This window comes from Accumulibacter sp. (assembly GCF_036625195.1).
GTDB lineage: Bacteria > Pseudomonadota > Gammaproteobacteria > Burkholderiales > Rhodocyclaceae > Accumulibacter.
Genome location: NZ_JAZKUG010000001.1, coordinates 1,779,051 through 2,008,901, shown reverse-complemented (window position 1 = coordinate 2,008,901; position 229,851 = coordinate 1,779,051). Strand labels below are relative to the sequence as shown.

The following is a 229,851-nucleotide window of genomic DNA, read 5'->3' as shown; positions in this document are numbered from 1 at the left end:
TAGCTCCACGCCGAGATCATCGCCATCTTGCTGTCCATCAGCGCCCGCAGTCCTCGTCAGTCGAAAGCGGCAACCAGATCCGCAACGGCCCGGTCAGCGGGCACCCTTGCCGGTCAGGACCACTCCGACGGTATGAAAAAGGATCACTATATCAAGGAACAGAGTGTGATTCTTGACGTAGTACAGATCGTATTGCAGCTTCTGGACGGAATCCTCGATCGTCGCGCCATACTGGTAGCTGACCTGTGCCCAGCCGGTGAGACCCGGCTTGACGCTGTGGCGCACGGCATAGAACGGGATGTCGCGCGTCAGCTGGTCGACGAAGAAGGGCCGTTCGGGGCGCGGTCCGACCATGCTCATGTCACCGGCCAGCACATTGTAGAGCTGTGGCAACTCGTCGATGCGCAGCTTGCGGATGATGCGGCCGACGCGCGTCACCCGATCGTCGTCGGTGGCTGCCCAGCGCGGCTTGCCGTCACTCTCGGCATCGTTGCGCATGCTGCGGAACTTGATCACATCGAACAGGCGGCCGTCGAGACCGACCCGTGCCTGCCGATAGAACACCGGCAGGCCGTCCTCGAGGACGATCAGGATCGCCGTCACGAGCATCACCGGCAGCGCCAGCAACAGCAAGACCAGCGCAACCAGGATGTCGAAGGCACGCTTGAAGAACGTCCGCCGCCAGGTCTGCCTGAAACCGTCACCGAAGATCATCCAGCCGACGCGCAGGGAATCGAGGCGCAGTTGCCCAAGCGCACGCTCGAAGTAGCTGGCGAGATCGAGCACCTTGACCCCGGACAGCTTGCAGTCGAGGAGTTCGCGCAACGGAAGCGCACCCCCGCGGCGTTCGCGAACGGCAACGATGATTTCGTCAACCTTCAGCGAGTGCGCCGTATCCGAAAGCGACATCGCCTGCGAGAGGACGACCTGTGCCGGAACGACCACCTCGGAATCGTTCGAGCTGGGATAGAAGCCGACGATCTGGATGTCGGGATCCGATTTGGCAAGCACGCGACCGACGTTCTCGGCTTCTTCGCCCGCACCAAAGACCAGCACACGGTGGCGCAGCAACGACCCGGGCAGGCTGTGTGCACCGTGGACACGTCGTACGAGGGTCGCAAACAGCGCCGCCAGTCCGGAGAGAAGCATGAAACCACGGTCCACATCGGAGATCGCCAGCAACGAAAAGACCACGTACGCCAGCGGAATCGCCAGATAGAGCGAAAGCACGGCGCGGGCACGGGTCTCCGCCAGCGTCCGGCTGTGTACGCGCTGGTACATGCCCAGCCAGGAATTCAGGACGATCATCGTCAGGGCGAAGATGATCGCGTAGAAGACGATCCTGTCGAGTTCCAGGTTCGCCCCGCCGCCAAGCCAGACGGCGGCGAGAACCACACAAACAACGGGGAACATCAGGTCGACGGCAACCTGGGCGACAGTCTTCCGGTGAAACCAATGATTGAACACCTTGATCACGATAGACCCCCTGCAAGCATGAACATCGCCCCGCGTGCGTCGTTGAGAAGCGAATCCGCCCGCACCCTGCCGCTGCTTCATCGGCAGGGCGCGGCGAAACGCATGACACGAAGGCTATCAGCGCGGCGGACGGGTGACCGTGACCTAATGCACAGGCTGCTGAGAATCGGGCAGCGAAGACCCGCCACCCTGCTTGGAGACCATCGAGAAACCACCTTGAAGCATCGACATAATCATCTGATAAAATTGCAAGTTATTGATATTGCTCGGTTGCTTGACAAGGTGATTATACACCGGACGGCCAGTCCGGCGCTTTGCCGGAACGTGGCAGCGACGGCACCTGGGCAGGCGAGCCGTCATCGATGAACAGCGCGCAACAGAGCAACAGGTACAGCAGGAAGGCAACGCGCGGCATGTCGAGCACGCTGACGAAGACGCCGGTCGCCATGCCAGCCATCAGCGCAGCCAGGAGATAGGGTGCCAGTTCGTGCCCGCGCTGGCAAAGGCGCCATAGATTGACCATCGCCAGCGCCATCAGGGCAAGCAGCAGCGACAGCCCAATCACCCCCTGGTCGATCAGCATCTCGAGGTAGAGGCTGTCGACATGCCAGGGCAGGAAGTAGTGACGCGCGGCGAAGAACCAGCGCGCCAGGCCCTGCGAAAAATCGCCGTTGCTCAGGATCTGGCTGCCGTTGCCGTCGATCAGGCTGAGCGCATCGATCTCGACGAAGCCAGCCGGACCGAGGAGCCGCAGGGAAAAGAACCCGGGCACCGGCACCTGCCGGGATGCTGGCAGTCCGGCGCTGCCGTGCAGCGACAGTTCGAACGCCCGCCATTGCCCGCCGCCACCCGGAGCGAACACCGCCGACTCGGCGCAGGCAGCGGCGTAGAGCAGGTGCTGGTGGCAGACGCTGGCAACGAGCACCGCCGGTTGTACCGAGCGGGCTGCGAGACGCAGGCGGTAGCTACCGGCAAGCGGCGCCGGAACCCGTTGCAACAATTCCCAGCGACCGCGCTGCGGCGCGAGCCAGTGCACGCCCTGCAGACCCAGATGGCGACCGTCGGCGTCATCGATCAGGTGCAGCCGGCCCGGCATCTCGCGCCCGGCGACCTGCGCCGAGTAGTCGGCCGGAAAGCGACCGCTACCCCTGCCGAAAAGGATGTCGCTGCCGTCCTGCAATAGACCGAGACCTTCCTGCCAGTGCGTCAGCCGCCCGACGAAGTCGCGCTCGCCGCTCGCCAGCCGGCTGCCCATGAACTCTCCGCTGCCGGCAACCAGCAGCACCTCGGCGAGCAGGGTCCCGGCCAGGACGCGGTTGGCCCGCTGCCGCCAGCGCGGCGAGTGCCGCCGACCGCTCCCCGCCGACCCCGCCTGCCGCGCGTGGCTGTAAACGAGGACTGCCACTGCAACCGCCACGCCAAGATAGAGCGCCCGCGAAAAACTGGTCAGACAAGCGTAGCACGCGAACAACGCCAGCAGCGCAGCGGCCAGCCAGCTGCCCGGTGCGACGGCGCGCAACACGGGGCGCACGGCAAAAGGCAGAGTCAACGCCAGGAAGGCATCGAGCGCCGCACCGCCGACGTGCATTTCCCAGAACAACGCCGTCGTGCGATAGGCCGTCGTGAAGTCCAGCAGACCGGGATGAGCCAGGCGCTCCCAGAGCGCCGCCAGTACGACCACCGCCAAACCGGCGACCGTACCCGCGGCAAGGCATCGCGTGCTCGAGCGCGGCTGGCAACGCAACAGGTCGCACAACGACGGCAGCAGCGGCAACACCAGGAGCAGGCTCTTGGCCACGCGCAGGCAGTTCAGCGGCTCTTCATAGCCCTCGAACCAATCCAGCGGCGGACCACCGGCAGCAATCAGGCCACGCCAGACGGCGGCAAGACATGAGGCTGCGAGCAGGGCGAGGGCGCATCCTGCCAGCCACTGCCTGCGCCGGCTGTCGGGGCTGAGCGGCAGTCGCGACGGCGATGCCGTCGGCAGCAGCAGGACACCGCCAGCCAACCGCTCGTCGCCATGTCCGTCGGCGCTCCTCTCGGCAGCCCGCAGCCAGCGGGCTGGCCACAACCGCTGCAGAACGAGGCGGCTCAGCGACCCGGCCGCTGCCCCAAGGCAGAACAGATCGAACTCCTCGACGCCGATCCAGCCAGTCCATGGCGAGAAGCCGGCCAGCGGCAGACCGGCAGGCAACAAGGCCAGCCAGATCACCGGGTTGAGGCAGACGACGACGCACCAGACGAGCAGCGCGATTGCCAGTGAAGCCGGCCACAGCGGATGACTGAGCGCAATCAAGGCCGCCAGTGCGCCGCTGAGGATCGCCAGGACGCCGTGCAGCAGAATCATCGAGCTCCCCAAGGACAGCCACTGACGGCGACGAGGCGGCGGATTGTGTCGTTCGCCGGTGCTTCTGTCAATGCGCCAGCCCCGGCCCGCAGCTTGCCCCGGATCGCTGCGCCGGCGACGCCTGCGCCCTCTGCGACTGCCGCCGTCGCGCGGCATGGCGGCTGCCGCGTCAGCGTGCCGCGGCTTGCCAGCCGGCATGCACTGCGGTCTAATCGGCCCCTGGAACGGGGCGGCTGGCCGCCGCCATCATCGCGGCCAGCGCGCCCGCGGCAGCGGTGCGGCACCGCTGGACCGGGGCAGCGGGCGAGTGGCTGGCGATGCGCCGCAACTGGCGCCAATGGAGGAGATGAATGAGCACCTTGTGGATCGTCCTCGGCATCTGCGTCGTCTTCGTCCTGGCGGCCGCAATCCCGCTGCTGCGCCGCGACGATCCCGACAGAAGCCCGCTGCCACCACGCAAGGAGACCTTGCACGACTGGCGCAACGAAGGCTGATGGCGTCGGCGTCGCCGGGCGATCGTCGGCAGCCGCAGGCAACACGGCGAAGGGCGCAGCGCTGACACCAGGAACGGGAAGCGAATCGACGGTGCCGCCCGTTCTGGCCTCGCGCAGTCGCTCCCGCGCCGACGCCTGGCAGGTCAGCCGGCTGACGCCGAAGCCCAGGCGACTAGCGGTCAGCTGGCGGCAGGGCAGCCAGCAGGTGCTGCCGCAGCAGATCCGGCAACTCCGAGCGATCGGCGTGCTGCACCTCGGCGAGGACGGGAACTGCCGGCCAGCCCCGGTCCACCCACGCCACACCGGCAAAGCTGCGCTGCCCTTCGTAACGTGGAATGACGTGGAAGTGCACGTGATGGTCGACCATCATCAGCATCAGATAGTTGATCGCCTGATAGTCGAAGGCAGAGCGCAGGGCGTGCTCCAGTGAACCGACGATTTCGGCCAGGGCCGCCATCTCTGCCGCCGTCACCTCCGCGAAGCGCGCCGCGTGCCGGTTCAGGGACAGGATGCCGGCACCGAGCGTCACCTGCCCCGGCCGCACCGACCACGACCACGCCTCATTGTGCGCCACCAGCAGTTCATCGACACGGAACTTGCTGCGAAAACCGGCAAGCACCTGCAGTTCGTCCATCAGTCACCTCCTCGGAGAGCGTTTCGCACGCCGCCGGAAATCGGCGGGGGGTTGCAGCGGCAGCGGCCCGGCGACCGGTGTCAGCCGGTGTGCCCCTGCAGCAGCCGTCAGATTGTGCCACACTGGCACTGCGGCTGTTCCCGGCAGCCGCTTCTTCGCACCGGGAAAGGAGAACGGCATGACCAGATACGGCTTCGTCGCCTCGGGCGGCGGCTATCGGAGCTTCTTCAGCGAGGGCGTGCTGGTCTGGATGAGGAAACAGGGTGTGCCGCTGGTACACATCGCCTCGACCAGCTCGGGCAACAACATCGTCGTCGACTACCTGCTCTGGGACTGGGAGAAAGAGGAACTGCCACCAGTACTGACGCGCACCGTCAGGCTGGGCATCGGCGACATCTTCCACATCCTCGGCAACTTCCTCGGCCTGCGGCCGCAGTTGCTGCCGACGGGCACGCATCTGTTCACCGTCGACAAAGCCAGTTGCCGCAAATCGCTGCTGCTCGACGACCCGCAGCGCCGCGACCTGCTGGCCCGCCATCTCGCGACCCTGCGCTGGGACATCCGCGCCACCAATCTGAGCCGGCGGCAGGGCCACGTCTTCCGGATCAACGAGATCCTCGCCAGCGTCGACGATGCCAGCCTCGACCGCTTCATGGACGCCTTCCTCGCCGGCATCACGACGATCCCCTACTTCCGTGCCCGCAGCATCGATGGCGACTACTTCATCGAAGGCGGCTATCTCGACAACAGCCCGCTGCGCACGCTTTTCGAGGATGATGAGGTCGACGAGATCATTGCCATCGACTTCACCGATTACGACTATCACCGCGAACTCGACAAGCTCTACCAGTCGAGCGCCTTCAGCCTGCCGTTCAACAGCATCGACACGCACCTGCTGGTCAGCGACATGCAGCTGACCCTGCCCAACACCCGCGTCTTCGCGCAGGCGAAGCTGATCAACGGCATGCTCGCGGCCATGGGCCGACAGAGTGCCGAGATCGACGGCCGGCGCTACTGCGCCAAGCCACTGCACGTCCTGCGGCCGAAGGACCTCGAGAGCATGACGATCTCGCTGAAGGACAGCAGCGCCCAGAAGCGCTATTTCGAGCTCGGCCAGGAGGCAGCGGCGGACTTGTTCGCCGGCCTGTGAACCGCAGGCGACGGCAGCGCGGGGCCGAAGCTGCGTACACCATCGCGCGGCGTCGCCGGCTGGGCCGCTGCCATGACGTGCCGGCGGCGAGCGATCAACCCGCCGCCAGCTCGGGACTGCGGCAGCCCTGCAGCAGATCCCAGTCCGCCTCGTAGAGCGAAGTCCGCACGTCGAGCAGGGTGAGCAGCGTGTGGAACAGGTGGTCATGGCTGGCCGGCGCGGCAGCCCGCCGCTGCAGGCAGGCGGCATCGATCGCGGCGCTGCGGCGGAAACCGTCCGAGAACCACATCAGCATCGGCACTTCCTTCTGTACGGTGGGGGCAATGGCGTAGGGCACGCCGTGCAGGTAGAGCCCACCCTCGCCGAGCGATTCGCCATGATCGGAAACGTAGATCAGCGCCGAATCGACCTCGCCGGCACGAGCCTGCAGGATGTTGATCAGGCTGGCCAGAACATGATCGGTGTAGAGCAGCGCGTTGTCGTAGGCATTGACGATCTGTTCGGGCGAACACTGGCTCAGGTCGTCGTTCGTGCATTCCGGCTGGAAGCGGGCAAAGGCCGGTGGGTGGCGGCGGAAGTACGATGGTCCGTGATTGCCGAGCTGGTGCAGGACGATCAGGTTGCTCCCCCGTGCGCGCCGCAGGCGCTCGTCGAGGCCATGCAGCAGGCCGCCATCGAGACAGCGCCCGCCATCGCAGAAGCCCGGCGGGTTCATGGTCGCGACGCTTTCGCTCGGCAGGCCGTCACAGACACCCTTGCAGCCGGACTGGTTGTCGCGCCACTGCACGCCGACGCCTGCCCGCGCCAGAACGTGCAGCAGGGACTCGCTGCCATTGATCCGCTCGGCATCGTAGCTGCGCCTGCCGACCGGAGCGAACATGCAGGGCAGCGACGCGTCGGTGTTCGTGCCGCAACTCGCTACCCGGCTGAAGTTGATCACGTCGAGCCGGGCCAGCTCGGGGGTCGTCTGCCGCATGTACCCGTTGAGCCCCCAGTTCGCAGCGCGCGCGGTCTCGCCGACGACGACGACGACGAAGCGCGGTCGGTCGCCCTTTGCCACACCCGGGCCGGCCACCGCGTCGAGGCCGATCGGCGCGCGGGTCCTCGCCACACCACGGGCATCGCTGGCGGCGACACTGGCCAGCGACCAGAGGTAGTTCGCCGGCGTGATCAGGTAGCGCACCTCCTTGTGGTTGCGCAGCAGCGACGACAGTGGTTTGTAGACCACCGCCAGCGAGCCGGCCATCGCCACGGCCGCCAAGAGCAGCGCCAGCAGGCGTGCGCCGCAGGAACGCAGCGGCGGGCGCACCGCGATCCGTACGCGCCAGAGCAGGAGCAGCGGCAGCAGCGCGTAGAGCGCAAGCTCCACTGCCAGCGCCGGTGACAGAAGTTCGCGCGCTTCCAGGAAATCCGTTCGCAGGACGTTGCGCAGCATCGTCGGATCGAGCAGGACGCCGTAGGCCGACATGAAATGCGAGGCGATGACGGTCGCGACGATCATCAGTGCCAGCAGCGGCTTGACCGTCAGACGTGTCGCCAGCAGCGCGAGCAGGGCGAAGTGGATGGCGACCAGCAGGACAGCGGTTGCCAGCAACAGACCCCAGGTGCCGGCCGCCGTCAGCGACCGCTCGCCAACGATCGCGGCAAGAAAGGGCCGGTTCGCCGTCAGCACCCAGAAGATGCTCGCCACGAGCAGCAACTGCTCGATGGTCGCCGGAATCGCGAAAGAACCGTCAGCGGCAAGCGCCTGTGCTCGCCGTGACGGGAGCGGGGGAGTGGGCAAGATGGGCATGGCAGCGATGCTGCGCGCCGCTCCTGAAGAGCCGCTTAAGCGAGCCGCGGTCGGCCGCCCTGCCCCGGCAGGCTCCGGTACAATCGTCAGCCTGGCCACCTCGGCCAGGCTTCGGAGAAAGTCGATGCGACTGCTGCTGATCGAAGACGACGACATCCTCGGCGAGGGACTGCGCGACTTCCTGGCAGTCGACGGCCATCGCGTGGACTGGTGCCGGACGCTGCAACAGGTCGCGGCCCACGAAGGTGAGCCCTACGATGCCCTGCTGGTGGACTGGCAGTTGCCGGACGGTTCGGGACTCGACTGGCTGCGCGGACGGCGCCGCCGCGGCGACGCCACGCCGGCGCTGATGCTGACGGCGCGCGACCTCCTCGATGACCGCGTCCGCGGCCTCGACAGCGGCGCCGACGACTACCTGGTCAAGCCCTTCGCACCAGAGGAACTGGCGGCCCGCCTGCGCGCGGTGAGCCGGCGAATCGCCGGCAGCGCCGACACGCGGCGGCGCTTCGGCGAGGTCGAGGTGGATCTGGTCGCCCACGCGGTCCGGGTGAGCGGACAGCGCGTCGAGCTCACCAGCCGCGAGTGGGCCATTCTCGAAGCGCTGCTTCTGCGCCCCGGCCGCATCGTCAGCAAGGCGGACCTCGAGAGACTGGTACTCGGCTTTGCCGCCGAATGGGCCAGCAACGCCGTCGAGGTCCATGTCGCCGCCCTGCGCCGCAAGCTGGGGCGAGCGATGGTCGAAACCGTGCGCGGCATCGGTTATCGTCTCGCGAGCGGTCAGTGAAAGCCCTGCCGCCACCTTCGATCCGGGCTCGCCTGACCCTCGTACTGCTCGCCTCGTCGATGCTGTGGATCATCGCCGTCGCCGCTGCCGTCTGGCTGACCGTGCACGACGAGGTTGACGAACTGCTCGACGACACGCTGCAGGCGGCAGCCGAGGGTTTGCGCGGTCCGCTGTCACAGCTGCCGGCGATCGGGCCGGCAGGCTCCGCAGAGAGCCCGGCAACGAGCGCCAGCGGGCGCTTTGCCTGGCAGGTGGTCGATCACCTCGCCGAGAGCGGGGCGCAGGTGGTCGCCGCCTCGGCGCTGGCACCCGCCGCACCGCTGCGCCTGGTTGCCTCCGGAGGTTTCAGCGACAGCGACGCGTGGCGCGTCTTCGGCATTCCCCTGACCGATGGCAGGCGCTGGCTCTATGTCGCGCAGACGCACGCCGAGCGCCAGGAGGCGCTGGCAGAAACGGCGCTGAACGCAGCGCTGGCGACGCTGGCGATCACCCTGCTGGCACAGGTCTGGCTGCAGGCGCAGATTCGCCACGAACTGCGACCTCTGCAGCGCCTGGCGGAGCACCTCGCCGATGGCGATCCGGAAGACCCTGGCGCGGCGCTCGGCCCGGCCGAGCGCAGGGAACTGCAACCGGTGCACCGCGCCATCGACGAGCTGACCCGACGAGTGGCTCTCCGGCTGGAGCGCGAGAGAGCCTTCACCGGCCATGCCGCGCACTCGCTGCGCACCCCGCTCGCCGGCATCGACGCACAGCTTGCGGTCGCCCTGCGCGAGTCGCCCGCGAGTCTGCAGCCCCGCCTGCAGCGCGTGCGAACCGCTGCACGCCGCCTGCACCGAGTCGTCAGTGCCCTCCTGGCGCTCTTCCGCAGTTCGGCCGCGCTGCATCCACAGGAGCTTGACGTCGCCGATTTGATCCCGCGCCTCGCGGTCGAGGGTCTGACCTTCGAGCTTGCCGACCGGCGAATGTTGACCGCCGATGCCGACCTGCTCTCCGCCGCGCTGCTCAACCTCTTCGACAATTCACTGCGCCACGGTGCCACCACCATCCATCTGTCGCTACCGGGCAGCAACGTCCTGCGCGTCCACGACAATGGCACGGGCGTCAGCGAAGGGGAAAGGGAGCGCCTGCAGAACGTACTGCGCGGCCAGGTCGATGCGGCTGGCGGTGGTCTCGGACTGCTGCTGGTCGATCTCATTGCGCGTGCCCACGGCGGATCCCTGCAACTGCCCGCGGTCGAGCGCGGCTTCACCGCGGAACTCCACCTCGCCGCCCGGCAACCCGCGGCATGAGCCCCGGCCAGCCTTGGCCCGGCTGCGCAACGGTCCACCGCGGCTACGGCTGATGAGTCTTCCCCTGGCTGTCGCCACCATCGGCCTGAATCCGGCGATCGACCACCACATCGGCATTGCGGGCTTCACCGTTGGAGCGCTCAATCGCGTCAGCCGGGAGGAAATCCACGCCGGCGGCAAGGCGGTGAATGTCGCCGCCTGCCTGGCCGACCTCGGCGTCGGCGTTGCCCTCACCGGGCTGCTCGGCAGCGACAATGCCGAAGTCTTCGAGCGACTGTTTGCCAGCAAGGGAATCTGCGACCGCTGTGTGCGCTTCCCGGGTCGCACGCGCAGCAACATCAAGATCGTCAGCGGCGCGCCGCCGCAGGTGACCGAGATCAACCTTCACGGCTGCTTCCCTGGTGAAGGATACCTGGAGGAAGTCGAACGAGCGGTCGACGTCCTGGTTGCCGACTGCAGCTGTTTCGTGCTCGCCGGCAGCCTGCCGGCCAGCGTCCCCGCCGGCCTCTACCGCGAGCTGATCGCCCGCCTGCAGGCAGCGGGCAAGCGGGTCGCGCTCGACACCAGCGGCGTCGCCCTGCAGCTCGGAGTCAGCGCCCGACCGTGGCTGATCAAGCCGAATCTCGCCGAACTCGAGGAACTGACGGGCGAGCCGCTGCCCGACTCCGCTGCCGCCGCCAGCGCCGCCAGACGACTCGTCGCCGGCGGCATCGAGCAGGTGGTGGTCTCGCTCGGTGAGCGCGGCGCGCTGTTCGTCACCGCCGATCGCTGCCTGCAGGCGATCCCGCCACCGACGATCGTCAGCAGCACCGTCGGTGCCGGGGACGCACTGCTCGCCGGCCAGATCGCCGGCTGTCTGCGCGGCTGGCGGCTGGCGGACAGTGCTCGCCTCGCCATCGCCTGCGCCAGCGCCAAGCTGGGCATGGTCGGCAGCGGTCTGCCGCCGCGGCCGCAGCTCGCGGCGCTGATGGCCGACGTCGTCTTGCGCGAACTCGATCGTGGCTAGCCCGCCAGGCCGCCGGCTCGAGCGCCGACGGCAAGGCTGAGCCCGGCGGCGCCGATGATCAGCATGCCGGCCATCGTCAGCGCATCCGGCAACTGCGCAAAGACCAGCCAGCCGAGCAGGGTGGCCCAGACCAGCTGGCCGTAGAGCAGCGGCGAGAGCAGCGATGCCGGCGTCCGCTGCAGGGCGCGGATCAGCAGGAAATGGCCCACCCCCCCGTACACGCCGAGCGAGACGATGAGCAGCCCTTGCCCGAGGCTCGGCAGCCGTCCATCCCAATGCAAGGACAGCAGCGGCGTCAGCGCCAGCGTGCCGAACAGCGCCGTATGGAAGAGCAGGCGCAGCGGCGGTTCGCTGGCGACGAGCTTGCGCGTCAGCAACTGGTAGGCGGCATAGAAGAGCGCCGCGCCAAGCGCGCAGGCCACCCCGGCAGCACTCAGGCTGCCACCCGGCCGCGCGATCAGCAGCACCCCGCAGAAACCGGCGAGGGTCGCCAGCCAAGTCCGCAAGCCGACCCGTTCATGCAGCAGCGGTCCCGCGAGCAAGGCCACCAGCAGCGGCGCGACGAAGACCATCGCCGTCGTCTCGGCAAGCGGCAGCGTCGTCAGCGCCATCTGCCCGAGCAGCGTCACACCCGCCAGGGTGACGCCACGCAGCGCCATCAGTCCCGGCCGGCGGGTGAACAGGATGCTGCGCCCGAGCCGCGGCGCGACACTCAGCAGCATCAGCAGCAACTGCACCAGATAGCGCGCCCAGACGAGCAGCGGCACGGCGAGGAAGCTGCTCAGGTACTTCGCCGTCGCGTCGAGAGCGGAGAACAGGAACAGCGCCAGCAGGCAGAACAGGACCCCGGTAACCGAGAGCCGCTCGCCAGCGTGGCTATCGGCCACGCGCGACCCAGCGGTTGAACGCGGCGCGCGCGCTGTCGATGATCTCGCCGGCGGTCAGTCCGATCGGCCCACTGCCAGCGGCCACCCGCTCGTCGGCGGCGACGCCGTGCAGGTGCACCGCCGCCAGCATCGCCTCGAGCGCCGGCCATCCCTGTGCCAGCAGGGCGACGATGAAGCCGCTGAGCACGTCGCCGGTGCCAGCGGTCGCCAGCCCGGGGTTGCCGCTGGTATTGACGAACCACTCACCGCCCGGTGCGGCGACGATGCTGCCGCAGCCCTTCAGCACCGTCACCGCGCCGTAGCGCGCGGCGAGTTCGCGCGCAGCGCGCGGCCGATCGTCCTGCACGCTTGCCGTGCTGCAGTCGAGCAGGCGAGCCGCCTCGCTCGGATGCGGACTCAGCAGCGTCGGCGCGGCACGCGCCAGCACCTCCTGCCGCAGGCCCGACTCGCCGGCGAGCAGGTGCAGCGCGTCGGCATCGAGCAGCAGTGGCAGCGGCAGCGAGCAGGCGCGTCGCAGCCATTCCCCTGCATCGTCGCCGCGGCCCATCCCCGGCCCGCAGGCGAGCGCGGTCAGCGGCGCCGCCAGCAGCGATTCCGGCTGCCGCAGCATCAGTTCGGGCTGCAGCGGGTCGATCGCCGGCGCCTGCCCGTCGAGCAGGCCCAGATAGACGCGGCCACTGCCCAGCCGCAGCGCAGCGCGACCGGCGAGAAAGGCGGCACCGACCATGCTCGCCGCACCACCGAGGATGCCGGCGCCGCCGTTGCTGCCCTTGTGCGAATTGCGGGCGCGCGGCCGCAGGTGATCGAGCAGCAGGTCCACGCCGACCGTGCGCGCACTCGCCTTCGCCAGGCGCTCGGCGTCGAGATCCAGCGACGCCACCGAGATCGTGCCGCAATGATCCGGACCGTCACCGGTATGCAGGCCCGGCTTGCCGGCAATGAAGCTGATCGTGTGGCTGGCCCGGATGGTCGCACCGCACAGCCTGCCGGTGTCGGCATCGAGGCCGCTCGGACAGTCGAGTGCGAGCAGCGGGCAGCGGTCGCGCGCGGCAAGTGTGTTGGCTGCCTGAACCAGCTCGCCGTAGCGGCCGGCGACCGGACGCTGCAGGCCGATACCGAAGAGGCCGTCGATGATCATCGCCCAGCGCTCGCCGACCGGGATGCCGTCGAGCAGCGTCCCGCCATCGTCGAGGAAGCGCCTGCACGCCGCCGCCGCGTCCGGCGGCAGGCGGCCAACCTCGCCGGCGAAGACCAGACTGACGGCGAAGCGGCGTTCGCGCAACAGACGGGCGGCGACGAAGGCGTCGCCGCCGTTGTTGCCGGGTCCGGCCAGTACCAGCACCGCTGCCCCCTGCAGGCGGCAGAGCGAGGTCGCCAGCTCGGCGGCCGCGAGCCCGGCGCGCTGCATCAGCGGCTGCTCGGCCGCCAGCATCTCGACGCTGCGCAAGGCCTTGGAATGATAGAGCGGTTGCGAGCGGGTTCCTGTTTTCATGGCCATCCACCCCGAAAAATGAACGTTAGGGCACTCACGGATGAATCGGCAACGCGCGGCCAAGCCAAAGGGCTCCCTGCGATCGAAGCCAACTTGCATGAGTGAAGGAATCCCGAATGGCTTGCGGCCCGGAAAAGCGTGCCGCATTCGTGCAACTTGCAGTGATGCCGCGTCCCGCCGAAACGGCTTGGCCATTGCGGCCAACGTGGCCATGACGGTCGAGAAACCACCCGACGACCACGGTCATGAAGCTTCAAGCGTTGCGAGTCGAAGAACCGTTCGCCAGCGCAGGTACGCCCACCGACCCACACACCAATCGAATCAAACACGATCATACTCCCGCGTAGATTCGAGCAGCTGCGCTTTGCGATCGGCGTAATCGGGAATCAGCGCCTCCAGTCGACGCCAGTAGTCGTCGCCATGATGTGGCGCCACGAGATGGACCAACTCATGGATGATCACGTAGTCGATCAATCGGATTGGAAACTGAAGCAGTCGCCAGTTGAAGTTCAGTCGACCGGACGTGCTGCAGGACCCCCAGCGGTTGCCCAAATCGAGAACCTCGACGGCGCTGGGCGCAAGCCCGTACCGGTCAGACAACAGTGTGACGCGTTCCTTGATCCAAGCCCCGCCGGTTCCCTGAAACCACTCACGGATCAAAGTACGAGCAGCGGCCCGGTCCGTCTGCCTCAACTCGAGCCACCCAACTCGGCACTGCACGGGTTCTGCCTGGTCTGCCACGAAGCGAACGCGGTAGCTTCGGCCCAGGTAGTAGATGGCATCACCACTCGCGTACTCCATTGAAGGTAGTGGGGGGCGAGATGCCTCCTTGATTGCCAGCTTCTGGTGTACCCAGACCAAGCGGCCTTCGACCCATTTTTCCAAGTACTCACGAGGCGTGGCTTCTGGCGCGTAGACCTTGAGCTCGCCTGATCGATCAACGGTTAGACCCAAGGTCCTGCGCCTACTGCTGCGCCTGACCTCAAATAGCAGATCGCCAACCGAGAGCGTTTCCACGCTCATCCCACCAATACCTCATGATTGTGTTTCGCCAGCGCCACCAACTGGAAGGCAAGATCTCGTGCAGCTTGGGCTTGCAGTCCACCCGTGGTCATCAACTGGCGCACCAGATGTTTGGTCAGCATCTCGCGGGCGTAAGCATTCTTCCAGAATCCAACACGTTTGATTTCCTGCCGGATATGGTCGACGAGGTCGACCGTCATGCAGACCAGTTGTTGCTCCCGAGTGGTGTCGAACGCCGCTTTCTTGGATGCCACTTCCAGTACCAGCCGTACAAACGGAACCTGAACATCCGGATCGAGCCCCGGGAAGTCGTTACGGTCGCCCTCCTTCAACTCCTTGATGAACTGTTTGAGTGCCTGTTCCAGCGCGTCCCAGTTGTCCTTGAAGGACTTGAGAATCTCCTTCAGCTTCTCGCTCATCTTCTTGGCGTAGGCTGGGTTCTGGAGTTCAAAACTGACGATGTGATACCGCGCGGCGTGCTGCATCTCGGCCGCTCGGGTCTTCGATGATTTCTGCCCCGCCACCACCTTCTCGAAATCCGTGTCGGTAATCGTGATCGGCGGAATCTTGGGATCAACACCCCTGGCTGCTACGTGCTTGTCGATCAAGGCCCGGACACGCTCTGGCACGCCGAGCAAATTCAGCGTCGAGTCCCGATACAAATTGGCGGCGACCTTGTTGATGAAGCCCAGCAACTTGGCATCGCGGAACATCTCCGGCGTTACCTCCGGACGGTGTTCGAGGATGCTCAGCGTTTCGTAAAAGAGACGCAGCTTGTTGATGAAGTCGGCACGGATTTTCAGGTCGGCGAGCAGGTCGACCGCCGCCTGGACGCCGCTGAGCAAATCCGTTACACCACGATCCGAGAACACCGCCATCACCCGCGCGTGGCGGTCACGCAGCTTCGGCAGCTCGGTATTGATGTCGAGGCCGATGCCTTTGAGATCGTCGGCGTCGTAATCGCCCAAGGCATCATTCAAATGGCGGGCTACCCCGATGTAATCCACCACGTAGCCGCGCGGTTTGAGGCCGCTGGTGCGGTTCACGCGGGCGATAGCCTGCAACAGATCATGCGCAATGATTCTGCGGTCGAGATACATCACCTGCTCGATCGGTGCATCGAAGCCCGTCAGCAGCATATTGGTTACGATCAAGAGGCCCAGTGGGTCGGTTTTCTCCGACTTCGCTGTCGCCAGACGTCGCTTGAAACGCTCGACCAGTTCCTCCTGTTTCTCCTTGTCAGTCCACTTCTTCCACGATTCGGGATCGTTGTGGTTGCCGGACATGACCACGGAAAATTCCAGCGCTCGAATCAGATCAAGCTTCGGATGCACGTCGATCAGGAATCGAGTTTCGGCATCCAACTTGGCCTGGTCGTCCTCGGATAGGGCAAGAATGGCCGGTGAGATGGCCTCCAACTGCGCCACGAGAGCGGCCTTCGCTACCGCGAGTTTCTCGAAATAGATCGCCGCCGCATTGCGGCTGGTGGCGACCACCTGGCCTTTGTATCCCTCAGGCAGCACCACGCTCACGTAGTGCCGAAGCATGTCCGCCGCCTTTTTCTCGATCAGCAGCGGCGCTTCCAGCACGTCGCCCTGTGTCGCGTACTTGGCCTTGATCATGGCGAGTTCAGTATCGGTGTATCCCCGGAACAAGTCCTCGAATACCTGATCGAGACTCGTTGCGTCCTTCACCATGCCGTCGGCAGTGCGGCCCTCGTAGAGGATGGGCACGGTAGCGCCGTCCATCTCTGCATCCTGAAGCAGATATCGGTCGATGTAATCGCCGAAGATTTCCCGCGTCTCCGTTTTTTCCTTGGACAGAATGGGCGTGCCGGTAAAACCGATGATGGCCGCATTCGGTAGAGCCTTGTGCAAGTTCCGATGTAGCGTCCGGGTGTGGGAGCGATGAGCTTCATCGACGAGCACCAGGATGTTCTCGGAGTCGTTCAGCTCGGGGAACCGCTCGAACTGGATTTTCTCCTCGAAGGTGACCTGCTTGAGTTCCTCGATCCGCTCGGGGGCTTTGTTTTCCCCCTGCTCGGCGATGCGGATCTCCTTGCGGGCGATGGTCAATTTGATCTTGTCGGCCTCGCGCCGCGCCTCCTGATCCTGATATTTCTGGATCATGGCGAACACGATATCCGGGGATTCCTCGGCCAGGATCCGCTGTGTCGCGGCAGTCGCCGACTCACGCCGCTGCTTGTCACCCTCGGATGGGCGGACGGTCTCGCCGGTAAGGGAGGCCGTTTCGCGTAATTGCTTCTCCAGGTCGCTGCGATCCGTGACTACAACGATCTTGAACTTCTTGAGATCGTCCAGCGTGCGCATCTTGCGCACCAGGAACACCATCGTCAGGCTCTTGCCAGAACCCTGCGTATGCCAGACGATGCCGCCGCGCTCGTCCCGCTCCGCACCCACGACCCGACTGCGGCCCGTTTTCAGGCGCTCGATGGCCTTGTGCACGGCACGGAACTGCTGATAGCGCGCCACCACCTTGCGCGTCTTGCCTTCTCCCGACTGGAACAGGGTGAAATTGCGGATCACATCCAGCAGATGATCCGGGCGCAGCATGCCAGCGACCAGTATCTGCTGACTCGCCAGGCCCTTGTTGTCGGCGGCGGGTGCCACAGACTGCGCGGCGTCAGTTGAGGTCTCGGGCGCTTGTTGCCGATAGAACAACGGCGTCCCGGCCCGATCTGCCTGCTCCGGCCCGAGCGCACGCAGCTCGGCGGACGCTACCTCCTCGGCCTCGGCTATTTCCTGAGTGCGCGGGATCAGCCCGACTTCCTCGCCTACCTGCGACATCGGCACCGGGCTGGTATCTGCCCATTCCAGATAGGCTTCCGGCGGGGCACCGATGGTCGCCGCACGGGCCTCGAAGAAGTTGCTGGCGATCAGCAGCTGATTGGTATGGAACAGCCGCTCGGCCCCTTCGTCTTCGCTGTACTGTTCGGGATACAACTCCTTGCGCTGATTGGTGTAACGCAGCAGCTGGTTGATCGCCTGGGCGATAGGCGCCTCGATACCTGGGCTCTTGAATTCCGCCACAGCCAGCGGGATGCCATTCACGAACAGCACCGCATCGGGAATGATGTGCCCCCGCCCGCTGGTCAGTTGCACCTTGAACTGGTTGATGACCAGAAAGTCGTTGTTCTCCGGATGGTCGAAGTCAATGTAGCGTAGCGGTTGCTGACGACCAGCGTCCCATCCGGGCAAGCCATCGGTCACCGCACCCTTGAAAAGCAATTCGGTAGCTTGCCGATTCGCCTCCATCAAACGCAGGCCGGCGGTCAATTCCAGTTGGCGAATTGCCCGCTCGATGCGAGCCTCATCCAGCCAGGGCTGCGCTCCATTTGCACCAGGCGGGCCGAGATTGATCTTCCGCAGCGCGTTGGCCAGCCGATCCTTCAGCAGCACCTCACGAAAATTTGCACGCTCGGTGAGTTCGGGAACATCGGTGTCACCGGTCAGCCACTCCCATCCCATCATTTCGAGCTGCTGGCAGAAGGGCTGCTCGACCAGCAGGCCCTCCCATTCGATCTTGTTGTTCTCGCTGCCGTAAGTCATTCGCCCCCCTGCCTGCTACGGACCGCCCCAATTCAGGGCGGGGATCAATGCATCCAGCCCCTCTGCGCCAACTGCATCCAGGCCGCGCGGATATGATCCGGCTTCAAGATGTGCTGCTTGCGCGGGTTCCAGGCGTGAACCACGTTGGTGGCGGCATCCATATCGGCGGCAGGCGCTTCGCCCTGACGACCACCGTAATGCGCAACCCAGTGTACGGTCGCCAGCAGTTCCATGCCGTAGGGAGTTTCAAACCCCTCGATCAGATCGGCAACCTGTTCGAGACGGATCAAGGAATCCCGCTTGTCCGCGAGGAACGCCGAGGCCTGATCGACGGCACCCGGCAACAGTTCGATCTCCGCCTCCGGCCTCTGGCTGTCCCCATAGCCGCGAATGAAATGCCCTGCCATCACCTCCAGCACCTTGTTGAGATTGGGTGCGTAGGGGCCGTAATGCCCGGCCTCGTAATTCAGCCGCAGGGGCTCGCCGGCTTCCTGCAGGAAATAGGCGAGCTTCTGCACCTCCAGCAATGACAGGCTGTAATCGAGCACTTTGTACGCGCTCATCAGACGCAACAGCAAGGCGATGCCATTTTCCATCATACCGGCGCCGCCCATTGCGGGGCTTCGATCAAGACATAACGCGGCCTGCCATTGCCGACCCTCGTCACCATGACCTTGATCCGTGCAGCTTGATGCAGGCGGGCATTCAATTCATCGGCATCCTGAATTACTGGACCAACCTTGCCGCGCACTACTTCATCTTCACCAGCGACCTTGAACTCAAAGGTGCGTCCCTTGGGTAGCACCCCCTGAAACTCTCCGTCGAGGTATTGCTCGTCTTCGCGCAGGTTATCTTGACCAAGCCGCGCCAAGCTATTGCGGACCTGGCCGACATCCGTAAATCGGAAGCCACGATCCCGATACTGCATCGTGCAAATGGCTTCGTAATCAGCCAGGGTTTGGAGAAATGCGCGCACCCTATCCAAGGCACGCGGATCGGTATCGGCAGCCGAGTCGGCTAGTTGATCATCGGTGCCCACTGTGCCCTGCAACAGATTCTGCGTGCGCTCCAACGCTTGCGCTACCGGGCTTGCCTCTTCGAGGGGTAGTTGCCCAACCCGATACTCTTCGAGTTCGAAACCGAAAGACCCCAGTGCGGTGCTTGTAATCAACAATTGATGCTGCTCCCGATTGGGAATCGGCCCCATCGCCGCGAGCGGCGCGGTCAGTGAGGCGGCAACTGCGGCTACTGCTTCCGTGAAATTGCTGACAGCCTTCATTCCGAACTCAGCGAAGATACCATGGCTTCCAATCACTGGCCTGCCATTGAACGTAAGGCGAACACGTGCGGGCTCTCGTTCATCCACAGGCTCTTGGGCCAAACGTTCCTCGATGGCACGGAGGCGGGATTCCGTGCTGATACGCATGATTCGCGCGGAATCGGGCAACTCAGCCAAACGTTCCTGTAGAAACTTCCGCTCGGCCAGCAAATGCATACGATCCTGCTGGTTCATGATTGCTCTCCTGTTCCTTCGAACTGAGCGAGCCAGGCCAGCGCTTCGGCGTCCTCAGTCGGTGCCAGCTCGATCTGTAAAAAACCCTTCCAAGCCTGCGTTCGTCGATGAGACCACATGCTGTACCAGTACGCTGACCAGAACGTCAACTCGCGCGGCGTGACTTGATCAAGTTCTACAAAGTACGCATCGACCTTGAAGCGATCCTTTGCAACGGCCTGATCGAAAAGCCGCGCGTCCTCGTCAGAAACGCTGACATTGGCTGGCGTGTGGAAGAAGGACACCACGTCGATGTCTCGTGGAACACGGCGCTCTATCGTTTCGACGTCCTCAAGAAAACTGCCATCGATCCACTGGAACCCATCGGCGAGACCAAGGCGATGCAGTTCCGCGCGATAACCGAGGAAACCCTTCAGTACCGACTGCCGCTCCGGTGAGGTCGAGAAACGCATCACCACGTCCTTCAGGGATACCGGATAGGGCGAACGATCCGGACTGGTTGGTAGGTCAGGATCAATCGGCGGTAGTAAACCAAGTACGTTCCATGCCGGAATGGCGACTGTGGTCATGCAAGCACCCTTTCGTCTAGTGTTTCCGGAACGCGGACGCGACCGCTAAGAAGGTCGTCAGTCAGACCGATCTTCAGTTGGCATAATTTCGACTGGGTTCTTTCAGCGGCCTCGATGTCCGCGTCTGCTCTATCGAGGATTCTGGCAATTTCATTCTGTTCGTCGATGCTTGGCACCGGGACAAGCATCGCGCCCAAGTTTGATCGGCTAATGCGTAAGCGCGTCGTTCCTGCTGCAAGCAGCGAGCAACGCAACAACATTCCATGCGTATTTAGCCAGCGAACAATAAAACTGTTTACGAGTCGATTTGCATCCGGGCGATAGATTGTCACATCTACAGAAGTAATCGCAGAGCCGAGGTTGTCGGGAACGATGCATGCACGGCCCACAGGGTCTGCCAACCGACAAATCAGAATGTCACCTGGCAATATTGGTTTGCAACGCAGGGCAGCAAAGGACGCTTGAGAGATGAATTTCTTATCATCACTTTTGTCGAGGTACTTGCCGGTACCGATATTTCCAGTTTGGACAAGGCGAACACCTTCGGATCGAATATGCGGCGCCTCAATCCAGTCGCCATCGTTAAATGAGTTCTCAGTCCGAGCTGCGGTCGCGATTAGTTTGTCGATTTTCCATGACCGGGGTAGGCGTCCGATTGGAGTTGTCACAAACTCGTCTGCATGTTGTGCCCCCCTGATGTTTCCATTCTCGTCGATGCCTCTTGTCAGTAGATCGTTCAACAATCCTGACTGCACATGCTTAAGCTTAGTGATAAAGGCGTCGGTGTGCTCTATGGCCTTATCGATCGTGTCGAGAATGCGGGCGATGCGCTCTTGTTCTGCGACTATTGGGCGGCTGAGTCGGATTCGCTCGAAATCTGCCTTTGAAATTTCCAGAAAAGTTGTGCCTGACGCAAGGCGCTCCATTTCGCCGCGTAGCGTCTTAATCTTGTAGTAAGTGAATAACGGATCGCTGGATAGATTTGGAACAATGTTCTTAAACCCTTGGTTTGTCGCGAGTGGGCACGCTGTTATTGCCGCCTCACCCAAAGTCGCACGAGTTGTGACGACAATGGATTTTTCTGGCAACAGGCGGGCGGCACTTCCGGCCAATCCTGCAGCTGTGATTCGTTCTTCCGTCCGACAGAGATACTTGCTTTCAAGTTTGGTTATTTCTCCCGGAGTTACCCAGGGAATATCACCATTCCAGTAGGACGAATTATTCCGACTGGGCGTACCACCCCCGACCACCTCGCCAAGGTTGTCGACGCTGACTTCCTCCCAACCATCTGGCAAAAATTGGGTAGCCATCGCGTTCATTGGTAATCCAACTCCCGGAGTACACGATCCAGATCATGCTCAAGGGATGATCGCTTGTCACGCAAGTCGATCATCGTTACCCGATATTTGTCCCAGACCCATTCGACGTATCCAATCAATAGATTTAACTTGCACGCCAGCACAACTGCTAATGCCTGCTGCACCCGTTCCTCAAGCAGCCTGAGCACCATTGTGGCAGTCTGTTCCTCGCTCATGTCGTTGCAACGCTGGGTCAGAGTGTCGAGAAACTGACTTAACAGTTCCCGATAGCGGGCGCGCGTAGCAGCCAGGTCGGCCTTGATCGTCTCGTAGGGTTCAAGCTCAGTTTGCAGCTCGGCGATCTGGTCGAGCGTCGGCGCGAGCTGAACCTTGAGGCCCGCGTGCTCGGCGGCGAAGGCCGCATTGCCGGTGTGCTTCTTCATGCCGAGTTTCTTTTCCAGTTCCTTGAAGCGCTTCAAGTCCTCACGAATGCTGTCCTTGAATTCCTTGATGCGTCGTTCCAGGTCCTTGGCGTAGTTCCAACCCTCGGCCTCGTCTTCGTCCTCGGGCGGGTTCTGTGCTTCCCACGCCTCCTTCTCGGCCCTCAGGCGGGTGATCTCCTGACGCTCGGCCTCGATCTGGGCCAAGTAATCCTGCATGGTGTGCTGGACCAGCGGGTGGGCAAAGGGATCGAACAGGGGGCCACTCGCTTCGTCGTCTTCCAGCGCGTCGGCGATGGCATCCAGCCAGCCATCGATGACGCCGGAGAAGCCGCGTTCCATCAAGGTCTTGAGGTCGGGCAGACTGTCGTTCCACCAGCCAGCCACCACGCCGGCAAGCTGGAATCGATCCAGCGCACCAATCGGCGACAGTGCAACACCGAAGGTTTCCAGGAACTCGTTACGCACCCCATTGAGGTCACGACGATTGGGCAAATCAGCCAGCCGGTGGCTGTGGCTTGCCCACCAATCGTCGCAGGCCGCGAATACCTGTTCGCGCCGGTCGCGAATGCCAGTGTCGACCTCGATCAACCGGCGGATGGCGGAACGGCTATCCAGTGTATCGGCAAAATCGGCATAGCCAGTTTGGGCGGCAAGGTAATGCGCCGATGGCTCGCGCACGCCGCGCGTACTGGGCACGTCGCCGCCCGTGGGCCCAGCGCGAAGCGCAAACAGGCGCTCAGGGGCCAGGCCGGCCGCCTCGAACAGCGAACGCTTGGCCTCAATCTCGGCGACCGGCACGCCACCTTGCAGGTGTGCCCGGACATCCTGGTGCTCCGGGGGCGGGGCGTTGTCCACGTAACGGCGGATATTGAGGTTGTAATCGTTGTCGGCCAACTCCTGCACGCTTACGGTGCGGGCATAAGCCTGCACGTTCTCGAAGCGCTCGAAGGTGGACACGATCTTCTCTACGTGCTCGGGCTTGAGGTAGTTTTGGGCACGGCCAGCGTGGTATTCGGCATCGGCGTTGATGAACAGCACCTGGCCGCGCCGGGCTGCCGGCTTGCGGTTGGGCTCAGGACGCAGTACCAGAATGCAGGCCGGGATGGTGGCGCCGTAGAACAGGTTCTGTGGCAGTCCGATGACGGCCTCGACCAAGTCCTGCTCGATCCACTTTTGCCGAATCTTCTTTTCCTCGCCTCCACGGAACAGTACCCCGTGGGGCATGACGGTCGCCACCATGCCGGCCGGTCTGCACACCGCCAGCATGTGCTGGGCAAACATCAGGTCGCCCTTCTTGCCGGTAGTCGGGCACCACCCCCAGCGGAAGCGCTCGGGGAATTCCATGTTGGTGCGGGAGTAATTCTGGCTGAAGGGCGGATTGGCAATCACCCGGTCGAAGCGCTCCAGTTCGCCGGCCTCGCGGTGCAGCGGGTGCAGCAGGGTGTCCTCGCGCTCGATGTGGGCGTCGGGAATGCCGTGCAGAATCATGTTGAGTTTGCAGATGGTCCAGGCGGACACATCCAGCACCTGTCCGGCCAGGCGCATATCGGCGCTGTCGCCACCGCACTGCTCCACATATTCCTTGGACAGGATGAGCATGCCGCCCGACCCGCAGGTTGGGTCATACACGCTCATGCCTTGCTGCGGTTTGAGCAGCCGCACCATCAGGCGCACGACGTCACGCGGCGTGTAGAAGTCACCGCCCTTCTTGCCCGCCGATTCGGCGAACATGTTGATCAGGAATTCGTATGCAGCGCCGAGTAGATCGGAGAACTGGAAGTCGCCATTGCGGAAGCGGTAGCGATTGAAGTGACGTGCCAGCGCCCGGCAGTCTTCGTCGTTGATGACGCGCTTGTTGCCGACCTGCTTCATGAAATCGATATGGTCGAGCACGCCTTCCAGCGGGCCATTGTGTTCGCCCAGCTTGGTCAATGCGGTATTGAGCAGCGTGGCGTAGCGCTCGGCGTTGAGATTGTCGACCAGGTATTGCCAGCGCGACTCCCACGGAACGAAGAAGCTGTCGTAGAACATCGGGTCATTGGCGAACGCCTCGCCGTGCTCAGCGATGACCTTCTCCCGCTCGGCCTCGAAAACGTCCGAGGAACGCTTGAGGAACAGCATGCCGAAGATGAAGTCCTTGTACTCCGACGCATCCATCTTGCTGCGCAAAATATCTGCAGCAGCGTAGAGATGCCGTTCAAGCTTGGCGAGTGATAACCGTGCCATTCAGTGGTCCTGTCGTACCGCCGTTTGCGCGGTCGCATGTCTTGTTTTTCTGGCCGTGCCCTGCGTGGGTTTCCCCGGCCAGTCGCCCTTGACCGTCGCGGTGAAGGCAGCGACCCGCATTCAAGCGCCAGTTTCGGAGGTCGATGGCCGGCGGGTGGGCGGGCCCGTAATGATTGTAATCCAGCCGGCGCCCCAGCGGGCATTGCCCCCCTTTGCTTCCGTCGCTTCTTGGCCCTGCTGCTGGCCCCCTCTACCACGTCGGGCGCCGATGCTGCGCCGCAGCAGGAGCGCCGGGTCGGCTATAATCCCGGCTTCCCTCAACGCAGCCTGCCTGCCCCCCGAGCCCAGCCCGCCATGGCCGAACTCCTGTTTCTCCGCGGTGCCACCGCCTTCTCCTCCTTCCGCCTGCAGGGCCTGCAACAGCGACTCGCACGGGTCGTCGCGGGCGTAGAGGTGCTCAGCGCCGACCACTGGCACTTCGTCGCCAGTCACGAACCAGCAACGGCAGACGAGCGCCGGCAGCTCGCCGCATTGCTCAGCGAACGTCCGGCCGACGAGGCGCCGCCGGGCGAGCTCTTCCTGGTCACGCCACGCATCGGCACGATCTCGCCCTGGTCGTCGAAAGCGACCGACATCGCGCACAACAGCGGCCTGCAGTGGGTCGAGCGCATCGAACGCGGCATCGCCTACCGTCTGGCGAGCGCGTCGCACGCGCTGAGTGCCGCCGAACGGGCGCTCATCGCTCCGCTGCTCCATGACCGCATGCTGGAGACCGTGCTCGACGACTTCGCCCAGGCGGGCGAGCTGTTTCACCACTTCGCACCGCAGCCGCTGCGCCGGATCGATCTGCTCGCCGGTGGCCGCGCCGCCCTGGTCGAGGCGAACGGCCTCCTCGGCCTGGCACTGTCGGACGACGAGGTCGATTACCTCGTCGACCTTTTTCGCCGCGCGCAGCGCGATCCGAGCGACGTCGAACTGATGATGTTCGCGCAGGCGAACTCCGAGCACTGCCGGCACAAGATCTTCAACGCCGCGTGGACCGTCGACGGCCAGGCGCGCGACGAAACGCTGTTCGCCATGATCCGCGAAACGCACCGCCGGCACCCGCAGGGCACCGTCGTCGCCTATGCCGACAACTCGTCGGTCATCGCCGGCGCAACGGTGCGCCGCTTCCACGCCGATGGCGATGCTCGTTACGGCTACCACGAGCAGCCGACGCACATTCTCGCCAAGGTCGAGACGCACAATCATCCGACGGCGATCTCGCCCTTTCCCGGCGCTGCGACCGGATCCGGCGGCGAGATTCGCGATGAGGGCGCCACCGGACGCGGCGCGAAGCCGAAGGCCGGGCTCTGCGGCTTCGCGGTATCGCACCTCGCCATCCCCGATCTGCCGCAACCCTGGGAGCTTCCGAGCGCTGCCTACGGCCGCCCGGCACGCATCGCGTCAGCGCTGGCGATCATGCTCGAGGGCCCGATCGGCGCCGCGGCGTTCAACAACGAATTCGGCCGCCCGAACCTCGCCGGCTTCTTCCGCAGTTACGAACAGCTCACCGGCACTGCGGACGTGCCGCTGCTGCGCGGCTACCACAAACCGATCATGATCGCCGGCGGCATCGGCAACATTGCCGCTGCGCAGTCGTTCAAGGCGGGCACGCTGCCACCGGGAACGCTGCTCGTCCAGCTCGGCGGCCCGGGCATGGTGATCGGTCTCGGCGGCGGCGCTGCCAGTTCGATGAGCACCGGCAGCAACACCGAGGATCTCGACTTCGCCTCGGTACAGCGCGGCAACCCGGAAATGCAGCGGCGTGCGCAGGAGGTCATCGATCGTTGCTGGCAACTCGGAGCGCCGGCGGGCGATGGCTCGGCAGTCGGTGACGGCAATCCGATCCTGTCCCTGCACGATGTCGGCGCCGGCGGCATCTCGAACGCGCTGCCGGAACTCGCCCACGGCGCCGGCAGCGGCGCGCACTTTGAGCTGCGCGCCGTACCGATCGAGGAGCCGGGCATGTCGCCGGCCGAGATCTGGTGCAACGAGGCGCAGGAACGCTACGTCCTGGCGCTGCCGCCGGCGCGGCTCGACGAATTCTCGGCGATCTGCGAGCGCGAACGCTGCCCCTTCGCCGTTGTCGGCGCGACCACCGCCGACAGGCGACTGCTGCTCAGCGACAGCCACTTCGCCAACGATCCGGTGGACATGGACATGGACGCGCTGCTCGGCAAGCCGCCGCGCATGGCGCGCAGTGCCAGCCGCCTGCCGCCAATGCCGGTGCCACTGGCGATCGACGAAGTGGAACTCCGGGAAGCGGCCTACCGGGTATTGCGCCTGCCGGCGGTGGCCGACAAGAGCTTCCTGATCACCATCGGCGACCGCAGCGTCGGCGGCCTCAGTGCGCGCGACCAGATGGTCGGACCGTGGCAGGTGGCCTGTGCCGACGTCGCGGTGACGCTGATGTCCTTCGACGGCTACCTCGGCGAAGCCTTCGCGATCGGCGAGCGAACGCCAGTGGCGACGATCGACGCCGCCGCCTCGGGCCGCATGGCGGTCGGCGAGGCGCTGAGCAACATCGCCGCCGCCGACGTCGGCCACCTCGGCGATGTCAAGCTCTCCGCCAACTGGATGGCGGCGGCCGGCTTCCCCGGCGAGGACGCCCGCCTGTTCGACACCGTGCGCGCGGTTTCCGACCTCTGCCAGAGCATCGGCGTCGCCATCCCGGTCGGCAAGGATTCGCTGTCGATGCGCACCTCATGGCGCGACCCGGACGGCGGAGGCGAGAAACAGGTGGTCTCGCCGCTGTCGCTGATCGTCACCGCTTTCGCACCGGTCACCGATGCGCGGCGAACGCTGACGCCGCAGCTCGTGCTGGACGCCGGCGAGACCGACCTGCTGCTGATCGACCTCGGTCGCGGCCGCAATCGCCTCGGCTGCTCGGCGCTGGCGCAGGTGTATTCGGCCACCGGCAGCGACGCGCCCGACGTCGACGATGCCGCCCTGCTGCCGGCCTTCTTCGCCGCCGTCCGCCGGCTCGCCGGCGAGCGCCTGCTGCTCGCCTACCATGACCGTGCCGACGGCGGCCTCTTCGCGACCGTCTGCGAGATGGCTTTCGCCAGCCATTGCGGCGTCTCGCTCGACACCGACGGTCTCTGCTACGACCCACTGAGCAATGATGTCGACGGCAGCGAGAAGCGACCCGATCTGCTGCGCGGCCGTGCCAGCGAGATCCTGCTGCGCGCGCTGTTCTGCGAGGAACTCGGCGCCGTCGTGCAGATTCGCCGTGCCGATCGCAGTCGCGTCATGGACGTCCTGCGCGCCGCCGGGCTCGGTACGTGCAGCCAGTTCATCGGTGCGCCGAACCCCTGGGACCGAATCCGCATCATCCGCAACGCCCGCGCGGTGCTCGACGAGACGCGGATCGACCTGCAACGCGCCTGGTCCGAGACCAGCTACCACATGCAGCGCCTGCGTGACCACCCCGACTGCGCGCAGGAGGAATATGACCGCCTGCTCGACGGCGACGACCCGGGACTCTCGTTCAGCCTGAGCTTCGATCCGGCCGACGACGTCGCGGCACCGTGCATCAACACCGGCGCCCGCCCACGCGTTGCCATCCTGCGCGAACAGGGGGTCAACGGTCACGTCGAGATGGCGGCCGCTTTCGATCGCGCCGGTTTCGCCGCCGTCGACGTGCACATGAGCGACCTCCTCGCCGGCCGCGCGCGCCTCGCCGACTTCAGTGGTGTCGTCGCCTGTGGCGGCTTCTCCTACGGCGACGTGCTCGGCGCCGGCCAGGGCTGGGCGAAGACGATCCTCTTCAACCCGCGCGCGAGCGACAATTTCGCCGCGTTCTTCGCGCGCCCGGCGACCTTCGCCCTCGGCGTCTGCAATGGCTGCCAGATGATGAGCCTGCTGCGCGACATGATTCCCGGCGCCGACGCCTGGCCGCGTTTCGCACGGAATCGCGTCGAGCAGTTCGAGGCGCGCTTCTCGCTCGTCGAACTGCTCCCATCACCATCGATCCTTTTCGCCGGCATGGCGGGAAGCCGGTTGCCGGTGGTCGTTTCACACGGCGAAGGACGCGCCGTCTTCGCCTCGCGCGACGACGAGACGCGGGTACTGGTGGCGCTGCGTCACGTAGACCACCGCGGCCGGCCGAGCGATGTCTATCCGTACAACCCGAACGGATCGCCCGCCGGCGCGACCGGCTTCACGACCGCCGACGGCCGCTTCTCGATCATGATGCCGCACCCCGAGCGCGTCTTCCGCAGCGTCCAGATGTCGTGGCATCCGGCCGACTGGGAGGAACGCGGCTGGCACGACTCGCCGTGGTTGCGAATGTTCCGCAATGCCCGGCGCTGGCTCGGCTAGCAAGCCGGGAGGCGGGCACAGCCGGGCAGGAAAAGAAAAAAGTGGAAAAAGGCGCCTCGACCACCGGCGCCTGGGGCTGCCCGTCTGGCTGGAGCTTACTGGATCTTGGCCTTGTTGCGCAGTTCGACGATCAGCTTCTGCAACTGATCCTGCTGCATCCGCTGCGTCAGTTGTGGCTTGATCTGGTCGAAGGTCGGCGGCGTCAGCGGGCGGCTGTCCTCGACCAAAATGACGTGATAACCGAAATCGGTCTTCACCGGAACCTCGGTGTACTTGCCTTTGGCGAGACCGACGACGGCATCGCCAAAGGGCTTCACGTAGCTCGCCGTGCTGCTCCAGCCAAGATCGCCCCCCTTGTCCCGCGACCCTGGATCCTTCGACTGCTTGGCCAGTTCCTCGAACTTGGCACCCTTCTTCAGGTTGACGATGATCAGCTTGGCATCGTCTTCCCTCTCCACGAGGATGTGGCGCACCTTGTACTCGGTGTTGCCCATCTGGCCCTTCATCCGGTCGTAGGCGGCCTTGAGCTGCTCGTCGCTGATCGGATTCTTCTTGACATAGTCCTGGACAAAGGCGCGAATGAAGATTGCCTGCCGTGCCAGATCGGCCTGCGCCGCGACGTCGGGCTTCTTGTCGAGACCGAGCTTCTTCGCTTCCTGGACGAGCAACTCGCGACGGATCAGTTCTTCGCGGACGGCGTTCTTGAGTTCGGGCGTGTCCGGCGCGCCCTGTGCCTCCTGCTCGGCGACGAAGGCGTTGGCGATGCTCTGCGGAATGGCAACGCCGTTGACCGTCGCCACAGCCCCACCTGCAGGCGCTTTCTGGGCAACCGCCGGCAACGAGACGAGGGCGCCGAGCAGCAACGCGCCGGCCAGTTTTGAAAGCTTGTGCATGTGTGGTCTTCCTTGTTTTCGGATGGTTGGGGTGAAGTGTGGAGCGGCTCAGACGGGCGGTCCAGCCGATGAAGAAGCCTCCTGCGGGCTCAACGCCTGGACGCTCAGGGCGTGGATGCTGCACTGCATCAGCTCACCGAGCGCTTCATGCACCAAGCGGTGACGCCGCAACCGCGGCTGCCCGGCAAAGGCTTCGGCGACGATCAACAGGCGGTAGTGCCCGCCGCCGCTCCTGGCGCCGGCATGGCCCGCATGGCGAGCCGAATCGTCGATCAGCTCGAGTTGTTGCGGGCGCAGGGCAGCGAGTCGCTGGCGGATGAGCCCGGGGACGCCGGCAGCATCGCCGCTGACGAATGCGTCGCCACTCACGCCGGCAGCACCTTGCGGAAGGGCTTGACGGTGACCCCGGCATAGACGCCGGCGGCAACGTATGGGTCGGCGTCGGCCCAGGCGCGCGCCGCATCGAGCGAGCTGAACTCGGCAACGATCAGGCTACCGGAAAAACCGGCCGGGCCCGGATCCGGCGAGTCGATCGCCGGGCAGGGGCCCGCCAGCAACAGGCGGCCCTCAGCCTGCAACGCCTGCAGCCGTTCGACGTGCGCCGGCCGTGCCGCGAGGCGCTCGGCGAGCGAGCCGGGACGGTCCTCGCCCAGGATCATGTAGAACATCGTCACTTCTCCTCGATGTACTTCGACAGCAGCAGCCCCTGTGCGAGCACGAAGACCAGCATCAGCCCCATGCCGCCGAAGAGCTTGAAGTTGACCCAGTCGTCGGTCGAGAAATTGAACGCGACGAAGAGGTTGGCGCACCCCATGAAGGCGAAGAAGGCGATCCAGGACCAGTTGAGCTTCGCCCAGGCAACTTCCGGCAGTTGCATCTGTTCAGCCAGCAGCAAGCGGATCAGGTTCTTCTTCATCAGCAGCGTGCCGCCGAGCAGAGTGGCGGCAAACGCCCAGTAGAGAACCGTCGGCTTCCACTTGATGAAATCCTCGTCGTGCAGCAGGAGGGTCATGCCGCCGAAAACGCTGATGATCACCAGACTCACCCAGAGCATCGTGTCGATCTTGCGGCGCCTGAACCACAGCCAGCCGATCTGCGCGAAAGTCGCGGCGATGGCGACCGCGGTCGCGACGTAGATGTCGAATACCTTGTAGGCGATGAAGAAAAGAATGACGGGAAAGAGGTCGAAAAGGAACTTCATGGCAAGCGAAGACGACGGACCGGCGGATTATGGCCGATTTGGCCGGCCGCTGTCCACGTTCGGCTGACGCCGCCGTGTACTGTTTGTGTAGCGGCGCGCGCTGGCGACCCGGCTACTCGATCGGCACCCTCGTCCAACCGGCAGCGGGATTGAAGCGTTGCATCTTCGCCGCCACCGCCTCGCCGTTGCGACCGAGATTCTTCTGGTAAACGATGCCCTCGTGATTGACGATGAAGCTCATCACCCCGGAAACGCCAGGGTTGACGGGATAGGCGAGGACCGCGAAACCACCGATCATCCGCCCGTCGACGACATAGCTGCGGGCGCCGCCCGGCGCGTCCGGGCCCTGGGCGGCGAGAATCCGGTAACGATAGCCGTGGTAGGCGCGAGGCTGACTGCCCGCCGCGCTCGCGCGATAACCTTCGCGCGTCGCCTCGGCAACCAGCGGCCCGAGCGGGCTCGGCGGCTGATCGGCGGCAACCGGCCAGAACAGGCCGTCGCGAGTCCCCTCGCTGGAGACGAAACGGCGCGCATAGTCGTGCCAACCGTTGCCGTCGAGATCGCCAGCAGCGTACTCGCGCTGGGCATCGACGATCGCCAGCAGGGTCTGGATCGCATCCAGCTCGTTGCGCCCGATCCGTCGGCTGAGGACCTCCTCGCGGCCGGCTTCGGCATCGAAGAACCAGCGCCCACCCTGGCGCACCAGCGGCGCCGGGAAGGGCCAGTCATCATCGCCCACGAGCAGCAGCGCACGGCCATCGCTCAATGGCTCGACGCGATGCTGGCGGTCGTATGCAGCCAGGAATCGCTGCCAGTCGGCACGATCGGCCACCGCATCGCCGCTCGCCAGCCAGCTCCGTGCCGTCGGTCCCACCACCGCCAGCAGCGCCTCCTTGTCCTGCGCGCGAACGGCGTCGGCGAGCGCGCGGGCAGCGTCCTCGGCAGTCGCATGGCTCTGCTGCTGCGTCGCGGCCGGCTTCGCCACCGGCGCCGGTGCCACTGCCAGCGCAGGCGTGACAGCGAGCGCCGCGGCAACGGCGAGTGAATGCATGATCCACTTGAACTTCATCGTCTTCTTCTCCGCTGAAAATGGGGACCGGCGTTGCCTAGCGCCCACGGCCGCCGCCACCGCGGCCGCCACCACCGCCGAAGCCGCCACCGCCGCCACCCCGACCACCGCCGCCGAAGCTGGCGCCGCCGCCCGTACGGCCGCCGCCCATGTCGGCGCGGCTGGCGTGGCCACGCTGGCTCGCCTCACGCGTCGAGGCGCCGTTGCCGACGCCGGAAAAGCCGCCACCCGAACGGTCGCCGAAAGCGGAGCCGGCGTGTCGGTCGCCACCGCCGAAACGATCGCCGGCATCGGCGCGCGCGCCACCGCCGTCGAAACGGTCGCGTCCTGCTGCGGCCCCACCACGATCGCCGCCCTGCATGCGATCGCTGACGGCGGCACGATCGCCGCCGCGGCCACCGTCGCCGCGGCCCTGCTCAGCACGACCGCCATCACCGCGACCGCCGAGGTTCTCCCGCGTGCGATCGTCGGCCGAGCGCACGCGATCGTTCAGCTCGGCGCGGTCCATTCCCTTCAGTTCGGAACGTCCGCTTTCGGCGCGGCCGCGAAACTGCTCGCGCGCCGCGGCAGCCTGCGCGTTGCCACCGCGGTTGTACTGACGGGCGACGTTCTGATCCCGATAGGCGACGCCGCCGCGGTGCGCCACGTTGTGACTCCAGTTGCTGTTGCTGATGTTGGTCCGGTTGAACGAGTTGTAGCGATTGACGTCGATATCCACGTTGCCGCGGCCCCAACCCCAATTGGCGGCACCCCAGATCGCCGCGCCGACGAAGACGCCAGTGGCGAATGCCAGACCTGGCGGATAGACATAGGCGGGGGGATAGACGTAGTAGGGCGGCGTCGGATACCACCAGCTCCCGTACACCACGGTCGGATTGTAGGTCGGCACATAGACCACCTCCGGCTTCGGCGACTCGACGACGTAGATCTTCTGGCTACCCTGCACCTCCGTCCGCACCACCTGCTGCTCGGTCGTCTTCAGGTTGCCGGTGGCGTCGGCCCGCGCCCGCAGACCCTGCACCGTATCCATCACGTCCTGCTGTTGCGCGAGAAAGGCATCGCCCAGTTTCTGCATCCAGTCGAGATTGTCGTTCATCTGCTGCAACACCTGCGGCACGGCGGTCAGCGCCCGCACGGCCGGGTCCCACGACTGCTTCGCCATGGCATCCTCGAGCGCCTTGCCGCTCACCTTGGGATTGGCTTTCGACCAACGCGCCGCCTCGACGACTTCCAGCGGATAGGTCGAGGCCATCAGGATCTGCGCCAGCAGCGCATCGGGATAGAGGGCGATCGGCGCCAGCAGCCGATCGAGGTCCTGCTGCGAGAAGGTCTTCGCCGCCGGCTTGGCTGCCGCCGCGGGCGATGCCGCCGGCGGCTGTTGCGCCAGCGCTGGCGAAAGGGCGAAAACGAGCGCCGTCAGCAGCGCGCCGGGTCGGGAACAGATCGATTTCATCAAGCATCCTCGCGCACGAAAAGGGGCTCACGGGCAAGACCAGCAACAACGCAGGCGCCGCTTCTCACGGCCAGCAGGCGATCAGGTCGGCCTTGATCCCAGCATAGCCCCTGGCTCGACCATCTGCAAGCCCGTTGGCCGCCCATCGAAAACGCATCCGGCGCAGGCTGCGGACGAGCGGCTCGCCGGCTACGGCCCAGCAAACCGCGATCGCCGGCAAACCGTATGCAGCGGTCAACAGATGCTGCACGCTCCATCCGCGCCTGCCCGAGCCGGCACCGTGACGGCGCGGCGGCGCCCCCGTGATTCCTGTACGCCCAACCGACGTCGATCCCTACGACGACACCGACCCGGAGCCACCTTCCTGCCGCTTCCTCTTCCACGCGCCAAGCAGCGCAGCGCCGAGGCCGAGCAGGATCTCGTCGGCGAAGGGGATGAAATCGGGAACGAACAGGTCGATGATGAAGAGTACGGCGGCGACGCCGAACAGGACCGGAAAACGCAGGCCTGCCAGATAGGCGAGCAGCGGACCGATGATCAGTTTGCGCATGACGAAGGGCTCCAGAGATTCCGCTTGCGGGTGCATCAGGCAAACCCCGGCGCCAACCACGCCGCGTGCGGCTGCCGCCATTCTAGCCGGCGCGCGTCCGGCGAAGTGCAGACGGCTCTGCGCGTATCATCGATGCCCGTCGCCAGTGGTGCCCACAGCTCACGCCGCTGCAGTACGATGGCGGCTGCACCGACGCGACGCACGCGCTGCCCAGCGAAGAGACTGCCTGCTCGAGCACGGCCAACCGCTCGGCAAGCGACATCGCGCCGTGCGCCCGGTCGATGCCGTTCAGGGCCGTCGAGCGCAGCGGGGGCGGCGCGGCAGCCAACATTCAGCGGGAGGTCTGAAATGCGGATCATTGACGAATTTCAGGTAGTGCGCCAGCGCGGCGGTGAGCCCGAAGCCTGCATCCAGCTGCTGGCCGGCGACCTGGCGGCGATACCGCCGGCGCACGCGGTCGACGCGCTGGTCGTCTCGGCCTTTCCCGACAGCTACACGCCAGATCCCGGGACATTGTTCAGAAGCCTCTTCGAAAGCGGTCTCGACATGCGTGAGATCGCCCGCCGGAAGGAGGAAGACGAGCGCGTCCGCCTCGGCTGCTGGCTTTCGAGGCCGCTGTCGCCGGAGCTCGCCAGCCGCTTCAACTTTCGCCGCATCATCTGTTTCGAGCCTTCGCATCCGGGATTCGTCGCCCACGCCGGCGTCGAGCGGCCGAACATCGAGGATCGCGTCGGCTTCGTCTTCCGGTGCCTGAACAACTTCATCATCCCCGAGCGCTACGCCGAGCGACGCTTCGCCATCGCCAGCGTCGCCATGCCGCTGCTGGCGACCGGCAACCAGCAGGTCGCGCTCGACGAGTTGCTGCCGCGGCTGCTCGACGCCGCGATCTTCTGGCTCGAGCAGGGGCTGCCGATCAGGCAGTTGAAGATCGTCGCCTTCTCGGCCGCCACGGCATCCGCTGCCGCCACCCTGTTCGCCGCATCGCGGCAGCGCCACGAGCAGCGGATCGCCGGTCGGCGCGCGGGCGGCGAGGAACCGCCGCGGCGGCAACTCGCCGAAAACCTGATCAACCGCTGCGAGCGACACCTGCGCGACGAACTGCTGAGCGCCGCCGACGACGACGAGAAGCCACTCTTGCAGCGTCTCTTCGCGCGCATCGATCGCCGTCCCGCGGCGGCAGCCGCCGCCGGTCGGACGGTTCCGGAAACCGCCGTCAGTGACGACCGGGGCGCCTACGATTTCTTCATCAGCTATGCGCACCGCCAGGAGAAAGAGGTCGCCGAGTTCGTTCGTGCCCTGCAGCAGAGCGCACCGTCGGCACGCATCTTCTACGATCGCGACTCGATCCCGGTCGGCGGGCAGTGGCTCAGCCTGATCTCCGATGCGGTCAACCGGACGCGCCATTTCATCGCCGTCCTGTCGCCCGACTACACCGCTTCGCCGGTCTGCTGGGACGAGTTCCAGTGCGCCAAACTCAAGGAGTACAACACCCGGACATCGCTGATCCGGACGCTGCGCCTGTACTCCGAACGTGACCTGCCGCCAATCATCGGCATCCACAGCTACATCGACTGCGCCGAGGGCAACCTCGACAAGCTGCGCCAGTCGGCGACGCGCGTCGGCAGCCTGGTGCAGGACGACGACGCGGCACCATAGGGGCCAGCCGGCGCCGGCAGCATGGCCGCCGGTCATCAACGCCGCGGCAGCCGCCGCCAGCCGGCCCTCCTAGCAGACGCCATCGGCGACGAGGATCGATCTGTCCAGCTGGATCGCGAACTCGCAGCGCCAGCTGCGCCCATTCGCCATCTCGGTACAGCGCAACGGTCCCTGCGTCTTGCTGCGCGAACCGTCATCGAGACAGGGATCGCGCACGGCGCGCACGCGCAGGCGCCGATAGAGCTCGCGCGCCACCGCGCCTTCGAGCACCAGGCCGAGATGCGTGTCCCTTGCCTCGTCGGCAGGCGGATCGACGCGCGTCCGGCCATGGAACTCGTATTCGCCCTGCAAGGCACCGGCCTGCCCAGCGGCGCCGGTCATGCCTGCCGGCAGGAGGAACAGGGCTAAGGCCGTCGCGCGCAGTCGGGGAGCCAGCTTGTTCATCGTCGAAAAAACCCTTTCCGGAATGTCCTCGGAGTTTGCGCAGCGACCTGCGGCGGCGTCCGCCCGCTCGCGCCCGCGGGCACTGGGGCCCGCTGCCGACGACTTCCGCCTGGCGGATCAGGATCCTTGGTGCAGCTCGCGCAGCCGCCACACATCGCCAGCGGCCTTGGCGAAGACCAGCGTCACGCCGTGGCAGACGATGCGCCGCGAACCGTCGGGCAAGGCTTCAGTGGCAGCGGTTCGCAGGCAGGTCTGCAGCGCGGGCATCGCCAGCGCCGCCCGCAGGTCGTCCACCTGCCCGGCGCCCAGCATATGGCCAGCGAAGTTCACGGGAAACTGCACCAGTCCGGCCAGCCGCGTCCCGTCAGCCGACTCGAGCGCCGTGACGAATCCGGCGATCACCGCGGCGAACTCCGCGTCGGCAACGGTGGCCCGTGCGCCGCCAGGTTCCATGCGCAAGCGGACGATGCGGCGCTCGTCCTCGCTGGCAGGATCGACGAACCAGCTGACCTCGACCGCGGCGCCTTCGGGAAAGGCGAGCGGCGGCTCAGCCGCATTGGAAAAGGTTGCCGGCGAGAAGCTGTCGCCGATGTTCCAGCGGAACCGCACACCACCGACGTCGAAACCTTCGCTGACGGTGGTCCGGTAGCTCAGCGTGCGGCTCGTCCAGTCGCGCTCGCGCGAGACGATGTGCCAGCTCTGGGTGATGTTGCCGCGCGTCACCTGCAGCGTGCCGTCCGCCGCCATCCTCCGCACCCGCGACTGGTCCCAGAAGACGATGCCGTTGGTCAGCAGAAAGATGCCGACGGCGGCAAGAAGCCAGACGAGCGAACCGCCCCGCCTGCCGACGAAGCGCCGATAGGCCCAGACGGCCAGCGGCAGCAGGGCGACCAGGCTGTGCGGGACCAGCCCCATGGGCTGGCCGGGACCATCGAAGACGAGGTTCATGGCGCGAGACGGAAGCTCCCCGGTATCGTCGGCAACGGTGCAGGAAATGGCCGCCTGCCTTTCTTGCCGCGCGGACGCAACGATAACACGCAGCCCCCCGCTCGACGAGCGTCCTCCGTCCGGGCAACCCGCTGCACCGTTGCAGCGCAAGAAGAAATGAGGCTCTGGCGGGGGTCACTCGCGTGGGCGACGGTCGATCACCCGTCGCGCCTTGCCGAGCGAGCGCTCGATGCCGCCGATGTCGGCGATGCGCACTTCGGTCGAGATGCCGATGAACGACTTGATGTGCCGCTGCAGGGAGTGGGCGACGTGCTCCTTGTCGACCGCCGGCAGGTAGCGGTACTCGCGCTTGAGTTCGACATCGACCGCCACCGAATCGAGATGACCATCGCGCCAGACCTCGATCAGGTAGTGCGGCGACAGCTTCGGCTGCTTGAGGATCAGTTCCTCGACCTGCGACGGAAAGACGTTGACGCCGCGGATGATCAGCATGTCGTCGGAGCGGCCGGTGATCTTGTCGATCCGCCGCATCGAGCGCGCCGTCGGCGGCAGCAGACAGGTCAGGTCGCGCGTCCGGTAGCGGATCATCGGCAGTGCCTCCTTCGACAGCGAGGTGAAGACCAGTTCACCATGCCTGCCGTCGGGCAGCACCTCGCCGGTCGCCGGATCGATCACCTCGGGGTAGAAGTGATCCTCCCAGATCACCGGCCCGTCCTTGCTTTCGATGCACTCGCTGGCGACTCCCGGGCCGATCACCTCGGAGAGCCCGTAGAGGTCGATCGCATCGATGGCGAAGGTGTTCTCGATCTCGACGCGCATCTGGTTGGTCCACGGTTCGGCACCGAAGAGGCCGACGCGCAGACCGCTTGACGCCGGGTCGATGCGCTGCCGCTTGAACTCGTCGGCCAGGTTGAGCAGGTACGACGGCGTCACCATGATGATGTCGGGCTTGAAGTCGTTGATCAGCTGCACCTGCTTCTCGGTCTGCCCACCGGACATCGGGATCACCGTGCAGCCGAGGCGCTCGGCACCATAGTGCGCGCCGAGTCCGCCGGTGAACAGGCCGTAGCCGTAGCCGATGTGCACCATGTCGCCCCGCCGGCCGCCGGCAGCGTGGATCGAACGCGCCATCAACGTCGCCCACATGTCGATATCGTTCTGCGTATAACCGACGACGGTCGGTTGCCCAGTCGTCCCCGACGAGGCGTGCACGCGAACGACCCGGTCGCGCGGCACGGCAAACATGCGGAAAGGATAGTTCTGCCGCAGGTCGTCCTTGCTCGTGAAGGGGAAGCGCGCGAGATCGTCGAGCGTCCTCAGGTCGTCGGGGTGAACGCCATGGGCATCGAACTTGCGCCGGTAGTGCTCGATGTGGTCGTAGGCATGACGCAGCGACCAGCGCAGGCGCTCGAGCTGCAGCGCGCTGATCTCATCGCGGCTGGCGGTCTCGATCGGTTCGTAGGCGGTGACACGACTGGCAGCGACCATCTTCCTGATCTCCCGGATTGGCGAAAGCCGAAACCCTAGACGATACGCGGGTCTCTTTCAATAAGCAGGGTCGCAATCCGGAGCATTTTTCTTCGCCAGCGGCGCACGGATCGCCACCCGGGCAGCGTGCGCAGCCGCAGCAACGGTGAAATCGGGTACGCTGCGAGGCCGTCCCGCCCCGCACCGGCCCGATGCTCGTCCACCACACCCGTCGCCTCCTCGCACACGCACTGCCCATGCTGCTCGCGCAGTTGAGTTCGATGGGCATGATGGTCATCGACACCGCCCTGCTCGGCCACCACGCCACCGACGACCTGGCCGCGGTGGCTGTCGGCGGTGGCATCTACATCTCGGTCGTCTTTGCTCTGGTCGGCGTGCTGCAGGCGGTGGCTCCGACGGTCGCCCATCTGCACGGCGCCGGTCGTGACGGCGAGATTGCCGCTGCCCTGCAGCAGTCGTTGTGGCTGGCATTGCTGCTGGCGATCCCCGGCGTCATCGTCCTCCTCAATCCGGCGCCCCTGCTGGCACTGTCGCGCATCGACCCGGTGGTCGAGGAGAGGGCACGGGCCTACCTGGCGCTGCTCGCGCTCGGCATGCCGGCAATTCTCCTCTACCGCACTTTCCACGCCTTCTGCAACGCCCTCGGGCGACCGCGGCCACTGCTGCTGATCAGTCTCGGCGGCACGCTCCTGCATGCGCTCCTGGCATCGCTGCTGGTGACCGGCGCCTGGGGCGGAGAAGCGCTCGGCGTCGTCGGTTGCGGCCTGTCGAATGTCGTCGTCGCCTTCTTCTCCCTCTTCTCTGCCGCCGCCTACCTGCGCTGCGCCAGGGCACTGCGGCCATACCGCCTGTTCGCCGGCTGGCAGCTGCCGCAACCCCGGCCGCTGGCCCGCCTGCTGCGACTCGGGGTGCCGATGGGCTTCTCGCATTTCGTCGAAATCTCGTCGTTCACGCTGATGGCGCTGTTCATCGCCCAACTCGGGGCAACCGTCGTCGCCGGCCACCGCATCGTCGCCAACCTGGCTGCCATCTGCTACATGCTGCCGCTGGCCCTCGGCATCGCGACGCTGGCGCAGGTCGGCCAGGCCGCCGGCGCACGCGACTGGCATCGCGCCGGACGATCGATCACCGCCGCACTGCTGCTCGCCGGCAGCCTGTCGACCCTGCTCGGCAGCATCGTCTGGCTGCTCGCGATGCCGCTGGCGGACGCCTGGACCGATGATCCGGCGGTGCGGGCGGTCGCCCTCGGATTGCTCGGCTACGTCGCCTTCTACCAGATCTTCGACGCCGTGCAGACGATTGCCGCACATGCCCTGCGCGGCTACCGCATCACCTTCGCGCCGATGTGCGTGCATGTCCTCTGTTTCTGGGGCGTCGGCCTGTTTGGCGGCTGGTGGCTCGCCTTCCATTCGCCGCAGCCGATGGGCGCCAGCGGCTTCTGGCTGGCGTCGGTGGTCAGCCTGGTGCTGGCATCGCTGTTGCTCGGCGAGTTGCTGCGGCGGGCGATGCGCGCCGTCCGCGAGTGACCTGGCGACAGCCGGTCGGACAAGCGGCGGAGAATCACCATCGATCATCCGGCACCGCGGCCGGACGCCATCGCACCGCGCGCATCACGTCGTGCTTGTGGCGAGCGGCACTGGACCGGTAGACTGCAGCCCATGATCGGCGAGCAGTGCCAGGGACGATGAACAGGATCGAACAGCTTCGCATCAGTGGCCGGCTACCGAGCCCGAAAGGCGTGGCGCTCGCCGTCCTCGAGATCTGCCGGCGAGAAGATGCAACGCTCGACGAGGTGGCAAAGGTCGTCCAGAGTGACCCCGCCCTGTCGAGCCGTCTGTTGCGCCTGTGCAACTTGGCACGTTCCGGTGGCCGGCCCGTCGCATCGATCCGGGAGGCCGTCCTGCGCCTCGGCATGGGCACCGTGCGGCAGGTGGCGATGGGCTTCTCGCTCGTCGACCAGTATCTCGATGGCCAGGACAGTGCCTTCGACCACGCCACGTTCTGGTCACATTCGCTGCTGATGGCGGTTGCCTGTCACGCCCTGGGTGGCCTGACGCGGATTGCGGCGGCGGACGAACTGTTCGCCTGCGGTCTGCTGGCGCAGATCGGCGCCCTGGTGCTCGCGACGACCCACCCCGCAGAGTACGCTGCGATCCTCGCGGAGGAGCATGACGGAAAAGCGCTGCAACTGCTCGAGCGCGAACGTCTGGGTGCCGACCACAACGAGGTGACCGCTGCCGTCCTGGCCGATTGCGGCATTCCCAACGCCCTTGTCGAACCCGTTTCCTGCCATGAGCGGCCCGAAGCAGCCGGCTTCAGCCAGGGCTCGCGCCCCTATCAACTCGCGCAACTTTTTTTCCAGGCGCGACGAATGGCCGACCTTGGCCACTCGCCGGTCGCCGAGCGCAGCGGGCACATTGCCGAACTCATGTTCCTCGGCGGCAAGATCGGACTCGATGCCCAGGCTCTCGGCGAAGTCTTCGATCAGGTGGTACGCGAATGGCAGGACTGGGCCGAGTTGCTCAAACTGCCGGCCACCGCGCCGCCGTCCTTCGACACCATGGCCAACGCGCCGATTCCCCACGCGCGACAGGAGACAAGCAGCGGCGCTCCTCGCCAGCGTGTACTGCTGGTCGAGGACGAACCGAGCAGCCGCATGCTCACCGAAGCCCTGCTCTCGGACCTCCTCGAGTGCACCGTCTTCACCGCCGAGAATGGCCGAGAGGCCCTCGCGGTCGCCGTCGAGGCGCTGCCGCAAATCGTCATCACCGACTGGCTGATGCCGGTCATGGACGGCCTCGAGTTCTGCCGGGCGCTGCGCGCCACCGACTGGGGTCAGTCGATGTACGTCATCATGCTGACCGGTGAAGTGACCGACGAGAAGCTGATCGAGGCCTTCGAGGCCGGGGTCGACGACTACGTCACGAAGCCGGTGAACCTGCGCGCACTGAGTGCCCGCATGCGCGCCGCGCAGCATTACACCAAGCTGCTCGAGGCTTGGGAGCACGACCGCGCCCAGCTCAAGCAGTTCGCCGCCGAACTGGCTGTGAGCAACCGCCGCCTGGAACATGCGGCGATGACCGACCTGTTGACCGGGCTGCCCAACCGGCGTGCCGGAATGGACGCACTGCAACGCTTCTGGAGCGCCTCGCAGCGGACCGGCCAGCCGGTCGCGACGCTGATGATCGATGTGGATCATTTCAAGTCGATCAACGACCGCCACGGACACGCCATCGGTGATCAGGTCCTGCAGGAGGTGGCGCGCGCGATCCAGGCAGCCGCCCGCAAGGACGACAGCGTCAGCCGCATCGGCGGCGAGGAGTTCCTGCTCGTGTGCCACGATGCCGACCCGCGCGCCGCCCTGCTGGCGGCCGAGCGGCTGCGCCGAATGGTACGTGAGCTGCGGATCACCGTCGCCAACGTCGAGATCCAGACTTCGGTCAGCATCGGCGTCGCCAACCGGGAGAAAAGCATGGACGAGGCCGACGACATGCTGCGCGCCGCCGACAAGGCCCTCTACGCTGCCAAGAACGCCGGCCGCAACCGCGTCTGCCTTTCTGCTGGCGGCAAGACGCGATGCGCCAGCGGCCACGCCGCCTGAACCTGGACCTGGTGCGTGGCCTGCCGGTGACCGGGTGTTCGTGGCGGCGTTTGCGGAACAGGCCGGTCGCTTCTTCCACCTGTCGAGAGACGGCCGGATGCGCCTGACCCCCGCGCGCTGGCGTAGAATCGCCAGTGCCGCGGGCCCGCGGAGCTGACAACCCGGAGTGACCCGGATCATGGCGGCGATCATCGTCAGGGCAAGCAGCCTCTGTCGCCCGATCGTTGCCGAAGGCTTGTATGATTCGCAGCAGGCTGACTTCCTGCGCCGGCAGCATTGTGACAAACTGGATGGCGACCCGGCCAGCCGCCCGCTGCCGACCGTCGAAGTCCAGCGAAGGCGACTGCAGGGAAGCATCTGAACCGACACAGTAGCCCGCCGAAGAACGACAGAGCGAAAGGGAAACACATGTCAGGAGTCATGCTCGCACCGGCCTGGAAATGGAGAGCGGGGTGAAGTACCGACACAGCCCTGCGCAGAGTACCGAGTACCTGCGCCTGGCACTCAAACACATGACCCAGCACGACGCCGGCATGCACCCGACGAATTACACCGTCTGGTACGAGTACGTGTCCGGCACCAATCCGGCCCTGCGCAGCGAGCTGGACTCGCTGCTCAAGGGTGGTGGGCGGCTCAGCGAACAGACGCTTGACGGTCTTCATACCCGACACATCAGCGAACTCGACGCCAAGACGGCGCTGCGCCTCGGTGACAGTGTCGCGCAACTGGTGAGCCATGTCTCGGAGTCGACCGCCGCGGCGGGCGACGAGGCGGCCCGCTTCGGCAATTCTCTGGCCCGCTGGAACGAGGAGTTGATCGCTCCGGCGAGTGGCAGCGACGCGCTCGCCAGCGGCGTCGCAGACATCCTGCGTGGCACACAGCAGATGCAGCAAGCGATCACTACCCTGAAGACACGACTGGCCGAAAGCGTGCGCGAGACCGAACTCCTGCGGCAGGAGGTGGCGCGAGCGCGCGAGGAGGCGCTGATCGACGCCCTCACTGGCCTCACCAACCGCAAGGGCTTCGACCTCGCCCTCGCCGAGTGCCTTGGCGAACTGCAAGGGGAATCGGTCGGACCCTGCCTGCTGATGATCGATCTCGACCACTTCAAGAAGATCAACGACAGCCTGGGGCACGTTTTCGGTGACCGCGTGCTGGCCAACGTTGGGCAGATCCTGCGCGCCAACGTCAAGGGCAAGGACACCGCCGCGCGCTACGGTGGCGAGGAGTTCGCGGTCGTCTTGCCGAACACGCCACGTGGCGGTGCCGTCGGCCTCGCGGAAGCGCTGCGCGCACTGGTCGCCGCCAGCCGTGTCCGCCGCAGCGGCGACCGCGAGTCACTGGTCGGCAACATTTCGGTGTCGATCGGCGTCGCCGATCACTTTGCCGGCGAGTCGGCAAGCGACCTCGTCAACCGAGCCGATCGCGCGCTGTACGCGGCCAAGATGCAGGGACGCAACCGCGTCGTCCTCGCTCCGCGGCCGGTGACGACCAGCGGACAATGAACCCGCCGGGTCGGCACCTGCGGGCAGCGGCCACCGCCGGCCGCGCTCGGCGCGACGACGGCCGGGGTGCAGCCGGAGAGAACGCATGACGAGTCATGAGACGCTGCCGGTCGACAATGCGGTCGTCCCGGTAGCGGGGCTGCTGCAGTTGCTGATGCCGGCCAACGCCGTCGGCTTCGCGATCAAGGGACTCGACGGACTCTATCGACTTGCCAACCCGGTGATCGAAGCATTGCTCTGCCGCCCGGGCGACCGCCTCGCCGGCAAGTCGGAGGCGGACATCGTACCGCCCCCGGCGCACAACCTGCTCGCTGAATGCGACCGGCGCATCCTCGCTGGCGAGGCCGCGGCGTGGACCCGCATCGAACTGGTGCACGGCGGCCAGCGCCGCCGCTACGCGTGGCTGAAGATGGCGATCCTGGCGCCTGACCGGACGCTGCAGGCGATCGCATCGCTGGTCGAGCCGTTGCAGCGGCGCCACGTGTCGCTGGCGGCGAAGGAAACGCTGCAACGCTTGCAGGAGGCGAATCGGGATCTGCAACAGATGGTGGTCGAGCTGGAGCAGGCAGCCAGCACCGATCGCCTCACCGGCATCTGGAACCGGCGCCGGCTGGAGGAAAGCGTGCGCACGGAAATGGAGCGCATGGCACGCTATGGACATTCGCTCTGCCTGCTGTTGATCGACGTCGACCACTTCAAGCGGATCAACGACGAGCACGGCCATGCCACCGGCGACGCCGTCCTGCAACGCCTGACGACGCTGCTGCAGGGAGCTCTGCGCAAGGTCGATTCGCTCAGCCGCTGGGGCGGCGAGGAGTTCGTCGTCCTCTGCCCGAACACCGCCAGGGCAACCGCTGCAGCGGTCGCCGAGCGGCTGCGGCGGGAGGTCGCAGCGGGCGACTTCGCCACCGTCGGCAAGGTCACGGTCAGCGTCGGGGTCGCCGAATGTGCTGCCGGAGAAAGCTGGGAGGAATGGTTTGCGCGTGCCGACGCCGCGCTCTATCGCGCCAAGGACGCCGGCCGCAATCAGATCCGTCTGGCGCCGGAACAGGCGGGCAGCGACGGCTACGTGGTCGCCAACTTCGTGCAACTCGTCTGGCACGCGGCATACGAAAGCGGCAACGAGATCGTCGATCGTGGCCACCGGCGGCTCTTTGCCGACGCCAACCGCCTGCTCGCGGCGATTCTTTCCGATCGGCCGGGAAATGGGCTCGAGCTCATCGTCGACCAGTTGCTCGCCGGCGTCGTCGAGCACTTCCGCGATGAGGAAGCGGTCTTCACCGCTGCCGGGTTTGCCGGTGCCAGCGAGCACTCGCTGCTGCACCAGGGGCTGACCAGCGAGGCGCATGAACTGCTGGCGAGCTACCGCGCCGGTACGCGCGGCGTCGGCGACGTCTTCCAGTTTCTCGCCTATGAGGTGGTGACGAAGCACATGCTCGGCGCCGACCGGATGTTCTTCGACTGCCTGCGGCCAGCAACGGCAGCGGCGGTCAATCCGGCGGTGGCGATCGCGCCGGGCAATGCGCGGTGAGGTCGACGCCAGCGCGCGCGTCCGGGCCGCGCGCCGCCGGCAGGCGACGAACGAGCCTTACTTGCCGACTGCCGCCTTCGCCCTGTCGGCAGCCTCCTTGGTCGCATCGGCGGCTTCCTTGGTCGCATCGGCGGCCTTGACGACCATCTCCTTGCCGGCCTCCTTGGTCGCCGCAACTGCCTCCTTGCCAGCCTCCCTGGTGGCCTCGGCAGCGGCGCCGACCGCCTCACCGGCCTTCTTGGCGGCTTCATCGGCCTTCTGCTTGGCCTCCGCGGCAAGTCTCGCGGCCTCTGCCTTGGCGGCTTCGGCTTTCCGCGCATCTTCGCCACAACCGGCTAGACCGATCGCAAGCAGGGCAGCGACGAGAATCAGGCGAATCTTCATGGGTTTGGCTCCTGGAATGAAAGGTCCCGGCGGGACACCGGCAGGCGAGCGGCGGCGTCACGTCCCGCCTCCGGACAGCGCGCCGGCGGCACGCCGAGCGCGCGCGGATGGCGCGGCAGGACGACATGGGGCGTGTATCAGATCACATTCGCCGGCATCCGTAAACCCTCTGGCCGTTGCTGGCCGTCGGTCGATGAACGGCGCGTGTCGACCGCCGACGACAACCCCGATGCCGGCCGTGGACCGGCAGCAGCTCCGTCCGGCCTTGCCCGAAGCGCCATGAGCGCGAGCCACCGAGTCCTCGATGCCGATCTCGATGCCGCCTTGCGCGCGCTGCTCGGCGCCGACGGCGACGCCGTCGCCGCGCTCGACTCGGTCAGCGAAGTCGGCGGCGGATCGATCTCGCGCACGCTGGTGGTGCGCGGCGGCCAGCGCCGCTGGTTCGTCAAGCTCAACGACGCCAGCCTGGCGGCGATGTTCGCCGCCGAAGCCGACGGCCTGGCGGCGCTGGCAGCCTGCCCCGCGCTGCGCGTACCGGGCGTCTGCGGACACGGAGTCTGTGGCCGAAAGGCCTTCCTGGTCCTCGAGCACCTGCCGCTCGCTCCGCTGCGCGGGCAGGCACCGGGCGCGGCCGCTGGACGGGCGCTGGCGGCGCTGCACCGCATCACCGGCAGCCAGTACGGCTGGCCGCACGACAACTTCATCGGCCGCAGCCCGCAGTACAACGCCGTGCAGCCGACCTGGCCGCTGTTCTTCGCCCGCCAGCGACTGCTGCCACAACTGGCAATGGCAAAACGGCATGGCCAGCCGGCGCGGCTGATCGCCGGTGGCGAGCGCCTGGTCGACGCGCTGCCGGCGCTGTTCGTCGATCATCAGCCGCAAGCGAGTCTGCTGCACGGCGATCTCTGGTCCGGCAACGCCGCGCTCGACGAGAAGGACCGGCTGGCGCTCTTCGATCCGGCCGTGTACTGGGGCGATCGCGAAACCGATCTGGCGATGAGCGAGCTGTTCGGTGGCTTTCCCGACAGCTTCCACGCCGCCTACCGCGACGCCTGGCCGCTGGCCGACGGTTCTGCGCAACGCAGGCTGCTGTACCAGCTCTACCATGTCCTCAACCACCTCAATCTGTTCGGCGGCGGCTACCTGCAACAGGCCGAGCGGATGATCGGCCGGCTGCTGGCCGACATCGGCGGCTGAACCGCCGGTCGATGTACCGGCTTGCGGCGCCCCGCCCCGGAGACGAGCGATGACCATCGCCAACCGCGAACACGAACAACGGGTCGTCCACTTCCGGCAGATCCTGCTCTGGCCGCTGCAATTGATGCCGCTGGCCGCCGGCAGCCCCTTGCAGCAGCACCACCAAGTGCTGGCCGAGGAGAGCAGCCGCCAGCCGTGGCACGAACTGGCCGACGAGTTCTCCGGCGACCCCGGGCAGTTCCAGGAACGCCACTACAGCGAGTTCGTCACCTTCCTGCCCTACGTGCAGCGCTTTCTCTACGGCGAAGGAGGCAACGACGACTGCGGTCGACAGCTCGGCGGATCACCGATCCGGGTCTTTCGCCGCGACGACGTGGCGCAGGTACGGATGAGTTTCAAGGACAGTGATACGCCGCTTTGCTTCGCCATCGTCCACATCGATCTCTACTTCTTCCACGACATCGACGTCGTCATCCTGGTCGTCGAGATCGCCGCCGACGATCTCGACCTGCGGCAGGTGCAGGACACGCTGTACCGTTTCGGACGCGCCTATCCGCCCTACTGGGACGAGGATGGCAGCGGTGGCCACTGCCTGCGGCTCTGTGAATGGCTCGCCGCCGATGGCCGGGTGCTCGCCACCTCGGATTACGAGAAGCGCCGCAAGTACCTGACTTTCGTCAGCCGCTTCCGCGCCCCGTGCATCGCATCGCACTGGGAGTTCCTGCTGCGGCCGCTGGTGCTGCACCACTCGGATGAGGAAGGTCCGGTGCGTTACCGGCAGATCGAGTATCACCGCATGCCACTGCTCGCCTATCTGGCGATGGACGACCCGCGCCGCCTCGATCGCGGCGATTTCGCCCGCCTGGTACTGGTCGGCGGTCCCGGCAAGGGCGGTTCGCTGCCCTACTCCGACCAGCACCTCGAGGATTTCGAGGCGCGCTTCTGCTACGACCGCTACTGGCATCCGCAGGCGGCGCAGGGCGGCACGCGGCTGCTCTCCTGCGGTCATGCCTGCATCATGGTGGGCAGTGCCCGCGACGCGTACTTCAGCGGCGCCGAGAACGGGCTGCTCGGGCAGTTCCGCCACCAGTTCTTTCTCCTCGCCCTGATTCCCCACTTCCACAAGGCGGCCCTGCTGATGCTCTCGGATCGTCTGGTAACGGCCCTCAACCGGCTGCAGATCGGCAACGCCGAGTCGGTGAAGACCTTCAAGCGCGACATCCGCGAGGTGCTCGAGGTGTTCCTGCGCTTCACCCACCGCTACTGGTTCAACGAGATCTCCGATCAGGCGCAGGCGCGCGCGCTGTTCGCCATGACGCGCAGGCACCTCGGCACCGAGCGCCTGTACGCCGAGCTGCGCGAGGAAATCCAGGACATGAGCCAGTACCTCGACAGCGACAGCCTGCGTCGGCAGGCGAACACCGTCGTGCGGCTGACGGTGGTCACCACCGCCGGCCTGATCGCGACGATCAGCACCGGCTTCCTCGGCATGAACCTGATCGACGCGGCGCAGGAACCGCTGCCGGAGCGCCTCTTCTTCTTCGCGCTGGTCTTCGTGCTGTCGGCGCTGCTCACCGGTTTCGCGATCGTCCGCTCGAAGCGGCTGTCGGATTTCCTCGAGGCGCTGTCGGACGAGCGCCTGCCGGCAGGAGACAAGCTGGCGACGCTGCTCGCCGTCTGGCGCGGCAGGCGGCCGCCACGCGGCAGCTGAACGGCGGCGCCAGACCCGGACCCGGCAGCAGCTGCCAGCAGCAGAAGGCCTGACCGTTGCGTGGGGTGTCGCGCGGGGATGCTTTCCTGCCGCCAACGGTGTAGATTGTCGTCCTGATCGCTACGAGAGTTCGCGCGCGTGCGGGTTCATTCGCTGACAGTCGAGCAGGCTCTGGCCAGCCTGAACAGTTCGTCCACCGGACTGCCTGCCGCCGAAGCGGCACGCCGCCTCGGCGAGTTCGGCCCGAACCAGCTCGTAGAGGTCGAGCAGAGGCATCTGCTGCTGCGCTTCGCGCAGGAATTCACCCATTTCTTTGCCATCGTTCTCTGGATCGCTGCCGGCCTTTCGTTCGTTGCCGAGCATTTCGACCCCGGCCAGGGAATGGCCAGGCTGGGGCTGGCGATCGTCGGCGTCATCGTCATCAACGGCGTCTTCTCGTTCTGGCAGGAGTACAAGGCGGAGCGGGCGGTCGCCGCCCTGCGCCGCCTGCTGCCGCACCGGGTGAAGACGCTGCGCGCTGGCGAGATCAACGGCATTCTCGCCAGCGAACTGGTACCCGGCGACATCGTCCTCCTCGAAGAGGGCGACTTCGTCCCCGCCGACTGCCGCCTGATCGAGGTTGCCGGGCTGCGCGTCAACCTGTCGACGGTGACCGGCGAGTCGCTCGCCAAGGCGCGCACGCTCGAACCCTCCGGCGAGGAGTCGCCACTGCAGGCGAAGAACATCGTTCTCGCCGGCACCTCGGTCGTTTCCGGACAGGCGCGCGGCGTGGTGTACGCCACCGGCATGCGCACCGAGTTCGGCCGCATCGCCCACCTGACGCAGACCGCCGGCGAGGCCAGCTCTCCGCTGCAGCGCGAGATCACCCGCCTGTCACGCATCGTCGCCGGCCTGGCCACCGGGATCGGCGTGCTGCTCTTCCTGGTCGGCCAGGCGATCGGACTGCCGACCTGGGAGAACCTGCTTTTCGCCATCGGCATCATCGTCGCCAACGTGCCGGAAGGACTGCTGCCGACCGTCACCCTGTCCCTGGCCATGGCGACACAGCGAATGGCCAGGCGCAACGCGCTGGTGCGCCATCTGCCGGCGGTCGAGACGCTCGGCTCGACCACCGTGATCTGCAGCGACAAGACCGGCACCCTGACGCAGAACCGGATGTCGGTACAGCGCGTGTGGATCGGCGGCGGCATGCTGTCCTGCGGCGAACTGGCGCAGCGCGCGCCGGCGCTGCTCGAGCATCGCGCGCTGTTCGTCAATGCGGCGCTCTGCCACGACCTGAAGGAGATCGATGAGCACGGTCGCCAAGGACTGCGTGGCGATCCGATGGAGATCGCGCTGGCCGCGGTCGGCCGCCAGTTTGCCGGCGACCTGGCCGGCTTCAGGCGTGTCGCCGAGATTGCCTTCGATACCGACCGCAAGCGCATGTCAGTGATCTGTGACACGCCGCAGGGCCGCATGCTCTACTGCAAGGGAGCCCCCGAAACGGTGCTCGCCGGCTGCAGTTGCGTGCACTCCGATGCCGGCGTGGTGCCGCTCGACACTGTCGCCCACAGCCGCCTGCTGGCGGCGCAGGACGAAATGGCGGGCCAGGGCCTGCGTGTGCTCGCCTTTGCCCATCGTGCCGTCGACCAGCAGGGCCCACCTGGCGAAGAGCAGCAGATGGTTCTCGCCGGACTGATCGGCCTCGAGGATCCGCCGCGGCCGGAAGTGCCGCAGGCGATCGCCCGCTGCCGGGAAGCCGGCATCCGGACGATCATGGTCACCGGCGACCACCCGCGCACCGGACTGGCGATCGCCCGCCAGATCGGCCTGATCAGCGGCGAAGCACCGACGGTGGTCAGCGGCGAGCAGCTGCGGCTGATATCGCCGACGCAACTGCAGCTGGCGCTCGATGCGCCCGAGATCCTGTTCGCCCGCGTCGCCGCCGAGCAGAAGATGCGCATCGTCGAAGCGCTGCAGAACAAGGGCGAGATCGTCGCCGTCACCGGCGACGGCGTCAACGACGCACCGGCGCTGAAGGCGGCGGACATCGGCATCGCCATGGGCATCGGCGGCACCGACGTGGCGAAGGAGGCCGCCGACCTGATCCTGCTCGACGACAACTTCGCCAGCATCATCGCGGCGATTGAGGAAGGGCGGGCGGTGTTCGAGAACATCCGCAAGTTCCTGACCTATATCCTCAGCTCGAACATCCCCGAGCTGGTACCCTACCTGGCTTTCGTCCTCTTCCGCATTCCCCTGCCACTGACCGTCATCCAGATCCTGGCCGTCGACCTCGGCACCGACATGCTGCCGGCGCTGGCGCTCGGCGCCGAGAAGCCCGACCCGGCGGTGATGCAACGCCCACCGCGCCAGCGTGGCGAGCGGCTGTTGTCGTGGGGCCTGCTCGCCCGCGCCTACCTCTTTCTCGGTGTCCTCGAGGCGACGGCGGCGATGCTCGCCTTCTTCTTCGTCCTCGATGCCGGCGGCTGGCAGCATGGACAGACGCTCGACCGCATCGACCCGCTGTACCTACAGGCGACCTCCGCCTGCCTGGCGACGATCGTCGTCATGCAGATGGTGAACCTCTACCTCTGCCGCCACCCGCGACGGTCGATCCTCAGCTATGGTCTTGGCGGCAATCGATACCTGCTGCTCGGCATCGCCGCCGAGGTGGCGATGATCCTGTTCATCCTCTACACACCGCCCGGCAACTGGCTCTTCGGCACGGCGGCGATCGGCAGCAGCAGCTGGCTGCTCGCCGCCGGCTGCGCCGTCCTGATGTGCTTGCTCGAGGAGCTGCGCAAGGCTTGGCTGCGCCGCGGCCAGCGGAGCTGAGGCATGTCGCCGTCGCTGCCGCCACTGATCAGCGCCCTGCTCGACCCGGCACGTTATCCACACCCGGTGACGACGGTCGAACTGATCGAAACCCATGCCTCGTGGCTGCTGCTGGCAGGCGCCTTCGCCTACAAGATCAAGAAACCGGTCGTCATGCCCTTCCTCGACTACGGCACGCTCGAGCGGCGCCACGCCTGCTGCGAGGCCGAACTGCGCCTGAACCGCCGCTTTGCGCCGCAACTCTATCTGGCGGTAGTGCCGATCGCCGGCGAGCCCACCGATCCGCGGATCGGCGGCACCGGCGAGGTGACCGAGTACGCCGTCCGCATGCACCGCTTCGCCGAAGGTCGCCGCCTCGACCGGCTGTGCGCCCGCGGTCAGCTCGGTCGGCAGCACATCTCCGACCTGGCTGCGACGCTCGCCGCCTTCCACGCCACGGCCGCCGCCGCCTTGGCCGACTCGCCTTTCGGCGAACCGGCACAGGTCCTCGCACCGGCGCTCGCCAACTTCGACGAACTGCGCGAGCTGCTGCCCGGCGACCAGGCAGCGGCACGCCTCACTCGTCTGCGCGAGTGGACGCAAACCGAGTTCGACCGCCTGCGGGCGCGGTTCGTCGCCCGCAAGGCGGACGGCCGCATACGCGAATGCCACGGTGACCTGCACCTGGGCAATCTGGTCATGATCGACGGTCGGGTGACCCTTTTCGACTGCATCGAGTTCAGCGAGGCATTGCGCTGGATCGACGTCGCCAGCGAGATCGCTTTCACCTACATCGACCTGCTCGACCATCGCCAGCCCGGTCTCGCGTGCTGGCTGCTCAACGAATGGCTGGCCTGCAGCGGCGACTACGAGGCCGTGCCGATGCTGCGCTTCTATGCCGTCTATCGTGCGCTCGTGCGGACCAAGGTCGCCGCCATCCGCAGCCGTCAGGATGGCGCCGATGAAGGCCAGGCAGACGGCTACCTGGCGCTTGCCGAGCGCCTCCTCGCACCGCCGCCGCCGCGCCTGATCATCGCCCATGGCGTCGCCGGCTGCGGCAAGACTCGCGCCGCGCGCGACCTGCTGCTCGCCGATGCGGCATCGGCGACGGTACTTCTGCGCTCCGATGTCGAGCGCAAGCGGCTGTTCGGACTGGCCGCCGCTGCCGACAGCGGATCGCCGGTGGACGGCGGCATTTATTCCGCTGCGGCCAGCGAGCGCACCTACGAGCGCCTGGCCGAGCTGGCACGGGACCTGCTCGCCGTCGGCTGGTCGGTGATCGTCGACGCCGCCTTCCTCGAACGCCGCCGGCGCGCAAGCTTCCGCCAACTCGCCACCGGTGCTGGCGCAGCCTTCTTCATCGTCGCGCCAGCGGCGTCGCCCGGACAGCTGGCGGCACGCATCCGCGGCCGCCTCGCCAAGCGGCGCGACGCCTCGGAAGCCGACCTGAACGTGCTTGCCCGCCAGTTGGCCCGCGTCGAAGCATTGGGCGACGACGAACGGGCACAGCTGCTGCCGGTTCGGCACACGGTCCCGGGCCAGCCGCACCACCGACTGCAGGCGTGACGGGTTCTCTCGCCACGGACCTTGCCGCCCGATTACCCGACGCCAGGAAAATTTCTGTCGAGAAACTTTACACCCGAACCCTGCCCATCACCGGGGCGCATCTGCAGGATCCTGCTTTAATGAGTCAATTGACAAGACCATCGCGGCTAGCACAGTTCTTGCTGTCTGCTGATGCAGGCGGGCGCATGGCGAACGGACTTGGTGGTTCGCCGTCACGGGACGCGCTCGGAGAGGGTGCCCGCGCGTGCGACGGGCTGCGGCTGCGGCCGCGGCGGAGCTTCCCGACAGGTGCTTCCGGCACGCGCAGCGAAGCACCCCCGGCGCTCCCCGGACGACCTGCGCAAGCAGGCGTCAACCGGTCAACAGATCAACAATTTGCAGTAGCCTTCGAGAAGATGGGGAACGTTTCTTCATGTGCCTGTCGGCACCAATGCCGTAGCTCCAGGCGAGCAGACCGCGCAGCGGTCCACAAAGCCTTGAAGTGGCGTACAATCGCCCTTGGCTTCGGCGCTTCTCGTCTTGCATGGATTGGGGTAACACCATGAATATCCTGAACAATTGGAAGATGCTCGATCTCGTCACCCGTGATGGGGAGGAGCTGGTGTGCATTGAGGGACGCGTCTACGGGAGCAACCCACGCTTTCCGTCGTCCTCGCACATCCGGACCTCGCCGATCACCGCCTACACCCTCGATGGCAATTCGATGATCGTGACGACGCGCCGCGGCTCCGAGTACGTGCTGGGCAAACCGGAACCCACTGAAACCTTTGCCCAGCAGCGCCTGCTGCGACGCTTGTCGCGGCTGACGCCAGCCACCGCCCGGAGCTTCGATGGGATCGAGTCGCAGCTCACCGGCTTCGACGACAGCGCCCGGCAGAAGCGTCCGCTCGCCACCGCCAATATGGGCTGAACGGGCGGCAGGCAGCCGTCCGGACTCGCAGCGAAGCACCCACGCCGCCTGCCCGTCGCGGCAGCGGTTTCATATCGGCGGGCCGGCAATGTGACGCCGCTACCACCACCCCGAATCCCCACCACCGCAGGCCGCCAATCCGGCGCGACCCTCCCGATGTCGGTTGCCCCCCGCACGCACCCACGTCCGGGCGCGCATGCGCCCAGCGTGGCCGGAAAGTGACGGCGGGGGCCGTAGCCCCCGCCGATAGCCATTCTGTTTATTGGACGGCTACGTCCTCAGCAGGCCTCAAGCGGCCAGTGCGAAACGCTCATCGTTGGCGTTTGTGGATTTGCTCGGATTACGTCCGTCGCCTTTCGGGTCGCCTGCGCGCCATCTCTCGCCCTGTCGAAACCAGTACACCCCCGCAGTGGTGGAGGTGGCGGGAATCGAACCCGCGTCCAGAACGCATCCGGTTTGCCGGAATTACGACCATGTGCCGAATTATGGATGCCGGCTGTCGAAAACTCAAGCCCTGATCTTCGCAGCGTCTCAGACCTGCATGTTCATCACATCCTGGTACGCCGACACCAGCCTGTTGCGTACCTGCACCATCTCCTGAAACGAGATGCTGGCTTTCTGCAGTTCGATCATCACGTCGTGCAGGTCAGCGCCGCCACTGCCGGCGGCAAAATTTGCCGCCATCGCATCGGCGCGCTGCTGCGTCTGGCTGACCTGCGCCAGCGATGCCTGCAAAACCTGCGCAAAATCCACCGGCGCACCGGCGGCGGCCGTGACGGGCGCCGGCACGGCGCGACCGGAAGCCGCAGCCGAGCTGGCACGCAGCGCGCTCAGTACCTGATCGATGCCCTTGTCCATTCCTTCCTCCAGCGACTGCCTGATCAATGCACAGCCGATACTAGCAAAAATTGCGCCACCGTTGGCGCCACGTTTCGGCCAACGACCGGTCCGGCATCCTCAGGGCTCGAGGAAGCCCTCGTCGCGGTATTGCCTCAGCTTGTGGCGCAGCGTTCTTTCCGGCATCCCGAGACGTTCCCCGGCGAGCTTTCGCGATCCACCGACGGCCGCGAGGGTCGCGAGGATGTGCTGCCGTTCGACGTCGCGCAGCTCTGCCGTGTGCCGGCTGCCGAGCGGCAACGCGCCAGCGCTCGTCGCCGCCGGTGCCGGCAGCAGCGGTGCTGCGGCCGGATCGACCGGGCGCTGCGCGCCAAGGAGCAACGCAGCGACCTCGACGACTTCTGCCGCGGCCAGGATCACCGCCCGCTGCATGACGTTCTCGAGCTCGCGGACGTTGCCCGGCCAGGCGTAGCGCTGCAGGGCATCCTCGGCGGCCGGTGCGAGCCGCAGGCCGGCGCGACCGGCGCGCGCGCCATGCGTCGCCAGGAAGTGCCGCGCGAGCGGCACGATGTCGCCGATACGCTGGCGCAGGGCGGGAATCAGCAACGGAAACACGTTCAGCCGGTAGAACAGGTCCGCACGGAAATGGCCACTGGCGACGGCGTCGGCGATGTCCCGATTGGAGGTGGCGATGATGCGGATGTCGAGGGACACTGGCTTCTTGCCGCCGACCCGCTCCACCTCACGCTCCTGCAGGACGCGCAGCAGCTTGGCCTGCAGCGGCAGCGGCATCTCGGTGATCTCGTCGAGCAGGAGCGTACCATTCTGCGCCTGCTCGAACTTGCCGGCCTGCGAACTGTGGGCGCCGCTGAAGGCGCCCTTCTCGTGCCCGAAGAGCGTCGCTTCGAGCAGGCTGTCGGGAATCGCCGCACAGTTGATGGCGACGAACGGGCCCGCGCAGCGCGCCGAGCACTGGTGGATATGGCGCGCCACGACCTCCTTGCCGACACCACTCTCGCCGCTCAGCAACACCGTCGCATCGGTCTGCGCCACACGCCTGGCGAGCGCGAAAAGGTTTTTCGACACGGCGTCGACGGCGATCATGCCCTGCTCGTCGATCTTCTCCGGCAGACGGTAGCGCAGTACGTGCTCGAGCAGCGCCTGCGGCTCGAAGGGCTTGAGGAGGAAATCGCAGGCGCCGGCCCGCATCGCCTCGACTGCCCGATCGACGTCGGCATAGGCCGTCATCAGGACGACCGGCAACTGCGGCAGGCGACTGCGGATTTCCCTCAGCAGCGTGATGCCATCCATCGGCAGCATGCGCACGTCACTGACGACGAGCGCGACCTCGCTGCCGGCCAGCACCTGCAACGCCTCATCGCCACCGCCGGCGGCGAGGATGGGCTGTCCGGCAAGTTCGAGGGTGTCGCATACCGCCTCGCGCAGCGCGGCATCGTCCTCGACGACGAGGATTGGCAATCCCCGGCCCATCGTTTCCACTCTCCTCAACCCTCCCGCTGCGTCGTCGATTCGAGCGGCAGCAGGAGCACGAACTCCGACCCCTGACCGCGGTCCGAGTCGAGCTCGATGTTGCCGCCGTGGGCGCGCGCGACGCCGAGAGCGATCGCCAGTCCAAGCCCGGTACCCTGGGCACGGGTCGTGAAAAATGGCTCGAACACCCGCGCCTGCACCTCGGGAGCGATTCCCTGCCCGGTGTCGCGCACACCGATTCGCAACTGCCCGTCGCCGGTGCGTGCCGTGAGCGTCACCTCGCCACCGGCCGCGCAGGCCTGCAGTGCGTTCTCGAGCAGGTTGACCAGCGCGCCCGCCAGCGCCTTGCGGTTGCCGACGAGCTGCTCCTGTGCCGCCGGGCAGTGTACCCGATAGGCGACGTCCTTCTCCCGGAACAGCGGTTGCACCGTCTGCGCTGCGTCGGCCAGGACTTCAGCCACCATCATGCGGCCACTGCCGGCCCGTTCGCCACGGGCAAAGAGCAGGACCTCGCGGATCAGGCGCTCGAGCCGCCTGAGCTGGGCCGTCGCCTTCTCGGCGAAACGGATGCGGGCAGTGTCCGTCAGTTCGGGCTGGCACAGGTTGGCACTGTAAAGCAGCGCGGTCGCCAGGGGCGTACGCAGCTGATGCGCCAGTGACGCCGCCATCTCGCCCATCGCGACGAGGCGCTGGTTGCGTGCCAGCTCGGTCTTCAGCCCGTGCGCGGTGGTGACATCGTGCACGATGATGATCCGTCCGCCAGTCGAATCGATCGGGCTCTCGACGATCGCGACCCGGCAGGTGCCTGACTGCCACTCCGTCGGAGTCTCGGTGGCCAGCAACAGGCTGCTCACCAGCACCGGCCACAGCTGATCGACGAGGTCATGCCCGAGGATGCGGCGTGCCGCCGGATTCGCCTGACTGACCCGCGCATCGCCGTCGAGGACGATGACTCCGGCCGGCAGTGCATTGAGCAACAGCCGCAGGCGTTCGGCCAGGGCCTCCTTGGCGTCATGCTGCCGCCGCAACTCGCCGTTGGCGGTCGCCAGCTCGGCGGTCAGCGACTCGACGCGACCCTGCAGACCCTCATAGGCCATCGTCAGCGCCTGCGAAACCTGGTTGAAGGCGTCGAATGCGCGCTGCAGTTCCTGCGCTCTGCCATCCACAACTGACGGTTGCCCGGCATCGATCATCGAATTGAAGGTCCAAATCCAGAAACAGCTACAATAGCAGACTAATTATCAGCCTTTTTTCGCTTTTTGCCTGCCTGCGCGCAGGCCTTTGACCCGAACGCTGGCATGGCGGCAGCCGGAACCGAGACCACCGAAACAGCAGTCGCGAGCGCTCCGCTGGATCGGGCGCGCGCCGCCTTGGCACGCCTGGACAACCGTCAGAAAGTGGTCCTGATGGTCGCCATCGCGGCTCTGGTCGCGCTGCTCGTGGCAGCGGCGACGCTCCTCCGACAGAGCGAGTTCCGCATCCTCTTCTCCAACGTCGGCGAACGCGATGGCGGCGCGATCATCGCGGCGCTCGAACAGATGAACGTGCCCTTCCGCTTCAACGACTCGGGCAGCGCGATCCTGGTCCCCGCCGCGCGCGTCCACGATGTCCGCCTGCGACTCGCGTCACAGGGACTGCCACGCGGTGGAGCCGTCGGCTTCGAGCTGATGGAAAGCCAGAAATTCGGCATCAGCCAGTTTGCCGAGCAACTCAACTACCAGCGCGGACTCGAGGGCGAACTGTCGCGCACCGTACAATCGATCGCCGCGGTCGAGGCAGCGCGCGTCCATCTGGCGATCCCGAAGCCGAGCGTCTTCATGCGCGAGGAGCTCAAGCCTTCGGCCTCGGTGATGCTCAGGCTGTACCCCGGCCGCTCGCTCGACGGCGCGCAGATCGCCGGCATCCAGAACCTGGTTGCGGCCAGCGTCCCGCAATTGGCGGCGTCGAGCGTGACGCTGCTCGACCAGAACGGCACGCTGCTCTCACAGATGAAGAGCAAACTGCTCGAAGCCGGCCTCGATCCGACACAGGTCAAGTATGTCAACGAGATCGAAGCCAGCATCATCAAGCGCATCGAGGACATCCTGACGCCCATCGTCGGCGCCGGCAATGCACGGGTACAGATCGCCGCCGACATCGACTTCTCGCAAAGCGAGCACACCGCCGAGACCCATCGTCCGAACACGACTCCGCCGGAGATCAGCATCCGCAGCCAGCAGACGAACGAGACCGCGAGCACCAGCCCGACGGCGCAGGGAGTCCCCGGCGCGCTCAGCAACCAGCCGCCGGTGCCGGCGACCGCACCGCTGACACAACCGCCGGTGCCACCCGCACCCGGCGCCACTGGCGCCGCCCCGCCGCTGCCGGGACAGATCAATGCCGCCGGCGTCCAGGCACCGATCGCCAGTGTCGGCCAGCCGCTGAACACGAGCAAGAGTTCGACGATCAACTACGAGGTCGACAGGACGATCCGCCACGTCAGACAGTCGGTCGGGACGATCAGGCGGCTGTCGGCAGCGGTGGTCGTCAACCAGCGCAAGGACACCGCCAAGGATGGCAAGTCGGTCAGCAAGCCGCTGCCGGACGCCGAGCTGAAGCAGATCAGTGATCTCGTCAAGGAAGCGATGGGATTCAGCAAGGACAGGGGCGACACGATCTCGGTGGCAAACGCACCGTTTACGGCCATCGAGAAGGACGACGGCGTGCCGCTCTGGCGTGACCCGGAAACCATCTCGCTGACAAAGGAACTCGTCAAGTACGGGGTGATCGCGGCCATCATCGCCTACCTGCTGCTCGGTGTGGTGCGACCGCTGGTGCGGACGATGGTCGGTCCACCGGCCAGCGAGAAGACTCTCGGCAGCCAGATCGATGTCCGCGCAGAAGAGGAAGGCGAAGGGGCAGGCATCGAACATGTGCCGACGGCGAGCGAGTTGCTGGAAAGGAAGCTCGCCGAGGTGCGCGCCATCGCACAGCAGGATCCGCAGGCGGTAGCCAACATCATCAAGGAATGGACGGGCGCCAATGCCAGCTGAGGACGGAATCGAGAAGAGCGCCATCCTGCTGATCGCCCTCGGCGAGGACTACGCCGCCGAGGTGCTCAAGCACCTTGGCCCAAAGGAGGTGCAAAGACTCGGCCAAGCGATGGCAACGCTGAAGTCGGTCCCGCGCACGCGCGTCGATGAGGTGCTCAGCGAGTTCCAGAAGTCCGCCGAGGAATCGGCAGCGGTCAACGTGGACACCGACGCCTACGTGCGCTCGGTACTGACCAAGGCACTCGGCGACGACAAGGCGTCGAACCTCATCTCGCGCATCCTGCAACCGGGCGACACCAACGGCATCGAAGGCCTGAAATGGATGGATGCGCCGACGGTCGCCGACCTGATCCGCAACGAGCATCCGCAGATCATCGCGACGATCCTCGTGCACCTCGCGCATGACCACGCCAGCGACATCCTGAACCAGTTCCCGGAGCGCCTGCGCAACGATGTGGTGCTGCGCGTCGCGACCCTCGAGGGAATCCAGCCGGAGGCCCTGCGCGAGCTCAACGACGTCATGCTGCGCCTGCTCGCGGGCTCCGCCAGCATGAAGAAGGCGGCCAAGGGCGGCGTGCGAACCGTTGCCGAGATGCTCAACTTCATGGGCACCGCCAATGAGACCGCGGTCCTCGACTCGATCCGCGAGTACGACCCGGACCTGGCGCAGCAGATCCTCGACGAAATGTTCGTTTTCGAGAACCTCCTCGACCTCGACGATCGGGCCATCCAGTTGCTGCTGCGCGAGATCCAGTCCGAGTCGCTGATCCTGGCGATGAAGGGTGCAACCGAAGCGCTGCGCGAGAAGATCTTCCGCAACATGTCGCAGCGCGCCTCCGAGATGTTGCGCGAAGACCTGGAGTCGCGCGGTCCGGTCCGAGTGTCCGAGGTCGAGGCCGAACAGAAGGAGATCCTCAAGGTCGTCCGCCGGCTGGCCGATGAGGGACAGATCGTCCTTGGCGGCTCCGGCGGCGGGGAAATGATCTGAGAGCGACGGGGCGATGAGCGACGGAACGCCACGCGACAAGAGCACCGCTTATCGACGCTGGCAGGTCGCAGTCTTCGACCGCCCGGCAACCGGCATCCCGGCGGCCGGCCCGCCGACCGACTCGGCGCCGCCGCCGCAGGCGCCAGCAGCGGCGTCGCCGGAACCGGCGGGGCAAACCGATGCGGCTGCGGAGGCAGCGGTCGCGCGGCCGACTGACGAGGAGATCGAGCGTGTCGTAGCCGAGGCGCACGCGGCTGGCCATGCGGCTGGCTATGCGGCTGGCTATGCGGCCGGCCAGGCCGAAGGACTCGGCGACGCCCGGGCAGAAGCGGCGAAGCTCGCCATCGTGCTGGACAACCTGCGACAGGCAGTCGCCGGCATCGAGCAGGAGATCGCCGACCACCTGCTGGCGCTGGCGATCGAAATCGCCAACCAGGTGATGCGGCAGAGCCTGCGCCTGCAACCGGAACTCATCCTGCCTCTGGTCAGGGAAGCGATGACTGCGCTGCATCCGCATCAAGGCCAGCCGCAGCTCTTCCTGCACCCCGACGATGCCGCTCTGGTGCGCGCCCGACTCGGCGAGCAACTCGCCCACGGCAACTGGCGGATCAGCGACGACAGCACGCTGACTGCTGGTGGCTGTCGCGTCGAACTCGGCGCCAGCGAAGTCGATGCGACCGTCGAGACCCGCTGGCGGCGCGTCATCGAAGCCATCGGCGTCAACCCCGAGTGGCTCAGGGAACAAGCGTGAACCGGCTTGCCGGCGATGGCTGAAGACGCCCGCAATCCACACCTCGAGGCTTGGCGGGCGTTCCTCGCCGGCTGCCGGCAGGCGACGACGCAGGTCAGCTCGCTGCTGCCCAGTGGTCACCTGACACGCATCAACGGCCTCGTCATGGAAGCCGCCGGGCTCAAGCTGCCACTCGGCAGCTCATGTCGGATCATGCCGTCCGGCGGCACCCCGATCGAGGCGGAAGTGGTCGGCTTTCATGGTGAGCGCCTGTTCCTGATGCCCACGGAAGACGTCTATGGGCTTTCGCCGGGCGCCCGCGTGGTGGCACTGGAGGCCTCCAACGGTCCACCACGGATCGGCCAGCCACCACCGGCACGAAGACGTTCGATCGACCGCGCGAAACTGGTTCCGGTCGGCGACTCGCTGCTCGGGCGCGTCCTCGACGGCGCCGGCCGCCCGCTCGACGCGCTCGGACCGCTCAACGCCCCATCGTTGCGCCCGTTGCAAAGCCGTCCGGTGAACCCGATGTCGCGAGCACCGATCGACCAGGCGCTCGACGTCGGCGTTCGCGCCATCAATGCGCTGCTCACTGTCGGTCGTGGCCAGCGCATGGGACTGTTTGCCGGTTCAGGGGTCGGCAAGAGCGTCCTGCTCGGGATGATGGCCCGCTACACGGCTGCCGAGGTGATCGTCGTCGGACTGATCGGCGAGCGCGGTCGCGAGGTCAAGGAGTTCATCGAGCAGATCCTCGGCGAGGAAGGACTGCGCCGCGCCGTCGTCGTTGCCGCGCCGGCCGACGTCAGCCCGTTGATGCGCCTGCAGGGCGCCGCCTACGCCACCTGCATCGCCGAGTATTTCCGCGACCGCGGACGGCACGTGCTGCTGATCATGGACTCGCTCACCCGCTATGCGATGGCGCAACGTGAGATCGCCCTCGCCATCGGCGAGCCGCCGGTGACCCGCGGCTACCCGCCCTCGGTCTTTGCCCGCCTGCCGCAACTGGTCGAACGGGCGGGTAACGGTCGCGACGGCGGCGGTTCGATCACCGGCTTCTACACCGTGCTGGCCGAAGGCGACGATCAGCAGGATCCGATCGCCGATGCCGCCCGCGCCATCCTCGATGGCCACATCGTCCTCTCGCGCACGCTCGCCGACGCCGGACACTATCCGGCGATCGACATCGAGCAGTCGATCTCGCGCGCCATGGTCAACCTCGTCAGCCCCACGCACCTCGAGCAGATCAGGCGCTTCAAGAGCCTCTTCTCGCGCTACCAGCGCTCGCGCGACCTGATCAGTGTTGGTGCGTACGCCGCTGGATCGGACCCGCAGCTCGACCAGGCAATCACCATCTATCCGCGCTTCGAGGTGCTGCTGCAGCAGAGCCTGGGACAGCGTGCCGACCTCGCCAGCAGCATCGCCCAGTTGCAGGATCTCTTTGGCCCCGCGCACGCGGCGCCAGCCGGCCAGCATGCCCTCCCTTGAGGCGTGACGCCCGGGCACCGGAATCACCATGTCCAGAACCTTCCCGCTGCAGACCGTCCTCGACCTGATGCGCAGCCGCAACGATGCGGCGACGCAACGACTGGCATCGCTGATCGCCGCCGAACGGGACGCCCACAAGACGCTGGCGATGTTGCGGCAGTACCGTGACGAGTACACCGCACGCTTCCGCCAGGCGGTGCAGGATGGGCTGGGCCTGCCCGAATGGCGCAATTTCCAGGACTTCCTCGCCCGTCTCGACGAGGCGGTCCGGCAGCAGGAGCAGGCCGCGAACCTGAAGGCGGCGCACACCGCCGCCGGGCAGGCCGAGTGGCAACGTCAACGAAGCCGCCTCAACGCCTTCGACACCCTCTCCGAACGCCACCGCGCCGGTGAGGCACGGCGGGAGCTCCGCCACGAACAGAAACTCCAGGACGAGTTTGCCGCACGCGGCAACGACGACCGGCAGGAGCAGTAGTCGGCTTACATGGCACGCTGCTTGCTACGGATACGGCGGAAGCTCGCGAAAAGGACATCCCATGACCATCAGCATCGTCACGGCGGCACTCATCACCCAGCCTGCGCATACCACCGTCACCGACGACGCCACCGCTCGCACCACGGGAACTGCCGAGGCTGGTCTCGGCAACGATTTCCTCAACATACTCCTCTCCCTGCCGGCGATGACCGCCAGCGCCCCGGCGCCGGCCACCGACAGCGCCGACGATGAGCCGCCTGCAGCCGCAGCCGGGACGCCGGCTTCCACCGTCGAGATGCTCGTGCTGAGCCAACAACTGCCGCAGACGGCGTACCGCCCGCCGCCCGCCGGCGAGGGCGGCAGCGAAAGGGTCGCCGGAGCGGCAACCGTCGCTGGCGAAGCCCTCGCCAACCCACCCCCTGCCCGCAGCGGACCGGCCGTGGCGGACCCCGTGCTGCCGACCGGCGACAGCCGGCAACCAGTGGCAGCGGCAACCGAAGCCGGGCCCAGGGCGGCAACTATTGCCGTGCCAGACCTCGCCACCGTGCCGCGCGAGCAGCCCGCGGTCGAACCGGATGAGCCGCTTGCGCCCGCACCGCCGGCGGGCGCCGGCAGTGCGGCAACGGGTACCCTGGCGATGCCGGCGGCAGCCGCACACACCCTGCACACCCCGCTGCGCGACCCGTCCTGGGCAAGCGAGTTCGGCCAGAAGCTCCTCTGGTTTGCCAGCAACGAGCAACAGACCGCGAGGATCACCGTCCACCCGCCACAACTGGGGGTCGTCGAAATCAGCCTGAACCTCGATCGCGATGGCGCCACGGCGCACTTTGCGTCGCCCAGCGCCGAAGTGCGCAGCGCCATCGAAGCGGCCATGCCGCGCCTGCGCGAGATGTTCGCGAACGCGGGGATCGACATCGGGCAACTCAGTGTCGGCAGCCACGCATCCGGACAGCAGTCGCAGGGACAGGGAGATTCATCGCCCGCCACCCGTCGGCAGCCCGATGCGGCTATACTTGGCTCCGATCCGCCTGCCGGCGTGTTCGTGTCGCCGGTCGCCACTCGCCACGGCCAGGCGATGATCGATGTCTTCGCCTGATGCTGCGGCACGACGGCGGAGGGTCGGCTTACGGACGGCCGAGCTAATCAGGGAGAGAAACGCCGCATGGCCAAGGACGCCAAACCTGGGACTGAAACCGCCGATGCTGCACCAGCGAAGAGCAGCAAGAAACTTCTGATCATCATCCTGCTCGTCGTTGTCGTCCTCGGCCTCGGCGGCTTGAGCGCCTTCCTCCTGTTGCGGGGCAACGCCGCACATGAGGAAGACGGCGACGAAGCGGTGGTCGAGAAGGCCAAGCCGGCGAAGAAGAAGAAGGTGGACCTCAACGCACCACCGGTCTACGTGCCGCTCGACACATTCACCGTCAACCTCGTGCCGGAGAACGGTGACCAGTTCCTGCAATTGATCGTCTCGGTCGAAGTCGACGACCCGCAGGTCGGCGAGCACATCAAGCTCTACACCCCGAAGCTGCGCAACGACATCACGCTTCTGCTGTCGAGCAAGAAGGCGTCACAGCTGATCACCAAGGAAGGCAAGGAGCTCCTGGCGCAGGAAATCAGGGAACAGATGAACAGCGTCCTCGACCCGGCCGGCAAGGGCAAGAAGAGGGACTGGCCGATCAAGGACGTATTGTTCACCTCGTTCATCATCCAGTAGTTGCGCATGAGCGCCGACTTCCTCTCCCAGGATGAGGTTGACGCCCTGCTGAAAGGCGTCACCGGCGAAGCGGACGTCACCGAGGAAGCTGACGACGCGAGCAGTGGTCCTCGCCCCTACAATCTGGGAACACAGGAGCGCATCGTCCGCGGGCGGATGCCGACCCTCGAACTGGTCAACGAGCGCTTTGCCCGTTATCTGCGAATCGGGCTCTTCAACTACCTGCATCGCAGCACCGAGATCTCGGTCGGCTCGATTCGCGTCCAGAAGTACAGCGAGTTCACCCGTAACCTGGTGGTCCCGACCAACCTGAATCTGGTGACTGCCAGGCCACTGCGCGGGACGGCGCTGTTCGTCCTCGACCCGAGCCTGGTCTTCCTGGTGGTGGACAACATGTTCGGCGGTGACGGCCGTTTCCACACCCGCGTCGAAGGTCGCGACTTCACGGCCACCGAACAGCGCATCATCCAGGGTATGCTGCGAGTGATCTTCGCCGAGTATGCACGTTCCTGGAAGCCGGTTTACGATCTCGGCTTCGAATACATCCGTTCCGAGATGAACTCGCAGTTCGCCAACATCGCGACACCTTCCGAGATCGTCGTCGCGACGACCTTCTCGCTGGAATTCGGGGGCTCAAGCGCCGACATGCACATCTGCTTTCCCTACTCGATGCTCGAACCGATCAGGGAACTGCTGTACAGCTCCATGCAGAGTGACCAGCTGACCACCGACCGGCGCTGGGTCACCACCTTGCGCAAGCAGCTGAAGAATGCCGAGGTCGAGCTGACCGCGACACTGGCAACGGCAACCACCAGCCTGCGCCGGATCCTGGACATGAAGGCCGGCGACATCGTGCCATTGGAGATCCCGGAAACGGTCGTCGCACAGGTCGATGGGGTGCCCTTGATGGAGTGCCGCTATGGGCAACAGGGCGGACAGTATGCGCTCAAGGTCGAGCGCTTCCTGACGGCAGAGCGCGCGGAGAATCCCGCGGGGGAAAGCAATGGCTAGCGACATGGACGACACGGGAATGCCCGCGGGCGACGACGCCGGACTGGACGACGACTGGGCAGCGGCGATGGCCGAGCAGGCAATGGCGGAAGCCACACCGGCTGGCAAGGCGCAGGCGGCCAGCATCTTCCCGAAGTTCGACGAGGCGGGAGGCAAGGGATCGTTGATGAACGAGCTCGACATGATCCTGGACATTCCGGTCCAGATCGCCGTCGAGCTCGGGCGCACCAGGATGACGATCCGGAACCTGCTGCTGCTCGCCCATGGCTCGGTCGTCGAACTCGATGCGCTGGCGGGCGAACCGCTGAACGTCTTTGTGAACGGCACGCTGATTGCCCAGGGCGAAGTCGTCGTCGTCAATGACAAGTTCGGCATCCGCCTCACCGACATCGTCACCCCTTCGGAGCGCGCACGCCGACTCGGTCATTGAACCGTGTTGCAGCGACCGCTGCCCGCTGGGCACCGGCAGCGTACGCAGACCGGTCGTGCCGGTGCTTCAGCCACGATCGCCGGCGAGCACGGTCGACGAGCGTCTTTGCCGCGCCGCGGACCGTTCACCCGGAGCGCACTTGCTTTATGATGTCCACCGACATCATCACCGGACCAACCACCTTGTTCCGACGCCCGTCCGTACCCCGCTGCCGTCGCCTCCATGCGACCGCTCCGCTGGCCATGCTGCCCACCGCCGTTCTGGCGCAGACTGCCGGCAGCGAGGTGCCGCCTTTCGGCAGCGCTGCCCTGCTGCAGATGACGCTGGCCCTGGCGCTGGTGGTGGCGCTCCTGTTCCTCGGAGCCTGGCTGCTGCGCCGCATCAACGGTGGCCGCGGATTCGGCAACGGAGGTCCTCTGCGCCTGGTTGGCGGGCTGGTGATCGGCCCGCGTGAGCGGATCGTCCTCGTCGAGGTCGACGATACGTGGATCGTCGTCGGGATTGCCCCGGGGCAGATGCGAACCCTGCACACCCTGCCGAAGGGTGACCTGCGAACCGGGGGCGACGGCGAGAAGCACTTTGCGCAGTGGCTGAAGCGAATCTCCGAGCGCAGGAATGAAGACGGCTGATCTCGCCCGCGGCCTGATCCTTCTCACGCTCCTGGTTGCGCCGCTCGCCACCTGGGCGCAGGCCGGCGGGCTGCCGATGGTCACCAGCACCCCCGGCGCCGACGGCAGCCAGACCTATACGCTGTCGGTGCAGACGCTGCTGACGCTGACCGCGCTCACCTTCATTCCGGCAGCGTTGCTGATGATGACCAGCTTCACGCGCATCATCATCGTCCTCTCGCTGCTCCGGCACGCCCTCGGCACCCAGACCTCGCCGCCAAACCAGGTGCTGATCGGCCTGGCGCTGTTCCTCAGCTTCTTCATCATGTCGCCGGTTCTCGACCGCATCCACAGCGAGGCCTACGTGCCGTTGTCGGAGGACCGGATCAGCTTCAGTACCGCCGTCGAGCGCAGCGCCGTGCCGCTGCGGGAGTTCATGCTGAAACAGACGCGCGAATCCGACATCGCGCTCTTCGTGCGCATGAGCCGCAGCCAGGGCTTCGCTTCCAGCGCCGAGATCCCGATGCGCCTGCTGATTCCGGCCTTCGTCACCAGCGAACTGAAGACCGCATTCCAGATCGGCTTCGTCATCTTCATTCCCTTCCTGATCGTCGACATGGTGGTCGCCAGCGTGCTGATGTCGATGGGCATGATGATGATGTCGCCGGTGATGGTGGCGTTGCCCTTCAAGCTGATGCTCTTCGTGCTGGTCGACGGCTGGCACCTGCTCCTTGGCTCGCTGGTCGCCAGCTTCGCTGCATGACCCCCGAAACGGTGATGGAGATCGGGCGGCAGGCGGTCGAGATGACCTTGCTGCTCGCCGCGCCGCTGCTTCTCGCAGCCCTGCTGATCGGCCTCGTCGTCAGCGTCTTTCAGGCGGCGACGCAGATCAACGAGCAGACCCTCTCCTTCATCCCGAAGCTGGTCGGCGTCTTCCTGGTCCTGCTCGCTGCCGGACCCTGGATGCTGCAGCTGATGGTCGACTACGTGCGACGACTGTTCGAGAGCATTCCCCAACTGATCGGCTGAAGCCCCGATGATCAGCCTCAGCAGCGCCGAGATCAACGCCTGGGTCGTCGCCTTCTTCTTTCCGCTGGCCCGCGTCCTGGCGCTGCTGGCCACGGCACCGCCATTCAACAACCCGGCACTGCCGGTGCGCGTGCGACTGCTCACCGGTCTCGCCGTGACGCTCGGCGTCGCCCCGGTGCTGCCGCCGATGCCGGTCGTCGACCCGGGTTCGGGAGTCGGCCTGCTGCTGCTCGCACAACAGATACTGATCGGCTTTGCGATGGGCTTTGCCATGCGCCTCGTGTTCAGCGCCATCGACATGGCCGGCAGCCTGATCAGCCTGCAGATGGGAATCGGCTTTGCCAGTTCCTATGACCCGCAGACTGCCGGACAGACCGTTGTCGTCTCCGAATTCCTTGGCCTGCTCGCGCTGCTGGTGTTCATGGTGATCAACGGCCATCTGATGGTCATCGCCACCCTGACCCACAGTTTCAGTCTCATGCCGGTCGGCGCCACCCGTCTCTGGCCCGACACCTGGTGGCAATTGGCAGGCGCCGGCGGCGTCATCTTCTCGTACGGACTCCTACTGGCGCTGCCGATCGTCGTCGCGCTGCTGATCACCAACCTGGCGCTGGCCATCCTCGGCCGCGCCGCACCACAGCTCAACCTGATGGCGATCGGCTTTCCGCTGACGATTGCCCTCGGTTTTGCCGCCCTGATGTTCGGCCTGGCGCATCTCGCGCAGCCCATGCTGGAGCTTTTCGAGCAGGGTCTGCAGTCGATGCTCGGCCCCTTCGCCGTGCAGCGGCCGTAGCCGGGGGCGTCACGATGCCGGCACAGCGGCGCAGGCCGCGCCCGTCTTCTGGCGGGGCGCATCGACCAGGCCGGCCAGAACGGACGAGACGGCCACGCCCACCTCCCCGGAGCGGCAACCATTCGGGCAGCGGCCGGAGCGTGGTCGTCAACCGGCAGCGTCACCCTGCCGGCGGACCGGCAGGTTCACCAGAACGATGCCCGTGCTGACGCAGATCACGGCGACAACGAAGCCCGGCGTCAGGCGGTCGCCAAGCAGGAGGACGCCGAAGGCGACGCCGAACAGCGGCGTCAGGAAGGAGAAGACCGAGAGGCGTGCGGTCAGGTAGCGGGTGAGCAACCAGAACCACGTCAGGTAGCTGGCAAAGGCGACGATCACGCCCTGATAGGCCAGCGCCAGCAGCACCGGGCCGCTCAGCTTGCCGATTCCGCTCTCGCCGAGGAGTGGCGAGAGCGGCAGCATGAGCAGCGTCGATACCGCAAGCTGGTAGAAGAGGACCTTGCTCGCGCTGATCGTCGCCAGCGACGTCGCCCGGATCAGGACGGTCGTCGCCGCCCAGCCGATCGCCGCCAGCAACCCCAGGAGGTCGCCGATACAGGCGTCGGGTTGGCTGCCGCTCCTGCCGGCGAAGGCGAGGAAGATGCCAAAAAAGGCCAGCCCGACGCCGAGGAAATGTCGCCAGCGCATCCGTTCGCCGGCGACGAAGAGATGCAGGCCGAGAACCGTGAGACAGGGCGCCGTGTACAGCACGACGATCATGCGCGAGGCCGTCGTGTAGGACAGGCCGACATAGATGAAGACGAACTCGAGCGCGAACAGCAGTCCGGCAAGGAGGCCGCAACGCAGCGTGCCGTCGGCTTCAGCCAGCGGCAGGCGTCGCCAGCGGGCCCAGCCGAGCAGCAGCAAGAGGGCGATCGCCGAGCGCAGCCCGGCCTGCAGAACCGGGCTGATTCCCTCGCTGGCGATCTTGATCGTGACCTGCTGGAAGCCCCAGGTCGCGCAGAGCAGCAGCATCAGCGCGAAAGCGGCAACGCCGGGGGGTGTCCGCCGGTCCATCGTCGCCAGCCGCCCGCGCCCCGCCGCCGGAACCTAGCGGCCTTCCCACACGGGCTGCGCGAAGCGGCGCCTGATTTCGTCCGGTATCGGCCTGATCTGCAGGCGACCGTACTCGTCGACGATCCGCTGGTAGCTGCCATCGGCTTGCATCGCCGCCAGCGCCTTCGCCCATTTCTCCGCCTCGGCGTCGGGCAGGTCCTTCGATGCCGCGAGGTAGATCTCGCTCGGGCGAACGATTTCTCCGAAGTTGAGGGCCGCCAGGTTGCCGCCGACCTCGCGCATCGCATGGATGACCATCAGCCGTGGTGCCAGCCAGGCATCGATCCGTCGCTGCTGCATCAGGCGTGCGTTCATCCATTCCTCCGGCTGCGCCTTGATGCGGCTGAAGCCGCGTTCCCTGAGCAGCGCCTCGGCGCCCGAACGGGCGAGGACGCCGACCGGCCGGTCACGCACCCGGTCGAGACTGGCCACGTCGATCCCCTGGCCACCGACCAGGATCAGGTCGTCGGTGACGATGCGCGCCAGCCAGCGGTAGTGCGCCTCGCGTTCGGGCGTTCGCGTCAGCGCCAGGATGCCGATGTTGGGCTGCGTCTGCGCCAGGCGCTGGGCTTCGCCCCAGGGCATGAACTCGACCAGGCCACTGTGGCCGATGCGCCGCGCCATCTCGCCGACGACCTCGAGCACCACGCCATGATCGACCCCGGGCGTCTCGCTGACGCTGGCCGGTGGGACCTGGAACGTGTAGGGCGGCAGTTCGGCGGCCAGCAGGCGCAGTTCCTTCGTCCGCGCCTGTCCCTGCGCGAAAGCGGGCGCACAGACGGCGAGCGCGGCCAGGAGGAGCGTCAGGATGCGCACGGTTCCCTCCCTCAAAAGGTGCCGAAGAGGCCGTTGAGCACGATCACCAGCAGCATCGACAGGAGCGGAAAGGCGACCGCCACCATGAAGATGTCGAAGTACGACTGCTTGTGGTTCAGCCCGCAAATGGCCAGCAGCGTGATCACGGCGCCGTTGTGCGGCAGCGCATCGAGACCACCCGAGGCCAACGCCGCGACGCGGTGCAGGATCTGCGGACTGAGTCCGGCCGCCTGCGCCAGCTCGAGGTACTGCTGCCCGACCGCCTGCAGGGCGATGCTCATGCCGCCCGACGCCGAACCGGTGATGCCGGCGAGCACGTTGACGATGATCGCCAGCCCGATGACCGGATTGTCGGTCAGCCCCATCAACCAGTCCTTGATGATCGCAAAGGCGGCGAGACTGGCGATGACGCCGCCGTAGGCGACCTCCGAACCGACATTGAGGATCGGCAGCATCGAACCGAGCGCCCCCTCGTTCAGCGACTGGCGGACGCTCTGGAATCGCCGCCAGGTGAGGGCGATCAGCACGACGCAGGCAGTCAGCATGGCGACGATGATCGCCCAGGTACCACCGACCGCAGAGACCGTCGTCTTGCCGTACTTCGGCGTCGCCAGGTACGCGGTGTCGAGGTCGCCAATGACGTACTTGCTGAAGACGAAGTTGATCGCCAGCACGAGGATCACCGGCGTGATGGCGACGGCAAACGACGGCATTTCGCCCAGCGGCATCGCCGCCGCCGAGGCCGGCCCAACGGCCGGCGCCGCGTCACCGAAGCCCTCGCCGGCCGCGCGGGCACGGCGCGCGCGCAGCATCAACCACAGGCTGCCGCAGGCGAACATGAGGACGCCGGCAATCAGGCCGAGGCCCGGAGCGGCGAAGGCGTCGGTATGGAAGTAGGGCATCGGGATGGCGTTCTGGATCGCCGGCGAGCCGGGCAGTGCCGACATCGTGAAGGTGAAGGAGCCGAGCGCGATGGTGGCGGGAATCAGCCGCTTCGGTAGATTGCCCTCGCGGAACATCTGGATGGCGACGGGAAAGACGGCAAAGGCGACGACGAACAGCGACACGCCGCCATAGGTGAGGACGCCGCAAGCCAGGATGATGGCGATGATCGCGCGCTCCTTGCCCGTCCATTCGACGATGCCGTGGGCGATCGTGCGCGCACAGCCGGAATCGTCCATCAGCTTGCCGAACACGGCACCGAGCAGGAAGAGCGGGAAGAACTTGATCAGGTAGTTGCCCAGCGCGGGCATGAACACCTGCGTGTAGGTGGCGAGGATCGGCGCATCGAAGTCGCCCAGCAGCAGGGCGACGAGGGCACAGATCGGTGCAATCAGGATGACGTTCCAGCCGCGATAGGCGAGAACGATCAGCAGCAGAAGTGAGACCAGAATCCCCAGAATGCCGAGCATGGCTGCCCCTCCCATCAACCGTCAAGAAAGCGTCACCCTCAACCCCGCGTCGAGTATGCGACCCGCGCGGGCCCGCCGTCAACCAGCCGGCGACGCCAACCGTCCACGCCGCGTCGCTGCCGATGACGGCCTCCGGCCTGGCGGTCGCCGGTCAAGGATCCGGCTTCGCTGCTCGGTCGGCAGTGCTCGTCGGTGCTTCGTCGGCGCGCAAACGCTGCCCATACGCCACACTGGCGACGCGTGGCGGACTGCCGAGCAGGAAGCGAACGGGCAGCGAGACGCTGGCGAAACCGGTGCTGCTGCCGACGACTTTCTGCACCACGAAGTGAAGATGCGGACCGCCACTGTAGCCGGTCGCGCCGACCCCGCCGATGACGGTGCCGGCCTGCAGCTTGTCGCCGATCGCCACCGGGGCGCTGGCGACGTGGGCCAGGTGGGCGTAACTGGCGATGCTGCCGTCGGCATGCAGGATGCGAACGACGTTGGCCCTGGCGAGCAAGCGGCGATCCCGGCCGCCGGCGCGGTTGGCGAACTCGGCCTCGATGACGAGACCGTCGCGCGCGGCGACGACCGGCGTTCCTGCCGGCATGGCGAAATCGATCGCGTACTCGCTGTCGGCCGTGTCGTGAGTCAGCCGCGGGCCATCGGGACTCTGGCTGACGACGGCGCGGTGACCCGGAGCGAAGGGGAGTCGGTAGGCGAAGTTCGCGTCGGGTTGCGCGCGGTAACTGCCGATGACATGGACCGCCTCGCTGCTGAAACGATACGGGCGCCCGGCGACGGCCGGACGCACCTGCAGCAGGACCGCCTGGCTTTGGGGCGCGAGCACCGCATACACCGGCAGCAGCGCATCGGCGCGGACGTTGTCGACATCCGCCAGCAGCAACCGCACCGATACCGGCGCCGGCCCGCGGTTGAGCCCGACCAGACGGTGGCCGCCAGGCGCGGCCTCGACGGCAACGGTGAACGGGTAACCCACCCGGGTCGCAGCGGCGGGGCCCGCCAGAACACCCGCGAGCAGCAGGCCGCAGAGCAGTCGTGGACCAAGACGTCGGCCCACCATCCCGCCCTCGGCAGGGCAGCGATCGCCGGCGACTGCCGGCGACGGCAAGCACCTGCCAGCGGCAGGCAAGCGGCTCAGTAGCCCCAGTAGCGAACCGGCGGCGGTGGGTAGGGCACGGGTGCCGGCACGACGTAGACCGTGCGGGGCGGTGGCACGTAGACTGGCGGCGGCGCGACGTAGACCGGTGGCGGCGCCTGGTAGGTCGAAGCCGCCACGCCAGCGGCGACGCCGGCTATCGCCAGCACCGCTGCCGGAGCGATCCAGGACGGCCTGTGCGGCCGTTCAGGGCGGTAGGCCGGGTACGCGCGCGGGCCGTGATGGCCGCCCCGGTAATCGCCCGCGTAATGTCCCCGATAGTCACCCCGATGGTGGCGATGATCGGCGAAGGCGGTGGAAGAGAAGCCGAGCGTCAGGCTCAGCGCGAGGGAGATGCCGGTGATGGTCGTTTTCATGTAGCGAATAACGCGGCGTTGCCAACCAGGATGACCGGCGATCGGGGATCATTCGTGAGCTCCTGTAACCGCCTGTAACCCGCCCCGCCCCGGCGCGGGCCGGCTGGCCGACGCCGCGCGGCGACCGCCGCTAGATCTCCAGCGGCGACAGGTCGAGGCGGCCGGCGCGCATCGCCGGGCACCAGAAATAGGCTCCGGACAGTGGCCGGGTGAAGCGGAAGAGGGCATCGACGATGCCGTCCTCGCTGCCGACCATTCGCCGCAACTGCGCCTCGAAGGGATCGAACGAGGTGGCGAAGGCAACGAACACCAGTCCGCCGCGAGGGCCTTCGGCCCACGGCATCGAACGGCGCAGGACGAAGGCCGGCGGCGTGAAGCGCTCCTGCGCCGTGCGCTGGACGTGCGCCGATGCCGGTGCATCGTCGATCTCCTCGTTGTCGCACCGGCGGCGGCCGATGCAGCGGTCGCGCTCGTCGGACGGCATCTGCTCGAAGCGGCCGAGATCGTGCAGCCAGCGCTGCACGGCAACGAAGCTCGACCCCGCCAGCAGCGGCCGCCCGGCGCCGACGATCGCGGCGGCCGTCGCCGCCTCGCCGACCGGGTTCTCGGTGCCATCCTCGTAGCCGGTCAGGTCGCGCCCCCCGTCGTGCACGAAGGCATCGATCGTCTCCGCGAGGCAGAACGCCGGTGCCAGCAGCTGCGCGATGTGGCGCGCCCGCTGCAGGAGTTCGCCGCGGTCGTCGCCGCGCAGCCAGATCCAGACGGCTGCCGGTGTCGCCGGCAGTTCGATCCCCGGCCCGGCGACACTCGGGAACGGCCGCAGCCCGTCGATGTCGATCGCCAGCGCCGAGAGCAACGAGCGACCGAGGCCGACGACCGTCCGTTCGCCGTCGGCGAGCGCGGCCAGCGCCCGCAGGCAGCCGGCGGCATGCGCCACGTCTTCGCCCAGGAAAGTCAGGTAGCACGCGAGAGGCGGCAGGGGGAGCAGGATTCCGGTTTGCGGTGTGTTCATCGCGGCAGCCATGATCGTTCGAAAGGGCGCCCTTGCGGGCGGTGAGCATTGATCGGGTCCGGCATCGGCAAGTTGGCGCGTCCGCTCGTCGCGCGGGATCAGCGGCTGGCAATCTGGTCGAAACCCGTCCGCCCGCCGATCTCGGCGGCGTTTCCCTCGCTGCAGACGACGCTGTCGACGCGCGCCATCGATGGCCCGCGGTGCGCCCACAGCAGCAAGGCTTCGACCGCCTCGACGGGGCCGCTGACGAGCGCTTCGACGCTGCCGTCGCGGCGATTGCGCACCCAGCCCGCAAGGCCGAGGCGGCCGGCTTCGGCACAGAGCGACCAACGGTAGCCGACGCCCTGGACACGGCCGCGGATCGACAACTGACGACAGATCGTTCGACTCATCCCGGATTCCCGGAGCCCTCGCCAGACCTTGACGACGGCCCATACGGACACAATCGTCGTCGAAGGGAGGGAGAAAATCAAGGGCCCACACGCCGAGACCACGGCACCGGCGGCGGCGACCGCCAATGCTGGCATAATCGCCCCCCATGCGGAGAAGAATATCCGGCGGGGCGGCGGCGCGGCACGCCACCGCGATCCGACCATGCTGAAGACCCTGCTGCTGCTGCCGCTGCTCGGGGCCGCCGTGGTTGCCCTGCTGCCCCATCGCAGCGTCGACCTGATGCGGCATCTGGCGAGCGCCGCCGCGGCCGCGACGATGCTCTGCGCCATCCTGCTGCTGGCCAGCTTCGACGCGACGACCGCCGACGTCCAGTTCTTCGAGACCCGGCCGTGGAATCCGCGCGTCGGCTCGCATCTGGCGCTTGGCGTCGACGGCATCTCGCTGCCGATGATCCTGCTGGCCACGCTGCTGTGTTTCGTCGCGATCTTCACCTCGAGCAGCGTGCGCAACGGCGCCAAGCTCTACTTTTCGCTGCTGCTGGTTCTCGAGACGGCCCTGCTGATCGTTTTCACGGCCCGCGACTGGTCGCTGTTCTACGTCTGCTGGGAACTGACGCTGATCCCCCTCTTCTTCCTCATCGACCGCCTCGGTGGCGCCAACCGCCATCGCGCGGCGCTCAATTTCGTCCTCTACACACTGGGCGGATCGGTGTTCATGCTGATCGCCCTGCTGCTGCTCTACGACGTCGCCCCCGGACACAGCTTCGCGATGGCCGACATGGCAGCCGGTGGTACGCACTTGCCGGTGCGCACGCAGGTGCTGGTCTTCCTCGGCCTGCTGCTCGGTTTCGGCGTCAAGATGCCGATCGTGCCGGTACACGGATGGCTGCCGCTGGCGCACGTCGAGGCACCGAGCCCGATTTCCATCCTGCTCTCCGGCATCCTGCTCAAGATGGGCGCCTACGGCCTGATCCGTGCCATCGCGACGCTGCCGGCGGCGGCGCTCGCACTGCAGGACTGGCTGGCGCTGCTGGCACTCCTCAGCCTGGTCTACGGCGCCGTCCTCGCCTGGCGGCAGACCGACCTGAAGGCGATGATCGCCTACTCGTCGATCTCGCACATGGGCGTCGTCCTGCTCGGCATTGCCAGCCTCAACCCGGCCGGCCTCAGCGGCGCCCTCACCCAGATGCTCGCACACGGCCTGACCGCCGGACTGCTCTTCCTGCTCATCGGCCTGCTCTACGAGCGGACGCACAGCCGCGACCTGGCGGCCTATGGCTCGCTGAACCGGATCGCGCCGCGCTTCGCCGCCTTCATCGTCTTCGCCCTGCTGGCTACCGTTGGCCTGCCGGGCAGCGCCGGCTTCGTCGCCGAAGTGCAGGTCCTGGTCGGCGCCTACGGCCGCTGGGGTGGCTGGCTGTTGCCGCTGTCGGCTGCGATGCTGGTCACTGCAGCCTGTGCCCTGCGCGCCATCCGCTGCCTGTCCACCGGACCCGAGCGGGCGATGGGTGCTGCGCCGGCCGGCATCGCCTGGTTTGCCGACCTTGGTCGTGTCGAATGCATGGCTGCCTGGCTGCTGACCACGGGCGTCGTCGGCATCGGCTTGCATCCGCAACCGCTGCTGCAACTGATGGCCTCCTCGCTGGCCCGGCTGGCAGCCGGCCTTGGCGCCTGAGCCAACGATGGGCCAGACCGCTGCCGACACCACAACCACGCCGAGCGCAGCGGTGCAGCGCGTGCTGGCATGCCTGCAGCACATCGGCCACCGTCTGCCGGCGCAGGCTCCACTGCGTGACTTCGTCCATCACAACACCCTGCACGCCTTCCAGCACCTGCCGTTCAGCGACGCGCTGGCCGCCGCGGCACGCCTCACTGGCGCCCACCCCTGGCTGCCCGAGGAACGTTGCCGGGAACTCTTCCGGCAAGGACGGATCGATGCCGGCGACCTGGCGGCGGCACTGCGGCAACTGCCGGCAGCACGTGCCGAGGCGACGCTGTTCGTTGCCGGCGGCCGGGCGTGGCAGCGCGGCGAGGTGCTGCAGGTGGCATTGCGCCACCCGGTAACCGCGATCCCGGCCGCCACCCTGCGCTGGCAGTTCGCCGAGCGGTCGGCCGGTGACAGACTGCAGCCGGACGTCGCAGCGCCGGCGCGGCAACGCCTGCTCGCCGCCAGCGGCGACGAGCAGGCGCTGGTCGCCGAACTCTGGGCAACCGCGTGCGCCCTGATTGGCGACATGCCGGCGACCCCGACCGCGAAGCCGGCGGCGCAACTGTGGCAGGAACTGCACGGCCGGCTCGGTGAAGACTGGACGCTTGGCGAGCTGCTGGCCCACCTCAGCGGCGAGGATGCCAGCGAGATCCTGCAGCCGATGCTGATCCGCCATCTCGCCGCCCATCTCGACGAGGGTCTCGCCGCCTGGAGGAACCCGGCACGGATGCAAGGTTTCTACACTGCCTGGCGAGCCAGCGCCGGCAGTGACTGGGCCTGGGAACTGGAAGAGTTCGCCGGCGCCCGGCAACGGATCCGGCTGTTGCCCGACGACCCGCTGCAGGCGATCGTCGACGAACTGCAGCGTCTCGGCGTCGACAGCGGGCGCTGGTGCGGCTACCTACAAAGGCTGGCGATGCAGCTGCCGGGCTGGGCGGGCATGTGCCACCGGCGGGAGAGTCGCCCACAGGCGGGCGCGCCACCGGTCAGCCTGGGCGAGCTGCTGGCCGTGCGGCTGGTCCTCGATCGCCTTTACGGCGAGCGGCTGCTGCGCCAGGTCTGGGGACTGCCGATGCAGCTCGAGGCGCTCGCCGCCCATCTCGTCGAGCACCCGCAGGAACTTCAGTTGCGGCACGCCCATGGCAACCGCAGCCTGCCGGAAGAGGTCCTGGCCAGCCTCAGGCCGCTGCTGCTGGCACCGGTTGCCGGTAACGCCAGGGGCTGGACGCAGCTGGCCGCCGCCGTGGCCGCGTCCACCGCCGGCGGCGCAAGCGGCGAAGAGAACGCCCGCGCGGCCTGGCCGCTGTTCGTCCTCGCCCAGCACCTCGGTCTCGGCGCCGGCGAGCTGCGCGAACTGGGCCCGGCGGGCGCGCAGGCCCTGCTCGCCTGTGCCACCTCGCTGTGCGACAGCGAACGCGGCCTGGCCTGGCTGCTGGCCTACGAGCATCACTATCGGCAACGGATCCTCGCTGCCCTGGCGGCCAACCGCGGTCGCTCTCCGGCGCGCGTGCCGCAGGCGGCGGCACAGTTCGTCTTCTGCATGGACGACCGTGAGGAGGGAACCCGCCGCCACCTCGAGGAGGTCGATCCGGCCTACGAAACCTTCGGCGCCGCCGGTTTCTTCGGCGTGCCGATGCTCTGGCAGGGGATCGACGACGATCGACCGACGGCCCTCTGCCCGGTCGTCGTCCGGCCGACGAACGCGGTACGCGAGACCGCCCCGGCGACAGCCCAGGCGGCATACCGGCTGCACCTGCGGCGGCGCAGGCTGCGCCTGCGCTGGCAGGAGCGGCTGCACCAGAAGAGCCGCCGCGGCAGCCTGCTGGCGGCGCTGTTGACTGCCGTCGCCGCGCCGGCGGCACTGCTCGCACTGCTCGGCCGCAGCCTCGCGCCCGGCCGCCTCGGCGGGTTGCTCGAGCGTTGCCGCGAGGCCTTCGACCAGCCGCTGCCAGGCACACTGCAACTGACGGCCGACGGCGACGAAGCCAGCCGAACCGCCAGCGCCGAGAACCCGCGACAGGGTTTCAGCGAGGACGAGCAAGCGGCGCGCGTTGCCGGCTTCCTGCGCAGCATCGGCCTCACCGAGGGCTTTGCGCCGCTGCTGGTGATCGTCGGCCATGGTTCGGACAGTCGCAACAACCCGCATCTCAGCGCCTACGACTGTGGCGCCTGCTCCGGCCGGCACGGCGGCCCGAACGCACGCGTCCTCGCCGCCCTCGCCAACCGGCCGCAGGTGCGGCGGCGGCTGGCAGAGCAGGGGATCGTCATCGCCGACGACTGCCGCTTCATCGCCGCCGAGCACAATACCTGCGACGAGAGCTTCCAATGGTACGCAGACGAGCCGCTCACCAACGAGCAGCAGGTCGCCTTCGCCCGCCTGCGCCGCGACTGCGACGAAGCCGCCCGGCTGCATGGCGTCGAGCGCTGCCGCCGCTTCGCCTCGGCGCCCGCCAGCCCGACGCCGCAGCAGGCGCGACGGCACCTCACGGACCGCCGCCACGATCTGGCGCAGGCTCGCCCGGAGCTCGGTCACGCGACGGTCGCGACCGCCTTCATCGGTCGCCGCAGCATGAGCCGTGGCGGGTTTTTCGATCGCCGCGCCTTCCTGATTTCCTATGATCCGCTGCCCGACAGCGACGGCCGCATCCTCGAGGCGACGCTACTCGCCGCCGCGCCGGTCGGCGCCGGCATCAACCTCGAGTACTACTTCTCGACGGTCAACAACGAAGGCTACGGCTGTGGCAGCAAGGTGATGCACAATCTTGCCGGGTTGTTCGGCGTCATGCAGGGCAGCAGTTCGGATCTGCGGACCGGCCTGCCGCTGCAGATGGTCGAGATCCACGAAGCGATGCGCCTGCTGGTGATCGTCGAGCAGACGCGCGAGATCGTCGGCGCCATCTATCAGCGGCAACCACCGCTGCAGGAACTGATCGGCAACGGCTGGGTGCTGCTCGCCGTACTCGACCCGCTGCGTGGTGACATCGACCTCTTCGACCCGGCGCGCGGCTGGCAGCCGTGGACCGCCGACCCCGCCGACCTGCCGCTGCCGGAATGCGAGCGCTCGCGCGACTGGTTCGCCGGCCACCGCGAGCCGCTGCCGCCGGCGCTGCTGCGGCGTCCGCTGGCACGTTCATGAGCCTGGTCGACACCGCCCTGGCGCCCCTCGCCGCGATCAGCGGCGTCGTCTGGCTGGTGCCGCTGCTGCCGCTGCTGGCAGCGCTGCTGATCGCCCTGCGCCTGCTGCTGCGCGGCAGCGACGGCGATGCCGGCGAGCCGCGGACCGCCGCCATCGCCAGCGGCGCCGCGCTGACCGCGCTACTGCTGCTCGTGCTGCTCGATCTCGCCGCCCTCGGCGGCGAGTTGCCGCCGCATCCCGCCTTCGGCGACTGGCTGCGCATTGGCGCGGTGCCCGTCCGCGTATCCTTCGTCCTCGATGCCTACAGCCTGCCGGCAGCGACGCTGGTGGCGCTGATCTGCTGCATCACGATCCGCTTCTCGGCCACCTACCTGCACCGGGAAACGGGCTTCCAGCGCTTTTTCCTCGGCCTCTGCCTGTTCCTCGCCGGCATGCTGCTGATTGTCCTCGCCGGCAATGCGGTCCTCTGCTTCGTCGGCTGGGAGCTCGCCGGTTTCAGCTCGTGGCTGCTCATCGGCTACGCCTGGGAACGTCCGTCGGCGACGCGCAACGCGCTCTTCGCCTTCGTCACCAACCGCATCGGCGATGCCGGCTTCATGCTCGGCATCGGTCTCGCGGTGTGGTCGGTGGGCACCCTCGAGTGGGCCTGGCTGGCCGGTGACGGCAGCATGGGGCGGGTCACCATCCGCCTCCTGGCGGCCGGCTTCGTCGTCGCGGCACTGGTCAAGTCGGCGCAGTTGCCGTTCACCCCCTGGATCGGCCGCGCGCTCGAAGGCCCGACTCCGTCATCGGCGCTCTTCTACGGCTCGCTGCTGGTCCACGCCGGGGTCTACCTGCTCTGCCGCCTGCAGGGCCTGCTGCTGCAGGCACCCGACCTGATGGCGCTGCTGGCGGCGGTCGGTTTGTTGACCGCCGCCTACGGCAGCCTCTGCGGGTTGGTGCAGAGCGACGTCAAGTCGGCGTTGGTCTTCGCAACCGTCGCCCAGGTCGGTCTGATGGTCTTCTGCTGCGGCCTCGGACTGTTCTCCCTGGCGGCCTGCCACGCCGGGCTGCACGCCTGCTGGCGCGCCTACCAGTTCCTGCTCGCACCGGCGTACATGCATCTCGTGCGGCAGCCGGCGCGACCGCCGCCGCGCTGGCTGGCGAACTGGCGCTGGGGCTACACGGCGGCACTGCAGCGCTTCTGGATCGAGCCCTTGGCGAGCAGCCTGCTGACGCGCCCGACCCTCGCCCTGGGCCGGGACGTGCGGGCACTCGACGAGCGCTTCATCGACCCCTTGCTCGGGGCGCCCCGCGAGGACGAGCGGTCGCCGGCGAGCCCTGCCGGCGACGAGCTGATCCGCGGCCACGGCCTCGCCGGCCGCGCACTGTTCGCTTTCGCCAATCGCCTGCAGTCGCTCGAGAACCGCCTGCTGCTCAGTGATGGCGGCACCCTCGGCAGACATCTGCGGCAGCTCGGACATTACGCCGACACCGTCGAGGCACTGCTCGAACAGCCGCGCTACCTGATGCTGATGGTCATGGCAACCTTCGTGGTGATCCTGTGAGCGAGGTCTTGTGGAGCACGCAGGCCGGCTACCCGCTGCTGGCGACGCTGCAATTCCTGCCGCTGGCTGGCGGCCTCCTCCTGCTGCTGCTGCGCGGGCAGGCTCTGGCACTGATCCTCGGTCGCCTCTTCGCGATCGGCGAACTGCTCGTCGCCATCGACCTGCATGCCCGCATCGATGCCTCGCGCAGCGCGCTGCAGTTCGCCGAACGCGTCGACCTGCTCGCCTATCATGCCGCTGCCGACGGCATCAGCGTGCTGTTCATCCTGCTCGCGGCGCTGCTCGGCGTTCTGCTCTCGTTCTACGGCATGGCGCGGCAGCAGATCTCGCCGGTGCACCTGCTCAGCGTGCTGCTGCTCATCGAAAGCGTCCAGATGACGATGCTGACGACGCTGAACCTGCTGTGGTTCGCCGCCGCCTCGGCGGTGCAGCTGGCGTTGGTCGCCTACCTGCTCTGGCGCTGGGCGTCGACCAGCGAGGAGAACCTCGCGCTGTCACGCTTCCTGCAGTATCAGCTCTTCGGCTGCGGCCTGTTCGTCGCCGGGGCGCTCGTCCTCGCCTGGAGCCACGTCGATGTGATCGGTGGCCGCTGGAGTTTCGACCTTCTCGATCTGCTGCGGACGCCGCAGATCGGCAAGTACCAGTCGGTCGCCTTCTATCTCCTGTTCTACGGCCTCGCCATCCGCACACCATTGTTCCCGCTGCACGGCTGGCTGCCCAACTCGGCCGGCCACGGCCTGATCGCCGTCGCCCCGGTGCTGCTGCTCGGCGTCAAGGTCGGCATCTACGGCATGGCGCGCTTCCTGCTGCCGCTGACCGCCGAAGCGGTCCTCACCTGGCAAGCGTACGTCGTCGCCTTCGCCATGGTCGGCGTCTTCTTCGCCGCCATCCTCGCCTTTCGCCAGATCAATCTGCGGCGGCTGATGGCCTTTGCCGTCGTCAGCCACACCAGCCTGATCGTCATTGGCCTGTTCACGCTGCACCCCGCGGGACTGCAGGGCGCACTGCTGCTGGCAATCAACTTCGGCCTGGCGGCGACGCTGATGCTGCTGATGATCGGCTACGTCTACCGCCGCACCGGCACCACCGAGCTGGCACGGCTCGGCGGCCTCTTCGACCGCATCCCCTTCATCACCATCGCCTTCCTGATCGGTGGCCTGGCGATCCTCGGCATGCCGGGAACACCGGGCTTCGACGCCGTGCATCTGGTGCTCGAGGCGTCGATCGAGACCTTCGGCGCCCTGCCGACGATCGCCACCGCGCTCGGCAACGTCACCGCCGCCGGTTTCCTGCTCTGGGCCTTCCAGCGCGCCTTTCTCGCGCCGCGGCCGCGCGACCTGCCGGCGGCACGCATCGCCCGCACCAGCCGCATGGAGTATCTCGTCGGCGGCGCCACACTGCTCGTGCTGCTCGCCGCCGGCTTCTATCCGGAACCGTGGCTGCAGCTGACCGACAGTGCGACGGAGGCACTGGCAGAGCACTTCGTCCACCATGAGTGAGATCGCGCACTGGCCCCTGTTGAGCACGCTGCTGGCGCTGCCGCTGCTCGGCGCGCTCGGCTGCGCGCTGCTGCGGCAGCCGCCACTGGCGCCGTCCATCGCGCTCGGCAGCAGCCTGCTGACGCTGCTCTGTTCGCTGCTGATCGTCGGCGTCTTCGATGGCGCCGACCCGGACTTCCAGTTGCGTGAGTCGCACGACTGGATCGGCGCCCTCGGCATCCGTTATCTGGTCGGCGTGGACGGGCTTTCGGTGCTCTTCCTGCCAGCAACGGCGCTGCTCTTCTGTGGCGCGATCGTCGCCGGCTGGCGCCCGGCGGCCGCCACCTCGCCGCTCTCGCCGGGTCTGCACTTCGCCATGCTGCTGCTCCTCGAGGCGGCGACCCTCGGCGTCTTCTGCGCCCTCGACACCATCCTGTTCTTCTTCTGCTGGGAGGCCACCCTGCCGCCACTCTACTTCCTCGTCAGCCAGTGGGGTCGCGGGACGGGCCGCCAGGGCGCCGCCGTCCGCTATTTCCTCGTCATGCTGGCGGGCGGAGTGCCGCTGCTCTTCGCGTTCCTGGCGCTCGCCTTCGCGCCCGCCGGCGCCGCTGCCCCGGTGTTCGATCTGCCGACACTGCTCGCCACGCCGCTGCCCGAGCAGCGGCAGTACCTCGTCTTCCTGCTTCTGCTGCTCGGCCTCGGCGCCAAGATACCGCTGGTGCCGCTGCACACCTGGCTGCCGCCGCTGGCGATGAACGCGCCGGCGGCGGTCACCGCGCTCCTCGTCGGGCTGAAACTCGGCGCCTACGGCCTGATCCGGCTGGCCATCCCGCTGGCGCCGGTCGCCGCCCGCGACCTGCACTGGCTGCTCGCCGGCTTCGGCACCGTGGCGATCCTCTACGGCGGCGTCGCCGCGCTGGTGCACAGCAATCTGCGCGGCATGCTCGCCTACTCGGGTCTGGCACATGTCGGGCTGGTGCTGCTCGGCCTGGCATCGTTCTCGGTGTACGGGCTGCAGGGCGTCCTGCTACAGCTGTTGAACTTCGCCCTCGCCGGTGGCGGCGCCTTCCTGGTCCTGTCGTTCCTGCAGCGGCGCACCGGATCGACCGACGTCGCACGCCTCGGCGGCGCCCTGCGCAGCATGCCGCGCCTCAGCGCCCTGTTCCTGCTCTTCGGCCTCGCCGGCATCGGCCTGCCGGGGACCAGCGGCTTCCCGGGCGAACTGCTGATCATCGTCGCCGCGCTGCATGACCACACCGGCGCAGGCCTCGCCGCGCTGTTCGGCATGGTGCTCGCCGCGGCGGCCTTCCTGTCGCCTTTCCGGCAGGCGTTCTTCGGGCCGGCGAACGTGCCGGAGGTCGCTGCCGCGGAAGATCTGCTGCCGCGCGAGATGGCGCTGCTGCTCGTGCCGGCGACGCTCGTCCTGGCCATCGGGCTGTACCCGATGCCGATCCTCGAACTGCTGCGACCAGCAGCCGAAAGCTGGGTGGCGGCGCTGGCCGGGCTCTGAGCCACAGTTGCCCGACGCAACAGCCACCCCAACCGATCTCTTTGCGAGAAACCCGATGAAAGAAACCGACGACATCCTGGCCGTACCGTTGTGGATCAACGGCCATGCCTTCCTGACCATGGCGCCCGCCTTCTTCGACGTCCGCGACCCGCGCAGCGGCCTCATCCGGCGGCGGACGCCGCTGTGCGGCGCTGGCCAGGCGGCGACGGCGGTCGACGCCGCCGCCGCGGCGTTGCTAGCGTGGCGGTCGCTGGCCATCGCTGAGCGCGCGCAGTTGCTGGCGAAACTGGCCGATGCGCTGGCCGGATACGGTAGCCATTTTGCCGGCCTGATCGCCGAAGAGAGCGGTCAGCCAGACGCTGCCGCCACAGCCGAGGTGGAGGCGGCGCTGTGCCTGCTGCGCCGCGCCACCAGCGAAGCGACGGTGGCCAGCAGCGACGGCGGCGTCGTCGCCATCGTCTGCGACGACCGGGCGCCGTTGGCGGGCCTGCTGCAGCGCGCCGTGCCAACCCTTCTGGCCGGCTCGACGGTGGTCGCCAAGCCGAGTCCGAAGGCCCCTTCGGTTGCCGTCGCGCTGGCCGAACTGATGGCGCAAAGCGGCTTTCTGGCTGGTGCCTTCAACGTCCTGCACGGCGATCTGGAAGCGATCGAAGGCCTTTGTGCAGCGCCGGCGCTCGGCCGGCTGCTGTTTTCCGGCGAAGCCGCGCTGGGCAGGCGAGTCGCCGAGATCGCCGGCCGCCATGGCCGGCAGCTCGCGGACTGAGGCATGCACCGCATCGTCTACCTCGAACGGGAATCGATCGTCGCCGAAGTCCGCCGGCCCGCTTTCCCGCATCACTGGCGCGAGCATCCGTGCACGCTGCAGACGGAAGTCGGCGAACGGCTGGCCGGGGCAACGATCGCCATCGTCAACAAGCTGCAGCTCGACGCCGGATTGATCGCCGCGCTGCCGGCACTGCGGATGATCGCCGTCGCCGCCACCGGCACCAACAACGTCGACCTCGACGCCTGCCGGGCACACGGCATCGTCGTCAGCAACATCCGCGGCTACGCCGTGCATACGGTTCCCGAGCATGTCTTCGCGCTGCTGCTGGCGCTGTCGCGCAACCTCATCGCCTACCGGCAGTCCGTCGCCGCCGGCAGATGGCAGCAGGCCGAGCAGTTCTGCTTCTTCGATCATCCGATTCGCGACCTCCATGGCATGACGCTGGCGATCATCGGCAGCGGCAGCCTGGGCTGCGGCGTCGCCCGACTGGCCGAGGCTTTCGGCATGCACGTGCTGCGCAGCGAGCGCAAGGACGCAGCGACGCTGCGGCCGGGCTACACGCCGTTCCCGCAGGTCCTGCGCGAGGCCGATGTGATCTCGCTGCACTGCCCGCTGACCAGCGCCACGCGCCACCTGATCGGTGCCGACGAACTGCAGGCGATGAAGCGCTCGGCGCTGCTGATCAACACCGCCCGCGGCGGCCTGGTCGACGAGGCGGCGCTGCTCGCCGCACTGCGCGAGGGCCGCATCGCCGGCGCCGGCTTCGATGTCCTCAGCGTCGAGCCACCGGCTGCCGGCAACCCCCTGCTCACGCCCGAGCTGCTGGCGCTGCCGAACTTCCTGCTGACGCCGCACGTCGCCTGGGCCAGCCAGCCGGCGATGCAGGCACTCGCCGACCAGCTGACCGCCAACCTCGAGGCCTTCGCCCGCGGCGAGCCGCAGAACCGGGTGGCCTGAGGCCGATGATGCCCGGCCGCCGGCGGCACTGGCCGCTCCTCTCGCTGCTGCTGCTCTCGCTGCTGCCGCTCAGCGGCAGGGCGGCGGCGGTCAACGTCGCCGCCGCCGCCGACCTCAAGTTCGCGCTGAGCGAGATTGCCGCCAGCTACGAGCGGGAGCACGGCACTCGCATCATCCTTTCCTTCGGTTCGTCGGGCCATTTCGCGCGCCAGATCCCGCAGGGCGCGCCCTACGAACTCTTCCTCTCGGCCGACGAGGAGTACATCTTCCAGCTCGCCCGGCAGGGCCTGCTGCGTGACCGCGGACGGCTGTACGCGATCGGCCGCCTGGCGCTGCTGCTGCCGCGCGGATCGCCGGTGGCGGCCGATGGCGAGCTGCGCGGTCTCGCCAGTGCGCTCGCCGCCGGCAAGCTGCAGCGGCTGGCGATCGCCAACCCGGAGCACGCGCCCTACGGCCGTGCCGCCCGCGCCGCGCTCGAACGGGCGGGGCTCTGGCAGCCACTGCAGGGGCGGCTGGTGTTTGGCGAGAACGTCGCGCAGGCGGCGCAGTTCGCGCTCAGCGGCTCGGCGCAGGGCGGCCTCGTCGCCTGGTCGCTGGCGCGCTCGCCGGAACTCGCCACGCGCAGCGTCGCAGCGCTGATCCCGGGCGACTGGCATCCGCCCCTGCGGCAGCGAATGGCACTGACGCAGCGTGCCGGCGCCGAGGCGCAGCGCTTCTACGACTACCTGCAGCAACCGTCGGCGCGCACCGTCTTCGAGCGCCATGGTTTCGCGCTGCCAACCGACTGAGCGACGATGGACTGGCAGGCGCTCTCGCTGTCGCTGCAACTCGCCAGCGCCACCGCGCTGCTGTTGCTGCCGCCGAGCGTCTGGCTGGCGCGCCTGCTCGCGTGGTCGGCCTGGCGCGGCCGTGCGGCGCTGGAAGCGGCGATCCTGCTGCCGCTGGTGCTGCCGCCGACGGTCCTCGGCTACTACCTGCTGCTCGGCCTCGGCGGCGCCTCGCCGCTCGGCCAGGCCTACCAGGCGCTGACCGGGCGCATGCTGGTGTTCAGCTTCGACGGCCTGCTCGTCGCCTCGCTGATCGTCAACCTGCCGTTCGCAGTGCAGCCGATGCAGCGCAGCTTCGCGGCGATTCCGCGCGAGCTGCGCGAGGCGGCATGGGTTTCTGGCCTGTCGCGCTGGCAGACCTTGCTGCGCATCGAGCTGCCGCTCGCCTGGCCGGGAATCGCCGCCGCGCTGGCGCTGAGCTTCGCCCACACGCTCGGCGAGTTCGGTGTCGTGCTGATGGTCGGCGGCAGCCTGCCGGGCGAGACGAGGACGATCGCCATCGCCATCTACGACCAGGCGCAGGCGTTCAACGACGCCGCGGCGGCCGGCATGTCGGCGCTGCTGCTGGCGCTGTCCTTCGTCGCCGTGATCCTGGTCAGCCGGCTGGGCCGCTCGCTGCCGCGCCGATGACGCTCAGCGCCCGCCTCGAGCAGACGGCGCCGATCCCGCTCGCCGCCGACATCGACTGCGCCAGCGGCGAGCTGCTGGCGCTCGTCGGCCCCTCCGGCAGCGGCAAGTCGACAATCCTGCGCTGCCTCGCCGGCCTGCACCGGCCGGCAGCCGGCCACGTCCGCTGCGCCGACGCGACCTGGTTCGATGCCGCCCGCGGCATCGACGTCCGGCCGCAGGAACGCCGCGTCGGTTTCGTCTTCCAGCACTATGCCCTCTTCCCGCACCTGAGCGCGCTGGCCAACGTCGTGCAGGCGCTCGGTCACCTGCCGCCGGCGGAACGGGTCGCACGCGGGCGTCACTGGCTGGCGCGCTGCAATCTCGACGGCTTCGACGACCGTCGCCCGGCCGAACTCTCCGGCGGCCAGCAGCAGCGCGTCGCCCTCGCCCGCGCGCTGGCGCGCGAACCGCAGGTGCTGCTGCTCGACGAACCATTCTCGGCGGTCGACCAGGTGACGCGGCGCAAGCTCCTGCGCCAGTTGATCGAGCTGCGGCGCTCGCTCGCCATCCCGATCGTCCTCGTCACGCACGACCTCGAGGAGGCCGCCCTGCTCGCCGACCGCATGACGGTCCTGCATCGTGGCCGCACGCTGCAGACCGCCGCTCCCGAGACGATGCTGGCGCAGCCGGCGAGCGCCCTCGTCGCCCGCCTGACCGACCAGCCGAACCTGTTCGAGGGCAGGGTGCTGCAGCACCTGCCGGCGGCCGACACGACGCTCATCGAGTGGCTCGGACGGCCCTTGGCGGCGTCGCACCAGCCGGCCTTCGCGGTCGGCGAGACGGTCTCCTGGCTGGTCCCGGAAGCGGCGGTGGTGCTCGTCCGCGAGCACCAGAGCGAACGCGAGAACACCGTCAGCGCGGTCGTCAGCGAGCGCCTCGCCTGGCGCGGACACGCCACCGTCAGCGCCCGCGTCGACGGCCGCCGCGAGGCGACGCTGAACTTCGCCATCGGCGCCGCGGTGGCGCAGCGGCGGGGAATCATCCCCGGCGCGTGCGTGCCGCTGCAGTTGCAGAAGTCGGCGATCCGCCTGCTGGCCGCCGATGCGGCGATCGCCGGGCAGGTGGGGACGGCCGGCAAGGGGCAATCCACCTGAGCGCTGCCGTGCGCGGACAGGGCATTCCGTTACCGGCCATCAAGAGACGTAGCGACTGTGAAAAATCGTCAGGCTCGAACGACGGGTAACTGAGCCCTAAGCCGCCATCAATTGCTCGAGTCGTCAGTCTCTTGCTCCGCCGTAGCCGTCGTTCACTTCTTTCTCACAACCAGACTGCTAACGGTAACGAACCGGTCATTCGAGAAACACTAGATTTCGGACGCGCTCCCGCCGGCGGATTCCTTAGCCGCCGCCACCATGCGCGGCGCGTACAGTTGGGTCAGCATCGGCCCCAGAACGGCCGTCACCAGCACCATGATGAGCACCGCGTTGAGCATGCGGGCATCGAGCAGCGGCTGGCCAGCGGCATTGAACGTCTTGTACGCCACCAGTGTCGCCGCCAGTGTCGCCGCGACCTGCGGCAACGTCAGCGACCACACTGTTCGGCGCGCAGCGGTGTCGTAGCCGAAGGCACGACCGCAGGTTTCCGCCGCAATCCATTTGCCGGTAACGAGCGCGCCGATGATTCCCGCCGCCAGCAGAAAATCCTGGCTGATGGTGCGAATTAGCTCAAACGGGTCGATCAGGAAACCGGTTGCGATGAAGAAGATCGGGATGAACAAGGTGTTGCCCATGAATTCCATCTTGCCCTTGGCCGGCTTGTCCTTCACCGCCGCGTTCACCGCCAGGCCGGCAAGGAAGGTGCCGACGATGCCGGGCAGGTTGATCCACTCGGCCAGCAACGCCGTTACCGCGAGAATGCCGAACATCAGGATGAAGTAGGTTTCTTCCTCGCCTTCGACGCGGCGCAACACGTAGGCGCCTGCGCGGCCCAGCCCGAACAGGACGAGCGGAACGAAGACGACGATCTCGACCACCTGGATCGTGATCCCGGATACCGAAAAGCCGCTGGTGTACAAAGGCACGCAGACGGCGAACACGAGTAGCGACAGGGTGTCGGAAACGATTGTCGCGCCGGTGACGACGACCATGGGTTCGAGGCTCCGCGCCCCGACCTTGGCAACGATGGTCGCGCCGAGCATCGTATGCGAGGCGAGCAGCGAACCGACGACGATGGCTGGCAGCAGGTCATAGCCGAGCCACAGGGTGACCAGCGTTCCCAGCAGCAGGGGAACACTGGTCGTGACCACCCCGAAGCCGAGCGAGCGGAAGATTTTTTGCCTGAACAGCGTCAGGTCGAGTTCCAGCCCCGCGAAGAACATCAGCAGCAGCATGCCGACTTCGGAGAAGAATTGCATGACCGGATGCTGCGGGGGAAAGATGTCGAGTACGTGCGGCCCGAACAGTACGCCCGCCAGCAGCAGCCCGACGGCCTCCGGCAGATGGATGCGGCGCGACAAGCGCGGAATGATGACGATCAGCATCATGCAGACCGCAAACCTGGCCAATATGGGCAAGACTTCGAGTGCCTTGTGCAGGTAGTCGAACATGGACATCCTGCTATTCCTGAAACGAACTGTTTGGAGAGGGTTGCTTATTCACATCATATCCGGCACATGCACCAGGAACTCCGGCATGTCCGGGAGCCCGCCTATGAACGTGTCCTTTTTCTTCCCTTTCGCCGAGAAGCGCTGCACGCGCTGCTTGAGCCGTTCGGCCACATGGAAATCGCCATCCCGTCCGATCGCAAAGCCAGATGGCGCATATAACTTGCCGTCGATGATGGTGCGTGCCTTGAGCTTGCCCTGTCGTGCTTTGGCCGGGATGTCGAAGGCAAGGATGCTGCCGGTGCCCGCCGCGCCGATGTAGAGGGTGTCACCGTGAAGAATGAGGTGCACCGGCTTGGTGAGTCTGCGCCCCTTGATGCGCGCGACGAGTCGTCCCGTTTTCACTTCAAAAATCTTGACGGCGTCGCCCGCCTCGTCCGCCTCGTCCGCCACGTAGAGACGCCCGCGATGGACGATGATCCCGCGCACCGAGTGCCGGGGTTTGCCGTGCTCGTCCAGAACGACCTTGAGGCCTTGCGGCGCCGGAACGTTCGAGGGTGCGCTGTTGCCGACTTCCGGGAGGTGACCGTGGCTTGATGCAACGAGGGTGCCAGGCAAGAAGTTTCCGTTTGGAAATTTCCTGCGCAGGTGTTTTGCCACCGGCGCGGGTGTGAAGGTTTCCGGCAAGATGGCGATGACGGTGTTGGTATCCTGGCAAGAAACATAAATGCGGCCATCGTCGCCGAGTTCGACGTCGAACGGGTGGACCCGAGTTCGACAAAAATACGGCTAAGTGATTGTTTGTGCGCAATTCACCGGTTCGGAATTGGCACTACAGACGTCTAGCGGAGGGCTCGGGCAGGGCGACGGTGTCGAACAGCTCCTTCTGTTGGGGGGTGATGGCGGACAGGCCGGAGGCTGACTGGCGTTGATGCAGCGTGACCTGGTGGTACTGGATGTGGCGGGCGATCTCCAGGGCGCGCTCCGGGGAGAGGGGGCTGGCCTTCGCCTTGAGGCGCAGGCGCAGCACCCGATAGAGCAGCAATGCCAGGAAGCAGATCAAGGCGTGCGCCCGGATGCGATCCGGCAGGCGGTGGAAGACCGGCGCGATTTCGATCTCGGACTTCAGAACACGGAATCCTCGTTCGATGTCCGCCAGCGCCTTGTAGCGCGCCACGATCTCGGCCGGGGGAGAATCCGGAACGTTGGAAACGAGGATCAGCTTGCCATCCATGAGCCGCGCGCGCCTCAGCGCCCGTTCGTCGATCTCGTAGGTGAACACCTCGGAGGCGAGATTGACCTTGATGATGTGCGCCAGATGCGCGTCAGCGACCGCCTTGTAGAAACGGGCGATCGTGCCGGCGTCTGACAGCTTCTTGCCCGGGTGTTTCTGGCCGGCCTCCTGGCCATCGAGTTTCTCCGCCCACTGCGCGGCATCCCTCTCCAGCGCCGCAATGCGCTCATCGCGTACGCGACCCTGCTCGCTGGCCCTATCGGGGCGATGGGCAACGATCAGACGAAACCCCTCCCACTTCAGCTCACCAAAGACCTCTGCCGTCGCCGGCCGGCAACTCTTCTCGTGGAACGGGGTGAGCAGGCGGTCAAAATCCCCGTAGCGCCGCGCCGGGACGGCCAGAATGAACTCCAACGGCTGATCGCCGACGCGCAGCGCCCGGATGGCTTCGAGATTGTCGAGACTCAGCAGACCCCGATCGGCGACCAGTACCACGCGTTTGATCGGATAGCGTGCCAACACTTTCTCGATCGTCGGCACCAGCGTCGTCGTCTCGCCGGTATTGCCGGCAAAGACCTCATGATGGATCGGCAAGCCGTCCGCCGTCTGGACCACCCCGAGCATCACCTGGCGTACCGTCCCACCCTCCTTGGCATGGCCAAAGTGCCGCAGGTCCTCGGACTCATCGGTGCATCCTTCGGCACGGATCGTCGTCAGGTCGTAGAAGACGATCGCCAACTCCTGATCGATCAACGGCCGCAGGAGAGCTGCCAGAGCGTCGTCAACCCGGTCGGCACCCTCCGCCAGAGTATCCATCGTGCGCAGCAGGTGCTGGTGGGTGACCGAATCGGCGCTGACCTCGGGAACACGGGTGCCCTCCAGCCAGCGCAGGATCCCCAGCTTGGACTCCGGATCACACAGCCGGTTGAACACCATCACCCGCAGCAGACCTTCGGCGTCGAACTGGTGGCGATTGCGCAGCAGCCGGCGAAAGGCGTCGGCGAAGCCCAACTCTTTCCACAGGGCGGTCAGCAGCCAGGTGTCGCCGACCGACAGCGCCGGTGCAAAGGCGACCTCGCCGGTCCCTTCCTCGAGGGAGGGCTTGCCCGCCGCCCGCAGCAGACCGTTGAGCAACGAGTCGGTCTCGCCGGATCGCACCGCTTCGATGCGCCCCAAGGTGGCGATGACCCGCTGGCGAGGTACCCCGGAGGGGTCTCGGTAGGCCTCGACGAGCTTGACGTACTGGCGCGGGCCGGACGTGGTGATCTTCACGAACATGTCGCTACTGTATCCTCATACAGACATGATCGCAATAGTCTTTTACGCCAGACGTGTCACTACACGAAATTTCCAGCTGCGCGCCAACCCCTTGTTTTTATTGGGGCCGAAGCCCCGTCTATGCGTATGGCACGCGAAAAGTGTCGAACTCGGGTGACCCGGTTGTTGCCGCTGGCGTCCCCGAGCGACCAGCCGTTCTGCAACACCAGGCCTGCACTCCACTTCGCCTGTTGATAGTAGAGAAGCGCAGCCGGTCCAAGGGCCACACGGTTGCTGCCGAGTTCAGGCTGGGAGCGGGTTGGCAACAGGATGGTAGGGCCGAGGCCCCAGACGATCTCGCCCGCCTTCTTGGGCGAGACGAACAGGTTGATCAGCGTGTCGCTGAGGCCGGTGGTCGAGTTCTCGCCGGCTGCGCCGGGTATGTGCGCTACCGGCAGGATCGTGTAGGTGACCAGCCGATAGTCTTCGCTGATCGAAAACGGCCTGGGGCCGTCCTGGAGAGGTCACTCGAGTTGCAGCAGAAAGGGTTTGGCGAGAAGCACGCGCATCCGCGCGGAATCGAGCCAGGGCGCAGCGCAGGAATTTCGGATGAAGGCGATGGCCCCGCGCACGCCGAGTTGGTCGAACAGATCGCGCAGCTGTCGCGTGAAGCGCGCCAGGGTATTGAAGACATGCGCCAGCCGCATCAGGAGGTGGTAGCCGCGCATCGCATTCCAGTCGAGGGCAAAGGCATGCTCGTAGTGGTAGCCCTGGTGTTTCTCGACGAGGAAGCCCGCTTCGATGCCCCAGCGGTGGCGGGCGCCGAGATTGCAACGCACATGGACGTTCTCGCAGCTGAGCGGCCGGCTGGAGAGCCAGGCGTGGCGTGCCGTCTCGGTCACGATGGCGGCCTGTTGGTCGACCCGCTGCCAGCTTTCCTCACAGACGACCACGTGCAGCTTGAGCCGGCAACGACCGTTCGCGCCAAAGGCATACTCGATGTCATTGACCCAGCTGAAGTGCTGTTGGCGTTTGCCCCAGTCCAGCTGCCGGGTTTGCGACTGCCGGGGCTGCAGCGCGCGGAACTCCTCCCAGACCGAGGGCAGATCCTTGTCCCGGAGGACGATCATGAACTGCCAGCCGGCGCGCAGGCAGCGTTGCATCACCGGCCCGTTGGCGTAGAGTCCGTCGAGCACGAGCAGGATCGGCAGGCGCGGGAACAGCCTCTTGAGCCGGTCGCTCAAGCGCGCAAAGCCGCGCAGCTCGCAATCCTGCTTCTGCGCTTCGCTGTCGCCCAGCGCGTGTTCGAGGAACTCGCTGAGCAACGGGATGACCAGACCGCCGTGGAAGACGAGGCTGGCTTCGAGCACGTAGACGAAGTACTGGGTGTGGCGGTTTTCGTCCTTGCCGACGCTGCGCTGCAGGAGTTCCTCCGCCCAGAGGGTGTCGCCGGCGAGCTTCTGCGAGCCATCGATGGCGATCGGATGGCAGTGGTTGATCAGATAACGCCGGAAGCTCTTGCCGCGGATCAGGCGGCGCACCAGGTCGACGTGCGCCTCTTCGAGTTCAGTCAGGTCGATGTCGCGCAGCAGCCGATAGAGGGTGTCGGCGTGCGGCAGGGCCTCGATCTCCGGGAACAGCAATTGCAGGTTGGCGAGGAACTGCGGACGGGTCATTTCGCGGTTGGTCTCGCGCCGGGAGGCGAACTGGAAGACGAACATCAGCAGGCCATAGAGCAGCAGCACGGTCAGCTTGTGCCGGCGCTTCCTGGGGTCTCGCGGGTCGGGAATCCGTTCCAGCTGGTCGAGCAAGCCCGGCAGCTCCTGGCGCAGGAGGCGCGCCTGCTTGCTCACGGCGTCCTCGCGGGCTGCGCGTTCTTCGTCGATGGTCGCGAAGCTCGAGCATCGGTTGGGCAGCGGCGGGGGTGACTGGGGCCGTTGTCCCATCGCGCGCCGCTTCGCGTTCAGCGCCTGCTCCTGCCGTCTCTTGTCGCTGCGTTGCGCCCGAATGCCGGCACGCGTCGGACGACGGCAGGGTTTGCTCATCGCCGGGTGGGCTCGGTCACGGCGCACAGCCGGTCCCGACCGTCGCTGCCGAGCGGCTTGACCCATACTTGCCGAGGCGTGCTGTGATAGGTCCGGCCAGGGCGGGCCAGCCCGCGTCCGCTGGTCTCTCCGAGCAATTGCCAACCGGCAGCCCGGTAGCAGGTGCCGGTATGCTGTCGCGGGTCGACGAAGCTTTCCAGCAGCAGGGGCTCGAAGCCCCAGTGTTCGAGCCAGTCGCTGCGCGCACGACGCGCGAGTTGGCCGAGCACCTGGCTGGCCAGATGCGGCACGCGGACGTGCGGGAAGATCAGGAAGCGACTGTTGTTGAGTACCCGTGGCAGGTTGTGGCGCCGGGTCTGAGCGGTCCAGCCGATCCAGTCGTCGCGCACGGCCACTGCCCGGGCGGCACCGGACAACAGGACACAACCGAGCCGCAGCTCGCCCGCCGTGATGAAGTAACGCAACCGGTAGCCGAAGGCACCCTGGAAACCGAGCGGGTGCCAGCGCGCCATCAGATCATCCCATTGCTTCGCCAAGGCGGTGTCGTGGATCACTTCCAGGCGGACCGGGGCCAGGGCCGACAGCGAAACCTCCACCGGAGTCGGCTCGACCATCGGCTCGGCAACGGCCCGGGGCTGCGCCGGGCAGCGTGGCGTCGAACGGGATACCCGCGCGGCCCGCTGTGCGGGCAGGACGAGCAGGCCGGCCGCCTGCAAGCGCTGCAGGAACTCCAGGCAGGCGCCCGTCTTCGCCGTCCCCGTCAGCGTCACCCAGCCCAGATGCTCGCACAGCGTCGCCGCCAGTTCATGGCGCGCCAACCCGGGCAGCCACGCCACCGTCGCGCAGATGTCGGCAACCTCTCGCGCACTGAACTCCCGGCCGCAGTGCACCCAACTGCTCGGCGTCATCGCATCCATCGCACAACCTTCACCAGAAACGCAGATCCGCTAACCTCAGCCTATTCTGCCAAAGGCCTCGAAAATTGTCTAGCCCTCCTTTGCGAAAGCCTTTTTTTGCGGTGGCCGTCAAGCCTTGCTACGACTGGGCTGCGCGGGTCATGCTTCAGGGCTGCCCTGTGCGAGGAACTGCAGGATTTCGTCAGCCGCGACCTGCTCGAGGAGCTTCTGGAGCACTGCGAGGAAGCCATCGACTGGCTGGAAACGCAGCACGCGCTGATCGACCGCGTCACCCTGCCGAACTACCTGCAGGCGAACATGGAGCCCGGCGGCGACTGAGAGGTTGTGGATAAGTCGTCGCGCGCTGGCCGAGATGCAAACCGCGGGCGATCGGTCGCAAAGCGGAATGATCGACAAGCCCTGAGCAGTCGCCTGGCGATCGCAGTCGCGGCCAACCTGCCGCCAGCCATTGTTCCCGGAGGAAGAACGTGTACGTCTGCGTCTGCATGGCGGTCACCGAGCAACAGATACACGAAGCAGCCCGGCGCGGAGCAAGGACTTTGCAGGATTTGCAACGCGATCTCGGCGTCGCGAGCGAGTGTGGCGCCTGTGCCGCATTCGCTCGCGAGTGCCTGAAGAACGCCCGGGAAACGCGGCCGAGCCCCGCCCCGGCGACGCGGCAGGCTTCCTGAGCGGGTGTGCGATGGGCCATGCTTCGGCCTGACGCCGACGCGAGTGCAGGCTTTCCGCAACGTCGGCAGGGCCATGTCTTGCGACACAGGCTGACCGGTGCTACGCTCGCCGCACTCCCTTCGGCGACAGCGACATGTGGAACCAAACCGAAAAACCCGTTCCCATCGACCCGTCGCAGGTTGTCGTCGGCCTGTACGTCTGGCTCGACGTGTCCTGGAACGAGCATCCGTTTCTGTGCAACCGGTTCAAGGTCGGCAACGCCGGGCAGATCGCAGCGATTCGGGCCTGCCAGGTTGCAGGAAAGCTCTATTACTTCCCGGAAAGAAGCGCCGCCGTCCCCTTGCCGCTGACGGATTCCGCTGTGCCGACCGGGAAGCCGGAAGATCGGGACATTGTCGCCGAAGCACGCGACCCACAGGATGCTGTGGCCTGTGACGGGCGCGCCGACGACCCATCCGGCGAGATGGCGAGCAGCGAAAGGTGTGCCGAAGTCGCACGAGAGAAGCAGTTGAAGGAAGAGCGCCGGCGCAGGCAGCAGGAGGTCGCGGCCCGTGCCGAGCGGGCCTGGGAGGGCGCGGCCCGGGTGACGCGGGAAGCGATGATCCAGATGCCCCACTCACCGAAGCAGGCGGGGGTGAAACTGCGTGGTCTGTCGGAAGACATCGCCAGCAGGATTGCCCAGGGCCAGGAGGTCGCGCTTCGCCTGATTGGCGACAAGGGAGACGAGGGACCCCAGTTCCATGCGCTCAACGTCATGACCCTGTCCGTGCTGCTCGGCAGGGCCGCCGGGCTCGACGAGGGCCAGCTCGCCGAATTGGCACTGGGCACGCTGGCCCACGACATCGGCAAGGCGCAAATCCCCGTGCACGTCCTCAAGACCAGGAACCGTAGCCGGTACGAGGAGGACCTCTATCGGCGACATGGCGCCTATGGCGTCGAACTCGCCGCAGTGTCCGGGGCATTCGCCCCGTCTGCCCTGGCAGTCATCGCCGACCATCATGAATACCTGGACGGCAACGGCTGGCCGACGGGGAAGCGCAATCCCGGCCTGGCCGCCCGCATCGGAGCGCTGGTCAATCGCTATGACCGACTGTGCGCGCCGGAGTCGCCTGATCGCGACGCTTTGATGCCCACGGCGGCCTTGGCGCACCTGTTCCGTGTCGAGTCGGCCCGGTTCGATCCGCGCCTGCTCAGCATGCTCATCAAATTGCTCGGGGTGTACCCGCCGGGTACGATCGTCCGGCTGAGCGACGAGTCGCACGGCCTGGTCGTCGCTCCGGGGAAGGACAGCCTGCGCCCGACCGTCCTCGTCTACAACCCGGAATTCGCCAAGCAGGACGCGCCAACGCTCGACCTAGCCGAGGTTGACGAGCTCAAGGTCGAGGAGGCGCTGCAGCCGGCAAGCGTCCCGGCGAGCATACTGCACTGGTTGAAACCACGCGAGCGTCTCTCGTATTTCTTTTCCAGCGAAACGAAGTGACGAGCCGGGCTGGCGTGACCGGCACGTCGCCGACAGGCTGCTAGCCGCAGCTGCCCACCGCACCGCAAGCGGTGCAGAAATCGCAGCCGTCCTTGCGGATCATCGTCATGTTCCCGCATTCCCCACACAGCTTGCCGGCGGTGGCCGGGGCCGCGCTGCCGCCGGCCGGGGTCTGCAGGATGCCCATCTGCTGCAGCGGCAGGCCGTGCTCGTCGAGGATGCCGAGCATCGCATAGCGGTGGATGATCAGCTGCGCGAGGTAGGCCACGGTGGACGGGTAGTTCGTCTGCCGGCGGGTGCCGGGAATGAAGGCCATGAAGTCGCCGAGCGGCTCGGGATAGTCGAGCAGCTTGCGCAGCTTCATGCCGATCCACGCCGGGTCGATGACGCGCATGTCGAAGGACAGGAGTTTCGTCAGCCCGTCGAGGGCGCGCGGATAGTTGCCCGAGAGCCAGACCGAGTACGGCCGGGTGACGCCGTCGGGCAGCGTGATCTCCTTCAGGCCGAGGACGAAGTCCTCGCCAGTCGCCGGGTTGAAGACGTCGACGGTCCAGGACAGCGTACCGTCAGTGCCGGTCTTTGGTTCCTTGCGGCTGAACATCGCGTCGAGCACCGGCGTCGGCCCTTCGTGGCGGAACGAGCCGAGCCGGTCGACGCGGAACTGGATCAACTGCGCCATCGCGGCGACGACCGACGGCATGCGCTTCCTTTCGCCATGCGGCGGAAACGGCATCTCGAAGCCTTCGTCACCGGCGGTCCTGGCCAGCGACTCGAGCTTCAGCGCCAGCCAGCCATGGTCGTTCGCGCGCATGTCCATCGACAGGGTCTTGGCGACCGCGCCGAGACCACGCGGCTGCTCGGGCCCATTGACCCAGGCTTCGAAGGGCCAATGGCGGCCGTCCTGCTCGATCTGGCCGACGAAGAGCGCGAACTTGCCGTGCGTGTGCTCGATCATGTAGGTCCACGCCATGTTGCCCTCGAGCATGTTCGGGCGATTTGGCCAGCGCAGGCTGGCGAGCACCGGTGCCGGCAGCGTCTTGATCGTCAGCCGGCGGTTGGCATCGCCGATCTCGAAGTCCTGCGGCTGCTTGCGGTCTTCGGCCTGCTTCTGCGACTCGACCGAGAGCACCGAGCCAAGGACGGCGTTCGGGCGATAGGTGGCAAGCCCCTTCAAGCCCGACTTCCAGGCGGTGAGGTAGAGGTCCTGGAATTCTTCGTAGGGATAGTCGGCCGGTACGTTGACCGTCTTCGAGATCGAGGTGTCGATGTACGGCGCCACCGCAGCGACCATGTCCTTGTGCGCCCTGGCCGAGATTTCGAGCGCGGTGACGAAGTAGTCGGGCAATTTCTCGACGTCGCCGCCGAGGTGCCTGTAGAGCCGCCAGGCGTAGTCCTCGACGGCGTACTCCTTGAGAGTGCCATCCGCCATCCGCTTCTTGCGGCTGTAGGTCCAGGAGAACGGCGGCTCGATGCCGTTCGAGGCATTGTCGGCGAAAGCCAGCGAGATGGTCCCGGTCGGCGCGATCGACAACAGGTGCGAGTTGCGCAGGCCGTGCTTGCGGATCTCGCTCTTGATGTCGGCGGGCAGGCGGGATGCGAAGTTGCCGCCGGAAAGGTAGAGTTCGGCGTTGAACAGCGGGAAGGCGCCGCGCTCCTTCGCCAGTTCGACCGACGCCAGGTAGGCGGTGTCGCGCATGAACTCCGAAATGCGGGCGCCCATGGCCATCGCTTCCGGACGGTCGTAGCGCAGGCGCAGCATGCACAGCGTGTCGCCGAGACCGGTGAAGCCGAGGCCGACGCGACGCTTGTTGGCCGCCTCCTCGCGCTGCCGCTCGAGCGGCCATGCGGTGACGTCGAGGACATTGTCGAGCATGCGCGTGGACACCTTGACGACCTCGGCGAAGGACTCGAAGTCGAACTCGGCGTCGATCGTGAACGGCGACCTGACGAACAGCGTCAGGTTGATCGAGCCCAGGCAGCAGCAGCCGTAAGGCGGCAGCGGCTGCTCGGCGCAGGGATTGGTGGCCTCGATGAGCTCGCAGTAGTAGAGGTTGTTGTCCTTGTTCATGCGGTCGAGGAAGAGGATTCCGGGCTCGGCATGATCGTAGGTGGATTTCATCACCTGGTCCCAGAGGTCGCGCGCGCGCACGCGCCGATAGACCCAGACGCCGTCGTCGCGCTGGAAGGCACCGGCGCGCTTCATGTCCGGACTCGGTTCGGCGCGATGCGCCAGCTCGACCTCGCTGTCGGTCTCGACGGCCTGCATGAAGGCGTCGGTGACGGCGATCGAGACGTTGAAGTTGCTCAGGTCACCGTGATCCTTGGCGTGGATGAAGACCTCGATGTCCGGGTGGTCGCAGCGCAGCACGCCCATCTGCGCACCGCGACGCGCGCCGGCCGATTCGACGGTCTCGCACGAGCGGTCGAAGACGCGCATGTACGACACCGGCCCCGAGGCGCGCGACTGCGTTCCCTTGACCAGGGCGCCGATCGGCCGGATCGACGAGAAATCGTAGCCGACGCCACCGCCGCGGCGCATGGTCTCCGCAGCTTCGGCGAGGGCGCTGTAGATGCCCGGCTTGCCATCGACGATCTCGACCACCGAGTCACCGATCGGCTGCACGAAGCAGTTGATCAGCGTCGCCGCGAGCGTCGTGCCGGCGGCCGAGTTGATCCGCCCGGCGGGGACGAAACCGTTCTCCTGCGCCCACAGGAAGCGCCCCTCCCAATGCGCGCGCTGCTTCTCCTCCTCGTTGGCGGCGAGCGCGAAGGCCACCCGCCGGCGCACGTCCTGTACCGTCGCCTCGCTGCCCTTGGCGTACTTCTCGACCAGCACCTCGCCCGAAATCTCCTGCTCGGCAAGCGGCGCGATCGCCGGTGCCTCGGCGATCGCCGACAGGGGTAACTGATAACTGAGCTGGCTCATGGTCTTGGTCCCTTGGTTGTCTGGTTGCTGGTGGATGCGGCAGCCGATGCTGCCTGTGCTGACCCCGGCGACCGGCCGTCGTCGCGTGCAGGAGCGCACCGGAGCCGCCGCAGGTTCTCCCGCTCGCGCTTCGGCGCAGCGGGGCGTCACGGACGTAAAGCTACTACATCTAGTACCGATGGGCAAGAAAATTACTAGATATAGTTATCCACAGCTGCATGGGAAACGCCATGGAAAAGCTGTGCAAGCATCTCCCCGGGCCGTGGACGGCAGCAATTCCCCCTGGACTCGCGGCAAGCCGGCAGCGCCGCCCGCCGCCGTTGACCGCCAGCTGGCGACAGGCACGGCCGACGGCGGGCGTGTTCAGGCAGGCTTCTGGCGCTCGCGGTTGGCGTGCGCGATCAGTGAGGCAATGACGCAGGAGGCGATGCGCGTCTCCGCGGTATCGGCCCGACTGGTGAGGACGATCGGCACGCGTGCGCCGAGGACGATGCCGGAACTGAGCGCGTTGGCCAGGTACTCGAGCTGTTTGGCGATCATGTTGCCGGACTCGAGGTCGGGCACGACGAGGATGTCGGCGCGACCAGCGACCGCCGAGGTGATTCCCTTCGTCTTCGCGGCGACCAGCGAAACGGCATTGTCGAAGGCCAGCGGCCCGTCCAGCAGCCCACCCCTGATCTGCCCGCGGTCGGCCATCTTGCACAGCGCGGCGGCATCGAGCGTGGACTGGATTTTCGGGCTGACGGTCTCCACTGCCGAGAGGATCGCCACCTTGGGTTCGGGCGTACCGATGATGTGCGCCAGCTCGATCGCGTTCTGGATGATGTCGACCTTTTCCGGCAGTGTCGGCGCGATGTTGATCGCCGCATCGGTGATCATGATCGGCCGCGGATAGGTCGGCACGTCCATCAGGAAGACGTGGCTGATGCGGCGCTCGGTACGCAAGCCGGCGCTGCGCGAGATCACCTCGGCCATCAGTTCGTCGGTGTGCAGGCTGCCCTTCATCAGCGCCTCGGCATCGCCGCTGCGGATCAGCGTCACCGCCATCGCCGCCGCTTCGTGACTGTGTTTGACGTTGACGATGCGGTGCTGCGCCAGATCGAAGCCGTTCTCCTCCGCCACCGCGCGAATCTTCGCCTCCGGCCCGATCAGGATCGGCTCGATCAGCCGCGCCTCGGCAGCCAGCAGGGCGCCCTTGAGCGACTCGCGGTCACAGGGATGCACCACCGCCATGTCGATCGCCGCCAGACCCTCGGCACGCTGCACCAGCGCCTGCAGGCGGGCGTACTTGTCGGAGATGGTGATCTCCGGCATCGCCACGCGCTTCGTCCGGATCTTCTCGGCCGGTGCCAGAACCTCGGCGCTGCCCGAGACGACGAGCAGCTTGTCCTGGTTGAAACAGGTGCAGTCGAGGAGGATGTGGTGGTTGTGCGCGAACTTCTGCCGCACCGTCACCGTCACCGTCACCGTGTCGCCGATCGTCACCGGGCGGGCGAAACGCAGCGTCGATTCGATGAGGATCGTTCCCGGTCCGGGGAACTGCGTCCCGATCGTCGTCGACAGCAGCGAGGCGCTCCACATGCCATGTGCGATGAAGTCGCGAAACAGCCCGCTGTGCCGGAACTCGGCCGTAGCCAGAGCCGGGTTCATGTCACCCGACATCAGCGCGAACAGCTTGACATCGTCGGGGCGCAGGGTGCGGATCAGCGAGGAGGTGTCACCGACGTTGATCTCGTCGTAGGTCCGGCTTTCGAGGTACTCCAGAGGTGTTTCGAAATGCATGATCGTCCTCCGCATGATGTGCGCAATGATCTCCGGCGGCAGCGCCGGACGATGCCGAACGATCGCCACCGCCGCCCGTTCGCGATTCGCCGGCAGGCGATATTATGCTGCAATGCAGCACGGAATGGTATGCCCATCGTGCGCGGCGCCGGGCCCACTGCTGAAAGCGACTTCCGGCCCACCGACGGCGCCCAGGCAGCCGGCAAGCTGCTATCGTGTCGCCGTCGCCCACCCATCCCTTGCCGGAGAACACCCGACCATGGTGCAAGCGCTTGCCGAAGACGGCGTCAGCCAGACGATACGTGGCGCCTGCCCGCATGACTGCCCCGACACGGAGGGGTGTCGCCAACGGTCATGACTGTTGAGACACCCCGGATCATGAAAGTCATGAACGTTTCCCACGCTGCACCAACAGCCGCTCGGCGGGGACCCGGACCTCAATGACGGCGTGCGCATCAACATCCGCCCCTTCGTCGAGGCCGGCGTGCTGCGCATCCCGCGCAACAGGATCGGCATCAGATGCGAGGTCGACCGCGGCAAGGACGTCGCCTCCGCGCCCTGGTTCAAGCTCGCGGACTTACAATGAGCCCGAAGGCACACGCATCAACAACCAACACACGACGCTGGCCGAGAAGAAGGCGGCCAGGGAGAAAGCAAGGGTGATGCCATGAAACCCTCTGAAGCCCTGCAACTGCATCGCGCGGCGATCCGGCAGATCGTCGCACGCCATGCAGCGACCAACCCGCGCGTATTCGGCTCCGTCCTGCACGGTGAAGATGACGAGGGCAGCGACCTCGATCTGCTGGTCGACCCGGTGGCGGGGCGGACCACCCTCGTCAGCCTGGTCCGGATCAAGCGCGAAATCGAAACTCTGCTCGGCGTGCGAACGGATGTGCTGACCCCGATGGCCCTGCATGAGCGCTGTCGCAGTGTCGTGTTGAGCGAAGCGGTGCCGCTATGAACCGCCATGCGCGTCGTGTTCCCGAACGCATTCAGGACGTGCTGGAAGCCATCGGCAACATCGCGGCGGACACGCATGGCATGACGGAGGGCGAGTTTCTCGCTGACGGCAAGGCCCAGCGTGCGGTGATCGAAAGCCTGATCGTCATGGGCGAGGCGGCCAACCGCATCATGCGGATGGACCCCGGCCTGGAGCAGACGGCACCCGCGTTGTGGCAGCATTTCCGCGACGCCTACGATATGCGCATCATCCTCACCCACGAATATTTTCGCGTCGATGCTGCGCTGGTCTGGGCCACGGTGCAACACGATTTGCCCGCCTTCAAGAGCGAACTGCTCCGATCATGAAAGCACAGACGGTTTTGGCGGCACTGGTCGCTCGCCTCAAGGAGCAGGCCAAACGGTGCAACCCGGCGCTTGAGGCCGCCCCCGTCGCGATTCTCTGGACTGACGAAAAGCGCGAATGGGAAGGCGTGCTGCGCAGGATCATGGAGGCATTGCCGGAACTGCATGCCGTCGGCGCTTACAACCCCGGCCAGCCCAGCGGCCCCGGCGTCTGGCTGCGCATGGTGGCCGATGGCCAGGCGGGCGCGGTCGAGCCCGACAAAGCGGCGATTCTCTACCTGCCTGGCGTAGGCAACGGCCAGTTGCGCACCGATCTGCGCGGCCTCAAGGATGACCCGCAACTCGCACCGCTCGCCGAACTGCATTACCGGGGCCGTTTCTGGCGGCAGGAGAACGGCAAGGACTGGACGCTGCGCGCCTTTCTCGAATCCAGGCGCGGAGGCCTGGGGCTCAAGGTTTCGGCCAGCCAGGAAACCGGGCAGGCGCTCAAGGCGGCGATGGACAAGCTGTTGATGCAGCATCTGCCCGTCCTCGATGCCGTGATCATCGACTAGCGCCATCTCAACGACCTGATCAACCCGGCACCCGACGAGACCGTACTGCGCTGGCTGACCACGCCGGAAGCGATCCGGGCCGAACAAGGCACCTCGTGGGAGAGTTCCGTCGCCAACGCGAAAGGGCGTTTCGGCGTCAATCCGGCGAAGGGGCCGCTGGAGGTCGCGAAGCGCATTCTCGCCAGCATGCCCGGCGAGGCGGCGCACCGGCTGTGGGAGCAGTATGTCGCCCACTGGCACAGCTATCCCGATGCCTACGAAGTGTTCCGGGGCATCGCACCGCCCGACCTGTTGCAGGGGGCCGAACGCTACCCGCGTGAAAACGACGCCGATGAGAAGCGCCTGGCCGAGGAACTGCTGCAGGCCGCCAGCCTCGATCCACGAGCGGCAGTCAGCGCCGTGTTGGCGGCTGAGGACCGGCACGCTGACCGGAAGCAATGCGCAGGAAGCAGCGCGGCACTACGGCGATCTTGGCTGGGAAGTCGATGCCGCTGCCCGTTCGGCCATGGCGATCGCGCAGCCACATGAACTGGAAAGGCCGATCTACGCCGTGCTGCTCGCCCTCTATCGCCGCTGGCTGGAAAGGCAGGCCGCTGGCTTCCAGGCGCTGGTGAAGAGAGACGGTTATCCCGGCTGGAGCCTGCCGGAGGTGGCCGATGGCACGGTGCTGCTGTTCGTCGATGGCTTGCGCCTCGACCTGGCGCGCGAACTGGAAGCGGCGCTGGACAAGGGCAATGGCTTGACGGTGGTGCTGCAACCCGGGTTCACCAGCGTTCCCTCGGTGACCCGCAGCGGCAAGGTCTGGGTCTCTCCGGCCCGCAAGCTCGCCGATGGCGGCAATGGCGGCGACTTCGCACCCAGGCTGCCGAAGGGAGCCTACACGGCGGACAAACTGCGAGGCAATGGAGCGGGAGGGTGTCGCCGTCGTCGATACCGAGAACCGGAGCCTCGCCTATGGCAAGGGCTGGGCGGAGTTTCCCGGCGACATCGATGGCGACGGTCACGCCAAGGGCCGGAAGCTGGCGTGCCATTCCGGCCCACCTCGACGACCTGGCCAATGCCATCCGGCGCCTGCTCAATGCTGGCTGGAAGCAGGTCTGGGTGGTGACCGACCACGGCTGGTTGCTGCTGCCGGTCGGCCTGCCCAAGGCCGAGCTCCCCGCCAGGCTGACCGAGACCAAGTGGGGCCGCTGCGCGGTGCTCAAGGATGCGGTGGCCGACGCCGACTGGCTGGAAGTGGATGATTTGATCGGCGAGCAGATTGCCGTGGTACTGCGCCGCGACGGCCAGAAGGTAGCCAAGGAACGCATGAATCTTGGCGCAGCCTGGGAAGGGAACGCCAATGCAGCTTGACACCCTGGACCGCAAGGTCGCCGAAGCCTTCGCTGGTTACGTCGTCCGCAAGGACTTGCGTGCGCCAGTTTTCGCGCCAGTTTCCGTTGTCCACCTACGTGGTCGCGTTCATGCTCGGCCGCTACTGCGCCACCATCGACGAGAGCGAGATTCAGGAGGGGCTCGCGATCGTCCAGCGCCAGCTTTCCGAGCGCACGGTACGCGCCGGCAGCGAGGAGCTGATCAAGTCCGTCGCCCGTGAACAGGGGCAGGTGCGCATCATCGACATCATCACGGCACGGCTCGATGCCAGGACCGATTCGTATGTCGCCGAGTTGCCCTCGCTCAAGCTGCGCGACGTGCGCATCTCCGCGGAACTGGTCACCGAGCACCAGCGGATGCTGACCGGCGGCTTCCATGCCGAGGTCACGCTGGGCTACGACGCCACCATCGCCCAGGAGACGAGTGGTCGGCCTTTGGGTGTCGCCGGCCTGCGTGCGATCCAGCTTTCGCAGCGCGACGTACTCGACAAGACGTCGGCTGCGCGGGCCAGGCTGACGACCGCCAAGTGGAAGGACTTCCTGTTGCGCTCGATCGGCCTGGAACCGGCGCAACTGACCGAACGCCACAAGGATTCGATCCTGCTGCGCAGGATTCCGTTCGTCGAGCGCAATGACAACCCGGTCGAGATCGGCCCGCGCGGCACCGGCAAATCGCGTTTGTTGCAGCAGGCCTCGCCCTACGCCCACCTGGTCTCCGGCGGCAAGGCCACCGTGGCGCGCATGTTCGTCAATAACGCCAACGGCCAGCGTGGCCTGGTCTGCCAGTACGACGTCGTGTGCTTCGACGAGGTGTCCGGCATCTCCTTCGACCAGAAGGACGGAGTGAACATCATGAAGGGCTACATGGAGTCGGGCGAGTTTTCGCGCGGCAAGGAGAGCATCCGTGCCGACGGCTCGATCGCCATGCTCGGCAACTTCGATGTCGATGTCGAGCACCAGCAGCGCATCGGCCACCTGTTCCAGCGGCTGCCGCCCGAAATGCGCGACGACACGGCTTTCATGGACCGCATCCATTGCTACCTGCCGGGCTGGGACGTGCCCAGGCTCAAGCCGGACCTCTTTACCGACCACTTCGGCCTGGTCAGCGAGGAAAGCCTCGAATGGGCCGTGCGCTTGGCGCTGGAGGTTCGCCGTCGCGTCAAGGAACAACAGCAGCGCATCGGCGCCGCCGAGTTCCGCAATACGCATTTCAGCTACACCTTGGGTGCCGAAGGCGTCGAGAAATTCGTCTCCTCACCGGAATTGCAGAGCCAGGGGGGCATCGGCGACGAACCGCTCGAAGCCGGCCAGATCTGGGACGCTCTCGCCCGACGGTCAGGACGAACATCCCGGCCTGTTCCGCCTCGAAGTCACCGAAGGTCCGGGCGGCGGTGTGCGCGTGCTCAACAAGCCCGTGCCACAAGCCTTCCAGGAATCGATCCGATGCGCCGAGCAGAACCTGTACGCGCGGGCCAGGCAACTGGTTGGCGACCGCGATCCGCGCGCGCATGGGTTCTCTGCCCAGTTGCGCGGCTTCGATGCCGCGAAGAGCGGCGCCAAGACCGGCGTCGCGTCACTGATCGCGCTCTGCAGTGCCCTGCTGCGCAAGTCGGTTCGTGGCGGCTTGGTTGTCGTCGGCAAGCTCACCCTCGGCGGCACCATCGAGCCGATCCACAACGCCGTCAGCCTGGCCGAGATCGCCGTCGAGAAAGGTGCCCAATCCCTATTGCTGCCAGTCTCCTGCCGTCGCCAGTTGTTCGATCTGTCCGATGAGATGGCGACCCGGCTGGGCATCGAGTTCTACCAGGACGCGAAGGATGCGCTGATGAAGGCGCTGCTGGTTTGACGGGTGCCCAGGCAGCCGGCAACCTGCTATCGTGTCGCCGTCGCCCACCCATCCCTTGCCGGAGGACACCCGACCATGGCGCAAGCGCTTGCCGAAGACGGCGTCAGCCACACGATACGTGGCGCCTGCCCGCATGACTGCCCCGACACCTGCGCACTCGAGGTCACGGTCAGCCAGGGCCGCGTGCTGAAGGTCGCCGGTGCGGCCGATCACCCGCCGACCGCCGGCGTGCTGTGTACCAAGGTGGCACACTACCCCGAGCGCATCCATCACCCGCAACGCCTGCTGCACCCGCTGCGGCGCGTCGGCGCGAAGGGGCCGGGAGCGTGTTTCGAACGCATCAGCTGGGACGAGGCACTGGCCACCATCGCCGACCGTTTCCGCGGCATCATCGCCAGCCATGGCGCCGAGTCGATCGTCCCCTACAGCTATGCCGGCAACTCGGGTCTGCTCGGCTACGGTTCGCTGGACCGCCGTTTCTTCCACCGTCTCGGCGCCGCGCAGCTCGACCGGACGATCTGCGCCAGCGCCGGTGCCATGGGCTACCGTGCGACGGTCGGTGCGAGCATCGGCTTCGACCCCGAGAACGTCGTCGACGCGCGGCTGATCCTCATCTGGGGCAGCAACAGCGTCGTCTCCAACCTGCATTTCTGGCGCCTGGCGCAGGAAGCCCGGCGGCGCGGTGCGCGCCTGGTCGCCATCGACCCGTGCCGGACGATGACCGCCGACCGCTGCGACCAGCACATCGCCCTGCTGCCGGGAACCGACGGCGCGCTGGCGCTCGGCCTGATGTACGTGCTGATCCGCGACGACCTCCTCGACCAGGACTACATCGCCCGCCACACGCTGGGCTTCGCGGAACTCGCAGAGCGTGTGCAGGCCTTTCCGCCGGCACGCGTGGCGGCGATCTGCGGCATCGAGGCGAGCACCATCGAGCAACTGGCACACGCCTACGGCCGCACAAGACCAGCGGCGATCCGTACCAACTACGGCATCAACCGCACCGCCGGTGGCGGCATGGCGCTGCGCACGATCGCCTGCCTGCCGGCGCTCACCGGCGCCTGGCGCGACCCCGCAGGCGGTGTCCTGCTGTCCACCTCGGGCAACTATCCGGTCAATACGGCCGCGCTCGAACGGCCCGACCTGATGCCGCATCCGCCGCCACGCATCATCAACATGAGCACCATCGGCCACGACCTGCTGCACGCGCGGCCACCGATCCAGGCGATCTTCGTCTACAACAGCAACCCGCTGGCGGTTGCCCCACAGTCGCGCGAGGTGGTGCGCGGCTTCGCCCGCGACGACCTGTTCACCGTCGTACACGATCTCTTCCAGACCGACACCGCCGACTATGCCGACATCCTGCTGCCGGCGAGCAGCCACATGGAACAGCTGGACATCCACAAGTCCTACGGCCATCTGTACATCCAGCTCAACCAGCCAGCGATCGCGCCGCTCGGCGAGGCGCTGCCGAACACCGAGCTGTTTCGTCGCCTGGCATCGCGGATGGGTTTCAGCGAGCCGTGTTTCGCCGACAGCGACGAGGATCTGTGCCGCCAGGCTTTCGACTGGAGCGATCCGCGCCTTGCCGGCCTGTCGTGGGAGCAGCTCGTGCGCGACGGGCACGCCCGCCTGCGGCTGCCGCAGCCCTACGCGCCGTTCGCCGACGGCGGCTTTCCGACACCGTCGGGAAAGTGCGAGTTCTACAGCCAGATGCTCGCCGACCAGGGACTCGACCCGCTTCCCGACTTCATCGAACCGCGCGAATGGCGGTGCAGCCCGCTGGCGCAGGACTTCCCGCTGGCCCTGCTGACGCCACCGGCGCGCAACTTCCTGAACACCAGCTTCGCCAACTCGGCACGCTTCCTGGCGCAGGAAAAATCGCCGAGCATCCTGATCAACCCGGCCGACGCCGCCGCGCGGGCGATTGCCGACGGCAGCGAGCTGCGCGTCTTCAACCGGCGCGGTGAGTTCGCCGCCCGGGCGGTGGTCAGCGACCGGGCGCGGCCGGGCGTCGTCGTCGCGACCTCGATCTGGTGGCGCAAGCTATCCCCCGACGGGCGGAACTGCAACGAGGTGACCAGCCAAGCGCTGACCGACATGGGCGGCGGCGCGACCTTCTACGACTGCCTGGTGGAGGTGACACCTGCCTGCCAGGACAGCGCTTCCTGATACAGTGCCTTCCTGCTGGCGCCGGTGATCGCGTGCGCCAGCCGCGTCGCCTGGCTGGGCGGCAGCCCGTCGTCGAGCAGCAGTCGCAGCACCCGCCCGCCCTCACCGCTGGCCGCGACCGCCGGCGCGCCCGAAACGACCAGCACGAACTCGCCGCGCTGGCGGTTGGCGTCGGCCAGCAGCCACGCCGCTGCCTCACCCAGGGGACAGGAATGGATGCTCTCGAACAGCTTGGTCAGTTCGCGCGCCAGCACGAGCGTACGCTGCGCGCCGAAGGCCGCGAGCAACGCAGCGACCGTTTCGATGATGCGATGCGGCGCCTCGTAGAAGACCAGTGCGTACGGCAGCTCGGCGAGTTCGCGCAGCGCCTGCGCGCGTTGCCCGGACTTGGCCGGGAGAAAGCCGTAGAAGAGAAACTGCGTCTCGCTCAACCCGGCCGCCGACAGCGCGACGACCGCGGCACAGGGGCCGGGCAGAGGGATGATGCGATGACCGGCGGCGCGCACGCGCGCCACCAGCCTCGCGCCCGGGTCGGAGATGCCCGGCGTGCCGGCATCGACGACCACCGCCACCGACTCGCCGGCGGCGAGCAGCGCGACGACGCGCTGCGCCGCCGCCTCCTCGTTGTGCCGATGCGCCGCCAGCAGGCGGGCGTTGCAGCCATGGTGACGCAGCAGCGGCGCCGTGTGCCGCGTGTCCTCGGCGGCCACCCAGGGCACCTGGCGCAGGACCTCGATCGCGCGCTGCGTCATGTCACCGAGATGGCCCAGTGGCGTCGGCACCAAATATAATGCAGCGGATTCGTTCGTCATCGGAGTCGGCAGGCAGTGAGCGGCAAAGATAACACGCCCGGACCCGGCAGGAACGCCGCCAAGGACGGCGAGGCCGCCGAGGAACTGGCGGCGCGCTTCCTCGCAGCGCGCGGACTGAGCATCCTGCAGCGCAACTTCCGTTGCCGCGGCGGCGAGGTCGACCTGATCTGCCGCGATGGCCGGGCGCTCGTGTTCGTCGAGGTGCGGCTGCGCCGCAACGCCGGCTACGGCGGCGCCGGCGCCAGCATCACCAGCGCCAAGCAGCGGCGAATCGTCCTCGCCGCCGAGCATTACCTGGCGCTGCGCGGTGGCAGCGACTGCGACTGCCGCTTCGACTGCATCCTGCTCGACGGACTGTCCACGGCCGCCATCGAGTGGATCCCGGATGCCTTTGCGGCGCCTTGAGCGGGCCCTCGCGCTCGCCATCGCCCTCGCCCTGCCCGCCACGCCGCTGCCGGGCGGCGAAGCGATCCGCGTCCTGGTGCAGAGTTCACCGCTGGCCGGCAGCCAGTACTATGCCGCCAGCGCGCTCTGGTCGCAGATCAGGACCGGTGACCGGCTGACGCTGGTGCGCGAAGCCGACAACCGGCACGACCGCAATGCGGTGCGCGTCGACTGGAACGGTCAGCAGCTCGGCTATGTTCCGCGCGCCGAGAACCGCGCCGTCGCGCGCGCCCTCGACGCCGGCGAACGACTCGAGGCACGGGTGTCGAGAATGCGGCAGGACCCCGATCCCTGGCGCCGGCTCGAGTTCGAGGTCTTCCTGCTGCTCTGATGTTAGAATCGGCCTCTTTACGCGCTGCGAAACACCGCCGATGGACCTGACCGACCGTATTCGCCAGCAGTTCAGCGACAGCGTCCAGATCAAGCTCGACGCCCGCGAATCACTCGCGGCACCGGTCGGCCGGGCGATCGAGACGATGGTCGACTGCCTGCTGAACAACGGCAAGATCCTTGCCTGTGGCAACGGTGGCTCGGCTGCCGACGCGCAGCACCTGGCAGCCGAACTGGTCGGGCGCTTCGAGGTCGAGCGCCATGAACTGGCGGCGATCGCCCTGACGACCGATACCTCGATCCTCTCGGCGATCGCCAACGACTACGGCTTCCAGGCCATCTTCGCCAAGCAGGTGCGCGCGCTCGGACAACCCGGTGACGTCCTCGTCGCCATCTCGACCTCGGGCAACTCGGCCAACGTCATCGCGGCGATCGACGTCGCGCACGAGCACGAGTTGCGCGTCATCGCGCTGACCGGCAAGGGCGGTGGCGTGATCGGCGAGATGCTGCACGAGGACGACGTACACATCTGCGTTCCGGCCGAGCGCACGGCACGCATCCAGGAAACGCACCTGCTGGTCATCCACTGTCTCTGCGACGGCATCGATTGCCTGCTGATGGGAGTTGACGAATGAAACGACTGCTCGCCATGGGCGCGCTGCTTGCCGCTGCGCTGCTGCCCCTCTTGCTGCAGGGCTGTCTGCCGGTGGTCGCCGCCGGCGCCAGCGGAGGCGCTCTGGCGGCCTTCGATCGCCGCTCGCTCGGCACGCAGACCGACGACGAATCGATCGAATGGAAGGCGACTGCACGCATCGGCGAAAAGCCCTGGGAAAACGCCCACATCAACGTCACCAGCTTCAACCGCAGGGCTCTTATCAGCGGCGAAGTGCCTTCCGAACAGGTGCGCATCGAAGTCGAGAACATCGTCAATGCCGTGCCACAGGTCCAGGGGCTGTACAACGAGCTGACCGTCGGCCCCGTCACGTCCTTCTCGGCACGCAGCAACGACTCCTACATCACCACCCGCGTGAAGAGCCGTTTCGTCGATGCCGGCAAGTTCAACGCGATCCATGTCAAGGTCGTCACCGAGGCGCGTGTGGTCTACCTGATGGGCCTGGTCACGCAGCGTGAAGCCGACGCCGCCGTCCAGGTGGCGCGTACGACGAGCGACGTGAAGAAGGTGGTGACGCTGTTCGAGATCATCTCCGACAGCAAGGCGAAGGAGCTCGATGTCTCACTGCCGAAATCGAACCCGCCGGCAGCCCCAGCGAGCGGCGGCGGCTGAGATCTCGAGTGGCAGTCGTCGCCGGCAGGCGGCGTTGAAGCGCAGAGCGAGAGCTGGCGCTTGCCGGCACGCGGGCAGCACCGCTGCAGCAGGCGAGGCGGCGGCCTGGCGATGCGGCGGGTGCCTGCGCCAGGCTCGCGTCGATCGACGAGCCGGTGCCGGCAGCGGGCAACGAGAGGAGCAGTGGAGGAAGCGCGATGAGCAAGGAAATCGTCGTTTGCCTGGACGGAAGCTGGAACGATCCGGTCGGGCGAACCAACGCCTACCGGCTGTTCCAGATGCTACCGGGAACCGAGCGACAGGTCGACGAGAGCGGACCCATCCGCTCGCATCTCGTCAGGACCGGCGAACAGCTCGCTGCCTTCCATCTCGCCAGCGTCGGCAGCGGCGGCCGCGCGCAGGGCCTGCTGCTCGGGACGCAGGGAATCGGCCTGCACGACAGCATGATCGACGCCTACCTGCTGATCTCGCAGGTCTATGAGCGGGGCGACAAGATCTGGCTCTTCGGCGCCTCACGCGGCGCTTGGGCGGCCCGCAGCCTCGGCGAGTTCATCGCCTACACCGGTCTGCTCGCTGCCGGCGAGGCCGACGACGACGATGCCGCCGATGAAGCCGAACGGGTCTGGCTGATCTACAGGGACGATCGTGGCAAGAAGCGCGGCGCGCGCTTCTGGAAGCACCACGACGAAACGCCGATCCGCATGATCGGCGTCTGGGACACCGTCGGGGAACTCGGCGTGCCGCTGTTCAACGGCCTGCGCCTGATCGACCGCGACGAACTCCGCTTCCTCAAGTTCCGCAACCGTGAGCTGAGTCCACGCGTCGAATACGGTCGCCAGGCGCTGGCCATCGACGAGCAGCGGGCGGACTTCGTCCCGACCGTCTGGGCCGAACGCGAGGGGATCAGGCAGCTCTGGTTTGCCGGCGCGCATGCCGATGTCGGCGGTGGCTACGACAGCCACGGCCTCGCCGACATCGCGCTCGAATGGATGGTGCAGGAGGTCAACGAACTCGCTGCCGGCCTGCGACTCGTGCCCGGGCAACTGCTGCCGGCACTGGCGCCCGACTGCCTGGAGGACCGGCACGACGAGACCCGCAGCCCGGTCTGGCGCACGCGCCCGACCAGGGAGCGCAAGATTCCGGACGACGCCGAAATCCATCCCAGCGTGCTGCAGCGCCTGCAGGGGCGCGCGGACTATCGACCGCAGGCCCTCGAGGACATCCCGGCCTGCGCCTCTTTCTACCGTGGCGAAGAACCGCCGCCGGAAGAGCAACTGCAGACCGAGCGTGAGGCGTTGCCGTTCCGCAAGCTGCCGATCGATGGCTCGGCACGCTTCCCAGTCTATGCGCACAAGTGGTGGAACGCTTCCGGCGTCGAGGTGGCTGTCGGCGAGCGCTACCGCGTCGAGGCCAGCGGCTCGTGGCTGGACAAGGACGTCTCGGCCGACGCCGACGGCTATGAGTCGAAAGCGTGGTTCCTGCAGCTCGCCGAGGGCAGCCGCCGCATGGAGAGGCGCCCCTGGTTCTCGCTGGTTGCCGCGATCCATCCGCGGCCCGACCTCGAGGCGAGCAATGCCGACACCGAGAACATGCTGACCGGGCTGATCGAGAGTGCCGTCGGTGGCGTCGCCCGCGTCGACGACGAAAGCAGCCTGGTCGCCACGCCGAACGGCTGCGAGATCGAGATCAGCGAGCCCGGCTTCCTCTACTTCTTCGCCAACGACTCGGCCTTTGCCTATGGCAACAACAGCGGCTTCCTCAGCGTCGAGCTCAGCCGGCTTCCCGGTGTCGACGAGGACGATGAGAGAGCGCCGGCAGCGCCTCCGCACCTGCCCGGCAGCCTCGACATCAAGCTCTACTTCGCTCCCGGTACCTCGTCGCTCGCACCGCACATCGCGCTGCGCGAGGCGGGACTCGATTTCGATCTCGTGCGCGTCGATCTCCGCCGGCACCAACTGGCCGATGGCAGCGATTTCATGGCGATCAACGCCAAGGGCTACGTGCCGGTGCTCGAACTCGACGATGGCGAGCGTCTGACGGAGACCGCCGCGATCCTGCAATACATCGCCGACCGCGTTCCCGAGTCCGGCCTCGCGCCGCGCGCACACACGCTCGCGCGCTACCGACTGCAGGAATGGCTGGCGTTCATCGGTTGCGAACTGCACCGCAGTTTCGTGCCGCTGTTCCGGCCGGATACCCCCGAGGACTACCGGCGCAGCCTGCGGGAGGCTATCGCCACCCGGCTGGGCTACGTCGCCGCCCGCCTCGAGGACAGGAACCACCTGCTGGGCGACCACTTCACGGTCGCCGACGCCTACCTGTATGCCGTCCTCACTTGGGGCAGCGCAGCAACCATCGACATCGGCCGCTGGCCGGCACTGGCGGCCTTCCAGGAACGCGTCGGCCGCCGGCCGGGCGTCCTCGCGGCGCTGGCGGCGGAAACCTGAGCAGCGGCGAGCGACCGGCGGAAAGACGCGCGGCGTGGACCTTCGGTGCCGCAAGGAAGCGCATGATCACGGGCGGCAGGCCGGCGGTACCGATCATCAGCGGCACGCTATGCACGAACAGGTTCAGCGTGCTGCCGGCGGTAGTCGTCGTGTACTGGCCGAAACCGAGCTCGGTGACCCCCTGGTCGAGCGCATCATTCAAGGAAGGCATGAGCCCGCTGCGGCGGGCAGGAGAAACGCGCCAGGTCAGGCGGCGGCACCGCGCTCGATGACCACGCCAACCCGCGCAACGCCGCGCATCATGCCGAGCTTGGCAATCGAGACGCGCACCCAGGTGGCGCCGAAGTCCTCGAGCAGCAACGTCGCGACGTACTCGGCAAGCCGCTCGAGCAGGTTGAAATGGCGGGCGGCAAGCTCGTTGCGCAGGCGTTCGACGACCTCAGCATAGTCGATGGTGTCGCCGATATCGTCGCTGGCACCGGCACTGGCCGTCGAGGTGCCGATCTGCAGCGAGATCTCGACCGTCTGTGGCATGGCTTGCTCGCGCGGGTAGATGCCGATCAGCGTCGTCGCGCGCAGTTCGTTGATGAAGATGATGTCCATGCGGCCCAGGCTCGGGTGGGTGCGCCGGTGGCGTGGTGTATGATGGCACCGCGCTGCCGGAAAGGTGGCGACAGAGCGCGCATTCTATCGCCTTCCGGCCACTGGCCATAAGGCGGCAACCCCGGACCACCCAGCCGATGCCTTCGACACTGCTCACCCTGCTCGCCGTCCTCGCCGCCTATCTGCTCGGGTCGGTTCCTTTCGCGCTCGTCGCCAGCCGCGTCTTCGGCCTCGCCGACCCGCGCAGCTACGGCTCGAAGAACCCCGGCGCGACGAATGTCCTGCGCAGCGGGCACAAGGGTGCGGCGCTGTTCACCCTCGTCGGCGACGCGACGAAGGGCTGGCTGGCGGTCTTTCTCGCCACCCACTACGCACCGCTGTACGGTCTGCCACCGCTGACGGTCGGCCTCGTGGCGCTGGCCGTCTTCTTCGGCCACCTCTACCCGGTCTTCCTCGGCTTCAAGGGCGGCAAGGGTGTCGCCACCGCCGCCGGCGTCCTGCTGGCGATCGATCCCTGGCTCGGGCTGGCCACACTCGCCACCTGGCTGCTGGTCGCCTTCACCCTGCGCTATTCATCACTCGCGGCACTCGTCGCAGCGGCCGCAGCGCCACTCTACGCCATCGTGTCATGGGGCAACGACGGCAGGGTGCTGGTGATCGGCATCATCGCCATGGCATTGATCGGCAAGCACTGGCAGAACCTGCAGCGACTGCTCGCCGGCAGCGAGCCGCGCATCGGCGGCAAACGCCAGTAGTTCTTGCGCTACCGGCCACGACCGGCAACCGTACCTGGCCCGGCGCGCGAACGCCGCCGGTCCGTGCGCAACGCTCTTGCCGCGACGGGCTAGCCGGCGCTGGTCAGCGGCCAGCGCGGCCGCACCGAGAAAGCACCGGCGGCCTTGCCGGCAAGCCCCGCCTGCAGGCGCAACGCGCCGGCCAGTGCGATCATTGCGCCGTTGTCGGTACAGAATTCGAGTTCCGGGTAGAAGACGTCGATGCGCGACCTCAGCGCGCGCGCATCGAGCTGGCGGCGCAGTTCGCGATTGGCCCCGACGCCGCCGGCAACGACCAGTTGCCGCAGGCCGCTGGTCCGTACGGCGCGCAGCGCCTTGCTCACCAGCACCTCGACGATCGCTTCCTGAAAACCGCAGGCGATGTCCGCCCGCTGCTCGTCGTCGAGCATCCCCAACTCGCGCACGCGGGTCAAGACGGCCGTCTTCAGGCCACTGAAGCTGAAATCGAGGTCAGCAGAGCGCAGCATCGGCCGCGGCAGCTTCACCCGCCCCGGTCGGCCCCTTTCGGCGAGCGCAGCGAGCGCCGGGCCGCCAGGATAACCGAGTCCGAGCAGCTTGGCGGTCTTGTCGAAGGCCTCACCGGCCGCGTCATCGAGCGTCTCGCCCAGCAACGCGTACTCGCCGACGCCGGTGACGCGCATCAGCTGGCTGTGCCCGCCGGAAACGAGCAGCGCGACGAAGGGAAAGCGCGGTGGACGCGCCGACAGCAGCGGCGACAGCAAGTGACCCTCGAGGTGGTGCACCGGCACGGTCGGCAGCCCCAGAGCCATCGCCAACGCCTCGGCGAAAGCGGCGCCGACGAGCAGGGCGCCGGCGAGACCCGGCCCCTGCGTATAGGCGATGGCATCGATCTGCGCCAACGAGCGGCCACTGGCGGCAAGAACCTGTCGCAGCAGCGGCACGAGACGGCCGATGTGATCGCGTGACGCGAGTTCCGGCACCACGCCACCGTACTCGGCGTGCATGTCGACCTGCGAGTGAAGCGCGTGCGCCAGCAAGCTGCCGTCGCCGCCGTCGCCATCGTACAGCGCGACGCCCGTTTCGTCGCAGGAGGATTCGATTCCGAGAACCAGCATCGGCGGCATTCTAACACCCTGCCACCATCGTTTCCCCGCTGCCGACGGCAGGGCCTGGTGGGAAAAGCACTGGCGGCATGACGACTGGTCCGCCTCCCCGCCCGTGAGCCAGAACGGCCGTTCAGCCGCCGCGGAAAGCGCGCACGCCGAGAACGACGCCGGCAAGCAGCAGCCCGATCCCCGCCAGCGCCGAGCTACCGGGCAGCGAGCCGCGCCAGATGAAGGCGTAGGCGAAGGCGGCGAGCGTCTCGAAGACGATCAACTGGCCGCTGAGCGCGGTCGGCAGCAGCTGGCTGGCGCGATTCCAGAGCACGGTGCCGAGCCAGGAGGCACAGAAGCCGAGCATCAGCATCAGTCCCACATAGCGCATCGGCTGCGGGCCCAGCGGATAGTCGAAGCTGCGGTCCGACCAGACGCCGGCAGCAGCCATGCCGATCGCTGCCAGTGGCAACGTCGCCAGCCCCTGCGCCAGTGCCCAGGTTCCGGAAGCGATCTGCGGTCGCTGGCGCAGCCAGCGGGAGTTGCGCACCGGGTACCAGGTCCAGGCGGCAACCGCCGCCAAGGCCAGCAGGGCGCCACCCACGTAGTCGTCGATACTGCGCTGCGCGCCGAGCAGCGCCATCTCGTGGCGGTTCACCAGGCCGATGCCGATCGCGATCACCGTCAGCGACGGCAGCAGGCGGCGCCACGGCAAGGCCTCGCTGCCGAAGTTGGCGACGATCGCGATGACGATGGGCAGGGTGCCGATGAGCATCGTCGGCATTGGCGCATCGGCGAGCTGGATCGCCGCCGCCAGGAAGAGGTAGTAGAGGATGTTGCCGACCAGAGCCAGCTCGAAAGCCATCCGCCAGTCCTCGCTCTGCAGCCGCGACAGACGCGCGCGGTCGCCGCAGGCGAGCAGCACGGCGATCAGCCCGAAAGCGAGGTAACGCCCGAAGGACAGCATCGCCGGCGGGTACCCGGGCAGCAGCAGCGGCACGACGAAGACCAGTCCCCAGAGCATGCCGGCAGCAAGCGCGCAGGCAACGCCGGTGAGCAGTGGCGCGCTAGCCGGCAATGCTGCGGATATCCCTTGCCGCAACGGCAGCGCCAGTCCGCCGGGCGGCGTCCGGGCTCATCGGCGGAAGAGCGACAGTTGCGGCAACTGCGGCCACTCGATGGCATCGAGCATGTTTTTCACCAGCAGCCCGAGTTCGGTGTCACCGGTGATCGACAGCTCGCGCTTGAAGAACAGGGTGTCCGGGTCTTCCTGCCGTGTCAGCAGTTGCAGGAAGGCCGAGAGATTGGCCTGGAAGCAGAGATCGGGTGCCTGCGGCACGGTCAGCAAGGGCCGGAAAAATCCGTCGCGACAGGCGAACGATGCGACGCCGCCGGCGTCGAGCACCTCGACGACGAAGCTGCGGCCGGCGAGTCGTTCCAGACTGTCGGCGGGCAGCAGGCCAATCTTGGCTGCCGCGTTCAGCGCCGTCGCCAGGGCCAGCGAGTGCGGCCACTGCGGCAGGTGTGCACCGATCGTCGCGAAAACGCCCGGCAGCTTGAAGTCTGGAATCGTGATGCCCTGAATCATGGTTGAATTCCCTCCCGATTGACGCGCGTGGCGGCCTGGTGACACGCGATGCCGGCATCGCCGAACCAGTAGCCGTCGACCAGACCATCGCTCGCCCAGCCTGACGTATCCGGAGCAACCGCTTCGCCACGCCGGGCAGCGTCGAAGGCGGCGATGACCGCCGCCATCGCCTGCGGTTGCGGGCTGATGCGGATCACTTCGATGCCCATCGCCAGCAGCTCCGGAACCTGCGGCAGCAGACTGCAGGTCTGCGCCGACATCGTCTGGATGCCGTTGATGCTCAGGAACGGCTGCCCCTCGCGGGTGCGCAGAGTCATCCCCTGCGGGTGGTCGAGACAGCGGAACTGGCAGTCGTCCTTGCCGAGGTTGTAATGACGGGCGGTGAAACAGCGGGCGGAGAACGCCAGTGGCAGTTTGCCGAAGACGAAGACCTCACTCGCGACACCGGCTGGACGCGTGCCATGCAGCGTCTCGATCAGCCGCCGGTCGGCCTCGAGCGGTGGCAGCCAGCGCCGCATGCCGCGGCGGGCGAAGGACGCCAGCGTGGCCTCGTTGTAGATGTTGAGATGGGTCCCGGCGACGAATGGCCGACCGGCGGCGATGCCGACCGCGCCGAGATCGTTGGCCTCGAGCAGGCAGCCGGGGATCTCGCTCGCCTCATCCGCCAGGCGTCGCAGCGCCTTCAGGTCACTCTCCGATTCGAGCAGCGCCTGCGCGGCGATGACCACCTCCTTGCCGGCCGCAGCCAGATCGCGTGCCAGCCCAAGCCAGTCGGCGCTGCGCATCTGCTGCCGGCGCGAGCAGACGACCTCGCCGAGACAGATGATGTCGAGCGCCGGCTGCTGCGCCATCTCCGCATAGAACTCGTAGACCTCGTGCTTCGGCCAGAAGTAGAGCAGAGGTCCGAGCGAGAGCTTCATCGCTTGCCTCCACCTAGCGCCACGGGCGGCTGTAGGCGCCGAGCGTCACCTGGCTGCCTTCGGCCAGCCGGGCGAGTTCGGCCTGCCAAGCCGGCCGGACGCTGAAACGCTGTTCGCCACGAGCCAGTTCGTCGAGCGCCGCGCGCAGGGTACGCGTGACCTGCGCGACGTAGGTCGGGCTGCGCTGGCGGCCTTCGACCTTGATCGCAGCGACACCGATACGGGCAATCTCGGGGAGAATCTCGAGCACGTTGAGGCTCGTCGGTTCCTCGAGCGCGTAATAGGTTTCCCCCTGCACCTCGAAGCGTCCCTTGCACAGCGTCGGGTAGCCGGCCGGCTCGGCAGCGGCGAAGCAGTCGATCAGGATTCCGTTCAAGCGCGTCGCCATACCGTCCGGCGATTTCTGCCACTGCACGAACTTCGCCGGCGAGCAGGCGCCGACGGTGTTCGGCGACTCGCCGGTGGCGTACGATGAGAGCCAGCAACGCCCTTCGTTCATCACGCACAGGCTGCCGAAGCCGAAGACCTCGATCTCGACCGGCGTGTTGCGCACCACCGTCTCGACCTGTGCCAGCGTCAGGACGCGCGGCAGGACGGCGCGCCGCACGCCGAACTCGCGATGCGCGAAGTTGATCGCCTCGTAGTTCGTCGCCGAGCCCTGCACCGAGAGGTGGAGGCGCAAGTCGGGATGGCGGCGACTGCTGTCGTCGAGCAGGCCGACATCGGCAAGAATGACGGCGTCGACGCCGAGATCCGCCGCCCCGTCGACGGCTCGCTGCCAGTCGGCGAAGCGCCCCGGCTGGGCGAAGGTGTTGATCGCCATCAGGACCTGGCAGTGCCGGGTCTGCGCGTAGCGAATCCCTTCGACCATCGCCCGGTGGTCGAAATTGAGGCCGGCGAAGTTGCGGGCGTTGGTCTCGTTGCGATAACCGAGATAGACGGCGTCGGCACCGTGATCGACGGCGGCCTTGAGTGCCGGCAGGCTGCCCGCCGGGCAGATGAGCTGGGGTATCTTGCGAGCGGCCATGAACGAAAGCCTCGTTGCACGAAGCGCGCCAGTATAGTGGGCGCGAGCGGCCACGGCTTGATGCGCGTCAATTTCGAGCCGATTGGCTGAGGCCCAGGCGCAAGCGGCGCAGATAGGCGAGGCCCATGACCGCCCGGCTGCCGTACCAGGAGACCATCTCGCCATCGATCAGTTGCCAGCAGTGGCCGGCCATCTCGGTCAGGAGTCGTTGCCGGTCACGCTCGCGGAAGGGGTAGGGTTCGCTGGCCAGGAAGACGATCTCGGCATCGCGGACCGCTTCCGCCAGTTCGATTTGCGGGTAGCGCTGTGCACTGACTGCCGGCAGCGTGTCCCAGCCGGCTGCCGCCAGCATGCGCGAGATGTAGGTATCGCGGGCGACGCTGAACCACGGGTCGCGCCAGATCAGGTACAGCACCTGCTGCCGCGGCAGCAGGGCGGCGACCTCGGCAAGCGCGGTCCACTCGCGCTCGAAGGCGGCGCACAACGCTGCCGCCTCCTGCTCGCGATCGAAGATGCCGCCGAGCAGGCGGTAGAGATCGAGGTTGTCGCGCGCTTCCAGCGGATGGGTGACGACCAGGTGCGGCACGAAGTCCTCCAGGGCAGCGACCTCGTCGCGCCGGTTTTCGTCGATGTTGACCAGCACATGGGTCGGCTGCAACGCGCGCAGTCGCTCGCGGTCGAAGCCCTTGGTACCGCCGAGCTTCGGAATGCCACGAAGGGCCGCTCGCGGGTGGACGCAGAAGCCGGTGCGACCGGTCAGTTGCGGACCAAGGCCAAGGGCAATCAGGAGTTCGGTCAGACTCGGCACCAGCGAGACGATCCGCGGCGACCCCGGGTAGCGACCGTGGAGCTTGCCGAGCGCGTCAGACCACTGCATCATGCACCCTCTGGAGGAGAAACACATGCTGGCTCGCAGACTCGCCGTGGTAACCGGAGCGGCACGCGGCATTGGACTGGCAGTGGTGCGTCACCTCGCGGCTGCCGACTGCAAGGTCCTGATGGTCGGGCGCAATGCCGAGGCGATCGAGGCCGCGGCTGCCCGCCTGCAGGGCGACGGCCTCGACGTGCTGCCCCACTGCGCCGACGTCACCGACGCCAGCGCCATCGCCGCTCTCGCCGCTCGCCTGCGGCGAGAGTTCGGCCGCGTGGACATCCTGGTCAACAACGCCGGCATCTTCCCCGAAGCACGCGACTTTGCCCGGCCGCCGCAGGCGGCGAGCGTCTTCGTCGTCGAGCCGGAAACCGTCGCGACGACGATCGACTGCAATGCGCTGGCGGCGCTGCGCCTGCTGCAGGCCTGCGTGCCGCTGATGCGCGAAAACGGCTACGGCCGCATCGTCAACGTCTCGTCGGGGATGGGGCAACTGAGCGAGATGGGCGGTTTCTGGCCCGGCTACCGGATGTCGAAGGCGGCGCTCAATGCGCTGACCCGACTGGCGGCCAACGAACTGGCAGGCACGGCGATCAAGATCAACTCGGTTTGCCCCGGCTGGTGTCGCACCGGGATGGGCGGCGAGAACGCCACGCGCAGTGCCGAAGACGGCGCCAGCGGCATCGTCTGGGCCGCGCTGCTGCCGGCAGACGGCCCCAGCGGAGGCTTCTTCCGTGACGGCAAGGCAATCGACTGGTAAGGTGGCGGGACCAACGAGGCGGACCACCGCGACCTAGCTCGGCGGCGGCTGCCGCGGCTTGCGTGGCGCAGCCGCGAAGACGCGGTCGTAGACGGTGTTTGGCAGGAGCCGCAACAGTTTGCCGACGATGGCCATCTGCCACGGCACGACGGCGTAGCTGCGGCCCCGTTCGATGACGCGAGCAAAACGCGTCGCCGCCTCGTCGGCGGCAAGGAGAAAGGGCATCGGGAAACGATTCACCTCGGTCATCGGCGTCCTGACGTAGCCCGGACAGATGGTGACCACGCGGACTCCCGAAGCGCGCAGTTCGAGACGCAGGCTCTCGAGATAGCTGATCGCTGCCGCCTTCGACGCGCAATAGGCGGCGGCGCCCGCCAGGCCGCGGATGCCTGCCAGCGAGGCGATGCCGACCAGGCGGCCGCGCCCGGCCTGTCGCATGGCGGCAATGAACGGCGAGAAGGTCGCCGCCATGCCGAAATGGTTGACCTCCATCACGCGCCGGATCGCCTCGAGGTCCGCGGCGTCCTCGGTCAGCGTGCCAACCGAGACACCGGCGTTGGCGATCACGACATCGGGAACCCCGAAAGAATCGATGAAGTCTGCTGCCGCGGCGCGCAGGGCTTCGGCTTCGGTGACGTCGAGCGGGTACGCCCTGACGCGCTCCGGCCAGCGCGTCGACAACTCGTGCAGCAACTGGGGTCGGCGGGCGACGAGCCCAAGCCGCGCCCCGCGCGCGCCGTAGTGCTCGGCCAGCGCCCGGCCGATGCCGGACGAAGCCCCGGTAATGAAGACTCGCTGCACGGCAGGCGGCTCAGTGGCTGTGGATCACCAACTCCCGCTCACCCGAAGCCGGTGCGCGGAGGCCTCACTTCTTGCCGCGCTCGCGCCGGACCTTGCCGATCACCTGATCGGTCAGCGCCAGCAAGTCATTGAAGTTCTTGAGGTCCTTGCCGGTGACCAGGTACTTGCCATCGACGGCGAGCGCCGGGACGCCCTGTATTCCGTACGCCTTGGCCATCTGATCGGCCTGCTTGACCCGGCTGAGGACACCGAAGGAGTTGTAGGCCTCGGCGAACTTCTTGCCGTCGATGCCGCGCGCCGTGGCCCATGCGATGACGCTCTGGTCGTCGAAGAGCTTGCCGCCCTGACGGTGAAGCGTTTCGAAGACGGCGCTGTCCAGCCGCGCGAGATCGCCCGTCGCCTCGAGCGCGTAGAACAGTCGCGCCAGGGGCGCCCATTGCGGACGGCCGAAAGTGATCGGCACCCGCTTCAGGACGACGTCGGCCGGCAGCGCCGACGACCACTTGCTGAGGGTGGGGTGCAACTCACTGCAATGCGGACAGGCGTACGAAAAGAACTCGATGACCTCGATCTTCGCCGGATTGTCGGTCGTCTGTTGGGGAACGATCGCAACGAAGTCGCGCCCGGCGACGAGTTCGGCCCGTACCGGCAGTGCCACCGCCAGCAAGGCGATGACGAGGGTCAGCAACCAACCAGCAGAACGTGCGTGCATCGATCTCTCTCCTTCAAGCCTGCAAATGAACTTGCCGCGCGGCCGCCCTGCCGCGTTGCACCGTCGTTTCCCCCATCCTCGCCGACCTGGCATCTCCTTCCCTGCCCTCTCCCGCATGCCGGACGGCCCCCGGTCGATGCGAGGACATCAGCCGGGTCGCTCAGTCGCGGCGCACGACGTTGGCGTCGATTCCCTGTTTGGCCAGATCGGCGCGCATGTGATTCACGTCGTCCATCTTGTGGTAAGGACCGAGCCGCACACGGTACCAGACCTTGTCCTGCAGCATCACCTGCTGGATCCGCGCCTCTGCTCCCATCAACGCCAACCGCGCCTTCTGGTTGTCTGCGTCGCTGGCGCTCTGGAACGAGCCCGCCTGCAGATAGATGGGCTCGCGGAGGGTGTTCTCGCTTTTTGCCTCGGCTGGCTTGGCGGCAGCGGTCTTGCTCTCTGCGGTCTTCCCTTCCGTCTGCTTTCCTTCCGCCGTCCTGGTCTCGCCCGTCTTCGTCTCGGTCGGCCGGTTCTCGGTCGGCCTGGTGTCGATCGGCTTCGTTTCGGTGGGCTTGCCGATGGTCGGCCGAGCTTCGGCCGGCCGGTGTTCGTCGGGTTTCGGCTCGGGAACCGCTTCCGCATTGCCCGGCAGGATCTTGTAGAAGTCGAAACGTGGCTTCTCTGGAACCGGGTCGCCCGGCTTGCCCGGCAATGCGACCGGCGGCGCCGAAGCGACCGGCGGCACTTCGGCGGCCTGCTGCCCGGCTGGCTTGCTGCCGACCGGCGGCGGCAGCTTGGGCTGCTGACCGGTCGTCGTAAAGGGCAGCGGCGTCTTGTTGACGTACCAGACGACCGCGGCGACCGCGATGACGCCAAGAACGAGGCCGATGAACAGGCCGAACAGCGTGCCACCGCCCGATTTCCTGCCAGGCGGCGCCTTGCGGGGTTTCATGTCACGACTCATGGCAATCCTCTGTGCTCTGACTACATCGATTCCGGACAGCTGACACCGAGTATCGACATGCCGTTGCGGATCACCTGCCGCACGGCTGCGGCCAGCGCCACGCGCGCCTCCCGTACCGCCGGCGCATCGACCAGGATGCGTTCGGCATTGTAGTAGCTGTGGAATTCGGCTGCCAGATCCTTCAGGTAGAAGGCGACGAGATGCGGTGCGAGTTCCGCCGCAGCCTGCTCGACGACCTCGGGAAACTCGCCCAGCCGGGCCGCCAGCGCCAGTTCGCGGGAACCCTCGAGCGCCGCGAGATCGACCGCGGCGAGAGTCTCGGCGTCGCCAGCCCAGAGATCCAGCAGCGAACAGACGCGTGCGTGCGCGTACTGGATGTAGTAGACCGGGTTGTCGTTCGACTGGCTCTTGGCGAGATCGAGGTCGAAATCGAGGTGCTGATCGGATTTGCGCAGAACGTAGAAGAAACGGCAGGCGTCGACGCCGACGTCTTCGCGCAGGGTCCGCAAGGTGACGAAGTCCCCCGCACGGGTGGACATCTGCGCCTTCCAGCCGGAGCGATAGAGCACCGCGAACTGTACCAGTGCGACCTCGAGAAGCGATTCGTCGATGCCCAGCGCGGTGAGCGCTCCGCGGACGCGCGGAATGTAGCCGTGATGGTCGGCGCCCCAGACGTTGATCAGCCGCGCGAATCCCCTTTCGCACTTGTTCAGGTGGTAGGCGATGTCGGATGCGAAGTAGGTGTAGTGGCCGTTGTCGCGCTGCACGACGCGGTCCTTTTCGTCACCGAAGGTCGTTGAGCGGAACCAGCGGGCGCCGTCCTGTAGATAGACATGACCGGCTTTCGCCAGTCGCTCGACGCAGCGCGCGACGAGACCGGTGGCAAACAGCGACTGTTCGGAAAACCAGACGTCGAAGTGCACTCCGGTTTCCTCGAGATCGTTGCGGCAATCGGCAAGTTGCTCGGCAAGCACGAAGTCATGCACGTACCGCCATTCCTCGCCGAGCAGCAGGCGAGCGTTGGCGATCAGTGCGTCGAGCTGGTTTTCCCGCTGCCGGACAGCCTCGGCGTCGGTGCGCGTCGCGTCCGGCAAGCCGGGAGTGCCGGCGGCGAGCTGGGTGAGGGAGCGCTCATAGCGGCCGCCGTGGGCCAGCCGCATCTGCCGCGCCATGTCGCGCACGTATTCACCCTGGTAGGCGTTCGGCGGGAAGACCACGTGCTCGGCCGACTGCCCGCCGCCGAGTTCAAGGTAGCGCAACCAGGTCGACAGCGCCAGGATGTCCATCTGCCGACCCGCGTCATTGACGTAGTATTCGCTGGTCACGCTCCACCCAGCGAAAGTGAGCAGCCTGGCAAGACTGTCGCCATAGGCTGCGCCCCGGCCATGGCCGACATGCAAGGGGCCGGTGGGATTGGCGGAAACGAACTCGACGAGGACCGTCCTGCCGCCGCCGCTCGTCGCGCGGCCGAAGTTCTCGCCCTGCTGCAGGATGCCGCGCAGCACCTGGCGACGTGCGGCCGGTGCCAGATGGAAATTGATGAAGCCGGCACCAGCGACTTCGGTCCGGTCGAGCAACGACGAGTACGGCAATTCCGAAACCAGGAGTTCCGCCAGCTGGCGCGGATTGCGTTTCAGCGAACGCGCCAGTTGCAGCGCCAGATTGCAGGAAAAATCGCCGTGCGAAGCCTGCTTCGGGCGCTCGATGTGGATCTCGCTGCTGCCCTCGCCGGGTGCCACACTCAGCAGCGCGACGCGCATCAGCTCGGCAAGCTGTAACTTCAGGTCGGAACTCATCGCGGTTTCTTGGTTCGGGAATCGGGTCAAGCGGCTGATTATACGACGCCGGCCCCGCCAGCGGGCCACCGCGGCGCTGTCGCCACTGCTGGCGAACCAACAGCCGCGACCGTTTCTGTGTAAACTCCCTCTTTGCCGACCGATCCGCTCCCGCCCGCCGTGCGACTCCTCCGCCTCGCCAAAATCCTCAGCATTGCGAGCCGCTACGGTCTCGACGAGATGATCCTCGAACACGAGCCGAGCGGACGCTTGGCCGCCCTCTCGCGGACGCTGCACTTCTGGCGCCACTTCGATACGCCCTCGGCCGTTCGCCTGCGCCTGGCACTCGAGTCGCTCGGCCCGATCTTCGTCAAGTTCGGGCAGGTGCTGTCGACTCGGCGCGACCTGCTGCGCCCCGACATCGCTGACGAACTGGCGAAATTGCAGGACAGGGTGCCGCCGTTCTCTTCCGAACTGGCCCTGGCCGAGATCGAGAAGGCCTATGGCAGGCCGGCCAGCGAGGTCTTCGCCGAATTCGACGCGACACCGGTGGCCAGTGCGTCGATCGCGCAGGTCCATTTCGCCCGCCTGCGACCGGAGGACGGCGGCCACGAGGTCGCCGTCAAGGTGCTGCGACCGGCCATGCACGAGGTCATCGCCAATGACCTGGCACTGCTCGAGACACTCGCCGCCGTACTCGAGAAGGCATGGCCGGACGGCAAGCGGCTGAAGCCCCGGGAAGTGGTCGCCGAGTTTGCCAAGTACCTCTACGACGAACTCGACCTGATGCGCGAGGCCGCCAACTGCTCGCAGTTGCGGCGCAACTTCAGCGGCTCGCGCTTGCTGCAGGTGCCCGAGGTCCATTGGGACCAGTGCACGACGACGGTGATGGTCATGGAGCGGATGCGCGGCATCCCGATCAGCCAGACCGAGGCGCTGGTCGCCGCCGGCATCGATCTCGCCGCACTGTCGCGCGCCGGGGTCGAGATCTTCTTCACGCAGGTCTTCCGCGACGGCTTCTTTCATGCCGACATGCATCCGGGCAACATCTTCATCGCCACCGACGCGGCCCATCACGGCAGCTACATCGCGCTCGACTTCGGCATCGTCGGCACCCTCACCGACACCGACAAAAACTACCTGGCGCAAAACTTTCTCGCCTTCTTCCAGCGCGACTACAAGCGCGTCGCGACGGCGCACATCGAGGCCGGCTGGGCACCGCCCGAGACGCGGGCCGACGAGTTCGAGGCCGCCATCCGAGCCGTCTGCGAGCCGATCTTCGACCGGCCGCTGCACGAGATATCTTTCGGCCGCGTCCTCTTGCGCCTGTTCCAGACCTCGCGCCGCTTCAACGTCGAGATCCAGCCGCAGTTGGTGATGTTGCAGAAGACCCTGCTCAACATCGAGGGTCTCGGACGCCAGCTCGATCCCGACCTCGACCTGTGGAAAACTGCCAAACCCTTCCTCGAACGCTGGATGAGCGAACAGCTCGGGCGGCGTGCCTTCCAGCGCGGCGTGCAGCAGGAAGCACCGTACTGGGCACGCACCCTGCCGCAACTGCCGCGTCTCGTCTATCAGGCCCTGGCTGCACGCCGTGAGCCCGACCTGACACCGTTGCTCGGCGAACTGGCGCGGGCGCAACGGCAACAGCGGCGCCTGCTGGCACTGATCGCCGTCCTCCTGACGGCGTTGCTGGTCGGCCAGCATCTATGAGTCAAACGCCTAACGTGACAACCCAGGGAGAATCTTCATGCAGCGCGTCTCGATCAGTGGCAGCGGCCTGTTCACCGCACCATGCATCATCAGCAACGAGGAACTGGTGGCCTCGTACAACGCCCATGCCAGGCAGTTCAACGCAGCCAACGCGCAGCGAATCGCGACCGGCGAGGTCGCCGCGCGCGAGGAGTCGAGCGTCGACTTCATCGAAAAGGCCTCCGGCATCACGCGTCGTTACGTGATCGACAAAGAGGGAGTGCTCGACCCACAGCGCATGCGCCCACGCTTCGTTCCGCGGCGCAACGACGAACTTTCGCTGCAGGCGGAGATCGCCGTCGACGCCGGCCGGCAGGCGCTGGCTGCTGCCGGCCGCGATGCCGCCGAGATCGATGCCGTGATCTGCGCCGCTTCCAACATGCAGCGCCCCTACCCGGCGATGGCGGTCGAGATCCAGAACGCGCTCGGCATCGGCCAGGGCTACGCTTTCGACATGAACGTCGCCTGCTCGTCGGCGACCTTCGCCCTCGACATCGCGTTCAACGCCGTACGCTGCGGCAGCGCACGCAGCGTGCTGGTCGTCGATCCGGAGATCTGCTCGGCGCATCTCGCCTGGCAGGACCGCGACTGTCACTTCATCTTCGGCGATGTGTGTACGGCGATCGTCGTCGAGCGCCTGCCGCCCGAGCCGGCGGCGAACGCGTGGGAAATCCTCGGCAGCAGGCTGGCGACGAGCTTTTCCAACAACATCCGCAACAACGCCGGTTTCATGTCTCGCTGCGAGGACCGCGATCCGGGCGACCGTGATCAGCTCTTCGTCCAGGAGGGCCGCAAGGTATTCAAGGAAGTCTGCCCGCTGGCTGCCGAGCACATCACCCGCCATCTTGCGACCCTCGACCTGAAACCGTCGCAGGTGCGCCGCTTCTGGCTGCACCAGGCGAATCTGGCGATGAACCAGCTGATCGGCCGCCGCCTGCTGGGCCGCGAGGCGACGGCCGACGAAGCACCGGTGATCCTTGACGAGTTCGCCAACACCGCATCCGCTGGCTCGATCATCAGCTTTCACCGCCACAGCGCCGATCTCGCCGGCGGCGATCTCGGCGTCATCTGCTCCTTCGGCGCCGGCTACTCGATCGGCAGCCTGGTCATCCGCAAGTGCTGACGGTGCAGGGAATTCGTCGCAGGCGACTCCCTTGATCTGGATCAAGAAAACCATCCTCGACGCGAATATATTGGCGCCGACGTGACTCGTGCCAGCCCTCCTCGCAACGACGCGGGACAGCGACGTCACCTTTCCGCCATCCTCACCAAATTGGGAGCCCACAGCATGAAAACACACGTCGTGGTCGCCTGTCTGGCGATGCTCGGCAGCACCGGCAGCTGGAGTGCAGCCAACGAGCCGATCCAGCCGATCCCACCGATCAAGGTCAGCAACCCCGCCCTCGTCGAGCTCGGCAAGAAGCTCTACTTCGACCCTCGTCTCTCCAAGTCGGGATTCATTTCCTGCAACTCGTGCCACAACCTCTCGATGGGTGGCTCGGACAATCTGAAGACGTCGATCGGCCACAACTGGCAAAAGGGCCCGATCAACTCGCCGACGGTGCTCAACTCGAGCCTCAACGTGGCGCAATTCTGGGATGGCCGTGCCAAGGATCTGAAGGCACAGGCTGCTGGTCCGATCGCGAATCCTGGCGAAATGGCCTTCACGCACGAACTGGCAGTCAGCCTGCTGCAGTCGATCCCGGGTTACACGGCCGAGTTCAAGAAGGTCTTCGGTTCGGACAAGGTCGACGTGGACCGCATCACCGAAGCCATCGCGGCATTCGAGGAGACACTGGCCACACCCAACTCGCGTTTCGACAAGTGGCTCAAGGGCAACAAGAAGGCCCTGAGCAAGACCGAGTTTGAAGGCTATCAACTGTTCAAGGACAGCGGATGCGTCGCCTGCCACAACGGTGTTGCGGTGGGGGGCAACTCCTTCCAGAAAATGGGCGTGGTCGAACCCTACAAGGCTTCCAGCCCGGCCGAAGGGCGCGTCGCCGTCACCGGCAAGGATGCCGATCGCTTCAACTTCAAGGTCCCGACCCTGCGCAACGTCGAGCTGACCTATCCCTACTTCCATGACGGCGCAGCCGACACCCTTTCGGAAGCGGTTGATACGATGGGTCGCGTACAGCTTGGCAAGAAGTTCAGCCCCGAGGAAAACGCCAAGATCGTTGCCTTCCTGAAGACGCTGACCGGCGATCAGCCGAGCTTCAAGTTGCCGCAGTTGCCGCCGTCCGCCGACAACACGCCGCGGCCGACGCCCTTCGAGAAGTAGGACCGATCCTCTCGCGCGCAACGCCCCGGCACACGCCAGGGCGCTGCGCCCTCTGCCGTGCGCGCTGAACCAGGGAGGTCATCCCGTGCGCACGGCGGCGAACCGGATTCGTTCACAAGCTCTCAGCCGACCCGCACCCGCGCGTAGCGGCGTTTGCCGACCTGCAGGACGAAGGTGCCGGCGACGGGGAAGACGAGGTGCTTGTCGTCCACGCGGTTGCCGTCCATCCGCACACCACCCTGCTCGATCATCCGCATCGCCTCCGAGGTGCTGGCGGTGAGGCCTGCCTGCTTGAGAACCTGGACGATGGTCAGCGGCTCGACGCCGGGCCGCAGGCTCACTTCCGCGATGTCGTCCGGGATGGCGCCGTGCCGAAAACGAGCTTCGAAGTCGGCCAGCGCACGGGCGGCCGCGGTCGCGCCGTGGAAACGCTCGACGATCTCGCCAGCGAGCAGGACCTTGGCATCGCGCGGGTTGCGCCCGCCGGCGACTTCCTGCCGCAGCGTGTCGATCGCTTCGCTGCTGCGGAACGACAGCAGGTCGAAGTAGCGCCACATCAGCTCGTCCGAAATCGACATCAGCTTGCCGAACATCTCTGCGGGCGGCTCGTTGATGCCGACGTAGTTGCCAAGTGACTTCGACATCTTGTTGACGCCGTCGAGTCCTTCCAGCAGGGGCATGGTCAGGATGCACTGCGGCGCCTGCCCGTAGTGTTTCTGCAGTTCGCGCCCGACGAGCAGGTTGAACTTCTGGTCGGTGCCACCGAGTTCGACATCGGCGTTCATCGCCACCGAGTCATAGCCCTGGCAAAGCGGGTAGAGCAGTTCGTGAATCGCGATCGGCTGACCGTTTCTGTAACGCTTGGCAAAGTCGTCGCGCTCGAGCATGCGGGCGACGGTGTGCAGCGCTGCCAGACGGATCATCCCCGCTGCGCCGAAAGCTTCGAACCAGGCCGAGTTGAAACAGACCTCTGTCCGGCATGGGTCGAGGATCTTGAATACCTGTTCCTCGTAGGTCTTCGCATTGTCCAGTATCTGCTCGCGCGACAGCGGTGGCCGGGTGACGTTCTTGCCGGTCGGGTCGCCGATCATGCCGGTGAAGTCGCCGATCAGGAACATGACGTGGTGGCCGAGGTCCTGGAAGTGTCGCAGCTTGTTGATCAGTACGGTATGTCCGAGGTGCAGGTCGGGTGCCGTCGGGTCGAAGCCGGCCTTGATGCGCAATGGGCGTCCGCTCTGCAGCTTGTCCTGCAGTTCCGCTTCGATCAGGATCTCCTCGGAGCCGCGCCTGATCTGCCGGAGTTGATCGTGCACTGTGCGCATGCCGTCGCCGTCCTCGTGTTCGTGTGTCTGCATGGGGCCTGCCTGGAAGGGATCGAGTCAGCGGGTCCACTGCCCCGCCAGGACAAGGAAGCCGCCCGGAGGGGCGGCTTCCGCGCGCAGCGGGCGACTCTGCTGCGGCGATCAGCCGCGGGCCGGATTGCCGGTGAGCTTCGCGTACTTGACCCAGAGCTGCTCTTCGCTTTCCTGGTGCGCGGGGTCCTTCGGGATGCAGTCGACCGGGCAGACCTCGACGCATTGCGGCGTGTCGTAATGACCGACACACTCGGTGCACTTGTTCGGGTCGATCTCGTAGATCTCGGCACCCTGGTAGATCGCTTCGTTCGGGCACTCCGGCTCGCACACGTCGCAGTTGATGCATTCGTCGGTAATGATCAGGGCCATGCTTGCTGTTCCTTCAGGTCGTTGAAATTTCTCGGACACGCTTGGCCAGCCGTTCGCGCACTGCCGGCTGAACAAACTTACTGACATCGCCGCCGAGAATGGCGATCTCGCGCACCATGGTCGCCGAGATGAACAGGTACTGCTCGCTCGGCGTCAGGAATACGGTTTCGACTTCCGGGTACAGGTTGCGGTTCATTCCCGCCAGCTGGAACTCGTAGTCGAAGTCGGACACCGCCCGCAGGCCGCGGATGATCACTTTCGCGCCCCTGGCGTGCAGGAAGTCCATCAGCAGCCCGTCGAAGCCGCAAGCCTCGACGTTCGGGTAGGGCGCGAGCACGTCCAGCGCCATGTCAACCCGCTCGGCGAGCGAGAAGAACGGCCTCTTCGGCTGGTTCGCCGCGATGGCGACGATCACCCGGTCGAACAGGCAGGACGCGCGTCGAACGAGATCCTCGTGCCCGCGCGTCATCGGGTCGAAGGTCCCCGCATAGATTGCCAGACGATTATTCAGCGCCATCTCTTTCACCCCGCTGCATCAGGTGATGGAAGACCCGGCCTGCGTGGCCATGGCGCACCGTTCGCCAGTCGCCACATCCGGGCAGGAACCTCTCGGCCTCGACATAGACTGCGGCATCGTCGCCGAGCACGCCAGAGAGCATCGGTGCCAGCCGTTCGATCCACCCCTGGTGGAAGGGTGGATCGAGGAACAGGACATCAAAGCGGCCGGCAGCGCCGGCGAGAAAGCGCTGCGCATCCGCGCGCACGATTTGCACCCGCTCGCCGACGCCGAGGAGCCGTGCGTTGCTCTCCAGGGCCTGCAAGGCTTGCGGCGAATGCTCGACCATCACGACCCGGCTGGCGCCACGCGAAGCGGCCTCGAATCCGAGAGCACCGCTGCCGGCGAAGAGATCGAGGCAGATCGCCCCGGAGAGATCCTGGCCGAGCCAGTTGAACAGGGTCTCGCGGACGCGATCCGGCGTCGGACGCAAGTCCGGCGCCTCCGGAAAACGCAGGATGCGCCGTCGCCACTCGCCGCCGATGATGCGTACCGAGTTCAGTGGGCTAGTCTCCGGCAACGACGACGCTGACCAGATGTGTGACCGGCAGCCGGCGGGCAAAGGCAGCCTGGATCTCGGCTGTCGTCACGCGCTCGATGTTCTCCGGATAGCGATCGAGATAATCGAGCGGCAGGTCGTAGAAGGCGATCATCGCCACATTCTCCAGAATCTTGCGATTGCTGTCGAGGCGCAGGGGAAAGCTGCCGACGAGATTCTGCTTCGCCGCCAGCAGCTCGGCTTCGCTCGGTCCCTGTGCAAGGAATTCGTCAAGGACGGCACGCGTCACTTGCAGCGCCTCGGCGACCTGTCCCTTGTGCGTCTGCAGACCGATCTGAAACGGCCCGAGCTGTTGCAGTGGCAGGAAGTAGCTGTGCACGCTGTAGGCGAGCCCCCGCTTGTCCCGCACTTCCTTGACCAGGCGCGAAACGAAACCGCCGCCACCGAGTGAGTAGTTGCCGACGGCCAGTGGAAAGAAATCCGGGTCGCCGCGCTTGAGTGCCGGCATCCCGATCAGCAGGTGTGCCTGCGCCGCCGGATGGGCGATCCGCTCCTCGCCAGCGGCCGGCAACTGCGGCTGCGGCAGCTCGCCGACGGCTGCGGCGACTGGCAGACCGCCACTCAACCGCTCGGCCAGCGTCTCGGCCTCGGCCCGCGAAAGGTCGCCGACGATGGCGATGGTAGCGGAGCGAGCAGCGTAGTGGGCCGCGTGGAAGGCAAGGACATCGTCACGCCGCAGCGCCGTCAGCGACTCCGGCGTCGCCTGTCGTCCATAGGGATGTGCCGGGTACATCGTCGCCCACAGGGCCTTGCTGGCGATTGCATCCGGACGCGTCAGCGCCTCCTTGAGGGCAGCGAGCGAACGCGCCTTCTCGCGCTCGAAGGCGGCGGCGGGAAAGGTCGGGCCCGCGATGATGGCGCGCAACAGCTCGAACGCGGACGTGCGCTTGTCGACCATCGAGAGCGTGCGCAGGGTCAGCGATGCGCGGTCGAGATCGACGCCACCGGACAGCCGCGCACCGATGTCGGCCAGCCGGTTGGCGATCTGCGTCTCGTCCAGGCCGTCAGCACCGAGGTCGATCAGCGAGCGCGTCAGGCCCGCCACGCCTTCCTTGCCTGCGGCGTCGCGCGCCGCACCGGCCGCGACGTCGATCTGCAGGTCGATGATCGGCAGGCTGTGGTCCTCGACGAAGAGGACGCGTGTTCCCGCGCTGGTCTGCCAGCGTTCGATCCTTGGCCCGGAGTGTGCCAGTTGCGCACAGAGAAACAGGCAAACGGTGAGCAGCAACTGGCGTGGTGTCATGGACGGGCGCTCACTCAGTGGCGGGGGACGAACGGTGACCGCGGACGCGGTGTTGCCGGCACGGGCTGCGGATCGAGTTCGGCGACCGTCAGTGCCTCGTCGCCGAAGTACTTCCTGGCGACCGCCTGCACCTGTTCCCGGCTGACTTCCTGCAACTTGTCGATCAACCGCCGATTCATGGTGTGCGGTATGCCGGCGGATTCCAGCTGCCCGATCTCCATCGCCTGCGCGAAGATCGAATCGAGCTTGTAGATCTGGCTGGCAATGAGCTGTGCCTTGGCGCGTGCGAGTTCCTCGGCGCTCACGCCCTCTTCCCGCACCCGCGCCAGTTCGGCGCGCAGACCGGCTTCGAGCTCGCCGCGGCTGCGGCCAGCGCTCGGTGCGCCGTGCAGATGGAAGATGCCGGGACCGCGTGCGGTCGAGTCGTAGCTGGCACCGGCGCTCACCGCGAGTCGCTGCTCGCGCACCAGATGGCGGTTCAGCCGGGCGGCGTCGTGGCCGGCGAGCACCGCCGCCAGCATCTCGAGCGCATAGGGATCGACGTCCTGTTCGACATGGCGTATCACCGGCACCTTGTACGCCATCATCACCACCGGCAGGTCGGCCGGCGCCTGCAGCGTCAGACGACGGATGCCGGCCTGCTGCGGTTCGTCCTGCGGTTTCCTGACCGGCAGCGTGCGCGCCGGCAGGGCGCCATAGTACTGCTCGGCGAAACGGAAGACCTCCTGATGATCGACGTCGCCAACGACGACCACATAGGCGTTGTTTGGCGCGTACCAGTCATCGTACCAGGCACGGGCGTCACTCACCGTCATGCTCTGCAGGTCGGTCATCCAGCCGATGATCGGCACGCGATAGGGGTGAACCTGGAAGGCAACGGCATTGAGCTTCTCGTACAGCAAGGCCTGCGGCTGATCCTCGGTACGCAGCCGGCGCTCCTCCATGACGACCTTGATCTCCTGCGCGAACTCCTTCTCTTCGAGGCTCAGGTGACGCATGCGGTCGGCCTCGAGCTGCATCATTTCAGGCAGCTTCCGTTTCGGCACCTGCTGGAAGTAGGCGGTGTAGTCGCGACTGGTGAACGCGTTGTCGCGGCCACCGGCCGCGGCGACGCGGCGGTTGAACTCGCCGGGACCGGCAGTCGGCGTTCCCTTGAACATCATGTGTTCGAGGACGTGCGCGACGCCGGTCCTGCCGCTGGTTTCGTCCATGCTGCCGGCGCGATACCAGACCATGTGCGCCACTGTCGGCGCGCGGTGATCCTCCTTGACGATCACCCGCAGGCCATTCGCCAGTTGCCGCTCGTGCGGGTTTGCCGAAGCGGCAATGCTCGTCGTCAGGGCGATCAGCAGGGCAATCGGCAGTGCGTGGCGCATGGGCATGGTTCGCTTCTGATAGAATTTCCGCGAGTCGGTGAATCGGCCGGCATCTTACCACCGCCTGCGATTCTGGGCGCCTCTGAGACATCCGCACGCCATGTTTGGTTTCGGCAAGAAATCCCCTGATCAGGTCCCCGTCGCGACGAACGCTGCCACCGGCCCAAGCACCGCCACCGCCAGCCCGGCACCATGGCGACTGCGGCTGAAGGCGGGACTGGCGCGTACGCGAGCCCAGTTCGGCGGCAAGCTGAAACATCTCTTCGCGCGCGGCAAGGTCGACGACGAACTGCTCGAGGAACTCGAGACGCTGCTGCTGGGCAGCGATGTCGGCCTGGATGCGACGCAGCATCTGCTCTACCATCTGCGGCAACGCGCCCGACGCGACCGCCTCGACAGCCCGGAAGCCATCCAGAGAGCGCTGTCGGAAATCCTCTGCGAGCTCCTGCAGCCGCTCGAGGAGGCGCTCGATCCGCGTCGCCATCGGCCATTCATCATCATGCTGGCGGGCGTCAACGGTGCCGGCAAGACGACGTCGATCGGCAAGCTGGCCAGGCACTTCCAGGCGCAGGGACTGTCGGTGCTGCTGGCTGCCGGTGATACCTTCCGCGCCGCCGCTCGCGAGCAGTTGCAGACATGGGGCGAGCGCAACAACGTGACGGTCATCGCGCAGCAGTCCGGCGACCCGGCGGCGGTCATTTTCGACGCCATCGCCGCCGCCAAGGCGCGCGGCATCGACGTCGTCCTCGCCGACACCGCCGGCCGCCTGCCCACGCAACTGCACCTGATGGACGAGATTGCCAAGGTGCGCCGCGTGATCCAGAAGGCCGAGCCGACCGGACCACACGAGACCCTGCTGGTGCTCGACGCCACCTTCGGCCAGAACGCCGTACAGCAGGTGATGGCGTTCGACAAGGCGATCCAGGTCAGCGGACTGGTCCTGACCAAACTCGACGGTTCGGCCAAGGGCGGCGTCGTCGCGGCGATCGCTCGCCAGTGTCCGAAACCAGTTCGCTTCATTGGCGTCGGTGAGGGGATCGACGATCTGCGGCCTTTCGTGGCCCGCGATTTCGTAGACGCACTGTTCGAGTGATCACCGCCAGCGATGTGACGAAGCGCTACCCGGAGGGCCGCGAGGCGCTGCGGCATGTCAGCTTCGAGATCACTGCCGGCGAGATGGTCTACCTGACGGGCCACTCGGGGGCAGGCAAATCAACCCTGTTCAAGCTGCTGGCGGCGATCGAACGACCGACCTCCGGCAGCATCGTGATCAATGGTCAGAACCTCGCGGCGTTGAGTCGCAGTGCCGTTCCCTATCTGCGACGCAAGCTCGGACTGCTTTTCCAGGACCGCAAGCTGCTTTTCGATCGCACGGTCCTCGAGAACGTCCTGCTGCCGCTGGCGATCGTCGGCCACCCGCCGCGTGACGCACTGCGGCGAGCGCAGGCGGCTTTGGCCAAGGTGGGCCTGCCGAATCGCGAGCGAACCTTGCCGATCGCCCTCTCGGGCGGCGAGCAACAGCGCCTGGCAATTGCCCGGGCGGTGGTCAATCGGCCAGCGATCATCCTCGCCGACGAACCAACCGCCAACCTCGACGCCGCCTCGGCGCGCGAGATCCTGGAGATTTTCCACGCTTTCCAGCAGGTTGGTGTGACGGTGTTGCTCGCCACCCACGATCCCACGACCCTGCCGGTTCTGCGACCGCGTGTCCTGCGTCTCGACCAGGGCGAGATGAGCGAGCTGCCGGCGGCATCCGCGACTGCCGTTGCCGGGGCAGCCACGTGAGCGTCTGGCTGGCGCAGCACTGGGCGGCGATGCGCGATGCCTGCCGTCGACTCGCGACGGCGCCGCTCAACTCCCTGTTGTCGCTGTTGGTCATCGGCATTGCCCTCACCCTGCCGACTGCCGGTTGGCTGCTGATCGACAACCTGCACGCGCTGACCGGTGACGCGCCCGGTGTGCAGCAGATCAGCGTCTTCCTCAGCCCCGAAGCGGGCAAGCGGGAGATTGCCGAGATCGAAAGCCGCTTGCAGGCAGGCAAGATCGGCAGGTGGCGCTTCGTGGCGCGCGAGGAGGCACTGAAAAGGCTGCAGGCTGCCGAGGGAATGGCGGACATCGTCGCCAGCCTGCCGCGCAACCCGCTGCCGGATGCCTTCGTCGTCACGCCCAGTGCGTCGCAGCCGGCCGAACTCGAGCGGCTGGCGAAGACCTTCTCGGGCTGGCCAAAGGTGGCGCACGTGCAGCTCGACTCGGCTTGGGTGAAGCGCTTCGATGCCCTGCTTCGCCTCGGTCGCCTGATCGTCATGCTGCTCGGCGTCCTGTTTGCCGCCGCGTTGGTCACCATCACCTTCAACACCATCCGCCTGCAGATCCTCGCCCAGGCGGCAGAGATCGAGGTGGCAAGGCTGATCGGCGCCACCGACGCTTACATCCAGCGGCCATTGCACTACTTCGGCATGCTGCAGGGTGCCCTCGGCGGCCTGTGCGCGTCCCTGCTGGTGGCAGTCGGCTTCCACCTGCTGACGCCTCTGGTCGCCGAGCTCACCCAGCTCTACGGCACCAACTTCACCTTGCGGGGGCTGGGCGCGGGACACGTTGCCTTCCTCGCGGCGATCGGTGCCGCGCTTGGCTGGCTGGGCGCCTGGATTTCGGCGCTGATGCACTTGCGGCGCTTCGCCTGAGGGCTGAGGCAGTTGCCATGCCCCGTCGTTCGCTCGCTCGCGCCTTGCATCTCGGCCTGCTCGCGACGGCTTCTGCACAAGCTCTCAGCCGAGTAGAACGCCCGACCAGACGACAAGCACGTTGAGCAGCGCGATCAGGACCGCCGCGCTGCCGATATCCTTGGCCCGCCCGGCAAGTGGGTGACGGTCGAGCGAGACGCGGTCGACGACGGCTTCGATGGCCGAGTTGATGAGCTCGACGATCAGCACCAGGAGCACGCTGCCGATCAACAGGGCACGCTCCATTCCCCCCTCTGCCAGGACGAAGGCGAGCGGGATCAGCAGCACGGCCAGCAAGACCTCCTGGCGAAACGCATCTTCAGCCTCGTAGGCGGCCTTCAGTCCGGCACGCGAATAGCCGAGCGCCTTCCACAGGCGCCGCAGTCCCGTCTGGCCCTTGAATGGGCTTTGTTCATCCATGCTCCCCCCCTTGCAGTGGCCGACTGCACGCGAGTATAACGAGTCGGCGGACGCTACCGCGCTGGCAGCGCGGACGATCGCCGCTGCCACGCTGTCATTGACCACGCCCCATCGCTACAATGGCGAGCCGATCATCCACAGCCGACAGGAGCCGCAACGCACACCATGACCCAGGACGAAATGAAGCAGGCGGTGGCGCGCGCCGCCATCCCGCACGTTGTCGAAGGACAGGTCGTTGGCGTCGGTACGGGGTCGACGGCCAACTTCTTCATCGATGAATTGGCGTCGCTCAGGCAACGGATCCGCGGCGCCGTCGCCAGCTCGGAAGCGACCAGAAAGCGCCTCGAAGCCCACGGGATCAAGGTTCTCGATCTGAACGAGGTATCCCGGCTGCCGGTTTACGTCGACGGCGCCGACGAGATCAACCGGTCGCTGCAGATGATCAAGGGGGGTGGCGGCGCCCTGACCCGCGAGAAGATCGTCGCCGCGGTCGCCGAGAAGGTCGTCTGCATCGCCGACCAGTCGAAGCTGGTCGCGGTCCTCGGCCGCTTCCCGCTGCCGGTCGAGGTCATCCCGATGGCCTTGGGTCACGTCCAGCGGGAGCTGGCACGACTCGGTGGCGAGCCGGTCGTGCGCGAGCGCTGCATCACCGACAACGGCAACCTGATCATTGACCTGCATGGGCTCGAGATCGCCGATGCCGCCGCCCTCGAAAGCCGCATCAACCAGATCGTCGGCGTCGTCACCAATGGCCTCTTCGCCCGCCGCCCGGCGGACCTCTGCCTGCTGGCCTCCGCCAGCGGCGTGCAGACGCTGATCGCCGACTGAAGCGGCCCGGCTACAGAGCCGCAGCCAGCCCGAAGCCTTGCCGTACACCTCCCGCTCAGCGCGTCGGCGGCACGTAGCCTTGCACGCGGTCGGCCCCACCACCGAAGAAATGACGGTCCATCTGCTCGGCCAGGTACTTGCGGTGCGCGGCATCGGCCAGGTTGAGGCGATTCTCGTTGATGATCATCGTCTGCATGCGGATCCACTGCTGCCATGCCTCCTTCGACACGGAGTCGAAGATCCGCTTCCCGAGTTCGCCGGGGTACGGTGGAAAATCAAGACCCTCGGCCTCGCGGCCGAGCTTGACACACTGGACCATTCTTGCCATCTGTTCAGCTCCTTGCTTGTTCTCGTGGACCCTGCTCTGCGAGCGCTGGCGGCCGTTGATCGAGCCTCGGCGGCAGCGCCGCTCACAGCTCCTTCATCAGCACGCTCGAACGACGCTGCAGGTTGTACACCAGCCTTTTCTCGGCCGGCAAATCATCGACCTGGCGGACCGCGAAGCCGCGCTCCTTGAACCAGTGGGCGGTCACCGTCGTCAGCACGAACAGCCGCGCGACACCGCTGGCGCGCGCCCGTGCCTCGATCCGTTTCATCAGCAGTGCGCCGTAGCCCCAACGGCGATAATGTGGGTGGACTGCCAGGCAGGCCAGTTCCGCCTGCCCCTCACCATAGGGATAGAGCGCCGCGCAGCCGACGATGACGCCGTCGTGCTCGACGATCGAGAAGCGGGTGATCTCGCGTTCGAGCATTTCGCGTGAACGCCGGACGAGCGTTCCATCCTCTTCCAGCGGCTCGATCAATGCGACCAGGCCACCGATGTCGTCGGCACGCGCGTCGCGCAGTTGCTCGAGCGACTCGCGTGTGATGACCGTGCCGACCCCGTCATGGGTGAACAGCTCGCGCAGGAGGGTGCCGTCCTCGTCGTAACCAATCAGATGGACGCGACCGACACCGGCACGACTGCTGCGCACGGCGCACGGCAGGTAACGTCGCAGGTCGGCGGACAGCCAGTCACCGAGACTGATCAGTCGCTCGGCCGCATCGACAGTCAACTCGTCGAGCAGGGCACCGTCGATGTCGGTCGCACCGGGGCTGTCGGTGAGGAAGATCAGCTTGTCTGCCAGCAGCGAGGTGGCCACCGCCTCCGCCACCTCCTCCATCGCCAGGTTGAAGATCTCGCCGGTCGGGCTCGACCCGGTGCAGGAGAGGAGGACGATGTTGCCCAGACCGAGCTGGGCTCGGATGCCCTCCGCGTCGATCTTGCGGACCTGACCGGAATACTGCAGGTCGACACCGTCCACGACGCCGACCGGCCGTGCCGTGATGAAGTTGCCGCCCACGACGCGAATCGTGCTGTTCGCCATCGGCGTATCGGCGAGGCCCTGCGAAAGCAGCGCCTCGATCTCGACGTAGATGCGTCCAACCGCATCGATGACGCAGCCGATCGCCTGCGCGTCGGTGACGCGGTAGTTGCCGTGATAGACCGAAGCAAGACCACGCTGCCGCAGCAGGCTTTCGATCTGTGGTCGCGCCCCGTGCACCAGCACCAGGCGGACGCCGAGCGCGGCCAGCAGGTTCACGTCGTAAGCCAGGGTCCGCGCCAGCTGCCCGGCGATCGCCTTGCCACCGAAGGCGATCAGGAAGGTCTTGCCGCGAAACAGGTTGACGTAGGGCGCGACCGACCTGAACCAGGTCACGAAGGCGGCGGAACTCGGCTGCTCACCCATCTCACGCCGCGGGGCTGGCCCTTCCTTCCGCTTCGTCGGATTTGTCTTCCCTGGCTGCCTTCGCCGCCTTCGCCGATTTCGCCGCCAGCGCCTTCTCGGCGCGCAACTCCTTCGCCCGCTGCGCCTTGGACTGCCGGCCGCTGTCCGCTGTCGCCTCCGGCGACTCCCTGCCTGACACCTGCTGTGGGCTTTCCACCTTCGCGGCCGTGGCAATGACCATCCGCGGCTGCTTGGCGGGGTCGACCTTCAGCTCCTTCTCGAGGCGCTCGCAGATCGTCCGCAGGACCTTGACTCGGGCAAAATACTTGTCGTTGGATTCGACGAGCGTCCACGGCGCCGTACCGGAACTGGTGCGCTCGATCATGTCGCAGATCGCCTCGTGGTAGGCTCCGGCCTTCTCCCGGTTGCGCCAGTCCTCCTCGGTGATCTTGAAGCGCTTGTGCTCGACTTGGGCGCGCTCCTCGAAGCGCTTCAACTGCTCCTCGTCACTGATCTGCAGCCAGAACTTGATGACGATGCCGCCCGCGTGCCAGAGGTCGTGCTCGAAATCATTGATCTCCGAGTACGCGCGCAGCCAGTCAGCCGTGCTGCAGAAGCCTTCGACGCGTTCGACGAGGACCCGGCCGTACCAGGTGCGGTCAAAGATGACCACCCGGCCGAGGCGCGGCATGTGGCGCCAGAAGCGCCACAGGTAGGGTTGCGCGCGCTCCTCTTCGGTCGGCGCGGCGATCGGGACGATCTGGTACTGGCGCGCGTCCATGGCCGACATCACCCGCCGGATCGCACCGCCCTTGCCGGCGGCGTCGGCCCCCTCGAAAGCGATGATCAGTGCTCTCTTCTTGAAGTCGGGATGGCGCATCAGCTCCGCCAGGCGTGCCTGCCAGGTGGCCAGTTCGGTCTCGTACTCCTTCTTCGTCAGGCTCTGCGTCATGTCGAGCGAACTCAAGACGTCCAGACGGTCGATGCGGTGCGAGATCGGAGGCGCCACCGGCGAATTCTGGTCCCGCTTGTCCGCCAGGCGCTTCTGCAGGGCGTCCAGGATCGTCTTGCCAACCGTCAGTGAACGGTAGCGGTCATCGGTTCCCTCGACGATGATCCACGGCGCCCACGGCGTGTTCGTCGTGCGCAGCAGGTGCCCGGCGACCTCCTGCAGCTTGTCGTAGGTCTTCAGGCGGTCCCAGCTGGCCTTCGTCACCCGCCAGCGGGTCAGCGGGTTGGCTTCGATCGACTTCAGTCGCTCACGCTGCGCATCCTTTGAGAGGTGAATCCAGAACTTGAGGACGAGCGCCCCCTCGTTCACCAGCATCGCCTCGAAGCGATTGAGCTGGTCCATCCGCTGGTCGAAGTCGGCGCGCGAGATGTCGTTGCCGATCCGCTCGGCAATCGGGTGCGAATACCAGGAACCGGAAAAGATGCCGATGCGCCCTTTCGGCGGCAACGCCCGCCAGTAGCGCCACATCGACGGACGCGCCCGTTCCTCGGCGGTCGGCGCGTAGAAGGCGTGCGTCGACAGGAAGCGCGGATCCATCCACTCGTAGAGGACGTTGATCGTTTCACCCTTGCCCGACCCATCCACACCGCTGATCAGGATGACCACCGGAAAGCTGGCGTCGGCCCGCAACTGTTCCTGGACTTCGAGCAGTCCGGCGCGCAACTTCGGCTCCTCGACCTTGAAGGTTTCCTTGTCGATCTTGTGTCCCAGCTCTGCCGATTCAAACATCAGTCCTCTCCTCCTTGAAATCACCCCATAAGGCCTGTAGGGCTGCCAGGGCTGCGAAGCCAGCCGTCTCGGTACGCAGGATGCGCGGCCCGAGACGTACTGGCAGAAAACCGGACAACGTCGCCAACCGCAGCTCTTCCGCGGCCAGTCCTCCTTCGGCGCCGATCAGCAGCTCGACCGGCTGGCCGACCGACATGGCCGGCACAGCCGCCAAAGACCGTGCCGCATCCGTGGCCAGCATCAGCCGCAACGCAGCGGCCAATGGCGGTCGCGCCAGCCAGCTGTCCAGCGACTCGATGGGTGCCAGCTCCGGCAGCCGATTGCGACCACACTGCTCGCAGGCGGAGACGATCACCGCCTGCCAATGCTGCAGGCGACGCCAGGCCCGCTCGCCAGCGGGACGCGCGACGCTGCGGCGTGACAGTACCGGCACGATCCGCGCGACGCCGAGCTCAACCGCCTTCTGTATGGTCAGATCCATCTTGTCGCCAGCCTGCACTGCCTGGACGAGGGTGACCGACAACAGTGACTCGCGCTCCACCGCTGACCAGTCGCTCAGCTCGACCGTCACGCGGCGACGGTCGTTGGCGACGACTCGCGCGCGATACTCGCCGCCGCCGCCATCGAAGAGAGTCAGCTCATCGTTGCAGCGCAGCCGCAGCACGGCGCTGGCGTGGTGCGCCGCTGGCTCCGGCAGATCGAAGCGGGCGCCGGCGACCAATGGCAGCGGGCAATGAAAGCGCGGATGGTTCACCGTGCTATTATAAGTTCTCCCGCGTTCGATGTTGGCAGTTTGGAGGCTCCTGGCGCATGGCGCTCAATACCCCGGTGTGTGACTTTGGCTGGCAGGCCGTGGATTTCGAGCTGGCCGATACCAGCGGCGCGCAGCACAACCTGTCCACCCTGCGCGGCGCCAACGGTCTGCTGCTGATGTTCATCTGCAACCACTGTCCGTACGTCAAGGCGATCATCGACCGCATCTGCCGCGACGCACGCGAGCTGCAGAGCTTCGGCATCGGGGTGGCGGCGATCATGAGCAACGATCCGGTCGAGTATCCGGAAGATTCGTTCGACAACATGGTGCGCGTGGCGAGAGCGCTCGATTTCCCCTTTCCCTATCTGCACGACCCGACGCAAGACGTGGCTCGCAGCTATGGCGCCATCTGCACACCCGACTTCTTCGGTTTCAACCGCGATCTCGCGTTGCAGTACCGCGGACGGCTCGATGCCAGCGGACGCATGCCGGCGCCCCCGGATGCACGGCGCGAACTGGTGGAGGCAATGCGCCTGGTGGCGGTGACCGGCGAGGGCCCTGCGCAGCAGACGCCGAGTATCGGTTGCTCGATCAAGTGGCGTCACTGAGCGGGCATGCGGGAGGAAGGCAGTGCGGTCGCGCCGCTGGCTGACGGCGAACTCAAGCGGATGCTCGACGCGAGCATCGCGCTGGTACGTGAAGTGGCGCAGCGGGAGATCATTCCGCGTTTCCTGCGCGTCAGCCACGGCCAGCGCAAGGACGACGGTTCACTGTGTTCCGAAGCGGATGTCGCGGCGCAGCGTTTCCTGGTCGAGCGCCTGAGCGGAATCCGCCCGTGCCCGACCATCGGAGAGGAAATGTCACCGGCGGCGCAGCGCGCCATCTGGGAGGCCAGCGGCGACGACCCGCGCGGCCTCTGGTGCATCGATCCGATCGACGGCACCACCAATTTCATCAACGGACTGCCCTGCTTCGCCGTCTCGCTGGCTTGGCTGAGTGCCCGGCGTGTTCGCCTGGCGGTCACCTACAATCCGATCACCGACGAGATGTTCTACGCCCGTCAGGGCAATGGTGCCTACCTCAACGGCCGCCGCCTGCCGCTGCGCCAGGTGACGTCCGACATCGCCCGCGCCGTCGGGGGCGTCGACTTCAAGAGGATCCCCAAGCCGCTGGCCGATCGCATAGCCGTTGGCCCGCCGTTCTACTCGCAGCGCAATTTCGGCAGCTCGACGCTCGACTGGTGCAATCTGGCTGCCGGGCGGCTGGATCTGTATTTGCATGGCGGCCAGATGCTCTGGGATTATGCCGCCGGCAGCCTGATCCTGAGCGAGGCCGGAGGCCGGATGTGTTCACTGGTGCATGACGACTATGACGCCGAGGACGTCTGGCGGCGGCCGGTCATCGCCGCCCTGCACCCGGTCGTCTTCGCCGCCTGGCGCGACTGGGTGCGCCAGGACACGCCGCTCCTCGGCAGTGCCTGCGCTGACGACAGGCCCTGACACTGCCTGTCCGGTCGCTGCCGGCTACTCGGGCGCCAGTTCGCCGGCCAGCCGCCAGGCGGCGGACAGTTCGCCGGGAATCACCCCGCTGTCCAGCGCAACGGCGACCGCGGCGCGCTCACGCTGACAACCCAGACCAGCCTGCTGCAGCCAGCTCTCGCTGTAGTAGGTGTGGCGGTAGCGATCTCCCGAGTCACAGAGCAGCGTCACGACCGAGCCCGTTGCACCGCGTTCCCGCATCCGTGCCATGCACGCCAGGGTGGCAATCAGGTTGCTGCCGGTCGAGGCCCCGACACTGCGCCGGAGACGGGTCGTGAGCTCGTGCATTGCCGCGACCGACCAAGCGTCGGGGACTGCGACCATGGCATCGATGACGTGCGGCAGGAACGACGCCTCGACGCATGGACGGCCGATCCCCTCGATGCGCGAGCCCGCGTGGAGGCGGAGATCCGGCTGGCGGGTGCGGTAGTGATCGAAGAACACCGAGTTTTCCGGGTCGGCCGCGCAGACACGGGTGCTGCGCGCGCAGTAACGAACGTAACGACCGAGGGTGGCGACTGTGCCGCCGGTACCCGCACCGGAGACGATCCACTCCGGCACGGGGTGGCGCTCAAGGCGCATCTGCTGAAAGATGGACTCGGCGATGTTGTTGTTCGCACGCCAGTCGGTGGCGCGCTCGGCGTAGGTGAATTGATCGAGGTAATGGCCGCCGAGTTCGTCGGCCAGCCGCCTGGATTCGCTGCCAATGGTCGTCGGATCGTCGACCAGATGGCAGCGCCCGCCCTGGAACTCAATGGCGGCGATCTTGTCGGTGGAGGTCGACGCCGGCATCACGGCGACAAAAGGCAGCGAGAGGAGGCGGGCAAAATAGGCTTCAGAGATCGCCGTCGAACCGCTGGAGGCTTCGACGACGCTCGTTCCCTCGCGCAGCCAGCCGTTGCACAGCGCATAGAGGAACAGCGAGCGCGCGAGGCGATGTTTCAGGCTGCCTGTCGGATGGCTCGATTCGTCCTTGAGATACAGGTCGATCCCCGGCCAGCCGGGAAGTGAAAGGGGTATCAGGTGGCTGTCGCTGGAGCGCTGGAAATCGGCCTCGATGCGGCGCACGGCGGCGACCACCCAGGCCCTGTCCTGCTCTGCCGCAGGGTGTGCAGTGGTTCTCATGCGCGGAGCTTAACAGCCATCGCGAACACGGGCAAAACCGCGTGCCTGCCCGAGTGGCGCGCGCCGGGCGCGATTCTGGGTTAAACTATAGTAAATTGCTCAACTATCAATCACCGGAATGCGAACAGATGTCCATCACGACTGAAGCCGTACACGCGGCACTGAGGCAAGTCATCGACCCCAACACGCGCAAGGATTACCTGGCGACGCGTTCGGCACGAAACATCCGAATCGACGGTAACGACGTGTCGCTCGACATCGAACTCGGTTATCCGGCGAGGAGCCAGATCGACGAGATCCGGCGATCGATCATCGCTGGATTGCGGACGATCCCGGGCGTCGCCAACGTCAGTGTCCATGTCGCGCCGGGAATCGTCGCGCATACGGTGCAGGGTGGCCTGAAACCACTGCCGGGGGTGAAGAACATCATTGCCATCGCCTCGGGCAAGGGTGGCGTCGGCAAGAGCACGACGGCGGTCAACCTGGCGCTGGCGCTGGCACAGGAGGGTGCCACCGTGGGCCTGCTCGACGCCGACATCTACGGCCCGTCACAGCCGCAGATGCTCGGCCTGGCCGGCAGGAGACCAGAGTCGAGCGATGGCGTGTCGATGGATCCGCTTCTTGCCCACGGGCTGCAGGCAATGTCGATCGGTTTCATGATCGACATCGATTCGCCGATGGTCTGGCGCGGTCCGATGGTGACGCAGGCCCTCGAACAGCTGCTCAAGCAGACCAACTGGCAGGATGTCGATTACCTGCTGGTCGATATGCCGCCGGGAACGGGTGACACGCAGCTCACCCTGTCGCAGAAGGTTCCGGTGACCGGCGCGGTCATCGTCACGACGCCGCAGGACATCGCCCTGATCGATGCGCGCAAGGGGCTGAAGATGTTCGAGAAGGTCGGTATCCCGATTCTTGGCCTGGTCGAGAACATGAGCATCCACATCTGCGCGCATTGCGGGCACGAGGAACACATCTTCGGCCACGGTGGCGGCGAGCAGATGTGCCGCGACTACGACACCGAGTTTCTCGGCGCGCTGCCGCTCGAACTGTCGATCCGCGAACTCACCGACGCCGGCACCCCGACCGTCGTCGGTGCGCCGGATTCGCGGGCGGCCGAGATCTACCGCACGATCGCCCGCCGCCTGGCGGTGAAGGTCGCCGAGCGGGCGCGTGACATGAGCGCACGCTTTCCGAACATCGTCGTCCAGAACACCTGAGGCGACGATGAGGCCCTGACGGGCTCTCGCCCGTCTCGCCCGCCAGGGCGGTTTCATCCGCTGCCCGGACGCCGTAGAATGAGCATTAATTCTCTCTCGGCGCTGTGCGGGTAACGACCAATGTCAATCAAATCGGATAGGTGGATCCGCCGCATGGCGGAACAGCACGGCATGATCGACCCCTTCGAACCGACGCAGGTCCGTTCGGTCGACGGGCGCCGCATCGTCTCCTACGGCACCTCGAGCTACGGTTATGACATCCGCTGTTCGGACGAATTCAAGCTGTTCACCAATCTCAATTCGACCATCGTCGATCCGAAGAACTTCGACCCGAACTCCTTCGTCGAGGTCAAGAACGATTTCTGCATCATCCCGCCGAACTCATTTGCCCTTGCCCGTACCGTCGAGTACTTCCGCATTCCGCGCAGCGTGCTCACCGTCTGCTTGGGCAAGAGCACCTACGCGCGCTGTGGCATCATCGTCAACGTGACGCCCTTCGAACCCGAATGGGAGGGGCACGTCACCCTCGAGTTCTCGAACACGACACCGCTGCCGGCGAAAATCTACGCCAACGAGGGCATCGCCCAGGTGTTGTTCTTCGAGTCCGACGAGGAATGCGAAACATCCTACAAGGATCGCGGCGGCAAGTACCAGGGGCAGGTGGGGGTCACCCTGCCCAAGATCTGAAAGGCCCGCGAGCGCCCGGCGGCATCGCGCCGAACTGCCTTCCTCCCGCTGTACGCTGACACTGGCATTGCCGACATCCCACCCCGACCAGAGACTGGATTCCGCACATGCATTTCAATTTCCCGGTAATCGTCATCGACAAGGACTACCGCTCGGAAAACACCGGCGGGCTCGGCGTCCGCGCGCTCGCCAAGGCGATCGAGAAGAAGGGCTTCGAGGTCTTCGGCGTCACCAGCTACGGTGACCTGACGTCCTTTGCGCAGCAGCAGAGCCGTGCTTCAGCCTTCATCCTGTCGATCGACGACGAGGAGTTCAAGCACGGTCGGTCGGACCAGACGATCGCCAACCTGCGCGCCTTCGTCAAGGAGATTCGCTGCCGCAACGAGGACATCCCGATCTTCCTCTACGGCGAGACGCGCACCTCGCGCCACATCCCAAACGACGTCCTGCGCGAACTGCATGGTTTCATCCACATGTTCGAGGACACCGCGGAGTTCATCAGCCGCTACGTCGTCCGCGAAGCCCGAGCCTATCTCGAGAGCCTGGCGCCGCCCTTCTTCCGTGCGCTGACGCACTACGCCGAGGATGGCTCCTACTCTTGGCACTGTCCCGGCCATTCCGGTGGTGTCGCCTTCCTGAAGAGCCCCGTCGGGCGGATGTTCCACCAGTTCTTCGGCGAGAACATGCTGCGCGCCGACGTCTGCAACGCGGTCGAGGAACTCGGCCAGTTGCTCGACCACACCGGCCCGGTGGCAGCTTCCGAGAGAAACGCTGCGCGCATCTTCAACGCCGACCACCTGTTCTTCGTCACCAACGGGACCTCGACCTCGAACAAGATCGTCTGGCATTCGACCGTCGCCCCGGGCGACATCGTCATCGTCGACCGCAACTGCCACAAGTCGGTCCTTCATTCGATCATCATGACCGGCGCGATCCCGGTCTTCCTGATGCCGACCCGCAACCATTACGGGATCATCGGGCCGATACCCAAGGAGGAGTTTCTCTGGCCGAACATCCGCGCCAAGATCGAAGCGCACCCCTTTGCGCGTGACGTCGGCAGCAAGCCGCGCGTGCTGACGATCACGCAGAGCACCTACGATGGCATCCTGTACAACGTCGAGGAGATCAAGCAGATGCTCGATGGCGTCATCGACACCCTGCATTTCGACGAAGCGTGGTTGCCGCATGCGGCCTTCCATGACTTCTACGGCGACTACCATGCGATCGGCGCCGATCGGCCGCGCTGCCAGGATTCGATGATCTTCTCCACGCAGTCGACGCACAAGCTGCTCGCCGGCCTGTCGCAGGCATCCCAAATCCTGGTGCAGGAGTCGGCAGGGCGCAAGCTCGACCGCGATGTCTTCAACGAAGCCTACCTGATGCACACCTCGACCTCGCCGCAGTACGCGATCATCGCCTCTTGCGACGTCGCGGCGGCGATGATGGAGGCGCCCGAGGGAGCCGCGCTCGTCGAGGAGTCGATCGCCGAGGCGCTCAACTTCCGCAGCACGATGCGCAAGGTGGACAGCGAGTGGGGCGCCGACTGGTGGTTCAAGGTCTGGGGACCGGAGGACCTGAGCGGCGAGGGCCTCGAGGAACGGACCGCCTGGATCCTCAGGCCGGGTGAGCGCTGGCACGGTTTCGGCCAGCTCGCCGAGGGCTTCAACATGCTCGATCCGATCAAGGCAACGATCATCACCCCGGGGCTCGACGTGGATGGGGCGTTCGCCGAGTGGGGCATCCCGGCGGCGATCGTCACCAAGTACCTCGCCGAACACGGGATCATCGTCGAGAAGTGCGGTCTCTACTCATTCTTCATCATGTTCACCATCGGCATCACCAAGGGTCGCTGGAACACGATGGTGACCGAACTGCAGCAGTTCAAGGATGGCTACGACCAGAACCTGCCGCTGTGGAAGGTGATGCCGGAGTTCTTGGCCAAGAACCCGCGCTACGACCGGTGCGGGCTGAAGGATCTCTGCCGGCAGATCCACGGCGTCTATGCGGCGAACAACGTCGCGCACCTGACCACCCGCATGTACCTCTCGGACATGGAACCGGCGATGAAACCGACCGACGCCTTCGCCAAAATGGCGCACCGGGAAATCGACCGGGTACCGATCGACGAACTCGAGGGGCGCATCACCAGCACCCTGCTGACGCCCTACCCGCCGGGAATCCCGCTGCTCATCCCGGGCGAACGTTTCAATGCGACGATCGTTCGTTACCTGCAGTTCGCGCGCGATTTCAACGAACGCTTCCCGGGCTTCGAAACCGACGTCCATGGCTTGGTCAAGGCGCTGGTCGATGGCAGGCCGGTCTACTCGGTGGATTGCGTGCGCTGAATCCTTGGCTCAGCCAGCGGCCAGCGCAGGGCAGTCGTGACCTCTCTGCCGGCCGCCGCATCAACGGTCGGCGGGCGTCGCCGGCAGTGGCGTCTGGGCAATCGTGCCGCTGGCCGCCTGCGTGTCCTCCGCATCACTGGGCAGCGGCGTTTCTTCCTGACCTTCCGGTAGTGCCGGGTCGCCCGCTGAAGTATCCTCGACCAGGCGCAGCACACCGTCCTCGCCCACAGCGGTATCCTCGAAACGGAGCAGCGTGATGCGGTGGTTGTCCATCTCGAGGACGGTCAGACGGGCACCCTCGAGCTGTACGGTATCGCCGACTGCCGGGACGCTGCCCAGCCGCTTGTAGAACAGGCCGGCGAGCGTCACGTAGTCGTCGTCCTTCGGGAAGGGGAAGTCGAGCAGGCCCTCGAGGTCGGAAACGCGCATCGAGGCGTCGATCTCGTACTGGCTGCCAACCAGCTTCTTCACCCGTCTCGCCTGGCGGGTGAACTCGTCCTCGTACTCACCGACGATTTCCTCGAGGATGTCCTCGAGGGTGATGATTCCCTCAGTACCGCCATACTCGTCGATCACCACAGCCATCTGCTGCCGGGTGCGCTTGAAGTCCTTGAGCAGATCGCTGAGCAGCTTGCTGTTCGGCACGATGTACGGCGCCTGTGCGAACTCTCCCACTGGCCGCTGGCTGACGTCGTCGAGCTTGTCGCCGCTGCTCTCGGCCATGACGCTCAGCAGTTCCTTGATCGCCACGACGCCGGTGATGCGGTCCAGGCTCTTGTCGTAGACCGGGAAACGCGCGTGCGGCACGTCGCGGAACAGCCGCAGTGCCTCGGCGAGCGTCTCTTCGCGGGCGAGGGCGCGGATCTGCGTCCGCGGGATCATCGCCTCGCGCACGGTGTGCTCATCGAGCTTGAAGACGCCGCGGATCATCTCGGTTTCCTCGCGGGCGAGCGTGCCGTCCTTCTCGCTCGCCGAGAGGATCATGCGGATCTCCTCGACCGACATCGTGAAGTGGCTCTCGCCGTGCCCTTCGAGGTTGCGCTGGCCGAACACCCAGAGCAACGCATTCGACGACATCTTCATGACGTAGATCAGCGGCCGGAAGGTGAGGTACATCACGTTGATCACCCAGCCAACGGCCATGCTGAGCTGTTCCGCCTTGTGGAAGGCGAGCACCTTCGGCGCCAGCTCGCCGGCGACGACGTGCAGAAACGAAATGACGATGAAGGCGAAGACGTAGGAGACAGTGTGTGCCGCCTTGGTCAGCGCATCGCCGTCGCCGAAAAGCGCAAAGGTGGCGACGAACCAGGGGTCGGTCAGGATGCTGATGGTTTCCATGCCGACTGCGCCAAGACCCAGAGAGACCAGGGTAATGCCGACCTGAGTCACCGAGTAGAAGCGCTCCGGCTCGTTGTGCAGCATTTCGACGCGGGCGGCGCGCTTGTCGCCGTCCTCGGCCAGCTGCCGGATGCGGCTGCGTCGTGCCGACGAGATGGCGATCTCCGAGCCAACGAAGAAGGCGTTGCCGGCGACGAACACCAGGATCAACACGAGATTCATGTAAAGCGTCATCTGTTCCATGCGGCACCCCTCCTCGGTCTCCGTTGCCACGGCCAGAACGCCCTCGCGGGCACCGGCAGCAGGCTGGCGGGCGCCTGCCCACCATTCATGATTGTTTGTCTTGCGGTGGATTTTTCCAGCATCCACTACGCACAGGCCGAATCATACTTCATTGATGCCCGGATCCTACCCGTTTGGGCCGCGTCGCTGCCGCCTTGGCCGTGACTCACCTCTACCCGACCGGGCGGATAATCCGCGTTGCGCTAGAATGCGGGCTTTGTCGTGCAGGAAGAATGCCGTGGATGGCATCACCATCGCCCTCTCGAAGGGTCGCATCTTTGACGAGACGCTGCCGCTCCTGGCCGCTGCCGGAATCGAACCGCTCGAAAACCCGGAAACCTCGCGCCGCCTGATTCTTCCGACCAACCGGGAGCATGTCCGCGTGCTGATCGTTCGTGCGACCGACACTCCGACCTACGTCCAGTACGGTGCCGCGGACCTCGGCGTGGCGGGGAAGGACGTCCTGCTCGAACACGGCAGCGACGGTCTGTATCAGCCGATCGACCTCGGCATCGCCCGCTGCCGGATGATGGTCGCGGTACCGGCCGGTTTCGACTACCAGAATGCGGTACGCCAGGGCGCGCGCCTGAAGGTGGCGAGCAAGTACCTGAACATCGCGCGTGAGCATTTTGCTGCCAAGGGGGTGCACGTCGACCTGATCAAGCTCTACGGCTCGATGGAACTCGCGCCACTGGCCGGCCTTGCGGACGCCATCGTCGACCTGGTGTCCACCGGCAGCACGTTGAAAGCGAACAACCTGGTCGCCTGCGAGCACATCATGGACATTTCTTCACGGCTGATCGTCAACCAGGCGGCGTTGAAGCTCAAGCGCGAGCCGCTGGCGCCGATTCTCGCGGCGATCGCCCGGGTGGTGCAGCAATGATCGCCATCAAGCGGCTGGCCAGCAGCGACAGCGATTTTGCCGTCCGCCTCGACGCCCTGCTCGCCTTCGAGGCGGCGCAGGACCAATCGGTCGACGAATGCGTCGCCGCCATCCTGGCCGACGTCAAGGCACGCGGTGATGCGGCCGTCATCGAGTATACGCGTCGCTTCGATGGCCTGGGCGTCGCCTCGATGGACGAACTGGAGCTGTCGCAAGACGAACTGCAGCGGGCGCTCGCCGGCTTGCCGGGCGAGCAGCGTGCCGCGCTGACCAAGGCGGCCGAGCGCCTGCGCCGTTACCATGAGCGGCAGCCGTTGCAGGGCTGGCAATACGACGATCCCGACGAAGGAATGCGCGGCAGCATGCTCGGGCAGAAGGTGACGCCGCTCGACCGGGTCGGTCTGTACGTTCCCGGTGGCAAGGCATCCTACCCATCTTCAGTCCTGATGAACGCGATCCCGGCCCATGTCGCCGGGGTCGGCGAACTGATCATGGTCGTGCCGACGCCGGCGGGCGAGCACAACCCGCTCGTCCTCGCGGCAGCCGCCCTCGCCGGCGTCACTCGCGTGTTCACCATCGGCGGCGCGCAGGCGGTGGCGGCTCTCGCCTACGGTACCAAGACCGTGCCACAGGTCGACAAGATCGTCGGCCCGGGCAATGCCTATGTCGCGGCGGCGAAGCGCCGGGTGTTCGGCGTCGTCGGCATCGACATGGTCGCCGGGCCATCCGAAATCCTCGTCATCTGCGATGGCCACACCGACCCGGACTGGGTCGCGATGGACCTCTTTTCGCAGGCCGAGCACGACGAGCTCGCGCAGTCCATCCTCATCTGCCCCGACGCTGCGTTCATCGATCGCGTTGCGGCGGCGATCGACCGCCTGTTGCCGACGATGCCGCGCCGGGAAGTGATCCGCGCGGCACTGGAAAATCGTGGTGCGCTGATTCTCGTGCGCGATCTCGAAGAGGCCTGCGAAATCGCCAATCGCGTCGCGCCGGAACATCTGGAGCTGTCGCTGGCCGATGCCGACGAGTGGGTGGGGCGGATCCGCCATGCCGGGGCGATCTTCATCGGTCGCCATGCGTCCGAGTCGCTGGGCGATTACTGCGCCGGCCCGAACCATGTCCTGCCTACTTCCGGCAGTGCCCGCTTCTCGTCGCCGCTCGGCGTCTACGATTTCCAGAAACGCAGCAGCCTTATCCGGATTTCGCCGGTTGGTGCAAGAACGCTCGGGCGCATCGCCGCGACGCTGGCTTATGGCGAAGGACTGCCGGCGCACGCGCGCTCGGCCGAGTATCGTCTCGCGGAGGACTGACCGGGAGCGGGCAGTGCACGGGACGCGCTAGCCGCATCCGTCTTTGGGCGCACAGCTCATCCGCCAGCGCAGCCTTTGCTCGCCAAACCTGTGCCGGTGCTCACGACGCGGCACTGACGTGGGCGAGCTGCTGCACGTGTTCGATCAGCAGGGCCTCCGGGTAAGGCTTGCCGAGAACCACGTTGACGCCGGCAGCTGCCGCTTCGTCCTGCAGCTGCTCGCTGTCCGAGGTGACGATGATGATCGGCAAGGCGGCGGTCCGCGGATCGGCCCGTACCTGACGTGCCAGTTGCAGCCCGGTCAAGCCGGGCATGTCGACGTCGGTGACCAGAACATCGGGCAGCGAGGCTTCGATCTGCCGTGCGGCGTCCGCGCCGTCCTCGGCCATGACCACCTGGAAGCGGTGCGCGGCCAGCAGTCTGCCGGTCTTGATGCGTACCACCTTCGAATCGTCGGCGACCATGACGACCGTCTGTTCGGCCGTCCTGGACGTCGGCACCACAGCGGCCAGTTCACGCCGCCGTGCCTCCTCGGCTGCCTGACGCGCCGTCTCACGCTCGATGGCCGCCTCGACCGCCAGTCGTTCCTCCTCTTCCTGCCGAAGCGCCTCCTCTACTGCCCGGCGGTCCGCTTCACGGCGTGCCGCTTCCTCAGCTGCGAGGCGTTCGGCTGCGCGGCGGGCGGCTTCCTCGGCGGCGAGGCGCTCGGCCTCGCGGCGGGCGGCTTCCTCGGCGGCAAGGCGTTCGGCCTCGCGGCGGGCGGCTTCCTCGGCGGCAAGGCGTTCGGCCTCGCGGTGGGCGGCTTCCTCGGCGGCGAGGCGTTCGGCCTCGCGGCGGGCGGCTTCCTCGGCGGCGAGGCGTTCCGCTTCACGGCGTGCCGCTTCCTCGGCGGCGAGGCGTTCCGCTTCACGGCGTGCCGCTTCCTCGGCGGCGAGACGTTCGGCCTCGCGGCGGGCGGCTTCCTCGGCGGCAAGGCGTTCGGCCTCGCGGCGGGCGGCTTCCTCGGCGGCAAGGCGTTCGGCCTCGCGGTGGGCGGCTTCCTCGGCGGCGAGGCGTTCGGCCTCGCGGCGGGCGGCTTCCTCGGCGGCGAGGCGTTCGGCCTCGCGGAGCGCCGCTTCCTCGGCGGCGAGGCGTTCGGCCTCGCGGCGGGCGGCTTCCTCGGCGGCGAGACGTTCGGCCTCGCGGCGGGCGGCTTCCTCGGCGGCGAGGCGCTCGGTTTCACGGAGCGCCGCTTCCTCGGCAGCCAGCCGTTCCGCTTCACGGCGTGCCGCTTCCTCGGCGGCGAGGCGTTCGGCTTCGCGGCGTGCAGCCTCCTCGGCAGACAGGCGTTCGCCTTCATGGCGAGCGGCTTCCTCCACCGTGAGTCCTTCGGCACCTTCCCCTGTCGCCGATGGTCTCCTGCCGGAGCGTGCGGCAACCACCAGCCGCCAGATGACGAAAGCAACGACCAAGCCGCCCAGGACCAGCAACCAACCCCCGTTCATTGACATCGCATACCCCTCCGCATCGACCATCGGCGTCAGAATCCGGAGCCCTTCGGCAGTCGCCCTCGCCGGCGCTGACAGATCGGCCCGCCTGCAGTATCCGCATGATAAAACGAATGACCGCCGTCTTGCGCGGTGGGCGTGAAGAAGGTCGTCCATTTCCGCCGGCGACCCCCTGCCCCTCGCCTGCTGACAGCCCTGAAGCATCACCCGCGCAGCCCAGTCGTAGCAAGGCTTGGCGGCCACGGCAAAAAAAGGCTTTCGCAAAGGAGGGCTAGACAATTTTCGAGGCCTTTGGCAGAATAGGCTGAGGTTAGCGGATCTGCGTTTCTGGTGAAGGTTGTGCGATGGATGCGATGACGCCGAGCAGTTGGGTGCACTGCGGCCGGGAGTTCAGTGCGCGAGAGGTTGCCGACATCTGCGCGACGGTGGCGTGGCTGCCCGGATTGGCGCGCCATGAACTGGCGGCGACGCTGTGCGAGCATCTGGGCTGGGTGACGCTGACGGGGACGGCGAAGACCGGCGCCTGCCTGGAGTTCCTGCAGCGCTTGCAGGCGGCCGGCCTGCTCGTCCTGCCCGCACAGCGGGCCGCGCGGGCATCCCGTTCGACGCCACGCTGCCCGGCGCAGCCCCGGGCCGTTGCCGAGCCGATGGTCGAGCCGACTCCGGTGGAGGTTTCGCTGTCGGCCCTGGCCCCGGTCCGCCTGGAAGTGATCCGCGACACCGCCTTGGCGAAGCAATGGGATGATCTGATGGCGCGCTGGCACCCGCTCGGTTTCCAGGGTGCCTTCGGCTACCGGTTGCGTTACTTCATCACGGCGGGCGAGCTGCGGCTCGGTTGTGTCCTGTTGTCCGGTGCCGCCCGGGCGGTGGCCGTGCGCGACGACTGGATCGGCTGGACCGCTCAGACCCGGCGCCACAACCTGCCACGGGTACTCAACAACAGTCGCTTCCTGATCTTCCCGCACGTTCGCGTACCGCATCTGGCCAGCCAGGTGCTCGGCCAACTCGCGCGTCGTGCGCGCAGCGACTGGCTCGAACATTGGGGCTTCGAGCCCCTGCTGCTGGAAAGCTTCGTCGACCCGCGACAGCATACCGGCACCTGCTACCGGGCTGCCGGTTGGCAATTGCTCGGAGAGACCAGCGGACGCGGGCTGGCCCGCCCTGGGCGGACCTATCACAGCACGCCTCGGCAAGTATGGGTCAAGCCGCTCGGCAGCGACGGTCGGGACCGGCTGTGCGCCGTGACCGAGCCCACCCGGCGATGAGCAAACCCTGCCGTCGTCCGACGCGTGCCGGCATTCGGGCGCAACGCAGCGACAAGAGACGGCAGGAGCAGGCGCTGAACGCGAAGCGGCGCGCGATGGGACAACGGCCCCAGTCACCCCCGCCGCTGCCCAACCGATGCTCGGCCTTCACGACCATCGACGAAGAACGGGCAGCCCGCGAGGACGCCGTGAGCAAGCAGGCACGCCTCCTGCGCCAGGAGCTGCCGGCCTTGCTCCGCCAGTTGGCACGGATTCCCGACCCGCGGGCCCCCAGGAAGCGCCGGCACAAGCTGACCGCGCTGCTGCTCTATGGGCTGCTGATGTTCGTCTTCCAGTTCGCCTCCCGGCGCGAGACCAACCGCGAAATGACCCGTCCGCAGTTCCTCGCCAACCTGCAATTGCTGTTCCCGCAGATCGAGGCCCTGCCGCACGCCGACACCCTCTATCGGCTGCTGCGCGACATCGACCTGACGCAACTCGAACAGGCGCACGTCGACCTGGTGCGCCGCCTGATCCGCGGCAAGAGCTTCCGGCGTTATCTGATCAACCACTGCCATCCGATCGCCATCGATGGCTCGCAGAAGCTCGCCGGCGACACCCTCTGGGCGGAGGAACTCCTGCAGCGCAGCGTCGGCAAGGACGAAAACCGCCACACCCAGTACTTCGTCTACGTGCTCGAAGCCAGCCTCGTCTTCCACGGCGGTCTGGTCATCCCGTTGCTCAGCGAGTTCCTCGAACACGCGCTGGGCGACAGCGAAGCGCAGAAGCAGGATTGCGAGCTGCGCGGCTTTGCGCGCTTGAGCGACCGGCTCAAGAGGCTGTTCCCGCGCCTGCCGATCCTGCTCGTGCTCGACGGACTCTACGCCAACGGGCCGGTGATGCAACGCTGCCTGCGCGCCGGCTGGCAGTTCATGATCGTCCTCCGGGACAAGGATCTGCCCTCGGTCTGGGAGGAGTTCCGCGCGCTGCAGCCCCGGCAGTCGCAAACCCGGCAGCTGGACTGGGGCAAACGCCAACAGCACTTCAGCTGGGTCAATGACATCGAGTATGCCTTTGGCGCGAACGGTCGTTGCCGGCTCAAGCTGCACGTGGTCGTCTGTGAGGAAAGCTGGCAGCGGGTCGACCAACAGGCCGCCATCGTGACCGAGACGGCACGCCACGCCTGGCTCTCCAGCCGGCCGCTCAGCTGCGAGAACGTCCATGTGCGTTGCAATCTCGGCGCCCGCCACCGCTGGGGCATCGAAGCGGGCTTCCTCGTCGAGAAACACCAGGGCTACCACTACGAGCATGCCTTTGCCCTCGACTGGAATGCGATGCGCGGCTACCACCTCCTGATGCGGCTGGCGCATGTCTTCAATACCCTGGCGCGCTTCACGCGACAGCTGCGCGATCTGTTCGACCAACTCGGCGTGCGCGGGGCCATCGCCTTCATCCGAAATTCCTGCGCTGCGCCCTGGCTCGATTCCGCGCGGATGCGCGTGCTTCTCGCCAGACCCTTTCTCCTGCAACTCGAGTGAGCTGTCGCGGACGGCCCCAGGAACAACCCCGCGTGCTGCGCTCGGTGCAGGAAGAGGCTCGCCCAGAGATCACAACGGAGTTCCTGCCACCGATCGACACCCTCTTCACGGACCCCACACCACCCGCGCATCCAGCCCTCACTTGCCGCCAGCCTCCAGCAATCTGACCGCTTCAGCGCCGAAAACGGGGGCTTCCGGCAAGCGGGGCCGATTCAGCAGGGTCATGCTTCAGGGCTGGCCTGCTGACGGCAGCATGGCGGTCGCCTCGGGAAACTGAGAGAATCGCGTCCTCGAAGATGATTGACCAGGCTTCCGGCGCGGTGCGTACATCGTCCCGTCCCGGGAAAGCCGCTGCCGGCACCTGCTCGTGGCGCCGGTGTTGCCGATTCGAAGTCAAGGAGGTACTGATGGCACCACAAGGCTGTTCGGCGGACGTGTCGCCGATCGAGGAGGTTATCGTCGAAATGCGCGGCGGGCGCATGGTTGTCCTGGTCGACGAGGAAGATCGCGAGAACGAAGGTGATCTGATCCTGGCCGCGGAACACGTCACGCCCGAGGCAATCAACTTCATGGCCCGCTTTGGCCGCGGACTGATCTGCCTGACTCTCACCGAGGCACGCTGCCGTCAGCTCGGGCTGACCCAGATGACGCGCGAAAACAAGAGCCCCTACAGCACGGCCTTCACGGTCTCGATCGAAGCGGCGACCGGCGTGACCACCGGCATCTCGGCGCAGGACCGCGCGCTGACCATCCAGGCGGCGGTGGCGAGACATGCGCGCCCGGAAGACATCGTCCAACCCGGGCACGTTTTCCCCATCATGGCCAAGACCGGCGGGGTCCTGGTGCGGGCCGGCCATACCGAAGCGGGCTGCGATCTGGCCCAGCTGGCCGGCCTCGAGCCGGCGGCAGTGATCTGCGAGATCCTCAAGGAGGACGGCAGCATGGCGAGATTCACTGACCTGGTCGGCTTTGCCCGTGAGCACAGCCTGAAGATCGGCACCATCGCCGACCTGATCCACTACCGCAGCCGGCACGAGACGCTGGTCGAGCGGGCGCTGTCAAAGACCGTGCAATCGGCGTATGGCGAGTTCACCCTGCACGCCTATACCGACTGCACTTCGGACGAAGTGCACCTGGTGCTGACCAAGGGTGAGATTCATCCGGACAGGGAGACCCTGGTGCGGGTGCACGAGCCGCTGTCGGTGGTCGATTTCCTCGACCCAGGGGGGGGCCGGCACAGCTTTCCGCTGAGCGTCGCGCAGGCAGCGCTGGCGCGCGTCGACGCGGGTGTCATCGTCCTCCTGCATCGTCCCGAGAGCGGCCAGGATCTGCTGTCGATCCTGCGCGAACCAGCTTCCGCCCGTAAACCCGCGACACGCTGGGATCCGCGAATCTACGGCATAGGCGCACAAATCCTGCGCGACCTGGGAGTGGGCAGGATGAAACTGCTCTCACGACCGCGCCGTATGCCCAGCATGACGGGTTTTGGCCTCGAAATCACGGGACACGTGGCCACGCAGCACGATCTCGAGGGGCTCTGATGGCAAACCCGAAACGTTCGCCCAGCATTCGTCCCCTCACCAGCGGCAGCGACATTCGCGAGTACGAGCCCGCGCTCGACGGTGCCGGCCTCACGGTCGCCGTGGTGATGAGCCGCTTCAATCAGGACATTGGTGAAGGGCTGCTCAGTGCCTGCACCAGCGAACTGACGCGTCTCGGTGTTGCCGAGGACGCCATCACGGTCGCCACCGTTCCCGGCGCGCTGGAAATCCCTCTCGCCCTGCAGACGTTGGCACGAACCGCTCGTTACGACGCCCTGATCGCGCTGGGCGCGGTGATCCGCGGGGAGACCTACCACTTCGAGATCGTCGCCAACGACTCCTGTAGAGCACTGATGGAGCTTCAGCTGGCCAGCGAGGTACCGGTCGCAAACGGTGTTCTGACCTGCGAGGATGACGATCAGGCGCTGGCACGAATGCACCAGAAGGGCACCGACTGCGCCCGGGCCGCCGTCGAGATGGCGAATCTGCTGCGCTTGGTCCGCGAGGATGCACGATGAGCGCAGCGTCATCGCCCGGGATGGGTCGCAAGACCAGACCGCCGACCCCAAGGCGGCGCGCGCGCGAGTTCGTTCTGCAGGGACTCTATCAGTGGCAGGTCAGCGGCAGCGACGAAGCGGCGATCGAAGCCAACCTGCGTGACAGCGAAGGCTTCGACAAGGCCGACGGCGAGTTCTTCGCCGGTCTGCTGCGCGGTGTCCTCAGGCAGCGCGAGGCGCTGCAGGAACAGCTGCAGGCCTGTCTCGACCGCCCCTTCGGCGAGCTGTCGCCGGTCGAGGGCTGCGTGCTTCTTGCCGGTGCCTTCGAGCTGAAGAACCATCCGCAGACACCATACCGGGTCGTGATCAACGAATCGATCGAGCTGGCGAAGAGCTTCGGCGGCACCGACGGTCACAAGTACGTCAACGGCGTACTCGACAAGCTGGCCATCCGTTTGCGCCCGGCCGAGGTTGCCGCCGGCCGGGCAGCGGCGAGCGGGCGCCGATGAGTCGCCGCTCCGGCGGTGCGGAATAGGCGCGACCAGCGATCAGGATGGCGAACGAGTTCGAACTCATCCGGCGCCATTTCACCCGGCCGACGCCCGCGGCATTGCTCGGACCCGGTGACGATTGCGCATTGCTCGTGCCGGCCGCGGGCACCATTCTGGCCGTGACCACTGACATGCTGGTCGAAGGCACTCATTTCCTGCCGAACACCGACCCCTGCGCGCTCGGCTGGAAGACACTGGCAGTCAGCCTGTCGGATTTGGCGGCCATGGGCGCGCGTCCACGCTGGGTTCTCCTCGCCGGCAGTCTCCCTGCGGCTGACGAGCCATGGATCGCGCAGTTCGCTGCGGGACTGTTCGCCTGCGCCGGCCGCCATGCCGTCGACGTGGTCGGCGGCGACATGACACGAGGTCCACGCAACCTGTGTCTGACGGCCATTGGCGAACTGCCGTCGGCCACCGCGCTGCGGCGTGACCGCGCCTTGCCGGGCGACGACATCTGGCTCTCGGGCCCGACGGGGCTGGCGGCGCTCGGCCTCGCTCACCTGCAGGGACGGGTCCACCTCGGCGAGAGCCTTCGCGGCACCTGCCTTGCCGCGTTGCAGCGGCCACTACCGCGTGTCGAACTCGGCATTCGCCTGCGCGACCTGGCACACGCTGCGATCGACGTCTCGGACGGCCTCCTCGCCGACTTGGGCCATGTCGTCGAGCAATCGCGAGCGGGTGCCGAGATCTCTCTCGATCTCCTGCCACCGTTGCCGACCCGCGTCGAGCCACTCCTGGCCCGCCGTTGCCAACTGGCGGGTGGTGACGACTACGAACTGCTGTTCACGGCCGCGGTGAGCAGGCGCGACGACCTCGTTGCGCTGGCTGGCGAACTGCATTTGCCACTGTGCCGCTGCGGTCGCATTCTGCCCGCGCCGGTGGGCGAGATCAGGGTAGTGGACGCAAGCGGACGGACAGTGCACTGCGACGACCGGGGATTCGATCACTTTGCCTAGCCCGCCTTCGATCCGCTTCCTGTTCGCACATCCTGCGCATCTGGTGGCCTGCGGCTTCGGCAGCGGCCTGTCGCCGCGCGCGCCGGGAACCGTCGGCACATTGTTCGCCTGGCTTTCCTACCCGCTCCTCGGCCAGTCGATGAACGAACCGCAGATGCTGTTCTTCCTCGCCTTCGCTTTCCTCGCTGGCGCGCTGGCCGTGCACCGGACGGGCGTCGATCTGGGCGCCGTCGACCACGGCAGTATCGTCTGGGACGAGATCGTCCCCTTCTGGCTGGTGCTGCTGTTCTGTCCGGGACACTGGCTGTGGCAGACGGCCGCCTTCTGCCTCTTCCGCTTCTTCGACATCGTCAAACCACAACCGGCGCGTTATTTTGACGAGCGTGTCAAAAACGGCTTCGGTGTGATGTGTGACGACCTGGTGGCCGCGGGCTACACGCTGCTGGTCTTGGCGATCCTGCACTTCCTGCTGCCATGAACGAGCCCGACCAAGTGGCGCTGGAAAGGCTGGCGGACGAGGTCGGAGGCCTGCTGTTGCAGGCTGGCGAGCGCCTGACGACAGCTGAATCGTGCACCGGCGGCTGGCTCAGCCAGTGCATCACCGCGGTCGCTGGCAGCTCGCGCTGGTTCGACCGCGGTTTCATCAGTTACTCGAATGAGGCGAAAACCGACTTGCTCGGCGTCAGCGCCGGCACGCTCGCCAACCACGGCGCGGTCAGCGAGGCAACCGCCGCCGCCATGGCACTCGGTGCCCTGGCGCGCAGCCCGGCTGACTGGGCAGTCGCGATCACCGGCATCGCGGGACCCACCGGCGGAACGGCGGCGAAGCCAGTCGGCACCGTCTGCTTCGCCTGGGCTCGGGCCGTCGACGGACAGGTATCTACCGTTACCCGTCATTTTCCGGGTGATCGCCGGGCAGTGCGTGCGCAGTCGGTCGAACACGCCCTGCGCGGACTCCTGCCGCGGGTTGGGCACCGCTGTGCCTGAGAGATCGTGCAACGACGGTCGCAGGATGCCTGGATGCGCCGCATGCCAGAGGACGATTAAGCGCACGATTTCACGCGCGACTGGATCGGCTGACTCGCAAGCGGACGGATCGACAGGGCAACGGATCTGGTCGCCGCTGCCGCACGTTGCCCTGCGCCGCGGCGACGCTCCGCCAAATCGTCGTTCCGGGAGCGACAGATTCTCGGCACAGCCCTCGGCCATGTAATAAAATGAAGCGCTTAAACGCGCTCGACCTGTCCCCGATGCTCCCCGGAATCGCCCCTTTTCGTGCTGTCGTGATGGCGGCCATCCTTCCGCCGCTGGTCGTCTGGTCGACAGGGACCGCGCAGGGCGCCACTCTGGGAAAGATGACCGTGCTCTCGACGCTCGGCTCGCGCTTCGAGGCGGTGGTCGAGATGGCAAGCGGTGCCAGCGATGAAAAAAGGATGCAGGCCGAGTGCTTCCGCTTGGCGCCGACGGGCGAGGGGGATCTGCCGACCCTGCGCAATGCCCGCCTGACGGTCGAGGAGAGCGCTGGCCGCCGGCACCTGCGCATCTCCTCCGAGCAGACGATCAATGAGCCGCTGTTGCAGGTCAACGTGCGGGTTGGTTGTGGTGCAGAAACTGGCCGCAACTACGTCCTGCTGATCGACCCTGCGAATCGCCGCGCGCAGCCGGCGACCCTCGCGCGGCCACAAACCCGCGAACGGCAGTTGCCCGCGTCCGCTCTGGCCCCGGTGCCGCTGGCGACACCTGCCGCCGCCGAGGGCTCGCCCGGCCGCCCGTCAGCAGCGGTCGCAACCGTCGCAACCGCGGTTGCGGGGGCCTCAGCGCCGCCGCGCGAGCCTTCTCGCCGTACGACTGCCTCCGGCAGGGCCGGCGACCGCCTCCTGCTTTCGGGCGAGGACGAGGTCGTGAAGGCCCTTCCGGGCGACGAGCATCCCTTGCGGCTGAGCACCCGCCTGTCGACCGAACTGCTCGGGAAGAGCAACGAAAGCCAGCGGGCCATGTTGCGCATCGAGTACCAGCTGCTGTCTGCCCTGCATACGCAGGCAGCACAGCAGTTGGCGATCGCGCAACAGATACGGCAGCTCGAAAGTACCCTGGAGGCTCTGCACAGGAAGAATGCGACGCAGCCGCTGCCGTTGCCAGCCGCCGTCGCAGCGGCACCGACGGGCGCGGCCAACAGTGACAGGCCGTCGCGAGCGACGCGTGAGGCGTCGCCGGTCAGATTTCCCGGCCCGCCCGCTGCGGCCGCGCGCGAAACCGACTGGTGGTTCGAAGGAAGCCTGCTTCTGGGGTTGATCGCCGCTCTCGCCTGGTTCCTGCGCCGGCGGTCGCTGGCGCCACCATTGACCGCCGCGTCGACAAACGCCGAGCAAACGCCGGACACATCGGCAGAGCAGTCGCGCTGGGAACTGCAGATCGCCGATGATGGCAGCGAGAGACAGCGGGGTGGCGCAACGGCCATTGCTGCCGAAAGCCCGCGGGCCGACGACGAAGGCCACGTGCCGACGGCTTCGTCGTCGCTGCGCGGGAGCGACGACGAAGCGACGGCCGCCCTCGAACTCGCCGAGATCATGCTCTCCTTCGGTCGCACCAAGGGCGCTCAGCACGCCCTCGAGGAATTCATCGCCCAGCAGCCGATGGCGGCCGTGACGCCGTGGCTGAAACTGCTCGAGGTCTATCGCCAAGGCAACGAGCAAGCAGCCTTCGAGTCGCTGGCCCTGAAGCTGACGAGCCTTTTCAACGTCGCCGCACCAGCCTGGCAGGCAGCCGAACAACTCAACGCGCCGATCGTGACAGCCCGTGAGTTGGCACGGATGCCGATCGAGCAGATCCTGACACGCCTGCCGACCATAGACAGGATGACGCACATCAGGCGCGAACTGCTTCGTCTCTGGGACACGCCCGGCTGCCCGGCCTATCTCGACAAGCTCTTGCGCGACAACCGGAAGGGCGAACGCAGAGGCTTTGAACTCGCCGCCGTACGCGAGCTGCTCGTTCTGACGGATATTCAGCAGGAGCGTCCGCGGCCGGCGCGCTGACAAGCCGGACGCCTGCGCCGCCGCCGACGGCAACGCACCCAACCCGCTTCCATACTGTATTTGAATACAGTATAGTGAAGATGTCGGCGGCGGTCTCTGCAGCGTCGTCGAACGTGGGATAATTCCGATCAAGCAAGAACAAGGACGGGCGACAATGGACGACAACAGGTCGAAGGCTCTGGCTGTAGCGCTGGCGCAGATCGAGAAGCAGTTTGGCAAGGGTTCGATCATGCGCATGGGGGAAGGGAGCGTGGTCAACGACATCCCAGTCGTCTCGACCGGCTCCTTGGGATTGGACATCGCCCTCGGGATCGGCGGCCTGCCGCGTGGCCGCGTGGTCGAGATCTATGGTCCGGAATCATCGGGCAAGACGACCCTGACGCTGCAGGTGATCGCGGAGATGCAGAAGATCGGCGGCACGGCTGCCTTCATCGATGCCGAACACGCACTGGATCCCGGCTATGCGCAGAAGCTCGGCGTCAAGCTCGACGAATTGCTGATATCCCAGCCCGATACAGGCGAACAGGCACTCGAGATTGCCGACATGCTGGTACGCTCGGCGAGCGTGGACGTCGTGGTGATCGATTCGGTCGCTGCCTTGGTCCCCAAGGCTGAGATCGAGGGCGACATGGGCGACTCGCTGCCCGGCCTGCAAGCACGGCTGATGAGCCAGGCGCTGCGCAAGTTGACGGCCAACATCAACCGCACCAACACGCTGGTGATCTTCATCAACCAGATCCGCATGAAGATCGGGGTCATGTTCGGCAGCCCGGAGACGACCACGGGGGGCAACGCACTGAAGTTCTACGCTTCGGTCCGCCTCGACATCCGGCGCATCGGCAGCATCAAGAAAGGAGACGAGGTAATCGGCAACGAGACCCGGGTCAAGGTGGTCAAGAACAAGGTCGCCCCACCGTTCCGCGAAGCCATCTTCGATATCCTCTATGGCGAGGGGACCTCGCGTGAAGGCGAGATCATCGAGCTCGGAGTACTGCACAAGCTGGTCGACAAGTCCGGCTCCTGGTATTCGTACAACGGCGAGAAGATCGGCCAGGGCAAGGACAACGCACGCGAATACCTGAAGGGAAAGCCGGATGTGGCGCTGGAGATCGAGAACCGGATCCGCGCTGCGGTGAAGGTTCCGTTGCCGGGAACCGGTGTCGCGATCGCCTGAGGGCCGATTGGTGCCGGACGCGCTGCGCGACCGGGCCCTGCGCCTCCTGGCGCGTCGCGAACACACTCGCCACGAGCTGCTGGTCAAGCTGGCTGCCCAGGCAGAGGATCCACAGGAGCTGTCGGCAGTGCTCGACGATCTGAGCGGCAGTGACCTGCTGTCCGACCACCGTTACGCCAGCAGCCGCGTCAGGGTGCGCGCCGAACGTTTCGGCGATGCCCGCCTGGCGCATGAACTGCGGGCCAAGGGCGTTGCCGATGAGCTGGTCAGTGCGGCCCTGGCCGTTGCGGAAGACGAGCTGTCACGAGCCCGGCGCGTCTGGCTGCGGCGCTTCGGGCAGCAGCCGGCGGCCGCTGGAGACACCGGGCGTGCACGGCAGATGCGCTTCCTGGCCAGCCGGGGATTCTCTGCCGAGACCATTCGGCGCGTCCTGCGTGCCGCTCCTGACGACGAGTGAACACTTCCAAAATGCAGAGCACCCTGTTCGCAAGCATGCTGAACAAGCGCTACAAGGCGCGCACGGTCGTCCATGACGTTTCGTTCGAGGTCGCCAGCGGCGAGGTCGTCGGTCTTCTCGGCCCGAATGGCGCGGGGAAGACAACCTGCTTCTACATGGTGGTTGGTCTCGTTGCCTGCGATGGCGGCGCGGTCCGTCTCGATGACGTCGAACTGACGCACCTGCCGATCCACAAGCGAGCCAGACTCGGCGTGTCATACCTGCCACAGGAAGCGTCCGTCTTCCGCAAGCTGACGGTCAGCGAGAACATCCGGGCCGTCCTCGAACTGCAGCAGTGGTCGCCCGTGCAGGTCGAGGAGCGTAGCGAAATCCTGCTCGAAGAGCTGCACATCAGTCATCTGCGCGCGAACCCGGCCATGTCGCTCTCGGGCGGTGAGCGAAGACGGGTCGAAATCGCCCGCGCCCTGGCCACCGAGCCACGCTTCATCCTCCTCGACGAACCATTCGCCGGCGTGGACCCGATAGCCGTCCTCGACATTCAGCGCATCATCCGCTTCCTGAAGGAGCGGGGGATCGGCGTTCTGATCACCGACCACAACGTGCGCGAGACGCTGGGGATCTGCGACCACGCCTACATCATCAACGAGGGGCGTGTCCTCGCCGCCGGTCGTCCGGACGAAATCATTTATAATGAAAACGTCCGCAAGGTGTATCTGGGCGAGCACTTCCGCCTGTAATCGCGACAGCCCTTCGGCGATGATCCGAGAACCAGACGGGCAGTCTGCCATGGCGACACGGTGGCCCACCCGGTCCCGCACATGAAACCATCCCTCACGCTCAAGCTTACGCAGCATCTTGCGCTGACCCCACAGCTGCAACAGTCGATACGACTGCTGCAGCTATCGACGGTCGAGCTGGAACACGAGCTGGAGAAGTTCCTGCAGGAAAACCCGCTGCTTGAGCGGGCGGAGGATTACCCGCAGCCGGCAGCGTTACCGACTGAGCACGCCGACACCGAGTTCCAGGACGGAGAGGCGGGCGCAGAACCGTCGCCAGCCTCGACCAGCAGCGATGAGGACGACTGGGCGGACGACCACTTCGGCAGCGCCGGCTCGGCGGGTTCCTTTGATGGCGACGAGGATGATGACACGGATTACCAGGACGTGCAGGCCGCTGCCGTCTCCCTGCGCGACCATCTCCTCTGGCAACTTGCTCTGACATCCATCTCCGCCAGGGACCGCATTCTGGTCAGCTATCTGATCGACATCCTCGACGACGATGGCTACCTGTCGCAGTCACTCGAGGAAGTCGCGCTGGCCCTGCCTGAGGATCTCGACGTCGGGCTCGACGAGCTGCAGATCGCGCTGCGGTACCTGCAGAACCTCGACCCGACCGGTGTCGGCGCACGCAGCGCCCAGGAGTGCCTGACTCTGCAACTGGCCGCAGCGCCGCCGACAATGATCAGTAGCCTGGCGCAGGAGATCGTCCTGCAACACCTCGAGCTGCTGGCCAGCCACGACTTCGTACGGCTGAAGAAACAGACGGGCGCCGATGACGAGGCGCTGCGTGCGGCCCACCTGCTGATCTGCAGCCTCAACCCGCGCCCTGGCGCTGCCTATGCCAGCACGGAAACCCGCTACATCGTTCCCGACGTGGTCGTGCGCAAGCTCAGGGGCCAGTGGTCGGCAAGCGTCAATGCCGAAGCCTTTCCGCGGCTGCGGATCAACAGCCTGTACGCCCAGATCCTTTCCCGTCAGCGGGGTTCAGGCCTGTCCGTCCAGCTGCAGGAAGCACGCTGGCTGATCAGGAACGTCCAGCAAAGGTTTGACACGATCCTGCGAGTGGCGCAGGCTATCGTCGACAGGCAACGCCAGTTCCTCGAACACGGCGAAGTCGCCATGCGGCCGCTGGTCCTGCGCGAGATCGCCGAAACGGTGGGACTGCATGAGTCGACGATTTCGCGCGTGACCACGCAAAAGTACATGGCAACGCCACGCGGAATTTTCGAGTTGAAGTACTTCTTTGGCAGTCACGTCGGCACCGAAACCGGCGGAGCCTGCTCGGCAACGGCAATCCGTGCCCTCATCAAGCAGATGATTGCCACGGAGGAACCGACGAAGCCTCTCTCGGATGGCCAGATATCCGAGGTTCTTGGCCAGCAGGGGATTGTTGTCGCACGGCGAACAATCGCAAAATACCGTGAGTCGCTCAATATCCCTCCGGTCAGTTTACGCAAGTCAATCTAGAAGAAGGAGCCACACCATGAACCTGCAAGTCAGTGGACACCACCTCGAGGTCACCCCGGCGCTGCACGAATACGTCACCGGCAAGCTCGAACGAATCACCCGCCACTTCGACAACGTGATCGACGTCAGCGTGATTCTGTCGGTGGACAAGCTGAAGCAGAAGGCAGAGGTGACTGTTCACCTGGCAGGGAAGGATGTCTATGTCGAATCGGTCGACGAAGACCTCTACGCCGCGGTCGATGGCCTGGTGGACAAGCTCGAGCGTCAAGTGCAGAAGTACAAGCAGAAACTGCAGGACCACCATCGCGGCAACAAGATCACCGATCACATTGCTGCCGAGTAACCTTCAACGCCCGGCCAGCCGGACGATCGCCAGGCGGACCGTCCGGCTGCATCCTTTCGCGTTGGCCCCCGTTCTTCTTTCAGGTCTTGTCGCATGAGCCATATCACCCAGCTACTTCCCCTCGAGAACATCATTCTCGATCTCGACGTCAGCAGCAAAAAGCGCGTTTTCGAACACGTCGGGCTGCTGTTCGAGAACTATCTCGGCATTGCCCGCAGCACCGTATTCGACAGCCTCTTCGCACGCGAGAAGCTCGGATCGACCGGGCTTGGTCAGGGTGTTGCCATCCCGCACGGGCGAATCAAGGGTCTGAAGGATGCCACGGGTGCCTTCCTTCGGTTGGCTGCTCCGGTCCCCTTCGACTCTCCCGATGGCAAGCCGGTGGCGCTGCTGTTCATCCTGCTGGTTCCCGAGGTGGCCACCGAGCAGCACTTGCAGATACTGTCCGAGCTGGCACAACATTTCTCGGATCGCAGCTGTCGAGAGGCGCTGAGCAAGGCTCCCGATGCCCAGACCATCCGACAGATCTTCGCTGCCGGGCCATGACCGCCCAGCGTCAGTTCAGTGTGATCCAGCTCTATGAGGATCATCGCGAGAAACTGAGACTGACCTGGGTAGTGGCCGTCGGTGTGGACCGACAGATCGAACTCAGGGATCAAGGCTATTTCGGCGCCGAGGTCGTGGGCCACCTGAACCTGATCCACCCGGAACGTCTGCAGGTCATCGGACGCGCCGAGAACGCATGGGGCAATCGCGTCAGTGCCGAGCGTCTGCGCAATCAGGTGCGGGAACTGATGGCTGCACGGCCACCGGCGCTGATCGTCGCCGACGATGTCGAGGTGCTGCCAGCGATCCATGATGCCTGCCAGTCGACTTCGACGCCCCTGTTCGTCAGTCCGAAGCCCTGTTCGGCGGTGATCGACCTGCTGCGCATCTATCTTTCGCGCCGGTTGGCGGGGTCGACTTCGGTGCATGGCGTGCTGATGGACGTGTTCGGCATGGGTGTACTGATCACCGGTGACTCAGGCGTCGGCAAGAGCGAGCTTGCGCTCGAACTGATCACACGCGGCCATGGTCTGGTCGCCGACGACGTCGTCGAACTCGCATGCATCGCCCCGACGACGATTGAAGGGCGATGCCCGAGCATGTTGCGTGACTATCTCGAAGTGCGCGGGCTCGGACTGCTCAACATTCGCACCATTTTCGGCGAGACCGCGTCACGGCGCAGAATGAAACTCAAGCTGATCGTGCACCTGCAGAGGCCGACCAGCCGTTCGGACGGGCCTCGCCTGCCGCTCGACGCGCAGACGCAGGACATCCTGGGTGTCGCCATACGCAAGGTGGTGATTCCGGTCGCCGCCGGACGGAACATCGCCGTCCTGCTCGAGGCTGCGGTGCGCAACAGCATTCTGCAACTGCGCGGCATCGACAGCATGAGTGACTTCATCAACCGGCAGCAGCAGGCGCTGCTTGACGGCGAACTCTAGCGATGGCCTAATCGGAACTCCCCATCAATCCGAGGAGAAATGCCGTGAAAGCCGTCTTCGCCCTTGTTGCACTCGCCATAGCCGCCGGCAGCGCGGTCGCTGTCGACGAGAAGAAGGAAGCCTCGCCCGCGCAGAAGGCGCAGCAGGAGAAAATGAAAGCGTGCAATGCCGAGGCTGGTGAGAAGGGCCTCAAGGGTGACGAGCGGAAGAGCTTCATGAGCACCTGTCTGGGTGCCAAGCCGGCGCCGGCAACGCAACAGGACAAGATGAAGCACTGCAACGCCGGAGCCGGCAGCAAGCAACTCAAGGGCGACGAACGCAAGAAGTTCATGAGCGAGTGCCTGAAGGGAAGCCCGAGCTAGTTCCTGCTGACAGGCGAGTGTCGCCGTTGCCTCTGCCGGCCACGCCATCGATTGTCGAGTGTACGACAGCCTGTCGTGCCTCAGCGGCGCGGTCGCGCGTGGCGGGTGCCCGCCGCGCCGCTCAGGCGACGGCGATCATCGTCGCGCTGGCGAGACTGACCACAGTGGCCGGCAGGCAGGCGACATGTCCGCGCTGATGGCCTCGCAGCAAGCGACGCAAGCGACGCTCGGCGTCTGCATGACGATCGCAGGAATGGTTGAGAAAGGCGTTGCATGCCGCCCAGCGTCCGCTCGCAGCGCGCAGCACGACGACGGCGCGGCCGCCGTCGATGGTGGTCAGCAGACAATCCGGCTCGGCTGACAGCCAGGACGCGACGAGCAGATCCATGGCTTCGTCTCGCGGCACGGTCAACGCCAGCAGGGCGTCGAGCGCCGAGTCGAACTCGGCGCGAACGATTGCCGGAAGGTAGGCGGGAACGGGCAGCCTGGCTGCGAGCGTCATCAGCATATTGTCCATCATTCTGGCCAGTCGCGGCGTTTCGCCATGGCGCAACGTCGTCCAGGCCCTCGCGCTTTCCGGATCAAATCCATGTCCGTCAGTGACTTCGACGTCCTCATCGTAGGTGGTGGCCTGGCAGGCCTTTCGCTGGCCTGTGCGCTGCGCGACAGCCGCCTGCGGCTGGCCCTGGTCGAGCAACATCCGCCACGACCAGCCCTCGGTTGGGACGCACGCGTCTACGCGATTTCGCCAGCAAACAACCGCTTCCTGCAGCAGATCGGCATCTGGAAACACCTGCCCGGCGACCGCCTGACCGCGATTTCCGCGATGAAGATTCATGGCGACCGAGGTGCGCAACTGGACTTCTCGGCTTACGAAACCGGCATCGACGAGTTGGGGTGGATCGTGGAGTCCTCGTTGATGGCCTGCGAGCTCTGGGAAAACGCCAAGCGGCAGGGCAACCTGAGCCTGTTGTGTCCGGCGGAGCCGACTGCCATCGCGATCGATGACCGCGCCGCCGCCCTCACCATTGGCGACGATCACCGCATCACCGCCCGGCTGCTCGTCGCCGCCGACGGACGCGACTCGTGGGTGCGCGAGAAGCTCGGTTTGCGGGCCATTGATACGCCTTACGGCGAGCTGGGTCTGGTTGCCAATTTCGACTGCCAGACCCCGCACCGCGGCGTGGCGCGGCAGTGGTTCCGGCACGACGGGGTCCTTGCCTGGCTGCCGCTGGCTGGCGATCGCATCTCGATCGTCTGGTCTGCCCCGGAAGAACACGCGCGCCAGTTGCTCCAGCTGCCAGCCGAGGCACTGGCCGCCCGGGTTGCCGCCGCCGGAGACTGCGCGCTCGGCGAGTTGCGGCTGCTGACAGCGGCGGCAGCTTTTCCCTTGCGTCTGCTGCAGGTTCCGCAGATCGTCGCGGCACGCGTCGCTCTCGTTGGCGACGCCGCTCACGGCATTCATCCGTTGTCCGGCCACGGCATCAACCTCGGCTTTCAGGACGCACGAGCCCTGGCCAGCGTGCTCGCCACCGTGCCGGAATGGCAAGACGTCGGCCACCTGCGCTTCCTGCGTCGCTATCAGCGGCAGCGGCGGGAGGAAACCTTGCTGATGCAGACAACGACGCATGTCCTGCACCACCTTTTCCGCAGCGGACGGCCGGGGCTCGGAACCTTGCGCAACACGGGAATGAACCTGACCAACGCCTTGCCGGTCGTAAAGAACCTGCTCGTACGCTACGCCATCGGTGCCTTTTGAACGATTGACCATCACCTGGAGACAGACCATTGATCACCATGAGACTCGTGCCACTCCTGCTCGCCACGACCATCAGCCTGTCCGCAGTGGCCGACGAGGCCGCTGTCCGGAAGTCGCTCGAAAGCAAGCTCGGCCGTCCCCTGACCAGCCTCACCAGGACTCCTTATCTCGGCCTCTACGAAGCCTATGCCGACGGACAGATCTTCTATACCGACGACAAGGTGTCGGTGATCTTCGCCGGCGCACTGATCGACGGCAAGAGCATGAAGAATGTGACCGAGGAGCGCCTGCAGAAGCTCAGCGCGATCAAGTTCTCGGAATTGCCACTGGCGCTTGCCGTGAAGCAGGTTCGCGGCGACGGCAAGCGCGTCTTTGCCACCTTCGAAGACCCCAATTGCGGCTATTGCAAGAAGCTGGCCAAGGATCTGGCGAAACTCGACAACGTCACCATCTATACCTTCCTCTACCCGATCCTTTCGCCGGACTCACTCGACAAGTCAAACCGCATCTGGTGTGCAGCGGACAGGGCGAAAACGTGGAACGACTGGATGGTCGACGGCAAGGCGCCTGGCGGCAAGGGTGACTGTGATACGACGGCGGTCAAGAAAACCATTGAACTGGGCCGCAAACTCGCAATCAATGGGACGCCGACGATCTTCTTTGCCGACGGAGAGCGCATCCCGGGCGCGGTACCGCTGGCCAGGATCGAGGAGAAACTCGCGCAGGCGCCCAGTCGCTGACACGCTCGGCGCAAGAGTCGCCGTGAGCCGCCCAACGTGCATTGGGGGAGCAAACGCCGCCACCGGGCAGGGGCACCGGCGAGGCTGGGCGCCGCGCTGTCTGCCGGGTGTGGCATGGGGCCGCCGAGCCGTCGCGCCGCACGGGCGATCGGTGGCGACAAGCGAGACACAAAGCTGCGTCCGCTCCGATTCCGAAGCTCAGACGGCCAAGAGCATCCCGTCGCTTTCCCGTACCACCCCGGAACGTACGAGATCCCTGACCAGCCAGTGCGCCAGGCGTTCATTGCTGTGCTGCAGGTAGCGCGCGTTCACGCTCTGGCAGAAGCTCAGGCGAGCAAGGAAGGTGGGTAGTTCGGCACGCGCCAGTTGCCGCCTTTCCAGCAGGGCGAATGCGAGCATGACCTTGAGCGCGTGCCGCGCCAGGAGTTCGACGTCGGCTTCGAAGGCCGCCAGCCGCTGGTAGGCGCGCTCGAACGCTTCGCCAACCTCGACGAAAGGCGCGCCATGGCCCGGTATGACGACATCGATCGACAGGCGGGCGAGTGTGTCAAGGGTCTCGCGAGCAGCCCGCAGCCCGCCGGCGCCTTCCGGATGCCGCAGCAGTTCCGAGAAGACGACGCCGAAGCCGTTGCGCCACAGTGCATCACCGGAGATAAGCAGGCGTTGCTCCAGGTTGTGGAAGGCGAGCGCATCCATGTCGTGACCAGGAACGGCGACCGCCCGCCAGCACAGGCCGCCAAGCTCGACCTCATCACCGGCGGCGATCGTCGCATCGTGGCGAAACCTCGCTGCCGACTGGCCGAGTGGCGACAGGAGAAGGGCTTGCTCGTCCCATTCGGCGATCGTCGCATCGATTCCCGCAGGGACGATCACCCGGCAACCAAAGGCATCAACCAGCGCCGCGTTGCCGCCGATGTGATCGGAGTGCGAGTGCGTGTTGAGCAGGCGTCCGAGGCGGCGGCCGGCGAGGGCGTCGTTGACCAGGGCAACGGTCTGCGCCGCGTGCGCGACGTAGCCGCTGTCGATCAGGGTCGCTTCCTCACCCTCGTGGAAGAGAATGCTGTTTGACGACAGCCAGCCGCGTTCGATGACCAGCAGGCTGCCGGGAAGCATCAGCGCTTGGCCAGGCCGTCGCTGTCGGGCGATTCTTTCGGGACCCGTCCACTGCGCCGCTCCTCGACCACGACGATGCCCTGGCTGAGCGGCGACACCGGCAGCGGCGGCCGGCCGCAACCCAGACAGTAGCCGGAATCGGGATCCGGCATGCAGATGCCGACGCATAGATAGTCATCTGCCGCCTCGCCCATGATCAGCGCTCGCAATCGCCACGGAACTCGCCGCCGGCGGCACAACCCTGCGGGTCGTGCTCGGCACGTCGCCGCTCGACGGCGACGAGGATGCGCAAGCGCTCCGCCGTCGAAGCACGACTCCACACGCTGATCTCCTCGATCGTGCGCAAGCAACCGAGACAGAAGCCGCTGCCAGCGTCGATGCGGCAGACACTGATGCACGGCGAGGCAACGCTCTGCATCAGCGGCCACCTCGCGGCGCCAGGACGGTGCTCAAGCATTCCCCCCGCGTCGCGCGAGAAGCGCCCGCGCCACCTTCGATGCCGGCTGGCGAGCAAGGTGTTGCGAGATGTACTCACTGGCGAGCAAGAGAGCGGCCATGTCGATTCCCGAGTCTATTCCCAGTCCCTGCAGCAGGAAAAGCACGTCTTCCGTCGCCACATTCCCGCTGGCACCGGTTGCGTACGGACAGCCGCCCAAGCCGCTGATCGAGGTGTCGAACACTGCCATGCCGACTTCTAGCGAGGCGTAGACGTTCGCAATGGCCATCCCGAAGGTATCGTGGTAGTGGCCCGCCAGCCTGTCCAGCGGGATCACCGCAGCGCAGGCCTCGATCATCGGCTGTATCGTCGCCGGCGTGCCCGTGCCAATCGTATCGCCAAGCGAGATCTCGTGGCAACCCATCTCGAACAGCCGCAGCGCCACATCCGCCACCTGCTGCGGCGCAATGCGGCCTTCGTACGGACAGGCGATGGCGCAGGAAACGTAGCCGCGGACCGGAATTTCGAGCGCGCTGGCGGAATCGACGACGGCAGCGAAACGCTTCAGGCTCTCGCTGACGCTGCAATTGATGTTCTTCTGCGAGAAGGATTCGGAGGCTGCCGCAAAGATGGCGACGTCCCGTGCGCCTGCTTCGACCGCCGCATCGAAGCCCCTGAGATTCGGGGTCAGGACCGGAAGCGAGGCGCCCCGCCGTCCCCGCGAGCGCCCCAGCACGGTCCGCAGGACCTCGCCGCTGTCAGCCATCTGCGGCACCCACTGCGGCGAGACGAAGGAGCCGGCTTCGATGACCGACAGGCCGGCATCCAGGAGGTGCTCGATCAGCCCGACCTTGACGGCGGCGGAGAGGATCTGCCCCTCGTTCTGCAGGCCATCGCGCGGGCCGACCTCGACCACTTTCACACGTCCGGGGAGCGCCATCTCAGACCTCCGCGCCGAAGTCCACGAGTGTCGCGCCGTCGGCGACCTGATCGCCCGCCGCGTAACAGAAAGCGCGCACGCTGCCATTCATCGGTGCCGTGATCGTGTGCTCCATCTTCATCGCTTCGAGGATCAACAGCGGCGCGCCTTTCTCGACCTGCTGCCCCGGCGCTGCCAGCAAGGCGACGATCCTGCCCGGCATCGGCGCCGTCAGACCGCCGCCCTGGGCACCGCCGGCCTCGACGAGATGCAGCGGATCGTCACGCAGGATGACGTAGTTCGTGCCGTCGAGAAAGACGTGACGTTTCAGCTCCTGCTTCTCGGTGACGGCGATGACGCTGGCGATCAGTCGGCGGTCATCGAGTTCGACCGCCAGTTGACCGGCAAACTGCCCACTGTCGATGAAGCGGCCGCGGGCGAGGACCGACTCGCCGCCCAGTGTCAGCCGCCAGCCATCGCCTTCGTAAGCGACCAGAACCTCGTAACGGGCCTCGGCGAAGCGGTAGCTCAGTGTGCGTCGCGGGCGCAGATTGAGTCGCCAGCCATCGTGCAGGCTCCAGGGTGACCATGGGTCGCCGGAGCGGCCGGCCCTGGCCAGCGCGGCGGCGTGCTCGCGCAGCAGACCGGCTACGGCAGCGACGAAAAAGACACTGCTGGGCGGCTCGCTGCGTGCAGGAAAGAGAAAACTGCGGCTGCGTTCGATGAGGCCGGTATCGAGATCGGCATTGGCGAACGCCGGACAGGCGATCAGGCGCGAGAGGAAATCGACGTTGGTGCTGACGCCCACGATGCGGTAATCGGCGAGGGCCTGCCGCATGCGTGCCAGTGCCGCGTGCCGGTCGACGTCCCAGACGATCAGCTTGGCGATCATCGGGTCGTAGAACGGACTGATCTCGTCACCCTGCTCGATTCCCGTGTCCACGCGCACGTTGAGGCTCTCGGCCGGGCGTGCGAGGTGCAACAGGCGACCCGTCGACGGCAGGAACTCCTGCTCGGGATTCTCCGCGTAGATCCGCGCCTCGAGCGCATGGCCACGAATGTCGAGCTGATCCTGGCGCATCGGCAGGCGCTCTCCGCTGGCGATGCGCAACTGCCACTCGACGAGGTCCTGGCCGGTGATCATCTCGCTCACCGGGTGCTCGACCTGCAGGCGGGTGTTCATCTCCATGAAGTAGAAGCTGCCTTCCTGGGGAAATGCATCGCTGGCGATGAACTCGACCGTGCCGGCGCCGACATAACCCACCGCCAGCGCCGCATCGACTGCCGCCCGTCCCATTGCTGCCCGCCGCTCGGCAGTCATGCCAGGCGCAGGCGCCTCCTCGACGACCTTCTGGTGCCGCCGCTGCACCGAACAGTCGCGCTCGAAGAGATGAACGCAGTTGCCGTGCGAGTCGGCGAAGACCTGGATCTCGATGTGTCGCGAATGGCGCAGATACTTCTCGATCAGCACCTGTCCATTGCCGAAGGCCGCGTTCGCCTCACGCTGGCACGAGGCGAGGGCACCGGCAAAATCCGCGCCACGTTCGACCAGCCGCATTCCCTTGCCGCCACCGCCGGCGGTGGCCTTGATCAGCACCGGATAACCGATCGCATCCGCCTGTTGCCGCAGGAAGTCCGCATCCTGCTCGTCGCCGTGGTAGCCCGGAGTCAGGGGTACGCCGGCAGCGGCGAGCAGATTCTTCGCCGCCGACTTCGAACCCATGGCGCGGATGGCTGCCGCCGGTGGACCGATGAAGACGATGCCGGTAGCGGCGCAGGCATCGGCGAAGGTGTCGTTCTCCGACAGGAAGCCATAGCCCGGGTGGATCGCCTGCGCTGCGCTGCGTGCGGCGGCCTCGAGAATCCGCTCGCCGACGAGGTAGGACTCGCGCGCTGCCGCCGGCCCGATGCCCACCGCCTCGTCGGCCAGGCGGACATGGCGGGCGTTGGCGTCGGCCTCGGAATAGACGGCAACCGTGCGCACCCCCATGCGACGGGCCGTGCGGATCACCCGACAGGCGATCTCCCCGCGGTTGGCAATCAGAATCTTGCTGAACATACGGCCCCCTCAGTCGGCAAGCCAGTTGGGTGGCCGCTTCTCGAGGAAGGCGGCGAGGCCTTCCCGCCCCTCGTCACTGGCGCGCACCCGCGTGATCCGCTGTGTCGTCTCGGCGATGGTCTCGGCATCGATCGGCTGCCCGGCGACGACGCGGATCAGCGCCTTGCATTCAGCCTGTGCATTCGGCCCGTTGGCCAGCAGGGCCTCGACGATCTCGGCGATCGCTTCATCGAGTTCCTCGTCGCCCGGAACGAGTTCGTGCAGCAGGCCGATGCGGTAGGCTTCGGCAGCGGAAAAACGCTCGGCGGTGAGCATGTAGCGCCGGCTGTAGCGCTCGCCGATCGCCGCCAGCACGTAGGGGCTGATCACCGCCGGGACGATGCCCAGCTTGACCTCGCTGAGGGCGAAGATCGCGTCGTAGGTACCGACCGCCAGATCGCAGGCGGCGATCAGGCCAACGCCACCACCATACGCCGCTCCCTGGACGCGGGCGATCGTCGGCTTCGGCAGCTCGTTCAGCGTCATCAGGAGCTCTGCGAGCCGGCTGGCATCGAGCAGGTTTTCCTCGGGCGTGTAGCCAGCGGCCCGCTTCATCCAGTTGAGATCGGCGCCGGCACAGAAACTCCTGCCGGTCGACGAGAGGACGACGACACGCACCCGTGAATCGGCGGCAAGTTGTCGCAGACCGGCAGTGATCTCGGTGATCAGTTCCTCGTCGAACGCGTTGTGACGCTGCGCCCGATTCAGCGTCAGGATGCCGACGCCACCGTCGACCTCCGTGATGATCGATCGATAATCGCTCATGGCTGGCCCTACATGCGGAAGATACCGAACCGGGTCGGCTCGGGGTTGCCGTTCAACGCCGCCGACAGGCCGAGGCCGAGGACCCGCCGGGTATCGGCGGGGTCGATCACACCGTCGTCCCAGAGGCGGGCACTGGCGTAGTAGGGGTGGCCCTGCCGCTCGTACTGCTCGCGGATCGGCGCCTTGAACGCCTCCTCGTCTTCGCTGCTCCAGGTCCGTCCGGCGGCCTCCAGACCGTCGCGCCGTACGGTCGCCAGAACGTTCGCGGCCTGTTCGCCGCCCATCACCGAAATGCGGGCGTTCGGCCACATCCACAACAGCCGCGGCGAGTAGGCACGCCCACACATGCCGTAGTTGCCGGCACCGAAGGAGCCACCGATGACCACCGTGAACTTCGGCACATTGGCGCAGGCGACGGCGGTGACCATTTTCGCCCCGTCGCGCGCGATGCCCCCGTTCTCGTACTTGCGGCCGACCATGAAGCCGGTGATGTTCTGCAGGAACAACAGCGGCACGCCACGTTGTGCGCACAGCTCGACGAAGTGCGCCGCCTTCAGCGATGACTCGGAGAACAGGATGCCGTTGCTGGCGACGATACCCACGGGATAGCCCCACAGGCGAGCCGAGCCGCAGACGATGGTCGTCCCGTAGCGCGCCTTGAACTCGTCGAAATCGGAGCCATCGACGATGCGGGCAATGATCTCGCGCACGTCGAACGGCTTCCGCGAATCAGTCGGGATCACTCCGTACAGCTCGTCGGCCGGATGAAGCGGCGGGCAGGGTTCGCCGAGGCTGACTGCCGGCTGCTTGCGCCAGTTGAGATGGCCGACCACGCGACGGGCAATGGCCAGTGCGTGCGCGTCGTTTTCCGCATAATGATCGGCGACGCCGGAGACGCGCGTATGGACGTCGGCGCCACCGAGATCCTCGGCGCTGACCACCTCACCGGTTGCCGCCTTGACCAGCGGCGGCCCGCCGAGGAAGATCGTCCCCTGCTCCTTGACGATGATCGACTCGTCGCACATCGCCGGCACGTAGGCGCCGCCCGCCGTGCACGAGCCCAGGACGGCGGCGATCTGCGGGATGCCGGCCGCCGAGAGGCGAGCCTGGTTGTAGAAGATGCGGCCGAAATGCTCCCGGTCAGGAAAGACTTCATCCTGCATCGGCAGGAAGGCGCCACCCGAATCGACCAGGTAGATGCACGGCAGGCGGTTCTCGCTGGCGATCTCCTGCGCCCGCAGGTGCTTCTTGACCGTCAGCGGGTAGTAGGTACCCCCCTTCACCGTCGCGTCGTTGGCGACGATCATGCATTCGACGCCATTGACGCGACCGATGCCGGTGATCAGCGACGCCGCCGGCACCTCGAAGGGATGCGCATCGCCGTACATGCCATAGGCAGCGAGTTGCGACAGTTCGAGGAAGGGGGAACCGGGATCGATCAATGCATCGACCCGCTCGCGCGGCAGCAGCTTGCCCCGCGCCAGGTGCTTCTGCCGCGCGGCCTCGGGACCGCCGAGAGCGACGCGCTCCACGGTCGCCCGCAGATCGGCGACGATCGCTGCCATCGCCGCCTGGCTTGCCTGAAACTCGGCACTGCGGACATCGAGCCGGCTGTTGAGAACGGGCATCAGAAGCCTCCACTGGCCAGCCAGCGCTCGATCTGCGGCAGGCGATCGGCGCCAAAGAACGGTTCGCCATCAACGACGATGTAGGGCGAGCCAAAGACGCCGCGGGCGATCGCCGCCTCGCACTCGGCCTTCAGGCGATCCTTCAGTGCCTGGCCCGCGAGCGCGGCGGCCAGTGCGCTGCGATCGACCTTCTGGTCGGCGGCGATGTCGAGCACGACGTCGATCTCCGAGACGTCGCGCCCCGCGGTGTACAGGCTGCGGAAGACGGCGTGCGCAAACATGCGTGCCACGGCGCAATCCTGATCGTGCAGCCAGTAGTAGGCGCGCGCGGCGTGCTGCGTGCTCAGCGGGAAGTGCTTCGGGTGCTCGTAGGGGACGTCGAGGAAGCGCGCCGAGCGCGCGAAGTCATGCAGCGAGTACGCCCCCTTCAGCGGAATGCTGGTCAGCGGTGCGCCACCGGTCTGGCGGAAGACGACACCGAGCAGGATCGGCCGCCATTTCACCTTGCGGCCATGGCGGGCGGCCAGATCGTCGATCTTCTCCGAAGCCAGGTAGCCGTAAGGAGAGGAGAAGTCGAAGTAGAAATCGATGAACTGTGACATGGTCGATCCTCAAGAGGTTTCACGCTGCGGGTTGGCCTCCCCGCTGCCCCGGCAACTGCGCGGCATTGCTCCCCGGCAGCGCGGCGAGCCTCGGCCAGAGCACCATCTGCGTGCAGCGGAAGAGCGCCAACCGTCTGCCGTCGCCACTGCTCACGACGGCGTCCCAAACCTGCGTCGTGCGTCCACCATGAGCCGCGGTCGCCTCGCACAGCAGCACGCCATCGGTCAGGGTACCAAGGAAGTTGGTCTTCAGCTCGACCGTCGTGAAGCCTTCTGCGCCCGGCGGCAGATGGGCGATCGTGGCATAGCCGGCGCTGGTGTCAGCCAGCGCGACGATCGTTGCCGCATGCAGGAAGCCGTTCGGTGCCAGCATCTCGGGGCGAATCGGCAGGCGCGCAGTCAACCGGCCGGGTTCGACGCTGACGACCTCGATGCCGAACCAGCCGGGCAGGTGCCCGACTGCCAGCGCGTTCAACTCGGCGACTTCGACGCCAAGACGTAGTTGGCAGCGGCTCATCTCATTCGCCGGCGACGGCGCGGCCGATCACCAGGCGCTGGATGTCGTTGGCCCCCTCGTAGATCTGGCAGACGCGCACGTCGCGATAGATCCGCTCGACCGGAAAATCGCTGACATAGCCATAGCCGCCGAGGATCTGGATCGCGTCCGAGCAGACCCGCTCGGCCATCTCCGAGGCGAACATCTTGGCCATCGACGCTTCCTTGAGGCATGGCCTGCCGGCGTCCTTGAAGGTCGCAGCGCGCCAGACGAGCAGCCGGGCGGCATCGATCTGCGTCGCCATGTCGGCCAGGCGGAAGCTGACCGCCTGGTGCTCGATGATCGGCTTGCCGAAGGTTTCGCGCTCGCGCGCATACTGCACCGCCGCTTCGAAGGCCGCGCGCGCCATGCCGACCGACTGGGCGGCGATGCCGATGCGTCCGGCCTCGAGGTTCGACAGCGCGATGCGGTAGCCGTCGCCTTCCCGGCCGAGCAGGCACGAGGCCGGGATGCGGCAGTTCTCGAAGAGGATCTGCGCCGTGTCGGAGGCGCGCTGGCCCATCTTCTCCTCGATGCGGGCGACGATGTATCCCGGCGTCTCGGTCGGCACCAGGAAGCACGAGATGCCCTTCTTGCCTGCCGACCGGTCGGTGACCGCAAAGACGATCGCCACCTGGGCGTACTTGCCGGTGGTGATGAACTGCTTGACACCGTTGAGGACGAAATCGTCGCCGTCACGGTCGGCGCGGGTGGTGATGGCGGCGGCGTCGGAGCCGGTATGCGGCTCGGTGAGACAGAAGCAGCCGAGCATCTCGCCACGCGCCAGCGGCTTCAGCCAGTTCTCCTTTTGCTCGTCGCTGCCGTACTTCATCGTGATGCCACAGGCCAGCGAATTCTGCACACTGACGATCGTCGACGTCGCGCCGTCGCCGGCCGCGATCTCCTCGAGGACGAGAACCAGCGACATGTAATCCATGCCGGCGCCGCCCCATTCCTCCGGGACGACCATGCCGAGCGCGCCGAGTTCGCCGAGCTCCCGCAGCGCCTCGGCAGGAAAGGTGTGATGGCGGTCCCACTCGGCAGCGAAGGGCGCCAGCCGCTCCTGGGCAAAGTCGCGCAGCGAGTCGCGGATCATTTCCTGTTCCTGGGTCAAGATCATGCAGTCTTCTCCTTGCTGTGGGCGCCGGCCGCAAGCTGCGCGGCGGCGTGATTGGTCATCAGGACGCCGGCGATCACCAATGAACCGCCCGCGAGAACGGCGATCCCGAGCCGCTCGTGCAGCAGCAGCGCACCGAGCAGGACGGCGCTGACCGGGACCAGATTGATGAACGCGGCCGAGCGCGTGGCACCGATCTCCTGCACGGCCGCGGCATACCAGGTGAAGGCCAGCGCAACACCGAAAATGCCGAGAAAGGCGATCGAGGTCCAGCTGCGCCAGGTCGTGTCTGCAAGGCTGAACAGGGTACCCTGCAGGAGGGCGGCTGTGGTCAGCATCGTGCAGCCGGTGAGGCTGGCGCCGAAGGTCATCGCCATGGGGGACAGCGAGCGGGTGGCGCGGCGGCCAATGAAGGTGTAGACCGCCCACAGCAGGCTGCAGCCAATGATCAGCCATTCGCCGCTGCCGATCTGCCCGCTGACGAGAAGCCGCACATCGCCGTTGCTGACCACCAGCAGGCAGCCGAACATCGCGACGATGATTCCCGCGGCCCGGCGCGGCGACATCGGCGCGCCGAAGAACAGCCAGTCGCCGGTGGCGACCAACACCGGGGTCAATGCCACGACCAGTGCGCCCCTGCCAGCCTCGATCAGCTGCAGGCCGTAAAGGAAGCAGACGTTGTAGAGGAAGATGCCGCTGGCACCGAGCGCCGTCAGCGTCAGCCAGTCGCTGCGTGACCAGCGCGGCCAGCCTTCACGCTGCACGACCAAGGCGCCGAGCAGCAGCGCGGCGAGCAGGAATCGCCAGCTCGCCACCGCGAGCGGTGCCGCCTCGCTGACGGCGACCCGGCCGGCAATCCAGGTGGCACCCCAGAGCACGGCGGTGGCGACGAGCCGGAGATAGGTCGCCGATGGCGCCGCCGCGCGCTGCGCCGGACTGCTCACGACGCGCTCACTTGGGCAGTGCCTCGAGCGCCAGACGATAGTGGGCCAGCACGTCCTCGGGACGATGCACGGTCACCCCGAGATCGCGCAGCAAACCGTCGTGCAGGCCATAGATCCAGCCGTGCACGGTCAACGGCTGGCCGCGTTGCCAGGCATCCTGCACGACGAAGGTCTGGCAGACGTTGGCGACCTGTTCCAGTACATTGAGCTCGCACAGTCGGTCATGCCGCCGTTCCGGCGGCAGTTCGTCCACCAGCGCCAAGTGCTTGTCGTGCACGTCGCGTACATGTCGCAGCCAGATGTCGACCAGGCCGGCACGATCGCGCTGCAGTGCCGCCTTGACGCCGCCGCAGCCGTAGTGGCCGACGACCATGATGTGCCGCACCTTGAGCACATCGACCGCGAACTGCACGACCGACAGGCAGTTGAGGTCGGTATGCACGACGACATTGGCGACGTTGCGATGCACGAACAGCTCGCCCGGCAGCAGACCACAGATCTCGTTCGCCGGTACGCGCGAATCCGAGCAGCCGATCCAGAGGTACTGCGGCGTCTGCAGGCGCGACAGCTTGAGAAAGTACTCCGGGTCGATCTGCTGCATGCGGTCTGCCCAGGCACGATTGAAGTCGAAGAGGTGGAACAGGTTCTCGGTCGCCACCTCTTCGGCCGACCAGTTCTCCAGGTCAAGAGCGAGAAACATCGTTCCTTCGAGCGGCGTCTGGTAATAGGCGGGCGTCTCCTTGAAACCGAGCTCACGGTACAGCTTCACGGCGACACGCATCGCGGGCAGCGTATCGAGCAGCAGCTTGCGGTAACCGATCTCCTTCGCTGCCTTGATCGCAGCCAGCGTCAGCTCACGGCCAACCCCGTAGCTGCGCTGACTCGGTTCGACGTACAGCCGCTTCAGCTCGCAGAGTCCTGCCGAGAGCGGGCGAATCGCCACGCAGCCAGCCGGTTGCCCGTCGCGTTCAGCGTAGAACAGCCGCCCTGCCGGTGGCGCGTAAGCTCCTGGCAGCGAAGCCATCTCCTGATCGAAATCCTGGAACGAAAGGTCGACGCCCAGCCAGGCAGCGTAATTGCGGATGAACTGACGGACGTGCTCGAGTTGCACGCTGTCAGCGGCGCTCAGGATGCTCAGCTCGGTACTCATCTCTTTCGAGGTTCCTTCGGATCATGGGGCAGGACGCGTGCGGCACGGGCGGCGCCGATGGACGGCCGCTGGCCCACATACCTGCCCGTCAGGCAGGATGATGCCCTACAGCGTCTCGGCGAACAACTCCCGACCGATCAACATGCGGCGGATTTCGGACGTGCCGGCACCGATCTCGTAGAGCTTGGCATCACGCCACAGGCGGCCTGCCGGATAGTCGTTGATGTAGCCGTTGCCGCCCAGCACCTGGATCGCCTCACCGGCCATCCAGGTCGCCTTCTCGGCCGCGTAGAGGATGGCGCCGGCAGCATCCTTGCGCGTCGTCTCGCCACGGTCGCACGCTTGGCCCACCGCATACACATAGGCGCGGCAGACGTTGAAGGTGGTGTACATGTCGGCGATCTTGCCCTGCATCAGCTGGAACTCGCCGATCGGCTGACCAAACTGCCGGCGATCGTGAACATAGGGCAGGACGAGGTCGATCGCCGCCGCCATGATTCCCAGCGGCCCACCTGCGAGCACGGCGCGTTCGTAATCGAGACCGCTCATCAGCACACGCACGCCGCCGTTCGGCTGGCCGAGAACGTTGTCCTCCGGCACTTCGCAGTCGTCGAAGAACAGCGGGTAGGTGTTCGAGCCGCGCATGCCGAGCTTGTCCAGCTTGGCACCGCAGGAGAAACCCCGCATCCCCTTTTCAACCAGGAAAGCAGTGATGCCGCGCGCACCGGCATCGACGTCGGTCTTGGCATACACCACCAGCGTGTCGGCATCGCCGCCGTTGGTGATCCACATCTTGCCACCATTGAGGACGAAGCCGTCGCCGCGGCGATCGGCGCGCAGTTGCATGCCGACGACGTCCGATCCGGCATTCGCCTCGGACATCGCGAGTGCGCCGACGTGCTCGCCCGAGATCAGCTTCGGCAGGAAGCGTGCCTTCTGCGCCGGCGTTCCGTTGCGGCAGATCTGGTTCACGCAGAGGTTCGAATGGGCGCCGTAGGAGAGCGCGACACTGGCCGATGCGCGCGAAATCTCCTCCATGGCGATGATGTGTGCCAGATACCCGAGGCCGCTGCCACCGTACTCCTCGTCGGCGGTGATGCCAAGCAGGCCCATCTCGCCCAACTGGCGCCAGAGATCGGCAGGGAAGAGGTTGTCGCGGTCGATGGCCTCGGCGCGCGGTGCGATCTCGCCAGCGGCAAAACTGCGCACGCTGCTGCGCAGCAGGTCGATCGTTTCACCGTGGGCAAAACTGAGGCTCGGATACTCCATTTCTCTGGCTCCTTGGTCGGGCTGCGTGCACATGCCGCAACCGCAGCGCACAAGCTTCATCGCCGTTCCCGCGGCAATGGGCGGCGGCATGGATGATGAAAGAACTCGTTGCGGCCGTCATCCAGTCTTCGTGCATCAGCTTGCCGAGCGCTGGCCGGGCTGTTCCTTTCGGCCGTGGACGGCGATGATCGTCTGCTGCATCAGCGCGCACGCGGTCTTCCGGCCATGATTGACCGCCAGGACCTCGGCTCGCGTGACGATCAGTGTCCGCCCATAGCGGACCACGGATCCCTCGGCGATCAGCAATTCCCCTTCGGCAGGTGCCAGCAGGTTGAGCTTGTATTCGACGGTCAACACCTCGGTGTCGGCTCCGGTCAGCGTGCTGGCTGCGTAGCCGGCCGCCGAATCGGCGATCATCCCGACGACTCCGCCGTGGATGTAGCCATGTTGCTGCGTGATGTCCACTCGGCGCGGCAGATGGATCTCGGTGTAGCCGGGCTCGATCACCGGCATGCACGCGCCGATCAGGACCATCGCCTGCTGGCGCGCGAAACTGGCCCGCACACGCTCGGCGAAGCACGGATCCAGCGGCTTGTGCAGGCGCGTCATTCAGCCTGCCAGCGAGTTCCTGGCAATGGTCGGCGCAAACTCGGCGATGTCGCGTGTGGCGGGCTGTTCCAATGGCGGATAGCTCCCGATGGGATCGATTGTACAATGCAGCGCGAACGAGCCCGCGCAGCCTCTGGCATCACGCCCAGAATCGGGCAGTTTATAGATTTCAGCGCTTTTTACAATCCGCCTGGCAATGCCGCCCGACTACCCTATTACCGCCCCGCCTGCCGCCTGCGAGATCTTCCCCGTCGCCACGGGGGTTCACTGGTTGCGCATGCCGCTGCCCTTTGCACTGGACCACATCAATCTCTGGCTGCTCGAGGATGGTGCGGGCTGGACCATCATCGACACCGGTTTCGCCCTCGACAGGGTCAAGGAGTGCTGGCTGTCGATCCTCGAAGGCCTGGCCGAGGGGAGCCGCGGCGGCCGGATCACGCGCATCATCATCACCCACTTCCATCCCGATCATCTCGGACTTGCCGCCTGGCTGCAGGAACGAACCGCGGCACCGGTGTGGATGACCGTCGGTGAGTACCTGACGGCGCACGCAGTCTGGCACGAAGTGGGCGGACACGGCAACGCAGCGATGCTGCGCCAGTTTCGCAGGCACGGGCTCGACGAGGAGCGCTGTGTTGCGCTCGAGCGCCGCAGCGGTGGCTACAACCGCGGCGTTCCGACACTGCCACAGCAATATCACCGTCTCTTCGATGGCGACGAACTGTGCATCGGTGGACAGCGATGGCAAGTTCGGGTCGGCTACGGCCACTCGCCCGAACACGCCGCGCTCTACAGCCCGGACCTCGGCATCCTGATCTCCGGAGACATGCTGCTGCCGACAATCTCGACCAACATCAGCGTCTTTGCCGTCACTCCCGAGGCCGATTCGCTGGCTGACTACCTGCAGTCGATCGACCGCTACCGCGATCTACCGCCTTGCACGCTCGTACTGCCTTCGCACGGACTGCCTTTCCACGGCATCGTGGACCGGGTCAATGCCCTGCACGCCCATCACGAGGACCGTCTGCGCCTGCTCGAAGAGAATTGCCGGACTCCACGCAGCGCTGCCGATCTCCTGCCGACGCTGTTCGAGCGCGAGCTTGACGCGCATCAGATGATGTTTGCCATGGGGGAAGCGATCGCCCACCTCAACCGACTCGAGCACGCCGGACGAGTGACGCGCCGCGAGGAACGTGATGGTCGTATCCTCTTCGTCGCCAGCGACAGGCTGCCGGCCACGAGAGGGAGCCTCGGAGCAGCGACCAGCTGGTGAATCGGCAACCCACTGCGCGACGGCCGATCGCTGTCGGCCAGCGAGTCCCCACGCAGCGCGGCGCCACCCCGGGGCTTCCCGGCCGGCAGTCCCTCGCTTGGCGTAGAATGACGCACCATGGGCTCGACGCTCCTTCCCGACTACGCCGGCGGCGGCCTGGTCAATCTGATGCAAAGCATCGCTACCGCCTGTGGCAGCAACGAGCGGCGTTATCCGCCGCTGGCGGCGTTGGGCGCCGATGCCCTTGCCGGCGCCCGCAATATCCTCCTGCTGCTGGTCGATGGGCTCGGACTGCGCATGCTGACCCGTCATCCGGGCAGCACGCAGCTGCGGCACCACCTCGTCGGCAGCATGACCTCGGTTTTTCCGTCGACCACCGCCAGCGCCATCACGACCGTCATGAGCGGTCTCGCTCCGGCCCAGCATGGCCTCAGCGGCTGGCACATGCACCTCGACGAGATCGACCAGACTCTGGCCATCCTGCCGTTGACCCCACGCCAGGAAGCGCCGCGCCTGCCGCCGGAGCAGCTGCCGGCGCAGCTCTTTTCGCATGCTTCGCTGTTCGAGGCGCTGCGACGCGAGTGCTGGGTCGTTGCGCCGCACAGCATCGCCGGCAGCCCGTTCAATGCCTGGCACTCGCGCGGGGCACGGGTAGCTGCCTATGCCACCTTGCCGGAGATGTACTCCTGTCTTGCCCAGCTCCTGCTCGAGAGCGGCTCGCCACGCTACATCTACGCCTACTACCCCGAACTGGACAGTCTGTCGCATCACTACGGCAGTGACAGCCGGCAGGCGCAACGTGCACTGGCCGATCTCGATGCCGGTTTCGGCGGACTCCTGCGCGTCCTGCGCGGCAGCAACAACTGGCTGCTGGTCACCGCCGATCACGGCTTCATCGATTCGCCCGCACGGCGGGTCATCAGCCTCGACGATCACCCAAGGCTCGCCGCTCTCCTGCAGCGGCCCCTGTGCGGCGAGCGCCGGGTTGCCTACTGCTACGTCGCCGAAAGCGACCGGCCGGCGTTTGAGGCCTACGTGCGCCGCCACCTGTCGCGTGCCGTTCACCTGTATGCCAGCGAGCATCTGGTTGCCGCCGGCTGGTTCGGACCTCCGCCGTGGCATCCACGCCTGCTGTCGCGAATCGGCGACTATACCTTGCTGATGAAGGACAACTGGACGATCAAGGACTGGCTGCCGGGCGAACGGCACTTCGCCATGCTCGGCGTGCACGGGGGCATCAGCGCCAGCGAGATGCGCATCCCGCTGATTGCGGCACATATCTGAGCGCCAGGCAGACTTGCTGCCAGCCATCCCGGCAACGACAAGGGAGACCGACGATGAACAACGACAAGACGGCAACGACCGATCGTCTGATCGCCGATGCCGTGCGCAGCCGCGTGGCGCGTGAGGCTGGCTATCGCGAGCGGGCGCTGAAGATCTATCCCTGGGTTTGCGGCCGCTGTGGTCGCGAGTTCACCCACCGAAACCTGCGCGAGCTGACGGTCCACCATCGCAACCACAATCACGACGACAACCCCAGCGATGGCAGCAACTGGGAGCTGCTGTGTCTCTATTGTCACGACAACGAGCACTCGCGGCAGCTCGACGCAGATGCAGCCCGACAGGCTGGCGTCAGCGCCACGGCCGGGGGAACGAAGGCACCGGCAACCGGGCAGCCGTTCGCCAACCTCAGGGAACTGCTGAATAAGGGCTGAAGGGCCTCGGCGGCTTGCCCGGGTCGCACTTCGCAATCTCCGGTAACCACTTCGCGGCAGATCGTCTTGAGGCAGAATCCCGAAGCTGGCCGGCAAAACCGGCCCCCCCGCCCCGGTGTCGCGCGACGCACTGACGGCACCAGACACCCACGCACGATGCCAAGGATCATGCACCGATGAGCAACCAATTGAGCTTCAGGATTCTGGAAGACATCGCTCGCGACCTCTCGGGTGAGGTCGTCTCTTTCCCGACCTTTCTCGACATCACCTTCCAGGTTCGCACAGCCCTGAAGAACCCCCAGCTGACAGTGGACGACCTGGGTCGGCTGGTCGCTGCGGAACCGCTGATGAGCACCAAGGTCATCCGCCTCGCCAACTCGGCGGCGATCAATCGCAGCGGGCGTCCGATCGTCGACGTCAGGAGCGCCATCGCGCGCGTCGGCATGGAAGCCGTGCGCACGGTTTCGTTTGCCGTGGCCATGGAACAGCTTCTGAATTCCAAGAAGATGGCGGCATTCCAGTCCCTGTCGGGCCGGCTGTGGGAGCACACGATGCACGTCGCAGCGCTGTCGCGCGTGCTGGCCCGCCGCTTCACCCGCATCAATGTCGACGAAGCGTTGTTTGCCGGCCTGGTGCACGACATCGGCGTCTTCTATCTGCTTTCGCGAGCCGTGAGTTTCCCGGAATTGGTAGCCAGTCCACGCGAGTTGCACCAGTTGCTGGCGGACTGGCATGACCACATCGGGCATGCCCTGCTCGCGGCAATGGGCATGCCCGAGGAGTTGGTGCTGGTGGTCCAGGAGCACGAACAGGAGCGGCCGGTGAGCAGCCTCTCGACCCTGGCCGACGTCGTTTTCGTCGCCAACCGGCTGGCGAACGCCGAACACGGCTGGCGCGACGCTGCCTTCTGCGAGTTGCCCGATGCCAGCATCGCGAGTACGTTCTTCGACCCTGCAGCACTGGCGACCCTGCTCTCCGAATCGACCGAAGACGTCGCCTCGCTCAAGGCTGCCCTCGGCGGGTGAAGCCACGGCCAAAGCTGCCGCAAAGCGCGACCGGCAGGCCGACGCGGCGAGCGGCAAGTCACTCCTGCGCAGTGCGCTGCCAGCGGGTCAGAGGCGCCTGATCTTCTCCAGCAGGCCGCTGGTCGACGTCTGGTGGATGAAGGGCACGGAAAGGACGCGGCCACCCCAGCCGGTGACCTCGCTGTTGCCGACGATCCGCTCGACCGGCCAGTCACCGCCCTTGACGAGGATGTCCGGCCGACATTCGAGTATCCGTTGCAGCGGCGTATCCTCGTCGAACCAGGTCACCAGGCTCACCGCCTGCAGCGCGGCGATGATCGCCAGGCGGTCAGCGAGGCTGTTCACCGGTCGCCCCTCGCCCTTGCCGAGTCGCCTGACCGACGCATCGGCGTTGAGCGCGACGACCAGCGCCGCGCCCAGGGACCGCGCTTCGGCGAGCAGGGTGACGTGGCCCCGGTGGAGGACATCGAAACAGCCGTTGGTGAATACCAGCGGCCGCGGCAGGCTGGCGACACCCTCCGCGAGCTGCTGCGGCGTGACGATCTTGCGCTCGAAATCCGGCTGCCTTTTCGCGCTGGCGCTGGTTGCCTCGGACATGCTTTGCTCCTGAAAGGCGGGTATCGTACAGGCTTTGGACACAGCAGCGAAGTTTCGCCGGACGCAGCGCAGGACCGGGAAGCCGCGGAGAGGTCCGGGCACGGCAGACCCGACGTCGTGCACAGTGTCTTGCCGGTGATCCGGCTTCGTTATCGTTACCAGCCCATCGACATGCGCCGCCCTTATCCGCTACACATCCACATCTCGACGTTGTTTCTGGCGTTGATCGTCGGCGTCTGCGCCGTTCTGGCAGGGATTGGCTACCGCTTGAGCAGTTCGCTCCTGCAAAGCTCGGCGGCTGGCCTGACATCGCGCATCAGCCAGGAGACCCTGCTCGAGATGCGGCTGCTCATCGACCCGGCCCAGATGGCGACCCGCCTGTTGAGCCAGCAGAGCGTGAGCAGCGCCGGATCGCTCGCACAGCGGCTGCAGAGCCTGCAGTTCCTGCGCATCGCCCTCGACAGTTCGCCGGCGCTGTCCTCGCTCTACGTCGGTTACGACAATGGTGATTTCTTCCTGCTCGGACGCATCGGCCACGGCAGTGCCGGTGAGCGAGCGCGCGCGCCGAGCGCCGCACGCTATGTCGTGCAAAGCATCGAGCGGACGACGCCGGTGGCGCGTGGCGTGTTCATGTACTTCGACGACGAGCTGCGACTGCTGCGACGGGACGACCGTCCCGATTACGCCGCCACCTACGACCCGCGCCAGCGGCCCTGGTTCACGCAGGCGAGGCATGAGGCCAGACTCGTCGAGACTCCCCCTTACCTCTTCTTCTCGAGCCAGCGGGTCGGCACCACTCTGGCGCACATCGCCGATGGCGGGCGTGCCGTCGTTGCGGCGGACATCCTGCTGCACACCCTGGGCGAGGCTCTGGCGCGACAGAAGGTGACGCCCGCGACCGCCATCGCGATGGTCAACGGTGAGGGTCGCGTGCTTGCCTACGAGGAAGCACGGCGCATGGTACTCACGCCCGCCGCCGATGGTGAGCACGCTTCCCTGGCGCGGCTCGACGAGCTCGGGGTGCCGGCACTGGTCCCGGTGCTCGATACGGTGCGCAACATGCAGGGCCGGCAGACGGCCATGCTCGCCGTCAGCACAGCCGGGCAGGAATGGCGAGCGTCGGTCGACCGGCTGCTGCTCGAGAGCCCGGTGGAACTGTACATCGTGACCGCCATCCCCGAGGAGGAACTGCTGGCCGGCGCGCTTCGCCTGGTGCGGCACTCGGCGTTGGCGACGCTGCTCGTCCTCCTGCTGACGGTGCCGTTGACCTGGGCTCTGGCGCAGGCGGTGTCGCGCTCGTTGGGTAGCTTGGCGGGTGAAGCGGAGGCGATACGGCACTTCGAGTTCGTACGGCCGATCGTCCTGGATTCCTCGATCAAGGAAGTGAGCGAGCTGGCACAGACGATGGACGGCATGAAGCGAACGATCCGTCGTTTCGTCGACATCAGCCAGGCGGTCGCCGCCGAGCAGGACTTCGATCGACTCCTGCCGCACCTCCTGGCGGATACCATGAAAACTGCCGGAGCCGGTGCCGGCATCCTCTATCTTGCCGGAGATGACAAGTTGCAGCCGGCAGCCGCACTGCAGCACGCCGGGCAGGTGGGCGCCGCCGGGCTGGCAACCGTCGGCATCGGCTGCAGTGGCCCCTTGCTCGGCACCGCGTTGGCCGCACGGGCGGCGCGCAGCGACAGGCTGCGGGCAGAGGATCACGTTGCCCTTGGCCTCACCGGAACGGAGTGGCTGCAGTTCCGATACGGCATTGCCGTACCACTGCTCAACCGAAACGCCGAACTGGTTGGTGCAATCATGCTGTTCGTTGACGGCGAAACGGATGCCGATCGCCTGAGCTTCGTCAAGGCCCTTTCGGCATCGGCCGCGGTATCGCTCGAGAGCAAGGCGCTGATCAAGGCGCAGAAGGATCTCTTCGCTGCCTTCATCCAACTCATCGCCGCCGCGATCGACGCCAAGAGTCCCTACACGGGGGGGCATTGCGCGCGGGTTCCGGAACTGACCCAAATGCTCGCCGATGCAGCGTGTGCTGCGAACAGCGGACCCTATCGGGACTTCGATCTCAGCCAGGATGACCGGGAGGCATTGCACGTTGCCGCGTGGCTGCATGATTGCGGCAAGGTGACCACTCCGGAGTACGTGGTCGACAAGGCAACCAAACTGGAGAGCATTCACGACCGCATCCATGAAGTGCGGATGCGCTTCGAGGTCCTCAAGCGCGACGCGGAGATCGACTGCCTGCGGGCCGTTGCCGGCGGCGAGGACGCTGCGGTCGCGGAGAGCCGGCTGCGCGCCGCGTGGCAGCAACTGGACGACGACTTCGCCTTCGTCGCCCGCTGCAACGAGGGCGGCGAGTCCATGGCAGAGCACGATGTCGAGCGGCTGCGGACGATCGCCGCCAGAAGCTGGCTGCGCACGCTCGATGACCGGATCGGTATCGCCCGTGAAGAACGGCTGCGCAAGGAGTCGGGCGAGGCCGCTGCACTGCCGGTTGCCGAACCGCTGCTGGCGGACAAGCCGGAGCACCTCGTGCCGCGACGACAGCAGGACCGGTTCCCCGAGAACAACCGCTGGGGGTTCCGGATGAGGGTCCCCGAACTCCTCTACAACCGCGGCGAAATCTACAACCTGTCGGTTGGCCGCGGAACACTGACGGACGAGGAGCGCTACAAGATCAATGAGCACATCATCCAGACACTGATGATGCTCTCGCAACTGCCGTTTCCGAAGCACCTGCGTCAAGTGCCGGAGATTGCCGGCGGCCATCACGAGAAGATGGACGGCAGCGGTTACCCACGGCAACTGCGACGCGACGAGATGAGCCCACTGGCGCGGATGATGGCCATTGCCGACATCTTCGAGGCATTGACGGCGATCGACCGGCCGTACAAGACGGGCAAGACACTCTCGGCGGCGCTGGCCATCATGGTTCGCATGCAGCAGGAACAGCATATCGACGGCGAACTGTTCGCCCTTTTCCTGCGCGCCGGCGTCCATCTCGAGTACGCCCGCGAGCACATGCAGCCGGAGCAGATCGACAGCGTGGACGTCGACGCGCTGCTGGCACGCCTGGAGCCACCGCCAGCCACGTTCTGACCGGGGATGTCGGCGATACTGCCCTGCAGACACCCGCCGACGGCGCGTCAGTAGCGACCGGCAGGGGCATGCGGCGCCGCCGGCAGACCCGACCGCGCCGCAGCAGGTCAACCGCGCCCTGGCCGACTTGCCGCCAGAAACCACCAGGCACCAGGCTCTGATCCGGCAGGTGCCAGTCGGCCACACGTCATCGACCGTCAGGCGGGTCATCGACCGAGGGGCGAGCGCTCGGGTCGCGGCCTGCATCCCGACGACTGTCAGGATTCTTTACATCTAGCCAGTGGCCAACGACGCGCACCGCGATCCCGTTGAGCCAACGCACTGAAGAATAAGCTAAATTGATTTAATGGCATAGAGCTTGCTTATTCCATCTCGCGGCAACGTGCGCCGCAGCGGCGCGCGACGGTCGGCGACGGAGCACCCAGTGTTGCGGTATGCCATTGCCGGACGCCAGCCCTCCGCTACTGCGCCAAGCGCCAGACATGGATCAAATGCCCACCGCTGAACGGTTTTCAGCTGCGGATGGAGGTTCGTGGCGGCAGCAACTGGGTCCGACGCCGTCCCGCCACGGGCCTCAAGCGCCCTCGCCGAGAGCAGGAATGAAGTTGAACGCAACGCGAAATTCATTAGTGATACTGATAATGGAATGCCTTTCTGATCTCGTAATGGAATCCTCGACCGGTCCAGTGAAAACCAAGATTTGTGTCAAGTGCAAGCAAGAGAAGCCCGTGCTTGACTTCCACAAGAATGCGCGTAGTTCGGACGGTTTGCATTCCTATTGCAAGGAGTGCAACAAGGCGCAGGCCTTGGCGCACATTCGTGCCGAAAAAGCCAGGAAAGCCCTCCTGCGCGCCGCCAAGAAAGCCGCCGAGAACAGCCAGTGATCGCCGCGGCAGCGACCGGTCCGACGGCGACGGTACGCCGGCGGCGCGTCGTCGTCCCGCTCTGGCTCTTTCAGGTTTCCCAGTACCGCGGGTCGCCGAAAGTCCTCTTGGCATGGTCGATGAACAGACGGACCCGCAACGGGAGGTGCCGCCACTGGGGAAAAACGGCATGGATGCCGACGGCTGGCGCGGCATAGTCGTCCAGAACGGAAACCAGATCCCCCCGCCGCAGGTCGTCTCCCACCTCCCACAACGAGCGCCACGCCAACCCCTTGCCGGCCAGTGCCCATTCGTGCAGCACAGCGCCATCATTGCACTCGAAGTTCCCCGCGACCTTGTGGTTCACGACCTCACCAGCAGGCGTCTCGCGCAGGGCCCAGCCCCGCTGTTGCCCGAGAGAAAGGCAGTTGTGTCGCGCCAGATCGGCGGGAGTCGCCGGAATTCCGTGGCTTGCCAGGTACGACGGGCTACCGACGACCAGACGCCTCATCTCGCCAAGCTTGCTCACCGCCAGACGCGAATCGGCCAGCTCGCCGATGCGCACGGCACAGTCGACGCCCTCGTTCACGAGGTCGACGAGCCGATCGGTGAGATCAAGGCGAACGCTGACCTCCGGGTTCGACCGCATGAACGCCGCCACCTGCGGAGCCACGTGGCGCCGCCCGAAGCCGGCGGGTGCCGACACCCGCAAGTGGCCACTGGCCTGAACGCCACCGAGTGAAACCGCCGCCTCGGCATTCGCCAAGTCGTTGAGGATCCGTTGGCAGTCTTCGAGAAAAGCCTGCCCTTCGAAGGTCAGCGACAGCTTGCGCGTCGTGCGCAGCAGCAGCTTGACGCCAAGGCGGGCCTCGAGGGCATCGAGGCGCCGCCCGATCACCGCCGGCGTGACCGCCTCGAGTCGGGCGGCAGCTGACAAACTGCCACGTGTCGCCGCGTTGACGAAGGCCTCGATCTGCTTGAGATGGTCCATCGTGCAATTCATTACCCAGAGTAAAAGATACTTTGATTCCAGTCGATCTTATCTTTGTCCTGCGCATCGAATAGAATTCTTGCACTGCATCATAACTCATCGACAGGAGCCACCCAATGAGCCTCGATCTGCCCGCCGGAATGCAAGTAAACGCCCCGATCAGACCCGGATACGAAAACATTCTCACGCGCGATGCGCTGGCGCTGGTCGCCAAGCTGCATCGGACCTTCGAAGGCCGCCGGCAAGAGTTGCTGCAAGCGCGGCGGGATCGCCAGGCGCGGATCGACGCGGGCGAAATGCCGGACTTTCTGCCGGAAACGCGGCACATCCGCGAGGGCGAGTGGAAGATCGCGCCACTGCCGGCAGCACTCGCGTGTCGTCGAACCGAGATTACCGGCCCGGTCGAAGCGAAAATGATCATCAACGCCTACAATTCCGGCGCCGATTCGTACATGACCGACTTCGAGGATTCCAACAGTCCGAACTGGGACAATCAGGTACAGGGCCAGCTCAACCTGTTCCGGGCGATCCGTCGGCAACTCTCATTCACCAACGAGGCCGGCAAGGAGTACGCACTCAACGAGAAGGTCGCCACCCTGCAGATCCGCCCGCGCGGCTGGCATCTCGACGAGAAGCACGTCACCGTCGATGGGCAGCGGGTTTCCGGCGGCATCTTCGACTTTGGCCTGGTTTTCTTCCACAATGCCCGCGAGCAGGTCGCGCGTGGCGCCGGCCCGTTCTACTACCTGCCGAAGATGGAATCGCACCTCGAGGCCCGTCTGTGGAACGACATCTTCATCATGGCCCAGGAGCATATCGGTCTGCCCAGGGGTACGATCAAGGCAACCGTCCTCGTCGAGACGATTCTTGCAACCTTCGAAATGGAGGAGATCCTCTACGAACTGCGCGAGCACTCGGCGGGCCTCAATGCCGGCCGCTGGGACTACATCTTTTCGTGCATCAAGAAGTTCAAGAAGAACCCCGACTTCTGCCTCGCCAACCGCGGCGCCATCACGATGGAAGTGCCGTTCATGCGCAGCTACGCACTGCAACTGGTCAAGATCTGCCACAAGCGCGGAGCACCGGCGATGGGCGGAATGAGCGCACTGATTCCGATCAAGAATGATCCGGTAGCGAATGAGAAAGCGCTCGCCGGCATCCGGCACGACAAGGCGCGCGACGCCAACGACGGCTTCGACGGCGGCTGGGTGGCGCACCCCGGCTTGGTCGCGATCGCCGCCGAAGAGTTCCAGAAGGTTCTCGGTGACCGCCCGAACCAATGGGAGAAGCAGCGCGACGAGAACTTCACGGCTGCCGACTTCCTCAACTTCCAGCCGTCGCAGCCAATCACCGAGGCGGGCGTGCGCAACAACATCAACGTCGGTATCCACTACCTGGGCAGTTGGCTGGCGGGCAACGGCTGCGTGCCGATCCACAACCTGATGGAAGACGCCGCCACCGCCGAGATCTCCCGTTCGCAGGTGTGGCAATGGGTGGTTTCGCCGAAGGGAGTCCTCGACGACGGACGCAAGGTGACCGCCGACATGGTGCGCGGCATGATCGCCGAGGAGCTGGCCAGGGTGAAGGCTACCGTCAGCGCCCAGGGAGAGGAAACGGCGACCTACGACCAGGCGGCAGTGATTTTCGACAGGATGTCTCTGACGCCGGACTACCCGGAGTTCCTCACTTTGCCGCTGTACGAAGCAATGGACTGAGCCCTGCCCGGCGGGAGCGGAAGAGCGCTCGGCTAGCGCTCCCGCCCCACCCGACGACGGCCCTCAGGGAAAGCAAAGGCGGGATCGCAAACGCCGCCCTTGTCGCCGCCGGGACCGCCGCTTCCCGGCGCCTGCTTGACCGCCTCGGCAAGCTTCAGGAGCGGGCGCCGAGGGCGCGAGCGCGCAGGGCGCTCAGCTCAAGGGCGGCTGCATCGGGGGCTTCGCGCGTCGGCCAACCCTGGAGATGGTTGGCAGCCAGTTGGGCCAGCGCGTGGATCCAGTCGTCCCGCTCGTTCAGGCAGGGGATGTAGTGGTACTCTCTGCCGCCGGCATGCAGGAACTCGCTCCTGCCCTCGATGGCCACTTCCTCGAGCGTCTCGAGGCAGTCCGCCGTGAACCCGGGACAGATCACATCGACCCTGTGTACGCCCTCGTTGGCCAGCGCACGCAGGCTCGCCACGGTGTAGGGCTGCAGCCATTCGCTGCGACCAAAGCGGGACTGAAAGCAGGCCAGATGCGCCTCCTTGCCGAGACCAAGCGCTTCGGCGAGGAGGCGTGCGGTCTTCTGGCACTCACAATGGTAGGGATCGCCGCGGTCGAGGGTGTAGCGGGGCAGCCCATGAAAGCTCATCAACAGACGATAGGAGGCAGCCGGCCGACCGTGGCTTGCCCAGTGCTCGCGGACGCTGGCAGCCAGCGCGGCGATGTAGCCCGGGTGGTCGGCGAAACTCCGGATGCTGCGTATTTCCGGCTGGTTGCGCACACCGCGCAGCCAGGCAGCAACGGCGTCGAACGCGCTCGCAGTCGTGCTGGCAGCGTACTGCGGATAGAGCGGCAACAAGAGGATGCGTGTGCAGCCCTCGGCTTTGAGCCGTGACAGTGTCGCCGGAATCGACGGCTGGCCATAGCGCATGGCGTACTCGACCGCGACGCGGTGTCCGGCCTGGCCGAGAAAGCCGCGCAGCAGTGTCGCCTGGCGTGCCAGATGAACCTGCAGCGGCGACCCGTCCGCCGTCCACACGGCAGCGTACTTCTTCGCAGAGCGTCCTGGGCGGGTATTGAGGACGATGCCATTGAGAATCAGCCACCACAACGGCCGCGGGATCTCGACGACCCGTGGGTCGGCCAGGAACTCGCCGAGGTAGCGCCGTACGGCGACCTTCGTCGGTGCTTCCGGAGTCCCGAGGTTGATCAGCAGGATGGCGGTCAGCGGCGGCGAGCCGTGACGATACGCCGGTTCAGCGAGATAGCGCGACATCAGGAGTTGGCCTGGTAGCTGAGCGCCGACGAGAGCAGCTTGGCGGTGATGTCCACGATCGGGATCACCCGCTCGTAGGCCATTCGCGTCGGGCCGATGACGCCCACCGAGCCGACCACCTCGCCATCGACCTCATAGGGTGCCGTGACGACGCTGCATTCGTCGAGCGGAGCCAGACCGGACTCCCCGCCGATGAAGATCTGCACGCCGTCGGCTCGCTGCGTCAGGTCGAGCAGTTGCATCAGCGCAGTCTGCTGTTCGAAGAGGTCAAACAGCTCGCGCAGTCGCTGCATGTTCGACGAGAACTCCTCGACTCCAAGCAGGTTGCGTTCACCGGAAATCACATAGCGCTCGCCCGGGCCTCGGATCACCTCGTCACCGGCCGTCAGCGCAGCGGCCATCAGCGCCTGCAGGTCGCCGCGCAGTTCCCTCAGTTCGTCTCGGACACGCGCATGCATGTGCTCGAAATCGTGTCCGACGAAATGCTGATTCAGGTAGTTGGTGGCGGTGACCAGTTCCGAAGGGGTGTACCCACGGTTGGTAAACAGCAAGCGATTCTGCACGTCGCCGTCGGCCGTCACCAGGATCAGCAGCACGCGCCGCTCGGACAGGCTGACGAACTCCATCTGACGAACCCGCAGCGTTGGCCGGCGCGGTGCCATGACAATGCCGGCGAAACGGGTCAATCCGGAGAGCAGGTGTGACGCATTGCTGATCAGTTGCCGCGGCTGCGTCGGCAGCAACTGGCCCTCGATGGCCTGCAGCTTGTCCGGTTCCAGCGGCTTGACGGTCAGCAGGCTGTCGACGAAGAAGCGATAGCCGCGCGCCGTCGGAACACGGCCAGCGGACGTATGCGGACTGGCGATCAGGCCGATGTCCTCGAGGTCGGCCATCACGTTGCGCACCGTCGCAGCCGACAGCTCAAGGCCGGAACAGCGCGACAGCGCGCGCGAGCCGACCGGCTGACCTTCGGCAATGTAACGTTCGATCAGGGTCTTGAGGAGTGTTCGTGCGCGATCGTCGAGCATGTCCGGGATTCTACAAAAAATGCCGCAACCGCGCTGTGCCGCGGTTGCCAGTCGAATTGTGGTTTAATTCGGACCCATGACCAATGCCTTTCAGCAAGCTTCGGCCGACTGCGCTCCGCCACCGCGAACGATCGCGTTGGTGGGAAAGTACCACAGTCCGGAGATTGCCGAATCGATCCGCTTGCTGGCACGCTACCTGCACGAGCGTGGCATTACCGTCCTGATCGAAGAGGAAACGGCCGGCAACGTCGTCTCGCACCTGGCGCTCGGAAGCTGGGCGAGCGGCAACTTTCCCTGGCTCGGCGCCCACTCCGACCTGGCGATCGTCGTTGGCGGCGATGGCACCATGCTCAATGCGGCACGACAACTCGCGCGCTATCGCGTGCCGCTGGTCGGCGTGAACCAGGGCCGCCTGGGGTTCATGACCGATATTGCCCGCACCGAGATGCTGGCGTGCATGGACGACCTGCTGGATGGCAGTTTCACCCCCGAGACGCGCATGCTGCTCGATGCCGAGGTCAGCCGCGAAGGCCGCAGCATCGTCTGCAACCTGGCGCTGAACGACGTCGTCGTCGACAAGGGAGCCATCGGCCGGATGATCGAGTTCGAGTTGTTCATCAACGGCGAGTTCATCTATCACCTGCGCTCGGATGGCCTGATCGTCGCCACTTCGACCGGGTCCACGGCCTATGCCCTGTCGGCCAATGGCCCAATCCTGCACCCTGGGGTTTCGGCCATTGCACTGGTGCCTCTTTGCCCGCACGCACTGACGAACCGGCCGATCCTGGTCGGTGACCGCGCCGAGATCGAAATCCGTATCGTCCACGCGACCGACTCGCGCGCCCACTTCGACGGCCAGGTGACCGCCGACCTGAAGAACGCTGACACCGTCCGCATACGACGCTCCGAGTACTCGATCACCTTGCTGCACCCACCGGCCTACAGCTATTTCGCGATGCTCCGCCAGAAGCTGCACTGGAGCGAACGGCCGAAGGAACACTAGCGCGGCCGCCGGACGGGAATGCCATGCTCTGTCGCCTGACGATCCGTGATTTCGTCCTCGTCGACCGCCTGGAACTCGATTTGCAGGCGGGCTTCGGAACACTCACCGGCGAAACCGGTGCCGGCAAGTCGATTCTCGTCGACGCACTCGCCTTTGCCCTCGGCGAGCGCGCCGACGGCGGATTGATCCGCAGCGGCTGCGAGCGCGCTGAAGTCACCGCCGAGTTCGACCTCGCCGGCGCGCCCGATGCCGCGGCCTGGCTGCTGGCGCATGATCTCGACACGCAGGCAGGCCTGCTGCTGCGACGGGTGGTCGACCGCAGCGGTCGTTCGCGCGCCTACCTGAATGGCTCGCCGGCGACGGTACAGCAGTTGCGCGAGGTGGCTGAGTCGCTGGTAGACATCCATGGCCAGCACGCCCATCAATCGCTCCTGCGCAGCGACGCGCAACGTGCCTTGCTCGACGGGCATGGGCGGCTCGAATCGCTGCAGGTGGAGGTGTCCGCCGCCTGGCGCAGCTGGCAGAAGGCACGGGCTGCCTTGGCGGCAGCCAGCGATGGAGCCGAGGCGCTGGCACGCGAAACCGAACAGCTCGAGTGGCAGGTGCGTGAGCTGCAGACACTCGCCTTTTGCCGCGACGAATGGGCGCTTCTGAACCAAGAACACAAGCGCCTGGCACATGCGGCCAGCCTCGTCGACGGCGTCCAGTTTGCCTTGCAGGAGCTGGCTGCGGGCGATGCCGCCTGCGACGCGCGCCTGGCGGCGGTGAGCCATCGACTCGGCGACCTCTCAGACTATGACCAGGCGATCGCGGAAGTGGCCGCTCTCGTGGAATCGGCACAAGCCGAACTGGGGGAAGCGGTTTCGGCTCTTCGTCGCTATGGTGACCGGATCGATCTGGACCCACGGCGCTTGAGCGAGGTCGAGCGGCGGCTCGATGCCGTTCTCTCTTGCGCGCGGAAGTTCCGCTGCGCGCCCGAGGACTTGCCCGATCTGCTGCAGCGCTGGCTGGAAAGGCTGAGGGTGCTCGGGCAGACTGCCGACATCGGCGCGCTCGCCGCACGCACGGCCGCCAGCAAGGCCGCCTACGAAGCGCTTGCCGGACGGCTTTCCGCCGGTCGGCAAGCGGCAGCAAGACAACTCGGCAGTGAAGTGAGCCAGGTGATGCAGCAGCTCGCGCTCGGTGGCGGACGCTTCGAGGTGGCTCTGCTGGCGGTCGATGGAGGCGGTGCGAATGGCATGGAACAGGTCGAGTTTCGCATCGCCGGCTTGGCTGGCAGCGAAGCGCGCGCACTGGCCAGGGTCGCTTCCGGCGGTGAGATTTCGCGTATCAGTCTCGCAATCCAGGTCGTCACCAGCCAGGCCGCCGCAGTACCGACCCTCATCTTCGACGAAGTCGACGTCGGCATCGGCGGCAGCGTTGCCGAGGTGGTCGGGCGCCTGCTGCGCGAGCTGGGCAATCAGCGACAGGTTCTGTGTGTGACCCATCTGCCACAGGTGGCAGCGCGTGCCCACTGGCAATGGCAGGTCAGCAAGGAGCTGGCAGGGGAACAGTTGCGCAGCCGGGTCGTCTACCTCGATGATGAGGCGAGGGTCGAGGAGATCGCCCGCATGCTTGGCGGAATCGACATTACGGCGGTCACTCGCCAGCATGCACGCGAGATGCTGGCCACGAGCGCGCCAGAAGGCTAGCCCTCGGCGCAACCACGACGCAGAGGCGTCTTTCGCGGACTGACGCCGCCCCGCGGTAGCGCCCAACGCATGCCCATCCGGGCAGGGGTGCGCGAGACACTCGGCAGCCTCGTGCACGTTGTGTTGCGGGGTTGCTGTCGGTGCGTCAGGCAACCAAGCTCTTCAGCCGGCAGTGTGGGGAGAGTGGGGACTGCGCCCGCGTGCGATGTTCGCGCCTAGGGAGCAAGCTGGCCGTCTGCAGAGGACTTCGCGGCCGCTTTCTTGAGCTTGTTCTTCGCTGCCTTCCTGAGCGCCTTGAACTGGTCCGGATCCTCGGCCTTGAGGTACTCCGCCACCTCGAAGTCCTCGCGCTTGATGCGCTGGATGTCGATCTGCTCGACATGCACCAGGCGGAGGAGTTCCCGTACCGGCTTCGGCATATTGCGACCGCTCTCGTAGCGCGAACCACCGCTCTGCGTGACGCCGATCTTCGACCAGAACTGTTGCTGATTCATGCCGAGTCTGCGACGAATCTCGCGCGGATCGACCCGTTCAACGACCTTGACGGTGCTCATGACAGTCCTTTCTTGCTATTGGTTGACGCCTCGCAGCAGGCTCCCCTCGTCGCTGCCGTCACGACATACCATATGGATGGAATGTCACACGCCACACTATAAGGATTTCATCCGCAATTGCAAGCGGGATCGAAGGCATCGATGCAGCAGATCCGGGACCTGCCTCTTGCCGGTCTCGGCGCCGAGCTTTTTGCTGTCAAGCGCGGCGTTGTCTTAGAATGGCGGGCTTTTGGCACTGCTCAACGGGATCTTCCATGGCATTGATCGTACAGAAGTTCGGTGGCACGTCGGTCGGTTCGACGGAGCGCATCAGGAATGTCGCGCGGCGTGTCGCACGCTGGCGCGCGCAGGGGCACGACATCGTTCTGGTTCCGTCGGCGATGGCTGGGGAGACCAATCGCCTCTTGGCTCTGGCGAAAGAGATTTCTCCCTCGCCAGACCCGCGCGAACTCGACGTCATCGCTTCCACCGGCGAACAAGTGACGATCGCCCTGTTGGCCATGGCGATGCACGGGGAAGGAGTCAAGGCGAAGAGTTTTACCGGTCCGCAGGTCGGCGTCCTGACCGACAGCACCTTTACCAAGGCGCGCATCCTGAAGATCGATCAAGGCCGGATCCGCAAGGCCCTCGCCGACGGACACGTGGTGGTGGTCGCCGGTTTTCAGGGTGCCGACGAGGAAGGTAATATCACGACGCTCGGTCGCGGCGGATCGGACACCTCGGCGGTGGCTCTCGCAGCGGCGATGAAAGCCGACGAGTGCCAGATTTATACCGACGTGGACGGTGTGTATACGACCGACCCGCGCGTTGTCCCGGAAGCCCGGAAGTTGGACACGATCACCTTCGAGGAAATGCTCGAAATGGCCAGTCTCGGATCGAAGGTGCTGCAAATCCGCTCGGTGGAGTTTGCCGGCAAGTACAAAGTCAAATTGCGTGTCCTTTCGAGCTTCGAAGATGAGGGCGCAGGAACACTGATCACTGTTGAGGAAAAAGGCCAAATGGAACAACCGATCATCTCCGGCATCGCTTTCAACCGCGACGAAGCCAAACTGACCGTACTGGGCGTCCCGGATCGCCCGGGGATTGCCTACCAGATCCTTGGGCCGATCGCCGACGCCAACATCGACGTCGACATGATCATCCAGAACATCGGCCGCGACGGCACCACCGATTTCTCGTTCACCGTCAATCGCAACGACTTCAGCAGGTCGCTCCAAATCCTCGACGGCGTCAAGGAGAAAATCGGGGCACGCGACGTCAGCGGCGACGCGACGACCTGCAAGGTTTCAGCAGTCGGAGTCGGCATGCGCTCGCATCCTGGCGTCGCCAGCAGGATGTTCGCTGCGCTGGCGAAGGAAAACATCAACCTGCAGATGATTTCGACTTCCGAAATCAAGATCTCGGTGGTGATCGAGGAAAAGTACCTGGAACTTGCCGTGCGCGTACTGCACAAGGCCTTCGGTCTCGAGAAGCCCCCGAAGTCGAAGTTGGGTTTGACCGGCCGAGGTGAAACCGATATCATCTCGCCGTCCTAGGAGACGTGGCCGAGAGGTCGAAGGCACTCCCCTGCTAAGGGAGCATGCGGGCATAAACCTGCATCAAGGGTTCGAATCCCTTCGTCTCCGCCAGGGCAATCAATTAAGCCCATGTTTTAGTGGGCTTTTTTTATTCCTATTCACGGTCAACTATCAAACCGACTATCAATCAATCGTCCGGTTGGAAGGCTGCCGGCGTCCCGCCATCGCTGACTTTTTGGACATTAGCTATGAAGTATCGGCGGGCGACCGGGCACCCGCTGGAGCACCCGGAAGTGGTCATCAACCTTTGGGCCTACACGGGAGAAGACGGCACCATCCTGCGCTTGGCCGGAAAGGCCTACGTCATGCAGGGATCGGACGCCGAAAAGCTGGCGCTGCTGCGCCAACTCGCGGCGACCGATTTTCTTTCCGCGCCGTGGCACAAGGTGCCGAGCAATTTCACCATGCAGCACATGGTCTTCGGCGAAATGCAAGACGTAGCACAGGCGTCGATGATCAGAGACCCGTATTGCCACCGGAACCTGTTCGGTCCGCTGATTGAATCACTGGCACAGTCGATTCCCGAGCAAGTGCGCAGCGTGGAGGGCGAGTATCAGCCGTTTCGGCTTGACGTCCCTCAAGAACCGCTCTGTGTCTCGACACTGGTCATGCAAATTGAGGATGGAAGCTTGGTTCCCATGGTGTCTGGCTGGGCGTGAACGAAAAGCTTGTTGCCTCCCTCCAAGGCAACGGCAACGACCTTCTGTTTTTGCGAAACAGATTCAGCGCCACTCATCCGCCTCATCGCACACACCGCGCTGTCGCCTCTTCATTGACTCCAGCCATTTGGTTAGACCTGCCAGGGATGCCTCGGCATGCGCGTCGTGGGCCGCGGTCAGACGCCGGAAGGTTTGCCGGTGCATCCCCTTGGGCTTCCCGCCTGCGGGGTTCGCAATCCCCGCAGGCCACCCCAGTCTCCTCCGGATCTTCTCCGCCTGCCGCCACGCACGATCGTCCTCGGCTTCCCGCTGGCTTGCATAGGCCAGACGGTAGCAGTGCCGACAGGCGGGGATAGTACCGCCGTAGAGAATCGCCACGCGCCGCCCGCATCCTCTCGCCGGGCAGCGAAACCAAGCCCGCCGGCCGCCAAGGTTGTAGGGCGTCCAGTCCAGATGGACAGCGTACGCCATTGCTTGCCACTCGCCGCCGTTGTTCCGGCTTTGGTAGCTGAGCATCACGCAGTCGGTTTCACAGCCAATCTGGATCGACGCCACATCTTCACCGTTGCGTGCCCATTGCCAACCGGAGGCCCGCCCCGGTGTCAGCAGGCCGTCGCGTTGCAGCCGCCGAATATCCAGCGTCCGCATGTCGCTTGTGGTGTCCTTTCCGCCTTGCCCGCGTCCGCTACCGAAGCCACCCACGATTTCTTTCCCTGAGATTCGCCGAAATCATTCGGCAAGTCTGCGGTATGGCTTTCGCTACACCTGCTGAAACCCTTGCCACGCCTAGCCTTGCGCCTCTTTTCACGGTGCTGCTGTTTCAGCTGGCCGCCGGCACCGGGAGCTACCTCCACGACACCAACCCGTCCTATAGGGTGTCGCTGTCCGATGGCGCCAAGGCGCTCGATGTCGCGACGACGATGGGGGTGGTGTTCCGCCAGGACGGCATGCTGCCGATCAGCGCCAAGGCGGCGCCCTGGACGGTTGAGGGGTGGCAGCTTACCGTCAAGCTTCCGAAAGGGGCGGACGCGCAGTACGTCGACCAAGTCTACCAACTGCTTTCAACGAGGACGCGGAAAAGCGGTTCTCACACGCGCAGTCCCGGGGTATAGTCAAAAAAGCCCTGGGTCGGTTGTCGGCATGGACCGGCGAAGCCCGCTTGCGAGGTTTCACGTTCGACGGAGACGCCGTCGAGAACAACTGGAAGGAGAATCCAAATGGCGAGAATTATCGATCGCGGGTGGGCGAAGCCCGACGACCCGATCTACAAGAGTGGGCCGATGGTGTCCTTTCGCCAGCCATCGCCCGCATCAACGAGCGCTACGCCCGAGACTACGGCTGGGGCGTCGCAAGGCTCAGCACTGGGCGAGGAGCTTCCGGACCCGATGCAGCCGGCGATCGACACGATCGAAGAGATGCTCAAGCGGGACTTCGGCGACCGGTACAACCCGAAAGACAACTCGAAAGACAACCCGAAAGCGTAAGCGCCGAGAGGGTTCATTACTCCCGGGCGCAGCGCTCGCGCCTGGATTCCTCGTACTTCGGCACCGGGGATGGACCGGCTGAAGGCCGGGAGTGTCCTTGGCATCGACTTCCGCAGCACCCTCTTCGGACCGAGCGCTTGGCAGGGGGTTGTGGCGGCTTGGGCGCAAACCATCCTGCCCAAGAACAGCATCGTGGCGGACAACGAGGGCGGGGTCAAAGTTGACCCGGAGTCCCGGGCCCGATTGAGCGCAGCAGCACCCCCACCGGGGTGCGGATGCTCAACTTCACCAGCTTCAACGAGGACGCGGAAAAGCGGTTCTCGCACGCGCAGTTCCGCGGTATAGTCAGGAAAGCCCTGGGTCGGTTGCCGGCTTGGGCGCATGATTGGTATTTGGACAGTTTCACGTTCGACGGTGACGCCGTCGAGAACAACTGGAAGGAGAATCCGAATGGCGAGGGTTATCGATCGCGGGTGGGCGAAGCCCGACGACCCGATCTACAAGAGTGGGCCGATGGTGTCCTTTCGCCAGCCATCGCCCGCATTAACGAGCGCTACGCCCGAGACTACGGCTGGGGCGTCGCAAAGCTCAGCACCGGGCGAGGAGCTTCCGGACCCGATGCAGCCGGCGATCGACGCAATCGAGGAGATGGGGCGGAAGGACTTCGGCGACAGGTACAACCCGAAAGCGTAAGCGCCGAGGGGGTCCATTACTCCCGGGCGCAGCGCTCGCGCCTGGATTCCTCGTACTTCGGCACCGGGGATGGACCGGCTGAAGGCCGGGAGTGTCCTTGGCATCGACTTCCGCAGCACCCTCTTCGGACCGAGCGCTTGGCAGGGGGTTGTGGCGGCTTGGGCGCAAACCATCCTGCCCAAGATCAGCATCGTGGCGGACAACGAGGGCGGGGTCAAAGTTGACCCGGAGTCCCGGGCCCGATTGAGCGCAGCAGCACCCCCACCGGGGGTGCGGATGCTCAACTTCACCAGCTTCAACGAGGACGCGGAAAAGCGGTTCTCGCCCGCGCAGTTCCGGGGTATAGTCAGAAAAGCCCTGGGTCGGTTGCCGGCCTGGGCGCACGGTTGTTATTTGGACAGTTTCACGTTCGACGGTGACGCCGTCGAAAACAACTGGAAGGAGAATCCGAAAGGTGAAAGTTATCGATCTCGGGTGGGCGAAGCCCGACGACCCGATCTACAAGAGTGGGCCGATGGTGTCCTTTCGCCAGCCATCGCCCGCATCAACGAGCGCTACGCCCGAGACTACGGCTGGGGCGTCGCAAGGCTCAGCACTGGGCGAGGAGCTTCCGGACCCGATGCAGCCGGCGATCGACGCCTGGGAAGAGATGGCCAAGAGGGACTTCGGCGACCGGTACAACCCGAAAGCGTAAGCGCCGAGAGGGTTCATTACTCCCGGGCGCAGCGCTCGCGCCTGGATTCCTCCTACTTCAGCACCGGGATTCGTGGTGCCAAAGTCGAGCGGGTACGGGGGCCCTCCGACCCGCGCATCAAGCAGCGCATCTACTTCTACGTCAATTCCGGGCGGGGCATCAAGCCCGAGGAGGGCGTCGGCAGTCACGCGCACCGAGCCCGGCTCGACAACCTCTACGATTACACCAACGACCCGCTCGATCTGCGGGCAACGAATACCTTCTCCGACTTTGAATCCGCGGTTCTCGACCGGGGCTTCGATGGCTATCTGAACCACGACTACGGAATCGCCGTCCTCCTCGGCGAGCGCAGCGTCCCGGTCGAATACATCGGCCAGGTCGATCGCCCGGACGTTCCCCTAGCGCAGCAAGCGACGCTGTCAAGCTACGGCCAGCAGCGGCACGCCGTTCTCACCTCGAAGGCTCTGCCGGCAGGCGAGCTGACCGGGGCCGAGTGGAAGCGACTCATCCCCGTGCTGCTCCCGCAGATCGGTGTGGGTCACTTGGACGATGCGCGCAAGTACTACCGCGACGAGATCGTCAAGCGCCCGGCGAAGTTCAGCCCCGAGCGCAAGCGGTATGAGTGGCTGTCGCAGTCGTTCAACGACCGCGGGCCGGTCTACCAAGGGCGTGGTTTCACGCTCGAAGCCATCCGTCGCCACTCCGTTGGCGGGGGTGATTTCGAGATCGAGAACGGTCTGCCTTGGGGGCATGCCGCGTTCGTCGAGGATCCGGCCTACCGCTTTGCCATCCTGGACGACAAGCGGCGCTCGCGGGGCTTCCTGGACGCAGAGGTCAACGGTCTCGACGAGATCAGCGCTATCCACGACTTGGCGATCGGGCTGCCCGGTACTGGCTTGGGCACCCGGTTGGTTGAAACCATTCTCGCATCCACCTACGACGGGGTGCGGGTTATCGACGTTCTTCCCCAGAGCGAGAAGTTCTGGGACCGGCTTGGAGCGGGCAGTTATGACATCAACCGAAACACGAAAATCGACTTCGAAGGATCGCCAGCAGCGGCACGCGCTCGCGCTGAAAGAGGCCGCGGAGTACGCGAAGAAAACGGCACCGGTAGTGCCGCCGCCGGCGCGGCCTGGACGATCACTGTCGATGACCTGAGCCTCCGCCGTAGCGCCGCCCGTGCGGCGGCGGAGATTCGCAAATATGCGGACGAGTACGGGGACACCTTCTTCCGCACGCCGCGGACCAGCGCGAAGGACCTCGCGGATATCAACCAAGCCATTCAGCCGTCTGTGCCTCTGCGCGAGATACGCATCGATGCCGGGGCAAAGCCCGGGGATGGTTTTCATTACCCGCGAGCCGACAAGGCCTGGAAGCTTTCTTTCCCGAACAGAGAAACCTCGTACATCTTCCAGAAGAACAGCGCGGTCTGGGTGAACGTCGGCGGTTTGACCCCAGGGAGCAACGGGTCGAAAGTCTACCAAGTGGCCGGTGCGTACGCGCACAACAACGGCCTGAAGTTCATCGGTGATCCGGAGGGTATCACCGAAGCTGGTAGACGTAGACGGCTGGAGAACATGATCTCGCTGGCCCTGAAGTCCGGCACGACGAGGTTCATGGAGCCGCACTCAAGTATGCTCCGGTGGAACGGGCTGCGTTGGTTCCCCAACCAAGAAAACCTCCCCTTCCTGCTGCAGGCTTCGTACGATCTGGTCTCGAAACTGGTTCCCGAAATCGCAGATGTCCACTTCAACTTTGACACCGGAAGATTTGAACGCCCCGACGGAACTGTCGTTGGGCGAAGTGATTTCGCGCGTCTGGCGGGTGAACCCAGAGGCCGCCTTGGGGCTGACTCCTCGGGAGCGCCAGGCAGTGGAACTCTTCGTCAAGCAGCACTATACCGGTCCCTGGTATCTGAAGGTCATGTTGGAAGGGGGCTGGGAGCGGTGCCTGGGCTTGGCTTGGGGAGGGCCGAAGCTCTACGGGCTAGTCTGACCAACGTTAAGCAGTCTCCAGGCGAACCCTAGCCGACGACATTGCCGAGCAGGAAAAGTGGCTTACCGAGCGAGCCCGTGCGGCCGGTTTCTCCAGCATTGACCATCTGATTGCCAACGACTATCCGGCGTTTGAGCAGCTCGCGCAACAGTGGCGGATCGAACACCCGGCAGATGTGCTGTACAGCCTGAAGCGGGTACCACCGGAACATCTGGATCGGGTTGATCCAGCTTCGTTTGGTTGGCACGAGGAGCCGCATGGTTACGTCTACCACGTGACCTCCGTGCCGAACGCCGAGAAGGCCTTGAAGTCCGGGCTGCAACCGGACCGCAAAGCGATGTTTGGTGGGGCCTACCGGGCGCACGCGAAAGGCCGGGTTTTCTTCACGGAGCGGGACGGGGTGCCGTTCTGGGTGTCGCGGGTTGAGGATCAGCTCTTCGATCAGTTCGACGACCCGCCCGGCGTGGCTGTCCTGCGAGTGGCCAAGGCAAACGTCACCTTGACGCCAGACGCTCATGGCAGCGAAGACGCCAGGCATGACGCGTACTACGTCCAGTTCAGCCCGCAACGCCTGTCCGTCGAGTTCGAAGGCAAGCTGAAGGCGCACTTCAAGTCTGGCCGACCGCAACCGGTGCGGCTTGCGGACAACACCCCGGCGTCGCTCCAGGTGTTTGGTTGGAACGACCTGCCGGTGGTGGTGGCCCCGAACGTCATCGACAAGATGCACTACGACCACGGCCTGACCGTTCCACAGATGGCCCGGCTGCCGTTTCTACTCAAGCGACCGGCGATGATCTTCGCTGACGCCGCGAACCAAAGCCTGGTGTTCGTCGGCGAGCACTTGGCGCCAGAGAGGACCGCTCTGGTGGCGATGAAACCGGAAGCGCGCACCATGCAAGGCACCGACAAGGCAGTGGCGAACATGGTCGTGACCGGCTACACCTCGCAGAACGGCTGGGCGGAAGTCACCAAGCGGGTGTCGCGAGGGGAGTTGGTCTACCGGGATACCGGGGCCTCGGTTCCGGCGATCGTGCAAGGCGCGCTGGCGAACGCGCAGAAGAGGTACGCCCAATTCGGGCGGAGTCTGCCAAGGGAACTTCTACAGGGCAGCGCTCTCCGCACTTACGGTGACAGTCCAGAGAAGGCTCAATCCGGCACACGTAGTCCGGCGGTGGGCACGGCCCATTCTGTCCTTGGGCGTTCGTACACGATACTGTCGCAGAGCGACTTGGTCAAGCTTGAGACTGCTATCTGGCCGGAGGGGGCTAAGTTTTCGGCGGCCCGCCCGGGGGAGGAGAGGCCGCTCCAGCTGCGCAGCGACATACCCAACGACTCCTGGCTGCAAGGCAAGGTCAACTACGCCAAGTCCAAAGGGAAAGACGCGTTCGGCGTGCCACACATGGGCGTCGTCACCGGAACCTTCAACAAGAACGTGCTGGCCCCCGTAGCGACTCTCGCCAAGATCAAGGGAATGCGCGGTGAACAAAGCAACGTGCGAGATCGCGATCTCCAATCGCTGATCAGCGTCATGTGGGAGACAGGCAGACTGCCCCTGGATGAACGCGGCCGAGAGTATGCGCCCTTCGTTGTGGTGGCCTACGACGGTAGCGCATGGGTCAACGAAGGCAATCACCGCATCATGGCCGCGGCAAAGCTCGGGTGGAAAGAACTGCCAGTCGAGGTTCGGTACTTCGACGGCGGGGAGCTGGCAGAAGGGCCGATGAACCCGAGCCACTTCGCTGCGCAGATGGATGACGATGTACGGTTCAGCCCGAACCGCGCCACTCTCGGCGCGCTCACCCCAGCACAGGAAGCCGCGGCGAACCGCGTTCTTGGCGCCCCGAAGACGTTCCGCGAACGCCTGGCTGAGTTCCGGAAGGATTGGGCGAAGAACCTCAAGCAGGGTATCTTCGACCAGTTCGCGCCGATCGCCGATCTGGACCCCAAAGCCTATGTCCTCGCACGACTGTCAAAGGGCGGTGACTCGACGCTCGAAGCGCTGATGCTCTACGGCAAGCTATCCGTCGGCGCCGACGGTGCGACGAACGTTCGCTACACCCGTGCGGGTGGGATGCAGGGGTTCGCCAGCAAGATGGCGGCGCTGAAGGGCGAGCACGACCGCTTCCTGCTCTGGGTGGCGGAGCAACGGGCGGACCGGCTGAAGAGCATCGGCCTGGAGAACCTCTGGTCGGCCAACGACATCGCCGAGCTGAAGACGCTCGACACTGGGCAGATGCAGGACGGGACTCCTCGGCAGGGTATCTACGCACAGGCGCTGCAAGACCTCAACGAGTTCAACGACAACGTGCTCGAAGTCGCCGTGGCGAGTGGGCTGATCGACGACTCGACCCGGCAGATGTACGCCGGCACGCCCTACGTGCCGTTCTACCGGCTGCAGGAAGACGAGACGGTATCCGGGTTCAACATCAAGCCTGGCCTGGTGAACCAGTACGCGTGGAAGAAGCTCAAGGGCGGAACGGCCAAGCTGAACGAGGACCTCATGGCCAACCTGCTGCACAACTGGTCGCACCTCATCAGCCGCTACACAGCTGTTTCAGCCTCAAAAGCATGGCCAGCGTGCGCTCGAACTTGCGGTCAAGGTGCGTTTCGTAGCGGTTCAGCTTCTCAAAGCGATGCTCTTGCAGCCCTTGGCCCAAAGTTTGTGCCTTGATCGCCATGGTATGTCGGGCTTGCTGTACCATGCCGACGCACAGAGGCTCCAGCGATTCGAGAATGAACTCCATCAGTCCATCGGCGGTGGCCGGGTACTCCTCGTCACCAACCTGGATGTCCCACCACTCGCGCGAGCTTGGAAGCAGCGCGCGCCGAGCCTTCTCGTAAGCATTCGGGCCGCCCTTGGCCAGAATCGCTGATGCTTTGCGGGTCGCGACCAGGTCAACGTCTGCCTCCTGCTGCCGTTCGGCAATTCGCTCTTTTGTGGCGTTCAGCAGGTACGGCAAGTCGACATGGTCACCCGACAGGTCCGATTGGAAAGGTGCAGCCGCAGGTATCACTGTTTTCGGGCTGCTCAAGGTGCTTTTCAGACCTTCGTTGATCCTTGCGCCTTCGGCCTGCAGTACCCGCCGCTTGCGCCAGATTATCGTGGCAAGCTCCTCGATCAGATGCCGCTCAGTGATACCAGCCGGCCGGTGTTCGTCGATCAGCGCCGCCAAAAGGTCGTCAAACTCCGCCTGGTCTTCGTGGGCCAGTACCACCAGCTTCGTAAGCGTTCAGCGCACCCACCCCTGGGCGCGCGGGATCACACTGGCTTTTTGAGCGGCAGCAACTCGTCGATGCGGCTGTTCGGCCAGGAGGGGAGTTTGTCCAGGGTGTCGGTCAGCCAGGCCATCGGCTCGATGCCGTTCAGGCGGGCGGTTTCGAGCAGCGATTGAATCGCCGCGGCGCGTTGGCCTGCCGCCTCGGAACCGGCGAACAGCCAATTCTTCTTCCCGATGGCGATCGGGCGAATGGCATTCTCGACCGGGTTGTTGTCGATCGGGTAGAAACCGTTCGTGGCGTACCGGGCCAATGCCGGCCAGCGCCGCAGACTGTAGTCGATCGCCTTGGCCAGGGCACCGCCGTCGGCCACCGATCGGCGAGTGTTCTGGAGCCACAGGTGCAGGGCTTCGAGCAGCGGCTGACTGGTTTCCTTTCGTCGTCGGGCGCGTTCCTCGACCGCCTTCCCTTTCGCCGCGTCCTCGATGGCATACAGCTCGCCGATGCGGCGCAGGGCCTCCGCGGCAAGGGGACTGCGATTCGCCTGATGGAGGTCGAAGAACTTCCGCCGGGCATGGGCCAGACAGGCGAGTTCGATCACCTCGCCACGAAACAGCGCCTGGTAGCCGGCGAACTCATCGACCATCAGCGCACCTTGCCAGTCCGCGAGGAACTCCGCCACATACTTCCCACCCCGGCCGGGCTGGTAGTCGAAGACGACGATCGGCGGATCGCTGGCCAAGGCATTGCTGCGATAAGCCCAGAGATAGGCCCGCTTGGTCTTGCCATTGCCCGGATCGAGTTGCTGCACCGGGGTTTCATCGGCATGCAGCACCGTCCCCTGGCGCAGCAGTTCGGCGAGACGCAGCCAGAGCGGTTCCAGGGCGACGCCGATGCGGCCGACCCAGTCGGCCAGCGTCGAACGCGACAGGGTCACCCCCGAGCGGGCGGCCTGCCGTTCAAGACGGTAGAGGGGCAGATGATCGGCGTACTTGCTGACCATCACCCAGGCCAGCAAGGCCGGTGTCGCCAGACCGCCGTCGATGACCGAAGCCACAGCCGGTGCGGCGGTGAGGGTTTCGCAGGGCCGGCAGGCGTACTTGGGATAGATGTGGCGCTCGACGAAGAACTCGGCAGGGACGATGCTGAGCTTCTCGGTCACGTCCTCGCCGATCCGCACCAGGGCCTGACCACATTGCCCACAGGTGCAGGTTTCCGGCTCGTGCAGGTGCTCGACACGCGGCAGTTCCTCGGGCAGGGGCTGACGGCCGGCGCGGTCGCGTTTCGGTTTCTCGGCGGGCAGCTGATGCGGCCCCATTTCGGCCGCCTGGCGCCGTTCGGCCAGGCGGGCTTCGCAGGCGGCCAGGTCGGCAGCGAGCGTTTCGTCGAAGAGGTCCCGTTCGCCGGCGGCCAGGGACTCGCTCTTGACGCCGAACTTCATCCGCCGCAAATAGGCCAGTTCGAGGGTCAGCTTCTCGATCTTGGCATCGCGCCAGCGAATCTCCGTGGCGTTGGTCTTGACCTGTTCGAGCAGTCCACCGAGCCGATTCTCGGCCCAGAAAACCAGTTCTGGCGAGGGTGAGAAGGAGGCAAGTTCGCTCGCTAAATCCATGGTGAATTATACCATCAAGATGCTCAGAAGGACGTCTAAGACACGGATTTTGCGTGCTTTGTGCAAAATACAGTGCGCCCTTATACGTGCCAGCTGGCGGGTGCGGGCGCGTCCCGGCGTTGCCAGTCTACGCCGGCGATCAGCCAACGCCACTGCGCCGTGGTGAGGGCGAAGACCGGGTCGCTGGCGCTCGGCCAGGTGAAGGAGCCACGGTGCAACCGCCGTTGCGACAGCCAGACGCCGGTGCCGTCCCAGACCAGCAGTTTAAGCCGGCTGCGGCGCCGGTTGGTAAAGGCGTAGGCGGTGCCGTCACAGGGGCTGCGCCCAAGACTGGCCTGGATGCGGGCTGACAGGCCATCAATGCCCAGGCGCATGTCTACCGCTTCGACGGCCAGCCAGATGCGCTCGGGCACCGCCCCGAGCGGCGCGTTCATGCGCGCTCTCCCCACAGGGCCGTCAACCACCCAGCCGGTGGCAACGCGGCAAAGTCGAGTCGCCAGCCCTGGGGGCTGTGGAGCGACAGGCTCGGCGTTGAGGCCACGGCATTGGCAACCCTCACTGCAGGAACCAGGGTCAGTGGGCCTCTCGCTCCGCTCGATCCTCGACCCTTCGCCAAGCGCAGGTGCCAGTAACTGAGCGAATGGCTGCTCAGCCCGTGCCGCTCACAGTACGCCTTCTGGCTGCCGCCGCTCGCCCGCCAGGCGTCCACATGCCCCCGCCACCGCGCTTCTCGTTCCCCTGCCTTGTCCATCTCTTCCTCCTGAAAAAAAACCTGGAGGTTGCTCCACTTCTCGCGGGTTTTACAGGTGGTCGGGATGGACGCTTACCCAGCTTCGAGAGAATCCCGTGCTTCATGGCGTTGAAACGCACCGCCTCGTAACTGGCCGGTGGCGTTTCGTTTTCGGTCACCACGCAGGTCAGACCTATCGAGTCGTGTTCAAGCGTTGGCATGTTCGTCTCCTGTGTGTTTTTCAATCAACTCAAGCAGCGCACAGGCGTCGTAGTACGCCTGCGGAATGTTCATCTCGAGGGTGGCGACGTTCCGGATGCCGATGGCGACGATGTCCGGGTCGGTGTGGGCGGCGTCAATTATCTTGGCCGGTGGACGACAACTATCTTGGCCGGTGAAACGAGATCGTTTTAACTCATTTGTCCTTAGGTTGCAGCGGTGCCGGGTAGAGTCGGTTTTGCTTTTGACGTTGTCTTTGTTTGGTCCCTTGCGCGGGGTGACGCCTTCGTGGAGCGTAGCGGAAATGCTGCCCGAGGGTGAGAGTGCGAGCAGCACACCTTCCTCGGTGGCCCGTTCGATGATCTCGGCGGGGCTCATATTTCTACCTCGACTAATGTTTCCGCTGTTGGCGTGACAGTTTTTGCAACTGCCCTGGCGAAAGGCGGTGAAGGCGTCAAAGGGGGTGGATTCACCGCAACGACCCGCCACGCCGTTCTCCCATCAGCTTCCGATTTCTGGAACTCAAGGCCGCCGACGATCCGGTTCGCATTCTTCTTCAGCAGCCAGCCAAGCTTCGAGCGGTTGATCCCGTGTCCTTCTTCAACGGGAAACTCCCGCATCGCATCGAGAAGGTCGGAGTGCCCCCACTCAGCCATCTCAACAGCCTTGCGCACCGTGGTCGGTGTCGACCCGAATGCACGGTGCCACTCGGTCAACAACCCTGCGAGTGAATCCGCGTCGGGGTCATGCCGGACCTGCTCCAGCAGCGACGTAGCCGGGTCAGGCTGCCCCAGCCACATCAACGGATACCGGCAATAGTCCGACCACGCGCCACCGAATGTGACAATACTGTCGGCCGCCGCGCGGGGCATTCCAGCCTTGCGCCATGCCTGGATGATAGTCAGTACCGCCGCCACATAGGCCTCACGGCGGCTTCGCACCTTGTCGACCGGAAAGCCCTTGTAGGGTATCGTCGCCGGGTTCGGACAGCGCGGGTCGACATGGATTGTCAGCACACGCCGCAGCAGATCGCGTATCGGGCCGACGTTATTTCCAGAGCCCAGAAACAGGGTGCGCGTGCTCACCGTCGCCGTCTTGCTCACGCCCAGAATCCGGTCGGTGATCTGCTCCGCTGTCAGCACCCGCTTGATGGTGCCATGCGGTATCCAGTCAGTATCCATGTCGTCAAACTCGATGACCGCCGGGCTGGTCAGCAACAAGGACAGAATCACCTTGGTGGCTTCCTCTGAGGTCGTCGGATAGCTCACCTTCGCATTGCCGGCCGGTCCGGCGAAGGCGCCAATCAGCTCACACAGATAGGTCTTGCCGCTGGCGAATACCGGCGCACGAGCGTGGAACCCCGGCGCATGAGACAGCGACGGGCGTACCACGGCGGTGAAGATCGCCGAAAGTGCAGCTGCCTTGTCGGTGGCAGCGACAAAATGAAACTCGGTGAGCAGGTCTTCCAGCAAGACCAGTGCCGCCCGCGCTGCGTCCGGTGTCGGGTCGGGTATGACGAATTGCCGTGAATCGAACACGCCGAAACGCTGCGCGGTCTTGTCGTAACCGGCCTGCGTGATCAGTTCGCCATCCGACTCGCGGAAGTACGGTTGTCGCGCCACGCCTGCCAGTGGTGGCAGATAGCGAAACTGCTGCGCGTCATAGAGAACGGCCACATGCCGCGCCGGCGGATCGCAGCGTACCCAGTCTTTCGCCCGTCCGTCGAATTTCTCCCAGGTCGCCGCGACTGACAGTTCCCGCGTCAGTGCCGGTGCGCTGGTTGGCACAATCGACGGATCACCGCTGGCCGGATCGGTCGAGACTGACACAATCAAACCGCCGGCCTGATAGTGCCGCCCGCCGTCTGCCAACTCTTTTTCAGCCGCATCGACGACGCGGTGTAGATCGCCAGCGACCACGCGAATCAGCGGTTTATGCCGTGCCTCGGCATTGCCAACACCCAGGAATTCGAGCAACTGCCGGATGTGGAACTTCTCGCGATGCGAGTGCTGGCAGCAGAACCCACCTAACGGGTGAAGCTCGTCTGGCTCGAAATAGGCAGCACCGGTATCCAGTCCGTCGCTATGCTCCTGAGCCCACGGACAAGTGATGTCGTGTTTGCCTGAACCCAGTGGCGTCTTGTACAACCCTCTCGCCTTCAGCGCGGCGACAACGGGGTTCTCCGCCCCCTTGGGTGTCAGTACATCGTCGGCTTCATTGCCGATGCTGTGCGAGATATTGGCTGCCTGGGCAACTCGTGCGGAGGCTCTGGTAGTCTGCTTCGGTCGTCCGGCGGGAGCAAGTTCCAGTTGCAGACGATCCACAATATCTTGTGGCTTGTAGCGGGCGTCTGGGCGCCATTCGAGCAGGCGACATTGAAAGGGCGCTCTGCGTTGGTCGACATATTTGGGTTTGCCATTGATCGCCACCGGCAGCCGCGCCCACCGACTCAATGGTCCAGTCGCGCCCGCATCGCACAGCCCCGAGTCGATCATCGCGTTGAGCAGTCGCACGGCAGCCGCACCATCGGTCATCGGTTCGTTGAGGATGATCCCACCCTGATGGTTACCGGGGCTGGTCTCGATCAGCCAGGACAAGTCAAAACCGGCCAGCCGCTCCAGCGGCACCTTGGTGCCCAAGTCATCGAGCATCAAGAAGTGGCAAGCGGCAAACTGCGCCTTGCGCGCCTTGAAAGAGCCGTCGTCGCCGGGATAGAAGCTCGCACAAGCGATGTAGTTGTTGTTTGCGGCAGAAAGGCTGCTGGCCACCTGATCGGCACGACTGGCTGGCCATCCGCCCAGACCGGGGTCGCCGCTCTTCGAGCACGCCGCCGCGAAGGCGCCTTCGGGCAGGAGAGGAAACACCGCCGCCACAAACTCAGCATTGTCTATCCGCAAGACACCGCCTTCGCCGCCTTTACCGGCTTCCATCGGTTCGCCCATGGAATCTGTCAGCACATTGGGAGCCATGGCCGCTTCTCCTCAAGAGGCCGCTTTGCTGGTGGCTGCGAGCTTTGCGACCGGTTCACGGCTTTCGGCATTCGACTTGCCGGCGATGCGCCCTGCCTGCCAATGCGCGATAGACGCAGAATCCCACGCGACGGCTCGCGCGCCCAATGGAATCGACGCGGGGAACTCGCCTCGGCGGATTGCCTCGTAAATCCAGCTACGAGACATGCCGGTGACGGCCTTGACTTGCTTGAGACGGAGAAAGGATCTGAGTTGCTCAGCCATGTTCTATTTCCTTACGAACAAGGCCGGGTGCTCCGCGTTGCTAGGTGGCCTTGTCCGCGCAATTGAGGATTGCAGCGGATCACCTGGCAAGCATTCTGCGCGGGCAAAAAAACAGGCGGAAGCCGAAGGCCGCCGCCTTAAGTGTTGAAAAACAATCGTTTAGATGGGCAATAAAGGCAGTCAGGCAGCCATCATGACAATCACCACTCCTTGCGTATCCGCCGCGCAACGGTCCCCAAGGTCATGCTCTCCTCCTTGGCAAGCGCGGCTGCCACCCTGTCCCGCGTAACGTAACTTTTGCTATGCTTCTTCAGCATACCCTGAGCAATCGCATTTGCTTTCCGTTGCAGCTCGGGGTCATGGTTCAGGTGGCCTGCAGGCTTGGCATCAGGCACAGGTGGCTTGTCGAGTCGATCGAGTCCAAAATCCTCCGCTTCGATCTTCTTCACGTACGAGAGCGCGAACAAACCACTCTCCAAAGGATCAAGGGATTCCTGCCCGAGCCAGGTCGGCCGCGTTCGCCCCCAACCGGGGTGCAGGTCGAGCAAGCGTGACTCCCGGATCTTCGCCAGCACGAAGGCCCTGGGGTCGATGTCCGGATGCTGGCCCCATCGTTCAATCAATGCCTTGCCGGTGATGTAGCGCTCATCGGGCTCAAACGCTTCAATGTCGCCGCGCCGAAATCAGCATGCCATCAACGGGGATACGTAGTCGTCGCCCTCCGTGTCGCTGAATCCAAACTTCGGTGGTGGATCCAGCTCGTTCGCATTGGTATACGCGACCAGACCGCCCGGCGTCTCGCCCCAGGACAGCCACGCGGCGACTTCCTCCGGCGTGGCGCCCAATCGCTCGCGCAGTCGCTTCATGGCCCGCGGGTACGCGATGTACTCGAAATCCTCATCTTTGCTCACGTGCTCGTCTGGAAGATCGCCTCGCCTCACTTTTCCACCCCGTTCACTGCCGACCATGCGCTTCTCCGCCAGATCGATCGTCGTAATCTCTTCCCTCAGTTCGGCCAGTCGCGCCTCTTTCGTAGCCAGGTCCCCTGCCGTGCCAGCGCCGACGCGCTCCCACTCTCGTATCTTGGCTTCGACTTCCCACCTCCGGGCAACCAAGTCCAACCCGGCTTGGCGCTCCGCCTCCGTGGCTGGGTCGTTCTGGTAGTCCCACTGCTTCGCCGCGTCTTCCCTCTGCTCCACCGATAGACGATCCCATGGCAGAGGCCACAAGTCTTCTCGTACGCGGTCTGACAAGCTCGGGGGCAGATCACTCAGCCCCTTGTCGAACCATCCGCTGAGCGCCGCCGTCAGGCTGTCGAAGCTCGGCGGGACCTCCTCCTTTTTGACCGCTGCACCTGCAGCACGTCGGACGGCACGAACGAGGTCGTTGGGAAATGGTATCTCCGCCTGGGTTTGCGCCACGTACTGGGACAGCCATCCAAGAAAATCGCTGGCATCGACTAGACGGCTGCCATCGCGATCCAGGACCTTCGGTCGAACAATCGCGAGCCGCTCATCACTGAACGCGCCGACCAGCGTTCTCTCGTTCACGCGGACCCGCTGGTTCGGGGGTCGAAGGACCGGCACGAGATTGTGATCGTCATTCTTGACCGGGATGTAGCCTGCACCAAGCTTGATCGCGTCCTCAAGCCGCCACCAGATGTGCCCGTCCTCGCCGGCATGGAGGAAGCAGGAATAGTCAGTTTTCATTGATCCGATCTCACCTCATTTGGATTCTGCAGGCTGTTACGGTACAGTCGCACGCGAGATGGGATGGTACCAATTGTGGGGGAAGGGAATGCAGACGGCACCGGAAGTTGGCCAGCTCGCAATCGTTCGCAAGCGGCCTTTTGTGGTCACCGAGATCATCCCGTCTCTACCCGGTTTGGGCGGAAATGCGAGCCGGCCAAGCCATCTCGTCAGGCTTTCCTCTGTCGAGGACGATGGCCTTGGCGAGGAGCTTCAAGTCATCTGGGAGATGGAACCCGGCACCGCGGTTCACGAAAAATCCACCCTGCCTGGCCCGGATAGCTTCGACGTGCCGAAACGCCTTCAGGCGTTCCTTGATGCCGTGCGCTGGGGCGCTGTCTCCCAAGCCGACGACAAGGCCCTCCAGTCCCCCTTTCGCAGCGGCATCGAGATCGACGAATACCAGCTCGACCCGGTGGTTCGCGCTTTGGCGATGCCGCGGGTCAACCTGCTGATCGCCGACGACGTCGGCCGAGGCGACTCGATCGAGATCAGCTTGATCCTGGCCGCACTCGTGCGTAAGCGCCGCATCAGGCGCGTTCTGGTCCTCACGCAGCCCTCGCTGCGCACCCATTGGCGGGAGGCAACGGAAAGCAAGTTTTCCCCTCGCCTTGGTAATTGTCAGCAAGGCGGCTATCCACAAGCTGCGGAAGGGCATGGGCCTGGAGGCCAACCCTTGGCGCGCGTTGCCCCGAATCATCACGTTCTGCCACTGACTGCTCCGACCCGACGTCCTGGAGCAGTTCATCGCCAACTGCGGCACAACGCATGCCCACTGGTGGGCGCAGTTGCTCTGGAACCTGCTGATCGTCGACGATGCGCACAGGCTCATGCCATAGCTCCAGCCCTTGTTGTTTTGGATTATGCCGGATGTTACGGTACATTGGCGGAGTGGCGAGTCTGTGGTTCAGTCAGGCGAGGAAGCACATCGGGACTGGACAGTTTCCGTGATCGCAGCCAATGGGCTGAATGCGACGGTACAGATACGGAAGTGGACGTGGACCATTGCCAATATCGGTGCCCGGGAAATTCGACGGCAAACCGGGCGGTGGCTACCGGCCCCACCCGAGAAGGAACCCGAGGCTTGATGATGTAGCAAGACACGAGCAGCCGGCCTGGGGCAACAAGAACAAGCAAAGCGACTGAACCCGACCATGTCCAACCCCTTCTTCGACCACCCGATTCTTAACTCCCCCTACGAACGGCCGGCGCGGCACTGGGAACTCAGCGAAGACGGGCAGCCCACGGAGAGGGTTGTCGAAACCCGCCGCCGGGCGCAGTTCATCACCCCGATCCCGAAGCCCAGGAAACGAACGAGTCCTCCCAAGCAGCAGACCTTCGTCTTCGATGACGGCAAGGGACTGTCAACCCAGGAGCAGCAGTACGACCCCACCTCGATCATCAACGAAGTGCGCGGGCATGTGGATTCCTGGCGTTCCCTGCCCAACGCCAATCAGTGGCAGGTGACACCGGAGACCGCCCGCCTGGTGCAGCACTGGCGTCATCATCGGTTCAGCGGTATCCAACCGTTCTTCTGCCAAGTAGAAGCCGTCGAGACCGCGATCTGGCTCACCGAGGTTGCGCCGCAATCCAGGCACGGCAAGCGCGTTCTCGACCACGTCGCTGCGGCGAACCGGGACGCCAATCCCGGGCTGCTGCGCCTCGCCCTGAAACTCGCCACTGGCGCCGGCAAGACGACGGTGATGGCCATGCTCATCGCCTGGCAGACGATCAACGCGGTGCGCCGGCCGGGCAGCAAGAGCTTCACCCGCGGCTTCCTGATCTGCGCGCCCGGCCTGACGATCAAGGATCGCCTGCGCGTCCTGCAGCCAAACGACCCCGACAGCTATTACAGGGACCGCGAACTGCTGCCGGGCGACCTGCTCGACGACATGAGCCGCGCCAAGATCGTCATCACCAACTATCACGCCTTCAAGCTGCGCGAGCGGATCGAGATTTCCAAGGGTGGACGGCAACTCCTGCGGGGGCGCACGGGCGATGAACTCCGCACGCTCGAAAGCGAAGGCCAGATGCTGCAGCGGGTGATGCCCGACCTGATGGGCATGAAGAACATCCTCGTCATCAACGACGAGGCGCACCACTGCTACCGTGAAAAACCGCAAGACGCCGATGACGAGGACCTGAAGGGCGACGACCGCAAGGAGGCCGAGAAAAACAACGAAGCGGCCCGTCTCTGGATTTCCGGCCTGGAAGCCGTCAACCGCAAGCTCGGGACGACCTGCGTCATCGACCTGTCGGCGACGCCCTTCTTCCTGCGCGGCTCGGGTTACGCCGAGGGCACGCTGTTCCCGTGGACGTTGAGCGACTTTTCGCTGATGGACGCCATCGAATGCGGCATCGTCAAGCTCCCGCGCGTGCCGGTGGCCGAGAACATTCCCGGCAACGAAATGCCGATGTTCCGCAACCTCTGGGAGAACATCAGCAAGGACATGCCCAGGAAGGGCCGTGGTCAGAGCGAAGACCTCGATCCGCTCAAACTCCCAACCCGCTTGCAGACGGCTCTGCAGGCACTCTATGGCCACTACGAGAAGACCTTCAGGCTGTGGGCGGAAAAGGGCATCAAGGTACCGCCCTGTTTCATCGTCGTTTGCCAGAACACCGCCATCTCCAAGCTGGTTTACGATTTCGTCTCCGGCTTCCAGCGCAGGAATGATGACGGCACGACGACGCTGGAGAATGGGCGTCTAGCGCTATTTCGCAATTTCGACGAAACCACCGGCAACCCGCTGCCCCGCCCGAACACGCTGCTGATCGACAGCGAGCAGCTCGAAGCCGGCGATGCCCTCGACGACAACTTCCGCAGCATGGCGGCGGACGAGATCGAACGTTTTCGCCGCGAGATCGTCGAGCGCTCCGGCGATGCCCGTTCCGGAGACCACATCGGCGATCAGGAGTTGCTGCGCGAAGTCATGAACACCGTCGGCAAGCCCGAGCAGCTTGGCGGCGCCATCCGCTGCGTCGTCTCGGTGTCGATGCTCACCGAAGGTTGGGACGCCAATACCGTCACCCATGTGCTCGGCATCCGCGCCTTCGGCACCCAGTTGCTCTGCGAGCAGGTCATCGGCCGCGCGCTGCGCCGCCAGTCCTACGAGTTGAACGAGGAAGGACTGTTCAACGTCGAGTACGCCGACGTCTTCGGCATCCCCTTCGACTTCACCGCCAAGCCGGTGATTGCGCCGCCGCAGCCGCCACGCGAGACGGTACAGGTCAAGGCCGTTCGCCCCGAGCGCGACGCGCTCGAAATCCGCTTTCCCCGGGTTGAAGGCTATCGCGTCGAGCTGCCCGAGGAACGGCTGGCCGCCGACTTCAACGACGAATCGATCCTGGAACTCAGCCCCGACCTGGTTGGCCCGTCGATTACCCGCAACTCCGGAATCATCGGCGAAGGCGTGGACATGAGCCTGCAGCACCTCGGCGACATGCGCCCCTCGACGCTCGTTTTCCAGGTGACCCAGCGGCTGCTGTACACCAAGTGGCGCGACCCCGGCGAGGAGCCCAGGCTCTACCTCTTCGGCCAGCTCAAGCGCATCACCCGGCAATGGCTCGACACCTGCCTGGTCTGCAGGGGCGACACCTACCCGGCGCTGCTGATGTACCAGGAACTCGCCGACATGGCCTGCAACCGGATCACGGCGGCGATCACCCGGCAGTTCCTCGGCGAGCGTCCGATCAAGGCGCTGCTCGACCCCTACAATCCCACCGGATCGACCAGTCACGTCCGCTTCAACACCTCGAAGACCGACCGCTGGCAGACGAGTTCGCAATCCTGCCACATCAACTGGGTGATCCTCGACAGCGACTGGGAAGGCGAATTCTGCCGCGTTGCCGAGTCGCACCCCAGCGTCCGCGCCTATGTGAAGAACCACAACCTCGGCCTGGAAGTCCCCTATCGCTACGGCTCCGAGACGCGCAAGTACCGGCCCGACTTCATCGTGCTGGTCGATGATGGCCACGGCCCCGATGACCTCTTGCACCTGGTGGTCGAGATCAAGGGCTACCGGCGCGACGACGCGAAGGAGAAGAAATCGACCATGGATACCTACTGGGTGCCCGGCGTGAACCATCTCGGCAGCTATGGCCGCTGGGCGTTCGCCGAGTTCTGCGAGGTGTACCAGATCGAGTCCGATTTCAGGGTCAGGGTCGAGGGCGAGTTCGCCAGAATGATCGATGGGGCGGTGCAGGCATGAGCCCACCGGGACAACGCGTCTTTGACCGCGCCGGCAGACATGTATGGATAGTCCCACTTTTCTATACACGTCATCCGCGACATGCAAAGAAATGACTGATATCCCATCGCTCACCGCCCTCCGCCCCGAGCGCCTTGACCGGCCGGATATCCTCAAGCAGCTCAACGCCGCGAGTCGGAGTCTCGCCGAACTGAAGGGTGTGGCGGGTTCGATGCCCAACCAGGGCATCCTGATCAGCACCCTCGGCCTCCAGGAGGCCAAGGACAGCTCCGAGATCGAGAATATCATCACCACTCAGGACGAACTGTTTCGTGAGCTGGCCTTCCCCGACGCAGCCGCCAGTGCGGCGACCAAGGAAGTCGCGCGTTACCGCAAGTCCCTTCGTGTCGGCTACGAGGCCGTGAACCTGGTGAAGCAGGGGCTGCTCGACGTTCCCGTGCTCTACCTCAGCCGCCACATCGTACGTACGAAAGGCGATTACTACCGGCTACTGCAGGATGTACGCGACAGCGGCAACTGGGAAGACTGGGTGCGCTACCTGCTGCTTGCCGTCGAGCACACCGCCGCCGACGCCATCGCCACCATCCGGGCCATCAAGGCCCAACTGATGGACTACAAGCACCGTATTCGCGCCGACTACCGCTTCTACAGCCAGGACCTGATCAACAATCTCTTCTCCTACCCCTGCACCCGGATCGAGTTCATCGAACGCGACCTCAAGGTCTGGCGCCTCACGGCCACCAAGTACCTCGACAGACTGGTCGACGGCGGCTTCCTGGTCAAGCGCAAGATCGGGCGCAGCAACTACTACGTCAACCTGCCGCTCTACGGCATTCTCACCGGCGAAAACCAGCCGGACGAAAGGGCATGAGCAGTATGGCCAAGCGAACATCTGTCGGCACCCCGGGCAAGTTGGTCGAAACCCTCACCCACGACGAGGCCCGGCGCAGGAACATCCCGACCGCCGAATACCAGGCAGTGCTGCCGACCGAGCAGCAGCAGCCGAAGCAGATCCGCTACCCGCGCCCCGACGCAGCCGAACTGGGTGAGGAGAAGTCGGCCAGAAATCGCGACCTCGACCCGCAGCTGGTCTGGCGCGGCAAGGACGAGCAGGACTGGAGCGACCTCGTCGTCTCCGCGCCACCGCTCTACATCCAGGAAAAGGTGCACCCGAAGGTGCTGATCGACGACCTGCTGCGCAGCACCAAGGAGCGCCAGCACGAGGCTGGGCAGATCACGCCCGATCTCTTCGCCGATTTCAACGGCATCCCCAAGGGCGCCAACAAGACCGATTTCTACCAGCACGACCAGAACTGGAGCAACCGCATGATCCTCGGCGATTCGCTGCAGGTCATGGCCAGCCTCTCCGAGCGCGAGGGCCTGCGCGGCAAGGTGCAGTGCATCTACCTCGATCCGCCTTACGGAATCAAGTTCAACAGCAATTTCCAGTGGTCCACCACCAGCCATGACGTCAAGGATGGCAATGCGAGTCACATCACGCGCGAGCCGGAGCAGGTCAAGGCGTTTCGGGATACGTGGCGCGACGGGATTCACAGCTACCTGACCTACCTGCGCGACCGGCTGACCGTGGCACGGGATTTGCTGACCGAATCGGGGTCGATCTTCGTGCAGATTGGCGAAGAGAATGTCCACCGCGTCCGGGCAGTCCTGGATGAAATCTTCGGTGAGGACAATTGCGTCTCGGTTATTTCTTTCAAGAAAACCGGCAGCCTCACCGACAAAACCCCAGCCACAGTTTGTGACTACCTGGTGTGGTTCGCGAAGGTAAAACCAAACTGCAAATTCCGCCCAATCCTATCCTCTCGGGATCCATCCGAGGGGTCGGCCTCCTTTCGGTACTTCTGGGACGCTGATGGTTCAGTAGTCACTGAGAGTCAGGCGAAGAAGCTTGGCCTGGATACTGAAGATCGTCTTCTTGCTCAAAGCGTGTCCCTTACGTCGCAACACGAGAGCAAGACTAGGTCGGACGCGTTTGCGTTTCACGGGAAGGCCTTCAAACCACCCTCGAATCGGCAGTGGAGCGTCGGCTATGAAGGCCTCAAGCGTTTGAACACCGCGAGCAGGATATTCCGCGTGGGCGAGAACCTTCGGTATGCGTACCTCATGCAAGATAACCCTGTATTGCCGCTGTCGAACATGTGGAACGATGGAGGGGCCGGCAGTTTCACGGAAGAGCAGACATATGTCGTTCAGACGGCGACGAAGGTGATACAGCGCTGCATTCTGATGGCCAGCGACCCCGGCGACCTCGTTCTCGACCCCACCTGCGGTTCCGGCACCACCGCCACCGTCGCCGAGCAATGGGGCCGTCGCTGGATCACGATCGACACCTCGCGCGTCGCACTCGCGCTGGCCCGCGCCCGCATCATGGGCGCGCGCTATCCGTTCTACCTCCTCGCCGACTCCCGCGAGGGCCAGATCAAGGAAGCTGAAGTCAGCCGCAGCGCGCCGAGCACGCAACCGGTGCAGGGCAACATCCGCCACGGCTTCGTCTATGAGCGCGTGCCGCACATCACGCTCAAGTCGATCGCCAACAACGCCGAGATCGATGTCATCTGGGAGCAGTGGCAGGCGAAGCTGGAGCCCTTGCGTGAATCGCTGAATGCCGCGCTCAAGAGAACCTGGCAGGAGTGGGAGATCCCGCGCGAAGCCGACCAGTCCTGGCCCGACCCCGCGAAGAAGCTGCACGCCGACTGGTGGCAGGCGCGCATCGCCCGGCAGAAGGAAATCGACGCCTCGATCGCCGCCAAGGCGGATTTCGAGACCCTCTACGACAGGCCCTACGAGAACAAAAAGTGCGTGCGCGTCGCCGGTCCCTTCACCGTCGAGAGCCTCTCGCCGCACCGGATGATCGGCGTCGACGAGGACGACGAACTGATCGACGGTTTCCAGCAAGACCGCGCCGAATACACCGCCCGCCAGTCCTTCGCGCAGTTGATTCTGGAAAACCTCAAGACCGCCGGCGTGCAGCAGGCGCACCGGGAAGACCGGATCAGCTTCACCGCGCTGACGCCATGGCCGGGTGAAGGGGCGATCTGCGCCGAAGGACGCTATCTCGAAGGCCAGGAAGGTGAAGTGCGCGAGAAACGTGCCGGAATCTTCATCGGCCCCGAGTTCGGCACCGTGCAGCGCAGCGACCTGGTCGAAGCCGCCCGCGAGTGCGGCGAAGCCGGCTTCGACGCGCTGATCGCCTGCGCCTTCAACTACGAGGCGCACGCCACCGAGTTCAGCAAGCTGGGGCGCATCCCGGTGCTCAAGGCGCGCATGAACGCCGACCTGCACATGGCTGCGGACCTCAAGAACACCGGCAAGGGCAATCTCTTCGTCATCTTCGGCGAGCCGGACATCAGCCTGCTGCCGCAGGACGACGGCAAGCTGTGCATCAAGGTGAACGGCGTCGATGTCTTCAAACCGCAGACTGGCGAAGTCATCAGCGACAGCACCGACGGCATCGCCTGCTGGTTCATCGATACCGACTACAACCAGGAAAGCTTCTTCGTCCGCCACGCCTACTTCCTTGGCGCCAACGACCCCTAAAGCGCATTGAAAACGACGCTCAAGGCGGAAATCGACCCCGAAGCCTGGGCCAGCCTGAACAGCGACACCTCGCGTCCGTTCGAGAAGCCGAAGTCGGGGCGGATCGCGGTGAAGGTGATCAACCACCTGGGCGATGAAGTGATGAAGGTTTTCAGAGCCTAGCGTCACAGCAGGTGCTCGGCGGCTTGTTGTGAGTAGCGATTAGCCGCAGTCAATCAACAGCTTGCAGCCGTTTTTCAGTTAAGGTAAAAACTTTTATATTAGCCGGGCTAATCCGATTGACATGACTGACATGGCTCCTTGGTCGTTTTACGGCCGCCGCTCCGAACTGCAACAGATGCAGCGCATTCTGGAGCGGCGGCGGTGGTTTTTCCTGCAGATTTCAGGGCGGCGGCGAATCGGCAAGAC

The 229,851-nt window shown here is 65.9% G+C and carries 207 protein-coding genes, 1 tRNA gene, 1 other RNA gene and 5 pseudogenes (2 of these 214 running past the window's edge); 114 read left to right on the top strand and 100 right to left on the bottom strand.

Annotated elements, in window-relative coordinates; genetic code table 11:
• The 3 genes from prsK to V5B60_RS08680 form a co-directional block, all read right to left on the bottom strand.
• Positions 1–38, bottom strand: the 5' portion of a protein-coding gene (gene prsK / locus V5B60_RS08690; RefSeq protein WP_332346653.1) for an XrtA/PEP-CTERM system histidine kinase PrsK. The gene continues 2,077 nt to the left of window position 1, outside the view; 38 of the gene's 2,115 nt are visible here — the first part of the coding sequence; the start codon lies at positions 36–38; the stop codon falls past the left edge of the window.
• Positions 39–93: 55 nt separating this feature from the next.
• Complete coding sequence (locus V5B60_RS08685) at positions 94–1,476, bottom strand: TIGR03013 family XrtA/PEP-CTERM system glycosyltransferase (RefSeq protein WP_332346652.1); 1,383 nt, start codon at positions 1,474–1,476, stop codon at positions 94–96.
• Positions 1,477–1,762: 286 nt separating this feature from the next.
• A complete protein-coding gene (locus V5B60_RS08680) occupies positions 1,763–3,823 on the bottom strand; it encodes a hypothetical protein (RefSeq protein ID WP_332346651.1) in 2,061 nt (686 codons plus the stop codon).
• A gap of 350 nt (positions 3,824–4,173) precedes the next feature.
• Between V5B60_RS08680 and V5B60_RS08675 the strand changes: the two genes are divergently transcribed.
• Positions 4,174–4,317 (top strand): hypothetical protein, encoded by a 144-nt coding sequence (locus V5B60_RS08675; protein ID WP_332346650.1) that lies wholly within the window; start codon positions 4,174–4,176, stop codon positions 4,315–4,317.
• 172 nt (positions 4,318–4,489) lie between these two features.
• Here the strand turns inward: V5B60_RS08675 and V5B60_RS08670 are convergent, their stop codons facing one another.
• Positions 4,490–4,951, bottom strand: coding sequence for an HIT family protein (locus V5B60_RS08670; protein WP_332346649.1), 462 nt, complete (start codon positions 4,949–4,951; stop codon positions 4,490–4,492).
• Between the two features lie 178 nt (positions 4,952–5,129).
• On the opposite strand from V5B60_RS08670, the gene V5B60_RS08665 reads away from it, so the two are divergent.
• Positions 5,130–6,101 (top strand): patatin-like phospholipase family protein, encoded by a 972-nt coding sequence (locus tag V5B60_RS08665; RefSeq protein ID WP_332346648.1) that lies wholly within the window; start codon positions 5,130–5,132, stop codon positions 6,099–6,101.
• A 94-nt stretch (positions 6,102–6,195) separates the two neighbouring features.
• Here the strand turns inward: V5B60_RS08665 and V5B60_RS08660 are convergent, their stop codons facing one another.
• Positions 6,196–7,893: a phosphoethanolamine transferase gene (locus tag V5B60_RS08660; RefSeq protein WP_332346647.1), complete on the bottom strand. Its 1,698-nt coding sequence runs from the start codon at positions 7,891–7,893 to the stop codon at positions 6,196–6,198.
• Between the two features lie 124 nt (positions 7,894–8,017).
• On the opposite strand from V5B60_RS08660, the gene V5B60_RS08655 reads away from it, so the two are divergent.
• The 3 genes from V5B60_RS08655 to pfkB are packed head-to-tail and all read left to right on the top strand — an operon-like array spanning position 8,018 to position 10,972.
• The gene (locus V5B60_RS08655) at positions 8,018–8,677 is read left to right on the top strand and encodes a response regulator transcription factor (RefSeq protein WP_295349451.1); all 660 of its coding nucleotides are present in this window, start codon (positions 8,018–8,020) and stop codon (positions 8,675–8,677) included.
• Complete coding sequence (locus tag V5B60_RS08650; RefSeq protein WP_332346646.1) at positions 8,674–9,966, top strand: sensor histidine kinase; 1,293 nt, start codon at positions 8,674–8,676, stop codon at positions 9,964–9,966. Before V5B60_RS08655 ends, V5B60_RS08650 begins: the two co-directional genes overlap by 4 nt.
• Before the next feature lie 52 nt (positions 9,967–10,018).
• Positions 10,019–10,972 carry a 1-phosphofructokinase gene (gene pfkB, locus V5B60_RS08645; protein ID WP_332346645.1) on the top strand — a complete coding sequence of 318 codons (954 nt, stop codon included), beginning with the start codon at positions 10,019–10,021 and terminating at the stop codon, positions 10,970–10,972.
• Here the strand turns inward: pfkB and V5B60_RS08640 are convergent.
• From V5B60_RS08640 to V5B60_RS08600, 9 genes are all read right to left on the bottom strand, one after another.
• Positions 10,969–11,859 (bottom strand): DMT family transporter, encoded by an 891-nt coding sequence (locus V5B60_RS08640; protein WP_332346644.1) that lies wholly within the window; start codon positions 11,857–11,859, stop codon positions 10,969–10,971. The two genes, pfkB and V5B60_RS08640, sit on opposite strands and share 4 nt — an antisense overlap.
• Positions 11,849–13,351 carry an NAD(P)H-hydrate dehydratase gene (locus V5B60_RS08635; RefSeq protein WP_332346643.1) on the bottom strand — a complete coding sequence of 501 codons (1,503 nt, stop codon included), beginning with the start codon at positions 13,349–13,351 and terminating at the stop codon, positions 11,849–11,851. The genes V5B60_RS08640 and V5B60_RS08635 overlap by 11 nt, the downstream gene beginning before the upstream one ends.
• A gap of 321 nt (positions 13,352–13,672) precedes the next feature.
• The gene (locus tag V5B60_RS08630; protein ID WP_332346642.1) at positions 13,673–14,374 is read right to left on the bottom strand and encodes a M48 family metallopeptidase; all 702 of its coding nucleotides are present in this window, start codon (positions 14,372–14,374) and stop codon (positions 13,673–13,675) included.
• On the bottom strand, positions 14,371–17,943 hold the full coding sequence (locus V5B60_RS08625; RefSeq protein WP_332346641.1) for a type I restriction endonuclease subunit R: 3,573 nt from the start codon (positions 17,941–17,943) through the stop codon (positions 14,371–14,373). Before V5B60_RS08625 ends, V5B60_RS08630 begins: the two co-directional genes overlap by 4 nt.
• A 44-nt stretch (positions 17,944–17,987) precedes the next feature.
• Complete coding sequence (locus V5B60_RS08620) at positions 17,988–18,557, bottom strand: hypothetical protein (protein ID WP_332346640.1); 570 nt, start codon at positions 18,555–18,557, stop codon at positions 17,988–17,990.
• On the bottom strand, positions 18,539–19,456 hold the full coding sequence (locus V5B60_RS08615; protein WP_332346639.1) for a hypothetical protein: 918 nt from the start codon (positions 19,454–19,456) through the stop codon (positions 18,539–18,541). The genes V5B60_RS08620 and V5B60_RS08615 overlap by 19 nt, the downstream gene beginning before the upstream one ends.
• Positions 19,453–20,025 carry a DUF6932 family protein gene (locus tag V5B60_RS08610; RefSeq protein WP_332346638.1) on the bottom strand — a complete coding sequence of 191 codons (573 nt, stop codon included), beginning with the start codon at positions 20,023–20,025 and terminating at the stop codon, positions 19,453–19,455. The genes V5B60_RS08615 and V5B60_RS08610 overlap by 4 nt, the downstream gene beginning before the upstream one ends.
• The gene (locus V5B60_RS08605; RefSeq protein WP_332346637.1) at positions 20,022–21,344 is read right to left on the bottom strand and encodes a restriction endonuclease subunit S; all 1,323 of its coding nucleotides are present in this window, start codon (positions 21,342–21,344) and stop codon (positions 20,022–20,024) included. Before V5B60_RS08605 ends, V5B60_RS08610 begins: the two co-directional genes overlap by 4 nt.
• Positions 21,341–23,992, bottom strand: coding sequence for an N-6 DNA methylase (locus V5B60_RS08600; RefSeq protein ID WP_332346636.1), 2,652 nt, complete (start codon positions 23,990–23,992; stop codon positions 21,341–21,343). Before V5B60_RS08600 ends, V5B60_RS08605 begins: the two co-directional genes overlap by 4 nt.
• 354 nt (positions 23,993–24,346) lie before the next feature.
• Here V5B60_RS08600 and purL point away from each other — a divergent pair, with 354 nt between their 5' ends.
• Entirely contained in the window at positions 24,347–28,357 is a 4,011-nt protein-coding gene (gene purL / locus V5B60_RS08595) for a phosphoribosylformylglycinamidine synthase (protein ID WP_332346635.1), read from the top strand.
• Between the two features lie 95 nt (positions 28,358–28,452).
• On the opposite strand, the gene V5B60_RS08590 is transcribed toward purL, so the two are convergent.
• The 7 genes from V5B60_RS08590 to V5B60_RS08560 all read right to left on the bottom strand — a co-directional run bounded on the left by V5B60_RS08590 (position 28,453) and on the right by V5B60_RS08560 (position 33,523).
• The gene (locus V5B60_RS08590) at positions 28,453–29,250 is read right to left on the bottom strand and encodes a peptidylprolyl isomerase (protein WP_332346634.1); all 798 of its coding nucleotides are present in this window, start codon (positions 29,248–29,250) and stop codon (positions 28,453–28,455) included.
• Between the two features lie 48 nt (positions 29,251–29,298).
• Complete coding sequence (locus V5B60_RS08585; RefSeq protein ID WP_332350483.1) at positions 29,299–29,568, bottom strand: BolA family protein; 270 nt, start codon at positions 29,566–29,568, stop codon at positions 29,299–29,301.
• 47 nt (positions 29,569–29,615) lie between these two features.
• Positions 29,616–29,918 carry a YciI family protein gene (locus tag V5B60_RS08580; RefSeq protein WP_332346633.1) on the bottom strand — a complete coding sequence of 101 codons (303 nt, stop codon included), beginning with the start codon at positions 29,916–29,918 and terminating at the stop codon, positions 29,616–29,618.
• 2 nt (positions 29,919–29,920) lie between these two features.
• The gene (locus V5B60_RS08575) at positions 29,921–30,451 is read right to left on the bottom strand and encodes a septation protein A (RefSeq protein ID WP_332346632.1); all 531 of its coding nucleotides are present in this window, start codon (positions 30,449–30,451) and stop codon (positions 29,921–29,923) included.
• Positions 30,452–30,563: 112 nt separating this feature from the next.
• Positions 30,564–31,520, bottom strand: a complete 957-nt coding sequence (locus V5B60_RS08570; RefSeq protein WP_332346631.1) for a DUF2950 domain-containing protein — start codon at positions 31,518–31,520, stop codon at positions 30,564–30,566.
• A gap of 37 nt (positions 31,521–31,557) precedes the next feature.
• Positions 31,558–32,973 (bottom strand): DUF3300 domain-containing protein, encoded by a 1,416-nt coding sequence (locus V5B60_RS08565; protein WP_332346630.1) that lies wholly within the window; start codon positions 32,971–32,973, stop codon positions 31,558–31,560.
• A 334-nt stretch (positions 32,974–33,307) separates the two neighbouring features.
• A complete protein-coding gene (locus tag V5B60_RS08560; protein ID WP_332346629.1) occupies positions 33,308–33,523 on the bottom strand; it encodes a DUF6116 family protein in 216 nt (71 codons plus the stop codon).
• 348 nt (positions 33,524–33,871) lie between these two features.
• On the opposite strand from V5B60_RS08560, the gene V5B60_RS08555 reads away from it, so the two are divergent.
• Entirely contained in the window at positions 33,872–35,179 is a 1,308-nt protein-coding gene (locus V5B60_RS08555) for a toll/interleukin-1 receptor domain-containing protein (protein ID WP_332346628.1), read from the top strand.
• Positions 35,180–35,248: 69 nt separating this feature from the next.
• Here V5B60_RS08555 and V5B60_RS08550 read toward each other — a convergent pair whose 3' ends face one another.
• The 3 genes from V5B60_RS08550 to paaK all read right to left on the bottom strand — a co-directional run bounded on the left by V5B60_RS08550 (position 35,249) and on the right by paaK (position 38,059).
• Positions 35,249–35,623, bottom strand: a complete 375-nt coding sequence (locus V5B60_RS08550; RefSeq protein ID WP_034936262.1) for a hypothetical protein — start codon at positions 35,621–35,623, stop codon at positions 35,249–35,251.
• Between the two features lie 117 nt (positions 35,624–35,740).
• Positions 35,741–36,571: a hypothetical protein gene (locus V5B60_RS08545; protein ID WP_332346627.1), complete on the bottom strand. Its 831-nt coding sequence runs from the start codon at positions 36,569–36,571 to the stop codon at positions 35,741–35,743.
• Positions 36,572–36,745: 174 nt separating this feature from the next.
• Entirely contained in the window at positions 36,746–38,059 is a 1,314-nt protein-coding gene (gene paaK, locus V5B60_RS08540; RefSeq protein ID WP_332346626.1) for a phenylacetate--CoA ligase PaaK, read from the bottom strand.
• Between the two features lie 191 nt (positions 38,060–38,250).
• Between paaK and V5B60_RS08535 the strand changes: the two genes are divergently transcribed.
• From V5B60_RS08535 to V5B60_RS08515, 5 genes are all read left to right on the top strand, one after another.
• Positions 38,251–39,585, top strand: coding sequence for an MATE family efflux transporter (locus tag V5B60_RS08535; RefSeq protein ID WP_332346625.1), 1,335 nt, complete (start codon positions 38,251–38,253; stop codon positions 39,583–39,585).
• A gap of 158 nt (positions 39,586–39,743) precedes the next feature.
• Entirely contained in the window at positions 39,744–41,660 is a 1,917-nt protein-coding gene (locus tag V5B60_RS08530; protein WP_332346624.1) for a GGDEF domain-containing response regulator, read from the top strand.
• Positions 41,661–41,838: 178 nt separating this feature from the next.
• Entirely contained in the window at positions 41,839–42,021 is a 183-nt protein-coding gene (locus tag V5B60_RS08525) for a hypothetical protein (protein WP_332346623.1), read from the top strand.
• 91 nt (positions 42,022–42,112) lie between these two features.
• A complete protein-coding gene (locus V5B60_RS08520; protein ID WP_332346622.1) occupies positions 42,113–43,165 on the top strand; it encodes a GGDEF domain-containing protein in 1,053 nt (350 codons plus the stop codon).
• An 85-nt stretch (positions 43,166–43,250) separates the two neighbouring features.
• Positions 43,251–44,696, top strand: coding sequence for a diguanylate cyclase (locus V5B60_RS08515; protein ID WP_332346621.1), 1,446 nt, complete (start codon positions 43,251–43,253; stop codon positions 44,694–44,696).
• A 57-nt stretch (positions 44,697–44,753) separates the two neighbouring features.
• Here the strand turns inward: V5B60_RS08515 and V5B60_RS08510 are convergent, their stop codons facing one another.
• The gene (locus V5B60_RS08510) at positions 44,754–45,080 is read right to left on the bottom strand and encodes a hypothetical protein (RefSeq protein WP_332346620.1); all 327 of its coding nucleotides are present in this window, start codon (positions 45,078–45,080) and stop codon (positions 44,754–44,756) included.
• Between the two features lie 279 nt (positions 45,081–45,359).
• On the opposite strand from V5B60_RS08510, the gene V5B60_RS08505 reads away from it, so the two are divergent.
• The 5 genes from V5B60_RS08505 (at position 45,360) to V5B60_RS08485 (ending at position 53,260) form a co-directional block, all read left to right on the top strand.
• Positions 45,360–46,277 carry a fructosamine kinase family protein gene (locus V5B60_RS08505; protein WP_332346619.1) on the top strand — a complete coding sequence of 306 codons (918 nt, stop codon included), beginning with the start codon at positions 45,360–45,362 and terminating at the stop codon, positions 46,275–46,277.
• Positions 46,278–46,326: 49 nt separating this feature from the next.
• Positions 46,327–47,988 carry a CorA family divalent cation transporter gene (locus V5B60_RS08500; RefSeq protein ID WP_332346618.1) on the top strand — a complete coding sequence of 554 codons (1,662 nt, stop codon included), beginning with the start codon at positions 46,327–46,329 and terminating at the stop codon, positions 47,986–47,988.
• Between the two features lie 138 nt (positions 47,989–48,126).
• A complete protein-coding gene (locus V5B60_RS08495) occupies positions 48,127–50,805 on the top strand; it encodes a cation-translocating P-type ATPase (protein WP_332346617.1) in 2,679 nt (892 codons plus the stop codon).
• Positions 50,806–50,808: 3 nt separating this feature from the next.
• The gene (locus V5B60_RS08490; protein WP_332346616.1) at positions 50,809–52,350 is read left to right on the top strand and encodes a bifunctional aminoglycoside phosphotransferase/ATP-binding protein; all 1,542 of its coding nucleotides are present in this window, start codon (positions 50,809–50,811) and stop codon (positions 52,348–52,350) included.
• A 541-nt stretch (positions 52,351–52,891) separates the two neighbouring features.
• Positions 52,892–53,260 carry a hypothetical protein gene (locus V5B60_RS08485; protein WP_332346615.1) on the top strand — a complete coding sequence of 123 codons (369 nt, stop codon included), beginning with the start codon at positions 52,892–52,894 and terminating at the stop codon, positions 53,258–53,260.
• A gap of 219 nt (positions 53,261–53,479) precedes the next feature.
• Here V5B60_RS08485 and ssrA read toward each other — a convergent pair.
• The 4 genes from ssrA to V5B60_RS08465 all read right to left on the bottom strand — a co-directional run bounded on the left by ssrA (position 53,480) and on the right by V5B60_RS08465 (position 56,781).
• Positions 53,480–53,785: a transfer-messenger RNA gene (gene ssrA, locus V5B60_RS08480) on the bottom strand.
• Positions 53,786–53,791: 6 nt separating this feature from the next.
• Positions 53,792–54,118 carry a flagellar hook-basal body complex protein FliE gene (gene fliE, locus V5B60_RS08475; RefSeq protein WP_332346614.1) on the bottom strand — a complete coding sequence of 109 codons (327 nt, stop codon included), beginning with the start codon at positions 54,116–54,118 and terminating at the stop codon, positions 53,792–53,794.
• Positions 54,119–54,217: 99 nt separating this feature from the next.
• Complete coding sequence (locus tag V5B60_RS08470) at positions 54,218–55,588, bottom strand: sigma-54-dependent transcriptional regulator (RefSeq protein WP_332346613.1); 1,371 nt, start codon at positions 55,586–55,588, stop codon at positions 54,218–54,220.
• Between the two features lie 14 nt (positions 55,589–55,602).
• Positions 55,603–56,781, bottom strand: coding sequence for a sensor histidine kinase (locus tag V5B60_RS08465; RefSeq protein WP_332346612.1), 1,179 nt, complete (start codon positions 56,779–56,781; stop codon positions 55,603–55,605).
• A gap of 105 nt (positions 56,782–56,886) precedes the next feature.
• Here V5B60_RS08465 and fliF point away from each other — a divergent pair, with 105 nt between their 5' ends.
• The 13 genes from fliF to fliR all read left to right on the top strand — a co-directional run bounded on the left by fliF (position 56,887) and on the right by fliR (position 67,883).
• A complete protein-coding gene (gene fliF, locus V5B60_RS08460) occupies positions 56,887–58,620 on the top strand; it encodes a flagellar basal-body MS-ring/collar protein FliF (protein WP_332346611.1) in 1,734 nt (577 codons plus the stop codon).
• Entirely contained in the window at positions 58,610–59,608 is a 999-nt protein-coding gene (fliG, locus tag V5B60_RS08455) for a flagellar motor switch protein FliG (RefSeq protein ID WP_332346610.1), read from the top strand. The genes fliF and fliG overlap by 11 nt, the downstream gene beginning before the upstream one ends.
• Before the next feature lie 13 nt (positions 59,609–59,621).
• Positions 59,622–60,359 (top strand): flagellar assembly protein FliH, encoded by a 738-nt coding sequence (gene fliH, locus V5B60_RS08450; protein ID WP_332346609.1) that lies wholly within the window; start codon positions 59,622–59,624, stop codon positions 60,357–60,359.
• 15 nt (positions 60,360–60,374) lie between these two features.
• The gene (gene fliI / locus V5B60_RS08445) at positions 60,375–61,823 is read left to right on the top strand and encodes a flagellar protein export ATPase FliI (RefSeq protein WP_332346608.1); all 1,449 of its coding nucleotides are present in this window, start codon (positions 60,375–60,377) and stop codon (positions 61,821–61,823) included.
• Positions 61,824–61,851: 28 nt separating this feature from the next.
• Positions 61,852–62,298: a flagellar export protein FliJ gene (gene fliJ, locus V5B60_RS08440; protein ID WP_332346607.1), complete on the top strand. Its 447-nt coding sequence runs from the start codon at positions 61,852–61,854 to the stop codon at positions 62,296–62,298.
• 61 nt (positions 62,299–62,359) lie between these two features.
• On the top strand, positions 62,360–63,394 hold the full coding sequence (locus V5B60_RS08435) for a flagellar hook-length control protein FliK (RefSeq protein WP_332346606.1): 1,035 nt from the start codon (positions 62,360–62,362) through the stop codon (positions 63,392–63,394).
• Between the two features lie 66 nt (positions 63,395–63,460).
• Entirely contained in the window at positions 63,461–64,012 is a 552-nt protein-coding gene (locus tag V5B60_RS08430; RefSeq protein ID WP_332346605.1) for a flagellar basal body-associated FliL family protein, read from the top strand.
• Between the two features lie 6 nt (positions 64,013–64,018).
• Positions 64,019–65,023: a flagellar motor switch protein FliM gene (gene fliM, locus V5B60_RS08425; RefSeq protein ID WP_332346604.1), complete on the top strand. Its 1,005-nt coding sequence runs from the start codon at positions 64,019–64,021 to the stop codon at positions 65,021–65,023.
• A complete protein-coding gene (fliN, locus tag V5B60_RS08420) occupies positions 65,016–65,453 on the top strand; it encodes a flagellar motor switch protein FliN (protein WP_332346603.1) in 438 nt (145 codons plus the stop codon). Before fliM ends, fliN begins: the two co-directional genes overlap by 8 nt.
• Before the next feature lie 242 nt (positions 65,454–65,695).
• The gene (fliO, locus tag V5B60_RS08415; protein ID WP_332346602.1) at positions 65,696–66,082 is read left to right on the top strand and encodes a flagellar biosynthetic protein FliO; all 387 of its coding nucleotides are present in this window, start codon (positions 65,696–65,698) and stop codon (positions 66,080–66,082) included.
• Entirely contained in the window at positions 66,069–66,824 is a 756-nt protein-coding gene (gene fliP, locus V5B60_RS08410) for a flagellar type III secretion system pore protein FliP (protein ID WP_332346601.1), read from the top strand. Before fliO ends, fliP begins: the two co-directional genes overlap by 14 nt.
• The gene (gene fliQ / locus V5B60_RS08405) at positions 66,821–67,090 is read left to right on the top strand and encodes a flagellar biosynthesis protein FliQ (protein ID WP_332346600.1); all 270 of its coding nucleotides are present in this window, start codon (positions 66,821–66,823) and stop codon (positions 67,088–67,090) included. The genes fliP and fliQ overlap by 4 nt, the downstream gene beginning before the upstream one ends.
• Positions 67,091–67,097: 7 nt before the next feature.
• Positions 67,098–67,883 (top strand): flagellar biosynthetic protein FliR, encoded by a 786-nt coding sequence (gene fliR / locus V5B60_RS08400; protein WP_332346599.1) that lies wholly within the window; start codon positions 67,098–67,100, stop codon positions 67,881–67,883.
• A 147-nt stretch (positions 67,884–68,030) separates the two neighbouring features.
• Here fliR and V5B60_RS08395 read toward each other — a convergent pair whose 3' ends face one another.
• From V5B60_RS08395 to V5B60_RS08365, 7 genes are all read right to left on the bottom strand, one after another.
• Positions 68,031–68,939 carry a DMT family transporter gene (locus V5B60_RS08395; RefSeq protein WP_332346598.1) on the bottom strand — a complete coding sequence of 303 codons (909 nt, stop codon included), beginning with the start codon at positions 68,937–68,939 and terminating at the stop codon, positions 68,031–68,033.
• A gap of 33 nt (positions 68,940–68,972) precedes the next feature.
• Complete coding sequence (locus tag V5B60_RS08390) at positions 68,973–69,794, bottom strand: substrate-binding periplasmic protein (RefSeq protein WP_332346597.1); 822 nt, start codon at positions 69,792–69,794, stop codon at positions 68,973–68,975.
• A gap of 11 nt (positions 69,795–69,805) precedes the next feature.
• Positions 69,806–71,206: a GntP family permease gene (locus tag V5B60_RS08385; RefSeq protein WP_332346596.1), complete on the bottom strand. Its 1,401-nt coding sequence runs from the start codon at positions 71,204–71,206 to the stop codon at positions 69,806–69,808.
• A gap of 151 nt (positions 71,207–71,357) precedes the next feature.
• Positions 71,358–72,269 carry a M23 family metallopeptidase gene (locus tag V5B60_RS08380; protein WP_332346595.1) on the bottom strand — a complete coding sequence of 304 codons (912 nt, stop codon included), beginning with the start codon at positions 72,267–72,269 and terminating at the stop codon, positions 71,358–71,360.
• A gap of 74 nt (positions 72,270–72,343) precedes the next feature.
• The gene (locus tag V5B60_RS08375; protein WP_332346594.1) at positions 72,344–72,721 is read right to left on the bottom strand and encodes a hypothetical protein; all 378 of its coding nucleotides are present in this window, start codon (positions 72,719–72,721) and stop codon (positions 72,344–72,346) included.
• A 130-nt stretch (positions 72,722–72,851) separates the two neighbouring features.
• A complete protein-coding gene (locus V5B60_RS08370) occupies positions 72,852–73,733 on the bottom strand; it encodes a Dyp-type peroxidase (RefSeq protein ID WP_332346593.1) in 882 nt (293 codons plus the stop codon).
• A gap of 98 nt (positions 73,734–73,831) precedes the next feature.
• Positions 73,832–74,125, bottom strand: coding sequence for an acylphosphatase (locus V5B60_RS08365; protein WP_332346592.1), 294 nt, complete (start codon positions 74,123–74,125; stop codon positions 73,832–73,834).
• Positions 74,126–74,327: 202 nt separating this feature from the next.
• Between V5B60_RS08365 and V5B60_RS08360 the strand changes: the two genes are divergently transcribed.
• The 10 genes from V5B60_RS08360 to V5B60_RS08315 are packed head-to-tail and all read left to right on the top strand — an operon-like array spanning position 74,328 to position 87,817.
• A complete protein-coding gene (locus V5B60_RS08360) occupies positions 74,328–75,800 on the top strand; it encodes a complex I subunit 4 family protein (protein WP_332346591.1) in 1,473 nt (490 codons plus the stop codon).
• A 7-nt stretch (positions 75,801–75,807) separates the two neighbouring features.
• A complete protein-coding gene (locus V5B60_RS08355) occupies positions 75,808–78,969 on the top strand; it encodes a DUF2309 domain-containing protein (protein WP_332346590.1) in 3,162 nt (1,053 codons plus the stop codon).
• Positions 78,966–80,516 carry a proton-conducting transporter transmembrane domain-containing protein gene (locus V5B60_RS08350; RefSeq protein WP_332346589.1) on the top strand — a complete coding sequence of 517 codons (1,551 nt, stop codon included), beginning with the start codon at positions 78,966–78,968 and terminating at the stop codon, positions 80,514–80,516. Before V5B60_RS08355 ends, V5B60_RS08350 begins: the two co-directional genes overlap by 4 nt.
• Positions 80,513–82,015: a complex I subunit 4 family protein gene (locus V5B60_RS08345; protein ID WP_332346588.1), complete on the top strand. Its 1,503-nt coding sequence runs from the start codon at positions 80,513–80,515 to the stop codon at positions 82,013–82,015. Before V5B60_RS08350 ends, V5B60_RS08345 begins: the two co-directional genes overlap by 4 nt.
• Positions 82,008–83,504 (top strand): complex I subunit 4 family protein, encoded by a 1,497-nt coding sequence (locus V5B60_RS08340; RefSeq protein WP_332346587.1) that lies wholly within the window; start codon positions 82,008–82,010, stop codon positions 83,502–83,504. The genes V5B60_RS08345 and V5B60_RS08340 overlap by 8 nt, the downstream gene beginning before the upstream one ends.
• A 55-nt stretch (positions 83,505–83,559) precedes the next feature.
• On the top strand, positions 83,560–84,267 hold the full coding sequence (locus tag V5B60_RS08335; RefSeq protein ID WP_332346586.1) for an aldehyde dehydrogenase family protein: 708 nt from the start codon (positions 83,560–83,562) through the stop codon (positions 84,265–84,267).
• A 3-nt stretch (positions 84,268–84,270) separates the two neighbouring features.
• Positions 84,271–85,227 (top strand): D-2-hydroxyacid dehydrogenase, encoded by a 957-nt coding sequence (locus V5B60_RS08330; RefSeq protein WP_332346585.1) that lies wholly within the window; start codon positions 84,271–84,273, stop codon positions 85,225–85,227.
• 5 nt (positions 85,228–85,232) lie between these two features.
• Positions 85,233–86,015, top strand: coding sequence for a molybdate ABC transporter substrate-binding protein (modA, locus tag V5B60_RS08325; RefSeq protein WP_332346584.1), 783 nt, complete (start codon positions 85,233–85,235; stop codon positions 86,013–86,015).
• Positions 86,016–86,021: 6 nt separating this feature from the next.
• Positions 86,022–86,684 (top strand): molybdate ABC transporter permease subunit, encoded by a 663-nt coding sequence (gene modB / locus V5B60_RS08320; RefSeq protein WP_332346583.1) that lies wholly within the window; start codon positions 86,022–86,024, stop codon positions 86,682–86,684.
• Positions 86,681–87,817, top strand: coding sequence for an ABC transporter ATP-binding protein (locus V5B60_RS08315; protein ID WP_332346582.1), 1,137 nt, complete (start codon positions 86,681–86,683; stop codon positions 87,815–87,817). The genes modB and V5B60_RS08315 overlap by 4 nt, the downstream gene beginning before the upstream one ends.
• A gap of 209 nt (positions 87,818–88,026) precedes the next feature.
• Here V5B60_RS08315 and V5B60_RS08310 read toward each other — a convergent pair whose 3' ends face one another.
• The 5 genes from V5B60_RS08310 to V5B60_RS08290 form a co-directional block, all read right to left on the bottom strand.
• Entirely contained in the window at positions 88,027–89,268 is a 1,242-nt protein-coding gene (locus V5B60_RS08310; protein ID WP_332346581.1) for a cation:proton antiporter, read from the bottom strand.
• A 48-nt stretch (positions 89,269–89,316) separates the two neighbouring features.
• Complete coding sequence (locus tag V5B60_RS08305; RefSeq protein WP_332346580.1) at positions 89,317–89,952, bottom strand: hypothetical protein; 636 nt, start codon at positions 89,950–89,952, stop codon at positions 89,317–89,319.
• A gap of 145 nt (positions 89,953–90,097) precedes the next feature.
• Positions 90,098–91,777 carry an IS1634 family transposase gene (locus V5B60_RS08300; RefSeq protein WP_332346579.1) on the bottom strand — a complete coding sequence of 560 codons (1,680 nt, stop codon included), beginning with the start codon at positions 91,775–91,777 and terminating at the stop codon, positions 90,098–90,100.
• Between the two features lie 503 nt (positions 91,778–92,280).
• Positions 92,281–93,801 (bottom strand): transposase family protein, encoded by a 1,521-nt coding sequence (locus V5B60_RS08295; protein ID WP_332346578.1) that lies wholly within the window; start codon positions 93,799–93,801, stop codon positions 92,281–92,283.
• A complete protein-coding gene (locus tag V5B60_RS08290; protein ID WP_332345729.1) occupies positions 93,798–94,718 on the bottom strand; it encodes a DUF4338 domain-containing protein in 921 nt (306 codons plus the stop codon). The genes V5B60_RS08295 and V5B60_RS08290 overlap by 4 nt, the downstream gene beginning before the upstream one ends.
• Before the next feature lie 153 nt (positions 94,719–94,871).
• Here V5B60_RS08290 and V5B60_RS08285 point away from each other — a divergent pair.
• The 3 genes and pseudogenes from V5B60_RS08285 to V5B60_RS08275 form a co-directional block, all read left to right on the top strand.
• Positions 94,872–95,036, top strand: a pseudogene (locus tag V5B60_RS08285) (bacterioferritin); the annotation flags it as partial.
• A gap of 149 nt (positions 95,037–95,185) precedes the next feature.
• Complete coding sequence (locus V5B60_RS08280) at positions 95,186–95,389, top strand: (2Fe-2S)-binding protein (RefSeq protein WP_332346577.1); 204 nt, start codon at positions 95,186–95,188, stop codon at positions 95,387–95,389.
• Positions 95,390–95,523: 134 nt separating this feature from the next.
• Complete coding sequence (locus tag V5B60_RS08275; RefSeq protein ID WP_332346576.1) at positions 95,524–96,870, top strand: HD-GYP domain-containing protein; 1,347 nt, start codon at positions 95,524–95,526, stop codon at positions 96,868–96,870.
• Positions 96,871–96,910: 40 nt separating this feature from the next.
• Here the strand turns inward: V5B60_RS08275 and V5B60_RS08270 are convergent, their stop codons facing one another.
• Together V5B60_RS08270 and V5B60_RS08265 are read right to left on the bottom strand one after the other, a co-directional pair.
• Positions 96,911–99,796 carry an adenosylcobalamin-dependent ribonucleoside-diphosphate reductase gene (locus tag V5B60_RS08270; protein WP_332346575.1) on the bottom strand — a complete coding sequence of 962 codons (2,886 nt, stop codon included), beginning with the start codon at positions 99,794–99,796 and terminating at the stop codon, positions 96,911–96,913.
• A 363-nt stretch (positions 99,797–100,159) separates the two neighbouring features.
• Entirely contained in the window at positions 100,160–101,578 is a 1,419-nt protein-coding gene (locus V5B60_RS08265) for a bifunctional enoyl-CoA hydratase/phosphate acetyltransferase (RefSeq protein WP_332346574.1), read from the bottom strand.
• Between the two features lie 403 nt (positions 101,579–101,981).
• Between V5B60_RS08265 and V5B60_RS22180 the strand changes: the two are divergent.
• The 8 genes and pseudogenes from V5B60_RS22180 to V5B60_RS08225 form a co-directional block, all read left to right on the top strand.
• Positions 101,982–102,249 (top strand): annotated as a pseudogene (locus V5B60_RS22180) (hypothetical protein); the annotation flags it as partial.
• On the top strand, positions 102,246–102,539 hold the full coding sequence (locus tag V5B60_RS08255) for a nucleotidyltransferase family protein (protein WP_332346572.1): 294 nt from the start codon (positions 102,246–102,248) through the stop codon (positions 102,537–102,539). The pseudogene V5B60_RS22180 and the gene V5B60_RS08255, both read left to right, overlap by 4 nt.
• A complete protein-coding gene (locus V5B60_RS08250) occupies positions 102,536–102,886 on the top strand; it encodes a HepT-like ribonuclease domain-containing protein (RefSeq protein ID WP_332346571.1) in 351 nt (116 codons plus the stop codon). The genes V5B60_RS08255 and V5B60_RS08250 overlap by 4 nt, the downstream gene beginning before the upstream one ends.
• On the top strand, positions 102,883–103,437 hold the full coding sequence (locus tag V5B60_RS08245; RefSeq protein ID WP_332346570.1) for a hypothetical protein: 555 nt from the start codon (positions 102,883–102,885) through the stop codon (positions 103,435–103,437). The genes V5B60_RS08250 and V5B60_RS08245 overlap by 4 nt, the downstream gene beginning before the upstream one ends.
• 186 nt (positions 103,438–103,623) lie before the next feature.
• On the top strand, positions 103,624–103,965 hold the full coding sequence (locus V5B60_RS08240; protein WP_332346569.1) for a hypothetical protein: 342 nt from the start codon (positions 103,624–103,626) through the stop codon (positions 103,963–103,965).
• A 462-nt stretch (positions 103,966–104,427) separates the two neighbouring features.
• Positions 104,428–104,790 (top strand): hypothetical protein, encoded by a 363-nt coding sequence (locus V5B60_RS08235; RefSeq protein WP_332346568.1) that lies wholly within the window; start codon positions 104,428–104,430, stop codon positions 104,788–104,790.
• Positions 104,780–106,656 (top strand): annotated as a pseudogene (gene brxL, locus V5B60_RS08230) (BREX system Lon protease-like protein BrxL). Before V5B60_RS08235 ends, brxL begins: the two are co-directional and overlap by 11 nt.
• Positions 106,657–106,731: 75 nt before the next feature.
• Entirely contained in the window at positions 106,732–108,828 is a 2,097-nt protein-coding gene (locus V5B60_RS08225; protein ID WP_332346567.1) for a molybdopterin-containing oxidoreductase family protein, read from the top strand.
• On the opposite strand, the gene rsmI is transcribed toward V5B60_RS08225, so the two are convergent.
• A complete protein-coding gene (gene rsmI, locus V5B60_RS08220) occupies positions 108,777–109,640 on the bottom strand; it encodes a 16S rRNA (cytidine(1402)-2'-O)-methyltransferase (RefSeq protein ID WP_332346566.1) in 864 nt (287 codons plus the stop codon). The two genes, V5B60_RS08225 and rsmI, sit on opposite strands and share 52 nt — an antisense overlap.
• A 15-nt stretch (positions 109,641–109,655) precedes the next feature.
• Here rsmI and V5B60_RS08215 point away from each other — a divergent pair, with 15 nt between their 5' ends.
• The 5 genes from V5B60_RS08215 to gstA all read left to right on the top strand — a co-directional run bounded on the left by V5B60_RS08215 (position 109,656) and on the right by gstA (position 114,146).
• Positions 109,656–110,045, top strand: coding sequence for a YraN family protein (locus tag V5B60_RS08215; RefSeq protein WP_332346565.1), 390 nt, complete (start codon positions 109,656–109,658; stop codon positions 110,043–110,045).
• Positions 110,026–110,415 carry an HIRAN domain-containing protein gene (locus V5B60_RS08210; protein ID WP_332346564.1) on the top strand — a complete coding sequence of 130 codons (390 nt, stop codon included), beginning with the start codon at positions 110,026–110,028 and terminating at the stop codon, positions 110,413–110,415. The genes V5B60_RS08215 and V5B60_RS08210 overlap by 20 nt, the downstream gene beginning before the upstream one ends.
• A gap of 40 nt (positions 110,416–110,455) precedes the next feature.
• Positions 110,456–111,049, top strand: a complete 594-nt coding sequence (locus tag V5B60_RS08205; protein ID WP_332346563.1) for a phosphoheptose isomerase — start codon at positions 110,456–110,458, stop codon at positions 111,047–111,049.
• Positions 111,046–111,699, top strand: coding sequence for a BON domain-containing protein (locus tag V5B60_RS08200; RefSeq protein ID WP_332346562.1), 654 nt, complete (start codon positions 111,046–111,048; stop codon positions 111,697–111,699). The genes V5B60_RS08205 and V5B60_RS08200 overlap by 4 nt, the downstream gene beginning before the upstream one ends.
• A gap of 197 nt (positions 111,700–111,896) precedes the next feature.
• Positions 111,897–114,146, top strand: a complete 2,250-nt coding sequence (gene gstA / locus V5B60_RS22175) for a glutathione transferase GstA (protein ID WP_434735313.1) — start codon at positions 111,897–111,899, stop codon at positions 114,144–114,146.
• 13 nt (positions 114,147–114,159) lie between these two features.
• Here gstA and V5B60_RS08185 read toward each other — a convergent pair.
• Positions 114,160–114,348 (bottom strand): annotated as a pseudogene (locus V5B60_RS08185) (cation acetate symporter); the annotation flags it as partial.
• 44 nt (positions 114,349–114,392) lie between these two features.
• Entirely contained in the window at positions 114,393–114,749 is a 357-nt protein-coding gene (locus V5B60_RS08180) for a dihydroneopterin aldolase (protein WP_332346561.1), read from the bottom strand.
• Between the two features lie 137 nt (positions 114,750–114,886).
• On the opposite strand from V5B60_RS08180, the gene plsY reads away from it, so the two are divergent.
• A complete protein-coding gene (plsY, locus tag V5B60_RS08175; protein WP_332346560.1) occupies positions 114,887–115,504 on the top strand; it encodes a glycerol-3-phosphate 1-O-acyltransferase PlsY in 618 nt (205 codons plus the stop codon).
• 89 nt (positions 115,505–115,593) lie between these two features.
• Here the strand turns inward: plsY and tsaD are convergent, their stop codons facing one another.
• The 6 genes from tsaD to V5B60_RS08145 all read right to left on the bottom strand — a co-directional run bounded on the left by tsaD (position 115,594) and on the right by V5B60_RS08145 (position 121,013).
• Entirely contained in the window at positions 115,594–116,619 is a 1,026-nt protein-coding gene (gene tsaD / locus V5B60_RS08170; RefSeq protein WP_332346559.1) for a tRNA (adenosine(37)-N6)-threonylcarbamoyltransferase complex transferase subunit TsaD, read from the bottom strand.
• A 121-nt stretch (positions 116,620–116,740) separates the two neighbouring features.
• Positions 116,741–117,676, bottom strand: a complete 936-nt coding sequence (locus V5B60_RS08165; protein ID WP_332346558.1) for a DMT family transporter — start codon at positions 117,674–117,676, stop codon at positions 116,741–116,743.
• Positions 117,677–117,733: 57 nt separating this feature from the next.
• The gene (ubiT, locus tag V5B60_RS08160) at positions 117,734–118,186 is read right to left on the bottom strand and encodes a ubiquinone anaerobic biosynthesis accessory factor UbiT (protein ID WP_332346557.1); all 453 of its coding nucleotides are present in this window, start codon (positions 118,184–118,186) and stop codon (positions 117,734–117,736) included.
• The gene (locus tag V5B60_RS08155) at positions 118,183–119,106 is read right to left on the bottom strand and encodes a U32 family peptidase (RefSeq protein ID WP_332346556.1); all 924 of its coding nucleotides are present in this window, start codon (positions 119,104–119,106) and stop codon (positions 118,183–118,185) included. Before V5B60_RS08155 ends, ubiT begins: the two co-directional genes overlap by 4 nt.
• Before the next feature lie 13 nt (positions 119,107–119,119).
• Positions 119,120–120,133, bottom strand: coding sequence for a ubiquinone anaerobic biosynthesis protein UbiU (ubiU, locus tag V5B60_RS08150; protein WP_332346555.1), 1,014 nt, complete (start codon positions 120,131–120,133; stop codon positions 119,120–119,122).
• Between the two features lie 67 nt (positions 120,134–120,200).
• Entirely contained in the window at positions 120,201–121,013 is an 813-nt protein-coding gene (locus tag V5B60_RS08145; RefSeq protein WP_332346554.1) for a helical backbone metal receptor, read from the bottom strand.
• A 22-nt stretch (positions 121,014–121,035) separates the two neighbouring features.
• Between V5B60_RS08145 and V5B60_RS08140 the strand changes: the two genes are divergently transcribed.
• Entirely contained in the window at positions 121,036–121,764 is a 729-nt protein-coding gene (locus V5B60_RS08140) for an SDR family NAD(P)-dependent oxidoreductase (RefSeq protein WP_332346553.1), read from the top strand.
• A gap of 33 nt (positions 121,765–121,797) precedes the next feature.
• Here the strand turns inward: V5B60_RS08140 and V5B60_RS08135 are convergent, their stop codons facing one another.
• From V5B60_RS08135 to argS, 4 genes are all read right to left on the bottom strand, one after another.
• Positions 121,798–122,565, bottom strand: coding sequence for an SDR family oxidoreductase (locus tag V5B60_RS08135; protein WP_332346552.1), 768 nt, complete (start codon positions 122,563–122,565; stop codon positions 121,798–121,800).
• A gap of 64 nt (positions 122,566–122,629) precedes the next feature.
• A complete protein-coding gene (locus tag V5B60_RS08130) occupies positions 122,630–123,277 on the bottom strand; it encodes a thiol:disulfide interchange protein DsbA/DsbL (protein ID WP_332346551.1) in 648 nt (215 codons plus the stop codon).
• A 160-nt stretch (positions 123,278–123,437) separates the two neighbouring features.
• Positions 123,438–124,217 (bottom strand): SPOR domain-containing protein, encoded by a 780-nt coding sequence (locus V5B60_RS08125; RefSeq protein WP_332346550.1) that lies wholly within the window; start codon positions 124,215–124,217, stop codon positions 123,438–123,440.
• A gap of 32 nt (positions 124,218–124,249) precedes the next feature.
• Complete coding sequence (argS, locus tag V5B60_RS08120) at positions 124,250–126,025, bottom strand: arginine--tRNA ligase (protein WP_332346549.1); 1,776 nt, start codon at positions 126,023–126,025, stop codon at positions 124,250–124,252.
• Positions 126,026–126,184: 159 nt separating this feature from the next.
• On the opposite strand from argS, the gene ubiB reads away from it, so the two are divergent.
• The 3 genes from ubiB (at position 126,185) to V5B60_RS08105 (ending at position 130,037) form a co-directional block, all read left to right on the top strand.
• Complete coding sequence (gene ubiB, locus V5B60_RS08115; RefSeq protein WP_332346548.1) at positions 126,185–127,717, top strand: ubiquinone biosynthesis regulatory protein kinase UbiB; 1,533 nt, start codon at positions 126,185–126,187, stop codon at positions 127,715–127,717.
• A gap of 37 nt (positions 127,718–127,754) precedes the next feature.
• On the top strand, positions 127,755–128,879 hold the full coding sequence (locus V5B60_RS08110; RefSeq protein ID WP_332346547.1) for a beta-ketoacyl-ACP synthase III: 1,125 nt from the start codon (positions 127,755–127,757) through the stop codon (positions 128,877–128,879).
• A 198-nt stretch (positions 128,880–129,077) separates the two neighbouring features.
• Positions 129,078–130,037 carry a cytochrome-c peroxidase gene (locus tag V5B60_RS08105; protein WP_434735367.1) on the top strand — a complete coding sequence of 320 codons (960 nt, stop codon included), beginning with the start codon at positions 129,078–129,080 and terminating at the stop codon, positions 130,035–130,037.
• A 122-nt stretch (positions 130,038–130,159) separates the two neighbouring features.
• On the opposite strand, the gene tyrS is transcribed toward V5B60_RS08105, so the two are convergent.
• The 6 genes from tyrS to V5B60_RS08075 form a co-directional block, all read right to left on the bottom strand.
• Positions 130,160–131,359: a tyrosine--tRNA ligase gene (tyrS, locus tag V5B60_RS08100; protein WP_332350479.1), complete on the bottom strand. Its 1,200-nt coding sequence runs from the start codon at positions 131,357–131,359 to the stop codon at positions 130,160–130,162.
• A gap of 141 nt (positions 131,360–131,500) precedes the next feature.
• On the bottom strand, positions 131,501–131,761 hold the full coding sequence (locus tag V5B60_RS08095) for a YfhL family 4Fe-4S dicluster ferredoxin (protein ID WP_034935105.1): 261 nt from the start codon (positions 131,759–131,761) through the stop codon (positions 131,501–131,503).
• Between the two features lie 13 nt (positions 131,762–131,774).
• A complete protein-coding gene (coaD, locus tag V5B60_RS08090; protein WP_434735366.1) occupies positions 131,775–132,278 on the bottom strand; it encodes a pantetheine-phosphate adenylyltransferase in 504 nt (167 codons plus the stop codon).
• On the bottom strand, positions 132,265–132,819 hold the full coding sequence (gene rsmD / locus V5B60_RS08085; protein WP_332350475.1) for a 16S rRNA (guanine(966)-N(2))-methyltransferase RsmD: 555 nt from the start codon (positions 132,817–132,819) through the stop codon (positions 132,265–132,267). The genes coaD and rsmD overlap by 14 nt, the downstream gene beginning before the upstream one ends.
• A 4-nt stretch (positions 132,820–132,823) precedes the next feature.
• Positions 132,824–134,119 carry a M16 family metallopeptidase gene (locus V5B60_RS08080; RefSeq protein WP_332346545.1) on the bottom strand — a complete coding sequence of 432 codons (1,296 nt, stop codon included), beginning with the start codon at positions 134,117–134,119 and terminating at the stop codon, positions 132,824–132,826.
• Positions 134,120–134,133: 14 nt separating this feature from the next.
• A complete protein-coding gene (locus V5B60_RS08075) occupies positions 134,134–135,501 on the bottom strand; it encodes a M16 family metallopeptidase (RefSeq protein ID WP_434735312.1) in 1,368 nt (455 codons plus the stop codon).
• 94 nt (positions 135,502–135,595) lie between these two features.
• Here V5B60_RS08075 and ftsY point away from each other — a divergent pair, with 94 nt between their 5' ends.
• The 3 genes from ftsY to ftsX are packed head-to-tail and all read left to right on the top strand — an operon-like array spanning position 135,596 to position 138,176.
• Entirely contained in the window at positions 135,596–136,588 is a 993-nt protein-coding gene (gene ftsY / locus V5B60_RS08070; RefSeq protein ID WP_332346544.1) for a signal recognition particle-docking protein FtsY, read from the top strand.
• A complete protein-coding gene (locus V5B60_RS08065) occupies positions 136,585–137,280 on the top strand; it encodes a cell division ATP-binding protein FtsE (RefSeq protein ID WP_332346543.1) in 696 nt (231 codons plus the stop codon). The genes ftsY and V5B60_RS08065 overlap by 4 nt, the downstream gene beginning before the upstream one ends.
• Positions 137,277–138,176: a permease-like cell division protein FtsX gene (ftsX, locus tag V5B60_RS08060; protein WP_332346542.1), complete on the top strand. Its 900-nt coding sequence runs from the start codon at positions 137,277–137,279 to the stop codon at positions 138,174–138,176. The genes V5B60_RS08065 and ftsX overlap by 4 nt, the downstream gene beginning before the upstream one ends.
• Positions 138,177–138,260: 84 nt before the next feature.
• On the opposite strand, the gene V5B60_RS08055 is transcribed toward ftsX, so the two are convergent.
• Positions 138,261–138,635, bottom strand: a complete 375-nt coding sequence (locus tag V5B60_RS08055) for a diacylglycerol kinase (RefSeq protein ID WP_332346541.1) — start codon at positions 138,633–138,635, stop codon at positions 138,261–138,263.
• Positions 138,636–138,800: 165 nt separating this feature from the next.
• Between V5B60_RS08055 and rpiA the strand changes: the two genes are divergently transcribed.
• Positions 138,801–139,463 (top strand): ribose-5-phosphate isomerase RpiA, encoded by a 663-nt coding sequence (rpiA, locus tag V5B60_RS08050; protein WP_332346540.1) that lies wholly within the window; start codon positions 138,801–138,803, stop codon positions 139,461–139,463.
• Positions 139,464–139,518: 55 nt separating this feature from the next.
• Here the strand turns inward: rpiA and V5B60_RS08045 are convergent, their stop codons facing one another.
• The 4 genes from V5B60_RS08045 to V5B60_RS08030 all read right to left on the bottom strand — a co-directional run bounded on the left by V5B60_RS08045 (position 139,519) and on the right by V5B60_RS08030 (position 143,667).
• Complete coding sequence (locus V5B60_RS08045) at positions 139,519–139,791, bottom strand: oxidative damage protection protein (RefSeq protein ID WP_034935091.1); 273 nt, start codon at positions 139,789–139,791, stop codon at positions 139,519–139,521.
• An 82-nt stretch (positions 139,792–139,873) separates the two neighbouring features.
• Positions 139,874–141,193 (bottom strand): amino-acid N-acetyltransferase, encoded by a 1,320-nt coding sequence (gene argA, locus V5B60_RS08040; RefSeq protein ID WP_332346539.1) that lies wholly within the window; start codon positions 141,191–141,193, stop codon positions 139,874–139,876.
• Position 141,194: 1 nt separating this feature from the next.
• A complete protein-coding gene (gene pap, locus V5B60_RS08035) occupies positions 141,195–142,913 on the bottom strand; it encodes a polyphosphate:AMP phosphotransferase (protein ID WP_332346538.1) in 1,719 nt (572 codons plus the stop codon).
• Positions 142,906–143,667 (bottom strand): 16S rRNA (uracil(1498)-N(3))-methyltransferase, encoded by a 762-nt coding sequence (locus tag V5B60_RS08030; RefSeq protein ID WP_332346537.1) that lies wholly within the window; start codon positions 143,665–143,667, stop codon positions 142,906–142,908. Before V5B60_RS08030 ends, pap begins: the two co-directional genes overlap by 8 nt.
• 56 nt (positions 143,668–143,723) lie before the next feature.
• Between V5B60_RS08030 and V5B60_RS08025 the strand changes: the two genes are divergently transcribed.
• Positions 143,724–144,275 (top strand): thioredoxin family protein, encoded by a 552-nt coding sequence (locus tag V5B60_RS08025; protein WP_332346536.1) that lies wholly within the window; start codon positions 143,724–143,726, stop codon positions 144,273–144,275.
• Between the two features lie 6 nt (positions 144,276–144,281).
• The gene (locus V5B60_RS08020; protein WP_332346535.1) at positions 144,282–145,166 is read left to right on the top strand and encodes an inositol monophosphatase family protein; all 885 of its coding nucleotides are present in this window, start codon (positions 144,282–144,284) and stop codon (positions 145,164–145,166) included.
• 24 nt (positions 145,167–145,190) lie between these two features.
• On the opposite strand, the gene V5B60_RS08015 is transcribed toward V5B60_RS08020, so the two are convergent.
• Positions 145,191–146,330, bottom strand: a complete 1,140-nt coding sequence (locus tag V5B60_RS08015) for a PLP-dependent cysteine synthase family protein (protein WP_332346534.1) — start codon at positions 146,328–146,330, stop codon at positions 145,191–145,193.
• Between the two features lie 128 nt (positions 146,331–146,458).
• Here V5B60_RS08015 and apbC point away from each other — a divergent pair, with 128 nt between their 5' ends.
• The 3 genes from apbC (at position 146,459) to V5B60_RS08000 (ending at position 150,582) form a co-directional block, all read left to right on the top strand.
• The gene (apbC, locus tag V5B60_RS08010; protein ID WP_332346533.1) at positions 146,459–147,550 is read left to right on the top strand and encodes an iron-sulfur cluster carrier protein ApbC; all 1,092 of its coding nucleotides are present in this window, start codon (positions 146,459–146,461) and stop codon (positions 147,548–147,550) included.
• A gap of 120 nt (positions 147,551–147,670) precedes the next feature.
• Positions 147,671–148,237 carry a dCTP deaminase gene (gene dcd / locus V5B60_RS08005; RefSeq protein WP_332346532.1) on the top strand — a complete coding sequence of 189 codons (567 nt, stop codon included), beginning with the start codon at positions 147,671–147,673 and terminating at the stop codon, positions 148,235–148,237.
• Between the two features lie 107 nt (positions 148,238–148,344).
• A complete protein-coding gene (locus V5B60_RS08000) occupies positions 148,345–150,582 on the top strand; it encodes an arginine/lysine/ornithine decarboxylase (RefSeq protein ID WP_332346531.1) in 2,238 nt (745 codons plus the stop codon).
• 60 nt (positions 150,583–150,642) lie between these two features.
• On the opposite strand, the gene V5B60_RS07995 is transcribed toward V5B60_RS08000, so the two are convergent.
• Positions 150,643–152,163, bottom strand: coding sequence for a hemolysin family protein (locus V5B60_RS07995; protein ID WP_332346530.1), 1,521 nt, complete (start codon positions 152,161–152,163; stop codon positions 150,643–150,645).
• A 277-nt stretch (positions 152,164–152,440) separates the two neighbouring features.
• Here V5B60_RS07995 and hisG point away from each other — a divergent pair, with 277 nt between their 5' ends.
• Positions 152,441–153,085, top strand: coding sequence for an ATP phosphoribosyltransferase (gene hisG, locus V5B60_RS07990; RefSeq protein ID WP_332346529.1), 645 nt, complete (start codon positions 152,441–152,443; stop codon positions 153,083–153,085).
• Positions 153,082–154,398: a histidinol dehydrogenase gene (gene hisD, locus V5B60_RS07985; protein ID WP_332346528.1), complete on the top strand. Its 1,317-nt coding sequence runs from the start codon at positions 153,082–153,084 to the stop codon at positions 154,396–154,398. The genes hisG and hisD overlap by 4 nt, the downstream gene beginning before the upstream one ends.
• A gap of 100 nt (positions 154,399–154,498) precedes the next feature.
• Here hisD and V5B60_RS07980 read toward each other — a convergent pair whose 3' ends face one another.
• Positions 154,499–154,840, bottom strand: coding sequence for a response regulator (locus V5B60_RS07980; RefSeq protein WP_332346527.1), 342 nt, complete (start codon positions 154,838–154,840; stop codon positions 154,499–154,501).
• On the opposite strand from V5B60_RS07980, the gene V5B60_RS07975 reads away from it, so the two are divergent.
• The 18 genes from V5B60_RS07975 (at position 154,802) to V5B60_RS07890 (ending at position 171,315) form a co-directional block, all read left to right on the top strand.
• Positions 154,802–155,884, top strand: a complete 1,083-nt coding sequence (locus V5B60_RS07975; protein WP_332346526.1) for a hypothetical protein — start codon at positions 154,802–154,804, stop codon at positions 155,882–155,884. The two genes, V5B60_RS07980 and V5B60_RS07975, sit on opposite strands and share 39 nt — an antisense overlap.
• A gap of 344 nt (positions 155,885–156,228) precedes the next feature.
• Positions 156,229–157,149, top strand: coding sequence for a DUF4338 domain-containing protein (locus tag V5B60_RS07970; RefSeq protein WP_332346525.1), 921 nt, complete (start codon positions 156,229–156,231; stop codon positions 157,147–157,149).
• Positions 157,146–158,666 carry a transposase family protein gene (locus tag V5B60_RS07965; RefSeq protein ID WP_332346524.1) on the top strand — a complete coding sequence of 507 codons (1,521 nt, stop codon included), beginning with the start codon at positions 157,146–157,148 and terminating at the stop codon, positions 158,664–158,666. The genes V5B60_RS07970 and V5B60_RS07965 overlap by 4 nt, the downstream gene beginning before the upstream one ends.
• A 407-nt stretch (positions 158,667–159,073) precedes the next feature.
• A complete protein-coding gene (ribBA, locus tag V5B60_RS07960; RefSeq protein ID WP_332346523.1) occupies positions 159,074–160,207 on the top strand; it encodes a bifunctional 3,4-dihydroxy-2-butanone-4-phosphate synthase/GTP cyclohydrolase II in 1,134 nt (377 codons plus the stop codon).
• The gene (ribH, locus tag V5B60_RS07955; protein WP_332346522.1) at positions 160,207–160,725 is read left to right on the top strand and encodes a 6,7-dimethyl-8-ribityllumazine synthase; all 519 of its coding nucleotides are present in this window, start codon (positions 160,207–160,209) and stop codon (positions 160,723–160,725) included. The genes ribBA and ribH overlap by 1 nt, the downstream gene beginning before the upstream one ends.
• Positions 160,722–161,213 (top strand): transcription antitermination factor NusB, encoded by a 492-nt coding sequence (gene nusB / locus V5B60_RS07950; protein WP_332346521.1) that lies wholly within the window; start codon positions 160,722–160,724, stop codon positions 161,211–161,213. Before ribH ends, nusB begins: the two co-directional genes overlap by 4 nt.
• Before the next feature lie 44 nt (positions 161,214–161,257).
• Positions 161,258–162,211 carry a thiamine-phosphate kinase gene (gene thiL / locus V5B60_RS07945; protein ID WP_332346520.1) on the top strand — a complete coding sequence of 318 codons (954 nt, stop codon included), beginning with the start codon at positions 161,258–161,260 and terminating at the stop codon, positions 162,209–162,211.
• A complete protein-coding gene (locus V5B60_RS07940) occupies positions 162,204–162,689 on the top strand; it encodes a phosphatidylglycerophosphatase A family protein (protein WP_332346519.1) in 486 nt (161 codons plus the stop codon). The genes thiL and V5B60_RS07940 overlap by 8 nt, the downstream gene beginning before the upstream one ends.
• The gene (locus V5B60_RS07935) at positions 162,686–163,198 is read left to right on the top strand and encodes a CinA family protein (protein WP_332346518.1); all 513 of its coding nucleotides are present in this window, start codon (positions 162,686–162,688) and stop codon (positions 163,196–163,198) included. Before V5B60_RS07940 ends, V5B60_RS07935 begins: the two co-directional genes overlap by 4 nt.
• A gap of 230 nt (positions 163,199–163,428) precedes the next feature.
• Complete coding sequence (locus V5B60_RS07930) at positions 163,429–165,246, top strand: type IV pilus assembly protein FimV (RefSeq protein ID WP_332346517.1); 1,818 nt, start codon at positions 163,429–163,431, stop codon at positions 165,244–165,246.
• Between the two features lie 154 nt (positions 165,247–165,400).
• Complete coding sequence (recA, locus tag V5B60_RS07925; RefSeq protein ID WP_332346516.1) at positions 165,401–166,420, top strand: recombinase RecA; 1,020 nt, start codon at positions 165,401–165,403, stop codon at positions 166,418–166,420.
• Positions 166,421–166,430: 10 nt separating this feature from the next.
• The gene (recX, locus tag V5B60_RS07920) at positions 166,431–166,877 is read left to right on the top strand and encodes a recombination regulator RecX (RefSeq protein WP_332346515.1); all 447 of its coding nucleotides are present in this window, start codon (positions 166,431–166,433) and stop codon (positions 166,875–166,877) included.
• Positions 166,878–166,888: 11 nt separating this feature from the next.
• On the top strand, positions 166,889–167,614 hold the full coding sequence (lptB, locus tag V5B60_RS07915; RefSeq protein ID WP_332350471.1) for an LPS export ABC transporter ATP-binding protein: 726 nt from the start codon (positions 166,889–166,891) through the stop codon (positions 167,612–167,614).
• An 81-nt stretch (positions 167,615–167,695) separates the two neighbouring features.
• A complete protein-coding gene (locus V5B60_RS07910) occupies positions 167,696–169,123 on the top strand; it encodes an RNA polymerase factor sigma-54 (protein WP_332346514.1) in 1,428 nt (475 codons plus the stop codon).
• A gap of 16 nt (positions 169,124–169,139) precedes the next feature.
• The gene (gene hpf / locus V5B60_RS07905; protein WP_332346513.1) at positions 169,140–169,466 is read left to right on the top strand and encodes a ribosome hibernation-promoting factor, HPF/YfiA family; all 327 of its coding nucleotides are present in this window, start codon (positions 169,140–169,142) and stop codon (positions 169,464–169,466) included.
• A gap of 93 nt (positions 169,467–169,559) precedes the next feature.
• Positions 169,560–170,012 carry a PTS IIA-like nitrogen regulatory protein PtsN gene (gene ptsN, locus V5B60_RS07900; RefSeq protein WP_332346512.1) on the top strand — a complete coding sequence of 151 codons (453 nt, stop codon included), beginning with the start codon at positions 169,560–169,562 and terminating at the stop codon, positions 170,010–170,012.
• Positions 170,009–170,953 carry an HPr(Ser) kinase/phosphatase gene (hprK, locus tag V5B60_RS07895; protein ID WP_332346511.1) on the top strand — a complete coding sequence of 315 codons (945 nt, stop codon included), beginning with the start codon at positions 170,009–170,011 and terminating at the stop codon, positions 170,951–170,953. Before ptsN ends, hprK begins: the two co-directional genes overlap by 4 nt.
• A gap of 77 nt (positions 170,954–171,030) precedes the next feature.
• Positions 171,031–171,315 carry a PsiF family protein gene (locus V5B60_RS07890; RefSeq protein WP_332350469.1) on the top strand — a complete coding sequence of 95 codons (285 nt, stop codon included), beginning with the start codon at positions 171,031–171,033 and terminating at the stop codon, positions 171,313–171,315.
• A 121-nt stretch (positions 171,316–171,436) separates the two neighbouring features.
• Here V5B60_RS07890 and V5B60_RS07885 read toward each other — a convergent pair whose 3' ends face one another.
• A complete protein-coding gene (locus V5B60_RS07885; RefSeq protein WP_332346510.1) occupies positions 171,437–171,835 on the bottom strand; it encodes a hypothetical protein in 399 nt (132 codons plus the stop codon).
• 69 nt (positions 171,836–171,904) lie between these two features.
• Between V5B60_RS07885 and V5B60_RS07880 the strand changes: the two genes are divergently transcribed.
• A complete protein-coding gene (locus V5B60_RS07880) occupies positions 171,905–173,074 on the top strand; it encodes a UbiH/UbiF family hydroxylase (RefSeq protein ID WP_332346509.1) in 1,170 nt (389 codons plus the stop codon).
• 38 nt (positions 173,075–173,112) lie between these two features.
• Positions 173,113–173,814 carry a DsbC family protein gene (locus V5B60_RS07875; protein WP_332350467.1) on the top strand — a complete coding sequence of 234 codons (702 nt, stop codon included), beginning with the start codon at positions 173,113–173,115 and terminating at the stop codon, positions 173,812–173,814.
• A gap of 198 nt (positions 173,815–174,012) precedes the next feature.
• Here the strand turns inward: V5B60_RS07875 and V5B60_RS07870 are convergent, their stop codons facing one another.
• From V5B60_RS07870 to V5B60_RS07805, 14 genes are all read right to left on the bottom strand, one after another.
• Positions 174,013–174,927 (bottom strand): MBL fold metallo-hydrolase, encoded by a 915-nt coding sequence (locus V5B60_RS07870; RefSeq protein WP_332346508.1) that lies wholly within the window; start codon positions 174,925–174,927, stop codon positions 174,013–174,015.
• Complete coding sequence (locus V5B60_RS07865) at positions 174,927–175,121, bottom strand: hypothetical protein (protein WP_332346507.1); 195 nt, start codon at positions 175,119–175,121, stop codon at positions 174,927–174,929. The genes V5B60_RS07870 and V5B60_RS07865 overlap by 1 nt, the downstream gene beginning before the upstream one ends.
• Before the next feature lie 2 nt (positions 175,122–175,123).
• Entirely contained in the window at positions 175,124–175,345 is a 222-nt protein-coding gene (locus V5B60_RS07860; protein WP_332346506.1) for a DUF1289 domain-containing protein, read from the bottom strand.
• 31 nt (positions 175,346–175,376) lie between these two features.
• Complete coding sequence (locus V5B60_RS07855; protein ID WP_332346505.1) at positions 175,377–176,303, bottom strand: hydroxymethylglutaryl-CoA lyase; 927 nt, start codon at positions 176,301–176,303, stop codon at positions 175,377–175,379.
• 1 nt (position 176,304) lies between these two features.
• Positions 176,305–178,341, bottom strand: coding sequence for an acetyl/propionyl/methylcrotonyl-CoA carboxylase subunit alpha (locus tag V5B60_RS07850; protein ID WP_332346504.1), 2,037 nt, complete (start codon positions 178,339–178,341; stop codon positions 176,305–176,307).
• Between the two features lie 9 nt (positions 178,342–178,350).
• Complete coding sequence (locus V5B60_RS07845; RefSeq protein ID WP_332346503.1) at positions 178,351–179,145, bottom strand: enoyl-CoA hydratase/isomerase family protein; 795 nt, start codon at positions 179,143–179,145, stop codon at positions 178,351–178,353.
• An 8-nt stretch (positions 179,146–179,153) separates the two neighbouring features.
• Positions 179,154–180,773 (bottom strand): carboxyl transferase domain-containing protein, encoded by a 1,620-nt coding sequence (locus tag V5B60_RS07840; protein ID WP_332346502.1) that lies wholly within the window; start codon positions 180,771–180,773, stop codon positions 179,154–179,156.
• A complete protein-coding gene (locus V5B60_RS07835) occupies positions 180,773–181,375 on the bottom strand; it encodes a 2-hydroxychromene-2-carboxylate isomerase (RefSeq protein WP_332346501.1) in 603 nt (200 codons plus the stop codon). Before V5B60_RS07835 ends, V5B60_RS07840 begins: the two co-directional genes overlap by 1 nt.
• A 19-nt stretch (positions 181,376–181,394) precedes the next feature.
• Positions 181,395–181,892 (bottom strand): PaaI family thioesterase, encoded by a 498-nt coding sequence (locus V5B60_RS07830; protein ID WP_332346500.1) that lies wholly within the window; start codon positions 181,890–181,892, stop codon positions 181,395–181,397.
• Position 181,893: 1 nt separating this feature from the next.
• On the bottom strand, positions 181,894–183,030 hold the full coding sequence (locus tag V5B60_RS07825) for an acyl-CoA dehydrogenase (RefSeq protein WP_332346499.1): 1,137 nt from the start codon (positions 183,028–183,030) through the stop codon (positions 181,894–181,896).
• Complete coding sequence (locus V5B60_RS07820; protein ID WP_332346498.1) at positions 183,027–183,971, bottom strand: DMT family transporter; 945 nt, start codon at positions 183,969–183,971, stop codon at positions 183,027–183,029. Before V5B60_RS07820 ends, V5B60_RS07825 begins: the two co-directional genes overlap by 4 nt.
• Before the next feature lie 7 nt (positions 183,972–183,978).
• On the bottom strand, positions 183,979–185,121 hold the full coding sequence (gene can, locus V5B60_RS07815; RefSeq protein ID WP_332346497.1) for a carbonate dehydratase: 1,143 nt from the start codon (positions 185,119–185,121) through the stop codon (positions 183,979–183,981).
• 105 nt (positions 185,122–185,226) lie between these two features.
• Positions 185,227–186,390: an isovaleryl-CoA dehydrogenase gene (locus tag V5B60_RS07810; protein ID WP_332346496.1), complete on the bottom strand. Its 1,164-nt coding sequence runs from the start codon at positions 186,388–186,390 to the stop codon at positions 185,227–185,229.
• A gap of 135 nt (positions 186,391–186,525) precedes the next feature.
• Positions 186,526–186,999, bottom strand: a complete 474-nt coding sequence (locus V5B60_RS07805; RefSeq protein WP_332346495.1) for a PaaI family thioesterase — start codon at positions 186,997–186,999, stop codon at positions 186,526–186,528.
• Between the two features lie 196 nt (positions 187,000–187,195).
• On the opposite strand from V5B60_RS07805, the gene V5B60_RS07800 reads away from it, so the two are divergent.
• The 4 genes from V5B60_RS07800 (at position 187,196) to V5B60_RS07785 (ending at position 191,012) form a co-directional block, all read left to right on the top strand.
• Complete coding sequence (locus tag V5B60_RS07800) at positions 187,196–188,272, top strand: MBL fold metallo-hydrolase (protein WP_332346494.1); 1,077 nt, start codon at positions 187,196–187,198, stop codon at positions 188,270–188,272.
• Between the two features lie 117 nt (positions 188,273–188,389).
• Positions 188,390–189,556 (top strand): alkaline phosphatase family protein, encoded by a 1,167-nt coding sequence (locus V5B60_RS07795; protein ID WP_332346493.1) that lies wholly within the window; start codon positions 188,390–188,392, stop codon positions 189,554–189,556.
• Positions 189,557–189,609: 53 nt separating this feature from the next.
• Positions 189,610–189,987, top strand: a complete 378-nt coding sequence (locus V5B60_RS07790; protein ID WP_332346492.1) for a YajD family HNH nuclease — start codon at positions 189,610–189,612, stop codon at positions 189,985–189,987.
• 176 nt (positions 189,988–190,163) lie between these two features.
• Positions 190,164–191,012: an HDOD domain-containing protein gene (locus V5B60_RS07785; RefSeq protein WP_332346491.1), complete on the top strand. Its 849-nt coding sequence runs from the start codon at positions 190,164–190,166 to the stop codon at positions 191,010–191,012.
• 87 nt (positions 191,013–191,099) lie between these two features.
• Here V5B60_RS07785 and V5B60_RS07780 read toward each other — a convergent pair whose 3' ends face one another.
• Positions 191,100–191,609 (bottom strand): adenylyltransferase/cytidyltransferase family protein, encoded by a 510-nt coding sequence (locus tag V5B60_RS07780; protein ID WP_332346490.1) that lies wholly within the window; start codon positions 191,607–191,609, stop codon positions 191,100–191,102.
• Positions 191,610–191,726: 117 nt separating this feature from the next.
• Here V5B60_RS07780 and V5B60_RS07775 point away from each other — a divergent pair, with 117 nt between their 5' ends.
• Together V5B60_RS07775 and V5B60_RS07770 are read left to right on the top strand one after the other, a co-directional pair.
• Positions 191,727–194,714 carry an HD domain-containing phosphohydrolase gene (locus V5B60_RS07775; protein ID WP_332346489.1) on the top strand — a complete coding sequence of 996 codons (2,988 nt, stop codon included), beginning with the start codon at positions 191,727–191,729 and terminating at the stop codon, positions 194,712–194,714.
• Positions 194,715–195,400: 686 nt separating this feature from the next.
• Positions 195,401–195,598: a hypothetical protein gene (locus V5B60_RS07770; protein ID WP_332346488.1), complete on the top strand. Its 198-nt coding sequence runs from the start codon at positions 195,401–195,403 to the stop codon at positions 195,596–195,598.
• Positions 195,599–195,668: 70 nt separating this feature from the next.
• Here V5B60_RS07770 and V5B60_RS07765 read toward each other — a convergent pair whose 3' ends face one another.
• A complete protein-coding gene (locus V5B60_RS07765; RefSeq protein ID WP_332346487.1) occupies positions 195,669–196,568 on the bottom strand; it encodes a LysR family transcriptional regulator in 900 nt (299 codons plus the stop codon).
• A gap of 116 nt (positions 196,569–196,684) precedes the next feature.
• Between V5B60_RS07765 and aceB the strand changes: the two genes are divergently transcribed.
• Positions 196,685–198,283, top strand: a complete 1,599-nt coding sequence (gene aceB, locus V5B60_RS07760; protein ID WP_332346486.1) for a malate synthase A — start codon at positions 196,685–196,687, stop codon at positions 198,281–198,283.
• 154 nt (positions 198,284–198,437) lie between these two features.
• Here the strand turns inward: aceB and hemH are convergent, their stop codons facing one another.
• Positions 198,438–199,541: a ferrochelatase gene (gene hemH, locus V5B60_RS07755; protein WP_332346485.1), complete on the bottom strand. Its 1,104-nt coding sequence runs from the start codon at positions 199,539–199,541 to the stop codon at positions 198,438–198,440.
• Positions 199,541–200,569: a heat-inducible transcriptional repressor HrcA gene (gene hrcA, locus V5B60_RS07750; protein WP_332346484.1), complete on the bottom strand. Its 1,029-nt coding sequence runs from the start codon at positions 200,567–200,569 to the stop codon at positions 199,541–199,543. Before hrcA ends, hemH begins: the two co-directional genes overlap by 1 nt.
• Before the next feature lie 76 nt (positions 200,570–200,645).
• On the opposite strand from hrcA, the gene V5B60_RS07745 reads away from it, so the two are divergent.
• Together V5B60_RS07745 and recN are read left to right on the top strand one after the other, a co-directional pair.
• Positions 200,646–201,572 carry an NAD kinase gene (locus V5B60_RS07745; RefSeq protein ID WP_332346483.1) on the top strand — a complete coding sequence of 309 codons (927 nt, stop codon included), beginning with the start codon at positions 200,646–200,648 and terminating at the stop codon, positions 201,570–201,572.
• 23 nt (positions 201,573–201,595) lie between these two features.
• A complete protein-coding gene (gene recN / locus V5B60_RS07740) occupies positions 201,596–203,263 on the top strand; it encodes a DNA repair protein RecN (RefSeq protein WP_332346482.1) in 1,668 nt (555 codons plus the stop codon).
• A gap of 215 nt (positions 203,264–203,478) precedes the next feature.
• On the opposite strand, the gene V5B60_RS07735 is transcribed toward recN, so the two are convergent.
• Positions 203,479–203,817, bottom strand: a complete 339-nt coding sequence (locus tag V5B60_RS07735; protein ID WP_332346481.1) for a helix-turn-helix domain-containing protein — start codon at positions 203,815–203,817, stop codon at positions 203,479–203,481.
• Between the two features lie 254 nt (positions 203,818–204,071).
• Between V5B60_RS07735 and V5B60_RS07730 the strand changes: the two genes are divergently transcribed.
• The 3 genes from V5B60_RS07730 (at position 204,072) to V5B60_RS07720 (ending at position 206,053) form a co-directional block, all read left to right on the top strand.
• Positions 204,072–205,352 carry an aspartate kinase gene (locus V5B60_RS07730; protein WP_332346480.1) on the top strand — a complete coding sequence of 427 codons (1,281 nt, stop codon included), beginning with the start codon at positions 204,072–204,074 and terminating at the stop codon, positions 205,350–205,352.
• Positions 205,352–205,445, top strand: a tRNA-Ser gene (locus V5B60_RS07725). Before V5B60_RS07730 ends, V5B60_RS07725 begins: the two co-directional genes overlap by 1 nt.
• Before the next feature lie 137 nt (positions 205,446–205,582).
• Positions 205,583–206,053 carry a hypothetical protein gene (locus V5B60_RS07720; RefSeq protein WP_332346479.1) on the top strand — a complete coding sequence of 157 codons (471 nt, stop codon included), beginning with the start codon at positions 205,583–205,585 and terminating at the stop codon, positions 206,051–206,053.
• 63 nt (positions 206,054–206,116) lie between these two features.
• On the opposite strand, the gene V5B60_RS07715 is transcribed toward V5B60_RS07720, so the two are convergent.
• A complete protein-coding gene (locus V5B60_RS07715) occupies positions 206,117–206,701 on the bottom strand; it encodes a hypothetical protein (protein ID WP_332346478.1) in 585 nt (194 codons plus the stop codon).
• Between the two features lie 101 nt (positions 206,702–206,802).
• On the opposite strand from V5B60_RS07715, the gene V5B60_RS07710 reads away from it, so the two are divergent.
• The 4 genes from V5B60_RS07710 (at position 206,803) to V5B60_RS07695 (ending at position 210,951) form a co-directional block, all read left to right on the top strand.
• Positions 206,803–207,165 (top strand): hypothetical protein, encoded by a 363-nt coding sequence (locus V5B60_RS07710; protein WP_332346477.1) that lies wholly within the window; start codon positions 206,803–206,805, stop codon positions 207,163–207,165.
• Between the two features lie 105 nt (positions 207,166–207,270).
• The gene (locus tag V5B60_RS07705; protein ID WP_332346476.1) at positions 207,271–207,537 is read left to right on the top strand and encodes a hypothetical protein; all 267 of its coding nucleotides are present in this window, start codon (positions 207,271–207,273) and stop codon (positions 207,535–207,537) included.
• A gap of 450 nt (positions 207,538–207,987) precedes the next feature.
• A complete protein-coding gene (locus V5B60_RS07700; protein WP_332346475.1) occupies positions 207,988–208,230 on the top strand; it encodes a hypothetical protein in 243 nt (80 codons plus the stop codon).
• 69 nt (positions 208,231–208,299) lie between these two features.
• Positions 208,300–210,951, top strand: a complete 2,652-nt coding sequence (locus V5B60_RS07695) for a hypothetical protein (RefSeq protein WP_332346474.1) — start codon at positions 208,300–208,302, stop codon at positions 210,949–210,951.
• On the opposite strand, the gene V5B60_RS07690 is transcribed toward V5B60_RS07695, so the two are convergent.
• A complete protein-coding gene (locus V5B60_RS07690; RefSeq protein ID WP_332346473.1) occupies positions 210,948–211,193 on the bottom strand; it encodes a hypothetical protein in 246 nt (81 codons plus the stop codon). The two genes, V5B60_RS07695 and V5B60_RS07690, sit on opposite strands and share 4 nt — an antisense overlap.
• A 9-nt stretch (positions 211,194–211,202) precedes the next feature.
• Here V5B60_RS07690 and V5B60_RS07685 point away from each other — a divergent pair, with 9 nt between their 5' ends.
• Positions 211,203–213,590 carry a hypothetical protein gene (locus V5B60_RS07685; protein ID WP_332346472.1) on the top strand — a complete coding sequence of 796 codons (2,388 nt, stop codon included), beginning with the start codon at positions 211,203–211,205 and terminating at the stop codon, positions 213,588–213,590.
• Positions 213,591–214,178: 588 nt separating this feature from the next.
• Here the strand turns inward: V5B60_RS07685 and tnpC are convergent.
• From tnpC to V5B60_RS07650, 8 genes are all read right to left on the bottom strand, one after another.
• On the bottom strand, positions 214,179–215,747 hold the full coding sequence (gene tnpC, locus V5B60_RS07680) for an IS66 family transposase (protein ID WP_332346285.1): 1,569 nt from the start codon (positions 215,745–215,747) through the stop codon (positions 214,179–214,181).
• 80 nt (positions 215,748–215,827) lie between these two features.
• Entirely contained in the window at positions 215,828–216,181 is a 354-nt protein-coding gene (tnpB, locus tag V5B60_RS07675; protein WP_332346284.1) for an IS66 family insertion sequence element accessory protein TnpB, read from the bottom strand.
• Positions 216,178–216,498 (bottom strand): IS66 family insertion sequence element accessory protein TnpA, encoded by a 321-nt coding sequence (tnpA, locus tag V5B60_RS22170; RefSeq protein WP_434735308.1) that lies wholly within the window; start codon positions 216,496–216,498, stop codon positions 216,178–216,180. The genes tnpB and tnpA overlap by 4 nt, the downstream gene beginning before the upstream one ends.
• Before the next feature lie 186 nt (positions 216,499–216,684).
• Positions 216,685–217,074, bottom strand: coding sequence for a hypothetical protein (locus V5B60_RS07670; RefSeq protein WP_332346471.1), 390 nt, complete (start codon positions 217,072–217,074; stop codon positions 216,685–216,687).
• Positions 217,071–219,665, bottom strand: coding sequence for a DNA-primase RepB domain-containing protein (locus V5B60_RS07665; protein ID WP_332346470.1), 2,595 nt, complete (start codon positions 219,663–219,665; stop codon positions 217,071–217,073). Before V5B60_RS07665 ends, V5B60_RS07670 begins: the two co-directional genes overlap by 4 nt.
• Before the next feature lie 12 nt (positions 219,666–219,677).
• Entirely contained in the window at positions 219,678–219,929 is a 252-nt protein-coding gene (locus V5B60_RS07660; protein ID WP_332346469.1) for a helix-turn-helix transcriptional regulator, read from the bottom strand.
• 200 nt (positions 219,930–220,129) lie between these two features.
• Positions 220,130–220,552: a hypothetical protein gene (locus V5B60_RS07655; RefSeq protein WP_332346468.1), complete on the bottom strand. Its 423-nt coding sequence runs from the start codon at positions 220,550–220,552 to the stop codon at positions 220,130–220,132.
• Positions 220,553–220,612: 60 nt separating this feature from the next.
• Positions 220,613–221,638: a hypothetical protein gene (locus tag V5B60_RS07650; protein ID WP_332346467.1), complete on the bottom strand. Its 1,026-nt coding sequence runs from the start codon at positions 221,636–221,638 to the stop codon at positions 220,613–220,615.
• A gap of 88 nt (positions 221,639–221,726) precedes the next feature.
• On the opposite strand from V5B60_RS07650, the gene V5B60_RS07645 reads away from it, so the two are divergent.
• The 5 genes and pseudogenes from V5B60_RS07645 to V5B60_RS07625 all read left to right on the top strand — a co-directional run.
• Positions 221,727–222,773, top strand: a complete 1,047-nt coding sequence (locus V5B60_RS07645; protein WP_332346466.1) for a hypothetical protein — start codon at positions 221,727–221,729, stop codon at positions 222,771–222,773.
• Positions 222,774–222,831: 58 nt separating this feature from the next.
• Positions 222,832–225,885 carry a BPTD_3080 family restriction endonuclease gene (locus V5B60_RS07640; protein ID WP_332346465.1) on the top strand — a complete coding sequence of 1,018 codons (3,054 nt, stop codon included), beginning with the start codon at positions 222,832–222,834 and terminating at the stop codon, positions 225,883–225,885.
• A gap of 91 nt (positions 225,886–225,976) precedes the next feature.
• Positions 225,977–226,756, top strand: a complete 780-nt coding sequence (locus V5B60_RS07635) for a Fic family protein (RefSeq protein WP_332346464.1) — start codon at positions 225,977–225,979, stop codon at positions 226,754–226,756.
• Positions 226,757–226,761: 5 nt separating this feature from the next.
• Positions 226,762–229,605 (top strand): annotated as a pseudogene (locus V5B60_RS07630) (site-specific DNA-methyltransferase).
• A 175-nt stretch (positions 229,606–229,780) separates the two neighbouring features.
• Positions 229,781–229,851, top strand: partial view of an ATP-binding protein gene (locus tag V5B60_RS07625; RefSeq protein ID WP_332346463.1) — the 5' end (the start) only. 1,339 nt of this gene lie beyond the right edge of the window; the window shows 71 of its 1,410 coding nt (coding positions 1–71); it begins with the start codon at positions 229,781–229,783; its stop codon lies beyond the right edge, outside the window.

Coding starts and splice junctions, on each gene's coding strand:
- V5B60_RS08025 (WP_332346536.1), top strand. CDS start 143,724: ATGGCGCTCAATACCCCGGTGTGTGACTTTGGCTGGCAGGCCGTGGAT.
- V5B60_RS08245 (WP_332346570.1), top strand. CDS start 102,883: ATGAAAGCACAGACGGTTTTGGCGGCACTGGTCGCTCGCCTCAAGGAG.
- V5B60_RS08365 (WP_332346592.1), bottom strand. CDS start 74,125: ATGAGTCGAACGATCTGTCGTCAGTTGTCGATCCGCGGCCGTGTCCAG.
- fliE (WP_332346614.1), bottom strand. CDS start 54,118: ATGGACAAGGGCATCGATCAGGTACTGAGCGCGCTGCGTGCCAGCTCG.
- paaK (WP_332346626.1), bottom strand. CDS start 38,059: ATGGTCGCTGCCAGTCGTGTCACCGCCTACGAACCGATCGAGACCGCC.
- recA (WP_332346516.1), top strand. CDS start 165,401: ATGGACGACAACAGGTCGAAGGCTCTGGCTGTAGCGCTGGCGCAGATC.
- V5B60_RS07930 (WP_332346517.1), top strand. CDS start 163,429: ATGAAGCGCTTAAACGCGCTCGACCTGTCCCCGATGCTCCCCGGAATC.
- V5B60_RS07735 (WP_332346481.1), bottom strand. CDS start 203,817: ATGAGCACCGTCAAGGTCGTTGAACGGGTCGATCCGCGCGAGATTCGT.
- tnpA (WP_434735308.1), bottom strand. CDS start 216,498: ATGGACAAGGCAGGGGAACGAGAAGCGCGGTGGCGGGGGCATGTGGAC.
- V5B60_RS08125 (WP_332346550.1), bottom strand. CDS start 124,217: ATGAAACCCCGCAAGGCGCCGCCTGGCAGGAAATCGGGCGGTGGCACG.
- ubiU (WP_332346555.1), bottom strand. CDS start 120,133: ATGGCCGCTCGCAAGATACCCCAGCTCATCTGCCCGGCGGGCAGCCTG.
- V5B60_RS08630 (WP_332346642.1), bottom strand. CDS start 14,374: ATGAGCGTGGAAACGCTCTCGGTTGGCGATCTGCTATTTGAGGTCAGG.
- plsY (WP_332346560.1), top strand. CDS start 114,887: ATGCCTTCGACACTGCTCACCCTGCTCGCCGTCCTCGCCGCCTATCTG.
- V5B60_RS08205 (WP_332346563.1), top strand. CDS start 110,456: ATGGACCTGACCGACCGTATTCGCCAGCAGTTCAGCGACAGCGTCCAG.
- V5B60_RS08575 (WP_332346632.1), bottom strand. CDS start 30,451: ATGAAGTTCCTTTTCGACCTCTTTCCCGTCATTCTTTTCTTCATCGCC.
- V5B60_RS08560 (WP_332346629.1), bottom strand. CDS start 33,523: ATGCGCAAACTGATCATCGGTCCGCTGCTCGCCTATCTGGCAGGCCTG.
- V5B60_RS07830 (WP_332346500.1), bottom strand. CDS start 181,892: ATGAGCCGCTGCCAACTACGTCTTGGCGTCGAAGTCGCCGAGTTGAAC.
- V5B60_RS08380 (WP_332346595.1), bottom strand. CDS start 72,269: ATGGTGGGCCGACGTCTTGGTCCACGACTGCTCTGCGGCCTGCTGCTC.
- V5B60_RS08605 (WP_332346637.1), bottom strand. CDS start 21,344: ATGAACGCGATGGCTACCCAATTTTTGCCAGATGGTTGGGAGGAAGTC.
- V5B60_RS08275 (WP_332346576.1), top strand. CDS start 95,524: ATGTGGAACCAAACCGAAAAACCCGTTCCCATCGACCCGTCGCAGGTT.
- V5B60_RS08140 (WP_332346553.1), top strand. CDS start 121,036: ATGCTGGCTCGCAGACTCGCCGTGGTAACCGGAGCGGCACGCGGCATT.
- V5B60_RS08535 (WP_332346625.1), top strand. CDS start 38,251: ATGCTCGTCCACCACACCCGTCGCCTCCTCGCACACGCACTGCCCATG.
- V5B60_RS08665 (WP_332346648.1), top strand. CDS start 5,130: ATGACCAGATACGGCTTCGTCGCCTCGGGCGGCGGCTATCGGAGCTTC.
- V5B60_RS08290 (WP_332345729.1), bottom strand. CDS start 94,718: ATGGATGCGATGACGCCGAGCAGTTGGGTGCACTGCGGCCGGGAGTTC.
- ribH (WP_332346522.1), top strand. CDS start 160,207: ATGGCAAACCCGAAACGTTCGCCCAGCATTCGTCCCCTCACCAGCGGC.
- aceB (WP_332346486.1), top strand. CDS start 196,685: ATGAGCCTCGATCTGCCCGCCGGAATGCAAGTAAACGCCCCGATCAGA.
- coaD (WP_434735366.1), bottom strand. CDS start 132,278: ATGGCGCTGAATAATCGTCTGGCAATCTATGCGGGGACCTTCGACCCG.
- V5B60_RS08335 (WP_332346586.1), top strand. CDS start 83,560: ATGAAAGAAACCGACGACATCCTGGCCGTACCGTTGTGGATCAACGGC.
- V5B60_RS07885 (WP_332346510.1), bottom strand. CDS start 171,835: ATGATGGACAATATGCTGATGACGCTCGCAGCCAGGCTGCCCGTTCCC.
- argA (WP_332346539.1), bottom strand. CDS start 141,193: ATGGGTGAGCAGCCGAGTTCCGCCGCCTTCGTGACCTGGTTCAGGTCG.
- V5B60_RS08095 (WP_034935105.1), bottom strand. CDS start 131,761: ATGGCCCTGATCATTACCGACGAATGCATCAACTGCGACGTGTGCGAG.
- V5B60_RS07790 (WP_332346492.1), top strand. CDS start 189,610: ATGAACAACGACAAGACGGCAACGACCGATCGTCTGATCGCCGATGCC.
- V5B60_RS08020 (WP_332346535.1), top strand. CDS start 144,282: ATGCGGGAGGAAGGCAGTGCGGTCGCGCCGCTGGCTGACGGCGAACTC.
- V5B60_RS07880 (WP_332346509.1), top strand. CDS start 171,905: ATGTCCGTCAGTGACTTCGACGTCCTCATCGTAGGTGGTGGCCTGGCA.
- V5B60_RS07695 (WP_332346474.1), top strand. CDS start 208,300: ATGGACCGGCTGAAGGCCGGGAGTGTCCTTGGCATCGACTTCCGCAGC.
- hemH (WP_332346485.1), bottom strand. CDS start 199,541: ATGTCGCGCTATCTCGCTGAACCGGCGTATCGTCACGGCTCGCCGCCG.
- V5B60_RS07850 (WP_332346504.1), bottom strand. CDS start 178,341: ATGTTCAGCAAGATTCTGATTGCCAACCGCGGGGAGATCGCCTGTCGG.
- fliI (WP_332346608.1), top strand. CDS start 60,375: ATGGCTGAAGACGCCCGCAATCCACACCTCGAGGCTTGGCGGGCGTTC.
- fliP (WP_332346601.1), top strand. CDS start 66,069: ATGAAGACGGCTGATCTCGCCCGCGGCCTGATCCTTCTCACGCTCCTG.
- V5B60_RS07875 (WP_332350467.1), top strand. CDS start 173,113: ATGAGACTCGTGCCACTCCTGCTCGCCACGACCATCAGCCTGTCCGCA.
- V5B60_RS08375 (WP_332346594.1), bottom strand. CDS start 72,721: ATGAAAACGACCATCACCGGCATCTCCCTCGCGCTGAGCCTGACGCTC.
- V5B60_RS07935 (WP_332346518.1), top strand. CDS start 162,686: ATGAACGAGCCCGACCAAGTGGCGCTGGAAAGGCTGGCGGACGAGGTC.
- V5B60_RS08130 (WP_332346551.1), bottom strand. CDS start 123,277: ATGCACGCACGTTCTGCTGGTTGGTTGCTGACCCTCGTCATCGCCTTG.
- V5B60_RS07840 (WP_332346502.1), bottom strand. CDS start 180,773: ATGCCCGTTCTCAACAGCCGGCTCGATGTCCGCAGTGCCGAGTTTCAG.
- V5B60_RS08615 (WP_332346639.1), bottom strand. CDS start 19,456: ATGAACCAGCAGGATCGTATGCATTTGCTGGCCGAGCGGAAGTTTCTA.
- V5B60_RS08550 (WP_034936262.1), bottom strand. CDS start 35,623: ATGAACAAGCTGGCTCCCCGACTGCGCGCGACGGCCTTAGCCCTGTTC.
- tsaD (WP_332346559.1), bottom strand. CDS start 116,619: ATGCTGGTTCTCGGAATCGAATCCTCCTGCGACGAAACGGGCGTCGCG.
- V5B60_RS08590 (WP_332346634.1), bottom strand. CDS start 29,250: ATGCACAAGCTTTCAAAACTGGCCGGCGCGTTGCTGCTCGGCGCCCTC.
- V5B60_RS07780 (WP_332346490.1), bottom strand. CDS start 191,609: ATGTCCGAGGCAACCAGCGCCAGCGCGAAAAGGCAGCCGGATTTCGAG.
- V5B60_RS07640 (WP_332346465.1), top strand. CDS start 222,832: ATGTCCAACCCCTTCTTCGACCACCCGATTCTTAACTCCCCCTACGAA.
- V5B60_RS07715 (WP_332346478.1), bottom strand. CDS start 206,701: ATGCGGACGCTGGATATTCGGCGGCTGCAACGCGACGGCCTGCTGACA.
- modB (WP_332346583.1), top strand. CDS start 86,022: ATGGACTGGCAGGCGCTCTCGCTGTCGCTGCAACTCGCCAGCGCCACC.
- fliQ (WP_332346600.1), top strand. CDS start 66,821: ATGACCCCCGAAACGGTGATGGAGATCGGGCGGCAGGCGGTCGAGATG.
- V5B60_RS08565 (WP_332346630.1), bottom strand. CDS start 32,973: ATGAAATCGATCTGTTCCCGACCCGGCGCGCTGCTGACGGCGCTCGTT.
- V5B60_RS08610 (WP_332346638.1), bottom strand. CDS start 20,025: ATGACCACAGTCGCCATTCCGGCATGGAACGTACTTGGTTTACTACCG.
- hrcA (WP_332346484.1), bottom strand. CDS start 200,569: ATGCTCGACGATCGCGCACGAACACTCCTCAAGACCCTGATCGAACGT.
- V5B60_RS08295 (WP_332346578.1), bottom strand. CDS start 93,801: ATGAGCAAACCCTGCCGTCGTCCGACGCGTGCCGGCATTCGGGCGCAA.
- V5B60_RS08525 (WP_332346623.1), top strand. CDS start 41,839: ATGGCGGCGATCATCGTCAGGGCAAGCAGCCTCTGTCGCCCGATCGTT.
- V5B60_RS08300 (WP_332346579.1), bottom strand. CDS start 91,777: ATGTTCGTGAAGATCACCACGTCCGGCCCGCGCCAGTACGTCAAGCTC.
- V5B60_RS08015 (WP_332346534.1), bottom strand. CDS start 146,330: ATGAGAACCACTGCACACCCTGCGGCAGAGCAGGACAGGGCCTGGGTG.
- V5B60_RS07635 (WP_332346464.1), top strand. CDS start 225,977: ATGACTGATATCCCATCGCTCACCGCCCTCCGCCCCGAGCGCCTTGAC.
- V5B60_RS08465 (WP_332346612.1), bottom strand. CDS start 56,781: ATGATCGATGCCGGGCAACCGTCAGTTGTGGATGGCAGAGCGCAGGAA.
- nusB (WP_332346521.1), top strand. CDS start 160,722: ATGAGCGCAGCGTCATCGCCCGGGATGGGTCGCAAGACCAGACCGCCG.
- V5B60_RS08500 (WP_332346618.1), top strand. CDS start 46,327: ATGACCATCGCCAACCGCGAACACGAACAACGGGTCGTCCACTTCCGG.
- V5B60_RS07800 (WP_332346494.1), top strand. CDS start 187,196: ATGCCGCCCGACTACCCTATTACCGCCCCGCCTGCCGCCTGCGAGATC.
- V5B60_RS08620 (WP_332346640.1), bottom strand. CDS start 18,557: ATGGGCGGCGCCGGTATGATGGAAAATGGCATCGCCTTGCTGTTGCGT.
- V5B60_RS08670 (WP_332346649.1), bottom strand. CDS start 4,951: ATGGACGAACTGCAGGTGCTTGCCGGTTTTCGCAGCAAGTTCCGTGTC.
- V5B60_RS08240 (WP_332346569.1), top strand. CDS start 103,624: ATGCCCGGCGAGGCGGCGCACCGGCTGTGGGAGCAGTATGTCGCCCAC.
- tnpB (WP_332346284.1), bottom strand. CDS start 216,181: ATGAACGCGCCGCTCGGGGCGGTGCCCGAGCGCATCTGGCTGGCCGTC.
- V5B60_RS08200 (WP_332346562.1), top strand. CDS start 111,046: ATGAAACGACTGCTCGCCATGGGCGCGCTGCTTGCCGCTGCGCTGCTG.
- purL (WP_332346635.1), top strand. CDS start 24,347: ATGGCCGAACTCCTGTTTCTCCGCGGTGCCACCGCCTTCTCCTCCTTC.
- V5B60_RS08000 (WP_332346531.1), top strand. CDS start 148,345: ATGCATTTCAATTTCCCGGTAATCGTCATCGACAAGGACTACCGCTCG.
- rsmI (WP_332346566.1), bottom strand. CDS start 109,640: ATGACGAACGAATCCGCTGCATTATATTTGGTGCCGACGCCACTGGGC.
- fliG (WP_332346610.1), top strand. CDS start 58,610: ATGCCAGCTGAGGACGGAATCGAGAAGAGCGCCATCCTGCTGATCGCC.
- V5B60_RS08435 (WP_332346606.1), top strand. CDS start 62,360: ATGACCATCAGCATCGTCACGGCGGCACTCATCACCCAGCCTGCGCAT.
- V5B60_RS08580 (WP_332346633.1), bottom strand. CDS start 29,918: ATGTTCTACATGATCCTGGGCGAGGACCGTCCCGGCTCGCTCGCCGAG.
- lptB (WP_332350471.1), top strand. CDS start 166,889: ATGCAGAGCACCCTGTTCGCAAGCATGCTGAACAAGCGCTACAAGGCG.
- V5B60_RS08385 (WP_332346596.1), bottom strand. CDS start 71,206: ATGCTCGGCATTCTGGGGATTCTGGTCTCACTTCTGCTGCTGATCGTT.
- V5B60_RS08655 (WP_295349451.1), top strand. CDS start 8,018: ATGCGACTGCTGCTGATCGAAGACGACGACATCCTCGGCGAGGGACTG.
- V5B60_RS08490 (WP_332346616.1), top strand. CDS start 50,809: ATGTCGCCGTCGCTGCCGCCACTGATCAGCGCCCTGCTCGACCCGGCA.
- fliM (WP_332346604.1), top strand. CDS start 64,019: ATGAGCGCCGACTTCCTCTCCCAGGATGAGGTTGACGCCCTGCTGAAA.
- fliH (WP_332346609.1), top strand. CDS start 59,622: ATGAGCGACGGAACGCCACGCGACAAGAGCACCGCTTATCGACGCTGG.
- V5B60_RS07860 (WP_332346506.1), bottom strand. CDS start 175,345: ATGCAGAGCGTTGCCTCGCCGTGCATCAGTGTCTGCCGCATCGACGCT.
- V5B60_RS08570 (WP_332346631.1), bottom strand. CDS start 31,520: ATGAAGTTCAAGTGGATCATGCATTCACTCGCCGTTGCCGCGGCGCTC.
- V5B60_RS08660 (WP_332346647.1), bottom strand. CDS start 7,893: ATGCCCATCTTGCCCACTCCCCCGCTCCCGTCACGGCGAGCACAGGCG.
- V5B60_RS07810 (WP_332346496.1), bottom strand. CDS start 186,390: ATGGAGTATCCGAGCCTCAGTTTTGCCCACGGTGAAACGATCGACCTG.
- V5B60_RS07965 (WP_332346524.1), top strand. CDS start 157,146: ATGAGCAAACCCTGCCGTCGTCCGACGCGTGCCGGCATTCGGGCGCAA.
- hisD (WP_332346528.1), top strand. CDS start 153,082: ATGATCGCCATCAAGCGGCTGGCCAGCAGCGACAGCGATTTTGCCGTC.
- V5B60_RS07835 (WP_332346501.1), bottom strand. CDS start 181,375: ATGTCACAGTTCATCGATTTCTACTTCGACTTCTCCTCTCCTTACGGC.
- V5B60_RS08265 (WP_332346574.1), bottom strand. CDS start 101,578: ATGCATTTCGAAACACCTCTGGAGTACCTCGAAAGCCGGACCTACGAC.
- V5B60_RS07645 (WP_332346466.1), top strand. CDS start 221,727: ATGCAGACGGCACCGGAAGTTGGCCAGCTCGCAATCGTTCGCAAGCGG.
- V5B60_RS08270 (WP_332346575.1), bottom strand. CDS start 99,796: ATGAGCCAGCTCAGTTATCAGTTACCCCTGTCGGCGATCGCCGAGGCA.
- V5B60_RS07705 (WP_332346476.1), top strand. CDS start 207,271: ATGGCGAGAATTATCGATCGCGGGTGGGCGAAGCCCGACGACCCGATC.
- V5B60_RS07660 (WP_332346469.1), bottom strand. CDS start 219,929: ATGGCTGAGCAACTCAGATCCTTTCTCCGTCTCAAGCAAGTCAAGGCC.
- thiL (WP_332346520.1), top strand. CDS start 161,258: ATGGCGAACGAGTTCGAACTCATCCGGCGCCATTTCACCCGGCCGACG.
- V5B60_RS07995 (WP_332346530.1), bottom strand. CDS start 152,163: ATGGAACAGATGACGCTTTACATGAATCTCGTGTTGATCCTGGTGTTC.
- V5B60_RS08395 (WP_332346598.1), bottom strand. CDS start 68,939: ATGGACCGGCGGACACCCCCCGGCGTTGCCGCTTTCGCGCTGATGCTG.
- fliJ (WP_332346607.1), top strand. CDS start 61,852: ATGTCCAGAACCTTCCCGCTGCAGACCGTCCTCGACCTGATGCGCAGC.
- V5B60_RS08485 (WP_332346615.1), top strand. CDS start 52,892: ATGAATATCCTGAACAATTGGAAGATGCTCGATCTCGTCACCCGTGAT.
- V5B60_RS08330 (WP_332346585.1), top strand. CDS start 84,271: ATGCACCGCATCGTCTACCTCGAACGGGAATCGATCGTCGCCGAAGTC.
- ubiT (WP_332346557.1), bottom strand. CDS start 118,186: ATGATTCAGGGCATCACGATTCCAGACTTCAAGCTGCCGGGCGTTTTC.
- ftsY (WP_332346544.1), top strand. CDS start 135,596: ATGTTTGGTTTCGGCAAGAAATCCCCTGATCAGGTCCCCGTCGCGACG.
- V5B60_RS08675 (WP_332346650.1), top strand. CDS start 4,174: ATGAGCACCTTGTGGATCGTCCTCGGCATCTGCGTCGTCTTCGTCCTG.
- V5B60_RS08180 (WP_332346561.1), bottom strand. CDS start 114,749: ATGGACATCATCTTCATCAACGAACTGCGCGCGACGACGCTGATCGGC.
- V5B60_RS08545 (WP_332346627.1), bottom strand. CDS start 36,571: ATGAACCTCGTCTTCGATGGTCCCGGCCAGCCCATGGGGCTGGTCCCG.
- fliN (WP_332346603.1), top strand. CDS start 65,016: ATGGCTAGCGACATGGACGACACGGGAATGCCCGCGGGCGACGACGCC.
- argS (WP_332346549.1), bottom strand. CDS start 126,025: ATGAGTTCCGACCTGAAGTTACAGCTTGCCGAGCTGATGCGCGTCGCG.
- V5B60_RS08055 (WP_332346541.1), bottom strand. CDS start 138,635: ATGGATGAACAAAGCCCATTCAAGGGCCAGACGGGACTGCGGCGCCTG.
- tnpC (WP_332346285.1), bottom strand. CDS start 215,747: ATGGATTTAGCGAGCGAACTTGCCTCCTTCTCACCCTCGCCAGAACTG.
- V5B60_RS08600 (WP_332346636.1), bottom strand. CDS start 23,992: ATGGCACGGTTATCACTCGCCAAGCTTGAACGGCATCTCTACGCTGCT.
- V5B60_RS07865 (WP_332346507.1), bottom strand. CDS start 175,121: ATGGGCGAGGCGGCAGATGACTATCTATGCGTCGGCATCTGCATGCCG.
- V5B60_RS07825 (WP_332346499.1), bottom strand. CDS start 183,030: ATGATCTTGACCCAGGAACAGGAAATGATCCGCGACTCGCTGCGCGAC.
- V5B60_RS08080 (WP_332346545.1), bottom strand. CDS start 134,119: ATGACACCACGCCAGTTGCTGCTCACCGTTTGCCTGTTTCTCTGTGCG.
- V5B60_RS07845 (WP_332346503.1), bottom strand. CDS start 179,145: ATGAGCGATTATCGATCGATCATCACGGAGGTCGACGGTGGCGTCGGC.
- V5B60_RS08360 (WP_332346591.1), top strand. CDS start 74,328: ATGCTGAAGACCCTGCTGCTGCTGCCGCTGCTCGGGGCCGCCGTGGTT.
- V5B60_RS08310 (WP_332346581.1), bottom strand. CDS start 89,268: ATGTTCGACTACCTGCACAAGGCACTCGAAGTCTTGCCCATATTGGCC.
- pap (WP_332346538.1), bottom strand. CDS start 142,913: ATGTTTGAATCGGCAGAGCTGGGACACAAGATCGACAAGGAAACCTTC.
- tyrS (WP_332350479.1), bottom strand. CDS start 131,359: ATGCGCACAGTGCACGATCAACTCCGGCAGATCAGGCGCGGCTCCGAG.
- ptsN (WP_332346512.1), top strand. CDS start 169,560: ATGAGCCATATCACCCAGCTACTTCCCCTCGAGAACATCATTCTCGAT.
- V5B60_RS08145 (WP_332346554.1), bottom strand. CDS start 121,013: ATGATGCAGTGGTCTGACGCGCTCGGCAAGCTCCACGGTCGCTACCCG.
- V5B60_RS08625 (WP_332346641.1), bottom strand. CDS start 17,943: ATGACTTACGGCAGCGAGAACAACAAGATCGAATGGGAGGGCCTGCTG.
- pfkB (WP_332346645.1), top strand. CDS start 10,019: ATGAGTCTTCCCCTGGCTGTCGCCACCATCGGCCTGAATCCGGCGATC.
- V5B60_RS08255 (WP_332346572.1), top strand. CDS start 102,246: ATGAAACCCTCTGAAGCCCTGCAACTGCATCGCGCGGCGATCCGGCAG.
- V5B60_RS08340 (WP_332346587.1), top strand. CDS start 82,008: ATGAGTGAGATCGCGCACTGGCCCCTGTTGAGCACGCTGCTGGCGCTG.
- V5B60_RS07745 (WP_332346483.1), top strand. CDS start 200,646: ATGACCAATGCCTTTCAGCAAGCTTCGGCCGACTGCGCTCCGCCACCG.
- V5B60_RS07785 (WP_332346491.1), top strand. CDS start 190,164: ATGAGCAACCAATTGAGCTTCAGGATTCTGGAAGACATCGCTCGCGAC.
- V5B60_RS07650 (WP_332346467.1), bottom strand. CDS start 221,638: ATGAAAACTGACTATTCCTGCTTCCTCCATGCCGGCGAGGACGGGCAC.
- fliR (WP_332346599.1), top strand. CDS start 67,098: ATGATCAGCCTCAGCAGCGCCGAGATCAACGCCTGGGTCGTCGCCTTC.
- V5B60_RS08155 (WP_332346556.1), bottom strand. CDS start 119,106: ATGAAGCTCTCGCTCGGACCTCTGCTCTACTTCTGGCCGAAGCACGAG.
- V5B60_RS07870 (WP_332346508.1), bottom strand. CDS start 174,927: ATGCTTCCCGGCAGCCTGCTGGTCATCGAACGCGGCTGGCTGTCGTCA.
- V5B60_RS07670 (WP_332346471.1), bottom strand. CDS start 217,074: ATGAGCCCCGCCGAGATCATCGAACGGGCCACCGAGGAAGGTGTGCTG.
- V5B60_RS08250 (WP_332346571.1), top strand. CDS start 102,536: ATGAACCGCCATGCGCGTCGTGTTCCCGAACGCATTCAGGACGTGCTG.
- apbC (WP_332346533.1), top strand. CDS start 146,459: ATGTCCATCACGACTGAAGCCGTACACGCGGCACTGAGGCAAGTCATC.
- V5B60_RS07710 (WP_332346477.1), top strand. CDS start 206,803: ATGGCTTTCGCTACACCTGCTGAAACCCTTGCCACGCCTAGCCTTGCG.
- ribBA (WP_332346523.1), top strand. CDS start 159,074: ATGGCACCACAAGGCTGTTCGGCGGACGTGTCGCCGATCGAGGAGGTT.
- V5B60_RS08510 (WP_332346620.1), bottom strand. CDS start 45,080: ATGAAGATTCGCCTGATTCTCGTCGCTGCCCTGCTTGCGATCGGTCTA.
- V5B60_RS08075 (WP_434735312.1), bottom strand. CDS start 135,501: ATGCCCATGCGCCACGCACTGCCGATTGCCCTGCTGATCGCCCTGACG.
- V5B60_RS07910 (WP_332346514.1), top strand. CDS start 167,696: ATGAAACCATCCCTCACGCTCAAGCTTACGCAGCATCTTGCGCTGACC.
- hpf (WP_332346513.1), top strand. CDS start 169,140: ATGAACCTGCAAGTCAGTGGACACCACCTCGAGGTCACCCCGGCGCTG.
- modA (WP_332346584.1), top strand. CDS start 85,233: ATGATGCCCGGCCGCCGGCGGCACTGGCCGCTCCTCTCGCTGCTGCTG.
- fliF (WP_332346611.1), top strand. CDS start 56,887: ATGGCGGCAGCCGGAACCGAGACCACCGAAACAGCAGTCGCGAGCGCT.
- V5B60_RS07720 (WP_332346479.1), top strand. CDS start 205,583: ATGAAGTATCGGCGGGCGACCGGGCACCCGCTGGAGCACCCGGAAGTG.
- V5B60_RS07665 (WP_332346470.1), bottom strand. CDS start 219,665: ATGGCTCCCAATGTGCTGACAGATTCCATGGGCGAACCGATGGAAGCC.
- V5B60_RS08555 (WP_332346628.1), top strand. CDS start 33,872: ATGCGGATCATTGACGAATTTCAGGTAGTGCGCCAGCGCGGCGGTGAG.
- V5B60_RS08680 (WP_332346651.1), bottom strand. CDS start 3,823: ATGATTCTGCTGCACGGCGTCCTGGCGATCCTCAGCGGCGCACTGGCG.
- V5B60_RS08225 (WP_332346567.1), top strand. CDS start 106,732: ATGGCGCAAGCGCTTGCCGAAGACGGCGTCAGCCACACGATACGTGGC.
- V5B60_RS08635 (WP_332346643.1), bottom strand. CDS start 13,351: ATGAAAACAGGAACCCGCTCGCAACCGCTCTATCATTCCAAGGCCTTG.
- V5B60_RS07970 (WP_332346525.1), top strand. CDS start 156,229: ATGGATGCGATGACGCCGAGCAGTTGGGTGCACTGCGGCCGGGAGTTC.
- V5B60_RS08530 (WP_332346624.1), top strand. CDS start 39,744: ATGAACAGGATCGAACAGCTTCGCATCAGTGGCCGGCTACCGAGCCCG.
- V5B60_RS07700 (WP_332346475.1), top strand. CDS start 207,988: ATGGCGAGGGTTATCGATCGCGGGTGGGCGAAGCCCGACGACCCGATC.
- V5B60_RS08105 (WP_434735367.1), top strand. CDS start 129,078: ATGCTCGGCAGCACCGGCAGCTGGAGTGCAGCCAACGAGCCGATCCAG.
- V5B60_RS08355 (WP_332346590.1), top strand. CDS start 75,808: ATGGGCCAGACCGCTGCCGACACCACAACCACGCCGAGCGCAGCGGTG.
- recN (WP_332346482.1), top strand. CDS start 201,596: ATGCTCTGTCGCCTGACGATCCGTGATTTCGTCCTCGTCGACCGCCTG.
- V5B60_RS08235 (WP_332346568.1), top strand. CDS start 104,428: ATGGCGACGGTCACGCCAAGGGCCGGAAGCTGGCGTGCCATTCCGGCC.
- V5B60_RS08315 (WP_332346582.1), top strand. CDS start 86,681: ATGACGCTCAGCGCCCGCCTCGAGCAGACGGCGCCGATCCCGCTCGCC.
- V5B60_RS07805 (WP_332346495.1), bottom strand. CDS start 186,999: ATGACGCGCCTGCACAAGCCGCTGGATCCGTGCTTCGCCGAGCGTGTG.
- V5B60_RS07730 (WP_332346480.1), top strand. CDS start 204,072: ATGGCATTGATCGTACAGAAGTTCGGTGGCACGTCGGTCGGTTCGACG.
- hprK (WP_332346511.1), top strand. CDS start 170,009: ATGACCGCCCAGCGTCAGTTCAGTGTGATCCAGCTCTATGAGGATCAT.
- rpiA (WP_332346540.1), top strand. CDS start 138,801: ATGACCCAGGACGAAATGAAGCAGGCGGTGGCGCGCGCCGCCATCCCG.
- V5B60_RS08045 (WP_034935091.1), bottom strand. CDS start 139,791: ATGGCAAGAATGGTCCAGTGTGTCAAGCTCGGCCGCGAGGCCGAGGGT.
- V5B60_RS08370 (WP_332346593.1), bottom strand. CDS start 73,733: ATGAACACACCGCAAACCGGAATCCTGCTCCCCCTGCCGCCTCTCGCG.
- V5B60_RS08110 (WP_332346547.1), top strand. CDS start 127,755: ATGCAGCGCGTCTCGATCAGTGGCAGCGGCCTGTTCACCGCACCATGC.
- V5B60_RS08515 (WP_332346621.1), top strand. CDS start 43,251: ATGACGAGTCATGAGACGCTGCCGGTCGACAATGCGGTCGTCCCGGTA.
- V5B60_RS07795 (WP_332346493.1), top strand. CDS start 188,390: ATGGGCTCGACGCTCCTTCCCGACTACGCCGGCGGCGGCCTGGTCAAT.
- V5B60_RS07855 (WP_332346505.1), bottom strand. CDS start 176,303: ATGGCGCTCCCCGGACGTGTGAAAGTGGTCGAGGTCGGCCCGCGCGAT.
- can (WP_332346497.1), bottom strand. CDS start 185,121: ATGAGTACCGAGCTGAGCATCCTGAGCGCCGCTGACAGCGTGCAACTC.
- V5B60_RS08350 (WP_332346589.1), top strand. CDS start 78,966: ATGAGCCTGGTCGACACCGCCCTGGCGCCCCTCGCCGCGATCAGCGGC.
- fliO (WP_332346602.1), top strand. CDS start 65,696: ATGCTGCCCACCGCCGTTCTGGCGCAGACTGCCGGCAGCGAGGTGCCG.
- gstA (WP_434735313.1), top strand. CDS start 111,897: ATGAGCAAGGAAATCGTCGTTTGCCTGGACGGAAGCTGGAACGATCCG.
- V5B60_RS08210 (WP_332346564.1), top strand. CDS start 110,026: ATGCCTTTGCGGCGCCTTGAGCGGGCCCTCGCGCTCGCCATCGCCCTC.
- V5B60_RS08470 (WP_332346613.1), bottom strand. CDS start 55,588: ATGGGCCGGGGATTGCCAATCCTCGTCGTCGAGGACGATGCCGCGCTG.
- dcd (WP_332346532.1), top strand. CDS start 147,671: ATGTCAATCAAATCGGATAGGTGGATCCGCCGCATGGCGGAACAGCAC.
- V5B60_RS08505 (WP_332346619.1), top strand. CDS start 45,360: ATGAGCGCGAGCCACCGAGTCCTCGATGCCGATCTCGATGCCGCCTTG.
- V5B60_RS07765 (WP_332346487.1), bottom strand. CDS start 196,568: ATGGACCATCTCAAGCAGATCGAGGCCTTCGTCAACGCGGCGACACGT.
- V5B60_RS08430 (WP_332346605.1), top strand. CDS start 63,461: ATGGCCAAGGACGCCAAACCTGGGACTGAAACCGCCGATGCTGCACCA.